Here is a 171,385-nt window from a genome sequence, read left to right as displayed (position 1 = left end):
GTTGCAAGTCAAAAAAAAATGGATTTTTTTCTGCGCCGCAGGGTTGCAAGTCCAAAAAATAATGGATTTTTTTCTGCGCCGCAGGGTTGCAAGTCCAAAAATAATGGATTTTTTCTGCGCCGCAGGGTTGCAAGTCCAAAAATAATGGATTTTTTCTGCGCCGCAGGGTTGCAAGTCAAAAAATAATGGATTTTTTCTGCGCCGCAGGGTTGCATGTCCAAAAATAATGGATTTTTTCTGCGCCGCAGGGTTGCAAGTCAAAAAACGACGCCTCCGACAGCACAAAATGCTGCATCTGAATAAAAAAACGGCTAAAAAGTTGGTGCATAAACATTTTTTTTCTACTTTTGAAGCCCTGATAAACCGCCGCGTGAGCAACACGGCGCTCACACAGCAGGCCATTGAGAAGGATGAATTACGCGACAACCCCATTTGCAAGCTTTTTGGCAGCAGGGTTCACAACGCTACAACCTTGACAGGGACCAGGCCCGCAGGAGGCGTGACACTCGGAAAAATAACCACATTGAACGTGCAAAAGCGTGATGCGTGACGTGCCCACCTAAACTAAAGAATAAGTACAGACAACAATAATATTAATTTAAAACCAACTAAAAATGAAGCAGGTGAAATGGAAGTTCCCACTGAGAAGTTTTGCAGTTGCCGGCAGTTTACTTCTGTCGGCTGTGGCTTTTGCTCAGTCGGGAGGCTTGAAAGGCCAAGTCAAAGATGCAACAGGCGAGCCCATCATCGGTGCAACGATTATGGCAAACGGCAAAGCTGTTGGCGTTACTGACTTTGATGGAAACTATGTGATTAATGTGCCGAAAGGGACAGAGCTGACCATTACCTATGTGGGTATGTCGCCAAAGAAAGTGATTGCGGCCGACAATCTCTCGACAACGCTCCAAGATGACAACAAGACACTGAACGAAGTGGTGGTGATTGGTTATGGTGCCGTGAAGAAATCGGACTTGACCGGTTCGGTGGCACAACTCCAACCCGATGGTAAGAACAGAGGATTGGTGGTGAATGCACAAGATCTGATGCAGGGAAAGATGGCAGGTGTGAGCATCACAACGGGTGGCGGAACACCGGGAAGCGGCGCCAGCATCCGCATTCGCGGTGGCAGTTCGCTCAACGCTTCCAACGACCCGCTGATTGTGATCGACGGCGTGCCTATGGATAATAATGGTGTGCCCAACGGAGACAAGGGCATTCAAGGCATGGCCAATCCGCTGTCGATGGTCAACCCGCAGGATATAGAGAGTTTTAATGTGCTGAAAGATGCCTCGGCCACGGCCATCTATGGTTCGAGAGGTTCGAATGGTGTCATCATCATCACCACGAAACGTGGGCACGCCAACCAGCCGGTAAGAGTGTCTTACGCCGGCAACATGACGCTGAGCACACGCAGGAAGAGCTTGGATGTGCTGAATGCCGACGAATATCGCGACCTCGTCAAGCGCATTTATGCAGGCAATCAGCGTGAGGCCGTAGCTTTGAAAGCGTTGGGAACGGCGAATACCGATTGGCAGAAGGAGATTTATCGCACAGCATTGAGCCACGACCAAAACATCACCGTGTCGGGGTCGCAGGCGTTAGGCGCATCGAAAGGCTATCTGCCCTGGCGTGTGTCGATGGGCTACACCAATCAACAAGGCATCGTGAAGACCTCGAGTTTCGAGCGCTATACGGCCGCATTCAATCTCAATCCCCATCTGCTCAACGACCACTTGTCGTTTAATTTCAATGCAAAAGGCATGTTTGCCAAGAACCGTTTTGCAGATAAAGATGCGATGAATGCCGCCGTGAGAATGGATCCGACGCAGCCCGTTTATGACACCACAAGCCCATACGCTGCGAACTTCGGCGGCTATTTCGCATGGACAAAGGATGGCAGTTCGCTCAACGACCCCACCTATTCTAAAACAAAGAATGCGTTGGCCCCCAACAACCCTGTGGCCGATTTGATGCTGAAAAACGACCACTACACCGGACGGGACTTCATCGGCAACGCTGACGTTGATTACAAGGTGCACGGCTTTGAAGACTTGCGCTTCCATGCAACCGCAGGCGCTGACGTTTCATCGGGCGAGCAGGACACTGACGTGGCTCCAACCTCCCCTTTGAACTTTTACTTCGGCTCCACCGGTTTCAAGAGGCTGCTGAAGCGCAATCTGCTCTTCAACGCCTATACGCAATACTATCACGACTTCAAAGATAAGTTGCAAAACCATGTCGACATCATGGCCGGTTATGAATGGCAGCACTTCTGGCGCAAGGAAACCAGCCGTTATTTCTCTTACTATCCTTCGACCAACACGGTGCATCCCGGTGCCATCAACAGCGACTCGGGGCAGGATTACGATGGCGACGGCGTGAAGGAACCCCATCGCTATCTCACCGAGAACTACTTGGTTTCATTCTTCGGCCGTGCCAACTGGAACCTCTTGCAGCGCTATTATCTCACTGCCACGGTGCGTGCCGACGGTGCTTCACGCTTCAGAAAACACTGGGCCACTTTCCCATCCTTTGCTTTTGCCTGGCGTGTGAAAGACGAAGCTGCATTCAAGAACATGGCCTGGTTGAGCGACTTAAAGCTGCGATTGGGTTGGGGTATGACCGGACAGCAAGAGGGAATTGGCGATTACACCTACTTCGACACCTATCAAGTAAACACCGGTGCAAATGGCTTCTATCCCATCTTCGGCAACGGAACGATGGTACGCCCCGATGCTGTGAACAAGAATCTGAAGTGGGAAACAACGACCACCTACAACGCAGGCATTGACTGGGGCGTGCTGAACAACCGCCTAACGGGTAGCTTAGATTGGTATTACCGCAAGACCACCGACCTGCTGAACACTGTCTACGTGCCCGCAGGCTCTAACTTCCGCAACCAGGTTATCTCGAACATCGGCGATCTGTCGAACACGGGCGTGGAGGCTACCGTTAGCTACACCATCCTCAACGAACAGAACACCAAGGACTGGTTCTGGAAGGTTGACTACAACTTCACATACAACCGCAACAAAATCACCAACCTTACCGGTGGCGACGCCAATTACTACGTCACGCCGGGTTCGATGGCCATTTCAACAGGAACCGGCCTCAACGTCGGCGCACACAAGGTGGGACATCCCGCTAATTCCTTCTTGGTTTATCAGCAAATGTACGATGCAAACGGCAAACCCATCGAGGGTGCTGTAGTCGACCGCAACCATGATGGCCAAATCACCGATGCCGACCGCTACATCTACAAACAGGCCGCGCCTCCGGTTACCATGGGCTTCTCTTCGCGTATCGAGTATAAGACGTGGGATCTCGGCTTCACGCTCCGTGCCAACATAGGCAACTACCTTTACAACGACACCTACGCTTCGCGGGCGAATATGAGTGCGGCCGAACTCTACTCTACAAATGAATATTTCAGCAACCTTCCTCGCGCCGTGATCAACGACAACTGGCAGACCTTCGACGAGAGAGCGCTGCTGAGCGACCGCTGGGTGCAGAATGCATCCTTCCTCAAGCTGGACAACATCTCGCTGGGTTACAGTTTCAGCAACCTGCTGAAGTGCAACCACTATAAAGGCATTAACGGACGCATATATGCCTCGGCTTCAAACGTGTTCACCATTACCAAGTACGACGGCATCGACCCCGAAGTGTTCAATGGTGTTGACCGTGACATCTATCCCCGTCCCTTCTCGCTCATCGTAGGCGTTAATTTGAACTTCTAACTTAATTAGCATATTCCGTATGAAAAGATATATCAAGAATTGGGTGCCCGCAATGCTCATTGGCTGCGCAATGGCACTAACATCGTGTGTCGGCGACTTGGACGTGAAGCCTATCGATCCCAACAAGAACACCACGCCCACACCCGAACAACTGTTAAGCAAATGCTATGCCGACCTGGGGCTGGCCGGGCAGAGCGGTCCCGATGGCGACTGCGACATCGACGGCCTGGACGGTGGAACGACCGGCTTCGTGCGACAGCTCTTCAACACCAACGAGCTGCCCACCGACGAAGCCATTTGCAACTGGGGTGACCCCGGCATCAGCGAGTTCAACTTCGCCACCTACGGCTCCACCCATCCCATGGCCAATGGATTCTACTATCGGTTGTTCTTTGGCGTAACCGTCTGCAACCAATACATCAACACCTTTGGCAGCTTCAACGCAACGATGACCGCCGAGGCGCGGTTCTTGCGGGCGCTGAACTATTTCTACCTCATGGACCTTTACGGCAACGTGCCGTTTACCGAGGAACTCCGCGACGGTGTAGCACCCCAATACAGCCGCAAGCAACTCTACAGCTACATCGAGTCAGAGCTCTTGGCCATTGAACCCACGCTCGCTGCACCGCAACCCAAGAAGTCGACCGATGCCGGCTACGGACGGGTAGACCGCGCAGCCGCCTGGCTGTTGCTCGCACGCTTATACCTCAACGCTGAGGTCTACACGGGCACCCCGCAATGGCAAAAGGCAGCCGACTATGCGCAGCGCGTCATGAACTCTCCCTATCACCTCTACACGGGGGCTACCACCAATGGCTGGACCGCCTACCAACAGCTCTTCATGGGCAACAACGGCGAGAGCGGCGCATCGGTAGAAGCCATCCTGCCCGTGCTGCAAGACGGCAAGACCACCGCTTCCTATGGCACGACGCTGTTCCTCATGGCCAGCACCTTCGACGGCGGCATCGTGGTCAATCAGAATGGAGCCACCGGCAACAACATCACCGAGACATGGGCAGGCAACCGCGCACGCAAGGATCTGGTCGAGAAGTTCTTCCCCTCGGGCACCGTGCCTCACGTGCATGCGAAAGACATGCCTGCCGCAGCCGGCGACGACCGCGCGCTCTTCGACGGTAAGCAAGGCGATGGCAGCAACCGCAACCTCGATCAGGCCAACCCTGCACAGGTGGGTGTGTTCGCGAATGGTTTCGCCGTAGCGAAGTTCAATAACTGGAAGACCGACGGTACGGCGGGCCACGACCCTAAGTTCCCCGATACCGACTTCTTCTTGATGCGCGCCGCCGAGGCCTATCTCACCTATGCCGAAGCCACGGCGCGACTCAACGGCGGGCAGACCACCACAGCCGGCACCGCAGCCGTCAACCAACTGCGTGCACGGGCGCATGCATCACAACGCACCTCGGGCAGCTACACCCTGCGTGAACTGTTGGACGAATGGAGCCGCGAGTTCTACTTCGAAGGGCGCCGACGCATGGATCTCATCCGCTTCAACTGTTTTGGTGGCAGTAACAGTTACACCTGGAGTTGGAAGGGCGGCACACATGCCGGGACGCAGATTCCCGCATCCAAGAACATCTACGCACTGCCGGCCAACGAGATCAACGTGAGTCAAGGCAAGTTGAAACAAAACACCGATTATTAAACCAACCGGCTTGACGGGCACCGTCGCCCCATCGCGATGCAACACCGCCCGCCAAGCCCTATCCTGTAAAGAGAACAATGAAAAAGATAGTTTATTTCGCCATGGGTCTGCTATGCAGCCTTGGCGTGTTCACGGCCTGCTCCGACGACCGCGACGACAACCCCACGCTGCAAGTGCCCACACAATTCGTGCTCAACGCGCCCAACTGGGCCGGTAGCAGCTATGACCTCGCACAATCGCCCACCGTGGCGCTCACCTGCGAGCAACCCAATTATGGCGCCGACATCACCACACGCTACACCGTCGAGGTGGCCACGAAGGCCGACATGTCGAATGCCACGGCTATCAGCACCGTGTTTCACACCACAAAGTTAGACATCGACGCGGCCGAAATGGCCTCGGCGCTCACCACGCAAGCCGTGGAAGCAGGCAAGGCCGAGAGCGATTTCCCCCTCGACCTCCCCGTTTATGTGCGCGTGAAGGCTAAACCCGTCACAGCCATGGGCTCTGAAATCGACAGCCTGAACCACGCCTACGCCATCACGTCGAACGTTGTGAAGCTGAGTCGTGTGCACCTTAAATTCTCGCTCCCGCCCGTCGCTATGCCCGAGCACCTCTACATCACGGGCAACTTCAACGGTTGGAACTGGGACAGAGCCGTGGAGATGGTACCCGTCAACGGCACCGACAACCTCTTCTGGCACATGGTCTACATCGACGCGAGCGGCATCAAGTTCAACACTGCCCGCGCATGGAATGGCAGCGAGCAGGGCTTTGGCGACATCACCCTCGATGGTGCCGGCGAGCTGGCCGGCACCATCGTCAACGCTGGCGGCAACATAGCCTCGTCAGCTCCCGGATGGTATCTGATGATTGCTCAGGCCAAGGCTGTCGGTCGCAAACTCCACTACACCGTCACCTTCAACCGCCCCAACGTGTGGCTCATGGGCGTCACCACGGCGGCCGGTAATTGGAGCGAGCAAGAGGCTGCCGCACGATTCAGCGTGCCCACCACAGCTACCGGCGAATTTGTCTCGCCTGCCTTTGCTCGCAGCACCACAACCAATGACTATCTGCGCGTCTACGTCAAGGTTCCGGGAATGGACTGGTGGCGGTCAGAGTTCATGGTCTTCAGCGGCAAGATTGAATACCGTGGCAAGGGCGGCGACCAACCTCATGTGAGCGCGTCGGCCGGACAGAAGCTAAAACTCAACTTCACCGCCGAAACCGGCACAATTGAATAGGCGCCGTTTCAGCCACAGGGCAACAACATGCCCAACCACAAAAGAGGGTTTCCGCTCGTCGGGAACCCTCTTTTATATGGTAGCATTCCGAAAATCTATCCAAAGGAACCCACCACCCTACTTTTACACGATAGGAAAACATAAAGCAGACCTATTTTTGCAACATGTGGTATATGTCTTTGCTTCAGGCATATCCATTCTTTATCATGTGGCAGCATATTTTTGCATAAATAAGTATCATTCGTGCTACCGATTGATGCCACCTTGCACATAGGTGGCAACGTTCGTGCTACCGATTGATACTACCTTGCACATAGGTGGCAACGTTCGTGCTACCGATTGATGCCACCTTGCACGTAGGTAGTAACGTTCGTGCTACCGATTGATGCCACCTTGCATATAGATGGCAACGTTCGTGCTACCGATTGATACTACCTTGCACGTAGGTGGCAACGTTCGTGCTACCGATTGATGCCACCTTGCACGCAGGTGGCAACATTCGTGCTACCGATTGATACCACCTTGCACGTAGGTGGCAACGTTCGTGCTACCGATTGATGCCACCTTGCACGTAGGTGGCAACATTCGTGCTACCGATTGATGCCACCCAGCTTAAAATGGTCGCATTCGTGCTGCCGAATGCTACCACCTTATGGTCAAACATGATGCTTTGATATATTTTTTATAGAAAAATAAAAAAAACGGCATAAAAATTTGGAACGTAAGAATCTTTTTTCTATCTTTGAGGCATCGAAAGTTTGCTACGGCGACTATAACACGACGCAAATCTAACTAAAATATGAAACAAATGGCAAAGTTAAAACCCTTTGTACTCCCTGAAATCATCACGATTGATGGAGTAAATCACGGAAGTTTTCGTGGCGCATTGCACGCCGAGTTCCAACGCAAGCAGTATGACTTGATCAATGCGGCTGACAGAACCAAGCTGGGTATCAGCGATGCACTCATGAAAGCATGGGACGAGCTGATTAAGCTCGAGGACGACGTGAACCGTCGCGTGAACAACGTGGCGCTCACTCGGAAGTCTATTGCAAAGGACCAAGATCGTAATGGCTACATCACCAGCCTCTTTGGTCTTGTCAGCTCGCAACGCACCAATCCTAACAAGACGATTCACGAGGCCTATGCGAAGCTGGCCGACGTGGTGCAAACCTATCGCGGACTGCAAAATGAGAGTCTGGACGAGAAGACAGCCCACATTCGCGGCTTAGAGTTAGACTTGGGCAAGCTCTCGGCAGAAACAACAACGTTAGGGCTCACGTCCACCATTGCCGAGCTGCACCAGGTCAATGAAGAGTTTCGTGCGCTGCGTCAAAAAATCCTACAGCAAGAGGTCAACAAGACACTCCCCAAGAGTAAGGACATTCGTCAACAGAACGACAAATTCTTCAAAGTGATATGCCGCTGCATCGAATTGGCTCACTTCCAGAGTACCGTCGAGGCCGACAAGCAGGCTATTGTTGACCTGGTGGATCACATGAAACACGCAGCTGTCAAGTCGCGCACCACGCACAAGACGAGCGCAGCACAACGCGAAATGTCCATGGCCGAGGAATATGCCAAGCTCAATGCGTTGCTACAGCCCCTGTTTGCCGATTTCGAAACTGCAAGACAAATGGCACCCGGCTCGTTGGTCTTTACAGGCCACCGGCGCATCAAGAACAAGCGCGCAATCTATGAGTTGATGGTAAAAGGCACCAAACAACTGCTGTGGGTGCGCATTGAGAAGAATTACCTTATAGAGGTGAAATCACCATCGAAAGCGTCCAAGGCTGCGCGCGACACCGACAAACCAAACAAGCCTCAAAAACCGTCGCAAAAACCCAAGGACAAACCCTCCGACAAGCCCGGAGACAAGCCATCGGACAACCCCAGTGGCAAAGACCCCAAAGGTCAGGGCGAGGCAGAGATCAAGCCGAAGGGATAAATAGCAATTTTCATTAGAGTTTAATTTTATTTTTAAGAGAAAGAGAGAGGCGGAGCTGTAGTGATACAGCTCCGCCTCATGTTTCGATGTAGCGTTGCAGTGGGCTGGACTATGCGTCGGTGTCGGTGGCTTTCACAGCGATGCACTCCATCTCGATGAGCCAACCGGGGCGGCAGACCGGTGCCCACAGAATGACGTGGGGCGTGGCCGGGAAGCGCCGTGCAAAGAGACGGCTCACCACGGCATAGTCGGAGGGGTCGCGCAGATAGACGAGCAGTTGCACCACGTGGCCGAAATCCATGTCGGCTTCGGCCAGCAAGGCTTGCACGTTTTGCCACATGCGCTGCGTTTGCAGGCGGATGTCGCCCGGCGCCACCACGCGGCCTTGGTTGTCGATGCTGGCCGTGCCCGAGACGAATGCTTGGCGGCGGTCGGCATAGTCGACGGTGGTGCCGCGCTCAAAGCGCACCCCATAGTCGCTTGTGCGGTTGAGGTGGTCGGGGGCATAGAGATGGGCCACTTGCCCGGGCTGTAGCCCCTGCACGGCATAGGCATCCATCATCACGCGTGACGTGGCATTGGCCGTGCGTCCGCCAATGCCGGTGCTGGCAATGAAATGGGTATCGGGCGTGAGCCGTTGTGCATCGAACACGGCATTGCGCCCATCGACAAAGTCTGCATATTGGTGGTCGATGTCGTCGACAAAGAACCACGTGCGCACGCAGTGGTCAGCCAAGGTGCAGCCGTTGTGACCGAGCTGGTCGGCATAGCGTTGCAAGATGTGGCGGGTCTGCGTGCCCGAGTCGTCGCCTGTGGCGGTGGCCTGTGCCAGCCACAAATGGGTGAATGTGCCCTGCCGTGCAGCTACAAGCCCCTCGGCGAGCGTTTCGACCGTCACGTTGGACAACCCATATACCCACAAGGCCACTTTCGTGCCGTCCAATGGCGGTTGCTGCACTGTGGACAGCGCACAGCTATCGGGCTCGCTGCGGCGCACATAGGCCTCTTGGTTGGCGGCATCGCTAAGCCAATAGCGCTTCATCACGGGCGTCAGTGCTGCGCCCCATTGGCTCAAGACCTTTGCACATGCCGCCTGCACTGCTTGCAACTGCTGTTGAAAGGAGCCATCGGGCTGCGTGGCATGAATCATCAGATGCACCTCCTGCACGCCTGCCGCGGTGGCAAAAAGGCTACTTTCCACCCGCGCGTTACCATAGGAAAAGACTTGGAATGTGTTCATACTCGTTGTGTGGACAGGATGTTAAGCATAGCTGTGCATGCCACCGAGGAAATAGTTCACGCCGAAATAGGTCATGAGAATGGTGAGAAAGGCACAGAGGCAGTAGAGGTGGTAGGTGCGCGGACGCTGCAATGCGGGCAGGCTGCGGGGGTGCAACAGCACGGCATAGACCATGAAGGTGATGAGCGCCCACGTCTCTTTGGGGTCCCACGACCAATAGGTGCCCCAGCTGATGTTGGCCCAGATGGCGCCGATGAAAATGCCCAAGCCTAATGTGGCGAGAGCGGGATAGAGAAAGATTTGTGAGAGCACGGTGAGCTGCGCATTCATCCGCTGGAGGCTTTCGCGGTGACTGCGGCATGCAAGGAAGTAGGCCACCGCACTGACAAACGTGAGCGAGAGCAGCGCATAGGCCATCATGATGATGCTCACGTGGATGCTTAGCAGTGGGCTGTTGAGCACGGGCATGCGTGGCGTGATGTTGGGATCCATCTCGCCAATGTGGCTCACCAGCAACATGAAGCCGCTCGCGAACAGACCGAAGGTGGTCATGAGCTGCAGTGTGCGCGTGGTGAGCAGCGCGACGAGCATGATGAGCCATGCCAGCAGCAACATCGTTTCGTAGCCGTTGGCCATGGGAATGGTGCCGCTGATGATCCAGCGCAGGGCCAAGGTGAACGTCAGCACGCCCCATGACAGGCCCATCAGGGCGGTGAACCAGGCGTAGCGTCTGCTCCGCGTGAGGAAGAAGATGGAGAGCAAGCCCAAGGTGAGGTTGGCCATGAAGAGGAGGGTGGCGAAGGGGAGCTGATTGTAAAGGTGCTCGGCTCGCAAGGCTAACGGCGCCGGGAGCGTGGCGCCGCCATAGCGCACCTGATATTTTTGCAGTTTGTGCACCAAGTCGTTGAGCATGTCGTTGCGCCCTTGGTGTGCCAGCTGATTGGCTAAGTTTAAGATAGAGCGGATGTATTGTTGCTGCGCAGCAGGCATCGCTCGTGGCAGTTTGTCGGTGGGGGCAAACCAGTCCACCCGCCCGACGGGTGAGCTATAGGGAAAGAGCTTGAGCACGTCGCCCTTCGTGAGGTTCATCACGAGCATCATCTTGTCGTCAACATCCAACAGCGCTTTGCCCATGGCGCTTTGCTCTCCCTGCGCCTCTTGCAGATAAGGTCCGAGAAGGTAGCCCTGCTGGCCGAAGAGCCGCATGGGGGCGATGTAGGAATCGAGCTGTAACTGCTCACGCAACGCTTTGCTTTTAATATGCAACAGCGGCGCTTTCATCCACTCAGAGGGCCAAAACAGGAAGCCGGTCAGCACCTGGCAGGGGGTGTAGTCCTGATATTGACGGCTGCCGTAGAGCTTCTTCGTAAAGTCGATGGCAAAGGTTTCTAACGGGCAGATGCGCCCGTTATAGACGATGAGCACTTTTCCGAACTCGGCAGCTGTGGCTTGCGGCAACGCCGTTTGTGCACGCACGGGCGAGAGCATCAACAGCAACAAACCCGCCATGGTGGCACGCTGCCGTTTGCTCTGGCGCAACAGTTGGCGAAAACGTCCGTGCCTGTCCACCAACATGCCCACCAGCCCGATGAAGAGCAACGCGTAGCCCGCGTAGGTAACGGGAATGCCATAGGGGTCGGTATTCACAGCAAGATAGCTGCCGCGCATATCATCGTCGAAGCTGCTCTGGTAGAGCCGTGTGCCATAGCCCGCATAGATTTTGTTCATCGCTACCTGGTAGGGCGTGGTCTTTCCGTCACGCTGGATAAGAATGTTCGAGACATAGTCCATGGCTGCCATGTTGCCGGCATGGTAGCTCACGCGAAACCGTCGGAGCGTCAGCGTGAAGGGCAATGGCCGTTGCTCGCCTGCCTTCGTGGTATAGGTCGTTGCTGGCTTTCCTTCGCGCAGATGGACCATGCCTTTATGTGCCGTCAGGTGGGTGAGCAGCGCCCCAAGCAGGATGACGACAAACGACAGATGGAGCAGCACCAGCAAAGGGCGTCGCACCCTCTGCCGGATGAAATAGGCTGTCCCCAGAGCCACGCCCACTGCCCAAAGCAGCGTGAACCACCATGCACCGAAGAATTGGTCGGCCACTACTTCTGTGCTGGTGTATTTGCCAATGATGGTTCCAAGCGCCATCAAGGCAACGAGGAGGAGATAAACGAATTGGAGTGGTTTCTTTATTTGCATCGCTACATATTTCTCTATGCGCTGCGCTTTCCTGCAGCGCTCGTTCTTCTGTCTTCTGCACATTGCGGCTTCCCGCAACGCTGTATCTTTCGTTTCCCTGCCAACAGTCCGCGTCAAAGCATCGTGTGGGCAAGAAGAGAGGCTGCGCCCCAATGAGACCTTCCCCACTTAGGCACAACCTCTCGCTTGGTCTTTATCGGCAGCTATCGCGCGCTTAGATGGAGCGGATGAACTTCACCACGGCATCGCGATCGGCCTTTGGCAAGTTGTAGAACTTCTTTGCTGCCTTGAAAGCCTGGCTGTTGGGGCTGTAAGCATGCCACATGATGGCCTCAACCTCATTGCGTGCGCGGGCATCGTGCAACCGATCTTCCGCACCCGAGTTAATCAGCGATAGTCCCCTACCCCACAGCGGTGTCGTGCGGCACCACGAACCGTGGATGTCGTTCTTCATATCTAACTTATGTTGGATGAAGTCGGTGTAGGGATAAATCTTCTGGTTGGCATATTTAGGCAGTTGCTTGCTGCCCAAGATGCGTGAGGAACCGTGATTGTCAGCGCCTGTTGTCCATGACGGACGATGGCAAGCGGAGCAGCCCAACTCGCCGGTGAAGAGCGCTTTGCCGCGCTGCACAACCTTATCGTTTAAGTTGCGCGCACGTGGAACGGCGAGCCCTCTGTGCCACACCATGAAAGCATGATAGGCTTCGTCGGTCATCTCGGGCTTGAAGTTAAAGTAGGGGTTGTTGTACAGGTTCACATTATCCCCGGGCGAGAGCAGATAGGCCACAGCCTTCTTGATGCCAGCTGCCGTGCCATCGTAGTAATAAGGATGCACGTAGGAATGGACATCGGAACCGTGCTGTTGGATATAGCTAATCACATTGGGGTTCTCTGACATGGCTTTTGCCCATGCCTCGGTAGAGCAAATGTGCTTGATGTCCGAACGTAGCACGTTGAGCTCATCCCACAGCGCCACGTCGTTTTCCAGGCAACCGTCAAGCAAATCGTAGTTGAAACGTTTGAGGAACTTCTTGCCAAAGGCATCTTCGGCATAAGCTTCAGGCTTCAATTTCTTGGCCGTGTTATCCCAGAACTCAGGGTTAAGCTCCACAAACTTGCCCTCCTGCTTATATTGCTTCTCCAAATCTTCATTCGAAATGGCATCTATCAAGCCCAAACCTTGGAAGTTACATGAGGCAATCAGACGCACTTCATAGCCCGAAGGACGCGGATCGGTGTTGAAAGCTGACTGCGGAATAGCAACCGAGGGGTAGCGCAGCTGGAAGCGCTCGCCGTCGGGAAACTGCATAGGCAGGCCACTCGGCATGGTTGTTACATCGTGCCACGTGATGTGAATCTGATTGGGATCAACAGGTGGCAAGAAGGGTTCTACGGCCTGAAGCATCGTGAAAGTGGTGAGTTGGCTAATGGGTGTGCCATTATTGCTACCGGGGGCGTCGGGATAATACACCGAGACAATATAGCCATTGCCTTTCACAGGATCCATATTGCTGCGGCTGTGACCGTGCGCATAACCGCCCGAATGGCAATACTCGCACGAACGGCGCGACGCCACAGGTCCCCAACCTTTGTAAGGTTCGGTGCTCAAGGTGTATTTAGCACTGGCCATCAAGTCACCACGATCGAAGAGATCGCTAAGACCCTGCTCATCAACGGCGGGCGTATTGTCTTCGTAGCAATTCGACGAGGTGTTATCAGTAGTTCCCAATTCTCCGCCGGGATACCATTCCTCGGCCGAGAAGTTACCTACGGCTTTACCCACATATTTGGCTTCGGCGCCATTTTGTTGCTCATCAGGGTTGACAGGATCATCAGAGCAAGCCGCGAAGAAACAGATGCACACGGCGGCCAAAAGCACATTGCTGTAATGGTTATGTTTCATAATGTTTGATGATTGATTGAATGTTTGAAACGTAGCTTCGCCACGTGGGCAAAGCTACGTCCGTAATAATCACTAATGTTTAATGCGCCATGCGCTACTTAATCGGTCAGCTGGTTCACCCATTTTGCTGCCTCATTGAGCGCATCATTGAGTGCAGAGACCTTGTCAATGCAATTCTTTACCTGTCCATGGCCAGGGTTATCAATGAAAGCAACACCGCTCTTCTTAGCCGTCTCTAAAGCACCGATAGCTTCGTTGAGCGCGTTGTTCAATTCGCTATACTTCGGATAGTTGTTCTTCTGTAGGAAGTTCATAATCGACTTGTCGGTAGGCGTAGAAACATTCTCCGTACCACGAACACCATATAAAGAGTTCTTAATCGAATAGATGTTGTCCTGATAATCCTGGAACGAGCGCTTGCTGTAGGGCGACTCGATGTAGTCTGCGGCATCATCAGCAGTACCTTTACCCGTTGCTGTACGATAAGCCTGACCCAATTTTTGGCTGGCCACTTCCTCACAAATATTCGAGCAACCGCCAATGAAGATGTTGTTCAATGTCTCGTGCCAAGTAGCGAACATTCCTTTATCGGTTCCTGCACTCTTTACATACTCGCCATAAGGATTGTTCAGCTTAGAGAAAGCTTGGAAACGTGTGCCGTCAACCACCCACTTTGCATTTGCAAACAAATAGCTCTTATGTGCAGCATTACCGCTATTACCCAACCAACTATACTCCAACAGATAAATCATATTGCGCAAGTCGCCCGACACCGCAGCAGCAAAAGCAGCCTCATCAACCGTTTTTACAGAAGTCAAACCCGGCTCTGTCTCGTATGCTGCATTAAAAGCTGCGAGCGTACGGTTCTGACCATTACGGAAAAGAACAAACTCCAAACCGTGGAAGCCCAATACAGAATCAAAAGTCTTATGATTGTTATAAACAAACTTCGTTGCATCGGCACTATTGATTCCGGTGATAACTTTAGGATCATTCAATGCCTTTGTCAACTGATCATGGTCAAGAGGCCAAGAGTCAATGTGCGGGTCAATCTCGTTATCCGATGCTGCTCCGTAGAGGAATGACTCGCTCTGCTCCCAACATCTGCGCGCCTCTTTAAACGCTGTACAAGCGGCATCAATGTCAGCCTGCGTCAACGTTCCGTTCTGACGCTTTGCCTTCAGGTTCTGACAAGCTGTGTAAAGCACATCAGCCTTACTGGCCAATTCCTTGTAAGTGGGTTCAACAACAACATCAACATAGTTTGACACAACCGATTTCAACTCTTCGCCATAGTGCTTGGTCTCTTCAGTGTTGTCGTCGTCACTACTACATGCTGTAAATCCGAATGCGAATGTCCCAATGAGACACATCGCAAATAATTTTGCAATTTTCATTTCTTTATTTTTATGTTATATGAATACATTCTCTGTTATGCATCAAAGGAAGAATCCTTCGTAAGCCACACCGATATTAATGGCCGGCTCATTGTTATAGCCGCTCTTCAGCTTTCGATAGTTATATTCGGCTTTAATAGCGATTTGCGGAATGGGATAGTAGTTCAATCCCGCAGCATAAATCGTCTTGTTTGTCCACTTCTTGGTGGCAGCGTGGATGTAGGAATCATAGTTCTCGATATGCCCAAAGACATATAACTTTTGATTATCGGCACGCAAGCTTTTAATTTGCGAAAAGACATCATAACCCACTTCCAACATCATGGCCATGGCATGGCTGCCGAAGTATTTTCCGTTGCCCGACTCATAGGGTTTTACATACTGCACATTGGGATAGGTCAACTGTGAGATTTCTTTGGCATGACTCACATAACCATAGTCAACATTGCCGCGTGCCACCCAATTATAACGCTTGAAAGTGAAGTCTATGCTGCCTAAATAAACATTTCCTTTAATCTTTTTCTTTGCACCTCGCTCCATATCGTGGGGCACATTGTTGTGCATCGACTGGCCAAAATAGCCGCTCACACCGAGGCGAAGCCCTGGAATGGTGTAATTGTCTACGCGGGCAAGGAAGCCATATTTATTAGCCACCTCAAACTCAAACGGACTCGACGTGCCCCCTTGTATCCAATTCGCGCGGCTAAAATGATAAGCGTCCAAGCCGGCTACCATCTGTGCTTCATAGCGAAAATCGCCCAAACGTCCCCACAACGACACACCCGTTTGATGCCATGTGCTGGGCAAAATGGTGTTTTCGCCTTCCGGACGATACACCGTGAAGAAGTTCAACGGCTCGTGATGGGCGTTGACCAAGCCAAACGGTACCACAATATGACCGGCTCGCACGTTGAAAGCACGGCCGAATGTCTTTTGAAGCCAAAACTGTTCCAACTCCACTTCGCCGCCTTTCTCGGTCTCATGCTCAAACTCAATGGCCTCGTCGGCTTCATATTCAATGGCCGAACCCGAGCCACCATGCTCAAATTCAATCTCCGTTCCCATCGTCCAGCCCTTACCAAAGTCATAACCTAAATAGATAACGGCATGCGGAATGTCGAATCTTCCATGGCTGGGATCTTTCTTATAATTACGGGGCGTGGTGTAACGATTGCCACTATCGCTATAGAAATTGCGCGAATAGGCCGCTTCGCCATAACCTCCCACACTAAATTTGTTACCCTTTGCGTGATTCATCACCGAATCGGCAGCATTCACTTGCGCACTCGCACCTATAGAAACGCTCGCCATCAGGATGCTCAATGCCATCTTGTGCTTCATTTGCTTCATCTATGCTTGTCTGTTACCTTTATTATAAAAAGAAAAAAGTGCAGACTATCGGATTGTGAACCCAGTTCCAAAAAGACGACAGTGCAAAGACCGTATATGCGTTTCTTTCGAGAAGTTGCCGAGAAAACAATCCCCACTGCACTTATTTGCCTGCAAAGTTACACGGAATAAAGGTAGCAAACAATACCTAAAAATAATGAAAAAGCGTGGCCCACATTTTCATCGTTTTTAGGTATTGCACAGCCAAAAAATAGCGCGTACTTTTGCAACCGTAGTCGGAAAACGGCTCACAAACAATAAACATAATTTTAAAAGAAATAAAAATGAATTCAACTTGTATTGTTTACGGATCATCAACTGGCACCTGTCAGGATCTCGCTTCACGCATCGCAACCAAATTAGGCGTTGACAGTTCTAACGTTTTCGATGCCGGAAGCATCTCGGCCGAGCAATTAAACGGCTTTCAAAACCTCATCCTCGGCACCTCAACATGGGGCGCAGGCGAGATGCAAGACGATTGGTATGAAGGCGTAAAAGCACTGAAAGCAGCCGACCTCACCGGCAAAACCGTTGCCCTTTTCGGTTGCGGCGACAGCGAAGGCTACAGCGATACTTTCTGCGGTGGCATGGCCGAACTCTATCAAGCCGTTAAGGATAAAGGCGCCAACATCGTTGGAGCCGTGGCTACCGATGGCTACACCTACGATGATTCGGAAGCTGTGGTCGATGGAAAATTCGTGGGATTGGCACTCGACGACGTCAACGAAGACGACAAAACCGATGCACGCATCGACGCTTGGGTGGCCGAAATCCAACCCGCATTATAAAGCAAAGCTGACTTATGTTACAGGCTGAAGTGATACCGAGTGACCTCCGCGTGCTCTCCGAACAGATTTACCAATACAAGAAAGGAGTGCGCAAAATGGTGCTCTACACCTTTCCCGAACGCTATCGGCAGCAGGCATTGGATAAACTCGAGCGCCAAGGCATCGACTATTTCGTACAGCCGGTGGGCAACAGCCGCATCAATCTGTTCTTCGGGCGCAAAGAGTGTATGGACACCATTCGCAAGTTCATTCACCAGCCCCTGAACGAACTGACGCCCGAAGAGGATTTCATCCTCGGCACACTCTTAGGCTACGACATCTGCAGCCAGTGCGAGCGCTATTGCAAACGTAAGTCATAACGCGAAGTAGGTGTTTCGAAAACATTTAAAGAACAAAGAAATCGCAACACCTACTCGCCTCAAATTTAGAAAAAAATCAAGCAAGATAAAGGGTTTGCGAAAATCCAAGTCTCTGTGAAACGGAATGAATAGATTATTTCATTAAAACGTATAATCTTGTTCGCTACATAGATTTCATAATGTTTTTGTATAATATGTATTAGGCGGGCTGTGAAGTCCGCCTTTTATTTTTGTGTCCTATCGAAGCGCCACCACCATCCATCCTATACCTAAAAATAGGTAGTGCACCGTGCAAGCCTACCTAAACAAACCATAAAAAGTGTTTTTCCACATCGATGAAAGTATTCTCATCAGAAAATCTCAAAAGAACCTATTTCGAGAAAACAAGTTGTTCAATGAATACAGAACAACTTGTTTTGAGTAAGGATGCCACTATCAACAGCGGCGAGAGACATAAAAAGTGGCAGGTCGCAAGGCTTTATAACAAAAAATTTACCTTGCGCCTGCCGTGAGCGAGATTATTTTATTTTCTCATAAACATAAAGTTCGTGCACCTCACCCGTGTAGCCTTCTTCTACAAAAGGACCAATGGGCATGCCCAACAAGATTTGGTTGCCGCGGTTGTTGAGCACCACAAGGTCGTCGTTGGTGGGGTCGATAGAAAGGCCTTCAATCTCACCTGCACGACGGAAGTCGCCCATTTCACGGAACAATTCCAAACGACCAGCCATGGCTCCGGCAGCCACTTTGCCGGGTTTCTTCACGGCTTTGAAGTTTTCTACCGTCACTTGCGTGCCATCTTTCAAGCCAGTATAAGGCACATTCGACACGTCGGCCACATAGATGTTGTCGGCAATGCCAAAGGTTGACTCACCATCATCGGCTGCAAAGAGCATCTTCCCATCGGCAATGAAAATGCCTTGACACCAATAAGGGCATGGGCGACATTGCATCTTGGTGTAGTATTTGCCGGTCTCGAGGCTGTAACAATACACATAACGGCTGTCAACCCAGTCGCTCATCCACACCATATTTTTCTCGCGATCAATGGCCAAACCCGAGCATTCTACCTGCCCTGACTCGGCAACCCATGGAATAGTGCGCTTCCATTTCAATGTTTTTGCATCGTAAACATCAATCGAGATGTTGTGACCTTGCCCAAATTCAAACTTCTCATTACCGGTGTAGATTTCACCATTGAAGATGTCGATGTCACCAAAGTGATTGGCTTTTGTGGGGTCTTTAAATGGGTTATCATTCTTCATGATGAGGTTGCCCTGCTTGTCATATTTATACAACGCGCGGGTGTCCGACACATAATAATAATCCTTATCAATGGCTATGCCTTGACGTCCAGCCACAGGAATAACTTTCTTTAAACGGTATTGTGAACCGAGATGTTGTGCTTGTGCGGCCAAAGCGAAACAAACGGCCGCAAGGATTACAGAAATTTTTTTCATGTTGATATTGTGTTAATGAGTAAATATGAACGTTTAAAATTTATACATGGCCATCAACTGCACCTGACTTGAGCCACGATGACCATTGTTGGATGCAACCTTTGCTGCGCTGGTATAGATGGAATAGCCATAGTTGGCTTGCAGTTTGAGGTTTTTAAGAATGCAATAAGACACGCCGACCAGCACACGATCATAGTTGTTGAGTGTGGCCTTATTCACATTATCGCGATACATGTCGTAGCGCACTACAGGCAACCAATCGCCCACATGATAGGCTGCCAAGACATAAGCGCCATCTTCTTTCACGGCACTTCCTGCCTGCATGTGACCATATTCGGCACGCAAATCCAAGCCCATGGGGTCGTTATACCACGCACCTAACATGTAGCGGTTCATCCTTTTATACTTCCAGGTGCCCACGCCGCCAAGTGTTGTTTCTGAAGCATATTCACCATAGTTATAAGTTCCTTTGATGCTGATGAGCTTCGTGGGATGGAAAGTGAGGGCACCTATCACATCTTTCGACTTGTTGTTGTCGTCTTTCATCGGCATGTTTCCGTTGGATAACGACAAATCATAGTGCAGATAGTGGAACCCCTTCTCTTCGTTGGGGAACAATTCACCGCACACCATCACACCCAAGTCGCGACCATAGTCCACAAGATTGTAGGAGATGGGGTTGCGGCACACCATGCGATAGCAGATGTTAGAGAAGTCGATGGTCTCAAGAGAAGAGGGAGAACAGTCGTAATTTTCAAAGCCTAAGGGCAGATAATACTGTCCGGCACGAATCTTTACGGCATCAGAAATCTTGGCGGTTGCAAAGGCATCCATCACCTGGATGTTCTTTTGTCCGTTGCCGTTGCGCGAACCTTTAATACCATTGAAAGCTTCAATCTGCAAACGGAATGTCACATTTTTAATCACTTGCCCATCCATCAACAAACGCAAGCGCTTAGCTTGGAACGACGATGAGCCTTTTCCCTGGTCGGTATAGTTCCAACCCGTTTGCAAATAGCCCGAAATCTTAGGCATTTTTGCTAAAATCTGTTCCAACGTCGAGGGACTTTCAGTCTGCTGAACCTCAGCTGTTTCGGCCGTTTTCACATCAGTTGTTTCACTACCCGCAACAACATCGGCATGCGCCAAAGCGGGAGAAAGTGCCATCATCAAGGCACACGAAGAAATGAATTGTTTCATCATTATTGGTTTTAGTTAATATATAAATAATTGATAGAATATACTTTTTCATACCAATGGTCTGCTACAGCCCTACCCTGACTCTCATTCTTCTATAATAGCAACAGGAAGGCGAAAGACAAACGCTATTAGAAAGCGATGTTTAACAATAGAGATACTCGAAGAAACTGCCCTCGAAAGAAAGCTGTTCCAGGTATAGTGTCTAAGCCAGGTAAATGTGGTTGTATGGCGGTTATAGGCATTGTTTCCACATCTGTAGTAGGCATGGCGAAATGTTTTAGCGTTAAAAGGATAGCAATAGCTGCTGTTTTGTGCCGTAATGTGCACCATATTAGGAGACAAAGTGGGGCAAAATACAAAGAGCATTCTGCCCCCACCTTGTCTTATGCGATGTTAGAACACAAACTGTAAGCGTCCTTGTACTTGATGAACATTCTTGTCATAGGGCAAGAAGTCCTTGCTCAAACGGTGATAGGTGTAGTCGACCATCACCTGAACGAAACGATTGAAGCTGTAGTTCAAACCTAAAGTGTAGGAACGAACGGCACCACCGCCCACACTGGTTGACTTATAAGGATAGTCTTCCATGTAGCCTGAGGGATAGTATTGATTGCGACCAATAGAATAGTATTCGCCTTTGTTGCGGTCGTTCAAGCTCGTATAGTTGAAACGTCCCACCACTTCGAGCGACTTCTCGCCAAGCCCTTTCAGCACACCTTCGTTGGAATCGTAACGATAGGCCTTACCGAAAATCAAATAACCTGCCTCAAGATAGCCGCTGTGGAAGTTGTTTGCGCGCAACGGATTGGCCTCTTCCCATGCGTCAAGTGTGCCCCAGGTGTCGATGTTATCATTCGAAGCCTCGAACACTGTGCGCGAATCGCGCTTCTTGGTGACATGCTTATAGAGATATTCACCACGCACAAAGAAGTTCTGTTGATGGTATAACACCTCGGCACCTGCGTCAACCACATTGTTAGCCCATGGCAGATTGCACGACACAAACTGCTGCGTGTTGTCAACAAAGGTCTCCATCGTCTGTCCCAAATCGAGCGTTTTCTTCAGGATGTTGTTCTCAACAACACCATGTCCCACGTGCTGATAGCGAATGTTTCCACCCACAGCCAACGTAGAATTCTCCTCGGCGATGGGACGATAGAGATAACGTCCGGCCAAAACAATGCCGTTGAAACCTGCCGCTACCTTATTATATTGGTTCTCTACAGACACACCTTGATTGGCATAGAAATGGGGATTGGTGAACTTATAGGTCAACCCCAACTCACGACCTTCACCCAAAGCGTTAGTAGCCCCAGCGCGAGAGATGAAGTGATAGCTACCCAATGAGGTGATGCGTGCCATAGATGCCGCAGGATCTACGAAGTAACCCGCCTGCACTGCATGCTGATTGTCGTGGCCATCTTTCTGTGCATAGCGCACAAAGATGTTTTTTTGGCTGAATTTTCCGTCGCCAAAACCAAAGTCAGCATAGAAATACCAGTTCTGATAGCGCAACGAAGTGCGGATGCGTGCATCGGTCAATGCGGCGCCACTATGCAACGGTGTGAAGTCAGAATGGTAGTAAGCTGCATCGGCCATGAAGCGTGCGCCCACGGTAAAGTGCAAGTCTTCTTGCTCATTGTTCACCGAAATCGTTGGCTTAGAATCAAAATCTTGTGCACAAACGGATAGGGTGCAGAGTGCCATTGCAGGCAATAATAAATATTTTTTCATCGTCAATTTATTCTTTTCGTTTGTCAATTTCTATTTATCTCATTCGCCTTAATAACCCAACTGCGTGAGCACATCTTCGGCATTAGGCACAGTTGCGGGCGCTTGTGAGTTGTCATAATACTGTCCGGGATGGAAAGGATTGTTCAACTTTGCATTGCAACGGAAACCATTCTCAATCATATAGAGCAATGAAATCTCTGAACGATTGGTGAAGGAACCATCCATATACACGGGATGTGAGCTGGTTCCTTGGAAGGTTGTGTGGGTGGTTGCAGGAACAACAACATTCAAGAGGTCGTCGAACTGCGTGGGATTTGCCCCATAGAAATTCACATAATAACCCATATATTTCTTCATCTGTGCATCAGAGTCAAATGAATAGGGGTGATTGAGCATGCCCGATTTGCGGACTAAATAAGCCGACCAGGGATTATTGAGTTCGGGATAATTATTGGGAGCACCTGCAATCGAGGGGCCAATGATGTGTGCGCCATAGTCTTCGGCATACTTAATGAAGTCGGCATAGCCTGTAGGTGTGTTGTAAGCCAAGTCGGTTGGTCCTGCAGGATCGCCCGTCCAAAGCAGATAACACATGGGAATTTTTCCCTTAAACACGTTGTATGCACGACGCAAAGCATCGAAAGAGAAGGTTTGGAGAATGACTTTTCCGTTGGTGTTGCCCACATTCACCTTGCCATGCACATAGAAAGGAGTGTTGGCAGCAGCAGGTTGTGTGATGATGTTCCAACCCCAATCATTCAGGATGTTGTACACACGGATTTCAATATCCTTGGGGTTAAGCCACGATTCTTTGAACTCGGGATAGATACCGGGACGGTTTCCACGGTCAATATTGTCGTTGACATAGGCCGTAGAACCATTCTTATCGCCGAAACTATATTCCACAAAGTCCATGTATTTGCTTGCCTTGCTGCCCACAACCGATGGGTCATCGCATTTCACAGCAGCCTTTGCAGCATCATAAATCTGCTGCAAGGTCATGTTGGCATACTCACTTTTAATCTTATAGGTGAGCACACGGCGCCCGTTAGCATCGCGGTTGAGCTTTTTACCCATTGCATAATTGATTTGATCTTGCAAGGCAGAAACATACTGACCATCGGAATATATAATCTTAGGATAACCCAAACTATAGTCGATTCGGCCATTGTTACGCGCCGCAAAAGCACTGCGTTGCTGTTCTTTATTGGCATCATTAAACCATTTTCCGGCATCCAACATCAACAATTCTGCATAGTAATAAGACATGGTGTAGTTGGTGCGGAAGTCGTGTGCATCGCGCTTGTATTGGGCTTCAATATCAGCTTCGCTGAAATGTTGCGTGCCATCAGAGTTGCGGAAGCTGCGATAAAAGTCTTTACGAATCGTGGGAACCGCATCCGAGAAGATGTCTTCGATGTTGGTTGTACGACGCAAATTCTCATCATGGTTGGCCAAAACCACACCATCTTTCGTCACTTGCAAATCGCTTTCCAAATAATCGGCTCCCATTTCGCGTGCCCATCGCCAGGCAGCCTCGGTCTCTTCGGGTGCCCAGAAAGTAGAACCACGGTGTGCCACACAAGCATAAAGTGGCACATAATCGCGCACCTTTGCCATCTCATCCGAGATTTTCTGAACGTCTATGCGCTTAGCATCTGCGTTGGGGCTGGTAAATTGTTGCTCGTCTGCGCACGATGCCAAAAGCAGTGCAGCAGCGATACCGGCATAACTCAGTCGATAAAGTTTCTTCATTTTCTTGCTATTTAAGTTACTATTATATTGATTCGAGTCGTTATCAGCGTGTTCCTTGTGGAAGAAAGCTGCAGCAGTCGCTCAACACGACACCGCCTTCCCCACCCACAAGCCACGAAGATTGTTTTTTAAATACGTTGTTTTATTTCTTTTCTGCGCTGTTTTGCTTCTCAACCAAATACTGTTCCTCGCGATAGGTGAGCCCCATAAAGAGCACAGACAGGCCACAGGCTACAATCAAAAGAATGAAAGTCCAGTCCCATCCGGCAGTGTCGGCCACATAACCAATCACAATATTCGCCAACAAAGCGGTGCCAAGCACATAGCCCATGAAGCCCGTTAGGCCGGCAGCGGTGCCTGCTGCGTTCTTAGGTGCTAAGTCTAAAGCCTGCACACCAATCAACATCACGGGACCATAGATAAAGAAACCTATGGCTATCAAACAGCCTACAACGACATTTACGTTGTCAAGGTTCTGCCAATACACCACGATAGCGATAGCCACTAAGGCCATAAAGATAATCGTTGGCAAGGCTCTGCGCCCATGGAAGAAGCGATCTGACAACCAACCGCAAATGATTGTGCCGGGAATAGCCGCCATCTCATAGGCAAAATAAGCCCATCCTGCGCTCTTAATGTCTACGCCTTTATCGGTTAATATCGTGGGTGCCCAGTCCAAACATCCATAGCGAACCATATAGACAAAGGCGTTGGCAAAGGCGATATACCATAAGAATTTGTTGCCCAATACCACCTTGAATATCTCTTTGGTTGACAGCACTTCTTCGGCCTTTTCATTATAATTTTTCGAGGCAACGCCACTCCATTTTTCGATAGATGACAGCCCACACGATTGCGGTGTATCACGAATCATGAGATAAGCTACAATGGCAATGAGCACCGCTACGGCTGCAGGAAAGGCATAAGTACCAATCAAAAAGTAACGCTTTTCATCGGCTCCATAGAACCAAGAGCCAAACCACAACGCACCATATACGGCCATTGGCCCCACAAGGGCACCGCCAACGTTGTGCGCACAGTTCCAAAACGACATCCAAGTGCCACGCTCTTTAATTGAGAACCAGTGGGTCATCACACGCCCACACGGAGGCCATCCCATGCCATTAAACCATCCTACAAGGAAGTTTAGCGCAGCCATCAGCACAATAGCCAATGACTTATGCTCCGCACCAATCCATTGAATCGGCACAATCATAAACAACATTGAAATGGCAGCCATCGTCAATCCCAACGGAAGGAATGCACGTGCATTGCTCCGATCGGATATGCTGGCCATGATAAACTTAGAAAAGCCATAAGCAATAGCGTTCATAGAGAGCACTACGCCCAATTCACCTTTCTCAAAACCAAAGTCGGCCAACATCGGAATGGCCATCGAAAAGTTCTTGCGAACGATGTAAAATCCTGCATATCCAATAAAGATACCCAAGAAAACTTGCCAACGCAAACGCTTGTATTTCGCGTCGGCTTCAGGTCCAGTCTGTTCTGTTTTATAGGCTGGCGGTGTCAAAAGTCTCCACATATTATAAATTGTTTATTCGTATGTGATTGTTAAAAGAAAACCAACTTATCATGCCATCACGCTAAAACCACACACCATACACATGCCTTGCACATACCTTGGGAAGCGATTATGCAGTGAAAAGTAAAAGGCTTCAAGCGAAAGCTAAATTCAACCCATCAAAAACAGGTTATCATTACCTAATACTTACATTTCAAAATCAGTTCGCGTTCAATTCGAAACAAAGATAGGTTTTATTTCATTATATCTCTTTTATTCTTAACGTTTATTATTAGTTTTAACATTTTAGACCCGCAAATATATAATCTGACACCCTCTGTTGACCCAAAAAATGTAGAACTTCCCTTTTGAAGATGACCTTATTACTTATCCAAGCCTTGCTCACCACGCACCATGTGCTGCCACAGATGAATGGGGTGAGCACCAACTGCCCACCCCACGCTTTACACCTAAGTCCTTGCCTTGCCTCAAGGTCGAGCAAGTTTGCTGCTACATCAAAGCCCAATATCCCTTTATGCGGTGCTCCCATGCACGCTATTGTGCATTGCATTTTCTCGTTTCTTCCACATCAATCGCGTCAGCCAAGATGCTAATGGGATTTTTTACCAAGTGCGAAGTCGACATTTCTATCTGCCATTTGCACGTCTCACACTCCGTAGCCACATAGTCAGGATTGACGGCTTCAATCTGTTTAAAGAGACTCGAACCAATCTTTTGCGAGCGTTCATAGTTCTCTTTCTTAAAGCCATAGGTGCCTGCGATGCCACAACACTGACTCTCTAACATCATAAAATCGATGCCCGGAATCATCTGCAGCAAACGAACAGAATAAGGAACCCAGCCCATTCGTTCCATGTGACAGGCGGTGTGGTAGGCAATTTTCTCTTTGAAATCCTTGCGAAAGACAAGTTTAATCTCTCCGGCATCCACCTTTTGGCAGAGCCAACGCAAGGCCAACATCAAATGATCGCGCACGTCGGCATTGTCGATGTGCAACAAATGTTGGTATTCATCGCGCATGGTGAGCGTACAAGTAGAGCTCACCGTGAGCACAGGTTCATCGCGCTTCACAGCTTCGCGCATCGCGTTTATATTCACTTCGCCCTGCTTTTTGGCCTGCCCCGATAGCCCATTGGCAATCAACGCCACACCGCAACATTTCTCTTTCGACAACAAACGCACCCCATAACCGCAGGCATTCATCAACTTCACCAAATCCTTACTCAACTGAGGATAGTTGTAATTGGCATAACACCCATGGGAAAAGGTCACAAACCGATGATACTGTTCTTGCTCGTGAGCATGCTTCTTATACCATTGTTCAAAGGTTTGGAAAGCATAAGAGGGGAACGTGCGATGCTTGTCAATGCCCATCACGCTGTGCAGCACCGCTTTCATGGGCTTCAATCCCAAAGCAAAATTGGTTAAAGGTGCAAAAGTATGTGCCAGCGTCCCCACGAAATCGGTATTGGCTAACATGCGATCGCGCAGGCTGGGCGTGTGCGTACTGTAATCGATTCGCGCCGCTTGAATGAGGTCTCCCACCAGCACATGCTCGGGACAAGCCACCTCACAACGCTTGCAATTCAAGCATAATTTCAGGGCTTCATTAAAATATTCCGCACCTTTTAAGCGGTAACGCTCCTGATCGGGACCCGCTTGTTTGGGGCCGAGATATTGAGGTTCCACGGCCGACACAGGGCAATAAACCGTACAGATGGAGCATTTCAGGCACTGCTCAAAATTCAATTTGCTTTTGCTTTCTATTTGTGTAGCTTCTACCATCGCTTTTATTTCTTTAGAATGTTGTGGGCAACTTGCAATGCGGTGAGCATAGAGACACCCGTACCATCGGCCAATTTGAATGCATTATGACCGCTAAGAATAGAGCCTGCCGCATATAAATTGGTTTGAACGCGTCCCTCGCGGCTCACTAAAAATTGAGAATCGGTGTGCACACCAAACTTCATATAGGGCTGTTCGTCATAGACATAGGCCGCAGTCCAGGTCGAACGATCCTGCACGGCATCAACATCGGCGTGGAAAATAGGCTCATAGACTTCGTTGTAATTGCTCTGTAAACCACGACTCTGGAATGAACCCGAAGCCAAAACGAAATCGTCGGCATAGAGTTTCTCCTCAACCATCTTCTCGGTCTGTACGGCTACGAGACGATTGTCCTTGAAAACACCTGCACAAACCGTGTCGCTCAGCACATACAAACCACCTAACTGCTGGAAATATTGACGCAACTTGGTTTGAATATGTACGCCCGGAACTGAGGGCGGCATGGTGGCAACATAGTGCAACGCATGCCGAACATGCTGCTGAAGGTGCGCTCTGGCAGCGTCATCGGCTAAGCCTAACACCGACGGAAGCAGCAACACCTCGCCTTGAATGGAGAGGGCATTGAGTGCCTGTGCCACCTCTTCTAACCCCGTTTCATCGGCCAACACCTTTGCAATGTTTGTAGCCCGCATCTCAGAAGGACTCTTTCGTGCTTCCTCCAACGCTTTCGTTGTGAAAGTTTGCACATCAACCGCCACGCCCATGCGCTGCAAGTTGGCACTCAAAAAAGCTACGGGCATATCTAAGAAACCGGCGATGTTGGCAATGGTTACACGCTTCCAAGGCAACGTTTCGGGCGTTGTACTTTGCACGAGTCCGTCCATCGTGAGCCAAGCGGGTTTGTTGATGCCGATGGGTGAAAGCCGATAGTGATTGGCTTCTGCACTGCCTTTCATCACAAGGCCTGCCGCATTGAGCAGCAATTTAGCCTCTTTTGCCAAGCAATCTATTGCATTTAGCTTGTGAAAAGGGTGCATATTACTGAGTAAAGGGATAGCTTTTAAGGGCGCATCCACCAAGTCCCCGTTTTCGTCATAGCCCAACAACTCGAGCGAACCCGAATTGAAATGCAACGTGCTTTGCCCTGCATTGATAATGGCAACACGTTGCTTTTGCTGGGCTAAAGCAATGCCACAGGTGAGCCCTGACAACCCACCACCGATGATAATTGTATCAAATTTCATTTCGCAACCTCCTTCTTTTCGTCTGCCACCCGATTAAATCCGCAAAGACTTTCATAAATCATGCCCGTGAGTTGTGCCTCGTTCAGCGTGTCACCCCACGCCACAGGGCGCATGCCTTTCCACCGTTCGGCCATGAAAGCCGTTAAATCCTGCATGCCTTTCTGCGCGGGAGTGTCGGCCACTTCGCACAACACATTGGCACCACGGCAGGCACATAGTTCGCCTTGGCAAGTGCCCATGCCGAGCCGTGTGCGGCGACGTAAATTAATAATATGGTGTACATGCAACTGCTCCACAGCAAATTTCACTTCGCCGACGGTCACATTCTCGCACTCACAAACCAAGGCTTTGTCTTCAATGGCTTGCTGACGAATGCTCGAAGTCATCGTGCCATGCCGCCCTTCCATCACCCGTTGACTATATTCATAGCTCGTCTTGCTGGTCTTTTCGGTGAGCACCGAGGTCTCAGAGCCGGGCAATGGGGTGGTAGCTGTTTCGCATTTCTTGTCGATGCCCAACTTTTTGCAGGCCAAATCGGTAGCCAACTCGGCCATCATGCGGTAGGTCATCATCTTGCCTCCCGTGATGGTGATGAAGCCTTTGAGGCCATCGCGCGTCTCATGGTCGAGCAAAACGATGCCACGACTGATGCTTCTTCCCGACGGATCGTTGTCGGCTGCCACCAAAGGACGCACACCCGTGTAAGCGCGAAGAATGCGCGTTGATGCCAAAGCGGGTGCCAACTTCTCGCCCTCCTTAATCAAAATGTCCACCTCTTCGGGCGTCACTTGCAGGTCGTCAACCGTTTCAAAAGGCACGCGATCACTGGTGGTTCCAATGACACAAACAGTATCATCGGGCACAAGAATATCGGCATTGGCGGGCTTTCGGCAACGGTTGATCACCATTTGGTTGACCCGATGGCCAAAAATGAGCAGCGTACCTTTCGCCGGGAACATGTTAACACCCACGCCAGCCATGACAGAAAGCTGATGACCCCAGATGCCGGCGGCATTGATAACGAGCTGAGCACGTTGCTCAAACGTTTCACCTGTGAGGTTATTGCGCAACCGAACACCCTTCATTTCGCCATTCTCCACCACGAAACCCACCACTTCATGATAGGTCAAAGCATCGGCACCATGGCGACGGGCATCAAGCACATTGGCCACAGTGAGGCGGAAAGGGTCGATGGAAGCATCAGGGACACGCACGGCACCCGTGAGTGAAGGGTTGACCGAAGGTTCGATGCGGCGTGCCTCTTCGGGCGAGATGATGTCGGCACGAATGCCGGCTTCTTGGCAAGCGGCTACAAACGTGGCCTGATAATTGAGGTCGTCTTCGGGTAGCGTAATAAACAAACCGTCGGTCTCATCCACACAATGTCGGGCGATTTTCCGCAGAATCATGTTCTCAACAATGCACTCTCTTGCCGACTCTTTATCGGTAACAGCATAGCGGGCACCACTATGAAGCAAACCATGATTGCGGCCGGTTGCACCATTGGTGAAGTCAAATTTTTCGACCAGCAGCACCTTTAATCCCCGCATCGCACAATCTCTTGCCGTGCCTGCGCCGGTAATTCCGCCACCAATCACAATGACATCATAAGTTTGTTCTCTATTCTTTTTCATTGAATGACATTTTTATGCTTACCCGAAAAAATATTGCGTTGCAAAAATATTCGAAGCGTTTAAACTTGCAAAACGAAACGTTCTTGCGTTCTTTCGAAGCAAAGATAGCTTTTATTTGGTTGCATAGACACTTTTATTATTATTATTTAACGAAATAATTTCTGCCATGGGGTGCGCTTCTCTGTATTCACCCGTCACACAATCCTTTTTTGTTAAGGTTTTGTTAAACACTTCGGTTTGAAACCATTCTTTCGGGAAAAGTGCTATTTTTGTGAGGAAAATAAAAACCAAAAGCTGTTCTTGACATGACAAAAGAGGAAAGACATAACGCCATTTTGGAGCAACTGCTCAAAACAGATGCCATTTTAGTGTCCGACTTATCCGACCGTTTGCAAGTCTCTTCGGTCACCATTCGCAAAGATTTAACCGATTTGGAAAAGGCAGGGAAGCTCTATCGCAGCCACGGAAAAGCCATTGCCATCAACCCTTTTGCCGGCAATCGCACCGTGAACGAGAAAGAAAAGCTCTATCCCGAAGAGAAATATAACATCGGAATGGAGGCGGCAAAGTTTATCGAGCCCAACGATTCGATTATCCTTGCATCGGGAACCACCATCCATGCCTTTGCCCATTGCATCAAACCCGCCCATAAACTCACGGTGGTTTCGGCATCACTTCAGGCCTCCATCGCCCTCTCACAGGAGGACAATATCGACATCATTCAGTTGGGAGGCATGCTGCGTCACAGCAGCGAATCGGTGGTGGGCGAATACAGTGAAAGCATTTTGGCGGGCTGTTCGTTCAGCAAATTGTTTATGGGTGTCGACGGCATCGACCTCGATTTCGGCTTCACCACGACCGACATGCGCGAGGCTCACCTTAACCAACAGATGATGAAGGCCGCACAAAAAACCATCGTTCTGGCCGACGCATCGAAGTTTGGCCGACGTGGATTTGCCAAGATCAGCAACATGGAGGACGTGGATGTCATCATTACCGACGCGCACATCAAGGCGATGGACAAGCTGCGCATCGAAGAAATGGGCATCGAACTGGTGATTGTGGGCGCAGAAGCGTAGAGGCAACGCCACGAAATCCACCGCAAACGAAAATTCCTTCTCACCGACACCGATCATCACGGGGTGAGAAGGAATCTTTGTTTGCGCACAATTTCCATCAAGTATTCACTCATCAGGCCACGGAAACGGTTTCCCTGTGGCCGCAGAACACGGGCGCTGTGCCTGCATGTCGCGCAACCGTTTGCCCAAAAGCGCAGCCAATTCGCGCACCTTTTGGGGTTGTTGAGCAGCCAAATCGTGCTGTTCGCCCACGTCGTCGGGCAGATGATAAAGCTCCTTTCGACCAGTCTTATAATGATAAATGAGTTTCCATTCGCCCAGCCGAATGGCGCAATTCAAGTTAATGCCTGCCCCTTTGCCATCCCAGATATTCGGAAAATTCCATACCAACGGGCGCACCCTCGTTGGCTTTTGCGGCGCACACAGCAGCGGAACGAGCGATTGTCCGTCGAGCGTTTGCGGCACCTTTGCCTGTCGAATGCCCGCCATTTCGAGCAGCGTGGGATAAAGATCCTCGATGATGATGGGCGTTTTGTTGCGCGTGTTAGCAGCCACTTTGCCCGGCCACCGCACGATGAACGGCACCCGAATGCCACCCTCATACAACGACCCTTTACCACTTTTGAGCGGCGCATTTTGCGTGTCGGGCGGGCCTTCGCGCCACGCTTGCGACGCCGCCAGCCCACCATTGTCGCTCATGAAGATGAGAATGGTGCGCTCGGCCTCACCATTCGCATCCAACCAGCGCATCACATCGCCCAAACTCTTGTCCATCCCCGCAATCAACGCCGCATAAGCCGCCGCCTTGTCAGACAGCCCTTTGCGCACATATTGCGGATAAAAGCGCATGTCCTTGTCGATGGGAATGTGCAAAGCATAGTGCGACAGATACAAATAAAACGGCTGCCCATAGCGTTTTGCCTTGTCCAACGCCCGCAAAGCCTCCTGCGTCAGCGCCTCGGTGGCAAACGTTCCCGTGCCCCAATAGCGCTCCAAACCGGGGATGGCGTTGAGCGCCAAAGGCCGTCCGTCGCGCGAATGACCATAGTTTCGTTCACTCAGATAGGTCGCCAAACCGCCCGCGGCACTGCCTGTGATGTTGACTTCGAAACCAAAATGGCACGGATTTTCGCCCGGTGTGTCTATCGCTCCCCAATGCGCTTTGCCGCAATGAATGGTGTGGTAGCCCGCATGCTTCAGCAGTTGTACAAACGAAAGGGCCTGCGTCGTGCGCTCCATCCCGCCACACTGTGCAATGCCGTTGCAATTCCAATCGGGCAAGACCACGCCCGCCTCCTGCCCATCCGTCGGCTTGTCGCGCTGCAAAGTCCAGTTGGTCACCCTGTGCCGCGCCATGTTCATGCCCGTCATCAAGCTGCACCGCGACGGCGAACTCACCGGAGCTGCATAGGCATCGGTAAACAACATGCCCGACTGGGCCAAACGTTCCATGTTGGGCGTGTCGTACATACGGTTGTAATCCGTTACTACCTCCGCGAAAGGCACCGACGTGTCCTGCCACCCCATGTCGTCCACCATGAACAAAATAATATTGGGTCGGCGCTCCTCGTGCTGTGCATAGAGCGGCCCTATGCCCGCCAAAGCCATGCCTACCACTACACTCATTCGTTGTTTCTTCATTTCATCACCATTTAGAACCTCGCAAAGATAAGCAAAAGAAACGAATTGCGCCCGATTCAGCCCATGGAAAATGCCGTGCAAATGAACGCATATATCCACGCGTAATCCACCCAAACGCCACCAACCGGCCACACGTAATCCAGCCAAACGAAACCGTAGGGGCAAACATCCACGCGCAATTCTCTCAAGCAAAACGCGTAGGGGCGGCGCCTATGTGCCCGCCCGAACGTCCGCGTAACGGCGTTTCCATACCAAAAACACACGCATGGTGTGCGGGGTATTGAACGATGGATGCGCCCTTACTGGGCGACACGGGCGGGCACACAGGCACTGCCCCTACCCATCTCCATCATATTTTTCCACGCAATTCCATACAAACAAAATAACCATTTACATGCAATCCGCCCCTACCCATCTCCATCAAACCACGCGGTGTGCCCATACCCCATCGGGGTTATACTTTCGATAGCGCAGGGTTGGCGAGTGCAACGCAGCCTACCCTGGGTAACAATGCAAGCGAGGAGGCTACCCCCTTGGGGGTTGTACTTTTTCTCATCGCACATCATTACCACACGCGGCGAATGGATTATTCGCGAATGATTTCCTCATACGAAAATTGATTTTAAAAAGTACAATGCCGATGGCATAGGTTCCCCTCCACGACTTTGCCCAGGGTAGCCTCCTATCGTCGGCAACCCTGGGCTGGCAAAAGTACAACACCGGTGGTGTTGGTTCATGTGCACCGTTTTCCCAACAAACAAAACCACACACGCAATCCACCCAAACGAAACCAACTGTCCACACACAATCTACCCAAACGACGCCAACCGTCCATGCGTAATCCATCCAAACGAAACCGTAGGGGCGGGCACACAGGCACCGCCCCTACCAATCTCCACCATATTTTTCCACGCAATCCCATACAAACCAAATAACCATTTACGCGCAATCCACCCTAACGAAATCAACCGCCCACGCGTAATCTGCCCAAACGAAACTGTAGGGGCGGTGCCTGTGTGCCCGCCCGAACGTTCGCGCAGCGGCGTTTCCATACCAAAAAATACACGCATTGTGCGCGGGGATTTTAACGATGGATGCGCCCTTGCAGGGCGACACGGGCAGGCACACAGGCACCGCCCCTACCCATCTCCATCATATTTTTCCACGCAATCCCATGCAAACAAAATAACCATTTATGCGCAATCCCCAAAACGGCATCAACCGTCCACGCGCAATCCACCCAAACGAAACCGTAGGGGCAAACATCCACGCGCAATTCTCTCAAGCAAAACGCGTAGGGGCGGCGCCTGTGTGCCCGCCCGAATGTTTGAGCAGTGGCGTTTTCATGCCAAAAATACACACATTGTGCGCGGGGATTTTAACGATGGATGCGCCCTTGTGGGGCGACACGGGCGGGCACACAGGCACCGCCCCTACCAAACTCCGTTATACATTTACACACACAACACTCGGGGGCGGAAATGCATCGCGCACTCCCGCCCCCATAACTTAAAATAAAAAAGTGTGTGTATCGTTATGATTTCGGCGTCACCGCGGATAACGTTATTCGTTTTAAACAAGTTATTCTTTCGGTGTCCCGTGGATGACATCATTTATTCTAAAACAAGTTATTCTTTCGGTGTCACCGTGGCTGAACCTTGGCCACTGCCGCCGGGTTTGTTCCCACTGGGCTTGCCCGAACCATTGCCACCGTCGCCCGGCTTTGCAGCATCACCGCCCGGCTTTTTGCCATCGGGCTTCTTGCCGCCGTCACCCGGCTTTTTGCCCTCTCCGGGTTTTCCACCGTCGCCGGGCTGCTTGCCGCCGTCCTTTTTCTTCGCCTTGGGCAGCACCTCCTGCTTGTAGTGCTTCACCTGCTCGTTCATCTTGCTGATGAAATCGGCATAATCGGCCTCGCCCTCGACCACCGCCAAGGCATTCACCTTTTGCACCAATGCGCGATAGGCTTCGTCGGAGGCGTGTTGCGCCTGCTTCAACTGACCCACAATCTGCACCGCACGGTCGTTGGCACGCGCCCGCGTCACCTCGCGTAGCTTGTCGTTGGCCTGCTTCATGGCCTGCACCACGGGCGTCAAAGCCAGGGCCGTGACGTCGGCAGCCGATTTCGTTTCCAAATCGCTGATGAGGTTGAGTAACAGGCCCGTCTCGCGGTCCAACTGCATCTTGGGGTCGATGTTGTAATCCTTCAGCAACCGTTCCAACCGCTGAGCGGCCTTCACCTGCTCGGCATCAGGATGGTTCAGGAAAAACTTGATGGCCTTGCGCAGCGCCTTGTAGTGCTTGTCGCGCTCCGTATCGAGCGTTTTGATTTCTCCGCTCAGCAGGTTGGCTTTCGACAGTGCCAGCGCATCGTCCTCGGCCTTCAATGCCGTTTGCAAGGCCGTCAACTCGGCTGTCACCTTTGTTTTTACTTTGGCATCGGCCGTGGCGAGCCCCACCGTGTCGGTGATGAACAAAAAATGGGCGCCACTTTTCATGTCCTTCAATTTAATTGCTTCAATCTGTTTCATTGTAACTTTATTTTTAAGAATAATATCATGATTTAATGGATAAAATCGAAAATCCCCCCAGGGACTAACCCGTTTCCGTTCGGGAATTGCAAATCCCCCTGGGGACTAACTCGTTTCCGTTTGGAAATTGAAAATCCCCCCGGGGACTAACCCGTTTCCGTTTGGGAATTGCAAATCCCCCCGGGGACTAACCCGTTTCCGTTCGGGAATTGAAAAATCCCCTGGGGACTAACCCGTTTCCGTTCGGGAATTGCAAATCCCCCCGGGGACTAACCCGTTTCTGTTTGGGAATTGCAAATCCCCCCGGGGGCTAACCCGTTTTCGTTCGGGAATTGCAAATCCCCCTGGGGATTTATCTTTTTCCATTGAACGCGATGCAAACATCTGCATGATGTGGCCACGAATCTCTCCCAGCCTTCGCATTTAATATTTGATAAAAGCACGAGCCTTAAAATCTATATTCTGATCCCAATTAGTCCACGTACTGCGACCATTGTCTGAGAATGCGGAAAAAATTTCATAGTTCTTCCCTGGCATACTTCCCATACCACCTGGTCCTGTTACGTATGTAAAAGCAACATATTGCGTACTTATAGCCCGAAAAGCATTACCAATCTCCATTCCACCTACATGCGTGAGGCCGAAATCTAAAGCTGCCGAAGCAATGTAGTAGTCATAATACTGAGAATACTTTTCTATAAAACCTAAGGCTTTCATCGCTAAAAAATATTCACCAGCACTGGGGAGATACCAATTACCAGCACCCGCTCCGGAAAGAGTGATGCCTGCAGCAGTCAGTTCATCGCGATAATGAGCCGCCTTATAGAACACAGGATAGAGGGTGGGTTCATTGGCCTTGACCCTACCATCATAACTGCTCGCACCGTCCCAGGTACAGTTATAACCATCCATGTCAGCCAGCATCTGTTCTTTCTCTGCATCCGTAGGCTGCCATAGCGTTCCATTGCCATAAACCTTTTTGTTGCCCGGCTGCTGATTGTGATGAATTGTTGTCCATGCAAACTGTTGCCCATTTCCTATGTCATTCAAGGATATTGCCAATCGTCGGCTTTGGCTCACCACCATGCCGATGGGCACTTTTGGCGTGGCAAGCACATTGCCCTGCTTGTCGCGATAAAGGGGTGTGCCATCGGCTTTCTTAAGCAGTGTATAAGGTGTGGAACTGAGAAAATCTACATCGCCGTTGCTCATCAGATAAAGATAGTTGGGGCGCAGCTTCACGTTGATGATATACGATTTGTTGTTGCCCATCACCACAGCAGGATCGGGCGACAAGGGCACGCCGGCATGGTGCTGTGCAAGATTAATGTTATAAATCTGCCCTCCGTCCATAACGAGTTTCAACTTCGAAGCATCGGTCGTCGGCAAAAAATAGCAATATTCATTGCTGGTGCTTTGATAATTGATCTCATCGTTTTGATGAGGCCAAACAGCTTGTTTCCATCCTTCAGAAGCGGAAAAGGTGTAGTTGCCACTCATGGCACCATTGGTGTAGCCCGTCCAGCTATCGGCAACGGCATCGTAGACCACTTGGTTGGGAACAGAGGTGGCATTGACCGATGAGAGCGTGGCGGCCATGGCGGGATAGGGCATGTAGCCGGTGAGCTTGATTTTCATGCGGGCACCAAGGTGCTTGAGGTTGAACACCACTTCTTGGGTTTCTAACTGCGAGGTGATGACCACACCGGTGGTGCGGCCAATCTGCGCATTGCTCATGTTGGAACGGTCGACGATGAACGTGTTGCCGCTGCGGGTTAAATCGCTATAGAGCACAAAGTCGTAGGTGCCGGGGGCTAACACCATGGGGGTGCCCGTGACATAGAACTCGCCGTTGTTGACGGTGCCGGTGACTTCGCCTTTCAGCGTGGAGCCTTGATAGGCCAGCATGGTGTAGGTGCCATTGGACAAGGCGCGTGTGGTGGCGCGGTCGGTCTTGGTGGTATCGCGCTGAATAGACACTTCGGCCAAGAGGTTGTTGTCGAGGTCGATCACCTGTTTGCTGAGCGTGTCGGGCGCAAGGGCGCGCGTGCCCTGCACTTCTTCGTCCGTGTTATAGTCTTCGAAATTCACTTTGAAAGTGATTTGCTTTGACGTGTTCACTTTGCCGTCGGGTTGGTTGTCCAACTCGCTGTGGCAGGCCGACAACGCAAAAACGGCTGCGGCCATTGCTGCTAATCTTGTTATTTTCGTTATCTTCATTTGATTTTTCCTTTCTTTTGAATTGATGAAACGTGCTTTCCGTTGCCGCGATCAGGGTGCGATGGTGCTTTCGTCGCCAACGAGAATGGTTCCGCCCTCTGATTCTTCGTCGTTATCCCACTGCGTGGTCGTCGACCCTTTAGGGTGGGGCGTTACGCTACCACAAATGAGCTGCTCGGTTTGCATTACATAAACCTTGCTTTCCGGAGTTATGTAAACTCGTTTTGCTTTTTTCTTCATTTTCTTGTTCTGTTTAAATGATTATATTTACTACTATTGATTTCTTGCTTCATGCGTTCGCCTACACACACGAAAAAGCATCTGCAAAGAGCTTTGAAAGCTCCTTGCAGATGCTTGAAACGGCGAACCGACACCCGCGCCGGGCGCACCGCTATCGCCTTAGTACAGAGACTTAGACCGTTGTTAGAATGTGTGTGTGTGTGTGTGTGTGTGTGTTTATACAATTATTTGAATCAACCAAATAATTGATGTTAAAACTTACACTGCTTGAAAAATTATTTTCCATTTGCATACAAACACTTTCTGTTTAATTTGGCGACAAAGTTATAAACTTTTGGCGAGAGTGGCAAACAATGCGAAAGAAAAATCGATTTATCCATTCTTCTTGTAACTCATCACTGCCCAAAAACCCATGAGACTATCGATGACCGCCAAGGCCACCACTTGATGGAAAATGCTGCCGAAATTGCCGCCACGAACGAACACCGTGCGCATGGCATCGATGAAATAGCTCATGGGATTGACGTAGGTGGTGAGGTAGGCGGCGGCGGGCATGGAGCGCGTGGGCGTGAAAAGACCCGAAAGGAGCAGAATGTTCATCACGAAAAACCACATCACAAAGATGGCTTGCTGCATGGTGTCGCTGCGGTTGGAGATGACCAAACCCAACGACGAGAAGAAGAATGCCAGCAACATCACCAACAAATAGACCCACATAATGTTACCCACGGGCACGATGCCATAGAGCAACCACGCCACCAGCAGGCACATCGTGGTGGCTAAAAGGGCGATGAGCCAATAGGGAATGAGCTTGGAAAGGATAAAACTGCGGCGGCTCACGGGCGTGACATTCATCTGTTCGATGGTGCCTTTCTCCTTCTCGGCCACGATGTTGAGCGTGGGAAGGTAGCCCGTCATCAGCATCATCACAATGCCAAACAGTGCCGGAATCATGAATAGTTTGAAGTTTTGCGACCTATTATATAAGGTGTAGCTGTGGAACTGTTCCCGGATGGCCTGTGCCTCGGGCACCACTGTCTGCACAATGACTTGCGAAAGATAGAGGCTTCCGATGGCACCTTTCGTGCCATTCACCGCATTTGCAGCCACCAGCACGTGGGGTGTGTGCCCTTGTTGCAGGTCTTTGGCAAACCCTTGCGGAATAACCACCACACCATCCACGCGCGATTGCTCCACATTGCGCAACGCAACGTCATAAGAGGGTGCCTCGCCCTTGAACCGAAAGTAGCGGTTGGCTGCAATGGTGTGCACCAACTGCTGCGAGCGTGCGGAGTGATCGTTGTCGACAACGGCCACAGCAATGTTCTTCACCTCCATGTTCATCACCCACGGCATCACGCACATCAGCATGATGGGATATGTCAAAATCAACCGCGGCAAAAACGAATTGCGCCTGATTTGCAACCACTCTTTCTGTAACAGATATTTTAATACCATCATCTTTCTATTCTAATCGTATTTTAAACAACCGCAACGACAACGTCAGCAACACCACCAACATGCCGAGCAGCACCATCATCTCGCCTACCACTTGGCCTACACCGACGCCCATAATCATCAGTTTGCGCATGCCACTGATGTAATAACGTGTGGGGATGATGGCCGAAATCCACTGCAACACCTCGGGCATCGACTCCAAAGGATAGATCATGCCCGACAACATCACGATGGGCATGAGCAGCAACATGGCCGAAATCAGCAGCGCCGCCAACTGTGTCTGGGCCACGTTGGATATCAACAGTCCCAACGACAGTGCCAAAAGGATGTAGATGGTGGACAACACGATGATCCAAAACAGCGAACCCACCACCGGAACGCCCAACACAAAGGCGGCTATCACCAGAATCAGCGCGAGGATGCCAAACGCAATCAACAAATAAGGCACCAGCTTTGCGGCAATCATCAGCAGCGGACGCGTGGGCGAGACAAGCAACACCTCCATCGTGCCTTGCTCTTTTTCGCGCACAATCGAAATGGAAGTCATCATCGCACACACCAACATCAACAGCATGCCCATGATGGCCGGCACAAAGTTATAGGCCGATTTCAGCTGCGGGTTATACAGCATCTTGGTAGAAACCAGCCCATCGCCTGCATGCATCACCACGGCTTGCGCATAGCTTTGCCATTGTTGTGCCATGTTAGGGTCGGTTCCGTCTACCAAGAACTGCATGCTTGGCACGCCCACCGCGTTGCTTTCGCCAAAGATAATGGCCATGTCGGCTTGCTGATGGCGAATGGTTTGCTCGGCCTCTGCAGGCGTATGCACCATGCCCACCAATGTAAAATAGCTTGAAGCTGCCAGCCTGTCCACCGCCTGTTGCGCCCCATCGCTCCACGGACTGAGCACCACCACCATGCGAACATTCTTCACATCGGTGCTGATGGCATAGCCAAAGAGCAGCATCATGGCCAAAGGCATGCCGAAAAGCATGAGCATCGTGCGTTTGTCCCGCAAGATGTGGTGCGCCTCTTTCAATATAAATGCATAGAATTGTTTCATTTTCTCAATGGTCTGAACGTTGGGCTTGTCGCGCCAAATAGGTAAACACATGGTCCATGTCGGGCTGCCCGAGCGTGTGTTTCAGCTCTTGTGGCGTGCCCATCGCTTTGATTTTGCCGTCGACCATGATGGAAATGCGGTCGCAATATTCCGCCTCATCCATGTAGTGTGTCGTCACAAACACTGTGATGCCGCGGGCTGCTGCCGCATAAATCAGCTCCCAAAATTGTCGCCTTGTAGCCGGATCGACGCCACCTGTTGGCTCGTCTAAGAACACAATCCCGGGGTCATGCAGAATGCTTACCGAGAAAGCTAACTTCTGTTTCCAACCTAAAGGCAGGCTTGCCACCAAGCTGTTACGATGCGATGCAAACTGCAACTGTTCAAGCAACTGAGTCGTTTTGCGCTTGATGTCGGCATCCTTCATGCCATAAATGCCACCGAAGAGCCGGATGTTTTCGGCCACGGTGAGGTCGTCATACAGCGAGAACCGCTGACTCATATAACCAATGTGCCGCTTGATTTGCTCGTGCTCGGTGCGAATATCAAAACCCACCACGTGGCCTTCGCCGCTCGTAGGTTGCGACAAACCAGCCAACATGCGCATGGCAGTGGTCTTTCCGGCGCCGTTAGCCCCTAAGAATCCAAAGATTTCGCCACGCCGAACGCTGAAACTAATGCCATCGACAGCATGGAAACCGCCAAAACTTTTCACCAAATTCTTCACCTCAATCACGGCTTGTGTGCCAACACCTTCCTGACCAGTATCACTCAAAGGGCGTTCCTTTTCAATGGGAGCCGGATTGAAAACCGCACGAAACTGCGTCAAAATCTCCTCGGGTGTGCCAATGCCTTTCACCTCGCCTTGCGACAAGAAAGCCACGCGATCGCAACATCTCACCTCGTCTAAATAGGGCGTAGAAGCCACAATCGTGATGCCCTTTTGCTTCAAACAGCCCAACATCTCCCACAGTTCTTTGCGGCTCACAGGGTCAACACCCGTGGTAGGTTCGTCGAGAAAGAGCACCGTCGGCCGATGGATGAGCGCGCAACACAGTGCCAACTTCTGCTTCATGCCGCCCGAAAGTGCCACCGCTTTGCGCTGCCGAAAGGGTTCGATTTGCGTGTAAATGCTTGCTATCGTGGCATAATTCTCCTCAACGGTCGTCCCGAAAAGGGTGGCAAAAAAGTGCAGATTTTCTTCAACGGTGAGGTCTTGGTAGAGCGAAAACCTGCCGGGCATATACCCCACCCGACGGCGAACATCCTGCATTTGCGTCACCACATCGAAACCATCCACGCGCAATGTCCCGGCATCGGGCACCAATAGCGAGCACAACAAGCGATACATCGTGGTCTTACCCGCGCCATCCGGCCCTATCAATCCAAATACTTCGCCGGGCTTTACATCAAAACTCACGCTGTGCAAAGCCTGCACCTTGCCGTAACTTTTCGTCACCCGACACACCTCTATGGCTTTCATCATCAGTCGTTGAATTTCACTTCGCCATACATTCCAATCTTTGCATAGCCGTCATTCTTAAACTTAATCTTCACCGCATACACCAAATCGGCACGCTCATCGTCGGTTAAAATGGTCTTAGGCGTGAACTCGGCGCGGCTCGAAATCCATGCCACTACCCCGCGATAGGTGCGTTTCTGCTTACCTTCTCCATAGTCGGTCATCACCGTTACGGTCTGCCCCACCCGGCAATGTTTCAGCTGCAACGAGGTAACATAGGCTCGAAGATACATCTCATCCACGTTGGCGAGCTTCAACAGTGGGCGTCCCGGCGTGACAAACTCGCCCGCTTCGGCATATTTTTCGAGCACGGTGCCGGCACGAGGAGCCACAATCTGCGCATTGTTGATTTGGTCGGCCAGCTGTCTTTGCTGTGCTTCCACCCCTTGTCGCTGTGCTTCAATGCCGCGTGCCTGTGCTTTCAGGGCGGCATTGTTGCTGCGAATTTGCTCGCGGGTGGCTTCTAATTGCCGCTGAAGCACCCTCACCTGGTTGCTGATATCATCCAATTGCTTGCGCGGCACTGCCCCATCCTTCACCAATTCGGCAAAGCGTTGCTGCTCTCTTTGGGCGTTGGCCACCTGCTGTTCGAGCGAAGCCACCTGCTTTTGCAAGTTCAGTTGCTTGGCATCGGTAGCCGTTTCCGTGGCCGACAGCTGTTGCTTCATGGCCACCAACTCCTCGCTTTTCTGCTGCAACTGGTAGGCATCAATCTCACCCAACACCGCGTTGGCCTTCACATTGTCACCTTCTGAAACCGTAAAACTTTTCAATTTGCCAGCCAACTGTGCCGACACCGTCACCTCGGTGGCTTCAAATGTGCCCGTTGCATCAAAGTCTTGCGCTTGATCTCCGCAAGCCATCAGGCTCAACACCAACGGGATTGCTACGATGATTTTTCTCATATTTCTTGTTTTTTATAATCCATTTACTGTGTATTTCAAATCACTTTGCGCCTTGAGCAGGTTGATTTCGTGAATCGATTGCTGCGTCTTGGCCGCATTCTCCTGGTTGATTTCCTGCACCAATCGGTTGCTGTCAATCAACCCATGTGCCAATTTCGACTCCGCTGCCTTGCGTACCCGTGTGCGCAACGCAATGATTTCGTCGTCGTTTTTCATCAACTTTTCATAACGTTGAATGGCCTCTTGCTGTTGCAGTTGCTCCAAACGGTTGTTGAAAAGAAACGCATTGCGCAGGTTTTCGGTCTGTGCACGTTGCAGCTTCAACTTGTTTTGGTCATTCTTATGCGTGTAGAGCGCACCCACATTCCACGTGAATTTCACACCGGCCAGCGCATTCCAACTGCCTTTTCGCCCCATCATATCTTCAAAAAGATTAAACCCCGGATAACCATAATAGCCCTGTGCAAACAGCCCTATGCGCGGCATCAGTCCGGCATGGAGTGCCTTTTCTTGCGTCTCGGCCAACTGAATTTGGGCTGCAAAAAGCTGCATCTCGGGACGATGGTTTTGCCCTTCCACCGTTTTTTCCATCACAGGCTTTTCGGGATGGCTCACGACGATACCGCAAAAGGTGCTCAACAGCTGCTGCATCAAATGGGCCTGCGACTGTAATTGCTCGCCCGTCTGCACGGCATTCAGCCGTTCGGCCTTCACATTTTCTAAGTCGCTGACGGCCGCAATGCCATTTTTCACCATCGCAGCCAACTGATTTTCACTCGACTGCAACAGGTCTTGCACATCGCGATTGAGGCGCATCTGCTCGTGAAGCAGCAGCCAACCAAAATACAACTCGTTCACCCGCTGCCGCACAGCATACAGGTTCACCTCGTTTTGTGCCGCCTCAACGGCACCTTGTTGACGCACCATGCGGCTCTGTTCGCGCATCATCCCCCCGTCATACAGCGTTTGTTGCACATCCACGCCCACACGATATTGCGTTTTACCGAGTCCTTTCATCTCAATACCCATGCTGCGATAAACCGTTTTAATGCGCTCGGGCCATGCCGTTACCGCATTTTGTGTCGTGCCTTGTGCCGACACTTGCACTTGCGGAAGCCAACCCTTTTGAATGTTCCTAACGGTTAAATCGGTGGTTTTGGCAATCAAATCATATTGCTTAATGAGCGGATAATTCTGCCGGGCAGCCTGCTGACAAGTCTCCAACGATTGTGCCTGCCCCATCAAAGACACGCCCCACGCAGCCATTATCAATAATTCCTTTTTCATCTTGTTTATTCTTTTTTTATTCATTATCCATCGGGAAAAAGCCCATTTTCATCCTTTTCACGACGCAAAGATAAAACATTCCCTCCCCGTTTTACTTATCAAATCCACCTAAAAAATTGCCCATTTGTAACACTCTTTGCCCAAAGTGTGCGGTTTTTCCCGTAAGAAATCGTAATTTTACAAGCCAATCATACAAAAAGGAAAGTAGCAATGATAACCAAACCCGTACATCCACTCTCGCTCACCGATGTCGACTTTCAGGAATTTGTCAACCAATCGGTGCAGTTTTTCACCCACGACGACTTCGTGATGATTATGAATGTGTGCTTCTATCGGCAACCTTTCTTAAAGCCCAATGAAGTCTATCGCATCACAGAATCACGTCTCATTCTTTTGCTCGAAGGGCATGCACAAGCCAGCATCAATCTGCAAGACTATGCCGTTAGCCAAGGTTCGCTCGTGTTGTTAGCACCCGATGCCATCGTAGAACTCAAAGAAGTGTCCGACAATGTGCGCGTGATTGCCATGGTGTTGGGCGAAGAGGTGAAAGTGAAGCAAGATGTCATACTGCACAATTCACCCACAGAATTTGAGCATTTCCTGCGCCTGTCCTACCTCGTGTGGGACATGGCACACTGCCAACCCTATCGCCATGAAACGGTTTATCATCTGCTGCATGCCATCGTAGCCAATGCCTTGCAGCTCGACAAGCAACAAAAGCAGTCAGAAGCGCAATCGCAACCCGCACGACTGCAGACGTTGTTTCAAGAATTCAGACGCTTGGTGGCGCTACATGCCACACAACATCGCACCGTCAACTTCTATGCACAGGCGCTGCATATCACACCCCATTATCTCTCAGCCGTCATCAAAAAGGCGAGCAACCAAAGCGTAATGCAGTGGGTGCACCGCGCCCTTGTCCAAGAAGCCAAACTGCTTTTGCAGGCCAACGAGCTGATGCTGTTTGAAATTGCCTACCGCTTGAACTTCCCGAGTGCATCGGCTTTCACCAAATTCTTTAAGCGCGAAACGGGAATCACCCCTACACAGTATCAAGAACAAACCGCGAAAGGCCGTTGATACCTGCAACTATACACCCGATTTGCACCCACAAACAGGAGCATCACAACAAAGGGTGGCACCCACCCCACGATGAATGCCACCCACTTTAAATTTCGTTTTACTTACGATTGACCAAAAACAACAAATCTAATTGTACCAAACGTCCGTATCAATGATATGAACCTCGGTCTCTTCTAACTCTTCTTCCCTGCGCAAGTCTTGATAGACTTCAGGCAGTAGCGACTTCTTCGTTTTCATGACCGTCACAGTTTTAACTGTTAATATATAAGCTATTCGGTGACAAAAGTATAGAAAAAAATGCTACTTGTCAATACCTAAATGTAGGTATTTTATATTTTTAACGTTCATTTTATGCTAAAAAACATGTTTTTTGTTATGATTTATCAGAAATGTCCTTATGTTTACAACGCCGCAACTCACCCATTCGTCTCAAACAGCCAACACATCTTAACACGCCCTTAGCCTTACGCCGTCTCGTAACCCATCAGTTCTCCCCATCCAAAGTGGCCCATTTTGTGCCGAAAAAGATAAGGAATTATGCTACAAAATGCACCCTATTACCCCACAAAATGGTACACTTTACAACACCTCCTTAGAACAAGCGCCTATTGTTGCGGTGTTGTTTGATAAATCAACACATCAAAATCGGCAGCGAGTGCATAGATTTTTTCCATCAAATCGGCCACCTGATGCTCATAAGCCACCCACTCTTTATCCGACAGAAAGAAATAAAATTCAAGCGGAAGGCCGGTGCTCGTCGCCTCTAACTGGCGCACAAGACAGCTCAAATGGTGATTCACACGGCCATCTTGTGCCAACATCCGCTCCACATACCGGCGATAAAGTGCCATGTTCACCTGCTCACCTTGCAACTCGTTTGCCGTGAAATAACCCTTCTCTACCAACTGCTTTTTCAAATCGTCTGTCGCCAACTTGATGTGCCGGAAATCGTAAAACACCTTACGTTTCACACGTCTCCCATCGCTCTTTTGCATGCCCATCCAGTTTTGAAACGAGTCAGAAACCAAGGTTTGTGGTGTAACCGTGACGATGGTGTGGTCGAAATTGCGCACCTTTACCGTGGTCAACGTGATCTCTTCCACTACACCATCGACGGCCGAATTGGGCACAGTGATCCAATCTCCCTTGCGCACCATGTTGTTACTCGTCAGCTGAATGCCGGCCACCAAACCCGAAATGGTGTCTTTGAACACCAACATCAACACGGCAGAGGTGGCACCTAAGCCCGCAATGAGCGTCATAGGGCTGCGTCCTATGAGGAGGGCTATGGCCACAATGGCACCCAAAAAGAAGATGACAATCTTCAAAACTCCCCGAAAAGACTTGAAATATTGCTGCGTAGCGGTGAGGTTCTGCCCCTCATTCCCTTCAAAAGTGTTCAACAGTGCCACAGCGGCCAAAGTCGCCATCACCGTGATATAAACGGCCGTGGCGCGCGACAACGACAAACGAACCCAAGGATATTGATAGAAAACCAACGGCATGAGTGCCCGCACGACAATAGCCGGAATGATGCGACTCACCGACAAAAGCAACAGCGGATTCCACTGTGTGCCCTTCTTCATCACGATTTTTGTGAGAAACAGGATGAGCTGTCGCCCTATCACAAAACTCAAATAGGCGACAATGACCACAACAAGTGCCAAAACAATATGGCGCACAATGGGCACCGAGATGCCACTGATGCCACAAGCCACGATGAGCCGTTCAACAAACAAACGAATGGTTTCCATTTCTGCTATCTATATAAATAGGTGGCAAAGATAAAAGAAAATAGAGAAAAAAGCGATAGGATGAGGTTTAATTTATGTTTTTGAGTATCTTTGCGAACAACCAAAATGAGGAGAAGATGAAAGAGAATGGACACAAAAAGCCACAAAGGGCAGTCATCATGGGCGCCAGTAGTGGTATCGGTTACGCCCTTGCCCAACGGTTGATTGCACACGGTTGGACGGTGGGATTGGCTGCACGTCGCACTCAACCGCTACAACAGCTGCAGCAACAAGCACCCGAACGCTGTTTTTATGCCCCTATCGACGTGAACGATGCGCACGCTGAAGCGCAACTCTTGGCACTCTTTCAGCAAATGGGCGGTGTGGATGTATATGTGCATGCGGCTGGCATTGGCTGGCAAAATCCGGCTCTTGTGGCCGAGAAAGAGCTCAAGACTGCCGAAACCAACGCCGTTGGCTTCATCAGAATGGTGGGAACGGCCTATCGCTATTTCGCCAAACAGCACAAAGGACACATCGTTTGCATCAGTTCTATTGCAGGGACAAAGGGGTTAGGTCCGGCACCTGCCTACAGCGCAACAAAGGCTTTGCAAAACACTTACCTGCAAGCGTTGGAACAATTAGCCTACCAACAACGATTCAACCTCAGGTTTACCGACATTCGTCCGGGCTTTGTCGATACGCCTTTACTCACAGGAACGACGCAGTTCCCCATGTTGATGCCGGTGGAACGCGTGGCCAAAAGCATTGAAAAGGCCATCAGACGGCAACGACATGTGTGCATCATCGACTGGCGATGGCGCGTGGTTACAGGCCTTTGGCGACTGATTCCCAATGGGTTATGGCGCTATATGGGGCGCATGCTGCACTGAAAAATTTGGTCTTTTAAGATATAATGTGTATCTTTGCACCGCTGAAGCACGCTAAGACAACGCTTTTTTAGGGTGCACAGCAGCGCAAATTCAAGCAGAGAACTTGCGTCCACAGAATTATTAATCAGACAAAAAGCCTGTGAATAATAAACAACTGCTCATCGCTTTCTTTTTCATGTTGATAGCCATCACGGCGCATGCACAACAAAAAGGAAAAGCAACATTTTACTCAAAGCGCGCCACCGGCGCACGAACAGCAAGCGGAGAACGACTGCATCACGACAGTTTGACCTGCGCACACCGCACCTATCCGTTTGGCACCCTACTCAAAGTGACCAATTTAAACAATGGTAAAACGGTGGTAGTGCGCGTCACCGACCGCGGACCTTTCGCTAAAGGGCGCATCATCGACCTCTCTTATGCCGCCGCAAAACAACTCGATATGCTCTTTGCCGGCGTGGCAACAGTGACCGTTGAACGCTATAACCGCGGTGTTCCCTATGACGATGAACCCGCGATTGAATTGCCCGAACTCGATTTAGAGATGGCAACGCAGGGCTATAGCATGGTGGATGACTGGCGGGGACGCGACAACATGGTGGATGACAAAATTGAAAACGATGGCCAGAAGATTGCGAACAATCGTAAAAAACAACAGGGAAAAGCAGCTATCATCGCCCCCAATGAGACCAAAAAGCCAGCAAAGACGCCGAGCAAAAAGGACAAAGAGAACAAATGGAACAAGGTGTTTGAACGCATCAAAAAGATTTTCTAACCCACCAATCCTCCCATAAACCCCACTACAAGCAAACGAAATAGCCTCAAAAGTAGCAGCGTTCATTTCGCATAAAAATACATTTTTGCGAAATGAAGCAACTTTTTTGATAAAAAATGCCGTTGGGATGCTTTTTGTTTGGCGCTTTCATAAGTTATGTATACTTTTGCAATCAGTTACTGAATAAATATACATCACAATGAAAGAGAAAAACGAACGCTTGGCAACCTTAAAGATGCTCATCTCAAGTCATGAGCTAAGTAGCCAGCATGAAGTGCTGCAAGCCCTACGGAAAGAGGGCTACCATGTGACACAAGCCACGCTAAGCCGCGATTTTAAACAACTGAAAGTGGCCAAAGCAGCCAGCATGAATGGCGAATATGTGTATGTATTGCCGAATGAAACGATGTACAAACGCGTGCACAAACCACTCTCTGCACGCGAAATGCTGCACACACCGGGATTTATTTCGATTCATTTTTCGGGTAATATGGGTGTCATCAAGACGCGTCCCGGCTATGCAAGCAGCTTGGCTTATAACATTGATAATGCCGATTTCCCCGAGATTTTAGGAACCATAGCGGGTGACGATACGATTTTCATTGTGATTGATGAAAAAAGCAACCCCGAAGAATTGGAAGTCAATTTGAATGACATTCTGAACTTTATGTAATGATGCTTCATACACAAAAAATCATCTGATAACGCAAAAAACACCTCTTGCCGGCAACTTTTTGAAGGTTTGCTGCGTCAAACGCATAAACAAAGGGCACAAAGGCTCATCACAAATGGTAGCGTTTGCTATCTATGCGTTGGGCATGGCCATAAAAATGAAATGAAAATGGAGAACAGAAGAAAACTTTATCGCACGTCAACCGACAAATGGTTGGGTGGCGTTTTAGGAGGTATCGCGGCCTACTTGGACTGGGATCCGGCCTTACTACGCATAGGTTATTTATTCTTAACGCTATGCAGTGCGGCCTTTCCCGGGATAATGGCCTATATCATTTTGTGGATTTGCATGCCTCGCGAAGACGCAACCGGCAGTTAGGCAAAGACGAAAGAACAAAGCATGTTATATTTTAAGTACGGAAAAACCTGATGGACATCAAAGATTGTCATTGGGTTTTTCTTTTTTATAGGGGACATCGCCTTCTTTCTTCCATCTCAAAAAGATTATCTTTGCCTTATTCTAAACGGGAACAGGCACAGGATAAAGAAGTTAATGACCTGCGTAATGGGCATTAACGCTCCTTTGTTATCGCCATTCGTTCCCGTTAAAAGAAATAAAAAAAGAGATGAGGCGCTGTCTTTTCCGATGCGAAATGCCTAATTTTGCAAATCAATGAAGCGCATGCTATCCATCATAATGCTGCTGTTTTTCCTGATGAGTGTGTCGGGAGTAAACGTGAATATTCACTATTGCGATAGTGAATTGGTAGGCATGACCGTGAATGGCATTCATTTTAAGACCGAAGCCGGACAGAAAATGGCTGATTGTTGCAATGAGAATACAGGCTGTCCGATGTGTAAGCATGTCGCGCATCATTACCAGCTGCACCAGCAATTCATGCAAAGCAGCACGCCACAGGTGCATCCTTTGCTCCTGGCCAACGATTGGTTTCATGGCGTAACCATCAACTTTGATTACTTATTATTTAATTTTATACCTGCAGAGGAGGGCAGCAACAGCAACGCTTATGCGTATGTTAACTCCTACTTGGGCTGCCTTTACCTTCCGTATAGCGGACTTCGGGCTCCTCCTACGATGAAACGGATCTCGTTTCAACATTTATTTATGGTATAATTTGACCGAACCGAAAGTTTGATTTTCGCAAGAAAAGAGACCGACCGTACAGATACGATTGGGCGATGCTTTTCTTTTGATGAGTCTTTAGCATGGGTGAGGTCGTTAAATAACAAGTACATTCAATGCACAAAATTATTGGATACTTTCTTCACAACCGTTTAATCACGGCACTTGTGTTGATATTGATTATAATAGGTGGACTGTCTACCGTCCCCTTTAACTGGCATAGCGGTCTCATACCACGCAATCCTGTGGCCGTAGATGCTATCCCTGACATCGGTGATAACCAACAGATTATCGCAACAGATTGGATGGGACGCTCGCCTAAAGACATTCAAGAGCAAGTCACATACCCCCTAACAACGGCATTATTAGGAATTCCCGGCGTCAAGACCATTCGGTCATCGTCGATGTTCGGTATGTCGTTTATCTATATTATCTTTAATGATGATGTCGACTTTTATTGGAGCCGGTCACGCATTTTGGAAAAACTTAACTCGCTTCCTGCCGGTTTATTGCCCGAAGGAGTGAAACCAACACTCGGGCCAGATGCCACGGCATTAGGCCAAATTTATTGGTATACGCTCGAAGGACGAAACCCCAAAACGGGGAAACCTGCCGGCGGTTGGGATCCCCAGGAATTGAGAACCATTCAAGACTACTATGTAAGATACCAATTAAGTTCGGCCGAAGGGGTCAGCGAAGTGGCCTCAGTAGGTGGTTATGTGAAAGAATATCAGGTTGATCTTAATCCCGAAGCCATGCGTGCTTACGGCCTGAATCTCGTACAAGTCATGTTGGCTGTGAAGAATTCGAATATCGATGTAGGCGCGGGAACAATGGAAGTGAACCGCGCAGAATATTTGATTCGCGGCCTCGGTTACGTCAAAAAGCTGAAAGATTTGGAAGAGGCTACCATCACAGATCGCCATGGTGTGGCCGTAAGAGTTAAGGATGTGGCTAAGGTTTCGTTTGGACCCGGCGACAGACGTGGCGGACTTGACAAGGAAGGACAAGAGGCTGTGGGCGGCGTTGTCGTGGCACGTAACGGCAGTAATCCCATGGAAGTCATCAACAATGTGAAAGCAAAGATTGCCGAAATGCAAGGAGGCATGCCTGAAAAAACGTTGAAAGATGGTTCTACATCACGCGTCACCGTCGTGCCTTTTTACGACCGTACCAGATTGATTAAAGAGACGATTGGCACACTCGAAAGCTCACTGATGCACGAAATCCTCATCTGTATCATTGTTGTTCTTATCCTGGTGCTTAACCTGCGCGCTTCTTTCGTGATTGCAACCATGCTGCCTTTGGCTGTATTAACCACGTTTATCGTCATGAAACTCTTAGGGATTGAGGCCAATATCGTGGCACTTAGTGGTATCGCTATAGCCATTGGTGTGATGGTTGACGTAGGAGTTGTGTTCATGGAAAATGTGGTTCGTCATCTGAGCACTGCTCCCCATGCCCGCGGTAAGCAATTAGAAGCATTGATTTTGAATGCTGTTCATGAGGTTTCAGGAGCAGTTATGACGGGCATGGGCACTACGATTATCAGCTTTCTACCCGTATTTGCCATGCAGGCACAAGAGGGAAAGATGTTTCATCCATTGGCTTTCACAAAGACTTTTGCCCTATTATCGGCCCTGCTTTTAGGTATTTTAATCCTCCCGACGTTGGCTTACTGGATTTTCTCACTAAGGATTCCAAAACGATGGGCATTGAAAGTCTTCAAAAAACGAGTGCCGCGCACCTTCAAAATCATGCATTGGACGGTCAGCACCAACATGCTGATTATTGCCATTGTGGTGCTTTTAGCTACCTATGAGCTTTCAAGTGTGTGGCTTCCTTTAGGGCCACAGAATGGAACGTTACTCAATTTACTGTTCGTTATCGTTACTGTGGGGGCTATCCTATCTATCCTTTGGCTTCTGGTGCTCAAGTATGAGCAAATCCTTCGTTGGTGTTTGAACCACCGATGGAAGTTTATGTCTATCCCCATATTGACTCTGATTGCCGGCGGAATGATTTGGACAAAGACGGGAAGTGAGTTCATGCCCACCTTAGATGAAGGCGCTTTCTTGCTCATGCCCACAAGTATGCCGCACAGTGGCGTTGAAGAAAACATACAGAATTGCAAGATTTTAGACCAGCGTATAAAAGCCATTCCCGAAGTAGAATCGGTCGTTGGCAAATGGGGACGTGTGGAAAGTGCCCTCGACCCGGCACCTATTCAAATGTATGAGATAACTATCAACTACAAACCCGAATACCAATTGGATGATGATGGCAAACGCATTCGCGACAAGAATGGCGACTATATACGTCTGTGGAGAGACGAGATTAAAAACGAAGATGACATTTGGAAAGAGATTGTTAAGGCCGCTAATCTCCCGGGATTGACGGGAAGTCCGAAACTACAACCCATTGCAACCCGACAAGTGATGCTGTCAACGGGGATGAAAGCCCCTATGGGATTAAAGATATATGGTCCTGATTTGGCTTCGATTGAGCAGGCAGGCTTGCAAATGGAGAAGGCTTTGAAAGCGATACCCGACATCAACTCATCCTCTGTGTATTATGATCGTGCAGAAGGAGCACCTTATATAGAGATTCATCTCGACAGAGAAAAACTCGGACGTTATGGCATTCAAGTGGGGACAGTGCAAAGTGTTATCGAAACAGCCATCGGTGGAATGGCAGAAGGAAGCACCGTTGAGGGACGCGAACGATTCCCTATTCGTGTGCGTTATGCACGTGAATTGCGAGACGACCCCGATGTGTTAAACGGAATACTCGTCCCAACAGCCGACGGAACACAAATTCCTTTAGGCGAATTGGCAACCTTTCATTTCGTGAAAGGCGCGACGATGATTCAGAGTGAAAACACGTTTTTAACGGGTTATGTCACGTTTGATAAGGTGGGAAACAAGGCAGAAGTGGATGTTGTTCATGCGGCTCAAAAACACATTGACGAGCTTGTAGCTCATGGAAAGATTAAACTTTCTAAGGGCGTCACGTATAAATTTACGGGCACTTACGAGCAACAGATTCATGCTGCAGAACGCCTTCAGGTGGTCATTCCTATTGCGTTGATTCTGATTTTCTTGGTCCTTTTCTTCCAATTTAAAAGCGTCACGGCCTCAATGATACACTTCTCGGGTGTTTTTGTAGCCTTTGCGGGCGGCTTTATCCTGATTTGGCTCTACGGACAAGACTGGTTTTTAAACTTCAATATCGCGGGAGTAAATATGCGAACCCTCTTTGGTATGGGGCAAATCAACCTCAGTGTTGCCGTTTGGGTAGGCTTTATCGCACTCTTTGGCGTCGCTACAGACGATGGTGTTTTGATGGGAACCTACATCCATCAGGTGTTCTTAAAACGACAACCCCATAGTCCTTTAGAGATTCGCGAGGCTGTTGTTGAAGCCGGAATGAAGCGCGTTCGCCCAGCAGCAATGACCACTGCGACAACACTCATCGCGCTATTGCCCGTGCTTTCATCCACAGGAAAGGGCTCAGACATCATGGTTCCGATGAGCATTCCTACCTTTGGCGGCATGTTAATACAGACCATGACAATGTTTGTTGTGCCGGTTTTCCAATGCTGGTGGCGTGAATCGGCCTTGAAACGTGAACAAAAGAAGAAAAATTGAAAACGAAAATGACAATGAAGAATAAGATTTTATATTTCCTATACATAGGACTATTCGCCTGCTATGGCAGTGCTTATGCGACAGGAAAAGACAATAAAGAAGATAGTTTGGCCGTGTATATTGCCGAAGCAATACGCAACAACCCTGGTCTGAAGAGTGAATACCAGGCCTATCAGGCGCAAATGACCAATGCACAAGGTGCGGGTGTCTTGAGCGATCCACAGCTAAGTGTCGGCCTTTTCCCACAAGCGATACACCATGTCAATGGAAAACAGCTTGCAACTATAACCATTATGCAGATGTTTCCATGGTTTGGCACACTGAAAGCAGGTCGCGAACAAATGGAATATAAAGCGCAAGAGGCCTACCAGAAGTTTCGCGAAAAAAGCTTATCAACAGCCTTCAACATTGAGAAACAATGGTATTCCATACTCGCAACGCAAGAGAAAGTGAAAGCTGTGAAACAGAAACGCGCGCTTTTAAACGATATTAAAAAGGTGGCTATCTATCTTTATAAGAACTATACAGCAGGGCGTGACACGAAAATGAGCGACCAATTGCGCCTCGATGCAGAAGAGGAGCGATTGAAAGAACAAACGGAAAGTCTTGAAACCCAACTGACTTTACAAAAGCAGCAGTTTAATATCATGCTGCATCGGCGGCCAAATGTAGCTTTGTCCCTACCCGATTCCATCCCATTACGGCAGATGCCCACCTTTAATTGGACAGAGATTGAACGAAACAATCCCAAACTCGCACAGTATTCGGCTATCCAAAAGGCGTTTAAATCGCAAGAAGAGCAGACCAGAGCAAAAGGTATGCCCATGATAGGTGTGGGACTTCAATATATGCTCAATGGGAAAGTTGACATGCCAATGATGCCCAACATGAACGGAAAAGACATGGTGATGCCCATGGTGAGCGTCACAATCCCCATTTATCGCAAAAAGATTACGTCGGCTATCCATAGTGCACAACTCATGGAACGTAGCGCAGCCTACAATTATCAAAGTCAGTTGGATGCACTTCAAAGCACATATCTCAGCATTGAACAGCGTGCTGACGATATAAAACGCAAATTGAAGCTTTATGAGAGTGAGGTGAGTTTGCTCAACAGAACGCTCGAACTGATGCAAAAAGAATATGCTACGGGGGCGACATCGCTCACCGATATTCTTCAAACGACACGCGAAAGCATCGACTACGACCTCTTAAAAGCCGAAGCCAATGCGCAATATAACACCATCACGGCAGAGGCTATCCAGCTCCTTGCACGCGATGTGAAGTAAAAGAATGTATAACCAAAAGAAGCAAAAGATGATGAAAGATTTCATAAAAAAACATATCCTGCTATCGTTTGCCGTTGCGCTGATGATAGGACTCCTATTAGGGTGGCTCCTCTTCCGCACCACTCACACAACAGATGTACACCAACATTCGGAAGGAAAAACGATGTACACCTGCTCCATGCACCCACAAGTGAGACAGGATCACCCCGGGAAATGCCCCATTTGTGGAATGGGTCTTATCCCTGTCAACGATGAAAAGCAAAGCGCAACAACAACCGATTCCAATGCTGTTGTGATGAGTGATGAGGCCGTTGCATTGGCAAATATCGAGACAGAGGTTGTTGGCAGCGGAGCAACAAACAAAGAAGTGCGCCTATTCGGAAAGATATTGCCCGATCAGCGCTTAGAACAAACGCAGTCATCTTACGTGGAAGGACGCATTGAGAAACTATTGATCAATGCGCCGGGCGACCGTGTTAGTCGTGGACAAACATTGGCTGTAATTTATTCTCCGACGCTATACGCCATTGAACAAGAACTGATTGCAGCACTGAACTTCCCTGCATCGCCCCAAAAGAAACCGCTGATTGACGCAGCTATTGAGAAGCTTAGACTGCTGAATATCACGCAAGCACAGATCAATCAGCTGATTCACACACGTAAAGCCTCCCCCTACACCACGCTGAAGGCCAATACTTCGGGCACAGTGATTGAAAAGAATATCAATCCAGGTGACTATGTCAAACAAGGACAAGCGTTGCTGAAGATTGCAAATCTCGGCAAGGTTTGGGCTATGTTCCAAGCGTATGAAAGCGACTTACCATTTATTCATGTTGGTGAAAAGATTCACTTTACAGCCGAAGCGATGCCTGGAAAAGTGTTCACGGGCAGCGTAAGTTTCGTAGATCCCATGATTGATTCTTCCAGTAGGACGGCCGGTGTGCGCGTCGAAATGAATAATGCCAGTGGATGGTTTAAGCCCGAAATGACCTTGACTGGCAACATTGTGGCCAACATGAAGCAATACCACGGTGAGATTGTCGTGCCGAAGAGTGCCGTGATGTGGACAGGAAAACGAAGTATCGTCTATGTAAAAGACACGGGAGAAACGCAACCTACTTTCATATTACGACGTGTAACGTTGGGTCCTTCGCTATCCAATGGCTATGTCATCACGGATGGTTTGGCTGAAGGCGAAGAGATTGTGACGAATGGAACCTTTGCTGTTGATGCCAGTGCACAGCTGGCTGGCAAAGAAAGTATGATGGATCAGTAACATTATTTTATTTATTTAATATAACAAGAAAATGAAAAAAGTGATTTTAACAATGCTTGCTGTTGCAGCCATGAGCGCAACCATGCAGGCCAAAACAGTGAAAACAGAAATCCCAGTAAACGGGAAATGTAACGAAATGTGTAAGCCACGCATAGAGAGAGCCGCAAAAGCTGTTCCCGGAGTGTTGTCGGCTACATGGAATTTAAAAGCACAAAAGCTCACGCTTGTGTACGATAACACCAAGACTGACACGAAGAAAGTGCAGAAAGCGGTAGCTGCTTCAGGTCACGATAGTGGTAATATAAAAGCCTCACAAGCCACTTATAACAAACTCCCTGGATGCTGCAAATACCGTAAGTAAACGGTAAATGCCAGACCAACCGGCGAATAAAGGAACGATTATCATCGCCCCCTATTTGAAGGTTGGTCTGTTTTTGTGGTCCCATTGATTGAATACCAATCGCCTGTTGAAGTTTAAGTAATCGAAGATTTAAGATGAAAAACAAATTGAAAAATATTTTTTTTAGCCAGCAAACCATGGGGCTTGTTGCTGCTTTTTTAGCCGCTTTCGTAGCTGCCTTTGCGCATTTTTATGTACTTTTGCAGACAAATAGAAACGAAAACGGGCGGGCATTGCGTGCCGGCTCCTATCAATAAAACGAAATTATGGCTTTGAAATGTGGTATTGTGGGCTTGCCCAACGTTGGTAAATCAACCCTCTTCAACTGCTTGTCGAGCGCCAAAGCGCAGTCGGCAAACTTTCCTTTTTGCACCATTGAGCCCAACTTGGGTGTCATCACTGTGCCCGATGAGCGCCTAAACCAGCTGGCAGCGTTGGTGCATCCCGGCCGCATCGTGCCCGCAACCTGCGAGATTGTCGATATTGCGGGCTTGGTAAAAGGTGCGTCGAAAGGCGAAGGTCTGGGCAATAAGTTCTTGGGAAACATCCGCGAGTGTGACGCTATCATCCACGTTATCCGCTGCTTCGACGACGACAACATCGTGCGTGAGGGCGGTATGGCAGTCAATCCGTTGGAGGATAAAAGCATCATCGACACCGAGTTGCAGCTGAAAGACCTCGAAACCATCGACAGCCAGCTGGCCAAACAGCAAAAAGCGGCTGCGGCAGGCAACAAAGATGCCAAGCTCATGTGCACCGTCCTCGAGGCCTACAAAGCCGTGTTGGAACAGGGGAAAAATGCCCGCGAGGTGACCTTTGACAGCAAAGACGAGCAGCAAGTGGCCCACGATTTGTTCCTGTTGACCACCAAACCCGTGCTCTATGTGTGCAATGTCGACGAAGCCAGCGCCAAAACAGGTAACGACTATTCGCGCCAAATTGAGGCGATGGCGGCCGAAGAGGGAGCCGAAGCCATGGTGATTGCGGCCAAAACCGAAGAGGACATCGCCTCGTTGGAGACCTATGAGGACAAGAAAATGTTCTTAGAAGAGTTGGGATTGAGCGAAAGTGGCGTCAACCGACTCATCAGAAAGGCCTATGCTTTGCTCAACCTGCAGACATTTATCACGGCAGGCGAGATGGAAGTGAAGGCGTGGACGTTTCACAAAGGATGGAAGGCGCCGCAATGTGCCGGTGTCATTCACACCGACTTTGAAAAGGGATTTATCCGCGCCGAAGTGATTAAATTCGACGATTATCTGCAATATGGCTCCGAAGCGGCGGTGCGCGAGGCCGGCAAACTGGGCATCGAAGGCAAGGATTATGTGGTGCAGGACGGCGACATCATGCACTTCCGCTTCAACGTTTAAACATCGTTTAAAGATCAACGCAAATGACAACACTCCTGAACTACATCGTTTGGAACCCCAATGTCTATCTCATTCAAGTGGGCCATTGGGGGCTTCGCTGGTATTCTGCCTGCTGGCTTTTAGGCCTCTTGGGCGCCTATTTCATGGTGAAGTGGCTGTTCTACCACCAACATATTGCCGAGAAAACGGTCTTCGTTGGCGGCAAAAAGCAAGTCGTCAACGTGTTCGATCCGCTGTTTATCTATTGCTTTCTCGGCATTCTGATTGGTGCCCGCTTAGGCCATTGCCTGTTCTATCAGCCCGATTACTTCCTCTCTTCGGGCACACACTTCATCGAAATGCTCATCCCCTATCACAAAATGCCCGACGGATCGTGGCAGTTTGTGGGCTACGAAGGGCTTGCCAGTCATGGCGGAACGCTGGGATTGATGATAGCCTTGTGGCTCTATTGCCGCAAGACGGGCGTGAAACTGTGGCAGGTGTTGGATGACATTGCCCTCGCAACGCCCATCACCGCTTGCTTCATTCGCTTGGGAAACCTGATGAACAGCGAGATCATCGGCAAGGTGACCGACGTGCCTTGGGCATTTATCTTTGAGCGTGTCGACCAGCATCCGCGCCATCCCGGCCAGCTTTATGAGGCCCTTGCCTATGCATTGTTCTTCTTTGTGGGCTGGTATTTCTACCGCGTGCGCAAACAAGCTGTGGGCAAAGGGTTCTACTTTGGGCTGTGCATCACGCTGATTTTCGTGTTCCGGTTCTTCATCGAATACACCAAAGACGTGCAGGTTGACTTTGAAAGTGGCATGCTGCTCAATATGGGTCAGCTCTTGAGCGTGCCCTTTGTGGTGCTCGGCATCTACTGCATGTGGCGCGCAAAACAACAGAAATAGCTTTTATTTCCATAAGTTCGGGCAATCGGACTGCTGATTTTTCAGCGTCTGGTTGCCTTTTTTCGTGCCACAACGTCTGCGCCAATGTGCCGCCACAAGCTGCATCTTGGCAGACCACGCACGAAAAACAGCACAAATGTTACCCGCAACCTGCGTGGCACAAGGCTTGCTATGAAAAAGGCGTACAATTCACTTTCAGTAAACATTTAAAAGAAATAAGCAATGGAGAAATTTGAAAAAGGCAAGGTTTTCGCCGCCAACAACGTGATTGACTATGCAGAAGGCGGCGTAGTGAGCAAAGAGTTTGTGCACAATGCGGCGGGCAGTGTGACGGTGTTCAGCTTCGACAAAGGACAAGGTTTGTCAGAACACACCGCCCCTTTCGATGCGCTCATCCAAGTGATTGACGGCACCATGCAACTCAATGTCGAGGGCACCGACCACCAAATCCACACGGGCGAGAGCTTTGTTATCCCCGCCGGTGCGCGCCATTCGGTGCAAGCCAACGAGCGTTTTAAAATGCTCATCACGATGATTCGCGGATAAGCGTAAGCCTCTCCTCGCAACATCCTGAAACAATATGGGCGACATTCATCGGTAATGTCGCCCATATTCTGTCCTAAAGTGGTGCATATTGCATTCAAAAGTGGCGCATATTACTGAGCAATATGCGCCACTTTAGCTATGGTCATCGCCCACACTGCGCAGGCAAGGCCTTCACATCAGGGCATAAAAAAAAGGACTCCGCCGAGCCCCTCTTATTAACCTTAAATCTAATACTATGAAAAACACCGCAAAGGTAATACTTTTTTAGCAATCCACGACGTATCTACCAAAGAAAATGCAAAAAAGCTTTTTTCTTTGATATAAATCAACCTTCTGCACATTCCGCCTGCTCAACAATCCCATTTACAACGCTAAAGAACTTTAAAAACTTGCGCATATCAGAAATATGCCCTATCTTTGCAACCGTAAAAACATAGCGAATAGAAAGAAGAAGTTTGGAATTCTGACCAACAAGACGTGTCGGAATTCTTTCTTTTTTTGCTACTTCAACTTGGAATTTATTAACAAAAAAGATAGTAATATATGGCTTACATGTCACAAGAAGGCTACGATAAGCTCGTAGCAGAGCTACAAAGGCTCGAAGCGATTGAGCGTCCTAAGGCATCAGCTGCTATTGCTGAAGCACGAGACAAGGGCGACTTGAGTGAAAATTCCGAATATGATGCGGCCAAAGAGGTGCAAGCACATTTAGAAAGTAAAATCAACAAGTTGAAGCTTGACATCGCAGAAGCGAAGATTGTTGACGTTTCGCGCCTCTCAACCGATGCGGTTCAAATCATGAGTAAGGTGGAGATGACCAACCTTTCGACAAAGGCTAAGATGGTTTATACCATCGTAAGCGAGAACGAAGCCAACCTGAAATTGGGCAAAATCAGCATCAAGACGCCCATCGCACAAGGCATTCTGAACCACAAAGTGGGCGACACGGTGGAGGTTTCTATCCCTCGTGGCACCATCAAATTGCGCATCGATAAAATCAGTATCGAGGCATAAGTTCAACATTTGCATATATAATAAGGTATGAGCACACTGTTTTCAAAGATTGCTGCGGGCGAAATTCCCAGCTATAAATGTGCTGAGAACGACACGTTTTTTGCGTTTTTAGACATCAATCCCGTTGCACCGGGCCACACATTGGTCATTCCGCGCCAGGAGATTGACTATATTTTCGACATGAGCGACGAAGACATCGCTGCGTTTCAAGTGTTTGCCAAGAAGGTAGCACGTGCGCTAAAACAAGCCTTTCCCTGCCGAAAAGTGGGACAGGCCGTGATTGGTCTCGAGGTGAACCATGCCCACATCCACCTCATCCCCATGCAAAGCGAGGCCGACATCGACTTCAAACATCACGTAAAGATGAGCGAAGACGAACTGAAAGCCGCATCCGAAAAAATTCAAAAGGCGTTTCAACAGCTATAAATGACCGGCTCAACAAGCCGCACACCAACAGAAAACATATAGGCAATCGTGCTATTTTTGCGCGGCCTATATGTTTTTTTGTTTGTTTCTTTCGCCAAAGGGCAACCTCTTTCAGCATAACCGACGCTGCACCATAAGCCCTTTCTGCTCCCTTTCAGCACCCGTTTTTTTCATCGAAGGCTCCATCAAAACCGATTTTCTCGCATAGTTTATGTATCTTTGTGGCAAGAACCAAAATATAACAATGATGGAAAAGATTCAATTAGCTAATGGGGTTGCGATGCCTTTATTGGGGTATGGCGTGTTTTTAGTGCCTTCAGATGAGTGCGAACGCTGCGTAAGCGATGCGTTGAAAGTGGGCTATCGCCTGATAGATACGGCGCAGGCCTATGGCAATGAGGAGGGTGTTGGTCGTGCATGGCGCAAGAGTGGCATCGCACGTCAGGAGCTTTTCTTGGTTACTAAGGTGTGGGTTAGCCATGCAGGCGAGGCAAAAGCGGCCGCCAGCATTGAAGAAAGTTTGCGCAAATTGGATACCGATTACATCGATTTGCTGCTCATTCATCAGCCTTATGGCGACGTTTTCGGCACTTGGCGCGCTATGGAAAAGGCCTATAAAGATGGAAAAGTGCGCGCCATTGGCGTTTCAAACTTCCAAGCCGGACGCTTCTTTGACTTTGCACATTTCGTGGATGTGAAACCGATGGTCAACCAATTACAATGCAATGTGCTGGCACAACAGAACGACATACAGCCCATTTTGGCCGAAACCGATACCAAAACGATGGCTTGGGGACCGCTTGGTGGCCAAGGAGTTGATGGCATTATTGAGAGCGATTTGCTTGCGAATATCGGGCAAAAGCATGGTAAGTCGGCCGCACAAGTGGCGCTTCGCTGGCTCACGCAACGCGGTATTGTGGCCATTCCAAAGAGCAGTCACATCGAAAGGATGCAGCAAAACTTCGACATTTTCGATTTCTCGCTCACCCAAGATGAGATGAATCAGGTGGCAACCATGAACCAATCGGATGCCGGTTTCAGAGACTTCACGTCGCCAGACTTTGCAAAACATATCATCAACTATACCGTATAGCCATCCGTTTTTGGCGAGATTTCTCGCGCTGTGATGCCCACTTCTTTTGCACTTCATGGCTTATCGTGATGTGAAAATCGTTACAAAACATGACAAGAGAGCACAGCATAAGAAGCGAAACCACCGACAATAGCCCTTCATTGCACGCACAGCAATGAAGGCTAAAGGCGCTATGGAGGAGTCAAAACGTGCGCTCAACGCACCATTCGACACCCCTTCAGCGCGACAAGGCATCGGAAATGCCGCTCACATAGGGGCATTTAGGAGTTCGATAGACTCTTTTCTTCACGCTGATGATTTCCTTTTCGGAGACAAGAATGTTACAAAATGCCTCTAAAATATTTTTTTCTTATTTTTATTTGGCGCGTATTTCGAAAAACTATATCTTTGCTTTTGTATTCAAAGAGAATATTGGTCGGGTCGCATGCTCGCATCAACCCGACAACGAAACGATTAATTTAATAAATAGAACGTATGAAGAAGTTAGTTTTAGCAGCTGTGATGATGCTTTCAACAGTGGCAACATTCGCACAGCATGAAGAAGGTTCTTTAACCATTCAACCGCGCGTTGGTGTCAACATTGCCAACTTAACGAAGAACGATGGCGGCAAAGTTCGCTTAGGATTAGCTGCTGGTGCAGAGTTAGAATATCAGGTAATGGACATCTTATCGGTGTCAGCCGGCGCCATGTATTCTATGCAAGGAGCTAAGAAGTCTGGTGAAACGGGCAAATTAGATTACATCAATGTGCCGGTGATGGCCAACGTTTACGTGGTTAAGGGCTTGGCCGTTAAACTCGGTTTGCAACCCGGTTTCAAGATAAATGCCAAACAGACGAGTCCCATGGGGACACAAAAAGTCTCTGATGCAAAGGCAGTTGACTTGTCGATTCCCGTAGGTTTGAGCTACGAATTTAAAAACTTTGTGCTCGATGGCCGTTATAACTTTGGCCTGACCAAAGTCATTAAGGACTTCGATTACAAGAACAGCGTGTTCCAAATCACTGCCGGTTATAAGTTCGACATCTAAAAAAGTAAGAGAAAGGTTTTTAGTTTTAGCATATTTTTAGATTAAATTTATTACATCGTTTATAGCAGGATGTGTTGCGAAATACATCCTGCTTTTTTATGCTTTCGCACATCTCCGTGCAAAATGAGGATGTCTTTTTGGCCGTAGCTCTATTTTTTTGTAGCTTTGTAGCATCAATACAATAAGGCAATCAACAATGGAAAATCCGTATATCAAGCAGTTTCCGCAGCTCATGGCGGGCAAAACAGTGATGTATGTGCATGGCTTTCTGTCGTCGGCACAAAGCGGAACGGTGAAGATGTTGCGTGAACTCATGCCCCAAGCCACCATCATCGCCGAGGATTTGCCCGTCGATCCCGAGGCGGCTATGCAGCTGTTGCGCGAATTGGTGGCACAACATCAGCCCCAACTCATCATCGGAACGTCGATGGGAGGCATGTACACTGAGATGTTAAGAGGCGTGGATCGCATTGTGGTGAACCCCGCTTTCGAGATGGGTGACACGATGAGTAGCATGATGGGACGGCAGGAATTTCAAAATCCTCGACAAGACAAAGTGCAGGAGTTGATGGTCACCAAAGGCCTCATCAAGGCCTATAAAGACTGCACCACCCACTGTTTTGAAGGCTTAGACGAGGCCGATCGCCAACGTGTTTACGGCCTCTTTGGCGACGAAGACCCCGTGGTGCACACCTATGATGTGTTTCATGCCCACTATCCCAACGCTATTTATTTTCACGGTGCACACCGACTCACCGACAAGATTGCGCTACATGCCCTCATTCCTGTCATCAGATGGATTGACGATCAACAAAACAATACCGAGCGACCTATCGTGTATCTGCATTACGATGCCTTGCATGATGCCTATGGGAAAGCCACCAGCAGCATGCACAAAGCCTATGAGCTGCTGTTGGAGAACTATCAGGTTTATGTCGTAGCGCCTGCGCCTACCGACAACCATCCCTATCTCAACGCGGTGCAAACCTGGGTGGAAGACTTCCTCTCCACGCCCGCTTTCAACCGCCTTATCTTCTGCAATCAGCCGCAACTGCTCTATGGTGACTATTTCATCACGCCCTATGCCATCCCCAATTTCATGGGAACGGTGGTGCAATGGGGTAGCGACGAGTTCAAGACGTGGGAAGAAATCATCACCTTTTTCGAACGTTTGGGCGGACAATGAGCACCCACTGCCATTACACTTATGAACGCGATGGCCAACACTCCCGCCCCCTTTTGTGTGCAAGCGGCATTCCTTGCGGCAGCAATCTGCATGAGATTTGCCCACAATCTGCACCACTTTACCGGGCAAAATGCGCTACTTTGCAGCGTAAAATGCACCACATTTCATCACCATCTCATCCACATTTCTCGACAATGAACAACGAAATCGTTTATGGCTTCACCGAAACGCCCTTCGGAACCATCATCGTTGCCCGCACCATCGTTGGCATTTGCGATGTCGCTTTCCTTAGTTGGAACCGCGCAGCAGTCATCAAAGAGTTGGCAACCCATTGGGGAACCTACACGCCAACCACGCAAAACAACGTGATGGCCGACACGGTAAGGCGTGTCATTTTTGAGGGTTACGACCACCCTTTGACGCTCGATTTGCAAGGGACGCCCTTTCAACGCAAGGTGTGGCAAACGCTTATGCAAACCCAACGTGGTGAGACGCTGTCCTATGAAGCGCTGGCTTTGCGCGCCGGTGAGCCCAAAGCCATTCGCGCTGTGGCCTCGGCTGTGGCGCAAAATCGCGTGGCGATGCTCGTTCCTTGCCACAGAGTAATTCATAAAGACGGCACGTTGGGCGAATATCATTGGGGGAAAACGCTCAAACAACAGCTCCTCGACTGGGAGAAAAACGCATAGTCCATGGCGCATTTCACCACGAGCGACGAACTCTTTCAGCGCATTGTCGACATGGTTCACACACCCGAGACCACGCCGATACAACAACCTTTGCACGACACTTTGGTGCTCGTTTGTCAGACAGCCTTGGCCGATAGTCCGCTCATCTTTGGCAATCTCTTTGCACAAGTCGACTACATTTGCCAAAAAGCCCATTGCACTGCGGCCGACACCCACGCCATTCAGCACATGCGAAGGATGAGCAATCGCAGCGAAAAGCTAACGCGTGAAGAACGTTTGCAGGCCCTTCGTGCCTTGGCTTTGCTGGTTTCGGCAGCCTTTAAAACGCCCATTCCCGCCACGTTAGTGGGCTTATTGCCCGAACGAGAGGCCACCCCTATCACGGCCACCCACATTGATTATCGCTACATGCGCGGCATTGTGCAACGCGTTTCGGTCGACAGCATCACCTTGTTGATAGACCAAACGGTGCGCGAAAACCCATTCACGGTGAAGCTACAACCCCACCAGCACTACCTTCTTGACATCGTTCAGGTCGGCCATCAGCTCAACCTCATCGACGTAAACACCGCTCATGAAGCCGCCATCATCGTGTTCGAACCCGACTTTCTCGTCGACATCAGCAGCATTGCCCATTGCTTTACCGACTATGGCCACCATCCTTTTGCCTATCTGTTGCACGCTTTCGAACCCTCATTCATCAATCAACCCATTCTCTTAGGCTACTTTGCGGGAGCGGCACTTGACGACATTATCAACCAAAAAGGTGACTACCATTGGCAGGAAACCTTGAAGAAAAGTTTCAAAGAGCAGGCCTTAGCCTATTGCGCCTGCAAGGATTTCAATCAGAAAGAAGACTTCAAAACGGCCGCTATTCGGCAGACACAACACATCGAAAGCATTGTAAAAGCGCTCTTCGATGCACCCCTTTCTCACCTAACGGCACCGACCGGCGAGGCCGTTTACAATCGCAATAAAGCCGTTTTAGAGCCATCTTTTGTGTGCGAAGCCTTGGGATTGCAAGGCCGTGTCGACCTGATGACCACCGATTTTAAACTGTTGGTGGAACAGAAATCGGGTAACAATTTCAACCTTCAGCGCCAACAACCCAACTCATTTGGCAGCTACCAGTTGGAGAATCACTACGTGCAGCTGTTGCTTTATTACGGCGTTTTGCGGCAGAATTTCAACGTGTCGACGCAGCATATCGCCATGCGTTTGCTCTATTCCAAATATCCCTTGCCGGGCGGTTTGGTGGCCGTCAACTTCTATCAAAAGCTGTTTCGCGAGGCCATTGCACAGAGAAACCGTATCGTAGCCCATGAATATCGCTTTGGCAAACAGGGATTTCAAGGCGTCATCGAAGCGCTTTCGGTCGACATGCTCAACGAGAAAAAGCTCGAAACACCCTTCTTCAAACACTGGATAGCCCCTCAACTCAACGGCATTATTGCGCCACTTCATGCCCTAAACCCATTGGAAAAGGCCTATTTTGAGCGCATGGTTTCGTTCGTTTTCAGCGAGCAATTAGCGGCGAAAGTGGGTGCGAAAGAGGGCATCACCCACAGTGTTTCCGACCTGTGGAATATGCCTTTGGCTGCAAAAAAAGAGGCCGGCGAGATTTATACCGACCTCACTTTGGCCGAGAAACGCAAGAGCAAACCGATGCATGGCTACGACATCCTCACATTTAACGTGCCGCAACAGGGCGAGAACTTTCTGCCCAATTTCCGCTTAGGCGACTTGGTTTATCTCTATTCCTACGCCGAAAACGAGGTGCCCGATGTGAGGAAGGCATTGCTTTTCAGAGGGAACCTCACCGAAATCAACAGCCGGCAACTGACCATTCAGACGGCAAACCCCGTGGCCCTGGATGGAAAATGCTGGTGTGTGGAGCACAGTAGCAGCGACATCACCACCACTTCGGCACTCAAATCGCTCTACACCTTCATCACAACAGCACCCCATCTGCGCCAATTATTGTTAGGACAGGCGACTCCTCGAGCCGACAAAACCATCCGGTTAAGCCGCTCTTACCACCCAATGTACGACGCATTGATTGAGAAAGTGTTCCAAGCGCAAGACTATTTCCTGCTCGTAGGCCCCCCGGGGACGGGCAAAACGAGCATGGCTTTGCAGTTCATGGTGCGCGAAGCCATGGCCAAACAGCAGACGGTGTTGCTGATGAGCTACACCAATCGCGCCGTGGATGAGATTTGCGAGATGCTGCAAAGCAACGCCATCGACTATCTGCGCATCGGCAATGCCTACACTTGCGACAAACGTTTTCGCAGCCACTTGTTGAGCGAATGCATCGAAGCGCAGCCCCAACTGTCGGCCATTCGCGAACGATTGCGCCGACAAACCGTCGTGGTGGGCACCACCAGCACGCTGCAAAGCAAGGCGTTTCTCTTTGATGTGAAGGCGTTTGACTGGGCGATTATCGATGAAGCGAGCCAGATTTTAGAACCGCAACTCGTGGGATTGCTGAGCCATTTGCCGAAATTTGTACTCATTGGCGACCACAAACAGTTGCCCGCCGTGGTGCAACAAGATGCCGAAGTGTCAGCCGTTGCCGAGCCTTTGCTCCATGATATTGGCCTCACAAACTGCCGAAATGCGCTGTTCGAACGGCTCATCACCCTCGAACGGCAGCACCAACGCACCGATTTTATGGGCACATTGCGCTATCAAGGGCGCATGCATCCCGCTGTTGCGGCCTTCCCAAACGCTATGTTTTACACCGAAGAACAACTGCAACCCGTGCCACTTCCCCATCAAACAGCCGAACGATTGGCCTACGACTTGCCCTCTGAAGACGCCTTAGATGAGGCGCTGAAGCAGCATCGTGTGCTGTTTATTCCATCGAAAAAAAGCCACGAAGTGCAGGCTTCTGACAAAGTAAATTGGTATGAAGCGCAACTCGTGGCGCAGGTGTTGCGTCGCATTCATCGCTTTTATGGCGCGCGATTCGACGCTGATAAAACGGTTGGCGTGATTGTTCCCTATCGCAATCAGATTGCCATGATCAGGCAAGCGATAGAGCCTTTGGGCGTGCCGGCACTCGAAAACATCAGCATTGACACGGTGGAACGCTATCAAGGGAGCCAGCGCGACGTGATGATTTATAGTTTCACCGTGCAACATCGCTACCAACTTGACTTCTTAACGGCAAATTGTTTTGAGGAAGGGGGGCACATCATCGACCGCAAACTCAATGTGGCGCTCACACGAGCTCGCCTGCAAATGATTTGCATCGGGTGCGAAGAAGTGTTGAAGGAGGATGCGTTATTCAAAAAACTCATCGCCCATTCTGCAAGCATCACGCATAGAGAAAGGTAAGATGAGTTTCTACTTATCATAATAAGAATTGCCATCGTCTCACTTTCGGAAAGTCTTCCTGTACGGTTTCTGTAACGTTTCCCATTGCCATTATGGGTGGATAGGCACAAGTTTTTCTTCTTTTACTGCGCGATTTGCCTGTTTTGGGCGAATAATCGCAGGAGGAGCGGTGGGAGTGTTGCAGAAATATTGTAACTTTGTGCGAAGAGAACAACAAACAAAGTCCCCACAATGGGCATGAACACCAACATTTATCGCATGAAAAATGGCACGCTCTTGGGCGTCCTATTGTGCCTCGTGGCGCTATGGCCGAGCCGTGTTTGCGCAGAAAACAGCGCTACTAATCCGGCACAGATGCTGCAAAAATTGGATGAAAGTCTGACACAAAAGGCGCAATACGAACAGCAAAAGCTGCAACGCATTGCGCAACTGAAAGCACAACTCCCACGCACCTTTGACCGCAAACGCTACGCACTTTTGCGACAACTCTACAAGGAATATGCCTCCTACCAATACGACTCGGCCTACACCTACGCACAGCAAATGAACCAAATGGCACTGCAACTGTGCAGTCAGGACTTCCACATCGAAGCCCAATGTGCGCAGGTGTTCTGTCTGCTTTCGGCCGGGTTGTTTCACGAAGGCGTCGCCACGCTGCAACCAATCGACATCGCCCACGCCACGGCTCCCTATCGAAAGCTCTATTTTACCACAGCTGCCCGCCTCTATTATGATTTGGCCGATTACACCCATGCTGCTCCTTACGTTGGCGAATACATTGCAAAGGGTTCTGTTTCCACCGATTCACTGCTCCACTATCTGCCGCGAAACAGCGACGAATGGCTCTACGCTTCAGCCATGCAAGCCATGAAATGGCGCCACTTCACGACGAGCAATCGTTATTTCAAACAGTTGCTTTCGCGCAACCATGTCGATACCCATACGCGCGCCATCATCACCTCTTGCATGGGATGGACCAAGCTTTTTCAGCACCAACAGAGCGCGGCCATCTGCCTGTTAGCGCAGGCTGCCATCTATGATAACGTCTCGGCGACCCGCGAAACCACCGCCCTTTGCACGTTGGCCCGTCTGCTTTATGAGCAAGGCGACATTCAACGAGCCACCGAATATGTGCGCCAATCGCTGCAAAATGCCAATTTCTATGGTGCACGCCAGCGCGTTATCGAGGTGAGTGGCATCTTGCCCATCATCGAACAAGACCGCTATCGCATGGTCGAAAACCAGCGCAACGCCTTGGCTTCCACGGCTATCATCGCCGTTTTGTTTGTCATTGCCCTGCTCGTCTTCACCTATTTCATTCGCCGACAAATGCGCAAAACCAAGCAGGCGCAGGCCGTTATTGCACAACGCAAAGCCGAATTGGAGCGCATCAACGCCCAGTTGCGCGAGGCCAACACCATCAAAGACGAGTACATCGGACAGTCGTTTTATGCCAATGCCGAATATATTAATAAGGTGGAAAAGCTCTATCGCACCATTGATGCAAAGATTGCAACGCGACAATTTGCCGATTTGCGTGCCTCATTGAAAGAACATCAGCTCATGGACGAGCGCAAATCGATGTTCGAAGACTTCGACAAGACTTTTCTAAACCTATTTCCTCATTTCATCACGCGCTACAATCAGCTCTTCGATGACGCGCCGACCCACGAGAAAACCAACACGCTGACCACCGAAATGCGCATCTTTGCGCTCATCCGTTTGGGCATCAACGACTCCGAACGCATTGCCAAATTTCTGCACTATAGCATCCACACCATCAACACTTATAAGACACGTGTGAAGAATAAATCGAAGGTGGACAACGATCAATTCGAAGCAAAAATCATGGAAATATAAGTCCGCTTGATACCATTTTGCACAGCATGGCACACAAAGCTGCACACTTCAGCCCCAAGATAAGGTGCACGGCAGCCCATTTTCACGCTCGAATCATCTCTGCTTTTGCACCAAAATCATGCTGCTACACCCTGTAACTGCACTGCTTTTGCGAAAAAACCCCCAACTACACCCCGTAACTGGGGCACTTTTTTACAAAAACACCCAACTACACCCCGTTATGATATGGTTTTCAAAATAAAACTCCCAACTACACCCTATAGTTGGGTTGCTTTTGCGAAAAACACCCGAACTACACCCCGTAACTGGGCACTTTTTTACAAAAACACCCCAACTACACCCCGTAGTTGGGCTATTTTTGTGCAAAACAAGGCACTGTTGGAGTGTAAATCAGGCCGAGATGGCCAGCAAATGCCTTTTTTATCGGGCGAAGAACGCGGGTAAAAATGGCGAGCAAGTGCCTGTTATCAGGCAGAGAGCACAGCTGAAATGGCGAGCGATGTGGGCAACACCGCCGCGCTTATCGCGTGCCATTGCGCTTTTTCCAATCGTCCTTGGTGTAGCTATCGGGATAGGTTGTCTCGTAAAGAATGCGGCCGCCGCGCTCCCGAATATACGTGTCGAAGCTGCGTTTCCCCTCATAAAGCACCACCACACGTGCGCCATTGCGCAGATGATTGTACTCGGTGTTGCCGCCCGAGAAGCGTCCATGGGCCAGCAACACGCGGTAATACATCAGCGAATAGTCGTTATCGTGGTCGTGACCGCAGAAGATTCCCATCACATCGCCACACTCTTTCACGGCCGAAAACATGCCGCTATTGAGGTTGGGTGCGTAGGCTTTCTCCATACGTGTGCCGATTAAAGTCACTTGTGTATTGGCCACGGCGTCGTTATATTCGGGCAACGGATAGTGCATAAACATCAAACTGTTGACGGGTTTGCCGCCGTTTCGCTGGGTAAACGTGCCCGACCATCGGCGATAACGGGCAATCTGGTCGGCCGTCAGCCACTGATAACCGCCCACACCTGCCATCTTATTGTAGGCATGTGTGTCCATACAATAGAGCACAGCGGTCACTTTCCAGCCCGAAGTCGACAGAATGGGCAAGGCATAATCGAGCACATTGCCCACGCGTTTGGGCTGCACGCAGTAGGCATTTTGCTGCGCTAAGTCGTAAAGTTGCGTGACCGGCGTGCCTTGTTCGGGGTCATGATTGCCCAAAAGATAACAAAAAGGCGTCTTCAAATTGGTCAACACCTTGAGCACTTCCTGCAAACAAGCACTGCCAGGTGACGAATAAATGATGTCACCTGTGAGCACAATGAGGTCGGGTTTCTCGGCCGTTACCACCTCAACAATGTTATCGATGGCCTCTTTCGATGCGGGATTACCCTGTTTATAATGCAGATCGGTGAACTGAACAATCTTAAATTGCCCGTTTTTAAAACGCAAATCCTGTGCTTGTATGCTGCTCAAACACCCCAGAAACAAAGCGGCAGTCAACCATTTTTTCATTCCCATTTTCCTGAATTTTCGGTCAAAGTTACAGCTTTTCTGCGAGCTGAGCCTGCCCAAATCGGTTTTTATTATTATTTTTGCATGGCGCGATGTGGGTGCAATCCATGCACCACGACGCACATTTTGATTATTTTAATTCAAGATTTCTCCCCTATGATGAATGATTTTATCATGCATGCCCTGCGCCAATGTCCGCTTTTCATGGGCATGAGCGAAGTGAGTATAGAATTGGCTTTGGGCAGCATCAACTATCAAATCGTGAGCCTTGAGAAGCGCGATGTCTATGCCTTGGCCGGCATGCCCTGCCGTTTTGCCGACATTGTGGTCAAAGGTTCGTTGGTTTGTCGCATGGCTTCGCTCAGCGGAAAGCAAGTGGAAGTGAGCCGATTGCAGGCCGGCGACATCATAGCTCCGGCGTTTATCTTCGCCAAAGACAACACCATACCCGTGAGTGTTGAGACCGATAGCGAGGTGAAGTTGCTGCGCATGACTCCGCAAACCTTGCGTCTGCTCATGGATAACGACCCCGATATTCGCATGAATTTCATTCAAACGCTCTCCAACATCGACGTGTTTCTCACGCATAAAATGAAGGTGTTGAGCCTTTTCACCGTGAGAGAGAAGGTGGCTTACTTGCTGTTGGAGACGGCAGGCGAACAAAATTCGAACACCATTAAGCTGCAACGCAGCCGTCAAGAGATAGCCAATTCGTTCGGCATTCAGAAGTTTTCGCTGCTGAGGGTGCTCAATGAGTTTGAGAAAGAGGGTGCCATCCGCATCGATGGCAAGACCATTGAGATTCTGCAACGCGAGAAATTAAAATAAAAGGCGCTTCATCTGCCGCTCGCCTCAACAACCCATTTGTCCACCATGTTCGATCATCCGTCCCGCAATTTGCCCGCGGCTGTGTGGCAAACCACCGCAAAAGCCGCGAAGAAAACCCGCCAAAGGAAGTGCATGCGCTGAAAAGTTTAACAACCTTTTGCAAAAAACGAGGCAAGGTTTCTCGGGAATATGCTTTTTATAAGCAAAATCATTGCAACGAAAATGACTATTTTAAAAGTTTAAATCCCGATAAAAAACAAAAACGATGAAAATGAAACAGGTACTCAAAACAATGGTGTTGGCAGCGTTCTGCCTCAGTGGAATGGCCTTCATCGCATGCAACAACGACGATGATTACGACAACAGTGTGTACTATCCCAACGCATTGGTGACGATTAAAACCAACACAGCCACGGGACAAGTCTACCTTCAACTGGACGATGCAACCACCGTTTTGCCCACCAACATGAAGACTTCGCGTTACGGAAACCGCGAGTTGCGCGCCTTAGCCAACCTCACTATGCAGGAAGGACAACCCGGACATTACTCCAAAACGGCATTCGTCAACTGGATGGACACCATTCTTACGAAGAAAATGTCGCCCGACTTGGGAGCGAAAAACGACCAAACCTATGGCACCGATCCGCTGGAAATCGTCAAGCATTGGACCACAGTTGTGGAAGATGGCTACCTCACCCTGCGCTTTAGAACCTATTTCGGCAACCGAACCAAGCATGTAGTGACGCTGGTAAAGGGTGCCAATCCCTACGAAGTGGTGCTCCATCACGATGCAAAAGGCGATGTTCGCGGCGTTGTGAAAGACGGTTTGGTGGCTTTCCGACTCAGCGATTTGCCCGACACTCACGGCAAAGCGGTGGACTTAACGCTGAAATGGAAATCGTTTTCGGGTGTCAAAAGCGTAACCTTCAAATACACTTCCCGACCCTAACGCAACCTGCTCAGCCCCCTTTTGCCTTGAATGAATCTTTTCGGATATAACAAAGAACAGCATCTCTTGCGCCTTTTCGAGCAAGGCAACGCATTCGCCATGGACCAACTCTATGGCGAATATGCCGATTATTTGGCGGCTGTTTGCGCACGCTATATCCCCAACGTCGAAGATATGCACGATGTGTTGCAAGAGGCCTTCATCCGCATCTTCACGAAAATTCATACGTTTGAATATCAAGGCAAGGGCTCTTTGAAGGCCTGGCTCACGCGGGTAGTGGTGAATGAGGCGCTGTATTTTCTGCGCAAAGACCATTCGAAGCTATTCGTCAACCAAGCAATAGAGCTTCCAGATGCAGAGATTGATGCGCCCGATGTCGACAGTTTGTCGGTTACACAGATTACAAATGCCATTCAACAACTGCCGTTAGGCTATCGAACCGTGTTCAATCTGTTTGCGATTGAGGGCAAAACTCACAAAGAGATTGCCGCGCTTCTCCACATCAAGCCCGACACTTCTGCCTCGCAATTTCATAAGGCAAGAAACCTGCTTGCCAACATACTTAACGAACAAAAACAAAAGGAGACCGAACAATGAAAACGGATTGGCTGAACAAAGTGCAGACACGCTTGCGCAATGAGCAGCATGCACAAGCACCGCAAGGGTTGCTCGACGACATCAAAAACGAGATGCGTCGCCGGGGAATAGCCCCCACATGCCGACCGCCACGCCGCCGAAAGGTTGTGGCGTTGTGGGGTGTTCGCGCGGCTTCGATAGCGGCTTTCCTTGCCGTGGGCTTGTATATCGTCCACCGAACGGCGCTGCCTTCTGCCGACAAACCACTGGTCTCCACCATTGCTCCGTCGCCCCTTGCCCCGTCAAACATCGTGTCACGACAGCCGATACCCCACGCTGTGCCGCACACGGAACGCCCCATTGCATCGCGTCCCGGCCGCTACTTGGCGCACAAGGCACACAACTTGCTCATGGCTCACAACGAATTGCCGGCACAGACCGACGCACAACCGACGGAAACAACCCCTTCACAACCCCACTCCGACACGCAGACTGCACAGCCATCGCGTCGGGTTTTGCCCGCAATGCCACCGCAATCAGGTCGCGAAACCCCGCCACAGCGCAAGCCATCTACCGACGCTTCGCGATGGAGTTTCGCCACGTCTTATGATGGATTGAGCGGCTCATCGCACACTTCTCAAGGCGTTTTGCTCGCAGCAGCCAACCCCTATGGCGAATATGTAGACGCCTTCTCGGGTCACGAAAGGCAAAACTATGCGAACGGTTCGGGCAGCGTACAAATGAAAACAAAGCACCATCGGCCGGTAAAATTCGGCCTGTCGGTGGGCTATAACATCCATCGGCGTTGGCGCATCCAAACCGGATTGACCTACAGTCGCTTGGTCTCCGACTTCACTTGCGACATGGACCATGCCGAAAGTACCGTGCAACAAGAGCTGCACTACATCGGTCTTCCGGTGAGCATGGGTTACAGTTTTTACAAAACGCGGCGCATCAACCTCTATACAATGGCCGGAGGCGAGGTCGAAAAGTTGGTGAAAGGCCGTGCGAAACAAAAGGCTACACCGGACGTTGTGCCGCCCACCAGCGCCGAAACCATCACCGAGCATGCGCCCATCTTCTCGATTCATGCGGCCGTTGGCGGCGAAATTCGCTTCAATCCTGCGCTCAGTGCCTACGTCGAACCCGGCATAAGCCATCATTTTAACAATGGCAGCAACGTGAAAAGTGTTTATAAAGACAAGCCCACCGGCCTCAGTCTGAACGTCGGCATCCGCGTCTATTTAAACAAATAGCCCATGCTTTTTGCAGGCCTTAGCCATCCCCTTTCCTTCTTTTGCTGCCATAGCCGGCCTGCAAACCGGCCGCTTCACGGGTTTGTTGTGGCAAGAAGTGATGCCGAAAGCAAAAGAAACAAGTTGACTTGTTTTGCAGAAAAAGCATGAGATACGGGTGTATCTCGCTCGTTTTTGAAAAAAACAGATGAGAAACGGGTGTGTTTCGCTCGTTTTGATGAAAAATGATTGAGAAACGGGTGTATCTCGTTTGTTTTTGAAAAAAATGGATGAGAAACGGCCGTATCTCGCTCATTTTTGAGAAAAACAATGAAGAAACGGGGGTATCTCGTTTGCCCTCGTCCACAAAGGGATGGAACGGCTGTCGGAAAAAGCATGCAGATTGTCGGGAAAAAGCATGCAGATTGTGTTGCAAAAGCATTGCTTTTACTGCGCAATCAAGCGCGAATTACCAGGTAAAAGCGATGGCTTTCCGCTCTTTTTTGTGTAATTTTGCAAACAAAGAAATCAAAATCAACAAGATAAATGAAGGAAACGCAGTTTAAACGCACCACCGTTACGGCGGCTTTGCCCTATGCTAACGGAGGCGTTCACATTGGCCATTTGGCAGGAGTCTATGTGCCTGCCGATATTTACGTGCGCTATTTGCGCCTCAAAAAACAAGAGGTGATGTTCGTTTGCGGCAGCGATGAGCATGGTGTGCCCATCACTATCCGTGCGAAGAAAGAGGGCATCACGCCGCAAGACGTGTGCAACCGCTACCACGAGCTCATCAAGAAATCGTTCGAGGCGTTTGGCATCAGCTTCGATATTTATAGCCGAACGACCAGCCCCACGCATCATCAGTTTGCCAGCGACTTCTTTAAAAAGCTCTATGACGAGGGGAAATTGGTGGAGAAAGAGACCGAACAATACTACGATGAGCAGGCCCATCAGTTCTTGGCCGACCGCTATATCATGGGCGAATGCCCCTATTGTCACAACGAAAACGCATACGGCGACCAGTGTGAGCGCTGCGGTCACGACCTCAGTCCGATGGAATTGATCAATCCCCACTCCACCATTTCGGGGTCGAAACCCGTCATTCGTCCCACGAAGAACTGGTATCTGCCCCTCAATCAATACCAGCCTTGGCTGAAAAAATGGATTCTCAACGACCATTCTGAATGGCGTTCCAACGTATATGGTCAGTGTAAGAGCTGGCTTGACATGGACTTACAGCCGCGAGCCATGACACGTGACTTGGAATGGGGCATTCCTGTTCCCATTAAAGGCGCCGAAGGAAAAGTGCTTTATGTGTGGTTTGATGCCCCCATCGGCTACATTTCCAACACCATTGAACTGTGCAAGGCGCACCCCGAGCGCTTTGGTTCGTGGGAGAAATGGTGGAAACAGCCCGACACCCGCTTGGTGCATTTCATCGGAAAAGATAACATTGTGTTCCATTGCATCATCTTCCCAACCATGCTAAAAGCCTATGGTGACTTCATTTTGCCCGACAATGTGCCGGCCAATGAGTTCTTGAATTTGGAGGATGACAAGATTTCTACCAGCCGAAACTGGGCCGTTTGGCTACACGAATATTTGCAAGACTTGCCCGGAAAGCAGGATGTTTTGCGCTATGTGCTCACGGCCAATGCGCCCGAAACGAAGGATAACAACTTCACTTGGCGCGATTTCCAGGAGCGAAACAACTCGGAGCTTGTGGCCATCTATGGCAACTTTGTCAATCGTGCCTTGCAACTCACGAAGAAATATTGGGCAGGTGTGGTGCCGGCTTGCGGCGAATTACAAGATGTTGACCGCCAGACGCTGGCCGAGTTTGCCGACGTAAAAGCGAAGTTAGAGGGCTATTTAGACCAGTTTAAATTTCGCGAAGCGCAGAAAGAAGCCATGAACTTGGCACGCATCGGCAACAAATATATCACCGAATGTGAGCCATGGAAGGTGTGGAAGACCGATGCTAAGCGCGTCGAAACCATCCTTTATATCTCCCTTCAGCTTGTGGCTAACCTCGCCATTGCGTTCGAACCGTTCTTGCCTTTCTCATCCGAAAAGCTGCGCCACCTTATTAATATGGAGGCTTTCGATTGGGCCGAATTAGGCAAAACCGACCTGCTCAAGGCCGGACATCAATTAGCTGAGCCCGAATTGCTCTTCGAAAAGCTCGAAGATGACGTCATACAAAAGCAGTTAGACAAGCTCGAAGCCACCCGAAAAGCCAACGAAGTGGCAGCCTATCATGCAGCACCCGTGAAAGAAACGGCATCGTTTGACGACTTCGAAAAGTTGGATATTCGCGTCGGACACATCAAACATTGTGAGAAAGTGAAGAAGAGCAAGAAACTGTTGCAATTCACTATCGACGATGGAACGGGCGTGGATCGCACCATTTTGAGTGGCATCGCCGCCTATTATGAGCCCGAACAGCTCGTAGGTAAGGATGTGCTTTTCGTGGCAAACTTTGCTCCTCGCACGATGATGGGCATCGAAAGCCAAGGCATGATTCTGAGTGCTGTGAACGCAGATGGGGCACTTTCGGTCACAACGACAATCGATAAAGTGAATCCCGGCAGCCAAGTGGGGTGATCAAGGCACACCAAAACGACAGAAGGAAACAAGTTTAACGCACCACAAAAATAGCAGATGAGTTTATGGTTACACTTTTAATTCTCATTCAACTCCTATTGGTTTTCACACTTATCTTTATCGGTGCGCGCATAGGTGGCATCGGAATGGGCATCTATGGCATGGTAGGTGTGTTCCTTTTGGTGTTTGTTTTCGGTTTAAAACCCGGCAATATCCCCATCGATGTGATGCTCATCATCGTATCAGTTATCACGGCTGCGGCCTCTCTTCAAGCGGCAGGTGGGTTGGATTATCTCGTGCATTTGGCAGCCAAATTCCTGCGAAAACATCCCGAACACATCACCTATTATGGGCCATTGGTTACGTGGTTTTTCTGTTTAGTTGCAGGAACTGCACACACAAGCTATTCGCTTTTGCCGATTATTGCAGAGATTGCGAAAGACACAAAGATACGTCCCGAGCGCCCATTGAGCGTGGCTACCATCGCAGCTTCATTGGGAATTACGGGCAGTCCGGTATCGGCGGCCACGGCAGCCATGATTTCTTCCGACCTGTTAGGTGCCAAAGGCATCGAGCTAAAGGATATTATGCTCGTTTGTATTCCCGCATCTTTCATCGCCATCCTGGTGGCTTCGTTTGTGCAAAACCACGTAGGTAAGGAGCTTGTTGACGATCCTGAGTACCAAAGACGTGTGAAAGCAGGGCTCATTCAGCCCGTTGGCGAGTGTGAAAAGACGATGGAAAACGAAGCAAACCTTCATCCACGCGCCAAATATTCGGTATTGGCTTTCTTGGCAGCCGTGCTCTTAGTGGTGCTCTTTGGTTCTGTTCCATCGCTGCGTCCATCGTTCAATGTCGATGGAAACATCATGAAATTGAGCATGCCCGAGACCATAGAAATCATCATGATGGCCATGTCTGCCGTCATTTTGCTCGTCGGAAAAGCCAAAGTTGGCGATGCAGTGAAAGGCAATGTCTTTGGTGCTGGCATGAATGCCATGGTGAGTATCTTTGGAATTGCATGGATGGGCGACACATTCTTCAACGGCAATTTGGCCTTCTTCAAGGAGCATATTGCCGGCATTGTGACCCAATTTCCCTTCCTCTTTGCCGTGGCTTTGTTCATCATGTCCATCATGTTGTTCTCGCAAGCAGCCACCGTTCGCACGCTTTATCCCTTAGGTATCGGCTTAGGCCTGTCACCTTTTGCCCTCATAGCCATGTTTCCGGCGGTCAATGGCTATTTCTTTATCCCCAACTATCCCACCGAAGTGGCCGCCATCAACTTTGATACGACGGGCACAACACGCATCGGACGCTACGTGCTCAACCACAGTTTTCAGCTCGCCGGCTTCATTACTACCTTTGTAAGCATTGGCGTTGGCTACCTCATCATTACGTTCCTTTATTAAAATAACCCATTATAAACCCATAAATTAAATAGATTATGAGAACAATCAAGATTTCAATGCTAATGGTGTTCACTTTGATTTTCACCTTAGCCCTTAGTGCAAAACCCAAAATTCGCATCATTGCTACCGGCGGAACCATCGCAGGTGTGAGTGCCAGTGCCACCTCTTCGGCATACGGAGCAGGCCAAGTGGGCATTCAAACCCTCATTGATGCAGTGCCACAAATCAAAGATTTAGCCGACGTAAGTGGCGAACAATTAGTGAACATTGGTAGCCAAGACATGAACGATGAAGTGTGGTTGAAACTCGCGAAACGCATCAATCAGCTGCTCAATAACGAAGGCTATGATGGCGTATTAGTAACGCATGGCACCGACACTATGGAGGAAACGGCCTACTTCTTGACGCTCACTGTGCACAGCGATAAGCCCGTTGTGTTGGTCGGAAGCATGCGTCCTTCGACGGCTATCAGTGCCGATGGTCCTGCAAACCTCTACAATGGCGTGGCCACTTTGGTTGATCCTGCATCAAAAGGGCACGGCGTTATGGCTTGCATGAACAATCAACTCATCGACGCCAAGAGCCTCATCAAGACCCATACCACCGACGTTGCTACGTTCAAAGGCGCCTATGGTCCCATCGGTTACGTGTATAATGGCAAACCCTATTATGTGCACGAGCCCAACTATAAGCACACCACTGCCAGCGTGTTCAACGTGGACAACCTCACCAAATTGCCGCAAGTGGGCATCGTTTATGGCTATGCCAACTGCTCTCCCCTGCCCATTCTTTCATTTGTCAACGCCAAATTCGACGGCATTGTGTTGGCCGGTGTGGGCGATGGCAACTTCTATAAGGATGTGTTTGATGTGGCATTGAAGGCACAGAACAACGGTATTCAAATCGTACGTTCCAGCCGTTTGCCCACAGGCCCCACGTGTTTGAACGGCGAAGTGGACGACGAAAAATATCATTTCGTGGCCGCTTTAAACCTCAATCCGCAAAAGGCGCGCGTGCTGTTGATGCTCGCTTTGACCAAAACACACGATTGGCAACAGATTCAAAAGTATTTCCAAGAATATTAAAGCTATGAAAACAACCTTCATCGTATGCGCATTTTTGGCCGCAACTGCTGTGGCCAACGCACAAAATGGCGCCAACATCGGCATGGGAGGTAGCGAAGGAAACTACGCTTCATTGGCCGAAAAGGTGGCCAACTTAGAAAAGAAAAACGACGCATTCAACGTCTATTTCAACTATGCTGCCAGCTTCCGCACCGAAAGAGACAGCCGTTCGAACAACTGGAATGCAGGCTTTGCCAACAAACAGTTGCGCTTAGAAATTAAAGGAAACATAGGCGATCACCTGTCTTATCGCTTCCGTCATCGCCTCAACAAAGCCAACACGGCACAAGGCGAAGACAACTTTGCCAAAGCAACCGACATCATGATGGTGGGCTGGAAGTTCAATGACAAAGTCAGTTTGCAAGGAGGTAAGATGTGTCAGATATGGGGTGGCTTCGAATTTGATGAGAACCCCATGGTCATCTACCAATATAGCGACATGGTTGACAACATGGATAACTTCATGGCCGGCGTGGTAGCGTCGTTCAAACCCGTGCCCACTCAGGAGTTGGCCGTTGAGGTTTCCAATGCCTATAACAACAAATTCAACGAGTTTTATGGCGCAAGCAGCATTGCACGCGAGGCACTTGGCTATCGCAACCTTGAGGCTTCGAAGGCGCCACTCACCTACATTGCCAACTGGAACGGCAGTTTTCTCGACGGAAAACTCAACACTCGTTGGTCGTGGGGCCTGCAAACTCAGGCACGTCACAAGTATAGTCGCATGCTCGTTTTGGGCCAACAACTCAACCTCAACAAGCTGCAATGGTATGTAGACTATATGGGAGCCTGGGACGGTTTAGACCGTTTGGGCATCGCATCCAACGACCTTGCCGCGCATCTTGCTCCGTCCCCGTCTGCCAAAGCCTGGGCCAGCGATGTGCATTACAACAGTTTCATCACCAAGGTGAACTGGCAATTTGCACCCGGTTGGAACTTCATGGCCAAGGGAATGTATGAAACTGCCAGCGTCAGCAAGCTCGAAGTAGGCAAGAACTACCGCAAGAGCTATGGCTACATCGGCAGCATTGAATACTATCCCATGCGTGATCAAGACCTGCGTGTGTTCTTAGCTTATGTCGGAAGAAAATATGATTTCAAGGCCGCTACAGGCTTAAAGAACTACAACACCAACCGCATTGAGCTTGGTTTTATGTATCGTATCAAGGCTTTTTAGTTCAGCAAACCTCGAAAAGCAACCGACAGCAGGCAACCCTTTGTCAGCTGTCGGTGCGCCAAATAAAAATAAAAAGAAAATATCAACCCTTTAAACCGACCACGAAGTGGTGCATTTTGCCCCGCAAAAGCATGCAGATTACCACATAAAATGATCGTAATCATCGTGCAAAAGCATAGCTTTTACAACGCCCCATGACCAACATCATGCGGCAAAGGCTTGCCACAAACAGCGCAAAGCACCACCAGACGGCGCATTAAATTATGTCAAACGAACAATTCAGAGTAGAGAGCGACCTCTTAGGTGAGCTCAAAGTGCCTGCCGATGCCTACTATGGCGTGCAGACACAACGCGGCATTAACAACTATCACATCTCGCGAAAAAAGATGCGCGATTATCCTGATTACGTCATCGCTATTGCTTATGTGAAGCTCGCTGCCGTTCAAACCAACCACTCCCTTGGTGTGATTAACGACGAAATCGCCGGCGCCATCAGTCAGGCCTGCCAGGAGATTATCGACGGAAAGCTGCACGAAAACTTCCCCATCGACATGATGCAGGGCGGCGCAGGCACATCGGTCAACATGAATGCCAATGAGGTTATTGCCAATCGTGCGCTCGAAATCATGGGCCACAAGCGCGGCGAATACCAGTATTGCTACCCCAACGACCACGTCAACTGCGGACAATCCACCAACGATGTCTACCCCACCTCCATCCGCCTGGCCTTGATTCGCATGAACAAGAGCCTCGTTTCGAGCCTCACCGGCCTCATCAGTGCCCTGCGTTTCAAGGCAACCGAGTTTAAAGACAACCTCAAAATGGGGCGCACCCAGTTGCAGGATGCCGTGCCCATGACCATGGGACAGGAGTTCAATGCCTATGCCAACAACTTGGAAGAGGAGATTCTTAACCTCGAACGCAACATCAAACTGTTGCACGAAATCAACATGGGTGGCACGGCCATCGGCACGGGTTTGAATGCCGTTCCGGGCTTTTCGAAGCTCTGTGCAACCAACTTAAGCAAGCTCACTGGCGAGCCTTTCATCTCGGCTACCGACTTGGTTGAAGCCACTCCCGACACAGGTGCCTACGTAAGTTATAGCGGAGCATTGAAGCGTTTGGCCGTGAAACTCTCCAAAATCTGCAACGACTTCCGCCTCATGGCCTCCGGTCCGCGTTGCGGTCTCAACGAAATCAATCTGCCCCCCAAGGCACCCGGCTCGTCAATCATGCCCGGAAAGGTCAACCCCGTCATCCCCGAAGTCACCAATCAGGTGTGCTTTAAGGTCATTGGCAACGACACAACAGTCTCGTTTGCAGCCGAAGCCGGCCAGTTAGAACTCAACGTCATGGAGCCCGTCATCACCGAATGCCTCTTCGAAAGCCTCTGGTGGCTGCGCAATGCCATCGACACCTTGACCGAAGAATGCGTGGTGGGCATCACCATGAACAAGGAACGTTGCTACGAAATGGTGAAGAACTCCATCGGCATTGTGACGGCCCTGAACCCCTATATCGGCTATAAAAACAGCACGAAGGTGGCCAAAGAAGCCTTGGAAACCAACCGCTCGGTCTACGACATCGTGCTCGAAAAAGAGCTGATGACCAAAGAAAAGCTCGACGAAGCGCTCGACCCCAAGAACATGTTGGTGTCGCATCAGCTCATCAAATAGTTAAAGGAAAGAACTATTACATAGAGACCTCTGCGAAACTTCATACAGATAGCGAAATCATAAATATAACTCATTGATTATCAATAGTAGCTCTGGGGTGTAAAAAGACTTTCGCAGAGGTCTCAACTAATGATACAGAACATATCTGTATCACCGTTAACTCTTGTACATTCAGAGTTATTTCAACTGATAAAATATAAAAAAAACAATGGCACGAGCAACAACAAAAGTGGATTTAATAACATCTGCTAATGGACAATTTGAGAAGATGTGGAAGCTCATAGACAGTATGAGCAAAGAGCTACAGACAGCAACCTTTGCAGAAAAAATGGCTGCAATGGGCAAAGAAGCACATTGGAGCAGGGACAAAAATCTGCGCGATGTACTTGTTCATCTGTATGAATGGCATCAGTTGTTACTGAATTGGATAAACTCCAATCGTGAGGGAGAATGCAAATCTTTTCTTCCTGAGCCTTATAATTGGAAAACATATCCAGTAATGAACGTGGAGTTTTGGAAGAAACATCAAAACACACTGCTATCAGATGCAAAGGCAATGTTAAAAGAAAGCCATCAACAAGTAATGGAATTGATTGCAACTTTCTCTGACAACGAACTCTTTAACAAGGGTATATTCGATTGGACGGGCACCTCTACGCTTGGTTCTTATAGTGTTTCAGCAACTTCAAGCCATTATGATTGGGCGATAAAGAAAATAAAAGTACATATTAAAACACAATAAACAAACGATAGAAACTCTACAATAAGGTTAATAAAGAAACGTGGAAGATAAGAAAAAAGTATGGAACTACAAACAAAACGCCTGATACTGAGAGCATGGAAAAAAAGCGATGCTGAAGCATTATACAAATATGCACGGAATCCGAACGTTGGTCCTATTGCTGGTTGGACACCGCATACCAGTATAGAGAATAGTCTTAAAATTATAAAGACGGTACTCTCTGCTCCTGAGACCTATGCAGTTGTGTTGAAAGAAACTGGCGAAGCTGTTGGCAGCGTTGGAATAATGACTGCAAGAAGTGAAATCCACAGTGCAAAGATAGCAGACAATGAGTGTGAAATAGGTTATTGGATTGGTGAGCCCTACTGGGGACAAGGCTTGATTCCTGAAGCCGTAAATGAATTGCTTCGGCATGCTTTTGAGAACTTACGGAAGACTACGGTTTGGTGTGGGTACTACGATGGCAACAAGAAATCGAAACGAGCACAAGAGAAATGCGGATTCGTTTACAGCCATACAGAAGACAATAAGCCTGTTCCATTGATGAACGAGTTTCGCACAGAGCATTTTACCAAAATCACTTTAGAAGATTGGAAAAAACAACATCGGTAATTTGAAGTAAATAAAAAGGGAGGTTATGACAAAAATAAACTGTAATAGGCAAGACTTGTTCTAACTGTTGTTCTGCTATCGGAGAAATGATGTCTCAGATATTTGTTGCAAAGTTACGCTATTTTATGTTTGTAACCACGAAGTAGTCTATGTTTAGATTCACTCAAGGCCGCAGTGCGTGAGCATTGCGGCCTTTTTTTATCCCATCAGTGAGCCTTCAATGTCCCTTCAATGAGCCTCCGATGAATAATAGCTCACAAAATTAACCCACGAATTGTTGGGGTAATTTTTCCCCTATGCATTATTAACCCATGAATTGAAGGGTTAATTTTTCCCCTGAACATTATTAAACCATGAATTGGAAGGCTAATTTTGCGACGCATTTTGATGTACTTTCCAACTCAAAGCAGCCAAATATCCGCCGTATTTGTCAACCCACTTTTAATTGGGTTATCAAATACCACACACATTATTAACCCACTTTTAATTGGGTTACCAAATTCCACGTGCAATATTAACCCACTTTTAATTGGGTTATCAGATACCACACACAATATTAACCCACTTTTAATTGGGTTATTAGATACTGTACGCATTATTAACCCACTTTTAATTGAGTTAACATTATGCCAAGAGGCGGACGCGCTTTAAATGGTTTTGCACAAAGAAGCAGCGAGAAAACGGCGAAAAAACGGCGAGAAAGCGGTGAGAAAAGTGGCGGGAAAAGCCAGCAAAGCCACCCCAATAAGGGCTAAAGCTCAGGCTTTTATTTTGCTTTTCCTACTTTTTATTGTAATTTTGCAACAGAATTCGAATTTTGTTATTTCCCAGTTTATGAATATTGAGAACGAAATATGCAGTTCCGTCATCCGCGTTGTGAAGGAACTTTATGGGCAAGAAGTGGCACCTTCACTCGTACAACTGCAAAAAACACGTAGTAATTTCGAAGGAAACTTCACGTTGGTGGTGTTCCCTTTCTTGAAAATATCGAAGAAAAAACCCGAAGAAACGGCGCAAGAGATGGGCGAAGCACTGCAAAAGACGTGCAAAGCCGTGGCTAAATTCAACGTGGTGAAAGGCTTTTTAAACCTCGTTGTGGCACACGAAGCGTGGGTAAGTCTGCTGAATGACATCCACCTCGACGCGCATTTTGGCGAGCAACAGGCCGACAGTCATTCGCCTTTGGTGATGATTGAATACAGTTCGCCCAACACAAACAAACCCCTTCACTTAGGACATGTGCGCAATAACCTCTTGGGTTGGTCGTTAGCGCAAATCATGCAAGCCAACGGAAACCGCGTGGTGAAGACCAATATCGTGAACGATCGCGGCATACACATCTGCAAATCGATGCTCGCTTGGCTTAAATATGGCGACGGAATTACACCCGAAAAGGCCGGAAAGAAGGGCGATCATCTCATCGGCGACTTCTATGTGGCCTTCGATAAGCATTACAAAGCTGAGTGCGAAGCGCTGCAAAAAGAGTATGTTGCAGCAGGCATGAGCGAAGAAGCTGCGGCAGAAAAAGCCAAGAACGAGGCGCCTTTGATGAAAGAAGCACGCCAGATGCTCGTGAAATGGGAGCAGAACGACCCCGAAATTCGCGCGCTCTGGGCACGCATGAACAACTGGGTTTATGCCGGATTCGACGAAACCTACAAGGCTTTGGGCGTGGGTTTCGACAAGATTTACTACGAATCGCAAACCTATCTCGAAGGAAAGAAGAAGGTAGAAGAGGGACTTTCCAAAGGATTGTTCTTCAGAAAAGACGACAATAGCGTGTGGGCCGATCTCACAAACGAGGGCTTAGACCAGAAATTGTTGCTGCGCAGCGACGGCACTTCGGTCTATATGACGCAAGACATCGGCACGGCCGAGATGCGCTTTAAGGACTATCCCATCGACAAAATGATTTATGTAGTGGGCAATGAGCAAAACTATCACTTCCAAGTGCTATCGATTTTGCTCGACCGATTGGGCTTCAAATGGGGCAAAGAGCTGGTGCATTTCTCCTATGGCATGGTGGAATTGCCCAATGGAAAGATGAAAAGCCGCGAAGGAACGGTGGTTGATGCCGACGAACTCATTGCGACCATGGTCAGCGATGCACGCCGAATGAGCGACGAGTTGGGCAAATTCCACGACATGAGCGAGGACGAAAAGCAGCGCATTGCACGCATCGTTGGTCTCGGAGCCTTGAAATATTTCATCCTGAAAGTGGATGCACGCAAGAACATGTTGTTTAATCCCGAGGAGAGTATCGACTTCAATGGCAACACAGGCCCATTCATTCAATACACCTATGCACGCATCCGTTCCATCCTAAGAAAGGCTGAAAGCGAGGCCATCCACGTGCCTACGCAGCTCGATGCACATGCTCCGCTGAACGAAAAAGAGATTGAGCTCATTCAAAAGATGAATGAATATGCCGCCGTTGTGGCGCAGGCCGGCAAGGATTATAGCCCCAGTGGCATCGCCAACTACTGCTATGAGCTGACAAAAGACTTCAATCAGTTCTATCATGATTATAGCATTTTGAATGCCGACACGTCCGAAGAGAAGACCACTCGCTTGGTGTTGGCGCAGAATGTAGCAAAGATTTTGAAGAACGGCATGGCGCTTTTGGGCATCGAAGTGCCCGAGAGAATGTAACCTTTCGGCACGCTTATGGCCAAAAAGTCAACCCTTTCCAACCCGCCTAACTGGCGAAATGACACGGTCCTTCCACTCCCAGCCGAGGTGAAAGCCATGGCTTGGGCGGTAGATGCAGCCTGTTCGGGCAACCCAGGCCCCATGGAATACCGGGCGATTGATTTGCAAACGGGTGCCGAAGTGTTCCATTTCGGCCCCACGCATGGCACCAACAACATCGGCGAATTCTTAGCCATCGTGCACGCTTTGGCCTTGCTCGACAAGCAACACGATACTGAACGCGTCGTTTATTCGGACAGCTATAATGCCATTTTGTGGGTGCACAACAAGAAATGCAAAACCAAATTGGCACGCAATCCGCAAACCGAAGGGCTCTATCAGATTGTGGAACGTGCCGAGAAATGGCTGCAAACCCATACCGTCACCACCCCCGTTCTGAAGTGGGAAACGAAGAAATGGGGCGAAGTGCCCGCCGATTTCGGCCGAAAGAAATAGGCCATCGCCATCTATTCTATAGCTAAATCGTTCTTTGCAGCCAACACAAAACCAGAGAGAAGGGCACTAAAGCACGCACACGCTTCTCTCTTTCTTACGCCTACACCCACGCGATAGCGTTCCTTCCTAATATTGAACTACCTTAATACAAGCTTCATCGTTTCCTGCAGCACTACAATAAACATAAAGCACACGCTTCTTTTTCGTAGGGTTTGGTGCAGCAATCAGCTCCACCTTACCCATACTATACCGTGGCGTTTTTGCGATCAGCCAATCACAAGTAACGATAATCATGGAGTCTCGCATATTATTAAAAATATTATCTCCATTCCCATTATAATCACATATATGCATAGCGTAGAAGCTACTCGTACTATAACAATCCTTACTTCCCCCCTGCTCTATCGAACTCAACCTTATGCGGTAAGCCTAAATTATGCGTAGAATCACATGCCATGCAGCATAACAATGCTGTTGCTGCCCATAAGAATTTCACTGCTTTCATATTCTATTGTCGTTTATATGTATGCACTAAGGACAAGACACTTATTCAAATATTCATTCAATTTCATTCGATTTTGTGTTATTATTTTGATTTATACCACTGCAAAGATAATTATTTTTTATAAAAGAGCTTCGTCCTAATATCCTATTTCTTACATAAAACACAGCCTATCCTTTCATTTAAAGGCCAAAAAAGTTTTTGTAAATAGCAACTTTTTACTACTTTCGCACAGAATATTCATCCTATTTATCCATTGACATGCAAACAACCATTCAACACATCGTCACCAAAATGGCAGGGCAAGGCATGCGTTTGCTACTCGCTCCCATCTGTTTGTTCACCGCTTGTAGCACGCAAGCGCAGGAAAAAACCTTTCAACCCACCCCTCACTACCAGCAACGCGTGGCCGAGTTTGACGCCCATCCTGCCGTGAAAGCCCATTCCATCGTGATGCTCGGCAACAGTTTGACCGAGAATGGCGGCGATTGGAACGCCCGATTGCACACGCAAAACGTGGTCAACTATGGCATCATTGGCGACGACACCGAAGGCATGTTGCACCGCCTGCAGCAGATAACGCCCCATCATCCGCGCGCCATCTTCCTGCTTTGTGGCGTCAACGACCTCAGTCATCAGCTTTCAGCGCAAGAGGTTTTCGACCGCGTAACGCAGCTCATCGAGACCCTTCGCCGGCAAACCCCGCAGACCACGCTCTACATTCAAAGTCTCTTGCCCATCAATGAAGACTTTCAACGTTGGAAAACGCTCAACGGAAAAACCAACGATATCCCCGCCATCAACCACCTGTTGAAAACCTATTGCCAGGCAAAAGGCCTCACCTTTATCGACATCTACCCTCACATGGTGGAGCCCGGAACGGCAAAATTGGAACCTACCAACAGCACCGACGGTCTGCATCTGTCGAAAAAAGGCTATCAGATTTGGGCAGAAGTGTTGCACCCCTACGCACAAAAAGAGGATAAGGCAGCCACAAAACAGCGCTAATCGCCCATAGACGCAACACCCATCATCAGCAGATAGGCTCCAAGAAGCACATCTGCTGATGACTTTTTGATGTCATTTTGCAGCACAATCTCGCACACTTTACCACGCAATTTGCACCACTTTTCCGCACAAAACAGTCCACTTTACCAGCAGCAAAAGCCCCCTTTTTCTCCTTATAAATGATGATTGTGCACAAAAAGAAAAAGCCGTAACTTTGCAGTTGCATATTAACAAAACATGGAAATGAAGTCTTCGCTCCTCCTTTTCGCCGCTATCCTCCCCTTAAAAGGGTTCGCCGAAACGGCCGATTCAACGATTGCGCAGCACCACACTTTAGAGGAAGTGGTGGTGAGAGGCTTTAAACAAGACAACTTAAGCAAAGCACCCTTGTCAGTATCCGTGGCAGGAAGCACTTTCTTGCAACGCAATGAGCTCAACGGCCTGCGCGACATGAGCAGCGTGTTCCCCAACCTTTTCATCGCCGATTATGGCGCACGACAAAACACCCCCATCTACATTCGCGGCATAGGTTCAAAAACCAACGCGCCATCGGTGGGTTTATATGTCGACGGAATGCCCTATTTTGAGCGATCGGTTGTCGACATGGATATTGCCGGAATCAGCGGTATTGAGGTGCTTCGCGGTCCACAAGGCACGCTATATGGACGCAACTCGACGGGCGGACTCATCAACCTCTACACCTATTCGCCGTTGGATTATCAAAACACCATGGCCAAAATCAGCTATGGTTCGCGCAACGATTTGCGCCTCGGCGTGAACCATTATCAAAAAATTTCGTCGCACGTGGGCATCAATGTGGCGGCCAATTACCACCACAACGATGGTTTTTTCCGCAACCTTTATACGGGAGAGAAGGCCGACAACCTGCAAAGTGCCAATGCCAAAGTGGGACTTGCCTGGCAAGCCACGCCGCTTTGGACGATGCGTCTCAGTGCACTTTTCGATCATTCCACGCAGGGTGGCTACCCATACGGCCTCTATCATGCGGCCGATAACACCGCCGATGCCGTGAATTACAACCGCCCTGGCTACTATCGCCGCAATCTTTTCACGGCAGGAATGAATTGGCTCTACAAAGGAAATGCGGTGCATTTCAACAGCCAGACATCGGTTCAGCTGAGTAAAGACAAGCAACAGATTGACCAAGATTTCACCCCCCGCGACCTGTTTTTCACGCTAACGGGCTTGAAACAAACGCTCGTAAGCCAGGAGTTCACACTGCGCTCGGCCGAAGACAACAGCCGTTACCACTGGATGATGGGCGCTTTTGGCTTCTATCAACGGCTCAACAACGCCATTGAGACGCAATTCTTCACCCCCAATTATGCCACACCTAAGTTTTATCATACCCCCACTTGGGGTGGCGCTTTCTACCATCAGTCGGCCTATGACGTGACAAAAACGCTGCGCGTGGCGGTGGGTTTGCGCTATGATTACGAGCGTGTGGCGCAAGATTATGAAGCCAACAAATACACGTTGACCACGGGATGGAGTAGCCTTGTGCGCACGGCGGCGTTCAACGACCACACGCATTTCAGCCAAATCACGCCGAAATTCACCGTCAGTCAGCAACTGAGTACCGACAAAATGGTCTATGCCTCGGTGGCAAGAGGCTACAAAGCAGGCGGTTACAACGTCACCTCGACCACCACAACGCTGCCGGCTTACGAGCCAGAATACAACTGGAACTACGAGATTGGTGCCAAGTTGGCCTTCCTACAGGGCAGACTTCAAACCGAGATGAGCCTGTTTTACATCGATTGGAAGCACCAACAAGTCACCACAACCGTGCCGGGATTGGGCAACATCATCAACAATGCGGGCCATTCTGACAGCAAAGGTTTTGAGCTTTCGGCCACCTATCGCCCCCTCATAGGCTTAGAATTGCAAGCCAATTACGGCTACACCTACGCCCGGTTTCTGCGCTACGAGAAGAGCGCCACAGTGCATTTCACGGGCAACATGCTGCCCATGGTGCCCCGACAGACCATGGCTTTCGCGGCCAACTATACCCTGTTCCACGTCATGGGCTTAGACAAACTCATGCTGAATGCCGCACTCACAGGCACGGGAAAGATTTATTGGACCGAGGATAACCAACTGAAACAGCCGTTTTATGCGCTGCTCAACCTGAAGATTGCAGCCACGAAAGGGTGCTTTACGTGGGAACTTTGGAGTAAAAACACCACCAACACGCATTACATGAGCTATGCGTTTGCCTCGTCTGCCCTGTATGCTCAGCGCGGAAAACCCTTCATGATGGGCACTTCTATCCTCTTTAAACTCAACCCATAACAATGGAACAGCAAGAAGAAATCAGCGAACATTCCTCACAGAAAGCGGGCTACCTGTCCACTTTCTTTAGTCTTTATCTGGCCCAAGCCGTGCCGATGAGCTTCTTTACCACAGCACTTCAAGTCATTTTGCGCGAGCAAGCGGTGCCCCTTTCGCTCATTGGTTTGCTGCAAATCGTGAAACTTCCGTGGATTTTAAAGGTGTTTTGGTCGCCCGCTATCGACCGACATTGCCAAACGGTTAGAGACTATAAACGCACGATTATCGGTGCGGAAATCGTGTATGCCCTGTTGATTTTGGTGACAAGCCTTTTCGATTTGCACACCATTCTGCCCCTTTCCTTCCACCTGCTCATCGTGCTTATCCTTCTTGCTTTGGCTGCTTCGGCCACACAAGACATCGCTACCGACGCCTTGGCCATACGCACATCGGCACCTCATCAACGCGGATTGCTCAACAGCATGCAGTCGATGGGCAACTTTGGTGGCAGTCTTTTGGGCAGCGGAGTGCTCTTGATGGTGCTCCATTCTTATGGTTGGAACCGCGTAACCCAGTGCTTAAGTCTGTTTGTTCTCATCGCCATGGTGCCGCTATGGCTGCATAAAAAGCTCCGGTTTCAGCAAGAACGGCCGACCAAACAGCGAGCCACTTGGAGAGACTTCGGGCACTTTTTCACCCAAAAAGGCATCAGCCGACAGCTCATTTTCCTCGTGCTCTACTACACAGGCATCATCGGTATCATGTCGATGCTCAAACCATTTATGGTCGATTTGGGCTACTCGATGAAAGAAATTGGCTTTCTTTGTGGCATAGTGGGCATTGGTTCGGCCTTCATCATGGCCTATCCTGCGGGGTTGTTGGTGCGCCGTTGGGGGGTGCAACGCATGCGCATCGTCTTCGCTTTCGTGATGTTTTTGGGCACCCTTGCCTTCGTTTGGATCGCCATGAACCGCCCTTCTACCCCCATGTTAACCGCTGCCATCATCGTGCTTTGGGGCAGTTACGGCATGGGGACAGTGGTGGTTTACACCTCATCGATGCAACATGTGCGCACAGGACGTGAGGGAACCGACTTCACGATCCAAACAGTTATCACCCATCTCATGGGCATTCTCATTACCATCGTGGCCGGTTTAATAGCCCATTGCGCGGGCTACACGGGCATGTTTGCCGTGCAGAGTGGCCTTGCTTTGGGCTCTTTTTTCTACACGTTGCACCTGTATAAAACAGCAAAACAACAATGAACGAAGCGCTTTTCAAGAAATATAATGTGCCCGTTCCACGTTATACGAGCTATCCTACGGCCAATGAATTTGAGCCTTTCGATGCCCATCGCTATCTGAAAGCCGTTGAAACGTCGAACGATGCCGCAGCCGACAACATCTCTTTCTATATCCATGTGCCTTTTTGCAGGCATCTTTGTCACTATTGTGGCTGCAATTCGGTGGCCATGGCACAGCCCAAACGCATTGAAGAATATTTTGAAACGCTGCACAAAGAGATTGACTTGCTGCTGCCGCATCTGCGAAAAGACCGCCGCATCAGTCAGATTCATTATGGCGGAGGCAGCCCTTCTTCCATGCCGTTGCCGCTCATTCGTGGCATCAACGAGCACCTGTTGTCGGCCTTTTCGACCATCGACAAGCCCGAAATTGCCATCGAATGCCACCCCGGCTATCTCGAATCCAACGATTGGCAATACTTGTTGGACAGCGGATTTAACCGCTTTAGCCTCGGCATTCAGGATTTTAACACCGACGTTCTGAGCACCGTGAACCGGCGACCGAGCCTGCTTCCTGTGGCCGACATCATGGAAATTCTGCGCAAAGGCGGTGCAAAAGTCAACTTCGACTTTATCTATGGCCTGCCAAAACAAACCACAACGGAGTTCGTTTCGACCATCCAAACGGCCATTTCGCTGCATCCCAATCGCTTAGTAACGTTCAGTTACGCCCATCTTCCAAGCCTTTTCAAGCGACAAATGATTTTGGAAAAGGCGGGACTCCCACTGCAAACTGAGAAGTTAAAGATGTTTGAAGAGGCCTCGAAAATGCTGCAATCGGCAGGCTATGTGCCCATCGGTATGGACCATTTCGTGCTGCCCGACGACGATTTGAATGTGGCTTTGCAGCACCACACCCTGCATCGTAACTTCCAAGGTTATTGCCCTCGCCGCATCACTGCACAGGTTTACGCCTTCGGTGTGTCGGGCATCAGCCAGTTGGATGCCGCCTATGCGCAGAACACCAAGGATATTTCGGCCTACATGGCGCAAGTGAATGCCGGCCAAATGCCCATCCAACGGGGCTACGCCTTAGTGCCTTGGCAGCGCATTACACGGGAAGTGATTGAATGTATCATGTGCAACAACGCCATCAACTGGCACGACATGGCGCAGCGTTTGCATGTTTCGGTCGGCGAAATCAAGCAGGCTATCCACTACAACGAAGCCGAATTGCAGACCCTGCAAGCCGATGGTTTGATTGCTTTCGATGCCGATTCAGTGGAAATCACACCCGATGGACTGCCCTTTGTGCGCAATGTGGCTGCCGCTTTCGACCCGATGATGCGCCATAACCATCGGCTTTTTTCCAAACCTGTCTAACATTTTTATGTTTAAAACAATGCAAAACGAGAAGCAATCCCCAATAGATATTATCGTCATCGGCGCCGGACTCACTGGCTTAACCACCGCACACACGCTCAAAAAACGCGGCAAGGCGGTCGTAGTGGTAGAGAAAGAGAACCGCATTGGCGGCCAAATTCAAACCCACCAGCAAGGCGATTTCACCTTTGAGAGTGGTCCAAACACGGGCATTGTGAGCTATCCTGAGGTGGCAGAGCTATTTCAAGACCTCGAAAAATGGGGTTGTCAGCTCGAAGAAGCGCACGAAGAAGCGCGGCAACGTTGGATTTGGAAGGGTACGAAGTTTCATGCTTTACCCGCTAATCCCATAGCCGCTTTGCGCACACCGCTCTTCACTTGGCGCGACAAATGGGGCATTTTGCGCGAACCTTTCCGCCCAAAAGGCACCAATCCCAACGAGGATGTAGCGACAATGGTGGTGAGACGATTGGGCAAAAGCTATTTAGATTATGCCGTAGACCCTTTCATTTCGGGCGTCTATGCAGGCGATCCCCACACGCTCATCACGCGATTTGCCCTGCCAAAGCTTTACAACTTAGAGCAAAACTATGGCAGTTTCATTCGTGGTGCCATCGCTAAAAGCAAAGAAAAGAAAAGCCATCGCGACCGATTGGCCACGAAAAAGGTGTTTTCTGCGGTAGGAGGATTGCAGCATTTGGTCGATGCTTTGGCACAATCCGTAGGCCATGAGCACATCATCTTGCAGGCAAACAACGTGATTGTCACGCCCATTGATGGCCAATGGCAGGTGGACTACACCACCACAGCGGGCGAAAAGGTGAGCCTTCGCTGCCGAAAAGTCATCACAACGGTGGGGGCTTACGCACTGAAAGCCATGCTTCCGTTTGTTAAAGACAGCGACATGGCACCGATTTCTGCGCTGCGTTATGCGCCTATTGTGCAGGCCAGTGTGGGCTTTTCAGATGCACATGGCATTGAAAACAAGGCTTTTGGCGGGCTTATTCCCTCGTGCGAACGGCAACAACTCTTGGGTATTCTCTTTCCATCAGCTTGCTTTTCACGGCGTTGTCCGGTGCAAGGTGCCCTCTTTTCGTTCTTCCTTGGAGGGTTGAAACACGCTGAAATGTTAGATAAAACCGATGATGAACTGCACGAAATCATCATGAAAGCCTTGCCCATGATGCTCGGTTTTCCTCACGATGTGCAACCCGATAGGATACAATTCTTCCGCCATGCGCGTGCCATTCCGCAGTATGAACTGTCGAGTGGCGACCGTTTTGCCGCTGTAGCGCGCATAGAACAGGCGCATCCAGGCCTTGTTATTGGCGGTAATCTGCGCGATGGCATCGGCATGGCCGACCGCATTCGCCAAGGTGTTGCCATGGGTATGCAAGACGATTAAGCAAATTTTGCAGCATCATTCCCCACGAACAAGCCCAAAAGGCATGCCACAAAAATGAAAAAAGGCGCATGCTCCGTGATGGAGCATGCGCTTTACTATTGTATGACTAAAACCTTTCCTTAAAAAAAATTCATTCCATTGCGACCAACTTGTGAATGGGACTCATGCTGAACTCATACTCCATATCGCCATAATGAATGCGATAAGGCTCCAAAGGAAGCAGTCCCCAGCTGTTCGTTCCGCCCAAACCTGCCTGACGATAATCAATGCAAACGTTGGTATAGGGCGATTTTTTCACCTGATAACTGTGGCGCTGATGCTTCTCAAGTCCCTCATCAAGGTCGTCAATAGCATAGTGAAGCGCCGACATTCCAAACGATGTTGCGTGGGGAATGAAGCGCAAGCCGACGCCATTGGCATTGGTTTGATCCCACCATTGCACATCTTGTTTGCTGCCAGTTTCCTGTGGTCGGATGTAAGGATAGAACTGGTTGTCGGCCGTTTGATTGTAAATACCGATGCGTTCTGACTGCTTTCGGTCGCTATAATTCTCAATAGGACCGCGCCCGAAATACTGAATGTTGCCCATTTCATAAGGCATTTGCAGCACCATACCAAAGCGAAGCATGTCGCTTACCTTGGCTGTTGGGTCGGTCTTCATCGCCATGTTGACGACGATTGTGCCGTCCTTTTGCAAACGATAGGTGAGCGAAAGTTTAGCTTTCACTGCCGGCATATCGTAGGAAGCCATCACAATGGCACCTTCCTTTGTGTCCTTTCCTTTCACAATGCCCGGCGTAATGCTTTCCAATTTCAATTCGGGATGATGCCAAGCGGCCATCTTCTGGGGTGCGCCAAAGCCCATATCGTTGTCGGTTACAGCGCGCCAGAAGTTGGGTTTCAGCGCACCTTGCTCGCCAATGAAATTCGTTCCATCAACAACATACTGCGTCATCCAACCCGTTTGTGCATCGAAGGCCACGCGGACATTGCCTCCTTGCAACACAATTTGGCTTGGCGTGCGCTGCAATTTATACTTGATGCCCTCAGCATTGGTCAGCGTTGACGGCGTGTAGTGATGCGGAAGTTCAAATTGTTGATGCGCCATCGAAAGGCCTTTTTCTAACAAAGGCTCGGCCGTTTTGAGCTGATAATCGACATTCAGATAGGCAAAATGGTCGCGTTGTGCATCGATAGGCAACTGAATTTCAGCGGTTTGTTGTGGCTGAACATCCAACGTTTCAACACTTCCGGTAGCCATTTGCTCGCCCTTCTCGTTCAAAGTGGCCCACACTAAACGGTAGTTACTGAGGTCACGGAAGAAATATTCGTTCTTAATTTGCAGCTTTCCATGCGCCAAGTCTACGGGCGTTGTCCATATATTTTGGTGCTGATAGGCCACTTCATACGCATGAGGATTGTATTGACGATCGGGACCTATGATGCCATTGCAGTTGAAATTGTTATCCGAAGGGTCATAGTTGTTGTAATCACCACCATAACAATATTCCTCTTGCTGACCTGTTCCGGGCATCAACGAAGCTGCCTTTTGCTCATAATCAGCCAGTGTTCGCTCGGCTTTAAACTGCGGATGCTTGTGCAATCCTTGGTCAACAAAGTCCCAAATGAAGCCCCCTTGGTAGATGGGATATTTACGAACAAGCTGCCAATATTCGGCAAAGTTGCCACTCGAGTTGCCCATGGTGTGGTTGTATTCGCACGGAATCAACGGCATGTCACTCTTGGGATCTTTTGCATATTGCTCACACTTTTCCACCGGATAGTACATCGGACACATGATATCTGTGGCCTTTCCGCCCCCCCAAAGTGCCTGCTCATACTGCACAGGACGTGATGGATCGAACTGCTTTATCCACTGATAAGCCTTCACAAAGTGGTCGCAATTCTTGCTTTCATTGCCCAAACTCCAAATAATGATGCTGGGATGATTGAAGTGCATGCGCACATTGTGCTGGTTTCTTTGCATGATGGGCAGCGCAAACAACGGATTTAACAGCTTCGAATCAGGACCATACTGGAAGCCATGGCTTTCTTGATTGGCCTCGGAAACAACATACAATCCGTATTCATCGCACAGCTCATACCACCGCGGATCATCGGGATAATGGCACGTTCTAACGGCATTGATGTTGAGCTTCTTCATGATTTTAATGTCCTGAATCATGCGCTCGAGGGTCACAACATAGCCACCATCGGGATCCATCTCGTGCCGGTTGGCACCTTTGATGAGCACAGGTTGGCCATTAACCAGCAGCTGTCGGTCTTTGATTTCCACCTTACGGAACCCTATTTTCTGCGTGATAACCTCCTTCACCTGCCGCTTTTGGTCTTTCACCGTTGCCACAAGCGTATATAAATAAGGTATCTCTGCCGTCCATTTCTTCACGTTACGCAACACAAAATGTGCATTTCCCTGCGTGCGTTTGTTAAAGTTCGACTCGCTTTTCACCAAGCGTATGCCCTCAGCATTGAGCAATTCAAAGTCGATAATGGGATTACCTTTCACGGTCATTGCCACCACAGCGTCGCCATCTTGATAGTTGTTAATGAGGTCGGGCGTGATGCGAATGTCTTCAACATGCACGTTTTTGTCGCGCGAATAGAGATAACACTCGCGCGCAACACCACTCAATCGCCAGAAATCTTGGTCCTCACTATAGGTGCCATCACACCATCTAAAGGTTTGAAAGGCAATGAGATTTTCTCCGGGTTTGAGGTATTTTGTAAGGTCAAATTCGGCCGCTACCTTGCTATCTTCGGTGTAACCGACAAACGAACCATTCACCCACAGATACATATTCGAGGTGACTGAGCCGAAATGGGCTATCACTTGGCGCCCGTTCCAATCAGAAGGTAGTGTAAAAGTGCGGCGATAACTGCCCACATGATTATTCACTTCGGGCACCTCGGGCGGATTATCTTTGAAATGACCTCGCCATGGAAAGCCCACATTCAGATAGACAGGCTCGCCATAACCATTCAACTCCCAGCAACCGGGAACCATCATATTGCCCCAAGCGGCATCGTTAAAGGTGGGCGAAAAGAAATTGGTGGGACGCTGATTGGCATCTTTCACCCAATTAAATTTCCATTTTCCTTCCAACGAAAGATAATTAGCCGACTGTTGCTTTTGGTTCTGTAACGCCTTTTGTTCCGACTCAAAAGCAAAGAAATGTGTATGTGGCGTGAAACGATTAATGTCATTCACCTTCAAATCATGCCACTCGGTGAACGTGGGTTGCTGCGCGAAAGCGGTTGAAACCGACGCACTGCCCAACAGGATTGCAAATAGATACTTCTGCATGCACAAATAGATTTAATGCAAATGATAATAGGTTAGAACGGGACAAAGATAGGCAAAAAAGACCCATGTCCCAATAATAATTTGTGAAATAAACAAAAAAGGTAACGGGGGAATGAACCACCTTGCTGCATGGGTGAGCCGTTTGTGATGTCACTTGCAACACAAAAAAAGGGCTTTCGATGCTCCTTTGCCCATCAGCACTGCGGCAGAAATGCCACAAAGCTCATCACAGCAAGCATCAAAAGCCCCCTGAAAACCAATATTCTTTTATTTCAGTTTTGTATAACCATAGCGAGCTGTGCAACCCAATTCTTCTTCAATGCGAATCAATTGGTTGTATTTCGCCATACGGTCAGTGCGGCTCATCGAACCGGTCTTAATCTGTCCAGAGTTGGTTGCAACGGCAATGTCGGCGATAGTGGTATCTTCTGTTTCGCCCGAGCGGTGAGAAGTTACCGTAGTATAGCCGTGACGGTGTGCCATTTCGATAGCTTCGAGGGTCTCGGTGAGCGAACCAATCTGATTTACCTTAATCAAAATAGCGTTACCGGCACCCATCTTGATACCCTTTTCGAGGAACTTCACGTTGGTAACAAACAGGTCATCGCCCACCAACTGGCAGCGATCGCCAATCTTTGCAGTGAGTTTCACCCAGTTTTCCCAGTCGTTTTCGTCCAAACCATCCTCAATAGAATCGATAGGATATTTGGTAATCAACTGCTCCAAGTAAGCAATCTGCTCGTCGGCAGTGAGCTTCTTTCCGTGGGGATCCTTAGGCATACCGTTCTTCAACTGACGATAGTCGTAGAACCATTGACCATTCTCTTGCACTGCAAATTCAGAAGCTGCGCAGTCCATAGCAATCTTAACGTCCTTGCCGGGCTCGTAACCTGCGTCCTTAATCGACTTGATGATAGAATCCAAAGCATCTTCAATGCCATCAAATTTAGGCGCAAAACCACCTTCATCACCTACAGCTGTCGACAAACCGCGTGCTTTAAGGTTCTTTGCCAAAGCGTGGAACACCTCAGCACCCATGCGGATAGCTTCCTTCTCTGATGATGCTCCAACGGGACGAATCATAAACTCTTGGAAAGCAATCGGTGCATCACTGTGGGCACCACCATTGATAATGTTCATCATTGGAACAGGCAATACATAGGTATTAGCACCGCCAATGTAGCGATACAAGGGGATATTCAAAGCCTTTGCAGCCGTTTGTGCCACAGCCAAGCTAACACCAAGGATGGCATTTGCACCGAGTTTGCTCTTGGTTGGCGTGCCATCCAATGCCAACATCTGGTAGTCGATGGCGCGTTGTTCCAACACACATTTGCCTTTCAATGCAGGAGCAATGATGTTGTTTACATTCTCAACAGCTTTCAAAACGCCCTTGCCGCCGAAACGATTCTTGTCGCCATCGCGCAATTCCAAGGCCTCGTTCTCACCGGTAGACGCACCAGAAGGAACGCTTGCACGACCCATTACACCATTTTCCAAGGTCACTTCTACCTCAACAGTAGGGTTGCCTCTTGAATCAAGAATCTCTCTTGCATGAACTTTTTCAATTTTCATAAATCTATTTTTATTAATGTTCAACATTTAATGCCACAAAGATAACAATTTTTTGGTGGATAAACAACACTTCTATTTAATGCTTTGCACATTTTTTTGTAAGTTTAAACCTACGCCCCGTTCCATCGCCTTATTTTTCTTCTCCGCACCCTTCAGAAAGTCCCTTGCCATGGGCTTTCTACCCATTTGGCAGCCATGCCCCATCATTTTGCGCCACTTTGCCCGGCAATGTGATGCACTTTACCGCGTAAAACAGCACATTTTACGCCACAATAGCATAGCAATTAGTGGGCCGAAGCGACTTTCCACGTGCGCATTGGCCATCACCTGCCGCCTTGTTGTCCGCCGAAAGCCTGTTCAAAAGGATTGCCGTTCTGTGGCCCCCCCTATCCTCACGGGCGCGAAAGCGAAGTGCCGAACCGCCGAAAATCCCATCACAGAAGGGAAATTGCGACAAAGAAAAACAGGTGTTTTGCGACTTTATCTTCCTTTCCTGACATCAAACAAAAAGAAAAAACCGCCAAAATGATGCTTATTTCCAAGATTTATCTTACCTTTGCTGTCACAACCTCGAATTAATATGTAATGAGAAAAATCGTTCTTCTCCTCGTCATGGGCTTCTGTTGCGGTGCAATGTGGGCCGCAAACGGCAACGATGTGCGCACGGGAGCCGACCAAACGGCACGCTATCTGCCCCTGCTCAAAGGCAAAAAGGTGATGCTCTTTGCCAACCACACGAGCTGCGTTGGCCAGCAACATCTGTTGGATGTGCTGCTCGGACACGGCATTAAGGTCGTCGGGGTGTTAGCCCCCGAACACGGATTTCGCGGCACTGCCGATGCCGGTGAGCATGTAAACGACGGCGTAGACGCGCAAACGGGCATCAAAATCTATTCGCTTTACAAGGGAACGAGCGGCAAGCCCGACCCTAAGGTGATGAAAAAAGCCGACATTTTGGTGATTGATATTCAAGATGTGGGCTTGCGATTTTACACCTATTATATAGCGATGCTGCGGCTGATGCAGGTGTGTGCCGACACGGGCACGCCCGTATTGCTGCTCGATCGCCCCAATCCCAACGGGTTTTATGTGGATGGTCCGGTGTTAGAGGCATCGCATTTCTCGGGTGTTGGTGCACTGCCTATCCCCGTGGTACATGGCCTTACGCTCGGCGAATTGGCGCGTATGATCAACGGTGAAGGCTGGTTGGGCGGCAAAAAACAGTGCAAGCTCACCGTCATCCCTTGCGAAAACTATACCCATGCCACGCGCTATCGCCTGCCGATTGCCCCCTCTCCCAACCTACCCAATATGCAATCCGTCTACCTTTACCCCGCCATTTGCCTCTTCGAAGGCACGTGTGTGAGCTTAGGTCGCGGCACTTCGCTGCCCTTTCAGCAATATGGCCATCCGCAAATGGTGGGCTATAGTCACAGTTTCACGCCCCGAAGTGTGTCGGGAGCCAAGCATCCGCCGTTGGAAAACGAGCGTTGTTGGGGCATAGACCTCAGCCAACTGCCCGAAGACAGCGTGCAGAAAGCGGGCTTCGACCTATCGTATGTCATCAACGCTTATCGCAATTTAAACCGCGGAGACGCCTTCTTTACCTCATTTTTTGAGAAGCTTGTGGGCGTCGATTACGTGCGCATCATGATTGAAGAGGGGTGCAGTGCGGCCGAAATCAAGGCGATGTGGCACGACGATGTCGAACGCTTTAAGCAACAACGCCGCCCCTATCTGCTCTATCCCAATTCGTAAATACAACAAAAAATCATGACACCTATACTGATCTTAACAACTGTTTTTCTCTACTTCGCCTTTCTTTTGTACATTTCTTTCCGTGCAAAAAGGAATGCAACCAACGCTGCTTTCTTCTCAGGCAATCGGCAATCGCGCTGGTATGTGGTGGCCTTTGCCATGATAGGTGCCAGCATTTCGGGCGTCACCTTTGTGTCGGTGCCGGGCATGGTGGCGCAAAGTGGCTTCGGTTATCTGCAACTGATGTTGGGTTTTATCGTGGGACAGTGCATCATCGCCTATGTGCTTGTGCCGCTGTTCTATCGCATTGGGCTCACTTCGGTTTACGAATACCTGCAAAACCGCTTTGGTAAAACGTCCTATGTCACAGGCGCTTGGTTCTTCTTCCTATCCAAAATGCTCGGTGCAGCGGTGCGTTTGTTCTTGGTTTGTGCCACCCTTCAGCTCCTGGCTTTCGGACCTTTGGGCATCCCTTTCGCCTGCAATGTGGCGGTATCGGTGTTCTTTGTGTGGCTCTATACGCACGAAGGCGGTGTGAAATCGGTGCTTTGGGCCGACACCATGAAGACTTGTTGTCTGATAGCAGCTGTGGTTTTGTGTATTTTTTTCATTGCAAATAGTATGGACTTAAGTTTTTCTGCCCTACTAAAAAATATTACATCGAGCCCCATGAGCCATGCCTTTCACTTCGAAGATGTGAACGACAAACAATATTTCTGGAAGCAATTCTTAGCCGGCATCTTCACGATGATTGCCACAACGGGCTTGGATCAGGACATGATGCAGCGCAATTTGAGTTGCAAAAACAGTAGGGAGTCGCAAAAAAACATGCTGCTGAGCATTGTGTTGCAGCTGATTGTGGTGAGTGCTTTCCTGATGTTGGGCGTGCTACTCTATCAGTTTGCTTCGGCCAAAGGCATCGAAGCCACAGGCGACAAGCTCTTTCCTGCGGTGGCAACGGGTGGCTATCTGCCCCTCGTGGTGGGCTTTTTGTTCATCATTGGCTTGGTGGCTTCGGCCTATAATGCGGCAGGATCGGCCTTAACCGCCCTCACAACCTCGTTCACTTTAGACGTGTTGGGCCGCAAAAGCGACGACGAACAACAGACCACCCGCACGCGAAAAGGGGTGCATATCGGTATGGCTGTCACGATGATGGTAGTGATTTTGGTGTTCAATGTGTTCAACAACACCAGCGTTGTCGACGCGGTCTACACCTTAGCCAGCTACACCTACGGCCCCATTCTCGGCCTCTTTGCCTTCGGCTTGCTCACCCATCGTGCCGTCAACGACCGCTATATTCCGCTTGTAGCCATTGCTTCGCCGCTGCTTTGCTACTTCATTGACTGCCATTCGGAGCAGTGGTTCAACGGCTATCGCTTCAGCTATGAGCTGTTGTTGATGAATGCTTTGTTCACCTTCATCGGCCTTTGTCTGCTCATTAAAAAAGGAACGCGCGCATGAAACATTTTTATTTACATTCTTTACGCTGTGCCTTCGTCCTCGCAGGGCTGTTGTTTGGCTTCGCCATGTCGGCACAAAACATTGAGAAAACCACCCCCGAAGCAGTGGGATTGGATGCCCATCGGCTGCAACACGCAGATGCTTGCATTGACAAAGCCATCAGAGAAGGTCGCACGCCCGGTGCCGTTTTGGCCGTCGTGCGCCATGGAAAGATAGGCTATCTCAAGGCATACGGTCGGCGACAGACACTGCCTTCGCCCCTACCGATGACCGAAAACACCATCTTTGACATGGCTTCGTGCACCAAATCGATGGCTACAACGATGGCTGTCATGCAACTGTTGGAGCAAGGAAAGCTGCGCCTAAACGACCCTGTGCAGCTGTATTTGCCCCATTTTCAAAACTGGAAAGAGGGGCAAGCTGATAGCGTTGCCATCCGCATCGTGCACCTTTTGACCCACACTTCGGGCCTGCCGGCCTACGCACCGGTGGCCGATTTGCAAAAGAAGGGGCGCTTCCCGGATGCCGAACGACAAATGAATTATATCGAAACATGCCGCAGAAACGAGAAACCAGCGTGCGACATGCAGTATAGTTGCCTGAATTTCATCACATTACAACATATCGTTGAGCAGATAACGGGACAGTCTTTGCGCGACTATTGCGCCGAGCATGTGTTCCAACCCCTGCACATGCGCCACACGGATTTCATTCCTTGTGCGCCCAACAAACAGGGTTTTTGGGTGGAAACCGACAAACCTCGCTGGATGAAACGGGGCGAAAAGGCTGACAACACACCCCTCGCTCCCACCGAAAAGCAACCCAACGGTCAGATACTCTGCGGCATTGTGCACGACCCTTTGGCACGGGTGATGAACGGAGGCATATCGGGTAATGCGGGTTTGTTTAGCAATGCCGAAGACATTGCGGTGCTCTGTGCCATGTTGTTGAATGGGGGTTCGTGGCAAGGGCGGCAGATATTAAGCCCTTTAACGGTTGAAAAAATGCAACAAATTCCTGCTGGTTTCGAGGCTTTCGGCCGCTGTTTAGGTTGGGACAAGTCGTCACCTTATGCCTCGAACAAAGGCGATTTACTGAGCGATGCCGCCTTCGGTCACACGGGATATACGGGCACTTCGATTGTGATTGACCCCAAAAACGACCTCGCCATCATCCTTCTTACCAACGCAGTCCACCCCATTGACAAAACCAACGTGGTGCGTTTGCGTGCTGAAGTGGCCAATGCCGTGGCAGGAAGCGTTACCCAATAAGCCACATCGCCCCAACCTTTTCGACAAGAAGAAAGCGAGAAGGTGGCGGGAAGTAACGACATATAGCTTGTAAGGAAAGAAGAACTGTATCAGGAAAACAAAAGAAAAAGGTTGGCTTTGCGATGCAAGGGCCAACCTTTTGTGTGGGGATTATGGGGCAGAGACTGTGGAAATAGTCCCTGACAACGCCATCTTTCGCAGGCCATCTCAGGCACCTCTTACACCCACCCGTGCCCCCTTTTGTAACCGGCTCAATCGCTTTTTAGCGTCACCTCGGCCGTTGTTTGAAGCAATCTCTACCACTTTTCATGGCAATCTCCACCATTTTTCGCGGTAATCTCCACTGCTTTTTAGCGCTATCTCTATCATTTTCCAAAGGCACCTTAATGACTTGTTGCAGAGGGCACGGCTATTTTCTGCGGCAACCTCAACGGCCTTTTGGCGAAACGAGCCATACATGATCAAAAAATGCACGTTCCATCTGTGTGGAACGTGCATTTTATAGCAATGAAATATCCTTACTTCTTCTTTTCGATATTCACCAGTTCGACGGTGAAGATGAGTGTAGAATAGGGCTTAATCTGACCCGCTTGTCGCGCACCATAAGCCAATTCTTGTGGAATGCACACCTCCCATTTGCTGCCAACGGGCATCATCGTGAGCGCTTGTGTCCATCCTTTAATCACTTCATCGCAACGGAACGTGTTGGTTTGCGGGTCGCGTCGGTAGCTGCTATCAAAGACAGTACCGTCGATTAAGCGGCCTTCGTATTTCACAACCACACGGTCTGAGTCCTTAGGCACAGCGCCTTTGCCTTCGACAAGCACCTTATATTGCAAGCCCGAAGGAAGCGTTTTGAAGCCTTCTTTCTTGGCATTGTTGGCCAACCATGCTTCGTTCTCCTTCTTATAGGCCTCGTTTTTGCGGGCAATGGCTTGGTCACGATGCTGCATAAAGCTCTGTGCTGCCTTGCGAGGTGTGAAGAGCAACGTGTCGTTGTGCAACGCATCGACAAATCCTTTGATGAAAGTGGCCCGCTGAATCGAATCGTTTGTGCCCTCAAGTCCTTGGCGCATGTTGGGCAAAATGCGGCTGTTCACCATCTCGGCAATCTGCATTCCGGCCGCATAAGCCTTGAAAGCCGCGTCGTTAACATGCTGTTGTGCCTCGTTGAAACCACGCAGAAAATCGGCCATTCCGGTGCTGTCTACGCCAAATTGCTGCTGCAAATAGGGCAAAAGACCCTCGGTAGCGGTCATTCCTGCCACATAACTTAGGGTGTCATTGGGCGTTAAAAGCTGCACAGCCTCTTTCTGTTCAACCACCCCTTTCTTCTTCTTTCCCTCCTTTGCCTGTAGGGTTGCAAAGGAAACGCTCGCCAAAAAGACGAGCGTCAGCATGAATATTTTTTTCATTATTGCTGTTTATTTTCCATTCACTTTCACCAATTCAATCTTAAAGATGAGGGCAGAGAAAGGCTTAATCTGACCTTGTTCGCGCTCACCATAAGCCAGTTGCTGAGGAATATACACTTCCCATACCGAGCCGGCAGGCATGTGTACGAGAGCTTCTGTCCATCCTTTAATCACCTGATTGGCCTTCAAAGTGATGGGTTCCTTGCGTGCATAACTGCTATCGAACACCTTTCCGTCGATGGTTTTACCCTCATAGTTCACCACAACCGTAGAAGTATCCTTAGGCATTGCGCCGCTACCCTCTTTGATGACCTTATATTGTACGCCCGAAGGAAGTGTCTTTACACCAGCTTTCTTGGCGTTAGCAGCCAACCATTTCTCGCCGGCTGTCTTGTTAGCGCCATATTGTTGCATCATATTCTTGCTCTTAATGGCCATCATTTTAGCCTGAGCCAAGGTTTGAGCCTGCTCGATTGTCATCTTCACAGCACCCGTCTTGCCCGTTGTTCCGGCAATGAAACCAGCCATAAAGTTCTTCAAAGAGATGCTCTTTGTAGAGTCTTGACCATAGACTTCGGTATTGATTCCCTTAATCATTTGGTTAGAAATCTGCTGACCTATCTGTATACCAGCATAATAAGCGGCACGCTTCTTGTCGTCACCTGCATTAGCACCATCGTTCAAACCTTTGATAAAATCGTCCATATAGGTGGTGTCGATTTGCATTCTCTCAACTAAGAAGTTTTTCAAACCTTGTGTTTGAGCCATTCCCATTGCGTAACTCATGGAGTCAACATCACTCTTTAAGTCGGCTTTAGGAGTTGAATTTCCGCACGAAGCGAATGTTAAAGCCATGCCAAACATGGCAGCTGCGAAAGCAATTTTTTTCATTTTGATGATTATTTTTATTTTACTGCTACTAATTCTACATCGAAAATCAAGGCGGCATAAGGCGGAATCGAGGCACCGGCGCCACGCTCTCCGTAGGCCAACTGATAGGGAATGAAGAAACGATACTTTGCTCCTTCACGCATGAGTTGCAGCCCTTCGGTCCAACCTGCAATCACTTGATTGAGTGGGAACGTGGCCGTTTGCCCACGATCGTAGGACGAATCGAACTTTGTTCCATCGATTAACGTGCCTTCATAATGGCATTCCACCTGATCGGTAGCCTTGGGTTGTTTGCCATTTCCGTCGCGAAGCACCTGGTATTGCAAGCCCGAAGCGGTGGTTTTCACCCCCTCTTTCTTTGCATTCTCGGCCAAGAACTGCTCGCCTTCGGCCTTTGCTGCCTTGCCTTTCTCGGCATTTGCAGCCTGTTGCAGGGCCTCTTGTTCGGCAAAAAACTGCTGCACCATCTGCTGTGCTTCAGCCTCTTTCATCTTCAACTCGCCGCCAGTCATCACATCTTTGATGGCTTGTGCGAAGTCATCTATGTTGAGCCCCTCGGCATTCATTTGCAATAATTGGTGCCCAATGCCTAAACCCAGGGCGTAACTTAATTGATCCATCTGCGTAATATCGCTTTGCTGATTAATGTTTTACATTTAAATTTCAGCTGCAAAGATAGCAGAATAAAACAGAATTCAAAAGAAACAACACCTTAATTTTATTAAAAAAGGCACACCTTCCGCGTTTTTTCGTTATATTTGTGGTCAGCTTGTTGGAACCCACCTGACTGCTGTTCTACGGCGAAGCAAAACAAAACAACATTCAAATGATGAAACATCTTGTGTTTTTAACGGGTGCAGGCATGTCGGTTGAGAGTGGTTTTAAGACCTTTCGCGGCAGTGATGGTCTGTGGGAGAACTATCCTGTGGAGCAGATTGCCACCCATGAAGGGTGGGAACGCGACCCCGAATTGGTGACGAATTTCTACAACATGCTGCGCAAAAAGCTATGGACGGCCACGCCCAACGAGGGACATCGCCTCATTGCATCGCTGCAAAACGACTACGAAGTGACGGTCATCACGCAGAATGTAGACAATCTTCACGAGCGGGCGGGCAGCAAAAAGGTGATTCATCTGCATGGCGAATTGGCGAAAGTGTGCTCGAGTCGCGCCCCCTACGCCGCCCAATGTATTGAGGAACTGACCCCCGAAAACAGCGATGTGGTGCCGGGTTCGCGTGCCAAGGACGGCAGTTTGCTGCGCCCCTTCATCGTGTTTTTCGGCGAAAGCGTGCCGATGATTGAGCCGGCCATTGCCGAAACGCAGCGTGCCGACCTCTTCATTGTCATCGGAACGAGCCTCAATGTCTACCCGGCAGCAGGTCTTTTGCACTATTGTTCGCCCCAAACGCCCATCGTGCTCATCGATCCTAACCCTGTAAACACGGCTCACGACCGACCCATCACCACGCTAAAGATGGGCGCAAGCGAAGGCATGCGCACCCTGATAGCGCAGCATCTGACACAGCTGTTGGCTTAGTTTCTGAGGCCTTTCACGCCCACCAAGAACGCTTTTGCCGAGCCAAAGCGCAGGAAAAGGTCCAATCGCACGGGCACATGGTTGGCATCATCGGTGACATAGAAGTCGACAATGCGCTTGTATTTGCCGTCCTGCAACTCTAAATACGACAGCCGTAAACAGTTATATTTCACGTCGTTGTCGCCCGTCACCGTGGTTTTTCCTTCGAAACGCAGTTGTGCCGGCTTGCGATCATCGCCGTCAACGATGGGGAAATTCACGACATATCCCGCTTTCCAGTTGGCTGGATTGAACGAACGTGCCCGCAAAAAGATGCTCAACATATCGTAGACGCAGTCGTCATAGCTGTGCTTTGTCCACGAATTAGTGCCGTCGTTGTGCAACATGTGTTGCTGCACATTGCATTTTCCGCTGCCATACGTGTAAAACACCTCGTCCACTGTGTAACGTTTTCCCTCGCGTGCGCCCTTGCGAAAATACAGGGGTTCGAGGTCGAGCGAGTTGTAACAGAGCAACGTGTCGCGCAACACAAACACATTGTCGACGCGATTACTGCCGCGTGTTATCAAGCTGGCGCGATAGGCATCCTTACCTTTATAACGGCTTTGCACAATCGACATGCTGGCCGTTCCCGCCTTGACCCACACAAATTTCCAGTTGTAATAGAGGTTGTAGGACAGGAACTCGCCCGATTTAAAGGCGGTGTTGCGAAACTTGCAGGGTGAGTCGCCCGCGTCATGCGTGGCTGAAGATGCTGCCGTGTGCAGCATAAAACTTGACAATGTGATGGTCATGAGACCCAAACCAACCCCCAGCAGCCACGCTGCATAGCGGGGTTTGCGAGGCGATTTATTTTTTCCTTTTTGTGTTGTCATATCCTTTTATGTTTAATCTTTTTCTTCAATTTTTCTTCGTTTCTCTTTTGTGCCGACCTAAAAGCCATGCTTTTGCGACGTAAAGACGCACGGATTGTGCGCCAAAATGGTGCAGATTGTCACCCCATTCGCATGCTTTTACTTCGGCTGAAGCATGTCCTGCGCACCACAACCGGCAGCTTTGGACGCCGGGACTGCCGCCAGAAGACGCAGCCGCCCACCCACTTAGGGTTTATATTCAATGCCCAAACTGCGGGCGCGCTCGGCATTTCGATGCTGAATGGTCTTCTGCTTGTCGGCCTTCTGCTGCGTGATGGCGGCGGGTTTCTGCTCATAAAGCGGCACGGCCGTGGGGTTCCACGTCTCGTTCACATCCCATTTCGCCTTGCATTCTATCTTCCCCGGATAATAATACACGACCTCGGGCTGCCGCTGAGTGGCGTAATCGCCCGTGTCCCACACGCCATTATGGTTGTCATCGACAAACAAACGCAGGTAATAGGTGTCGGGGACGACATAGAAAAACTCCGCGCGACCGTCGGCAGCCCGTGCCGTTTTCACCACCTTGTCGCTCTTGTCGAGCAGCGAAACCACGCAATCTTTGCCCTCCATGCCGGCGAGCGTGATGAACAGCGTGCTGTATTCGTCGAGGGTTTTCACCTTAAATCCCTGCTTAAACTTTTTCGAAATGGCACCGTAGATGTCGGCAAACGCCAAACTATCGGTCTCGAAACTATACTCCTGTCCGGGCTTCCACTCGCCCAACAGCTCATAGTCGGTGCCATATTTCAGCGAGTCGGGGCGCACCAACTGCCCCAAAGCGTTGCGCCGTGCAACGGGCTTCAGTTCATAACGCGCCCGATACCACAGCGTGTCGACCTTGGTATAGAGGTGCACCTTGCTCGTGTCGATGGTGGCCAACGGCGTGTTGAAATGCAGCAACACGTTTTTATCGGGGGCGAAATCGCTCGAGATGTCGGCCTGCATCGTCACCATTTCGGGCGGATAGGCCGTCTCATAGGGTTCGTCGCGCTTTTTCTTTTTCTCCTGTTGTTTTTGCCATTGCTCAAAAGCCTTTTGCTTTTGCTTCATCCGTTGCGCATAGGTCACTTTCGACAGCACCTCCAATGTGTCGGTATGTGCCACGAGTTGGCCGAGCGAGTCGGTGCGCATGTAGGTCAATTCCATGCGCAACGTGTCTTGATTTACCAAGGCCGTGTCGCGCAACCAATAGTCGATGGTGTCGTTTTTGGCGTGGGCAATGGGGATGAAGGCGTTGTGGGCGTTGAAATTCAGCCCCTTGATGGTGGGCAAATGCTTGTCGCCATAGCTGAAATTCACCGTGAAATGGTTGGCCTCTTTGCGGTTGACGCTGAGCAGATAGCGATTGGTCTGCACCTCTTGAAAGGCCGCAAGCGCGATGTCATCGGGCAGGAAATGGGTGTAGCCCACGCGCTTGATGTCGGCAATGTGGAGCGAATCGCGCCACACGGTGTCCTGTCTGACGTCGGCTTTATAGGCGGTTTGAAGCGTATCGTGGTTGAAAGCAATCTTCTCACTCTTTTGGTTGAACTGATAGTTGCCATCCATATCCTGCAAGGCATAGATGCGATAGGTGCCCGATTTCACGCCTTTGATGACGAAATGGCCGCGGCTGTCGGTGCGACTCACGCGCAACATGGGCAGCGTTTGAAAGGCCGAGTCGGATAGATTGGCATACAGCCCCACCAAAATGCCCTTCACCGGCTCGAGGTTTTCGGCCGCCACGACATAGCCCGACACCTGCATTGTATCGATGGTTTCGCCGGTAGAGAAACTGTAAGTGTAGTTGCCTAAGGGGTTTCCCTCGTTGTTATCGCTGATGGCATCGCTGAAATCAATGGTGTAGGTGGTGTTGCGTTGGAGCGAGTCCAACAGCTTCACTTCAATAGTTTTACCCGTGGCTTTGATTTCGGGCATCTGTAATTGGGGTGGCGAAACAATCACTTTCTCGGTGGCATTGTCGATTTTGACAAACTCGTTGAAGTTGATTCTGATTTTACGCTGCTTCACATTGGTGCCCTGATCAGCCGGTTCTGCACCCACAACGTGCGGCGGTGTCTCGTCATACCAGCCGCCATCGGGGTTGCCCGTGCGTGCACATGCAGCCAAACAAGCCACAAGCAGCACTGCAAAGAGCGCTGTGAGAGAGCGCCACGGCTTGCGATATGTCGAACAATTATTGGCTTTTTTCATACCTTACGTTATAGAACTACTCCGCCATGAGGTTGGAATGGTCAAACGAGAGCAGCGCCTCGATGTTCTTTCGGCTGTTGCTCAAGCGCGGCACTTTGTGTTGTCCGCCCAATTTTCCGTTGGCTTTCATCCAGTCGTTAAACAGTCCTTTGCGCGCCACAATCACCTCTAACGGCTGCAAGGTGATGTCATGAAAGCGCTTAGCCTCGTAGTCGCTATTGAGGGTTTGCAGCTGCTGATCCAACAGTTCGGCAAAATGGGCGATGGAGTTGGGCGGCGTAGCAAACTCAATGAGCCACTGATGGCGGCATTTTGCCTGCTCATTCATAAACACGGGCGCGGCGGTATATTCGTGCACTTCGGCGCCTGTTTGCGCACAAGCATAGGCCAATCCCTGCTCGGCATTGTCCATAATGAGCTCTTCGCCAAAGGCATTGATGAAATATTTGGTGCGCCCGGTGATGATAAATTTATAGGGTTGGATGCTTGTGAAGCTCACGGTGTCGCCAATGACATAGCGCCACAGACCGCAACTCGTGGTGATGAGCATGGCATAGTTGACGCCTGTCTGCACACCTTCCAAGGGGATGATGGTGGGATGTTCGCTTCCAAACTCGCTCATGGGGATGAATTCGTAGAACACATCGTAGTCGACCATCAGCAAAAGGCTCTTGTCCGTGGGGTCGCTCTGTATGCCAAAGAAACCTTCACTGGCGTTGTAAGTCTCCATATAGTGCATGTTGGGGCTGGTGATGAGCTGCTCGTATTGCGAGCGATAGGGCGTGAAAGCGATGCCGCCGTGAAAAAACACTTCCAAATTGGGCCACACTTCTTCCAAATGTTGCTTGCCCGAAAATTCCATCACGCGCACCAAAACACTGAGCATCCAGCTCGGCACGCCCGAGATATTCGTGACATTTTTGTGCAGACATTCGTGGGCTATGCGGTCGCGTTTCAGTTCGAAATCGCTCAACAGTGCCGTTTGTTTCTTCGGCACCCGCACGAGATTGGCCAAAGGGTTGATATTCTCTATCAAGATAGCACTGAGGTCGCCCACCAAAGAACCTACCCGATTGTAGTTGGAAGCGTGGCTGCCACCGAGGATAAGGCCGCGCCCATCGAAGAGTTTGCTTGTGGGATGGTTGCGCAGATAGAGGGCCACGGTGTCGAAACCGCCGGCATAATGAATATGATGTAAACCCATGTGCGACACGGGAATGAACTTGCTTTTGTCGTTGGTGGTGCCCGACGATTTGGCAAAGAAACGCACCCGACCCGGCCAAAGCACATTGCTTTCGCCATGACGCATGCGGTCGATGTTGGCTTTCAATTCTTCATAGCTGTTCACAGGCACCAACTTGGCAAAGTCATCATACGTTGCCACGCGGTTCATTTGCACCTTTCGGCCATATTCAGTGTTGGCACCTTGCGCCACCAAACGCATTAAAACATCGTGCTGCAAGGCGATTGCGGCATCATCATAGCGTTCTAATTGCTTTTGGCGCGGCACGAAAACATTGCGCACAATATGGGTTAAATTCATCTTTTTCCCGTCTCAAATGAATTGCAAATTTAGCGCAATCTTTTGGAAAAAGGCCATGATTTACCAATTTTAAGAAACCTATGCATCTCCCTTTCCACCCTTTTGGCCAAAGGAAGACTGTGCTTTCATTTACACCTTATTATATATAAGCGCCTTCATGTGGCCCGTTTTACGTGGCCACTCCGCAGCAATCTTACACAATTACGACAAAAAAATTTGGATATTCCATGAATAAAACTTATCTTTGCACCACTGTTTGCGGAAATAGCTCAGTTGGTAGAGCACGACCTTGCCAAGGTCGGGGTCGCGGGTTCGAGTCCCGTTTTCCGCTCGATTTGTTAATATCTAAGGAGTAATCCGATGCCGCAATGGTGGAATTGGTAGACACGAGGGACTTAAAATCCCTTGGCCAGAAATGGCTGTGCGGGTTCGAGTCCCGCTCGCGGCACATCACTTTAAAGATGTATACATTATGAACAGAAACCTTATTCTTACGCTATCTGCATGCGCTTTTCTCTCACTAACTTCGTGTTCGAAATTAGGTAAGTTGACGGCTGATAATTTTTCAGTCAGTCCACAGCCGTTAGAAGTGGTTGGAGGAAAGGTTCCTGCGACGATAGAAGGGCAGTTTCCTGAGAAGTTTATGAACAAAAAAGCCACGGTAACCGTTATTCCCGAGCTACATTATGGCAACGGACAAGTGGCAAGAGGCGAAGGTACAACCTTCCAAGGCGAGAAGGTGATGGGCAACGATCGCACGATTTCTTATCGCTTAGGCGGTCGCTACACGATGAAAGCCAACTTCAACTATGTGCCCGAGATGCAGAAAAGCGACATGTATTTGGCGTTCAATGCAACCATTGGCAACAAGAAAGTGGAAGTGCCTGCATTGAAAGTGGGCTATGGTGTGATTGCCACCGCCGAGCTTTATCGCCGCACCATTCGTCAAGGTGGGGCCTGTTTGGCGCTCGACTCGTTCCAACGTGTGCTCAACAAGCAGCAGGAAGCCAACGTGAAGTTTCTCATTAACCAGGCCAACTTGCGTAGCAACGAGTTGAAAAACAACAGCGTGAAAGAGTTTGTTGCAATGCTGAAACGCATCAATGCCGACCGTGAAGGCTTGGCTATCAAGAATGTTGAGGTGAAAGCCTATGCTTCTCCTGATGGCGGTTACGCCTTCAACGACAAGTTAGCCAACAAGCGTCAGAACGTAAGTGAGGGCTATGTGAAGCAGCAACTCAAAGGCAACAAGATGCAAGCTGACATCGATGCGCACTACACCGCGCAAGACTGGGAAGGCTTTATGAAGCTCGTTCAGGCCAGCAACATCCAGGATAAGGACGTGATTTTGCGTGTGTTGTCGATGTATAAAGACCCACAAGAGCGCGAACAGCAAATTAGAAACATGAGCGAAGGGTTCAGAGAGTTGGCCGATGGCATTCTCCCTGAGTTGCGTCGCAGCCGTTTGATCATCAATTATCAGGTGATTGGGCGCAGCGATGAGCAGATTAAGCAGCAATATGCAGCCGACCCCACAAAGCTAAGTTTGGAAGAATTGCTCTACTTGGCAGCGTTAGAGGATCATGTTTCGACCAAAGAAGCGATTTATAAGAAGACCATTCAGTTGCATAAGAACGACTTCCGTGCCTATAACAACTTGGCTGCTTTGGCTTTAAACAAAGGCGATGAAGCCACAGCCGAGCGCTATCTGGACCAGGCTTTGCGCTGCAACAGCAAAGCACCCGAAGCCTTTGCCAACAAAGCTTATATTGACTTGACGCACGGACGCGTGGCACAAGCAGAGCAAAATCTTGCCAATGCCACCGAAGCGAATGGCTTTAACGAGATTTTAGGTGCATTGAACATCGCACGAGGCAATTATGCTAACGCCACCGAAGAGCTGTTCAACAACAACAACAGCGCGGCTTTGGCACAGTTGCTCAACAAGAACTACATGGCAGCCGAGCAGACTTTGAACGCCATTCAGCAGGGCGATGCCATGACAAGCTATCTGAAAGCCATCCTCTATGCACGTCAAGGGAAGCGCGATGCTGCTCAACAAGCGCTGCAAAAGGCATTGCAACAAGATGCCACCTTGCGCACCTATGCCGAAAACGACTTAGAATTGGCGAACATTCGTTAATGAAACAAGTTTACATCCTGATACTGCTCATCTTGGGTTTTGTATCGTGTAGCACCGACAAGAAGCATTTTTCCTTCGACGGTCGCTTAACGAACATCAACCAAGGTGAGTTTTATGTGTATGCCTTAGACGATGCTTCGGCGGGCTTAGACACCGTGAAAGTAGAGGCAGGGCGCTTCTCTTATGAGATGCCTTGCACCAAACCCAGTATCTTGATGTTGGTGTTTCCCAACTTTTCCGAGCAGCCTATCTTCGCCGAACCCGGCAAATCGGTTGATGTGAAGGGCGACGCTTCGCACTTAAAAGAGTTGGAAGTGACGGGAAGCAAGACCAATGAGCTGATGAATAAGTTCCGCCAGCAGATTGCAAATGCGTCACCTCCCGAGATGGAACGCTATGCCGCGCAGTTCATTGCCGACCATCCCGAGTCGCCTGTCGGGGCTTATTTAGTGACGAAATATTTCATTAAGACGCCTCGTGCCAACTACAACAAGGCGCTTTCGCTCATCAACATGCTGCTCAAGGCACAACCCGAATATGGTTATCTGCGCCTATTGCAGGGCCAGCTCAAATCGCTTGCTGCCTTAGAGAAGGGCACCTTGCCCAACTTCTCGGCACGCGACATCAACGGAAAAGCCATCGATGTGAAGGCATTGCGCACGGCTCCGGTGGCCGTTCTCTACACATGGGCCACGTGGAATTACGATTACAACATGCTGAACAGCCGCCTCAACGACAGCTATCAGCGTGCCAATGGCCAACTGAAAGTCGTTGGATTTAACCTCGATGCAAGCCGAAGTGACTGCCGACGGAGCCTTGAAAGTCAGTCGATTGCTTGGCCCACGGTGAACGATCAGCAACTGTTCAACAGTCCAACGCTGCAACTGCTCGGCCTAAACACCGTGCCCGACAACCTTGTTTTGCAACGGGGGCACATCGTAGCGCATGGCCTTCCCGTCGAACAGCTGATGAAAAAGGTGGACGAACTGCTGCCCAAGACGGCACCTTAAACGGCAAAAGCAGTCAGCAGATGTGGCACGTCATCGCTCATTTGCTACGCCCCACGCCCCTCATCCCCTACACCTAACCATTCATTCCCCCTCCCAACTCTCCCCTATTCCCCACCACTCCATGTTAGTAAAAACCTATAGTGCTGCCGTTAATGGGCTCGAAGTGACCACCGTCACGGTGGAAGTGAGCCTCCATCCCGGCGTGATGTACCACCTGACCGGCTTGGGTGACAAGGCTGTTCAGGAGGGACGCGACCGCATTGCCGCAGCAATGTTGTTCTGTGGCTATAAGTTTCCACGCGCCGACATCACCATAAATCTTGCGCCTGCCGACCTAAAAAAGGAAGGTAGTGGCTTCGATTTGCCTTTAGCCATCGCTCTTTTGGCGGCCAACGGCAACCTCCATTCCGACGTGTTAGACCACTATATGCTCGTGGGTGAGCTGAGTTTAGACGGCCATCTGCAACCCATCAAAGGCGCATTGCCCATCGCTATCCGGGCGAGAGCCGAGAAATTTAAAGGCCTCATCGTGCCCAAAGCCAACGTAAGAGAGGCCGCTGTGGTGAACAACCTCGACGTTTATGGCATGGAAACGATGGCCGACGTGCTGCAATTCCTCACCCAACCCGACGCTTTCCGGCCCACCGTCATCGACACCCGCAAGGAGTTTTATGAGCAACAAAGCCACTTCGACTTCGATTTCAGCGATGTGAAAGGGCAAGAAAGCGTGAAACGTGCACTCGAAGTGGCGGCGGCTGGCGGACACAACCTCATCATGTTGGGGCCTCCGGGCAGCGGAAAATCAATGATGGCCAAGCGACTTCCGTCCATTCTTCCGCCGCTAACCTTGGCTGAAAGCCTCGAGACGACGCAAATACACAGCATCGCCGGGCGCTTAGGTTCGGGCACATCGCTCATCAGTCAGCGCCCCTTCCGCGCACCCCATCATACCATTTCCGAGGTAGCTTTGGTAGGCGGTGGCGCCAATCCCATGCCGGGTGAAATCTCATTAGCCCATCATGGCGTGCTCTTTTGCGACGAGTTGCCCGAGTTTAATAAACACACTTTAGAGGTGTTGCGGCAGCCATTGGAGGACAGAATGATAACCATCAGCCGCGCAAAATACAACATCACGTTCCCTTGTTCGTTCATGTTTGTGGCCAGTATGAACCCCTGTCCGTGCGGCTATTACGGCGATCCGACCCATCATTGCGTGTGTTCGCCGGGGCAAATTCAGCACTACATGAACAAAATCTCGGGGCCATTGCTCGACCGCATCGACATCCAATGCGAGATAACGCCCGTGCCTTTTGCCGACATCAGTCGCGCAACGCCCGGCGAACCCAGCGCCACCATCCGCGAACGGGTGATGAAGGCACGCGAAATTCAGACCCAACGCTTCAGCGCCCACAAAGCCATTCACTGCAATGCACAAATGACCGAGCGCATGATTCATCAGTATGCCGAGCCCGATGCCGCGGGAATCGAACTGCTTAAGACAGCCATGCAGCGCCTCAGTTTGAGTGCTCGTGCCTACAGTCGCATCCTCAAAGTGGCGCGCACCATCGCCGATCTCGACGCCAGCGCGCAGGTGTTGCCCCACCATCTCTCCGAAGCCATCAGCTATCGCCAGCTCGATCGGGGCGATTGGGGCGAGCGATAGTCAGACAGGCATGCCCAAAGCCAGCAACAATATCGCCCATTTTACTCCGTAATTACAACGTAAATGCGGCATAAAGTGAATGGAAAAAGTGCACTATTCATGCTATATTTGTCAGCTCTATCTCCTCAAACGAGCAATCATTCCAATCCATCGCACGGTCACGGCCGAAGCATTCATTTACCATTTTGAAACAATTCTGCCGCGACGGAACGATTGCTTTAATGAGAAGATGGTGTGTAGCCACGGCTGACCAATGAGAAAAAAGAAAACGAAGTGTTCTGCCGTGGCTGAACACTTCGTTTATTTTGTGACACTCTTTCCACCAAGGCGGAAAGCCAATTTTAAGCTATAACATGCTATTTTGAAGAGAATGCCCAACCTCAACGTCATGCACGATGCTGAAAAGTTTTTGGAAATAGGCACCACTTCGCGAAGCCCTCCCCCAGATATCGCACCAAGAAGGCAACCCATCACCCCACAATCAGCGTGGTGTTGAGCCGCACATAGGCCTCGCTGAGGTAGACAAAACCATGGAAACGGTTGTGGGCGCCCCACGAATTTTTAGCAATGAAATAGCGGTTGCCGCGGTGGTCGTGGGCCAATCCCACGAGTGCCATGGCATGATCGTCGGTGGTTTGAAGGCGCTCGAAAGCCTGTTGGCGCTGTTGTTGCGTGACGTGTTGCGTGGTGAGGACGGCCACTCCGCCGGCGAAATCGAAACCTTCTGACGACACATCGCCTTCCCAAAACACCGCTCTTCCGCCTTGCAAACGCTGCACGATGAACGCCATCAGCTTGTCGAGAGGTACATTGAGCGCACTGTCGCCCGCCACATTGTCGGGCACTTCGAGGGCAAAACGTTGGCCAAAGGGATGATGGGTGAAGCTCGTTAGCGCCTGGTATTCATCGTCGCGACACACACTTCGGGCGAACTCCTGCGGCGTATAGTCGGCGCCGAGCATATGAACCGTGGCACCAGGCAGATAGCCCAAGGCCTCATCGAGCAACCGATTGCCCTGCGCATCGAGCGAAGCAAAGTCGTGAACGGCCTGCGTGGCGCGCTGCAAACGATGGGCAAGCACGTTGAGATTGACGGGCTTGAGGGTGGAATAGCTATCATAGGGCACCACCCCATAGGCCGAAAGGAGAGCTAACAAGCGCGGTCCCATGCCCCGAAGGCGCAACGGTGCGGTGCCATGAGCAAGATAACAGCGGCGCATCTCGTCCATCATCAGACTGCGTGCAATGTAATTTGGACTGAGATTCACCGAGTCGCCCTGCATCAGGTGGTTGGTTTCGATGGTGGCCAGCATGGCATAAACCCAGCAAAGCGTGCTACGCCCCTGGTCTTTCACCGGCGTTGTTTTGAGTAACACATCAATGATGAAAGGTGATTTTTCGGCCTTTCGCTGCACCGGTCGTGTGCAAGAACTGAGCCACAGAAGCCCCATTGTGAGGCAAAAAAGAATTTTCTTCATGCCCAACAAAGTTACAAAGAAAATCAGTAATTTTGCAGCCATGAAAGGAAAAATCACGGATTACGAAGTGATGGCACCCGTGGGCTCGCGCGAAAGTCTCGCAGCTGCCATCCAAGCGGGCGCCGACTCGGTTTACTTTGGCATTGGAAAGCTCAACATGCGGTCGCATTCGGCCAACCATTTTGACATCGATGACCTGCACGAAATCGCAGCTACGTGTGCCCAACACGGCATGAAGAGCTACCTGACGGTGAACACCATCATCTATGATAACGACCTGACGACGATGAAAACCATTGTCGATGCCGCCAAGGCAGCAGGCATCTCGGCCGTCATTGCCAGCGATGTGGCTGTGATGAGCTATTGCAACGAAGTGGGACAAGAGGTGCATCTGTCGACCCAACTCAATATCTCGAACATCGAATCGCTGAAGTTCTACAGCCGTTTTGCCGACGTTGTGGTGCTGGCGCGCGAACTCAATATGGAGCAGGTGAAAGCCATTCACGAGGACATTGAGCAGCAACACATCTGCGGTCCCATGGGAAATCCCATCCGCATCGAAATGTTTTGCCACGGCGCTTTGTGCATGGCGGTGAGCGGAAAATGCTACCTTAGCCTCGCCAACAGCAACCGTTCGGCCAACAGAGGCGAGTGTATTCAGATTTGTCGACGCTCGTATGAGGTGCGAGATAAGGAGACCGGCAACGAATTAGAGGTGGACAACCAATATATTATGAGTCCGAAAGACCTGAAAACCGTGCGTTTCATCGACAAAATGATGGATGCCGGCGTGCGCGTTTTCAAAATAGAAGGTCGTGCACGTGGCCCCGAATATGTCTACACGGTGGTGAAAAGCTACAAGGAAGCCATCCGGAGTGTGCTCGAAGGCACGTTCACCGAGGCCAAGAAAGATGCGTGGGACGAGCGACTCGCCACCGTCTTTAACCGCGGTTTTTGGGATGGTTACTACCAAGGACAGACGCTCGGCGAGTGGAATAAGCACTATGGCAGTGTGGCAACCGAGAAGAAAGTGCTCATCGGTAAGGTCATCAAATACTTCTCTAAATTAGGCGTTGCCGAAATTTCCGTAGAGGCTTCCACCTTCAATCAGGGCGAAAAGCTGCTCATTACAGGGCCCACCACCGGCGTGATGTACCTGCATGCCGACGAAATTCGCTACGACCTGCAACCCGTTCCCACAGCCGAACAGGGCACACGCGTGTCGATTCCTGTGCCCGACAAGGTGCGACCGAGCGACAAACTCTATAAGCTGGTGCCCAATCCCCAAACGCTTTCAGAAAAGGAAGGGGCGTAAAAAGCTAAAATGGTTTGAGAGAGTCAGATGGCCTTGAGCAACAATACAAAGCAAGAATAATAAATCACAATCAACAAAACATAGAAACTTCATCTCCACAGCACACCACTCCCCTCCCTCTTTAGAGAGGTCTTGGGAGCAAGGCTTTTGGAGATATGACTTTCATTTATGAGGACAATCAACGAAATACAAGACGAAGTGATTGATGAGTTCGAGGGCTTTTCAGACTGGATGGATCGCTATCAGCTGCTCATCGATTTGGGTAATGAGCTCGAAGCGCTGCCCGAACAGTATAAAACAGAAGAGAATCTCATCGACGGCTGTCAGAGTCGCGTGTGGATTCAATGCGACAACAAGGACGGAGAATTAGTGTTCCGCGCCGACAGCGATGCGCTGATTGTGAAAGGAATCATCGCCTTGCTCATTCAGGTGCTGAGCCATCACACGGCAAAAGAAATTCTTGAGGCCGACCTTTACTTCATCGATCGCATCGGATTGCGCGAACATCTCAGTCCAACGCGCAGCAATGGGCTCCTGGCTATGGTGAAAAGAATCAAGGCCTACGCGCTGGTCTATGCGCAAGAAGCATGAGAAAGCTCAAAACCATTGAGATGACACGCCTCTCGATTGAGGCGTTTAAGGCGGCGCAAAAGCTGCCCCTCGTGGTGGTGTTAGACAATGTTCGCAGCCTGTACAACGTGGGAAGCGTGTTCCGTTCGGGCGATGCTTTCCGCATTGAGGCACTCTATCTCTGCGGCATCACGGCCACTCCGCCTCACGCTGAAATCCATAAAACGGCTTTAGGTGGCGAGGATAGTGTGGCATGGCAATATTTTTCGTCGGCCGAAACAGCGGTAGAAACGCTGCAACGCAACGGCTATTTCGTCTACGCGGTGGAGCAAGTGGAAGGCAGTTGCAAGCTGCAAAAGTTGAATTTACACACCGAAACACCGGCCAAAGGCTATGCCGTGGTGTTGGGAAACGAGGTGAAAGGCGTGCAACAAAGTGTGGTCGACCTATGCGATGGCTGCTTGGAAATCCCGCAGTTGGGCACCAAACACAGCCTCAACGTGAGCACTACGGCTGGCATTGTGATGTGGGAATTTGCCCGCCAGCTGCTGCTTTGAGCATAAAAAGATAAGATTATATTTGGAACTTATTGCTTCATTCGTTATCTTCGCAGCACAATTCGTTCTCATTTGCCAGAAAGGTCATTATGGATAAAGAAAAGAAAAAACGCATCATGCAGTGAACTTCTTTTGATGAACTGCTGAATGTTGAATAGGAATATAGAGTAACAAAAACAAGAAAAGCATTTGAATATGAGGCAAAACGCTTTTATCTCTCTGCAAAAAGGGAAGAAGAACAAGTGTCATCACGCTAACTTTTGTGCGGCGAGGGCGACATTTCACCTCCTCCTATGGGGCATCCTGCTCCTTTCTGCCTGCAACAGCAACGGGCAAAACAACGTAGTAAACAATATCAAAAGTATGGAAATCAACGATACCAACCAATACATCAAGCGCGACGATGCCACGTTGCGCAAGATGCTCACCGCCGAACAATATGCCATTACGCAACAGGCGGCCACCGAACATCCCTTTACCAATGCCTACGACCACGAGTTTCGGCCGGGCATCTATGTCGACATCACCACCGGACAGCCGCTGTTTCTCTCGTCCGACAAATATGATTCGGGCTGCGGTTGGCCTGCCTTTTCGCGCCCCATCAGCAAAGATCTGATTGCCGAGCACACCGATTTGTCGCATGGCATGACGCGCACCGAGGTGAGAAGCAAATTGGGTGATGCCCATTTGGGACATGTTTTCAACGATGGCCCACGCGAAAAAGGCGGACAACGTTATTGCATCAACAGCGGCGCTTTGCGCTTCATCCCCGAGCAAGAGATGGCAAAAGCGGGCTATGGTGCCTATCTCAAGCTGCTCCATCCCTTGCGAACCATCTATCTTGCAGGCGGATGTTTCTGGGGGACAGAGCATTTCTTCAAACAGATTCAAGGCGTAAAAGCCACGCAAGTGGGCTATGCCAACGGACACAAAGCGCATCCTAACTACGAAGAAGTGTGCACCGACAAAACCGGATTTGCCGAGACCGTTGAGGTGGAATACGACCCCTCGGTGGTCAGTCTGCCCTTCCTGCTCAACCTTTATTTCAAGGCCATCGACCCCACCTCGCTCAATCAACAAGGCAATGACCGCGGCACACAATACCGCACAGGCATTTATTACACCGACAAAACCGATTTACCCCTCATCGAAGCGGTGATGCACGAACAGCAAAAACACTTCAACAAGCCCTTGGAAGTGGAGGTTTCACCCCTGAAAAACTTCTATCCCGCCGAAGACTACCATCAAGATTATCTCGACAAAAACCCCACCAGCTACTGCCATCTACCCCAAAGTTTATTTGAAATGGCGCGAAAAGCCAAAATGAAATAAACGGAACAAATGCTTTAACTGTAAGAAAATATCATCAAACGACATATTTTCTTATTAACACCAGCAGTTCGATGCCTGCAGGCAAATGTGGCTTGTTGATAAGAAGTCTTCTAATTATCTGTAACAGGTGGAATTGAAACATTTGCACAGAACAGGAAGTTACAGCTTGCAAAAGCCCGACATGCCCATCACACACCACTGCTTTATGCAAGTGTACTACCGAAATGCCTTGCGCTTTCTTTACTAATTCACGATGGCTATCCCCATAAGTGAGTTCTAACGTAAGGAACGCTTTTTAAAGGCACTAACCTGTTTATGTCGAAAAATCAAAGCCGTTAGAACTAAGTGTTGTATACGAATCTTATCCCGAACTCGCGTATATAAAGGCGATTCCGCAAGGATTTATGTGTGGTTTAAGTTTTACCGGACAGCAAAAAATTTAAATCTTCAGTTAAAAAGAGGGTCATTCCACCACTTTCAGCGGTGCTTCCCAGCCCATGATGTGGGCTATTTGGGGAATGAGCGACATGGCTACCTTGCGTTGTCCTCGGTAGTTGGGATGCCAAGAGGCACCATAATCGGTGGCATCGTCGATGATGTTGTTCATCGAATGGCTCACAAACACGTGGCCATCTGCGGCTGTTTCGCGCTCCAAGAGGTCTAAAGCCAACTGCAAATAGCGCGAAGCCGACTGCGGACGAATGCAGAAAACGGGCACGTTGCCATAATGAGTGCGCAGGCTTTGGAGCAGCCTTTTATACTGAGAGACATAGGCTTCGGGCGACGGAATGGCCAAGGGCGAGAAGTCGTTGGTGCCCAAATTGACCACCACTAATTGCGGTTTGTAGGCCGAAAAGTCGTAGCGTGGTGCCTCATCGGCATCGAAAAGGCGATCGTGTTTGTCGAACATGTTGCCCTCGGATTGCGTTTTCGGCGCGCCATAGTTGCGCAGAATGCCACGCCCACTGTGGGCAACAAGGGCATAATCGGCATCGAAATAGCGTGCGATGATGCAGGCGTAAGCTTGGTTACAATTCTCGGTTTCCAACGTAAACGGCTCGTCATGGCTTGTGCCTTCGGTGCCATAACCGCAGGTATAGGAGTCACCATAGAACTCGATGAAACGCTGTTTGCGTGGCGATTTGCGCAACTGTTCGCCATTGTTGAGCAAGAAACCGTGGATGGTTGTGCGCCCATGTTCGCCCTCAGTGCATTGCTGCAGGCGCAGGGTGTGCCAGCCTTTGCCGAGCCCTTCGGCCAAAACAATGCGGTGGGGCTGCGTGCCTTGCAGCAAAATCTTGCGCACCAACCGGCCGTCAATCATCACATTATGATAGGTTTTGCCTTGTGCCGAGGCCTGCATAGCGATGCTATTGCCCGAGAATTGCGTTTCTAAATAGGTGCCTACCCAATTATAACTGACGCTGCCATCGGCCAAAGTTTGGGTGCGTCCGACATAAATCACGTTGGATTGCCACAGCCGTTGCTTGCTAAATGATGTGGCAAAGGCACTGAAAACAGACAGCAAGAGTGCCAAAAGTAGTCCATATTTCTGTTTCATGTTGTTGGATATAGCGCGGGATGCATGTGCCTTTGGGGGCCTCACCGGCGGCTATGTTTCGTTTTAAACGTTAGGAATTTAAGTAATGCACGGCAAAATTAAGCAATTATTTATGATTTCGTGCGCCTTCGTTCCATTATTTTTTAACGCCAACGCATTTTACTTTCTTTCTCGATGTCAAACGCATGTCCACGGGCCTCATCGTTCCTTCGTGGACAAAAACAGTCGAAACGCCCCCGGAGTCTCGGCTATTTTTCTCAAAAATGAGTGAAACTCCCCTGGGGTTTCGACTGTTTTTCTCAAAAATGAGCGAAACACCCCCGGTTCTCAGCTATTTTTTTCAAAAACAAACGAGACGCCCCCGGTTCTCAATCGTTTTTCATAAAAACGAGTGAAAACACCCTGTGGTTTCGCATATTTTTATCAAAAACAGGCGAGAACACCCTGTGGTTTCATCCATTTTCAGTAAAAACAGGTGAGCACCCCCTGTGGTTTCGGGTGTTTTCTGCCCACGGGCACGGGCTGCCTGCTGCGGTTTCGTGACCGAAAAGAAGTGCCGTCACGCGCTGCCTCACGCCCCATCGGCACGAAAAAAGGTCTATCCACCTTGCCGATGGATAGACCTTTTGAAGTTTTATTGCTTGAAGTTTAGAGCTGTGGGCCGGCAGCAACGAGTGCTTTACCAGCTTCATTGGTCTCGTACTTCTTGAAGTTCTTGATGAAACGAGCAGCCAAGTCCTTTGCTTTCTCTTCCCATTGTGCTGCGTTAGCATAGGTGTCGCGAGGATCAAGGATATCGGTTGCAACACCTTCTAACTTCGTAGGAACAGTGAAATTGAAGTAAGGAATCTGCTTGGTTGGTGCATTATCGATAGAATGATTGAGGATAGCATCGATAATTCCACGTGTATCGCGGATAGAGATGCGCTTGCCAGTACCATTCCAACCGGTGTTCACTAAGTAGGCTTTTGCACCGCTCTTCTGCATCTTCTTCACCAATTCTTCAGCATATTTGGTTGGGTGAAGCTCCAAGAAAGCTTGACCGAAGCAAGCAGAGAAGGTTGGTGTAGGCTCGGTGATGCCACGCTCTGTGCCGGCTAATTTAGCGGTAAAGCCCGAGAGGAAGTAGTATTTTGTTTGCTCTGCATTCAAAATAGATACCGGAGGCAATACACCAAATGCGTCAGCCGACAAGAAGATGACTTGCTTTGCAGCCGGACCTTGTGACAAGGGGCGCTGGATGTTCTTGATGTGATAGATAGGATAAGAAACGCGGGTGTTCTCGGTTACGCTCTTATCTGCGAAATCAATCTTGCCATTTGCGTCAACAGTGACGTTCTCGAGCAATGCATCGCGGGTGATAGCACCATAGATATCGGGCTCAGACTCCTTGTCAAGGTTGATTACTTTCGCATAGCAACCGCCCTCATAGTTAAATACTCCCTTGTCATCCCAGCCGTGTTCGTCGTCGCCAATGAGCTTACGTTTCGGATCGGTTGACAGCGTTGTCTTACCAGTTCCAGAGAGACCGAAGAAGATAGCGGTGTTTTCGCCATTCATATCGGTGTTGGCCGAGCAGTGCATCGAAGCCATACCCTTCAATGGCAAGAAGTAGTTCATCATCGAGAACATGCCCTTCTTCATCTCACCACCGTACCAAGTGTTGATGATTACCTGCTCTTTTGAGGTTACGTTGAACATCACACAGGTCTCAGAGTGCAAGCCAAGCTCTTTCCAATTCTCAACCTTTGCCTTCGAAGCATTGTAAACAATGAAGTCGGGTTCTTGGTCAAAGTCAGCTTCATCCTTTGGACGAATGAACATGTTTGTAACGAAATGTGCCTGCCAAGCCACCTCAACGATGAAGCGAATCTTCATACGTGTGTCCTTGTGTGTGCCGCAGAAGCCATCAACAACAAACAAACGCTTGTTTGAAAGCTCTTTCTTGGCAATCTCTTTCACTGCTGCCCAAGCCTCTTTTGTGGCGCGATGGTTGTCGTTATGATATTCTTCTGAGTCCCACCAAATGGTGTTATGAGAGGTCTCATCATCTACAATAAACTTGTCTTTAGGCGAACGTCCGGTGTAAATACCCGTCTTCACGTTGATTGCACCAAGCTCGGTTTCTTGGCCTACTTCATAACCTTGGAGACCTTCTTTGGTCTCTTCGTTGAACAATACTTCATAAGAAGGATTGTAAAGCACTTCAGTTGTTCCGGTAATACCGTACTTTTCGAGTACTGATTTGTCAAACTTTGCCATTTTGTAATAATGTATTTAAGTTGTGAAAATAATTTTGTTATCGCAATGTTTTGTTATTCTGACCGCAAAGTTAGAAAAAAAATATATAATCATAAAGCACAAAGGCATGAAAAATGGGGGTAGCTTTTTCCTTTTAGGTTAAAGATTTTAAAAAACAAGAGGGGCTCAAGACATTTGCAAAACAGACTTTGCAAAAGCATAGAGAAATAGCTAACTTTGCAAAAATTATTATCAAGCACCGATGAAAATAATCAATTTCTCCGAGCAAAACAGCATCATCAACCAGTATATGGCTGAGATTCGCGATGCAGAATATCAGAAAAATCGGCTCCTTTTTCGCAATAACATCATGCGCATTGGCGAGTTTGAGGCGTTCGAACTCTCCAAAACGCTGGCCTATGCGCCCAAGGAAGTGACCACACCCTTAGGTGTTTCCACCGTGAATGTGCCCACCGACAAGATTGTTTTGGCCACCATTTTCCGCGCCGGGCTCCCCTTTCACAACGGGTTTCTCAACGTTTTCGACCACGCTGGCAATGCTTTCGTCAGCGCTTATCGTGAATATAAGGATGCCGCACATCACGAAGTGGGCATCCATATCGAATATTTAGCCACGCCCAGCATCGACGAAAAAAATCTCATTATTGCCGACCCTATGCTGGCTACAGGCGGCAGCATGGAATTGGGCTACAAGGCTTTTCTCACGAAAGGCACGCCGAAACAAATCCATGTGTGCTGCGTTATTGCCTCACCCGAAGGCATTGAACACATCAAAAAGACATTTCCCAACGAGAAAACCACCATCTGGTGTGCGGCCATCGACCCCGGCATGAACGAGCATAAATACATCGTTCCGGGCTTTGGTGACGCAGGTGATTTGTGCTATGGCGGCAAACTGTGACGCAATCGCTACTAAATTATCCAGTAATTGCAACTGAATTGCACGGTAATTGCATGCAAATTGCCAAGCAAAAGCATGCAGATTGTCGGGCCATTTATAGGATAGGGTGTGGCAACCTCCACCCCATGCCTTTATCATCTTGACCGGGCGGCAAGATGACAGGAGCCGCAAGGGGTGACGGTTTCTACCCCTTTCAACCGCGATAGAGCCTGCCTTGCAACGGTTTGTGGCGCATAGGGCCGATGAAGTTGCACCACCATGGCCCCATGATGGCGTAGCCTTTGCCGTCGGTGCATGACACAGGCGTGGCGCATCGGTTCTTGATGGGCATCGCAATCGTTGGGACAGCTTGTTTTTCGATGCGGCGTTTCATTTCCGTAGCGTTTTATTTTGAAAGTCTTTCCTTTTTCAGTACCTTTGCAACAGCAAATGTTTCCGCAGGGCAGAGGACTTGAATTGGTGCAGGCCGGCGCCCCATCAGGACGCGGAAACGTTGGTTTTGAGGAACGAAAAAGAATATAGAGACAAGAGAAAAGGCATGGAACAGAACTTTTTAATTTACAATACACTCACCCGTCGCAAAGAGTTGTTTAAGCCCTTGCATGCTCCCCACGTGGGGATGTATGTGTGTGGGCCAACGGTTTATGGCGACCCCCACTTGGGACATGCACGCCCTGCCATCACCTTTGATGTGCTTTTCCGCTATCTTAAGCACCAAGGTTATCAGGTACGTTATGTGCGTAACATCACCGATGTGGGGCATTTGGAACACGATGCCGACGAGGGTGACGACAAGATTGAAAAGAAAGCTCGTTTAGAGCAATTGGAACCGATGGAGATTGCGCAGTTCTATACCAACCGTTATCACGATGCGATGGACGCTTTGAATGTGCTTCGCCCCTCAATCGAGCCGCATGCCACAGGGCATGTCATCGAACAAGAGGAGTTGGTGCAGCAGATTTTAGACAATGGCTACGCCTATGAAAGCCATGGGAGCGTTTACTTTGATGTTGTGAAATATGATAAAGATCATCGCTATGGCGTGCTTTCGGGGCGCAATCTTCACGATATTATCAACCATTCGCGCGAACTTCAGGGCGTGGGTGAGAAGCGCAACCAGGCCGATTTCGCTTTATGGAAGCGCGCTTCGGCCGAACATATCATGCGATGGCCCAGCCCTTGGAGCATGGGGTTCCCTGGATGGCACTGCGAATGCACGGCCATGGGGCGCAAATATTTAGGCGACCATTTCGACATTCATGGCGGAGGCATGGACCTTATCTTCCCCCATCATGAGTGCGAGATAGCACAAGCCGTGGCGAGTCAAGGCGAACCGATGGTGAAATATTGGATGCACAACAACATGATTACCATCAATGGGCAGAAAATGGGTAAGAGTTTGGGCAATTTCATCACGCTCGAACAGTTCTTTACCGGAGCACATGAGAGCCTTTCGCAGGCCTATTCGCCCATGACCATCCGCTTCTTTATCCTCTCAGCCCACTATCGTGGGACAGTGGATTTCAGCAATGATGCCCTGCAAGCCGCGCAAAAGGGTTATGAAAAGTTGATGAATGCCTATGACGATTTGGCGCGTGTGCCGGTGGCTTCGGCCTGCGATGAGGCGACGAAGACCTTTGTTTCGGCGTTGAAACAGCGTTGCTATGACGCAATGAACGACGACCTTCAGACGCCGTTGGTCATCAGTTATCTTTTCGAAGCGGCCCACCTTGTGAACAATCTCTTGGCCCATCAGGCCACCATCTGTGCCGATTGCTTGGCCGAACTCAAAGCCACTTTCGAGCTGTTTGCATTTGACTTGTTGGGCTTGAAGGCAGAAAAGGGCAACAACAACGATGCACGCGAGCAGGCTTTTGGTGAGGTTGTCGACATGGTTCTTGATCTTCGTGCCAAGGCTAAGGCCGATAAAGACTGGGCAACGAGCGACAAAATCCGCGATGCTTTAGCCAATGCGGGCTTCGAAGTGAAAGATACGAAGGACGGGGTGACGTGGAAATTGAATCGATAACCCACACGATAAATGGAGCAACTCAGCCGAGCTGCTCCATTTTTTTAGGCACGTGCGTTGAGGTCTTGCTTGTTTTTCTGTGACGAGCGAGCGTTATGTTGGCGCTATCCGTTGGTTGATGCTTGGCGACAGGCGCCCGATTTGTAAACATACCATCCCCTTTTGGGCTTGCATCCCCTGCATATCCTCCCCTCTTGTGATCTTCTTTCGTCGGCAATCCCAGGGGTTTGAAAGTGCAACCGCGGCGGAAGTGAGCACGCTATTGCGTTCATGGTAAATTGAAAATAGGGGAGATACACATTCATTTGCCATTTGTCACAAGTTAAGAATATCAAGAGGGATTACTTCTTGTCATCTATATAAAATACAAAAAGCGTGCTACATCATCTCCGTTGAAGACTTCGTAGCACGCTTCTCACTTTATTCTTAGATGTGGAATGTTATGTCAAAGATGGCTTTTTTATGGCCTTACTTCTCAAAACACTTTGTAAATCACCCACATTACTATTCTATTTTGCTGAGTTCAAACCCACCATTGCTCTTCTCTTGGAAGGTAATGGTAAGTTCTTCTGTAGAACTTTTTACAACTTTTTTAAGTTCGTTGCATTCAATATTCTCAATAAAGATAACCGTGCCTCCACAAAAAGTCTCTTTAGATTCCTTTGCCTTGTCAGAGATACCCAATCGCCAGTTGACTTTTACATCGAAATGTTGTTTCCCAACTCGCAAAAAAGCTGTAGAAGAACTCGTATATGAAATTACCTTTCCATTATCAATCATTGATGACCTTTGAGGAAGATTGGGGTACAATGTAAAAAAGGTGTTGCCCATACTATCGTGTCCTAAATCAATTGGGAGCGTACTTTTTGAAAGACTTCCAGTTGCAGAAATACCTTTATCTGCCAACAACTGACTATAATTGAAAACGCCACCCTCTTTACTATTAATCTTAATTTTAATAGTATTATTCACTGGTGTAACGACTATCGGCTGATAAATAGCATCTCCTTGATTGTTACACGAGGGTAAAACCATAGCGCCCAATAGGATAAGTAGCGCTGATAAAAATTTAGTAATCATTGTGGTAAATGTTTTAAAAATTGGATTTGTTATATTAATTGCAAACTTATAGAAAAGATAATAGATATGCAAATTTAGATTATTAAAAAGTTTATTGTTGTTTTTTTTAACAAAAGGTGTTTCAACTGCAAATGTCTTTTTAATTGTATTTGAGTCAAAAGGTGGATGATAGGTGAGGAACTTTCTCTAAAATGGTTAATATACACTTAATACAAAATGGGCTTTTGGAAAATAATTCTATGTTGGTTATCAAATAGTTATGACTTTTCGGCACTTTTTTTGCTTATACTTTTGTGATGAAAGATACAGCCCTTTGCGTTTTTTGCTAATTTTGTGGTTACCAAACTTAAATGTCTATTTTTGATGTTTTTAGCTATGTATACTAAGAAAGTAAAAGCAGGGTCACTGTTGTTGGGCTTCATTGCCTTGATAGGACTCGGTGGATGTAACACCGTTGAGGACGGAAGTTACACAGAACCTATTCGGCTCTATGAGAAGATAGGTGGAAAATGGGTGTTGAATTCGATGGTACAAACGGACGAAAGTAATGCGAAAACCATGACTTTGACCAATCTGTTGGATTTTGATACCTTTGTGATTCATTTCGATTGTGATGCCACTGGCGCCCCGTCGGCTTTCACTATTGACGGCGATGCCCCCGCGTTGCTGCCCGTGAAAGGCATATGGACGCTCGACAGTCCGTTCTATAAATCGGATGGTGAGGCGGTAAATCTCACGCTAAAGGGCGGTGATGCTTCGAAACAACTCACGATTTCGAGTGTGCCCGGTGCGACTAAAACGTTGGCTTTTAAGCTCATTCGTAAGGTGAACGATAAACCTTTTGTGTCGTATAGTTATCATTTAACGCAGGCCGAATAAGTAAAAAGCATGTGATTTCCACCTTATATATATAGGAGGAGATCGTCTAAACAACAATAAAACAACGCAACATGAAAAAATTAAACTATTATATCGTGACCTTGTTGGGGCTGCTATGTCCCCTCATGACGTGAGCAGAAGAAACCGATTTGGGCGTTCCTAAGGTGTGGACTGTGCCTGCTGTGTTTACTTGTGATGAGGAAGTGACGTTTTATTACGACATGACCGATGTGCAATTTCCCGAGGGAGTGGACCTTTATTTGTGGGCATGGACGCCCACAGAGCCTGATGCTGGCAACGGAGGAAACTCTTCTGCGTTTGCCAAACTAACCTATTTGGGCAACAACATCTATTGCAAAAAAATGATACCCACGCAGTATTTTCATACCAATAAAGCCGCCTTTGAGTCGGATGATTGGCCGGGTTTCTGGTCGAGGTTGAAGACAAAGGATGGCAGTAAGTGGAGTTCTGTGTTCCAAGCCCCTGATAGTCGTTCGGAATTTAAAGCGTTCAAAGAGAGCGGAAAGGGATTTATGTTCTACTCAGGTCGCAAATCTAAAGGCTTCACAGAGAAGTTTATGTTGGACGAACCATTGACCGTTCTCTTCAATCCCGACGTGTATAAGTTGGGCGGACGCACGCTAACCGAGTTGGCAACAGATGCCGATTTTGTGCAGTTTGGTGTGCATTCGGGTCTTAATAACTGGGCCATTATGCAGTCACTTGACGTGTGGCGGCCCGCTTGTTTGAAGAAAGTTGAAGTGAAAAAGCTGTCGAATGGGCTGTATGTTTGGCAGGTAGGCGTGCCCGTTGACTACTATTCTACCAATCCACAAGACGATGGTTCGCTCAAGAATACCGACTTGGCCGACCCCGATAAGCGTGCGGCTTTTGAGCTGGACAACATGACTTATTTGGTTGTAAAGGTGGTTAAAGATGGCGCAGGTGCCAATCAATGGGACGTGAACAGTGGCGATCAGCTGCAAAAAGCAGGTCAGGCTGTGCCCTATCCCGACCCCGTTTTCTCGCTCTTCCCCACGCGTATCTCGCAAGAAGACATCCTGACCATCACACGAGAATATAATGAACGCACGGCGGGTGACCTCACTTATACCCTCATTGCAGGCGGAAAAACCATCACAGGTGTGATGGAAGGTGTGCGCGATAAGCGGCAGGCTACGGTGAATTTGCAAAAGGAATTGAAGGGCATTAGCGCCACACAGTTGCAGCTTGTGGTGAAGAATGCGCATGGGGTGACCCTTGTTGACACAACCATTCCTTTGCTTACCCCCGACAAATAATTTATAAACAATGGGATTACCCCATGAAGTAACATCATACTGAAACCCTATGAAATATATTCAAACAATCAAAATACAGCACATGATGGTTGTCCTGATGCTGCTGTTCGTGAGCCAATGGGCGAAAGCACAGTCGTTTACAGCCACCGGAACCGTTTTAGACGCCCAGCAAGAGCCCTTGATTGGGGCCAATGTGAAAGTGGTTAATGGCGCCGGAGGCAGCGTAACTGATATGGATGGGCACTTTAAAGTGGAGTGTCCGGCAGGCACTTTGCTCGACATCTCCTACGTGGGCTATGTCACACAGCGTGTGAAAGCCGGAAAAGACATGCACATTACGTTGGTGGAAGACGCCAAGACCTTGGCCGAAACAACCGTCGTTGGCGTGGGATATGGCACGATGCGCAAGAGCGATCTCACAGGAGCTATTGCGTCGGTCAACGCAAAAGACATGCGAAAAGGTGTCATTACGAGCACCGAACAGCTGCTGCAAGGCAAGGTAGCTGGGCTTTCTGTTGTGCAGAGTAGCGGTGCTCCTGAGGCCGGATCGAGCCTGCGTTTGCGTGGCGGAACATCGCTTTCGGCCAGCAATGGCCCGTTGGTTGTGGTGAATGGCATCGCCGGAGTGGACTTCAACTCGGTGCAACCCTCTGAGATTGTCAGCATGGATATTCTCAAAGATGCTTCGGCTTCGGCCATTTATGGCAGCAGAGGAGCCAACGGAGTCATCATCATTACGACCAACCGGCAGAGCGATCGCGAGCAAACCAGCGTGCAATACAACGGCTATGTGGGCTTTGCTTCGGTGGCAAAACATTTAGATTTGCTCTCAGCCAATCAGTGGCGCGCCTACGTTAGAGAGCGAAATGTGGCCACAGCTCTTGATTATGGCGCCTCAACCGATTGGCAAAAGGAGTTGGAACGCGCGGCCATTTCACATGCACACAACATTCTTTTCTCGAGTAGCAAGCAGCATAGCGGCTATCGTGCGTCGGTGACTTATGCCAATAACCAGGGCGTTATTCAGCGCAATAACATGAATCGTTTGGCCGGATCTCTCACAGCTTATCAGACCGCTTGGCAGGGAAGGTTGCGCTTTGACGAAGGAATTAATGCGAACTTCGACCGTTGGCATCCTATAGACACGCGCATTTTTGAGCGCATGACCAACCTACAACCCACCTTTCCCGTGTTGAATCCCGACGGTTCTTATGCGCAATTAAACGGCACAAACACCGAAAATCCCGTGGAGTTGAATACCAATCGCACCAACGATAAGAAGCGTCATCGCTTCTTAGGCTACTTGAAAGCCGAACTAACCCTGCTCGAAGGCTTGAAAGCTACCACCAACATGTCTTACGAACAGAATGCCGTTTTGGGCGGATTGTATAAGCCTACGTATGCCAGAATGGAGGGACAAGGCGAGAAAGGATGGGGACAACGCACTTATGGTGACTACACTAACCGCCAAATAGAGGCCTATCTCACCTACGATCGCTTCTTTGGAAAAGACCATCATCTTAATCTTATGGGTGGCTATTCCTACCTGAATAATGTGAATGAAGGCTTTGGTTCCACGCGAAGTGGTTTCGATACGAATGCCTTTGGCTATAACAATTTGGCCTCGGGTACCGATTATCGGCAGACCGATGTCTATTCTTATAAGACCGAGGCCACGTTGGTTTCGTTCTTCGGTCGCGTCAATTATGGTTTTATGAACCGCTACATGCTCACGGCAACGCTGCGTCGTGACGGGTCAAGTCGGTTTGGAGACAACCACAAATGGGGCACGTTCCCCTCGGTTTCAGTGGCATGGCGTGTCAGCGATGAGCCGTTTATGCAAGCCACTTCGGGCTGGTTGGAGAACCTGAAGGTGCGCTTTGGCTTTGGCGTTACGGGCAATCAGAATGGCATTGGCGAATATAAGAGCCTGTCAATACTATCGGCTTCGGGTGCCGCTTATTACGATCCTACCAGCAAAACCTGGAAGAATGCCTACACACAAGCGCAGAATGCCAACCCCGATTTGAAGTGGGAGAGCACCAAACAATGGAACCTGGGCATCGATTTCGTGCTCTTTAGCCATCTGACGGGTACGTTAGAACTCTATCATAAGAAGACTTCTGACCTGCTTTGGACCTATCCTGTGCCGCAACCTCCCTATTTAGTGGGCATCATGTTGGCTAATGTTGGCGACTTGGTGAACAAGGGAGTGGAGCTCACTTTGGGTGCGAATATCCTCAAGAACAAAGACTTTTCGCTCGATGCCAATATGAGTTTGTCGTACAATCATCAAAAGATTACCAAACTATCCAACGACCAATATCAAGCCGTTGGGTTGCAAGCCGGCTCACTTCACAACCTAAGAGGCATGTCAAACCGCTATTCTCAGGTCATCAAAGAGGGCTATGCGGCCGGCACTTTCTGGGGACCTCACTGCGAAGGCATTGATGAAAACGGCAAATATATTCTCGAAAAGGATGCCGACGGCAACGTGGTAAATCGCTATTTAGGGTCGGCTCAACCCAAATGGAACATGGGTTTATCCGTCAATGCCACGTGGAAAGATTTCGATGCAACGCTCTCCGGCTACGGCATGTTTGGGCAAAAGGTGCTTAATTGCACACGCATGGCCATGTATGACCCCACGCGTTTCCCCTCACAAAATGTGTTAGACGACTTCATGACGAGCGGCATCACCGATAACCCCACCTTTAGTGACTACTTCATTGAGCAGGGATCGTTCTTCCGTTTGCAGGCTATCACCTTAGGTTATAGTCTGCCTCGCCCTGAAAAGTTGGGGCTTTCGCGCCTCCGTTTCTATGTAACCGGCGAAAATCTCTTCTGCATAACGGGCTACAAAGGCATCGACCCTGAGGTGTCAGTTCCCGACAATGTGCTCGACGCTCCGGGCATAGACTTCTTTAATTCTTATCCGCGTCCGCGCACTTTCTCGGTGGGTGTGAACATTGGTTTCTAAGCAAGTTGCATGTTAATAAGTAAAAACAATGAAAACAAAATATATTCTTTCAATAGGCATGTTGGTGGGTTCGGCCCTCACTTCATGCACCGATCTCAACGAACGGCTTTACGATAAAGTCTCGATGAATGATTATGGCAAGAACCAAAGCGAAGTGTCTACCATCGTAGGTGGTGCATACGCCACCCTGAGAGGTTATGGTTCGGGCACGCAAGAGGGCAATGGTGTGAATTGTTATCCCACGTGTGAGTATGTGTTTTTCACCACAGAATGCGCCAGTGACGAAGCATGTATCCCCACAAGAGGCACCGATTGGTATGACGGTGGGCGCTATCAGCAGTTGCAAATGCACACGTGGGACGCCAACAATACCGGCGTTTTGTCGCTTTGGCGCTACAACTTTACCGGTGTAACGAAAATCAACGGCATGATTTATCAGGTGGAACAGAGCACACTTTCGGCTGAACAGAAGAAGGTGGTTGAGGCCGAACTCCGCGGACTTCGCGCCTATTACTACTACAATCTGCTCGACAATTTCGGCAATGTGCCCATCAGCACCGACTTCACCGACAAAACTTTGCCGGCCAATTCGTCGCGAAAAGAGGTGTTCAACTTTGTCGAACAAGAGCTTAAAGCCGTGATACCTTTGTTGCCGTCGGGCATTCAATACAGCAAATTTACGCAGAATGTGGCCTACACTTTGTTGGCACGTTTATATCTCAATGCCGAGGTTTACACGGGCACACCACGCTGGCAAGACTGCTTAAATGCGTGCGACAAGGTGAAGGGATTTTCGTTAACGTCCAATTATAAGGCGTCGTTTGCCATTAAGAATGAAGACTCGCCCGAGATTATCTTTGCCATTCCCTACGACCATAAGCAAGGAACGGTGGGCAATTATTTGGCATCCATGACCTATCATTACAACCAAAAATTGGCTTTCGACCCCGCAGGAAAGTATCAATGGTGCGGCAATGGCATCTGTGCGCAGCCCGGTTTGTATTCGTCTTTCGAAGCCAACGACGTGCGACGCAACTGTTTACTCATCGGACAACAGTACAATGCAGCCACGGGTGCGCCGGTGTTGATGGACAATGGTGACCCCTTAAACTATACCGAAACGATTGGAGACTTCACCAAGGCAGCGCAAAACGAGGGCGCGCGGCTTGACAAATATGAGTGGAGCCCCAACGATCAGTGGGAAAGAGACAACGATTGGGTGCTCATGCGCTATGCAGAAGTGCTCATGATGCAGGCCGAAGCCAACTTCCGTTTGGGCTACATGCAGAACGCTCTCGATGCGATAAACGCCATCAGGCATCGTGCAGGGCTCAACGATTTGGCCACGCTCACCCTCGATGATTTAGACAAAGAGTGGCGACATGAGTTTGTTTTCGAAGGCCTTCGCCGCACCACCAACATTCGTTTTGGCGATTTCTTCAAGGCATGGTGGGCCAAACCGGCCGAGGCAGACAAGCATACGGCCCTCTTTCCCATCCCACATGACGAGTTGGCCAAGAATAGTAATTTGAAACAAAATCCTGGTTATTAGTAGTAGTTTATAGGAAATCGGGCGTGGATGGGCATGTGAAATGTCCATCCTTCGCCACATTTTTCTTGCGAAAAGGATGTTTTGGAAACGACAGAAACAGCCCAACAAAACAAAAATCATTAACATTTATGGCAAATATGAATAAATATATCGTATCTTTGTTGCTCTATTGTGGCCTGCTGACTTGGAGCGGTTGTGAAGAAAGCTATCCTTCGGCTCCTAAAAAAACAGCAGAGATTGCCGACCAAACTGCGGCAAATTATCCTGTAAAGAAGGCCAATTTGATGGGTATTTACGTGCATTTTATGCCGTGGTTTGAAACCAATACGAGCAATGGCACGCAGTGGGGCTATCATTGGACAATGAAAAATTGCAACCCCGATGTGGTGGATGCTACGGGAAAACGGCAGATAGCGTCGCACTATTACCCCCTGACAGGCCCCTATGCTTCGGGCGATGCGGCCATTTTAGACTATCAATGTCTGCTCATGAAATATGCCGGTGTAGACGGTGTGATGGTCGATTGGTATGGGGTGAACAGCGATAATGCGGTGGCTAAGCATAAAAGCAACACCGAAGCCTTGGCAAAAGCCATTGCAAGGGCGGGACTGAAGCTGGCCATTGTCTATGAAGACCGTGCGCTTGATGGCACGAAAGACTACATGGAACAGATGCGCGAGGATTTGCGTTACCTGTCGAAAACGTTCTTCCACCGCGACTATTATGTGAAAATCGATGGCAAACCGCTGCTGATGATCTTCGGTCCGGTGCAGGTAAAACGTGGAAAAGACTGGTACAGAGCCTTTGCTATTTTAAAAGATAAGCCCGTGTTTCTGTGTCTGAACGGTCATGCGCAATATGCTAACAATGGCGGCTACACCAATAGTGAGGGCGAATATACGTGGGTAAATCCGGCACCCGACTACTCGGTGGCGCAGCATTTTAAATATTATATCGGTGGGGCGATGCCCGGTTTCCACGACTATTATCAGGAAGGAGGTGCGGGAACGGGCTACACCACCTACGATGCTGAGAACGGAGCGCTCTTCAATCGTCAGCTCAATGCGGCTAAATCGGCCGGGCTGAAATGGCTGCAAGTGAGCACATGGAACGATTATGGTGAAGGAACAACCATCGAACCCACGCGCGAATATGGTTATAAATACCTCGTAGCGCTGCAAAAATTTGCCGGCGTTGCCTATCAAGAAGCCGATTTAGCACTGATTTATCGCTGGTATGAACTGCGTCGAAGCAAACCCAACGACCCGCGTGTGCAGGCGGCTTATCAAGCACTTGCGCGCTTGGAAGTAGACAAAGCACGCGAGATTTTAAAGTAGAAGGAAGATGAAATTATTCAAATTACTCTTTTTGTCGGTTGCCTTGGCACTGGTTAGTGTAGCGAGTGGCAAGACGATGGCAAAGGTATCATCGCCCGATGGCACCCTCATCTTAACCGCAGGGATTAATCCTCACGGGCAACCCTATTATGAATTGCAGCGTGGCAAACGCCTGCTCATCCGGCCATCGCTGTTGGGTTTGCAGCTCAAGGATGGTGCGTTGGACGAAGATTTTCGCGTTCTTGGCTTCACACGTGCCACGAAAGATGAGACATGGCAGCAGCCTTGGGGCGAAGAGACCAGCGTGTGCAACCATTATAACGAGCTGACTATGCAGCTCAAGCAGCGCGCCGGACAAGGCCGTTTGCTCACCATTGTCTTCCGCATTTTCAACGATGGCATCGGTTTTCGCTATGTTTTCCCGCGTCAACCGCAGCTCACCAACTTCGTTATCATGAACGAAGAGACGCAGTTTGCCTTTCCTTTTGATGCGCAAACCTGGTCGATTCCCACCGAAGGCACCCATTATTATGAAGCCTTGTGGACGGCATCGCCGCTCAGTAAGAAGCCAATGGTGTCGACACCCATCACGATGGAGGTGGACGATAGCCTCTATATGGTGGTGCATGAAGCCAATCTCACCGACTATGCCGCGCTCAATCTTCAGCCTATCGCAAGTCAACAAGGCGGCGTCACGGTGCAATCGAAGCTCGTTCCCTGGCAAAATGGTGCCTTGGTCTATGCCAAAGCGCCCTTTGTTTCGCCCTGGCGCACGGTGATTGTGGCGCGCAATTTGGCCGAAGTGGCCGCATCCCGGCTCATGTTAAACCTCAATGAGCCTTGCAAAATCGGCGACACTTCGTGGTTGGAGACGGGAAAATATGTCGGTATTTGGTGGGGCATGCACATGAACACCATGACATGGTCGCAAGGAAACAAGCATGGAGCAACCACCGAAAACACCAAGAAATATATCGATTTTGCCGCACGCCACGACATGAAAGGTGTGCTGGTTGAAGGTTGGAACTATGGTTGGGATGGTGATTGGGGCAAAGAAGGCGACAAATTCTCGTTCACTAAGCCCTATCCCGACTACGATTTTGCCGGCCTGCAACACTATGCTTTGTCGAAAGGTGTGCGCCTCGTGGCTCACAATGAGACGGGAGGTGCGGCCAAAAACTATGAGCAACAACTCGACAGTGCCTTTGCCTTGTATCAGCGCATGGGCATCAAAGTGGTGAAGACTGGCTATGTAAACGATTGGCTCGACAACGCAGAATTACAGCATTCGCAGTATGGTGTGCGCCACTATCGTAAGGTGATTGAGACGGCAGCCAAGCATCATCTCATGATTATCAACCACGAACCTGTGATGCCTACCGGCCTGCAACGCACCTATCCCAACCTGGTTTCGGGCGAAGGCGCGCGCGGACAGGAGTATAATGCGTGGTCGGCCGATGGCGGAAATCCCCCTTCTCATCTCTGCATCCTGCCCTTTACGCGCATCCTTGCCGGCCCACTTGACTTCACTCCCGGCATCTTTCGCATCGAAGGGCGTGTGCATCCGCAAACCCATCCACAAACCACTTTGGCCAAACAGCTTGCGGCTTATGTGGTGATTTATGCGCCATGGCAGATGGCGGCCGACGAAATTGAGAACTATCAAGGGCAACCTGCCTTCAAATTCATTGAGGAAGTGCCCACCAACTGGCAGCAATCGCGTGTGTTGATGGCTAAATTGGGGCAATATGTGGTCACAGCTCGTAAAGATCGCGACAGCGAAAACTGGTATGTTGGCGGCATGACCAACGAGCAAGCGCGCGACCTCACGCTGCATTTCAATTTCCTCGACAAGGGCATGCGCTACAAAGCCATCATCTATCGCGATGGAGACGGCGCCACTTATCAAGGCAACCCCTACCCCTTAGCCATCGATCAGCAGCTCGTTTCCACCGAAACACTCCTGCCTATTCATTTGGCAAAGGGCGGCGGATTTGCCATTCAGCTCATCAAGCAATAACGCATTTTCACACACGGCCACACCACTTTCGCTCAGGCTACACGGGTAGCGCATGAAAATACATCATAGTCGGCGAGAGCATGTGGGCAGAAAGTAGGGACGCACCCGTGGTCTTGAAATCTGCATGTGGCCGTTTTTTCCCTTTCCTTGTGCGCACAACAACTCCTTTCTTTTGTGTGTAGGGGTGGATTTCGTAGGATTTCCGGCGATAAAAGATGTGGAATGTTGGAATAGTAACGCTATCTTTGCAACATAGAATACACGGAGGATTTTAACGTATGGCACAACCGATTAAGGAAACCCCGATACTCTTTGGCAAAGATGCGAAAGCGTTTGAACAGCGCATGAGAAGGCGTAGGCAAGAAACGCCCGAGCAAAAAGCTGAGCGTTTGGCCGACTATCACGTAGCTTTGCGCATGATGACACTGTGATTTGACAATGAATCATGGCCAAAGAGCATTTAAAATGAGTTCTATCTGCACGTTAAGCCACCATCAGGGATTAATGAAAGGCGTGGGCAGCTAAGCACATGCTGCTCGCAAAACCGATGAACAGCACCACGATGGCTTGTGCATCCCACCGCTTTAAGAAGCAATAGGCACCGGCATAGCTGCTCGCTTGTATCAGCAAGGCTTGCACAATGGCGTAGGGGATCGGCCCTATATTGACCAAGTTTCCGAGACTTGGACGAAATTCAACGCCGTTAACGATGGTGATGAGCAATCCTATGGCCAAGGGATAGAGTGCCAACAGCCGCTTCTTCAGGGCGACATGGCGAAACAGGATGAGATAGACCACGAGCAAGGCGAGGTGGACGATGGCGAAAATATAAGATGTTTCCATTTGAATCAAGTTCGTTTAAAAGGTGGAACTCATGTGCTTCAACCGCCGTTTTCCTTATTGCATGAGGAGCGCTGTGCCCATGAGTAGGAAGAAGAAATTACAACAAATCAAGACCATTGCATTGCTCGTGCACTGACGGCGATAGCAAAGTGCGGCCGAGAATGCACCTGAAAGGGTGATGGCATTGAGAAACAAATAGGGTATGAAAAGCCCGAAACGAAAGGCAAATAGCAGAGACTCGCCATCAAAAATGCCACAGACGAGCAACATGGGCAACTGAAGGAGCAACGGACTCAGCGCGGCAAGCTGTTCCTTTGGGGGAAGATGGCGGAAAATCCACAAGAAAAGACCTAACGGAAGGAGGTCGACGACGAGAAAAAAATATATCAATTCCATGTGAGCATACATAAAAGTTAGGGATACAAACCTATCCAAAATTCCATCACATGGTGCTCTTTACCCCTTAAAAATAACTTTTTTTCACATGTATATGCCCACCCATGTGCTTCCATGGGTATCATGGTGTTCATGAAGGAGTAGCGTTGTTGCACGCCTGAAGTGCACCGTCCATCGCCCATGCAGGGCACATTGAGGAATCTTGTGACGGCAATGTAAAATAGTGGTGTGTGCCCTTGTTTTAACATCGCGAGTGAAAGAGCATAGATAAGCAGCGGGTTAGATGATGAATAATAAGTAAAAAAGGATGAAAGGAAGAAGCAAAAACTTCAAGAAAAAGCACTATCTTTGTTGTCATGAATGAAGACAAACCGACAAAACAGGTCGAAAGTAAGATTATTGTTATTCGAGATACGCAGGTTATCCTTGATAGAGACGTTGCGGAACTGTATGGTGTGGAGACAAGAGTCGTCAATCAAGCCGTAAAACGTAATGGCGAACGATTTCCGGAAGGGTATATATTACAGCTCACACCGGATGAATATGCAAACTTGAAATCACAATTTGTGACATCAAATTGGGGTGGTGTTCGTAAGATGCCAAACGCTTTTACGGAAAAAGGATTGTATATGTTGGCGACAGTTCTGCGCTCTCCCGTTGCAATAGAAACCACCATTGCCATCATCGAGACGTTTACCAAGCTCAGGCAATTAGCAAGAGCCATGCAACAGACAAACGAAGACATCGCAAACGGCGGTGAACTGCCGACGGCTAAAGAGCAAAAGGCCTTTAAAAGCCTCATGAATGAAGTCTTTACCGACCCCATGCCGATTAAAGTTCAGCGGATGACCTTTGGCGTAAACCTTGGGTTCTTTAAATGGGAGTTGGAGACTACGCGCGAGCAAAAGGGATAAACGACTCTCCACTTCCTTGCTCCTGTCCGTTCGCTTTGGTCGCATACACCCCCTCATCTGCTGCGAAGCCTGTGATTTTGGCTGAATGATATCCAGCCGTGTTGCGCAGCTCAAGCCCTTTCTATCCCTTTTCCTTTCTCTTGAATCACCACAGAAATCAACGCTACTTTCACCTATATATAAAATAGGTGTAGCGCGTGTGCGACGAAATATGCACCACTTTGCACGCCTTATCCGTTGCGATTAATGGATCATCTGCGTTGATTTCTGTTGCAATTCAACGCCCTATGCGTCGTGTTTCGCGGCTTGCACCTGGCGCATCACGCGCAACCAGTTCTCGCCCCAAATCTTTTTGATGTCGGCTTTCGAGAACCGTTGCCGCAAAAGGGCGGTGGTGAAGTTGATGAGTTCCGACGCATCGGCCAGCCCTTTGATGCCGCCATCGCCGTCGAAATCGGTGCCAAGGCCCACGTGGTCGATGCCCATCACGTCGATAGCATGGTTCAAATGGGCCATGGCATCGCGGATGTCGGCCTCACCTTCCTTGCGCAAAAAGCCGTGATAGAGCGTGATTTGCGCTACACCTCCCGCCTGAGCGAGCGCCTTTAACTGCGCGTCGGTGAGGTTACGCGGCACATCGCACAGCGCTTTACAGTTGCTGTGGCTGCACACAATGGGCGTTTGGCTGATGGAAAGAGCATCGAAGAAACTCGTTTCGGCACCGTGACTGAGGTCGACCATCACGCCTAATCGGTTCATTTCGCCTATCACCTGCTCGCCAAAAGCACTCACACCGCCATGCGTTTGCGTGCCTCTTGCACTGTCGCAAATCGCGTTGTCGCCGTTGTGACACAGCGTGATATAAACGATTCCGCGTTGCGCAAAGTGGGCAATGTTGCGAATATCGTCTTCAATAGCCAGCCCGTTTTCAATGCCGAGCATGATGCTTTTCTTGCCCATCGCCTTGTTTTCGTAGAGCTGTTGGGGCGTCCTGGCCAAGGCAACATAGTCACTCTCGTGCGCCACGATGGCCTCTATCTGGTCGAAAATGCTGTCGGCATACTGGCGAGGCGACATGCCTTCGGGCAGTTCTCCGGGCTTAGGATGCTGCGGAAGATAGGCCACCATGGTCACGGCGTCTTGCTTTCCGTCGGTCATCTTGTGCAGATCGTAGAGCACCTTGGGGTCTCTTTGCTCAAAATGCACGCCCTGTGGGAAGAACATCGGCGTGTCACAATGGCTGTCAAGCGTGAGGATTTCGCGGTGAAGTGCCTTGGCAGCCTTGAACTCCCGGCTGCGTTGCGTGAGCCATTCAAACAGTTTCAGTCCCTCGTCGCCCATCCATTCGGGATGCCATTGCACGCCCATGAGCGCCTTTTGCTCGGTGCTTTCCACCGCTTCAATCACACCATCGGGTGCCGTGGCTACGACATGGAGATGCGAACCGCAGTCTTTCACCGCTTGATGGTGAAAACTATTGACAAAAGTTTCCTGTCCATAAAGGCCATATAGGGTACTGCCTTCGGTGATGGTCACGCTGTGTGTGGCCTCCGAACGCGGTGCGTCCTGACTGTGTTTGAGGTGCGTTTTGAGGTCTTGCACCAAGTTTCCGCCCAAGGCAATGGCCATGGTTTGCACGCCACGACAGATGCCTAAGATGGGAATCTGGCGGTTGAAGGCCAAACGAGTGAGCAGCAGTTCGGGCAAATCGCGTGTGGAATTGATGGTATGCAGCTCTTTTTCAGGCTGTTCGCCATACCATAATGGGTTGTAATCGGCACCGCCCGTGAGCACCAATCCGTCGATTCCTTCGAGCATGTTAATCAACACTTCGGCATCATCCACTGGCGGAAGCACCATGGGAACGCCGCCTGCACGCACAATCTGATCGCAATATACGCGCCGAAGCGCGAGGTCGATGTCGGCCGTATTGGCCGAAATGCCAATCAAAGGGCGCGGCTTGGCCTCGGGAAAATGGTCATAGATGGCATCGAGCTGCGCCTGAAGCTGAAAGGATTTGTTCATGTCTCGAATGTTTATGAAAAAATATTACTTTCCGTTCTCCATGTGAATGGGGAGTTCACGCTGTATGCTTGCCTCCAAATTCACGAGCGTTTCGGTAGAAACTACGCCCGCAATGGCTTGCACCTGCGTGTTGAGTAGTGCCATGAGGTGGGCATTGTCGCGCGCATAGAGCTTCAATAGCATGGCGTAACGGCCTGTGACGCAGTGACATTCTACCACCTCTGGAATGGCTTTTAGGCCTTCAACCACCTGATGATAGAGCTTTCCATGCTCCAAATGCACGCCCACATAGGCATAAAGCGGATAGCCCAAACGGGTGGGATTGATGTCGAAACCGCTGCCCATAAACACGTTGTTGTCGATGAGACGCTGCACACGTTGATGCACAGCAGCACGCGAAACACCACATCTTGCTGCAATTTCCTTGAAAGGAACGCGCGCATTATCTGATAAAATACGTAAAATCTTACGGTCGAGTTGATCTATTTTTTCCATTTTTTTCTCTTCCTCTTGTTTCATGTTGTTTATTTTTTCCATTCTTTGGGGCACATTCGTATGGCACCCAGCCCTTATTTTTAGGGCAAAGCCATGCACCTATGCTGGGTTATTGGCCATCTTTCGGCACGCTGGCTCTTCCTTTTTTGAAAACCTTATGGGCCTTATCGTGCTTTCAAAAAGAAAGGAAAAGTTACGCAATGAACGGCCTTGTTGTTGCGAAGCGTAGGTTTTGAAATGCGCCTTAAGCAGAGCAAATGTAAGGATTATAATTGAATTATGCAATAAAAAACAACGTTTATGTACTTTTTAAGCACTTTTTTCCACGAAAAAGGCAATGATGATTCCTGAAAAGGGTTGTGCATGAGTAGAAATCTATCGCGTTTTTGTTTTTAAAACATGCGTAACTGTTTCTCCATCTCTGTGCCTTTCCCTCGAAAAATGTGTTGTTTTTGCACGTTGAACCCTCGAAAAATGTGTAAAAACAGTGTGATTATCCCTCGAAAAAGGTGTAAATTTGCAGAAAAGAATAGTTTGGAATGGAACGAAAAGCCTTTCAGTTATTAGCGCAATGGAAAGCGAATGAGCAGCGCAAACCCTTGATTTTGTTGGGCGCACGCCAAGTGGGAAAGACTTGGTTGATGCGTGAGTTTGGTCGCCGGTGCTATTCATCGGTGGCCTATATCAACTGTGATGCCGAACCTTTGGCGCGCAGTCTGTTTGAAGCCGACTACAATCTGCCACGTATGTTGCTGACAATTCAGGCCATCACAGGTGTTTATCCCGAGCCACATCATACGCTGATTATTTTCGATGAGCTGCAGGAAGCACCTCGTGGGCTACATAGTTTGAAATATTTTCAAGAGCAAGCACCCGACTATCATGTGGTGGCGGCGGGTTCGTTGCTGGGCATTACGCTCCAGCAAGGGTATTCTTTTCCTGTGGGGAAGGTGGATATGCTCACGCTCCATCCCATGGATTTCGAAGAATTTCTCATGGCACAAGACGAGGAAGGCTTGCTTCGTCTGCTGCAACAAGGCGATTGGTCTGTGGTCAATGGTGTGGCATCGAAGCTGATGGAGCACTTGCGTTATTACTATTATGTGGGAGGAATGCCCGAAGTGGTTGCTGCTTTCACGCAGCAGCACGATTTAATGGTCGTTCGTCAGTTGCAAGAAAACCTCCTCAATGCCTATCGTAATGACATTTCGAAGCATTGTTCTAAGGCTGAGAGTGTGCGCATTGGGCAGGTGTTAGACAGCTTACCCTCGCAGTTGGCCAAGGAAAACAAGAAATTTCTCTATGGCGTTATTCGGCAAGGGGCGCGTGCACGCGAGTATGAGTTGGCTATTCAGTGGCTCATTGATGCAGGGATTGTGCAAAAGGTGAGCCGTGTGAAGGAAGTGCATGCACCGTTAAAATTTTATGAAGATCTCACTGCTTTCAAGCTCTTTCTGCTCGATTGTGGTCTTTTTGCTTGCATGGCAGGCGCGCCTGTGCAGCAGATGATTGTCAACAATGATGTTTTTAAGGAATTTAAGGGTGCTTTCACCGAGCAGTTTGTACTGCAACAGCTCACGGCATTGGGGCTACAACCTTATTATTGGAGCAGCACTTCGACACCGGCCGAGATTGATTTTGTGGTGCAAACGCCTCTGCGAACGATACCTATAGAGGTGAAAGCGGAAGAGAATGTGCGTGCAAAATCGTTGAAAACCTATGTTGAGAGGCATCCCGAATACGGGCTTAAAGGCCTGCGCATCAGTATGCTTGGCTATGAAAATCAAACGTGGATGGAGAATATTCCGCTCTATGGCATTCAGAAATATTTTGCGTCGTGCGTACCCCAAGCGCCCTTTTTACCCCGCAAAGCGTGTGAGTAGCGTTGCCATGCCGGTGGTGATCGGAGGGTAGAGACGTGGGAATGGGGCTATGCGGCGGTGCAGAGATAGTGGGTGTAGAGCGCAAAGTTCCAGCAAAAGAGAAAGAGGGTGAGGACCAAAAGGAGCGTGCGGAGCAGACGATGCCAGCGACGCTGCGTGGCCGTTTGGCGCAACAGGTAGGCGTAGGCGATGGGAATGACGAAGAGCCAATGGGCACCCATGATGTAAACCTCGTTCAGCCCGAAGCCCAAGCCCATGTGGATGACCATGTCGAATGCCCAAAACGAGAGGGCAAGCCACAGCAGACGGTGGCGCCGACCCGCCCAAATGCCCCACAGAAACAGCAGTGCTACGAGCCCTTCGACCACGTAGTTGAGGGCGTAACGATAGGGCACAAAGAGCGGACGGGCGCGCAACGTGTCTTGCAAGAGGTGGTCTTCGTGCAGCTGAATCGACTCACCCATGAGATTGTCCACCGTCGACTGCCAGCGCGAAGTGGTGCCGTCGGTCCACTGGGTGAATTCACCTTTGCCCATGGGTTGCCCCTTGTGGCGGTTCCAAGGCTGCTTGTGGTCAGCCACATATTGCTGGTGTGCCTGCCGTTTGATGGCCTGTTGAATGGCGCGTTTGATGGCCGTGGTATCGGTGAGATGCGTGGTATCGCGCACGGCCTGTGCAATTTTGGCATGCGCAGCAGCCACCTCGGCCTTGCGTTTTTGGTTTTTGATGTATTGCGAGGGGCGTTCATAATGGTTCCATTCCATGCGTGCCGCGCCCCACATCAGCAGTGATGGCAGCACAATGGCTAGGAAGAGGTTGGCCGGACGCCAGAATTTTCGGCCGTTGACCCACGCATTGGCCATGAAAATCTTGATGCCGTTGTTGAGCGAGATGCCCGCCGTGACGATGAAAAACAAGATGGTTTGCCACTTGGTGAACGGCTGTCCCTGCTGCATTTTGCGCCCCGCCACCCACAACGTGAGCAGCAACATGAACATCGAAAAGCAGAAATGGTCGGGCACACTCACCGAAACCATGACATAGGCCATGCTCATGAAAAAAGCCGACAGCAGTGAAGCGTCGAGGCGTTGCACACCGATAACTTGCACCATGAGGCGATAGAGGAACAGGATGCTGTAGAAAGCGCAGAACACCAGCATGCAGCCCACGATGAAAGGTACCATGTTGAGCCCCGTGATGGCCATGAGTGCTTGGTTGAGTTGTGCAGCAGGAAACATGAAAAATGCCAACAACGGGTGACGATAAATGTTGTAAGCCTGTTCCCATTGCGACACCACGGCGTAGCTCAGTGGGTCGAATCCCGAGATGTGGAACGTGCGAACGAACAGCTGATGATAGGCTTCGCCCACCTTAGTATATTGGGAAGCATAGCGGAGGATGACCAAAAGGTTGAGCACCACGGCATAGAGTGCCGCGGCGAGCGCCATCCCTCGTTCGTCTTTCTTGATGCGGAAAATGCCAAAAATATGTTTCATCTTGCCTTTGTTGGCCTGCAAAATTAAGAAAAAGAACCGAGAAACGGCTTTATTTCTCGATGAGACACACGGCATAGGCCGACATACCTTCCTCGCGACCCGTGAACCCTAAGTGCTCGGTGGTGGTGGCTTTGATGGAGATTTGGTCTTCGTCGATGCCCATCACCTGCGCCAAACACGCACGCATGGCCGGCACATGGGGATTGATTTTGGGTCGTTCAGCGCAAAGGGTCGCGTCGATGTTGCCAATGTGGTAGCCCTTTTCGGCCAGCAGGTCGACGACACCTTTGAGGATGATTTTGCTATCCATGTTGAGCGTTTTGTCGCTCGTGTCGGGAAAATGATAGCCGATGTCGCGCAGATTGGCTGCGCCAAGGAGGGCGTCGCTGATGGCATGTGTGAGCACATCGGCGTCGCTATGGCCCTGCAAACCCATGCTATGCGGAATTTTGATGCCGCCCAACCACAGGTTGCGGCCTTCAACTAACTGGTGGACATCGAAGCCCATTCCTACTCTTATCATATTGGTTGATTTTGAATGTCGATGAAATTGCACGCCAATCTGCACGAGATTGTGCGGAAAAATGGCGTGGTTTGCGAGGCTATTGCTTTGCTTTTGCTGGGCGAACAATGCGCAAGGGTTGCGGCGCATGCTGCTTTTGTGGGGTGCATCAACCCCATGTGTGGCGCGCATAGCCCTTGTTGCTGTCACGCAACGAGCGTGACTACCGCCGGAAGAGGTCCTTGATGCCGTCGAAATCGAAGGCGAGCGAGAGGCGCAACGTTTGGTCCAAGGGGTTGCTTTTGGCCGTGGCGATGAGATAGGCCGCGTCTAAAGCGATGCCATGGGTTTTGAAACCGGCGCCGAGGGTGAGATATTTTCGGTTACCTTTGTTGGCACTCTCGTGGTGATAACCCGCGCGAACGGCAAACTGGTCGTGGTAAACATACTCGCCACCAAGGCTCCATGAAACCTCTTGCAGTTCTTCTTTCAGTCCGCCGGGCGCATCGCTAAAGCTCTTAAAGATGCCGTTGATGCTCGACACATCGTAGTAGTCGCGTTGCAAGCGCTTGTCGAAATCGGCGGGAAGTTCGTTGTCGCGCTGGATGGGGCGTGTGGGAACGAGCAGCTTGTTGGCATCCACGGCCACCGAAAAGCGGTTGTATTCGTCGATGGGCACCATCAAAGCGCCGCCCAAACGCAGGTTGGTGGGGATGAATTCGCTGTTGTCATCGCTGCTGAAATTAATCTTACTGCCGATGTTAGAGATGTTCATGCCCAAGCCTAATTGGCACTCGCGCTGCCCCATCGTGACGTAGTTTTGATAGTAAAGGGCGAGGTCGGCGGCAAAAGCACTGCCGGGCTGGGTGGCATCGCTATAATCATAGGTGAGGTCGGAGTGGATATAACGCACGGCAGCCGCGATGGAAAAGCGCTCGCTGAGCATCAAAGCGTAGCCCACATCGAACGACATCTCGTGGGGATGGATGGTGGGGATGGCGCCCGTCGAGCCGCTATGGGGCAGTTCCACCTCGCCCATGTTGAAATAACGTAGCGAGGTTGACACGGCACTGTAGTTGCCGATGCGATAAAATCCCGTGAGGTTGGCCAAATACATGTCGTTGACCAAGCGGCGCAACCACGGTGTGTAGTTGAGCGAAACGCCCGCCCGACTGATGTTGAACGGATATTTTGCGGGGTTCCAATATTGCGCATTCACGTCGGGATCGGTGGCTACACCCACGTCACCCATGCCGGCTGCTCGGGCATCGGGGGCGATGGTCTGCGACGTTACGGCCGTGTAGACGGGATTGAAAATCGTTTCTTTGATGGATTGCGCCGCTATCTGTGGGCTGAAACCGGCCAGCATGAGGGCGACGAGCATCGTTGTTTTTACTTTCATTGTGTTGCAAATGTGTAATGACATAACGTGTTGGACGTTTATTTATTGCCCGCAACGAGCAATTTCAGGGTTTTCGTTTCGTGGTTGTTGCCGCCATTAACGAGGCGCACGCGGCAGAGATAGAGCCCCGGTGGCAAGCGACTTCCGCCTTGCATCGTGAGGTTGTAGTCGATGGTGTAGACGGAATGGGCGGGTGTGGCCTGCTCGATGTGGTGCCACAGGGGGCGGCCTACGAGGTCGAAGACGCTGATTTCTATCGATAGGGGGGTGCCTATCTGGTCGTGTTCGATGCGGAACTGCGTGTGGTTTCGCGCCGGATTTTCGGACAGCTGCACGCTGATGAGGTGGGGTTCCATGTGGCTGTCGACAACGAAGTCGAGCGTGGTGACCGACGAATTGTTTTGCACATCCCATGCGCGGAACTGCAATCGGTGGCGGCCTTCGCTGAGTTGGGGCAGCTGGAAAGTCACCGTTCCCGAGGTGTAGCTGCCGATGTCGAACTGGAAATGGTCGTTGAGGTTGTAGGTTTGCTGCGGTTCGCCGTCGACAACGAGTGCCAAGTTGTGGCCAATGCCGCTGCCGGTGACGTTGATGCCGTCGCTATCGTGGAGCGATGCTACAAACATTGGCATGGCATTCACGCGACCTCCCGGCCGAAACGAGGGGTGGTTGAGGTAGCAAGTGACGGTGGGTCCCGTGCCATCGGTGGGGGGTAGCGCCGAACCGCCTACGGTGAACTGCTGCGATTGCCCATTCACCGTGAGCCGTTGGCTGTCGTCGGTGGCGAAAAGGGTGATGAGACCTTGCCCGTTGCTGTAGCGAATGTCGCGTGGAACAGCAAAGGTGAAGGCAAATTTTCCGGCGCGAACGCTGTCCGTTCCCGTGAAAACCACCGTCTGGCGGTCGGTGTATTGAAAGGCAGTGTCGGCCTCTGTGGGGTCGTTTAAACGGCAAGTCACACGTTCGGGTGCATCGCGTACCACGAGCGTAGATAGGCCTTTGAACTGCGGTTGCCCGTCGATGTGGCCCGCGATGCGCACCACACTGCCTGCCTTGAGCGTGGGCATTGTGCCGCTGTGGGTCGCTATGCCGGCAATCGAATCGACCACCATTTGCTGTCGAGGCAGGTTTAAACGCAGGGCAGGGTCGCCCAAAAGGGCATATTGCAGCTTGTTGGTTGTGCGGTCTTTGCCCGTGGTAATCATCTCGGCGAGTGCCAACTGGTGAGCTTCTCCGAGGGTGTTGAGGCGGCCGTTGGTGGTGCTCAGCACGTGTTTGAGATAGGCCATGTTGAGCATTTTGTTGTAACGTGCATAGACGGTGCGTGTGGTTCCGAAGAAAGCCACTGCGCCTCCGTGGGCGTTTCGCACGGCCGTTTCGCCCAAGGTGGGTGCCAAACCATCGAAAGGAGCAATGTCACACGAGGCCGTTATCCACAGCGGTAGATGGCGATGGTTGAAGGTTGCGAAGTCGTTGCGGTTGAGAACGCCCTCGTGGGAGAGCTGCACCTCGGAGCCATGACCGGCATAATCCATGATGAGGGCACCGCGTTGTTGCTGCTCGATGATGGCTTTTCGCACGTCGGGATAGCTGTTTCCCGTGGTCGAGGTCTGGCGTTTGTAGGCGTCCCACATCACCTTTTTCACATAGAGTGCGGGGTGTTGCTGGGCAACAGCGTCGGCAACATCGTTGGCATCGTCCATATGTAGGTTCTGATTGCCGTCATCGCCCATGAAAAGCAAGGTGTTTTGCCATGCGCCGGCATCAGCGTTTTCGGCATAACGAATGGTTTTATCGACCATCGTTCGGGCCTCTTCGGGGGTGGAAACAGGGAAGCGTCCCACGCCAATATCGGGGATATCGTGGGTCTGGAGCGCACCACCTTCGCCGTCATCCAACATCCCTAAGAAGGTATCGCTCACGTAACATTCGATGGCATTGAACGAGTTTTCGCTCTCGTAGCACAACAGGTAGTCGTCGGCCTGCAGCTGCTTTGTGGCCGTTGTACGCAGCCGATTGTCCCAAAGGCAGTCGCCAAAGAGCAGCAAATAGCGAGGGGCATCGGCGGGATTGGTGGCGCGATCGTAGAGCATCTTGAGGTAACGGCGGTAGGCATTCACGTCGGGTGTGCCGCTGGAGAACTCGTTATACAAGGCATCGGCCGCCACAATCTTGACGCGAAGGCCATCGTGTTGGGCATGAAAGGCCTTTAAACGTTCGGCCTCGGCCGTGAGTTTGCCCGACGAAGGCACGATGATGACCATGTCAGCAGGACCATCGCCGTGGAGATTTTGCGGTGAGATGGTGCCGGCGATGGTGGGAATGGGGAAGGCATCGGTGGCTAATTGCGGCGCAGGGAAGGGGGCATTCCAGGTCATCGACACATAGTCCATCCGACAAGGGCCGCCCGAAAGGGTGGTGATGCGCACGCGATCGGTGGGCTGGAGCGTGGGCAACACATAGACACCTTGCGCCTCGTTGCCCGCGTCATAGGCGTGCAGTTGAATGGAAAGTTGGCCGACGGGCTGGTCGTTCACAGCCACTTCGACCACAGATGGAGCACCCGCGCTGACATTTACCGATAGCGTTGCGGCAGTAGCAGCAGGGGGATGGGCAAACGAGAACGTGGCCGTTTGACCCGCAGGGATGGGCGTTTTGTCGTAGAGGTTGCGCCCACCGTGGTACCAAGCATAGCTGTCGTCCTCGATAAGCGTGTGGTAATCGTTGGGCGAGGGATAGAATTGTTGCAGAAAATCAGTTTCGTTCATGGTGCGTGGTGGCGCAGATGACTCGGTAAGAAAGTAGTAACCATAGTCGGAATAGGGGTTGCGTGTGCGGCGAAGTGCCGTGGCATCATCCCACGAAACCGTCCCTTTGGCATAGAAAAGATGGCGCCCCCCCACCACACATTGCGCCACTTCGTGCAGGTCATCGCCCGTAATGAGGTCGGCTTCGCGCACCACTTCGTTTTGCAACCAACCGCCATAACCATAGATATGCACCTTATTTATATCGCTGAACCCTGCCTGACGGATGAGCGATTCGCTGAGTTGATGCACGCCCGTCTCGGCCACTTTGATCTTCACCCAGTGCCCTTGTGCCAGTACAGATTGATGGGTATAGCGGTCGGCAGCAGCCATACGGGTGGACAAAGGGTTGCGCTGAGCGTGGGCAAGCGCACGAGGTTGCGACGTGATGCGCAACATGAAACGCGTCAAAGCGCAATAGTGCCCGTCGCGATAGGCGTAGGGAGGAAACGAAACCACCAACATCGGCTGCTTGCGTTGCACCACCATCGTCTGCTCAACCGTGGGCCATGTGGGCGGCAACGCCGTGGTTATCGCCCGATAAGCCTGCTGCTGTGCCGGCGAAAGGGGCGCAAACTCGGGGTAAACCACCTCCACCTGGTAGATGGAATCGCGGTAGTTGCCCGACAAAGACATGGCATACGTGAAGCGCGCCAATGCCGAATCGATGTGTAATTGGGTGGACGAGAGGTGGAAAAAGCGTGAGGAAGCGGCCGCATCCAGCACCAGCATACAGAGCAAAAGTAGGCCTGAACAGCATTGTATCGTAACTTGTTTTGAACGTTTGAATCGTTTCATGTGCCCCATCGCTTCCTATTTACAGTTAAACGACAGCACTTTTCGTTCGCCAATGAAGCCCTCGAGGTGGTCGTTGATGTGGACGATGTTGGGCGAAACGGGGGCTCCGGTGAAGAGGAGATCGCCTGTTTTGAGGGTGAAAAACTGGCTGATGTAGGCAATGAGGTCGTCGATGTTGTGGCGCATGTCGCCCGAATAGCCCGCTTGCAAGGGCGTGTTGTTGCACGAAAGTGTGAAGGGGAGGTTGTGAATGGGTTTGAGTTCGTCCAATGGAACCCATGTGCCTATGGCGGCGCTACCATCAAAGCTCTTGCTCAAGTCCCAGGGTTGGCCGGCCTTTTGTAAGTTTTTTTGCAAGTCTGTAGCGGTGAAGTCCACACCAAGGGTGACGGCATCATAATAGCGTGTGGCAAAACGTGGGGCGATGGTCTTGCCCAATCGGCAGATTCTCACCACGAGATGCACGGCAGCAGTGATGATGCCTAAGTGGTCGGGAATGAAAAAAGGTTTACTGTCTTTGAGCAAAGCCGTGTCGCATTTGGTGAAAAGCACGGGTGCATCTGCCCCTGTTCCATCCCCTTGTTGCGTGCATGCCGCAGTGTTATAATTGCCTTCTATGCCAAAAATTTTCATTCCTAATTTCCTTTTTGCGTATCGTTGCCGTGCCCTTTTCGTCTATAGGCTGCGCACAGACCAGCCGTTTTGCAAATTTCGGTATATTTTTTTATTCCGCCAAAGAAATGCCTTCTTTTCATTGTGGCTGGCGGAAGAGAGGGCGATGGGAGGAGATGTGGAAAGGGAGAATGTTGCGTTTTTGGGAAGATGGAGCGCACGCTGTACGCATCAGCAAACTCCTCTTCTAAGACATTGGTGAACGATGGGTTTGCAAAAGCAATGAAAAAGGTGGCAAATGTGGGCCACCTTTTCTTGTTTTTTCGTATGAATTGCCGACTAAAGTCGCAGAGATTGCGAGGCTTACTCGCCGAAAGCGGCAGCTTCGGCGGCTTCGATAATCTCCTCACGGCTTTGCTTTCGGGCGCTGATGTCGCTCAAATCGAAGTCGTCATCGGCGGTTTCGTCGGCCGATGGAGCCGTGCTGTCGGCACGTTGATCAGCCATCTTGTTGACGTTTTCGGCCGTATCTTCTGCCGTTTTGGCTGTTTTACGAGTCCTTTTGCCAGCTGGTTCGTCGGCTTTTTCGGCACCGTTGACAGGCTGTTCAGCCATGGAGGCTTGCCCTTCTGCCGGCGTTTCTTTTGCCTTGTACATGGGCGAACGGCGGCGTCTCTTGCCCTTTGCAGCCGGTTTTTCGGCCGTTTGGATGTCGTTTGCAGCAGTCTGTGTGTCGTCAGCCGATGCTTCTTGTGTTGCAGGAACCGTTGTTTCGGGCACAGACATCAAGAAACTCTCGTCGGGTTCGGTAGTGGGAACGTTTTCAACCGGTTCCTCTTCCATCTTTGTGCGGTTGGTTTTGGCTGCGAAGACGGCATCGATGAATTGAGGCTCCTTGCGCAGTTTCTCTAAGGTCAGCTTGCAAGCCATTTGCTGACTCTCCTTTTTGCTGTAGCCTTTTCCGGCACATCCCTCGAGACCTTCGATGATAATCTTATATTGGAACACGGGACTTCCACCCTGATCGGTGGTTTCTGCGATGTTCTCAAAGCTGAGGTTGACGCGGTTTTTCTGGCTCCATTCGATGAGTTTGCTCTTGAAATTCACCTCCTTATAGGCCACCTTGTCGATGTTTACCAACTGTCCGAGGATGCGTTTCTGCATGAAGCGCATGCAGGCTTCATAGCCTTTGTCGAGGTAGATGGCGCCCACCAAAGCCTCGAAAGCGTTGCCTCCCATGTAGCTGTTGTGCGAGGAGCTGCGCCCATTGCTAAGCACCAAGCGGGTGATGCCCATCTCTTTGGCCAAGCGGTTGAGCGTTTCGCGCTGCACAAGTTTCGAGCGTGTGTTGGTCAGGAAGCCTTCACGCTTGCCCGGAAAGTGCCGATAGACGATGTCACCCACGATGGCATCGAGGATAGCATCGCCGAGAAATTCCAACCGTTCGTTGTTCACCGGACGCCCTTTTGCGTTGCGCCGCATGACACTTTTGTGCATCAGTGCCAGCTTGTAGTAGCTAATATCGTGGGGATAGAAGCCCAAGATGGTGTGTAAAGACGAATAAAGCTCCTTTTCCTTGCGGAAAGGAAGCTTTATTCTATCGATGAGATTACTCAGCATATTTCTTGAAAATCACGCAGCAGTTGTGCCCACCGAAGCCAAAGGTGTTGCTCAAAGCGGCACGCACTTCGCGTTTTTGTGCCTTGTTAAAGGTGAAGTTCATGTTGTAATCCAATGCTTCATCGTTGTCACCCTCTTCGTGATTGATGGTCGGTGGCACGATATCATGCTTCACACTGAGCACGCAAGCCATGGCTTCTACCGCACCTGCTGCACCGAGAAGGTGGCCGGTCATGCTCTTGGTTGAGCTGATATTGAGCTTGTAGGCATGGTCGCCAAAGACGTCTTTGATGGCCTTTGCCTCAGAAACATCGCCCACAGGTGTCGACGTTCCGTGCACGTTGATGTAGTCGATATCGGTGGGTTGCAAGCCGGCATCCTCCAAAGCGCGCTGCATTACGAGCTTAGCTCCCAGCCCTTCTGGGTGAGAAGCGGTGATGTGATGGGCATCAGCACTGGCACCTTCGCCTACCATTTCGGCGTAAATCTTAGCGCCACGAGCCTTCGCATGCTCTAACTCTTCGAGGATAAGACAGCCTGCTCCTTCACCCATCACGAAGCCATCGCGACTCGCACTGAATGGACGGCTCGCATGTTCGGGGTCATCATTGCGGGTAGAGAGGGCGTGCATGGCGTTGAATCCGCCTACACCACACTCGCAGATAGCTGCTTCTGCACCGCCACTGACGATGATATTGGCCTTGCCTAAGCGGATGAGATTAAACGCATCGGCTAAGGCATTGCTCGACGAAGCGCATGCACTTGTCGTGGTATAGTTGGGACCATGGAAGCCATATTGAATGCTAATCTGCCCTGCAGCAATATCAGCTATCATCTTAGGAATGAAGAAAGGGTTGAACTTGGGCCCTTGATCTTCGTGCTGTCCATAATAGGTTACCTCGTCTTGGAACGTCTTGATGCCTCCAATTCCGACACCGAAAATCACGCCAACGCGGTCTAAGTCTTCGGTTTCTACGTCGATATTGGCATCTTTTATGCCCTGCATGGCGCTAATCATAGCCAGCTGACAATAACGATCCATCTTGCGCATTTCCTTGCGATCAATATAATCGGTGACGTTCAAATCCTTCACTTCGCACGCGAATTTGGTTTTGAACATCTCGGTATTAAACAGGGTGATGGGCGCCGCACCGCTCTTTCCGGCCAGCAGATTAGCCCATGTTTCTTCGGGATTGTTGCCTACAGGGGTTACAGCTCCCAAGCCTGTTACAACGACTCTTTTTAATTCCATGTGAAATATAAAATATGATTAGGGATTAGGGACCAGTGATTGGGCACACACTTGCGCGGCTACCAATCCTTAATCACTAACCCCTAATCGTATGATTTGCAAAATAAAGCGTTTGCTATGCAATTACTTTGCGTTTTCTTCGATGTACTTAATAGCGTCACCAACGGTCTGGATGGTTTCAGCTTTGTCATCGGGAATAGAGATACCAAACTCTTTTTCGAACTCCATAATCAATTCTACAGTGTCCAAAGAATCAGCACCTAAATCGTTTGTGAAACTTGCTTCGGGCTTTACTTCAGCCTCGTCAACACCAAGTTTGTCTACGATAATCGCCTTTACCTTGCTTTCAATTTCTGACATAATTGTTACTTTTAAAATGTTTAATAAATAATTCCCTAATAAAAAACTGGGTGCAAAGGAACACATTAATTTTCATATTCGCAAATATTTCTATCAAAAAAGCATCCTCTTTTGCACAAACACCCCTAAGTTGTGCAGGTTTTAGGCCGCCTTTTCACTGTTTTTTGCCCCAAAAGCCATTCTTTTTTTGTTCAAAAATGCAAAATCTTATCGACAAATTATATTATTCTAAGTTTTTTAGTAAATTTGCAAAAGCGTTGACTTTGAAATCAATGTTGGCGATAAAAGACATTATTATATATAAAGACATAACACGAAAGCTGAATGAAAAAATTATGCACAATGGCTTTGATGCTCATGGTGAGCATCTTGGTTCAAGCCCAAATACAGAATCCTGCGAAGTTCTCTGTGCAGCTAAAAGCGGGAAAGACCGCCGAAGCGGAGTTGGTGTTCACAGGTAAGATTGCGGCCGGTTGGCACGTCTATTCTACTAATTTGCCCGGCGGAGGCCCCACTTCGGCCACTTTTAACGTCGAGAAGCTCGACGGAGTGGAGTTGGTTGGCAAGCTCACGCCACGTGGAAAAGAGATTAAAAACTTTGACAAAACGTTCGAAATGCAGCTGCGTTATTTCGAAAACAGTGCGCAGTTTGTGCAGAAAATACGCTTCACCAAACCGCAATATGCGTTGAAAGGCTATTTGGAATATGGTGCTTGCAACGACCAAAGCTGCTTGCCACCCACACAAGTCGAAGTGCATGAGCAAGGCAAGAGTCCGGCTTTCGTAGCAAAAAAAAACGCTGAACCTGAGCAAACGGCTGCGATAGCGGCGGCTAAGGCAGGTGAAAAAGGAGGTGATGGTGCGCAGACGAACATAGATGCAGCTGCATTAACGCCCGCCACACCGGCCAATTTAGCGCAGCAAACCGCAGCCGATAGTTTGGCAACCGCAGCTGTTGCCGGGGAAAAGACGCTTTCGGCAGCCGACAAAGCCACGCTGTGGAAGCCCGTTGTCAAGATGCTTCAACAGCAAAACGGCACCGATGCGAGCGACAGTCAGAGCTGGGGTTACATCTTTTTGATGGGTTTTTTGGGTGGACTGTTGGCGCTTTTCACGCCCTGTGTGTGGCCCATCATCCCCATGACGGTGAGCTTTTTCCTGAAACGGGCGAAGGATAACCGGCGCAAAGGCATTCAAGATGCCCTCATCTATGGTGCCTCTATCGTGGTCATCTATTTGGCTTTGGGGCTCATCGTCACGCGTCTTTTCGGCGCTTCGGCCTTGAATGCCCTCTCCACGAGTGCCCTTTTCAACGTCTTTTTCTTCTTGATGCTCGTGGTGTTTGCCGTGAGTTTCTTCGGTTGGTTTGAGATTCGGCTGCCCGATAAATGGGGCAATGCGGTCGATACGAAAGCCTCTTCCACCACAGGTCTGCTTTCAATCTTCCTCATGGCCTTCACGTTGGCCTTGGTAAGTTTCTCGTGTACGGGTCCCATCATCGGCTTTTTGTTGGTCGCTTCGGCCACTTCGGGCTCGCTGATTGGCCCTGCTGTGGGCATGTTTGGCTTTGCATTGGCGTTGGCTTTGCCGTTTACGCTCTTTGCAATGTTCCCCAGTTGGCTCAAGAGCGCACCCAAATCGGGGTCGTGGATGAACACCATCAAGATTGTTCTTGGCTTCATCGAGTTGGCGTTCTCGCTGAAGTTCCTCAGCGTTGCCGACTTAGCCTATGGCTGGCACATCTTAGATCGCGAGGTGTTCCTGTCGCTTTGGATTGTGATTTTCGCCGCTTTGGGACTCTATCTCATTGGCAAAATGAAGTTTCAGAGCGATGCCATCGGGGGCGAAATCGATAAACCCATGCCCGTTCCCTGCATCATGTTAGGACTGTGTTCGTTGGCCTTTTCCGTTTATTTGGTGCCCGGTTTGTGGGGCGCACCCAACAAAGCCGTGAGCGCTTTCGCACCACCCATGAGCACACAGGATTTTAATTTGAACACCAAAGAGGTGCGTGCCACCTATCATGACTACGAAGCGGGCATGGCAGCTGCTGCAAAAGCCGGCAAACCGGCATTGCTTGACTTCACCGGTTTCGGCTGTGTGAACTGTCGAAAGATGGAAGCTGCCGTGTGGACCGACCCCACTGTGGCCAAGACTTTGCAAGAGGATTATGTGCTCATCTCGCTCTTTGTCGACGACAAGACCCCGCTTCCGCAGGCCATGACGGTGCAAGAAAACGGGCAGACGCGCACGCTACGCACCGTGGGTGATAAGTGGAGCTATCTGCAACGCAGCAAGTTTGGCGCCAATGCCCAACCGTTCTATGTGCCCGTCAACAACGAAGGGCGTCCATTGGTGGGCAGCTATGCTTATAAAGAAGATGTGAAAGCCTATTTAGGTTTCTTGCAACGCGGTCTTGAGGCCTATCGCAAACAGCCATAAAACGTACGAAGATGCTTGACAAAACCACACGACAGCAACTGCTTTCGCTCATCCAACGCGAGGTAGTGCCTGCGGTTGGGTGCACCGAACCCATGGCTGTTGCGCTCTGTACGGCGCGCGCTACCGAACTTTTGGGCTGCCGTCCCGAGAAGATTGAGGTGCTTTTGAGTGCCAATATCCTCAAAAATGCTATGGGAGTGGGCATTCCCGGCACGGGCATGATAGGTCTTCCCATTGCCATTGCCTTAGGAGCTACCATCGGAAAGAGCGCCTATCAGTTGGAGGTGCTGAAGGATTTGACGCCCGAAAGCCTGTCTGAAGGTAAACAATATTTGGAGGAAGTGTGTCTCAACATCAAGCTCAAGGAGGATTGTTGCGACAAACTTTATGTGGAGGTGACGTGCCAAAAGGGCGACAAGCAGGCCACAGCCATCATTCAACGCGCCCACACCAACTTTGTTTATGAGGCCGTTGGTGGCAAGGTGATGCTCGATAAGCGCATGAAAGGCGGTGAGGAAGAAGGGAATGACGATATAGAACTGAACATGAAATTGGTGTGGGATTTTGCCACAACAACCCCCATCGACGAGCTGTCGTTCATTCTTCAAACCAAGGAATACAACCTGAAGGCGGCGCGCGAGAGTCGAAAAGGCAACTATGGTCATTGTTTAGGCAAGACGATGGACCGTCCGTTGAGCCACGGCATCTTTGGCAACAGCATCTTTTCACACATCATTTCGGCCACCGCCTCGGCCTGTGATGCGCGCATGGGCGGTGCTTTAATCCCTGTGATGAGCAATTCGGGCTCGGGCAACCAAGGCATCTGCGCCACCAATCCCGTGGCCGTTTATGCCGAAGAGAACGAGAACACCGAGGAAGAACTCACGCGAGCGCTCATCTTGAGCCATCTCACGGCCATCTATATCAAGCAAAGTCTTGGCAAGCTCAGCGCCCTTTGTGGGTGCGTGGTAGCCAGCATCGGCAGCAGTTGTGGCATCACCTATCTCATGGGTGGCAATTATTCGGACGTGTGTCATGCGGTGAAAAACATGATAGCCAACCTCACTGGCATGATTTGTGATGGGGCAAAGCCCAGTTGTTCGCTGAAGATTTGTTCGGGAGTGAGCACAGCTTTGCTCAGCGCTTTGTTGGCACGCGAGGGACGATGTGTCACGTCGGCCGAAGGAATCATTGATGATTGCGTGGACCAGAGCATCCACAACCTCACGAGCATCGGCAAAGAAGCCATGTGCGCCACCGACGATATGGTGCTGAAAATCATGACGCAAAAGCAATCGTGCTAACGGCATTGCTCTCGTTTTGCAACACTATCTGCGCCGTTTGTCCATGCCCTTTGCAAGGAATGCCTTTGAAGGTAGCGCCACTTGTTCATGCCCTTTGCCGAGAACGTCCTTGAAAGTAGCGCCACTTGTTCATGCCCTTTGCAGTGGATGCTCTTGAAAGTAGCACCACTTGTCCATGCCCTTTGCAGTGGATGCTCTTGAAGGTAGCGCCACTTGTCCATGCCCTTTGCCGATAACGTCCTTGAAAGTAGCGCCACTTGTTCATGCCTTTTGCAGCGAATGTCGTTGAAGGTAGCGCCACTTGTTCATGCCCTTTGTAGGTAATGCCTTTGAAGATAGCGTCACGGGGCTGCGCCCTTTGTGAACAATCGCTATGCTTTTTCCGCTCAATCTCTTTGCCTTTGCGTGCTAAAATGGTGCAGATTGCAGGGTAAAAGCATGCAGTTGCGTGGACTTTCTTCTGCTACTTTCCTAATTCATAGTAGCCGAGTTCGGCTGTTTCCACAAAATATTGTACCTTTGCAGCGCGTAGTTGCAGCGGCACGCCTCAGCGATTGCCAGCCAGTGGGTGATGGTGTGCGCGCTGTTTCACTGCGATGGCTATAAAGGTCTCATAGTTCAATGGATAGAACAAGTCTCTCCTAAAGATTAGATCCGAGTTCGATTCTCGGTGAGACCACTCCCTTTTTCTTTTTCCTTATATTCTTTTTCGGGCAACATTTCTCAATGTTTGGAGCGCATAAAGGTGTGGCTGTATGGAGTGAGATGGGCACATTTCTCTTGTTTCCAAGAACTTATGGGCAGGCATTCGTGCTCCATTTGTGCCGTAGACACACTCTATTGTCATGAGATGGGAACCGATTTCAATCCTCGTAGTGCATATCTTTGCGTTTCATATCTGTACCGCCACATCACTATTATCGGGAAAGAAGGATTTATAGTAGGCTTTGATAAATGGTGTGATGAATGGAAAGAATTCCTTGATGAACGAACACTGCTAATCTCCTACAAGACAATCTATGCACATAGAAGGCTGAGAACTGCAAGGCGTTGTGTAAAGGCACACCTTAAATGGCTCTATCGTATGAAGAATATCCGGAATTAGAGATACCCAATACGACAAATCTTTTGGAAGGATTTAACTCTCAACTTAAAAGAGCACTGCATAATCATAATGGGATGAAGGAGACCAATAAAAAGAAGTTCATAGATGGATTTCTAAATATGAAAAAGTAGATTGGAATTACCAGCCTACCAAATGTCCATTACGCCTCCATTTGCAAATTCTGCTATACATATCACAATAAGCCCCAATCTAACGCATCAGCTTTTGCAATCATATCCTCGACAATCTCTGGTTCAATGGAATTAACATACAGTATTTTACCATACAGCCATTGGCGGGCATGAGAATGTCCCGGCATTACGTGATCAAAATGTGCTTGGGTTCCATACTTCTCACAAAAATGAAGATGTCTATAGATTTGTCGTTTGAACTTCTGAGGTACACGAGGTTTTTCTCCATCTATAAGAATACCTGTAACCATTTGACGAGATTCAGGTCCATAAGTTCCAGTCTTGCTATAATTCAACTGTAGTGATTCCTCCTCAACTATCTTTTTGAGAAAACTCTGTGTAGGAAGTTTCTCAAGTTCATTCGCAGAGAATGTCAAATCATCAGCATATCTAGTGTAATGTATTCCGTTCAAGTCAGCAAATTTTGCTAATCTGCTATCTAATCCACGGCATATCAGATTAGCTAAAGCTGGGCTTGTTGGAGCACCTTGTGCCAGAACCGCCTTAGGCTTATTATACAAATATCTGAAACAACGCTGTTTGTACCCCCTAAGACTTTGGTACTTTTCTTCTTTTAATTTCAAAGTGCATAACGTAGCCAAGTCGTGACTCACGGCTGGCGAATAACCTATTTCTAAAAAGATACCGTAGACACGCTGTACGGTTATACTCTCGAAGAAATTCTTGAAATCAAACTTGCGTATGAAAGACATACCAACATGAGGACTTGCATTTTGAAAAGTACTGCCACCCTTGACAAATCCCTTACTCTGGGGATGAACAGGAATCTTATCCAAAATCTCATGCAATATCCATCGTTGAATACGTTTTAGGTTCTGATATGGAACAACTATCCGCCTCCTCTTGCTACTATGTTTTTTCTTGATTGTAAAATATGCATAATAACCATCAATGTGGTCTTTGATGGAAATAAGTTCCGAATACTCTACACTTACTATGCCTGCCAAGTGTTTTAGTGAAAATATTACTGGCAGCCCTTTCTTTATCAGGTTGTCTGTATATTCTATAATAGAGGAACGGAATTGAGAGTTGCATCCGTTCAGTTGTTGTATAAAAGAGTCTCTCGGGAAATCCATAACATCAATCTATTACTCTTACTGGATATAACAGCCGATCAGGCTGTTAAGGATGGCTGACATCGGCAGTCATCCTTATCAGTATTAATGATACTTAATTCTATGCTCACAGCCAAGGGGCTGCAACAAATCAAGGAAATAGCAGTCCTCAATTTTTTCGCTAATAGATTAATCTCTGGAAATCCCAAGAAACTTATAGGGTATATATACATATTCTTTTTTTATTATCATATCTATTACCAAGGATCTTGCCTCAAACTCTTTCTTACGTATACTTGTATAAGTCCTCGTTCCTTCATCTGTCAGCAACCCGTCTTCTCTGAGAAGATTCCTTTGAACAGCATTTTCACAGAGTTGTTCATATTGCTTATGGGTTATTTCCAACAACAAACAAATGTATGAGTCAGAGCGCTTATGATATTTACCATGCAACAAACCAATCAATTGAATAGATTCACGACCAAAATCATTAAATAGACGATTGATATGACCTTGGCTTATTTTTTGAGCAATACTAATCCATTTATATTTCAACCGTTCATAACTTTCATCGCGACGTATTCTGTCAAATAGTCTTCGAGGGAAGAGTGGAACCCATTTTTTGCCATTATCCGAACGCCTCTTACTTGCCCAAAGAATAGGCAAAGTATTATTTGGAGTAGTATGGTCGAAACATACCAACGATTGACTGTTGGCATAGCCCAATGGGCCAATATACAAATCCATCCCTTTTACATATTGCTTCTTAGGATAAAGATATGCTCCATATTTAAGAGCGAAGTCTCTGACAACCTTCATTCTCGGAGGATAGCCGAATACAGAATGTCTTCGTACAAAAGCCGGCTGGTGCACATCTCCATAAACAGCGACATTTCTCACAGATAACAATGTTCCAGCTTTTTGCATATAAGCAACACATAAACAAGCAACTACACTCCCTTGTGGTATGTTGGAAGTTATCTGTTCTAATAATTTGCAAGCGCTTCCTCCTGAACCTAAGAAATCATCAAGAAGCACAACAAGATATGGCCTGTCGCTATATGAGAAATTGTTGTCAACAAAACTCCACGAGATATGACTAAATCGACCTATAATCTTTTTGAAGTGGTACGCCATTACTACACCGCTTTTCCCGATGCCACCAATAGGATATATTGCAATAGGCATTCCAGAATGTGCTCTTATGATTTGTTGTAAGCCATCTTCTAACACATTAGCACACCTCGTTTCAGAGTAAAAGGAAACTTGGTTGAGCAATGTCAGGGCTGTTCCCCAATCACTTTCCTCAAAATTATATAGCCATGCAAGAATATCCGCTTCTGAAATTTGTTCATCAAAGCGATACCTCAGCGTGACGAGTACTTGTGTGTCGATTTTTAGCATATGATAAAAGAATATTATGTCACCTTAATTCCGCAGCACAAAATCTTGTAAAAATCCTAAGTATCAGAAAAACAAGGTCCTAACAACACTTGTTCATGCAAGAAATTTCACCTTTCTTGGTACTGCAAAAATAATAAGCAAAACATCTGACATGACAAAGGTAAAAAATAAAAATGAAAGCATTACTTTTTTCAGAGGAATTTATCGCATCATGAAAGTTTTTCAAAATAGAATCTTGAAAGACTTACTAGTCATCAGTTTATCCCTACTCACAAATTCGATGCGGAGTATTCTTACAAGCAAGGACTACAGCTATTTTCCCAGTTGGGCGTCCTTTGGGATATCATTTGGCAATGCTTTATTCTCGATTTCATGCACTACCAAATAAGAAAATCCGCATATATAGAAAGATGAACGGGAACAAATTGGAAACATTTATAAAATAAGAAAAATCTAAGTACCGAATAATCAACAGCTTAGCTTTACCTATAGTACCCAGACCCGGTACAAGGTAGTGAAAACAAGAGAAACGAAAAGAATATATAATGCTGATAATCAGCAATTTGCGTTTTTCTTATTTTTGCTCAATTAGCCCATTTTTGCCTGTTTTTGGTTAGATAGTACACTTTTAGTACACTTTGATATTCGAAACTTTTTAGTATCTTTGCAAAATAAGAAAACATCTGAAAATTAACGAGTTAATAATTTTACTCGGTTTGATACGCATTTAGGTACATAACTATCAATTATGGCAAAGTTAGAGAATAAAGCAAAGGAAAACCCGAAATTGGAGCAAAATGTGCTTGCTGATGGTCGGATTAGTCTCTATCTGGAGTATTATCTCGGTAGAGAAGAAACACCTGTTTTGGACGATAATGGCAATCCTGTTTTGTATGAAACGGGGAAGATGATGGGTAAACCAAAAGTTCACATCAAACACAACAGACGAAAAGAAAACTTGCAGTTGTATTTAATAGCCAAGCCACGCACTCCTGCCGAGCGACAGCAAAATAAAGAAACGCTTGAATTGGCTGCCAAGATTCGTGCAGAGCGTGAACAACAGTTTAAGGAAAGTATGTTAGGTTATCGTTTGAAGAAAGATAGAAATATCAACTTCTTAGACTATTATCAGGCTTACATTGATAGCTATACCAAGAAAGACCTGCGAATGATTAAGATTGCCTTGAATCGTTTTAAGGACTTTCTGAAAGAGTACTACCCTCTCTATGAGTTTAGCATCAAGCCCGATCTGATAACCAAAGAAATGATGGAACGATTTGTGGAGTATCTGCAATCACGAAGTGTTGGCGAAGGTGCAAAGAGCATCTACCAGCGTTTCAAGAAAGTGGTGCGCTACGCTATCGACCATGAAGTGATGTTGAAAGATCCATGTAAGGGAGTTGTGTGCAAGGTTGACGAGCAGATCTTACGCAAGGATGTGCTGTCTATGGACGAAATTCGATCTTTAATTCAATGCCATTACGAAAACGAGAACCCAAATGTGCGACGAGCATTTATTCTATGTCTATATTGCGGTTTGCGTTTTTGCGATGTGAAAGACCTAACCTATAAGAACATCGACTACACTAATCATCTGTTGAAGTTTGAGCAGAATAAGACCAAAGGACATTCTGCTAATAGCGGTGTGGTTATCCCTTTGAACGATGGTTTGCTTTCATTGATAGGAGAAGCTCCCGAAGACTTAGATTACTCCATTTTCAACTTACCGACATACGAGAGTTGTTGCAAATCTGTAAAACGGTGGGTAAAACGTGCGGGTATCAATAAACACATCAGCTGGCATTGCGCCCGCCATAGTTTTGCTGTGAACATCTTGAATAATGGTGCCAATATCAAGACTGTTGCAAGTCTTTTAGGGCATAGCGGATTGAAACATACCGAGAAATATACTCGTGCCGTGGATAAATTGAAGTCGGAGGCGATCAATAGTTTACCAGAATTGAAATTGTAATAAGGAAAATGAATTAAAAAACATTTTCTTGATTAGAGTCAACCATCTTTTTGCTCAAAACTCATGATTTATGAGAAATAATGAGTAATTTTATGGCGTAATCAAGTTACATAAGTATGGAACGCAAGAAAATAAACCGTCTAAAGGTGGTTCTCGCCGAAAAAGGAATGACCAATAAACAACTGGCAGAGATTTTGGATAAAGACCCTGCTGTTATATCGAAGTGGGTAACGAATGTTGCCCAGCCCAATGTTGAAATGTTCATTCAGTTGGCAAAGATATTGGGTGTGAGAGTTGATGATTTGTTGTGGACAGAGGATATTTAATCCTCATATATAAACGAGTATCGTGATATTAAGATGAAAGATCAAATATTCATAAGTCATGCGACACCAGAAGATAATGACTTTACCATATGGCTCGCTTCTCGTTTAGAAATGCGGGGCTATCAAGTATGGATTGACAAAAATGGACTTCTTGGAGGAGAACGTTTCTGGCAAACCATACAGACAGCAATTTACTCCTCTCGAAAAGTTTTGCTAGTTTATTCTAAAAATATCGTACGTGATGGTATATTCAAAAAAGGTATCGAAGATGAATTAGAATATGCCAAAAGTCTTGTAGGAATAAAGAATGACACAGAGTTTGTTATTCCGTTACATATTGATGATTCTGCATATAATCTTGTAATTGGATTACCCAATATCAATCATATCCCATTTGTTGGGAACTGGGCAAAAGGATTGGTACAGCTATTTAAGAAGTTAGATAAAGATGGAGTAACATATAGTACAGATATAGAATCTTCACTATCAAATTGGTACGAAACTTCATATTCGACCGATTCATCAATTGTCTTGAAGAAAGAATTATACTATACTTCTTGGTGGAGTGTAAAATCAATTCCCCAGAAATTTTACATGTATCAATTCCTCAATAAAGAACAGGCTACCTATATTCGACAAGCGAACATAAATATTCCTATAGCTCAATTGGCAAATACATTATCTTCTTTTGATGATAGATTGTCATATCTAATAGATAAAGAGGGACAAACTTTTGATGTTCATCCACAGTCGGTATATTCTTTCTCTCTCGAACAAATTTTATATGGCTTCAATTCTGATAGCTTCCCTACACACAAGGATGTAGTAAATCATTTTAAAGATTTCTTGAGATATTTAATCTCGGAAATTCTTAGGAATAAAGGTTATCGCAAAACGGAGCTATCTAATAAAAAATATGTTTTTTATCGACCTATATATAAGAAAAAGCCAATCCCCATTCATTTTAAATATAAATACTCCTCAAAAAACAAAAGAAAATCATTAGGTGGCAGATATAAAGATAAAGGCTTTTGGCATTACGGAATATCCATACAACCAATCGTTCATCCTTTTATTGGGGCTTCTATTAAGTCGCATTTGATATTTACTCAAGATGGGGTGAATATTATAGATAATGATTCAACTCAACACTCTTACCGAAGAAATAAAGGGAAAACCTTTTTCAATGAACAATGGAGGGATATGCTGATAGCGCTTTTATTTTCTTTACAAGATAATAATGAAGAGATAAAGCTTTCAGTAAGCCAGTCTAATGATATGCTTGAAATGAAAAATTGGACAGAAACCTTTTGGAGTGAATATGGCTATTATGACCCATGTAGCACCATGAGTGAAGATGACATTGTAGACTTGACAGATGAAGATAAAACAGAATGATAGAGCCAATTATTAAATACATAGAAGAACCATTTCTAACATTTGGCTGTAACCAAAAGGCAATAGACCCGAGAGATGGCCTGATGTTATTTGGCCCTTTTGACAAGACGAAGTTAAAAGGTTCAATAACACTGGGTATTATTGGACCCGCAGCGGCACGATTATCTATGACAGATTATCTTAGAAAACTGCATGAACAAATACTGCCAATTAAAGATTCTAAAAAGTATCCTATTTTTCCTGGAATTGAATCTACAATGGGGATAGCTGTGAATTTTGGAAATATACCGCAAATAGATGTAAAAGAAGAAAATATTAAATCGGCTTTAAGACATACAAATGCACATATTCGCATTCATGAACTTGTGAATTTATATGTAGATCCTTTGATGGCTTACATGAAAGAGGAAGAAATTCCCGTGAACCTTTGGTTAGTAGTTATTCCAGAAGTTATTTTTACTTATGGCCGGCCACAATCAAAAATTAAGAAAGCTGAGGATAATATACACACTAAGTTTTCAAAAGAGATTTTAAATCCAAATAATCAGAATCTCTTTCCCGAGTTTCAGAAAGAAGATGATAAAATAAGGGAAGCTTATGAATATGAAATAAATTTTCACAACCAGTTAAAAGCAAGACTGTTAGGGAGTAATATAGCGACGCAAATTATCAGAGATTCAAAAATATCAAATATTGGATTGTCTGAAAAACAAATAGAGAAAGAAGAACAAGTTAGAACTGCAAAAGCTTGGAACTTAGCATCTGCCATATATTATAAGCTTGGAGGACTGCCATGGAAAATGGGGGAGGTTCGAGAAGGAGTCTGTTATTTAGGATTAGTTTATAAAAAAACTGATGAAAAAAACAGGAATGCCTGTTGTGCGGCACAAATGTTCCTTGATTCTGGAGATGGTATG

129 protein-coding genes, 3 tRNA genes and 2 pseudogenes (1 of these 134 running past the window's edge) are annotated in these 171,385 nt (G+C 49.3%); 81 read left to right on the top strand and 53 right to left on the bottom strand.

Annotation, left to right across the window (positions count from 1 at the left end):
* From HMPREF9431_RS13290 to HMPREF9431_RS10825, 5 genes are all read left to right on the top strand, one after another.
* A partial coding sequence (locus HMPREF9431_RS13290; protein ID WP_231287815.1) for a hypothetical protein occupies window positions 1–186 on the top strand: 186 nt, incomplete at its 5' end.
* Between the two features lie 428 nt (window positions 187–614).
* A complete protein-coding gene (locus tag HMPREF9431_RS10840) occupies window positions 615–3,740 on the top strand; it encodes a SusC/RagA family TonB-linked outer membrane protein (RefSeq protein ID WP_004381345.1) in 3,126 nt (1,041 codons plus the stop codon).
* Window positions 3,741–3,759: 19 nt separating this feature from the next.
* Window positions 3,760–5,403, top strand: a complete 1,644-nt coding sequence (locus tag HMPREF9431_RS10835; protein WP_004381344.1) for a RagB/SusD family nutrient uptake outer membrane protein — start codon at window positions 3,760–3,762, stop codon at window positions 5,401–5,403.
* Between the two features lie 77 nt (window positions 5,404–5,480).
* Complete coding sequence (locus HMPREF9431_RS10830; protein WP_004381343.1) at window positions 5,481–6,647, top strand: SusF/SusE family outer membrane protein; 1,167 nt, start codon at window positions 5,481–5,483, stop codon at window positions 6,645–6,647.
* 808 nt (window positions 6,648–7,455) lie between these two features.
* Window positions 7,456–8,595 carry a DUF6261 family protein gene (locus tag HMPREF9431_RS10825; RefSeq protein ID WP_004381341.1) on the top strand — a complete coding sequence of 380 codons (1,140 nt, stop codon included), beginning with the start codon at window positions 7,456–7,458 and terminating at the stop codon, window positions 8,593–8,595.
* Window positions 8,596–8,704: 109 nt separating this feature from the next.
* Here HMPREF9431_RS10825 and HMPREF9431_RS10820 read toward each other — a convergent pair whose 3' ends face one another.
* From HMPREF9431_RS10820 to HMPREF9431_RS10800, 5 genes are all read right to left on the bottom strand, one after another.
* Complete coding sequence (locus HMPREF9431_RS10820) at window positions 8,705–9,835, bottom strand: Rid family hydrolase (RefSeq protein WP_004381340.1); 1,131 nt, start codon at window positions 9,833–9,835, stop codon at window positions 8,705–8,707.
* Between the two features lie 21 nt (window positions 9,836–9,856).
* Window positions 9,857–12,031: a cytochrome c biogenesis protein CcsA gene (locus HMPREF9431_RS10815; protein WP_040561595.1), complete on the bottom strand. Its 2,175-nt coding sequence runs from the start codon at window positions 12,029–12,031 to the stop codon at window positions 9,857–9,859.
* Between the two features lie 214 nt (window positions 12,032–12,245).
* The gene (locus tag HMPREF9431_RS10810) at window positions 12,246–13,937 is read right to left on the bottom strand and encodes a di-heme oxidoredictase family protein (protein WP_004381338.1); all 1,692 of its coding nucleotides are present in this window, start codon (window positions 13,935–13,937) and stop codon (window positions 12,246–12,248) included.
* Window positions 13,938–14,035: 98 nt separating this feature from the next.
* Window positions 14,036–15,334, bottom strand: a complete 1,299-nt coding sequence (locus tag HMPREF9431_RS10805) for an imelysin family protein (RefSeq protein WP_004381337.1) — start codon at window positions 15,332–15,334, stop codon at window positions 14,036–14,038.
* A gap of 42 nt (window positions 15,335–15,376) precedes the next feature.
* The gene (locus HMPREF9431_RS10800; RefSeq protein WP_004381336.1) at window positions 15,377–16,684 is read right to left on the bottom strand and encodes a hypothetical protein; all 1,308 of its coding nucleotides are present in this window, start codon (window positions 16,682–16,684) and stop codon (window positions 15,377–15,379) included.
* Window positions 16,685–17,007: 323 nt separating this feature from the next.
* Between HMPREF9431_RS10800 and fldA the strand changes: the two genes are divergently transcribed.
* Complete coding sequence (gene fldA, locus HMPREF9431_RS10795; protein WP_004381334.1) at window positions 17,008–17,511, top strand: flavodoxin FldA; 504 nt, start codon at window positions 17,008–17,010, stop codon at window positions 17,509–17,511.
* Between the two features lie 14 nt (window positions 17,512–17,525).
* Window positions 17,526–17,870, top strand: a complete 345-nt coding sequence (locus HMPREF9431_RS10790; protein ID WP_004381333.1) for a DUF2023 family protein — start codon at window positions 17,526–17,528, stop codon at window positions 17,868–17,870.
* 518 nt (window positions 17,871–18,388) lie between these two features.
* On the opposite strand, the gene HMPREF9431_RS10785 is transcribed toward HMPREF9431_RS10790, so the two are convergent.
* From HMPREF9431_RS10785 to glpA, 8 genes are all read right to left on the bottom strand, one after another.
* On the bottom strand, window positions 18,389–19,330 hold the full coding sequence (locus tag HMPREF9431_RS10785) for an NHL repeat-containing protein (RefSeq protein WP_004381331.1): 942 nt from the start codon (window positions 19,328–19,330) through the stop codon (window positions 18,389–18,391).
* A 33-nt stretch (window positions 19,331–19,363) separates the two neighbouring features.
* Window positions 19,364–20,533, bottom strand: a complete 1,170-nt coding sequence (locus HMPREF9431_RS10780; protein WP_004381330.1) for a porin — start codon at window positions 20,531–20,533, stop codon at window positions 19,364–19,366.
* Window positions 20,534–20,923: 390 nt separating this feature from the next.
* Entirely contained in the window at window positions 20,924–22,264 is a 1,341-nt protein-coding gene (locus HMPREF9431_RS10775; protein ID WP_004381329.1) for a porin family protein, read from the bottom strand.
* Window positions 22,265–22,312: 48 nt separating this feature from the next.
* Entirely contained in the window at window positions 22,313–24,019 is a 1,707-nt protein-coding gene (locus HMPREF9431_RS10770; protein WP_004381328.1) for a glycerophosphodiester phosphodiesterase family protein, read from the bottom strand.
* 142 nt (window positions 24,020–24,161) lie between these two features.
* Window positions 24,162–25,562 (bottom strand): phosphoglycerate transporter protein PgtP, encoded by a 1,401-nt coding sequence (pgtP, locus tag HMPREF9431_RS10765; RefSeq protein WP_004381327.1) that lies wholly within the window; start codon window positions 25,560–25,562, stop codon window positions 24,162–24,164.
* Window positions 25,563–26,096: 534 nt separating this feature from the next.
* A complete protein-coding gene (gene glpC, locus HMPREF9431_RS10755) occupies window positions 26,097–27,347 on the bottom strand; it encodes an anaerobic glycerol-3-phosphate dehydrogenase subunit GlpC (RefSeq protein ID WP_004381326.1) in 1,251 nt (416 codons plus the stop codon).
* 5 nt (window positions 27,348–27,352) lie between these two features.
* A complete protein-coding gene (glpB, locus tag HMPREF9431_RS10750) occupies window positions 27,353–28,594 on the bottom strand; it encodes a glycerol-3-phosphate dehydrogenase subunit GlpB (protein ID WP_004381325.1) in 1,242 nt (413 codons plus the stop codon).
* A complete protein-coding gene (glpA, locus tag HMPREF9431_RS10745; RefSeq protein WP_004381324.1) occupies window positions 28,591–30,228 on the bottom strand; it encodes an anaerobic glycerol-3-phosphate dehydrogenase subunit A in 1,638 nt (545 codons plus the stop codon). The genes glpB and glpA overlap by 4 nt, the downstream gene beginning before the upstream one ends.
* Window positions 30,229–30,533: 305 nt before the next feature.
* Here glpA and HMPREF9431_RS10740 point away from each other — a divergent pair, with 305 nt between their 5' ends.
* Entirely contained in the window at window positions 30,534–31,307 is a 774-nt protein-coding gene (locus HMPREF9431_RS10740) for a DeoR/GlpR family DNA-binding transcription regulator (protein WP_004381323.1), read from the top strand.
* 105 nt (window positions 31,308–31,412) lie between these two features.
* Here the strand turns inward: HMPREF9431_RS10740 and HMPREF9431_RS10735 are convergent, their stop codons facing one another.
* Together HMPREF9431_RS10735 and HMPREF9431_RS10730 are read right to left on the bottom strand one after the other, a co-directional pair.
* Complete coding sequence (locus tag HMPREF9431_RS10735) at window positions 31,413–32,948, bottom strand: sulfatase (protein WP_004381322.1); 1,536 nt, start codon at window positions 32,946–32,948, stop codon at window positions 31,413–31,415.
* A gap of 809 nt (window positions 32,949–33,757) precedes the next feature.
* Window positions 33,758–34,000, bottom strand: coding sequence for a hypothetical protein (locus HMPREF9431_RS10730; RefSeq protein ID WP_040561592.1), 243 nt, complete (start codon window positions 33,998–34,000; stop codon window positions 33,758–33,760).
* A 332-nt stretch (window positions 34,001–34,332) separates the two neighbouring features.
* Between HMPREF9431_RS10730 and HMPREF9431_RS13650 the strand changes: the two genes are divergently transcribed.
* Window positions 34,333–34,461 carry a hypothetical protein gene (locus HMPREF9431_RS13650; RefSeq protein WP_262502411.1) on the top strand — a complete coding sequence of 43 codons (129 nt, stop codon included), beginning with the start codon at window positions 34,333–34,335 and terminating at the stop codon, window positions 34,459–34,461.
* A 115-nt stretch (window positions 34,462–34,576) separates the two neighbouring features.
* On the opposite strand, the gene HMPREF9431_RS10720 is transcribed toward HMPREF9431_RS13650, so the two are convergent.
* From HMPREF9431_RS10720 to HMPREF9431_RS10685, 8 genes are all read right to left on the bottom strand, one after another.
* On the bottom strand, window positions 34,577–35,479 hold the full coding sequence (locus HMPREF9431_RS10720) for a DUF6261 family protein (protein WP_004381318.1): 903 nt from the start codon (window positions 35,477–35,479) through the stop codon (window positions 34,577–34,579).
* A gap of 423 nt (window positions 35,480–35,902) precedes the next feature.
* Window positions 35,903–37,699 carry a hypothetical protein gene (locus HMPREF9431_RS10715; RefSeq protein WP_155813020.1) on the bottom strand — a complete coding sequence of 599 codons (1,797 nt, stop codon included), beginning with the start codon at window positions 37,697–37,699 and terminating at the stop codon, window positions 35,903–35,905.
* A 51-nt stretch (window positions 37,700–37,750) separates the two neighbouring features.
* Window positions 37,751–37,939 carry a hypothetical protein gene (locus HMPREF9431_RS10710; protein ID WP_004381316.1) on the bottom strand — a complete coding sequence of 63 codons (189 nt, stop codon included), beginning with the start codon at window positions 37,937–37,939 and terminating at the stop codon, window positions 37,751–37,753.
* A gap of 372 nt (window positions 37,940–38,311) precedes the next feature.
* On the bottom strand, window positions 38,312–39,397 hold the full coding sequence (locus HMPREF9431_RS10705; RefSeq protein WP_004381314.1) for an ABC transporter permease: 1,086 nt from the start codon (window positions 39,395–39,397) through the stop codon (window positions 38,312–38,314).
* Window positions 39,398–39,404: 7 nt separating this feature from the next.
* Window positions 39,405–40,463 carry an ABC transporter permease gene (locus tag HMPREF9431_RS10700; RefSeq protein WP_040561591.1) on the bottom strand — a complete coding sequence of 353 codons (1,059 nt, stop codon included), beginning with the start codon at window positions 40,461–40,463 and terminating at the stop codon, window positions 39,405–39,407.
* 4 nt (window positions 40,464–40,467) lie between these two features.
* Complete coding sequence (locus HMPREF9431_RS10695) at window positions 40,468–41,946, bottom strand: ATP-binding cassette domain-containing protein (protein ID WP_196794606.1); 1,479 nt, start codon at window positions 41,944–41,946, stop codon at window positions 40,468–40,470.
* Between the two features lie 2 nt (window positions 41,947–41,948).
* The gene (locus HMPREF9431_RS10690; protein ID WP_004381311.1) at window positions 41,949–42,890 is read right to left on the bottom strand and encodes an HlyD family secretion protein; all 942 of its coding nucleotides are present in this window, start codon (window positions 42,888–42,890) and stop codon (window positions 41,949–41,951) included.
* A 12-nt stretch (window positions 42,891–42,902) separates the two neighbouring features.
* Window positions 42,903–44,177: a TolC family protein gene (locus HMPREF9431_RS10685; protein ID WP_004381310.1), complete on the bottom strand. Its 1,275-nt coding sequence runs from the start codon at window positions 44,175–44,177 to the stop codon at window positions 42,903–42,905.
* Between the two features lie 210 nt (window positions 44,178–44,387).
* Here HMPREF9431_RS10685 and HMPREF9431_RS10680 point away from each other — a divergent pair, with 210 nt between their 5' ends.
* On the top strand, window positions 44,388–45,257 hold the full coding sequence (locus HMPREF9431_RS10680) for a helix-turn-helix domain-containing protein (RefSeq protein WP_004381309.1): 870 nt from the start codon (window positions 44,388–44,390) through the stop codon (window positions 45,255–45,257).
* Between the two features lie 608 nt (window positions 45,258–45,865).
* On the opposite strand, the gene HMPREF9431_RS10675 is transcribed toward HMPREF9431_RS10680, so the two are convergent.
* On the bottom strand, window positions 45,866–47,014 hold the full coding sequence (locus tag HMPREF9431_RS10675) for a mechanosensitive ion channel family protein (RefSeq protein ID WP_004381307.1): 1,149 nt from the start codon (window positions 47,012–47,014) through the stop codon (window positions 45,866–45,868).
* Between the two features lie 116 nt (window positions 47,015–47,130).
* Between HMPREF9431_RS10675 and HMPREF9431_RS10670 the strand changes: the two genes are divergently transcribed.
* The 21 genes from HMPREF9431_RS10670 to HMPREF9431_RS10565 all read left to right on the top strand — a co-directional run bounded on the left by HMPREF9431_RS10670 (window position 47,131) and on the right by HMPREF9431_RS10565 (window position 70,540).
* Window positions 47,131–47,886 carry an SDR family NAD(P)-dependent oxidoreductase gene (locus HMPREF9431_RS10670; protein ID WP_040561695.1) on the top strand — a complete coding sequence of 252 codons (756 nt, stop codon included), beginning with the start codon at window positions 47,131–47,133 and terminating at the stop codon, window positions 47,884–47,886.
* Between the two features lie 139 nt (window positions 47,887–48,025).
* Window positions 48,026–48,661 (top strand): septal ring lytic transglycosylase RlpA family protein, encoded by a 636-nt coding sequence (locus HMPREF9431_RS10665; RefSeq protein WP_004381305.1) that lies wholly within the window; start codon window positions 48,026–48,028, stop codon window positions 48,659–48,661.
* 199 nt (window positions 48,662–48,860) lie between these two features.
* On the top strand, window positions 48,861–49,334 hold the full coding sequence (locus HMPREF9431_RS10660; protein WP_004381304.1) for an arginine repressor: 474 nt from the start codon (window positions 48,861–48,863) through the stop codon (window positions 49,332–49,334).
* 168 nt (window positions 49,335–49,502) lie between these two features.
* A complete protein-coding gene (locus tag HMPREF9431_RS10655; protein WP_004381303.1) occupies window positions 49,503–49,712 on the top strand; it encodes a PspC domain-containing protein in 210 nt (69 codons plus the stop codon).
* A gap of 294 nt (window positions 49,713–50,006) precedes the next feature.
* Entirely contained in the window at window positions 50,007–50,468 is a 462-nt protein-coding gene (locus HMPREF9431_RS10650; protein WP_004381302.1) for an HYC_CC_PP family protein, read from the top strand.
* 125 nt (window positions 50,469–50,593) lie between these two features.
* Window positions 50,594–54,127 carry an efflux RND transporter permease subunit gene (locus tag HMPREF9431_RS10645; RefSeq protein ID WP_004381301.1) on the top strand — a complete coding sequence of 1,178 codons (3,534 nt, stop codon included), beginning with the start codon at window positions 50,594–50,596 and terminating at the stop codon, window positions 54,125–54,127.
* A gap of 14 nt (window positions 54,128–54,141) precedes the next feature.
* Entirely contained in the window at window positions 54,142–55,416 is a 1,275-nt protein-coding gene (locus HMPREF9431_RS10640; protein ID WP_040561694.1) for a TolC family protein, read from the top strand.
* 28 nt (window positions 55,417–55,444) lie between these two features.
* On the top strand, window positions 55,445–56,692 hold the full coding sequence (locus HMPREF9431_RS10635) for an efflux RND transporter periplasmic adaptor subunit (RefSeq protein WP_040561693.1): 1,248 nt from the start codon (window positions 55,445–55,447) through the stop codon (window positions 56,690–56,692).
* A 31-nt stretch (window positions 56,693–56,723) separates the two neighbouring features.
* Window positions 56,724–57,053: a heavy-metal-associated domain-containing protein gene (locus HMPREF9431_RS10630; RefSeq protein ID WP_004381295.1), complete on the top strand. Its 330-nt coding sequence runs from the start codon at window positions 56,724–56,726 to the stop codon at window positions 57,051–57,053.
* 134 nt (window positions 57,054–57,187) lie between these two features.
* A complete protein-coding gene (locus HMPREF9431_RS13030; RefSeq protein ID WP_004381293.1) occupies window positions 57,188–57,349 on the top strand; it encodes a hypothetical protein in 162 nt (53 codons plus the stop codon).
* Window positions 57,350–57,358: 9 nt separating this feature from the next.
* The gene (gene ychF, locus HMPREF9431_RS10625) at window positions 57,359–58,462 is read left to right on the top strand and encodes a redox-regulated ATPase YchF (protein WP_004381291.1); all 1,104 of its coding nucleotides are present in this window, start codon (window positions 57,359–57,361) and stop codon (window positions 58,460–58,462) included.
* A 23-nt stretch (window positions 58,463–58,485) separates the two neighbouring features.
* A complete protein-coding gene (lgt, locus tag HMPREF9431_RS10620) occupies window positions 58,486–59,355 on the top strand; it encodes a prolipoprotein diacylglyceryl transferase (protein WP_004381290.1) in 870 nt (289 codons plus the stop codon).
* A 222-nt stretch (window positions 59,356–59,577) separates the two neighbouring features.
* Window positions 59,578–59,901: a cupin domain-containing protein gene (locus HMPREF9431_RS10615; protein ID WP_004381289.1), complete on the top strand. Its 324-nt coding sequence runs from the start codon at window positions 59,578–59,580 to the stop codon at window positions 59,899–59,901.
* A 543-nt stretch (window positions 59,902–60,444) separates the two neighbouring features.
* Complete coding sequence (gene greA / locus HMPREF9431_RS10605) at window positions 60,445–60,915, top strand: transcription elongation factor GreA (RefSeq protein ID WP_025069818.1); 471 nt, start codon at window positions 60,445–60,447, stop codon at window positions 60,913–60,915.
* A 27-nt stretch (window positions 60,916–60,942) separates the two neighbouring features.
* Window positions 60,943–61,341, top strand: coding sequence for an HIT family protein (locus HMPREF9431_RS10600; RefSeq protein ID WP_004381287.1), 399 nt, complete (start codon window positions 60,943–60,945; stop codon window positions 61,339–61,341).
* 247 nt (window positions 61,342–61,588) lie between these two features.
* On the top strand, window positions 61,589–62,434 hold the full coding sequence (locus tag HMPREF9431_RS10595; protein WP_004381286.1) for an aldo/keto reductase: 846 nt from the start codon (window positions 61,589–61,591) through the stop codon (window positions 62,432–62,434).
* Window positions 62,435–62,908: 474 nt separating this feature from the next.
* A complete protein-coding gene (locus tag HMPREF9431_RS10585; RefSeq protein WP_004381285.1) occupies window positions 62,909–63,463 on the top strand; it encodes a porin family protein in 555 nt (184 codons plus the stop codon).
* 196 nt (window positions 63,464–63,659) lie between these two features.
* Window positions 63,660–64,649, top strand: a complete 990-nt coding sequence (locus tag HMPREF9431_RS10580; protein ID WP_004381284.1) for a YqiA/YcfP family alpha/beta fold hydrolase — start codon at window positions 63,660–63,662, stop codon at window positions 64,647–64,649.
* A gap of 194 nt (window positions 64,650–64,843) precedes the next feature.
* Window positions 64,844–65,338, top strand: coding sequence for a methylated-DNA--[protein]-cysteine S-methyltransferase (locus HMPREF9431_RS10575; RefSeq protein ID WP_025069824.1), 495 nt, complete (start codon window positions 64,844–64,846; stop codon window positions 65,336–65,338).
* Window positions 65,339–65,341: 3 nt separating this feature from the next.
* Window positions 65,342–68,680 (top strand): AAA domain-containing protein, encoded by a 3,339-nt coding sequence (locus tag HMPREF9431_RS10570; protein ID WP_004381282.1) that lies wholly within the window; start codon window positions 65,342–65,344, stop codon window positions 68,678–68,680.
* A gap of 231 nt (window positions 68,681–68,911) precedes the next feature.
* Window positions 68,912–70,540 (top strand): DUF6377 domain-containing protein, encoded by a 1,629-nt coding sequence (locus HMPREF9431_RS10565; protein ID WP_004381281.1) that lies wholly within the window; start codon window positions 68,912–68,914, stop codon window positions 70,538–70,540.
* 520 nt (window positions 70,541–71,060) lie between these two features.
* Here HMPREF9431_RS10565 and HMPREF9431_RS10555 read toward each other — a convergent pair.
* The gene (locus HMPREF9431_RS10555; protein WP_050795672.1) at window positions 71,061–72,059 is read right to left on the bottom strand and encodes a metallophosphoesterase family protein; all 999 of its coding nucleotides are present in this window, start codon (window positions 72,057–72,059) and stop codon (window positions 71,061–71,063) included.
* A gap of 156 nt (window positions 72,060–72,215) precedes the next feature.
* Here HMPREF9431_RS10555 and HMPREF9431_RS10550 point away from each other — a divergent pair, with 156 nt between their 5' ends.
* From HMPREF9431_RS10550 to hemG, 18 genes are all read left to right on the top strand, one after another.
* A complete protein-coding gene (locus HMPREF9431_RS10550) occupies window positions 72,216–72,887 on the top strand; it encodes a Crp/Fnr family transcriptional regulator (RefSeq protein WP_004381279.1) in 672 nt (223 codons plus the stop codon).
* Between the two features lie 292 nt (window positions 72,888–73,179).
* The gene (locus HMPREF9431_RS10540) at window positions 73,180–73,836 is read left to right on the top strand and encodes a NigD1/NigD2 family lipoprotein (RefSeq protein WP_394365437.1); all 657 of its coding nucleotides are present in this window, start codon (window positions 73,180–73,182) and stop codon (window positions 73,834–73,836) included.
* Between the two features lie 30 nt (window positions 73,837–73,866).
* Entirely contained in the window at window positions 73,867–74,433 is a 567-nt protein-coding gene (locus HMPREF9431_RS10535) for an RNA polymerase sigma factor (protein ID WP_004381277.1), read from the top strand.
* Complete coding sequence (locus HMPREF9431_RS10530; RefSeq protein WP_004381276.1) at window positions 74,430–75,668, top strand: outer membrane beta-barrel protein; 1,239 nt, start codon at window positions 74,430–74,432, stop codon at window positions 75,666–75,668. Before HMPREF9431_RS10535 ends, HMPREF9431_RS10530 begins: the two co-directional genes overlap by 4 nt.
* Before the next feature lie 525 nt (window positions 75,669–76,193).
* Window positions 76,194–78,257, top strand: coding sequence for a methionine--tRNA ligase (gene metG / locus HMPREF9431_RS10525; protein WP_004381274.1), 2,064 nt, complete (start codon window positions 76,194–76,196; stop codon window positions 78,255–78,257).
* Window positions 78,258–78,322: 65 nt separating this feature from the next.
* Window positions 78,323–79,669 (top strand): anaerobic C4-dicarboxylate transporter family protein, encoded by a 1,347-nt coding sequence (locus tag HMPREF9431_RS10520; protein ID WP_004381273.1) that lies wholly within the window; start codon window positions 78,323–78,325, stop codon window positions 79,667–79,669.
* Window positions 79,670–79,704: 35 nt separating this feature from the next.
* Window positions 79,705–80,754: an L-asparaginase 2 gene (ansB, locus tag HMPREF9431_RS10515; protein ID WP_004381272.1), complete on the top strand. Its 1,050-nt coding sequence runs from the start codon at window positions 79,705–79,707 to the stop codon at window positions 80,752–80,754.
* A 4-nt stretch (window positions 80,755–80,758) separates the two neighbouring features.
* Entirely contained in the window at window positions 80,759–81,970 is a 1,212-nt protein-coding gene (locus HMPREF9431_RS10510; RefSeq protein ID WP_004381271.1) for a porin, read from the top strand.
* Between the two features lie 263 nt (window positions 81,971–82,233).
* On the top strand, window positions 82,234–83,646 hold the full coding sequence (gene aspA / locus HMPREF9431_RS10505) for an aspartate ammonia-lyase (RefSeq protein WP_004381270.1): 1,413 nt from the start codon (window positions 82,234–82,236) through the stop codon (window positions 83,644–83,646).
* Window positions 83,647–83,854: 208 nt separating this feature from the next.
* A complete protein-coding gene (locus tag HMPREF9431_RS10500) occupies window positions 83,855–84,388 on the top strand; it encodes a ClbS/DfsB family four-helix bundle protein (RefSeq protein WP_004381269.1) in 534 nt (177 codons plus the stop codon).
* Window positions 84,389–84,448: 60 nt separating this feature from the next.
* Entirely contained in the window at window positions 84,449–85,000 is a 552-nt protein-coding gene (locus tag HMPREF9431_RS10495; protein ID WP_004381268.1) for a GNAT family N-acetyltransferase, read from the top strand.
* Between the two features lie 834 nt (window positions 85,001–85,834).
* Window positions 85,835–87,652, top strand: a complete 1,818-nt coding sequence (argS, locus tag HMPREF9431_RS10490) for an arginine--tRNA ligase (RefSeq protein WP_040561689.1) — start codon at window positions 85,835–85,837, stop codon at window positions 87,650–87,652.
* 15 nt (window positions 87,653–87,667) lie between these two features.
* Window positions 87,668–88,147: an RNase H family protein gene (locus tag HMPREF9431_RS10485; RefSeq protein ID WP_004381265.1), complete on the top strand. Its 480-nt coding sequence runs from the start codon at window positions 87,668–87,670 to the stop codon at window positions 88,145–88,147.
* Window positions 88,148–88,910: 763 nt separating this feature from the next.
* Window positions 88,911–89,657 carry a GDSL-type esterase/lipase family protein gene (locus HMPREF9431_RS10480; protein WP_004381263.1) on the top strand — a complete coding sequence of 249 codons (747 nt, stop codon included), beginning with the start codon at window positions 88,911–88,913 and terminating at the stop codon, window positions 89,655–89,657.
* A 243-nt stretch (window positions 89,658–89,900) separates the two neighbouring features.
* Complete coding sequence (locus tag HMPREF9431_RS10475; RefSeq protein ID WP_004381262.1) at window positions 89,901–91,973, top strand: TonB-dependent receptor; 2,073 nt, start codon at window positions 89,901–89,903, stop codon at window positions 91,971–91,973.
* A gap of 2 nt (window positions 91,974–91,975) precedes the next feature.
* A complete protein-coding gene (locus HMPREF9431_RS10470) occupies window positions 91,976–93,217 on the top strand; it encodes an MFS transporter (RefSeq protein WP_004381261.1) in 1,242 nt (413 codons plus the stop codon).
* Window positions 93,214–94,578, top strand: coding sequence for an oxygen-independent coproporphyrinogen III oxidase (gene hemN / locus HMPREF9431_RS10465; protein ID WP_004381260.1), 1,365 nt, complete (start codon window positions 93,214–93,216; stop codon window positions 94,576–94,578). The genes HMPREF9431_RS10470 and hemN overlap by 4 nt, the downstream gene beginning before the upstream one ends.
* 19 nt (window positions 94,579–94,597) lie before the next feature.
* Window positions 94,598–95,983, top strand: a complete 1,386-nt coding sequence (hemG, locus tag HMPREF9431_RS10460) for a protoporphyrinogen oxidase (protein WP_040561687.1) — start codon at window positions 94,598–94,600, stop codon at window positions 95,981–95,983.
* Between the two features lie 130 nt (window positions 95,984–96,113).
* Here the strand turns inward: hemG and HMPREF9431_RS10455 are convergent, their stop codons facing one another.
* Both HMPREF9431_RS10455 and eno read right to left on the bottom strand, forming a co-directional pair.
* Entirely contained in the window at window positions 96,114–99,308 is a 3,195-nt protein-coding gene (locus tag HMPREF9431_RS10455; RefSeq protein ID WP_004381258.1) for a glycoside hydrolase family 2 TIM barrel-domain containing protein, read from the bottom strand.
* Between the two features lie 267 nt (window positions 99,309–99,575).
* A complete protein-coding gene (gene eno / locus HMPREF9431_RS10450; RefSeq protein WP_004381257.1) occupies window positions 99,576–100,883 on the bottom strand; it encodes a phosphopyruvate hydratase in 1,308 nt (435 codons plus the stop codon).
* A 585-nt stretch (window positions 100,884–101,468) separates the two neighbouring features.
* Between eno and HMPREF9431_RS10445 the strand changes: the two genes are divergently transcribed.
* The 3 genes from HMPREF9431_RS10445 to HMPREF9431_RS10435 are packed head-to-tail and all read left to right on the top strand — an operon-like array spanning window position 101,469 to window position 105,376.
* The gene (locus HMPREF9431_RS10445) at window positions 101,469–102,641 is read left to right on the top strand and encodes an exo-beta-N-acetylmuramidase NamZ family protein (protein WP_004381255.1); all 1,173 of its coding nucleotides are present in this window, start codon (window positions 101,469–101,471) and stop codon (window positions 102,639–102,641) included.
* A 15-nt stretch (window positions 102,642–102,656) separates the two neighbouring features.
* Complete coding sequence (locus HMPREF9431_RS10440) at window positions 102,657–104,105, top strand: sodium:solute symporter (protein WP_004381254.1); 1,449 nt, start codon at window positions 102,657–102,659, stop codon at window positions 104,103–104,105.
* The gene (locus tag HMPREF9431_RS10435) at window positions 104,102–105,376 is read left to right on the top strand and encodes a serine hydrolase domain-containing protein (RefSeq protein ID WP_004381253.1); all 1,275 of its coding nucleotides are present in this window, start codon (window positions 104,102–104,104) and stop codon (window positions 105,374–105,376) included. Before HMPREF9431_RS10440 ends, HMPREF9431_RS10435 begins: the two co-directional genes overlap by 4 nt.
* A gap of 518 nt (window positions 105,377–105,894) precedes the next feature.
* Here the strand turns inward: HMPREF9431_RS10435 and HMPREF9431_RS10430 are convergent.
* Genes HMPREF9431_RS10430 through HMPREF9431_RS10420 form a run of 3 tightly spaced genes read right to left on the bottom strand, consistent with a single transcriptional unit; the run spans window position 105,895 to window position 108,302 of the window.
* On the bottom strand, window positions 105,895–106,791 hold the full coding sequence (locus tag HMPREF9431_RS10430; RefSeq protein ID WP_025069855.1) for an FKBP-type peptidyl-prolyl cis-trans isomerase: 897 nt from the start codon (window positions 106,789–106,791) through the stop codon (window positions 105,895–105,897).
* Between the two features lie 9 nt (window positions 106,792–106,800).
* Window positions 106,801–107,682: an FKBP-type peptidyl-prolyl cis-trans isomerase gene (locus HMPREF9431_RS10425; protein ID WP_004381251.1), complete on the bottom strand. Its 882-nt coding sequence runs from the start codon at window positions 107,680–107,682 to the stop codon at window positions 106,801–106,803.
* A gap of 14 nt (window positions 107,683–107,696) precedes the next feature.
* Window positions 107,697–108,302: an FKBP-type peptidyl-prolyl cis-trans isomerase gene (locus tag HMPREF9431_RS10420; protein WP_004381250.1), complete on the bottom strand. Its 606-nt coding sequence runs from the start codon at window positions 108,300–108,302 to the stop codon at window positions 107,697–107,699.
* Window positions 108,303–108,511: 209 nt separating this feature from the next.
* Here HMPREF9431_RS10420 and HMPREF9431_RS10415 point away from each other — a divergent pair, with 209 nt between their 5' ends.
* Entirely contained in the window at window positions 108,512–109,222 is a 711-nt protein-coding gene (locus HMPREF9431_RS10415; protein ID WP_004381249.1) for an SIR2 family NAD-dependent protein deacylase, read from the top strand.
* Here the strand turns inward: HMPREF9431_RS10415 and HMPREF9431_RS10410 are convergent.
* The 3 genes from HMPREF9431_RS10410 to HMPREF9431_RS10400 form a co-directional block, all read right to left on the bottom strand.
* A complete protein-coding gene (locus HMPREF9431_RS10410) occupies window positions 109,219–109,992 on the bottom strand; it encodes a DUF3108 domain-containing protein (RefSeq protein ID WP_196794604.1) in 774 nt (257 codons plus the stop codon). The two genes, HMPREF9431_RS10415 and HMPREF9431_RS10410, sit on opposite strands and share 4 nt — an antisense overlap.
* A 330-nt stretch (window positions 109,993–110,322) precedes the next feature.
* Window positions 110,323–112,332, bottom strand: a complete 2,010-nt coding sequence (locus HMPREF9431_RS10405; RefSeq protein WP_004381247.1) for an Ig-like domain-containing protein — start codon at window positions 112,330–112,332, stop codon at window positions 110,323–110,325.
* A gap of 16 nt (window positions 112,333–112,348) precedes the next feature.
* Window positions 112,349–113,875 carry a GH3 auxin-responsive promoter family protein gene (locus HMPREF9431_RS10400; RefSeq protein ID WP_004381246.1) on the bottom strand — a complete coding sequence of 509 codons (1,527 nt, stop codon included), beginning with the start codon at window positions 113,873–113,875 and terminating at the stop codon, window positions 112,349–112,351.
* 258 nt (window positions 113,876–114,133) lie between these two features.
* Between HMPREF9431_RS10400 and HMPREF9431_RS10395 the strand changes: the two genes are divergently transcribed.
* The 5 genes from HMPREF9431_RS10395 to HMPREF9431_RS10375 all read left to right on the top strand — a co-directional run bounded on the left by HMPREF9431_RS10395 (window position 114,134) and on the right by HMPREF9431_RS10375 (window position 118,691).
* Window positions 114,134–114,206 (top strand) — tRNA-Gly (locus HMPREF9431_RS10395).
* Between the two features lie 31 nt (window positions 114,207–114,237).
* Window positions 114,238–114,323, top strand: a tRNA-Leu gene (locus HMPREF9431_RS10390).
* A 24-nt stretch (window positions 114,324–114,347) separates the two neighbouring features.
* Window positions 114,348–116,018 (top strand): tetratricopeptide repeat protein, encoded by a 1,671-nt coding sequence (locus tag HMPREF9431_RS10385; protein ID WP_040561577.1) that lies wholly within the window; start codon window positions 114,348–114,350, stop codon window positions 116,016–116,018.
* The gene (locus tag HMPREF9431_RS10380) at window positions 116,018–117,028 is read left to right on the top strand and encodes a DUF4369 domain-containing protein (RefSeq protein ID WP_004381244.1); all 1,011 of its coding nucleotides are present in this window, start codon (window positions 116,018–116,020) and stop codon (window positions 117,026–117,028) included. The genes HMPREF9431_RS10385 and HMPREF9431_RS10380 overlap by 1 nt, the downstream gene beginning before the upstream one ends.
* Window positions 117,029–117,149: 121 nt before the next feature.
* Window positions 117,150–118,691, top strand: a complete 1,542-nt coding sequence (locus HMPREF9431_RS10375) for a YifB family Mg chelatase-like AAA ATPase (RefSeq protein WP_004381243.1) — start codon at window positions 117,150–117,152, stop codon at window positions 118,689–118,691.
* A 470-nt stretch (window positions 118,692–119,161) separates the two neighbouring features.
* Here HMPREF9431_RS10375 and HMPREF9431_RS10370 read toward each other — a convergent pair whose 3' ends face one another.
* On the bottom strand, window positions 119,162–120,169 hold the full coding sequence (locus HMPREF9431_RS10370; RefSeq protein ID WP_004381241.1) for a C1 family peptidase: 1,008 nt from the start codon (window positions 120,167–120,169) through the stop codon (window positions 119,162–119,164).
* 40 nt (window positions 120,170–120,209) lie between these two features.
* Between HMPREF9431_RS10370 and HMPREF9431_RS10365 the strand changes: the two genes are divergently transcribed.
* The 4 genes from HMPREF9431_RS10365 (at window position 120,210) to HMPREF9431_RS10350 (ending at window position 123,943) form a co-directional block, all read left to right on the top strand.
* Complete coding sequence (locus HMPREF9431_RS10365) at window positions 120,210–121,484, top strand: peptidase U32 family protein (RefSeq protein WP_004381240.1); 1,275 nt, start codon at window positions 120,210–120,212, stop codon at window positions 121,482–121,484.
* Between the two features lie 168 nt (window positions 121,485–121,652).
* Window positions 121,653–122,075: a SufE family protein gene (locus HMPREF9431_RS10360; protein WP_004381239.1), complete on the top strand. Its 423-nt coding sequence runs from the start codon at window positions 121,653–121,655 to the stop codon at window positions 122,073–122,075.
* Window positions 122,072–122,611 carry an RNA methyltransferase gene (locus HMPREF9431_RS10355; protein ID WP_004381238.1) on the top strand — a complete coding sequence of 180 codons (540 nt, stop codon included), beginning with the start codon at window positions 122,072–122,074 and terminating at the stop codon, window positions 122,609–122,611. The genes HMPREF9431_RS10360 and HMPREF9431_RS10355 overlap by 4 nt, the downstream gene beginning before the upstream one ends.
* 363 nt (window positions 122,612–122,974) lie before the next feature.
* Window positions 122,975–123,943, top strand: coding sequence for a bifunctional methionine sulfoxide reductase B/A protein (locus HMPREF9431_RS10350; protein WP_155813019.1), 969 nt, complete (start codon window positions 122,975–122,977; stop codon window positions 123,941–123,943).
* A gap of 46 nt (window positions 123,944–123,989) precedes the next feature.
* On the opposite strand, the pseudogene HMPREF9431_RS13565 reads toward HMPREF9431_RS10350, so the two are convergent.
* From HMPREF9431_RS13565 to pckA, 3 genes and pseudogenes are all read right to left on the bottom strand, one after another.
* Window positions 123,990–124,148 (bottom strand): annotated as a pseudogene (locus tag HMPREF9431_RS13565) (IS256 family transposase, variant Zn-binding type); the annotation flags it as partial.
* A 258-nt stretch (window positions 124,149–124,406) separates the two neighbouring features.
* Entirely contained in the window at window positions 124,407–125,504 is a 1,098-nt protein-coding gene (locus HMPREF9431_RS10345) for an SGNH/GDSL hydrolase family protein (protein WP_004381236.1), read from the bottom strand.
* Window positions 125,505–126,152: 648 nt separating this feature from the next.
* Window positions 126,153–127,766: a phosphoenolpyruvate carboxykinase (ATP) gene (pckA, locus tag HMPREF9431_RS10340; RefSeq protein WP_004381235.1), complete on the bottom strand. Its 1,614-nt coding sequence runs from the start codon at window positions 127,764–127,766 to the stop codon at window positions 126,153–126,155.
* Window positions 127,767–128,007: 241 nt separating this feature from the next.
* On the opposite strand from pckA, the gene upp reads away from it, so the two are divergent.
* The gene (gene upp / locus HMPREF9431_RS10335) at window positions 128,008–128,667 is read left to right on the top strand and encodes a uracil phosphoribosyltransferase (protein ID WP_004381234.1); all 660 of its coding nucleotides are present in this window, start codon (window positions 128,008–128,010) and stop codon (window positions 128,665–128,667) included.
* A gap of 193 nt (window positions 128,668–128,860) precedes the next feature.
* Here upp and HMPREF9431_RS10330 read toward each other — a convergent pair whose 3' ends face one another.
* Window positions 128,861–129,040 carry a hypothetical protein gene (locus tag HMPREF9431_RS10330; RefSeq protein ID WP_004381233.1) on the bottom strand — a complete coding sequence of 60 codons (180 nt, stop codon included), beginning with the start codon at window positions 129,038–129,040 and terminating at the stop codon, window positions 128,861–128,863.
* 165 nt (window positions 129,041–129,205) lie between these two features.
* On the opposite strand from HMPREF9431_RS10330, the gene cysS reads away from it, so the two are divergent.
* Entirely contained in the window at window positions 129,206–130,696 is a 1,491-nt protein-coding gene (gene cysS / locus HMPREF9431_RS10325) for a cysteine--tRNA ligase (protein WP_004381232.1), read from the top strand.
* A gap of 504 nt (window positions 130,697–131,200) precedes the next feature.
* On the opposite strand, the gene HMPREF9431_RS10315 is transcribed toward cysS, so the two are convergent.
* Window positions 131,201–131,776 (bottom strand): hypothetical protein, encoded by a 576-nt coding sequence (locus HMPREF9431_RS10315; protein WP_004381231.1) that lies wholly within the window; start codon window positions 131,774–131,776, stop codon window positions 131,201–131,203.
* 375 nt (window positions 131,777–132,151) lie between these two features.
* On the opposite strand from HMPREF9431_RS10315, the gene HMPREF9431_RS10310 reads away from it, so the two are divergent.
* From HMPREF9431_RS10310 to HMPREF9431_RS13285, 7 genes are all read left to right on the top strand, one after another.
* Window positions 132,152–132,655 (top strand): DUF5004 domain-containing protein, encoded by a 504-nt coding sequence (locus tag HMPREF9431_RS10310; protein WP_040561574.1) that lies wholly within the window; start codon window positions 132,152–132,154, stop codon window positions 132,653–132,655.
* Window positions 132,656–132,804: 149 nt separating this feature from the next.
* Window positions 132,805–133,956: a hypothetical protein gene (locus HMPREF9431_RS10305; protein ID WP_004381229.1), complete on the top strand. Its 1,152-nt coding sequence runs from the start codon at window positions 132,805–132,807 to the stop codon at window positions 133,954–133,956.
* Between the two features lie 85 nt (window positions 133,957–134,041).
* A complete protein-coding gene (locus tag HMPREF9431_RS10300; protein WP_004381228.1) occupies window positions 134,042–136,936 on the top strand; it encodes a SusC/RagA family TonB-linked outer membrane protein in 2,895 nt (964 codons plus the stop codon).
* Window positions 136,937–136,964: 28 nt separating this feature from the next.
* Window positions 136,965–138,488, top strand: coding sequence for a RagB/SusD family nutrient uptake outer membrane protein (locus HMPREF9431_RS10295; RefSeq protein WP_004381227.1), 1,524 nt, complete (start codon window positions 136,965–136,967; stop codon window positions 138,486–138,488).
* Window positions 138,489–138,616: 128 nt separating this feature from the next.
* Window positions 138,617–139,825 (top strand): glycoside hydrolase family 71/99-like protein, encoded by a 1,209-nt coding sequence (locus HMPREF9431_RS10290; RefSeq protein WP_004381226.1) that lies wholly within the window; start codon window positions 138,617–138,619, stop codon window positions 139,823–139,825.
* Window positions 139,826–139,832: 7 nt separating this feature from the next.
* The gene (locus HMPREF9431_RS10285; protein ID WP_004381225.1) at window positions 139,833–141,845 is read left to right on the top strand and encodes a glycoside hydrolase family 97 protein; all 2,013 of its coding nucleotides are present in this window, start codon (window positions 139,833–139,835) and stop codon (window positions 141,843–141,845) included.
* A gap of 278 nt (window positions 141,846–142,123) precedes the next feature.
* Window positions 142,124–142,276, top strand: a complete 153-nt coding sequence (locus tag HMPREF9431_RS13285; protein ID WP_004381224.1) for a hypothetical protein — start codon at window positions 142,124–142,126, stop codon at window positions 142,274–142,276.
* Window positions 142,277–142,346: 70 nt separating this feature from the next.
* Here HMPREF9431_RS13285 and HMPREF9431_RS10280 read toward each other — a convergent pair whose 3' ends face one another.
* Together HMPREF9431_RS10280 and HMPREF9431_RS10275 are read right to left on the bottom strand one after the other, a co-directional pair.
* Entirely contained in the window at window positions 142,347–142,688 is a 342-nt protein-coding gene (locus tag HMPREF9431_RS10280) for a hypothetical protein (RefSeq protein ID WP_004381223.1), read from the bottom strand.
* 54 nt (window positions 142,689–142,742) lie between these two features.
* Complete coding sequence (locus HMPREF9431_RS10275; RefSeq protein WP_155813018.1) at window positions 142,743–143,084, bottom strand: hypothetical protein; 342 nt, start codon at window positions 143,082–143,084, stop codon at window positions 142,743–142,745.
* A 356-nt stretch (window positions 143,085–143,440) separates the two neighbouring features.
* Between HMPREF9431_RS10275 and HMPREF9431_RS10265 the strand changes: the two genes are divergently transcribed.
* Window positions 143,441–143,998, top strand: a complete 558-nt coding sequence (locus HMPREF9431_RS10265; RefSeq protein WP_004381221.1) for an ORF6N domain-containing protein — start codon at window positions 143,441–143,443, stop codon at window positions 143,996–143,998.
* Between the two features lie 285 nt (window positions 143,999–144,283).
* Here the strand turns inward: HMPREF9431_RS10265 and HMPREF9431_RS10260 are convergent, their stop codons facing one another.
* Both HMPREF9431_RS10260 and HMPREF9431_RS10255 read right to left on the bottom strand, forming a co-directional pair.
* Window positions 144,284–146,023 carry a fused gamma-glutamyl-gamma-aminobutyrate hydrolase/peptidase gene (locus HMPREF9431_RS10260; RefSeq protein WP_004381220.1) on the bottom strand — a complete coding sequence of 580 codons (1,740 nt, stop codon included), beginning with the start codon at window positions 146,021–146,023 and terminating at the stop codon, window positions 144,284–144,286.
* Window positions 146,024–146,047: 24 nt separating this feature from the next.
* Window positions 146,048–146,518, bottom strand: coding sequence for an Lrp/AsnC family transcriptional regulator (locus tag HMPREF9431_RS10255; RefSeq protein WP_025069873.1), 471 nt, complete (start codon window positions 146,516–146,518; stop codon window positions 146,048–146,050).
* 539 nt (window positions 146,519–147,057) lie between these two features.
* Here HMPREF9431_RS10255 and HMPREF9431_RS10250 point away from each other — a divergent pair.
* On the top strand, window positions 147,058–148,401 hold the full coding sequence (locus HMPREF9431_RS10250; protein WP_004381218.1) for an ATP-binding protein: 1,344 nt from the start codon (window positions 147,058–147,060) through the stop codon (window positions 148,399–148,401).
* A 47-nt stretch (window positions 148,402–148,448) separates the two neighbouring features.
* On the opposite strand, the gene HMPREF9431_RS10245 is transcribed toward HMPREF9431_RS10250, so the two are convergent.
* From HMPREF9431_RS10245 to HMPREF9431_RS10210, 8 genes are all read right to left on the bottom strand, one after another.
* Complete coding sequence (locus HMPREF9431_RS10245) at window positions 148,449–149,897, bottom strand: DUF6080 domain-containing protein (protein ID WP_004381217.1); 1,449 nt, start codon at window positions 149,895–149,897, stop codon at window positions 148,449–148,451.
* Window positions 149,898–149,946: 49 nt separating this feature from the next.
* Window positions 149,947–150,420, bottom strand: a complete 474-nt coding sequence (ispF, locus tag HMPREF9431_RS10240) for a 2-C-methyl-D-erythritol 2,4-cyclodiphosphate synthase (protein ID WP_040561675.1) — start codon at window positions 150,418–150,420, stop codon at window positions 149,947–149,949.
* A 202-nt stretch (window positions 150,421–150,622) separates the two neighbouring features.
* On the bottom strand, window positions 150,623–151,768 hold the full coding sequence (gene porV, locus HMPREF9431_RS10235) for a type IX secretion system outer membrane channel protein PorV (protein WP_231287827.1): 1,146 nt from the start codon (window positions 151,766–151,768) through the stop codon (window positions 150,623–150,625).
* Window positions 151,769–151,839: 71 nt separating this feature from the next.
* Window positions 151,840–155,415, bottom strand: coding sequence for a type IX secretion system sortase PorU (gene porU / locus HMPREF9431_RS10230; RefSeq protein ID WP_004381214.1), 3,576 nt, complete (start codon window positions 155,413–155,415; stop codon window positions 151,840–151,842).
* Between the two features lie 6 nt (window positions 155,416–155,421).
* Window positions 155,422–156,039 carry a fumarylacetoacetate hydrolase family protein gene (locus HMPREF9431_RS10225; protein WP_004381213.1) on the bottom strand — a complete coding sequence of 206 codons (618 nt, stop codon included), beginning with the start codon at window positions 156,037–156,039 and terminating at the stop codon, window positions 155,422–155,424.
* 342 nt (window positions 156,040–156,381) lie between these two features.
* Window positions 156,382–157,638 (bottom strand): ribonuclease III, encoded by a 1,257-nt coding sequence (gene rnc, locus HMPREF9431_RS10220; protein WP_004381212.1) that lies wholly within the window; start codon window positions 157,636–157,638, stop codon window positions 156,382–156,384.
* On the bottom strand, window positions 157,628–158,890 hold the full coding sequence (gene fabF / locus HMPREF9431_RS10215; protein ID WP_004381211.1) for a beta-ketoacyl-ACP synthase II: 1,263 nt from the start codon (window positions 158,888–158,890) through the stop codon (window positions 157,628–157,630). The genes rnc and fabF overlap by 11 nt, the downstream gene beginning before the upstream one ends.
* A gap of 123 nt (window positions 158,891–159,013) precedes the next feature.
* On the bottom strand, window positions 159,014–159,250 hold the full coding sequence (locus tag HMPREF9431_RS10210) for an acyl carrier protein (RefSeq protein WP_004373076.1): 237 nt from the start codon (window positions 159,248–159,250) through the stop codon (window positions 159,014–159,016).
* Between the two features lie 324 nt (window positions 159,251–159,574).
* Here HMPREF9431_RS10210 and HMPREF9431_RS10205 point away from each other — a divergent pair, with 324 nt between their 5' ends.
* The 4 genes and pseudogenes from HMPREF9431_RS10205 to HMPREF9431_RS13560 form a co-directional block, all read left to right on the top strand.
* Window positions 159,575–161,692 (top strand): protein-disulfide reductase DsbD family protein, encoded by a 2,118-nt coding sequence (locus tag HMPREF9431_RS10205; protein ID WP_004381210.1) that lies wholly within the window; start codon window positions 159,575–159,577, stop codon window positions 161,690–161,692.
* Window positions 161,693–161,703: 11 nt separating this feature from the next.
* Window positions 161,704–162,996: an L-cysteine desulfidase family protein gene (locus tag HMPREF9431_RS10200; protein WP_004381207.1), complete on the top strand. Its 1,293-nt coding sequence runs from the start codon at window positions 161,704–161,706 to the stop codon at window positions 162,994–162,996.
* A gap of 607 nt (window positions 162,997–163,603) precedes the next feature.
* Window positions 163,604–163,675, top strand: a tRNA-Arg gene (locus HMPREF9431_RS10190).
* A 243-nt stretch (window positions 163,676–163,918) separates the two neighbouring features.
* A pseudogene (locus tag HMPREF9431_RS13560) lies at window positions 163,919–164,232 on the top strand (IS256 family transposase, variant Zn-binding type); the annotation flags it as partial.
* Window positions 164,233–164,294: 62 nt separating this feature from the next.
* Here the strand turns inward: HMPREF9431_RS13560 and HMPREF9431_RS10180 are convergent.
* On the bottom strand, window positions 164,295–165,389 hold the full coding sequence (locus tag HMPREF9431_RS10180) for a reverse transcriptase domain-containing protein (protein ID WP_004381203.1): 1,095 nt from the start codon (window positions 165,387–165,389) through the stop codon (window positions 164,295–164,297).
* Between the two features lie 168 nt (window positions 165,390–165,557).
* Window positions 165,558–166,772 carry a phosphoribosyltransferase-like protein gene (locus HMPREF9431_RS10175; RefSeq protein WP_004381199.1) on the bottom strand — a complete coding sequence of 405 codons (1,215 nt, stop codon included), beginning with the start codon at window positions 166,770–166,772 and terminating at the stop codon, window positions 165,558–165,560.
* Between the two features lie 748 nt (window positions 166,773–167,520).
* Between HMPREF9431_RS10175 and HMPREF9431_RS10170 the strand changes: the two genes are divergently transcribed.
* The 4 genes from HMPREF9431_RS10170 to HMPREF9431_RS10155 all read left to right on the top strand — a co-directional run.
* A complete protein-coding gene (locus HMPREF9431_RS10170) occupies window positions 167,521–168,744 on the top strand; it encodes a site-specific integrase (RefSeq protein ID WP_004381196.1) in 1,224 nt (407 codons plus the stop codon).
* 116 nt (window positions 168,745–168,860) lie between these two features.
* Window positions 168,861–169,070: a helix-turn-helix transcriptional regulator gene (locus HMPREF9431_RS10165; RefSeq protein WP_004381194.1), complete on the top strand. Its 210-nt coding sequence runs from the start codon at window positions 168,861–168,863 to the stop codon at window positions 169,068–169,070.
* Window positions 169,071–169,103: 33 nt separating this feature from the next.
* Window positions 169,104–170,468: a toll/interleukin-1 receptor domain-containing protein gene (locus HMPREF9431_RS10160; protein ID WP_004381193.1), complete on the top strand. Its 1,365-nt coding sequence runs from the start codon at window positions 169,104–169,106 to the stop codon at window positions 170,466–170,468.
* Window positions 170,465–171,385, top strand: partial view of an argonaute/piwi family protein gene (locus HMPREF9431_RS10155; protein WP_004381192.1) — the 5' portion only. The gene runs 588 nt beyond the window's last position; only the first 921 of its 1,509 coding nucleotides appear in the window; its start codon is at window positions 170,465–170,467; the stop codon falls past the right edge of the window. Before HMPREF9431_RS10160 ends, HMPREF9431_RS10155 begins: the two co-directional genes overlap by 4 nt.

The sequence above is a fragment of the Segatella oulorum F0390 genome (assembly GCF_000224615.1).
GTDB classification, from domain to species: domain Bacteria; phylum Bacteroidota; class Bacteroidia; order Bacteroidales; family Bacteroidaceae; genus Prevotella; species Prevotella oulorum.
The sequence above is the reverse complement of the archived record's forward strand: the minus strand, read 5'-3'. Positions and strand labels throughout refer to the sequence as shown.

Bases quoted from the DNA above. Each gene is read 5' to 3' on its own strand.
- HMPREF9431_RS10580 (WP_004381284.1), top strand. From the start codon at position 63,660: ATGGAAAATCCGTATATCAAGCAGTTTCCGCAGCTCATGGCGGGCAAA.
- HMPREF9431_RS10260 (WP_004381220.1), bottom strand. From the start codon at position 146,023: ATGAACAAATCCTTTCAGCTTCAGGCGCAGCTCGATGCCATCTATGAC.
- HMPREF9431_RS10430 (WP_025069855.1), bottom strand. From the start codon at position 106,791: ATGAAAAAAATATTCATGCTGACGCTCGTCTTTTTGGCGAGCGTTTCC.
- HMPREF9431_RS10275 (WP_155813018.1), bottom strand. From the start codon at position 143,084: ATGGAATTGATATATTTTTTTCTCGTCGTCGACCTCCTTCCGTTAGGT.
- HMPREF9431_RS10810 (WP_004381338.1), bottom strand. From the start codon at position 13,937: ATGAAACATAACCATTACAGCAATGTGCTTTTGGCCGCCGTGTGCATC.
- HMPREF9431_RS10440 (WP_004381254.1), top strand. From the start codon at position 102,657: ATGACACCTATACTGATCTTAACAACTGTTTTTCTCTACTTCGCCTTT.
- HMPREF9431_RS10825 (WP_004381341.1), top strand. From the start codon at position 7,456: ATGGCAAAGTTAAAACCCTTTGTACTCCCTGAAATCATCACGATTGAT.
- HMPREF9431_RS10300 (WP_004381228.1), top strand. From the start codon at position 134,042: ATGGTTGTCCTGATGCTGCTGTTCGTGAGCCAATGGGCGAAAGCACAG.
- HMPREF9431_RS10820 (WP_004381340.1), bottom strand. From the start codon at position 9,835: ATGAACACATTCCAAGTCTTTTCCTATGGTAACGCGCGGGTGGAAAGT.
- HMPREF9431_RS10205 (WP_004381210.1), top strand. From the start codon at position 159,575: ATGAAAAAATTATGCACAATGGCTTTGATGCTCATGGTGAGCATCTTG.
- HMPREF9431_RS10635 (WP_040561693.1), top strand. From the start codon at position 55,445: ATGATGAAAGATTTCATAAAAAAACATATCCTGCTATCGTTTGCCGTT.
- HMPREF9431_RS10705 (WP_004381314.1), bottom strand. From the start codon at position 39,397: ATGGTATTAAAATATCTGTTACAGAAAGAGTGGTTGCAAATCAGGCGC.
- HMPREF9431_RS10730 (WP_040561592.1), bottom strand. From the start codon at position 34,000: ATGGAAACGCCGCTGCGCGAACGTTCGGGCGGGCACACAGGCACCGCC.
- HMPREF9431_RS10675 (WP_004381307.1), bottom strand. From the start codon at position 47,014: ATGGAAACCATTCGTTTGTTTGTTGAACGGCTCATCGTGGCTTGTGGC.
- glpB (WP_004381325.1), bottom strand. From the start codon at position 28,594: ATGAAATTTGATACAATTATCATCGGTGGTGGGTTGTCAGGGCTCACC.
- HMPREF9431_RS10485 (WP_004381265.1), top strand. From the start codon at position 87,668: ATGGCCAAAAAGTCAACCCTTTCCAACCCGCCTAACTGGCGAAATGAC.
- HMPREF9431_RS10180 (WP_004381203.1), bottom strand. From the start codon at position 165,389: ATGGATTTCCCGAGAGACTCTTTTATACAACAACTGAACGGATGCAAC.
- HMPREF9431_RS10370 (WP_004381241.1), bottom strand. From the start codon at position 120,169: ATGAAGAAAATTCTTTTTTGCCTCACAATGGGGCTTCTGTGGCTCAGT.
- upp (WP_004381234.1), top strand. From the start codon at position 128,008: ATGAAAATAATCAATTTCTCCGAGCAAAACAGCATCATCAACCAGTAT.
- porV (WP_231287827.1), bottom strand. From the start codon at position 151,768: ATGCTGGCCGGTTTCAGCCCACAGATAGCGGCGCAATCCATCAAAGAA.
- HMPREF9431_RS10575 (WP_025069824.1), top strand. From the start codon at position 64,844: ATGAACAACGAAATCGTTTATGGCTTCACCGAAACGCCCTTCGGAACC.
- HMPREF9431_RS10250 (WP_004381218.1), top strand. From the start codon at position 147,058: ATGGAACGAAAAGCCTTTCAGTTATTAGCGCAATGGAAAGCGAATGAG.
- HMPREF9431_RS10650 (WP_004381302.1), top strand. From the start codon at position 50,007: ATGAAGCGCATGCTATCCATCATAATGCTGCTGTTTTTCCTGATGAGT.
- HMPREF9431_RS10425 (WP_004381251.1), bottom strand. From the start codon at position 107,682: ATGAAAAAAATTGCTTTCGCAGCTGCCATGTTTGGCATGGCTTTAACA.
- HMPREF9431_RS13650 (WP_262502411.1), top strand. From the start codon at position 34,333: ATGGATGCGCCCTTGTGGGGCGACACGGGCGGGCACACAGGCACCGCC.
- HMPREF9431_RS10570 (WP_004381282.1), top strand. From the start codon at position 65,342: ATGGCGCATTTCACCACGAGCGACGAACTCTTTCAGCGCATTGTCGAC.
- HMPREF9431_RS10265 (WP_004381221.1), top strand. From the start codon at position 143,441: ATGAATGAAGACAAACCGACAAAACAGGTCGAAAGTAAGATTATTGTT.
- HMPREF9431_RS10530 (WP_004381276.1), top strand. From the start codon at position 74,430: ATGAAAACGGATTGGCTGAACAAAGTGCAGACACGCTTGCGCAATGAG.
- HMPREF9431_RS10700 (WP_040561591.1), bottom strand. From the start codon at position 40,463: ATGAAACAATTCTATGCATTTATATTGAAAGAGGCGCACCACATCTTG.
- HMPREF9431_RS10480 (WP_004381263.1), top strand. From the start codon at position 88,911: ATGCAAACAACCATTCAACACATCGTCACCAAAATGGCAGGGCAAGGC.
- HMPREF9431_RS10710 (WP_004381316.1), bottom strand. From the start codon at position 37,939: ATGAAGAAAAAAGCAAAACGAGTTTACATAACTCCGGAAAGCAAGGTT.
- HMPREF9431_RS10595 (WP_004381286.1), top strand. From the start codon at position 61,589: ATGGAAAAGATTCAATTAGCTAATGGGGTTGCGATGCCTTTATTGGGG.
- HMPREF9431_RS10640 (WP_040561694.1), top strand. From the start codon at position 54,142: ATGAAGAATAAGATTTTATATTTCCTATACATAGGACTATTCGCCTGC.
- HMPREF9431_RS10400 (WP_004381246.1), bottom strand. From the start codon at position 113,875: ATGAATTTAACCCATATTGTGCGCAATGTTTTCGTGCCGCGCCAAAAG.
- glpC (WP_004381326.1), bottom strand. From the start codon at position 27,347: ATGGTAGAAGCTACACAAATAGAAAGCAAAAGCAAATTGAATTTTGAG.
- HMPREF9431_RS10780 (WP_004381330.1), bottom strand. From the start codon at position 20,533: ATGATGAAACAATTCATTTCTTCGTGTGCCTTGATGATGGCACTTTCT.
- porU (WP_004381214.1), bottom strand. From the start codon at position 155,415: ATGGGGCACATGAAACGATTCAAACGTTCAAAACAAGTTACGATACAA.
- HMPREF9431_RS10360 (WP_004381239.1), top strand. From the start codon at position 121,653: ATGAGGACAATCAACGAAATACAAGACGAAGTGATTGATGAGTTCGAG.
- HMPREF9431_RS10475 (WP_004381262.1), top strand. From the start codon at position 89,901: ATGAAGTCTTCGCTCCTCCTTTTCGCCGCTATCCTCCCCTTAAAAGGG.
- HMPREF9431_RS10510 (WP_004381271.1), top strand. From the start codon at position 80,759: ATGAAAACAACCTTCATCGTATGCGCATTTTTGGCCGCAACTGCTGTG.
- HMPREF9431_RS10805 (WP_004381337.1), bottom strand. From the start codon at position 15,334: ATGAAAATTGCAAAATTATTTGCGATGTGTCTCATTGGGACATTCGCA.
- argS (WP_040561689.1), top strand. From the start codon at position 85,835: ATGAATATTGAGAACGAAATATGCAGTTCCGTCATCCGCGTTGTGAAG.
- HMPREF9431_RS10715 (WP_155813020.1), bottom strand. From the start codon at position 37,699: ATGAAGATAACGAAAATAACAAGATTAGCAGCAATGGCCGCAGCCGTT.
- HMPREF9431_RS10790 (WP_004381333.1), top strand. From the start codon at position 17,526: ATGTTACAGGCTGAAGTGATACCGAGTGACCTCCGCGTGCTCTCCGAA.
- HMPREF9431_RS10555 (WP_050795672.1), bottom strand. From the start codon at position 72,059: ATGAAAAAATGGTTGACTGCCGCTTTGTTTCTGGGGTGTTTGAGCAGC.
- fabF (WP_004381211.1), bottom strand. From the start codon at position 158,890: ATGGAATTAAAAAGAGTCGTTGTAACAGGCTTGGGAGCTGTAACCCCT.
- HMPREF9431_RS10615 (WP_004381289.1), top strand. From the start codon at position 59,578: ATGGAGAAATTTGAAAAAGGCAAGGTTTTCGCCGCCAACAACGTGATT.
- HMPREF9431_RS10685 (WP_004381310.1), bottom strand. From the start codon at position 44,177: ATGAAAAAGGAATTATTGATAATGGCTGCGTGGGGCGTGTCTTTGATG.
- HMPREF9431_RS10355 (WP_004381238.1), top strand. From the start codon at position 122,072: ATGAGAAAGCTCAAAACCATTGAGATGACACGCCTCTCGATTGAGGCG.
- HMPREF9431_RS10630 (WP_004381295.1), top strand. From the start codon at position 56,724: ATGAAAAAAGTGATTTTAACAATGCTTGCTGTTGCAGCCATGAGCGCA.
- HMPREF9431_RS13285 (WP_004381224.1), top strand. From the start codon at position 142,124: ATGGCACAACCGATTAAGGAAACCCCGATACTCTTTGGCAAAGATGCG.
- HMPREF9431_RS10655 (WP_004381303.1), top strand. From the start codon at position 49,503: ATGGAGAACAGAAGAAAACTTTATCGCACGTCAACCGACAAATGGTTG.
- HMPREF9431_RS10415 (WP_004381249.1), top strand. From the start codon at position 108,512: ATGAAACATCTTGTGTTTTTAACGGGTGCAGGCATGTCGGTTGAGAGT.
- HMPREF9431_RS10835 (WP_004381344.1), top strand. From the start codon at position 3,760: ATGAAAAGATATATCAAGAATTGGGTGCCCGCAATGCTCATTGGCTGC.
- HMPREF9431_RS10410 (WP_196794604.1), bottom strand. From the start codon at position 109,992: ATGCTGCACACGGCAGCATCTTCAGCCACGCATGACGCGGGCGACTCA.
- HMPREF9431_RS10815 (WP_040561595.1), bottom strand. From the start codon at position 12,031: ATGCAAATAAAGAAACCACTCCAATTCGTTTATCTCCTCCTCGTTGCC.
- pgtP (WP_004381327.1), bottom strand. From the start codon at position 25,562: ATGTGGAGACTTTTGACACCGCCAGCCTATAAAACAGAACAGACTGGA.
- HMPREF9431_RS10160 (WP_004381193.1), top strand. From the start codon at position 169,104: ATGAAAGATCAAATATTCATAAGTCATGCGACACCAGAAGATAATGAC.
- HMPREF9431_RS10690 (WP_004381311.1), bottom strand. From the start codon at position 42,890: ATGAGAAAAATCATCGTAGCAATCCCGTTGGTGTTGAGCCTGATGGCT.
- ychF (WP_004381291.1), top strand. From the start codon at position 57,359: ATGGCTTTGAAATGTGGTATTGTGGGCTTGCCCAACGTTGGTAAATCA.
- hemG (WP_040561687.1), top strand. From the start codon at position 94,598: ATGCAAAACGAGAAGCAATCCCCAATAGATATTATCGTCATCGGCGCC.
- HMPREF9431_RS10770 (WP_004381328.1), bottom strand. From the start codon at position 24,019: ATGAAGAAACTTTATCGACTGAGTTATGCCGGTATCGCTGCTGCACTG.
- HMPREF9431_RS10280 (WP_004381223.1), bottom strand. From the start codon at position 142,688: ATGGAAACATCTTATATTTTCGCCATCGTCCACCTCGCCTTGCTCGTG.
- HMPREF9431_RS10695 (WP_196794606.1), bottom strand. From the start codon at position 41,946: ATGAAAGCCATAGAGGTGTGTCGGGTGACGAAAAGTTACGGCAAGGTG.
- HMPREF9431_RS13030 (WP_004381293.1), top strand. From the start codon at position 57,188: ATGAAAAACAAATTGAAAAATATTTTTTTTAGCCAGCAAACCATGGGG.
- HMPREF9431_RS10735 (WP_004381322.1), bottom strand. From the start codon at position 32,948: ATGAAGAAACAACGAATGAGTGTAGTGGTAGGCATGGCTTTGGCGGGC.
- HMPREF9431_RS10175 (WP_004381199.1), bottom strand. From the start codon at position 166,772: ATGCTAAAAATCGACACACAAGTACTCGTCACGCTGAGGTATCGCTTT.
- HMPREF9431_RS10520 (WP_004381273.1), top strand. From the start codon at position 78,323: ATGGTTACACTTTTAATTCTCATTCAACTCCTATTGGTTTTCACACTT.
- HMPREF9431_RS10375 (WP_004381243.1), top strand. From the start codon at position 117,150: ATGTTAGTAAAAACCTATAGTGCTGCCGTTAATGGGCTCGAAGTGACC.
- HMPREF9431_RS10500 (WP_004381269.1), top strand. From the start codon at position 83,855: ATGGCACGAGCAACAACAAAAGTGGATTTAATAACATCTGCTAATGGA.
- HMPREF9431_RS10245 (WP_004381217.1), bottom strand. From the start codon at position 149,897: ATGAAACATATTTTTGGCATTTTCCGCATCAAGAAAGACGAACGAGGG.
- ispF (WP_040561675.1), bottom strand. From the start codon at position 150,420: ATGATAAGAGTAGGAATGGGCTTCGATGTCCACCAGTTAGTTGAAGGC.
- HMPREF9431_RS10445 (WP_004381255.1), top strand. From the start codon at position 101,469: ATGAGAAAAATCGTTCTTCTCCTCGTCATGGGCTTCTGTTGCGGTGCA.
- HMPREF9431_RS10285 (WP_004381225.1), top strand. From the start codon at position 139,833: ATGAAATTATTCAAATTACTCTTTTTGTCGGTTGCCTTGGCACTGGTT.
- HMPREF9431_RS10785 (WP_004381331.1), bottom strand. From the start codon at position 19,330: ATGAAAAAAATTTCTGTAATCCTTGCGGCCGTTTGTTTCGCTTTGGCC.
- HMPREF9431_RS10800 (WP_004381336.1), bottom strand. From the start codon at position 16,684: ATGAAGCAAATGAAGCACAAGATGGCATTGAGCATCCTGATGGCGAGC.
- HMPREF9431_RS10385 (WP_040561577.1), top strand. From the start codon at position 114,348: ATGAACAGAAACCTTATTCTTACGCTATCTGCATGCGCTTTTCTCTCA.
- HMPREF9431_RS10775 (WP_004381329.1), bottom strand. From the start codon at position 22,264: ATGAAAAAATATTTATTATTGCCTGCAATGGCACTCTGCACCCTATCC.
- HMPREF9431_RS10330 (WP_004381233.1), bottom strand. From the start codon at position 129,040: ATGAAACGCCGCATCGAAAAACAAGCTGTCCCAACGATTGCGATGCCC.
- HMPREF9431_RS10200 (WP_004381207.1), top strand. From the start codon at position 161,704: ATGCTTGACAAAACCACACGACAGCAACTGCTTTCGCTCATCCAACGC.
- HMPREF9431_RS10405 (WP_004381247.1), bottom strand. From the start codon at position 112,332: ATGAAAAAAGCCAATAATTGTTCGACATATCGCAAGCCGTGGCGCTCT.
- rnc (WP_004381212.1), bottom strand. From the start codon at position 157,638: ATGCTGAGTAATCTCATCGATAGAATAAAGCTTCCTTTCCGCAAGGAA.
- lgt (WP_004381290.1), top strand. From the start codon at position 58,486: ATGACAACACTCCTGAACTACATCGTTTGGAACCCCAATGTCTATCTC.
- HMPREF9431_RS10170 (WP_004381196.1), top strand. From the start codon at position 167,521: ATGGCAAAGTTAGAGAATAAAGCAAAGGAAAACCCGAAATTGGAGCAA.
- HMPREF9431_RS10495 (WP_004381268.1), top strand. From the start codon at position 84,449: ATGGAACTACAAACAAAACGCCTGATACTGAGAGCATGGAAAAAAAGC.
- HMPREF9431_RS10255 (WP_025069873.1), bottom strand. From the start codon at position 146,518: ATGGAAAAAATAGATCAACTCGACCGTAAGATTTTACGTATTTTATCA.
- HMPREF9431_RS10585 (WP_004381285.1), top strand. From the start codon at position 62,909: ATGAAGAAGTTAGTTTTAGCAGCTGTGATGATGCTTTCAACAGTGGCA.
- HMPREF9431_RS10470 (WP_004381261.1), top strand. From the start codon at position 91,976: ATGGAACAGCAAGAAGAAATCAGCGAACATTCCTCACAGAAAGCGGGC.
- HMPREF9431_RS10380 (WP_004381244.1), top strand. From the start codon at position 116,018: ATGAAACAAGTTTACATCCTGATACTGCTCATCTTGGGTTTTGTATCG.
- HMPREF9431_RS10315 (WP_004381231.1), bottom strand. From the start codon at position 131,776: ATGATTACTAAATTTTTATCAGCGCTACTTATCCTATTGGGCGCTATG.
- cysS (WP_004381232.1), top strand. From the start codon at position 129,206: ATGGAACAGAACTTTTTAATTTACAATACACTCACCCGTCGCAAAGAG.
- HMPREF9431_RS10660 (WP_004381304.1), top strand. From the start codon at position 48,861: ATGAAAGAGAAAAACGAACGCTTGGCAACCTTAAAGATGCTCATCTCA.
- HMPREF9431_RS10740 (WP_004381323.1), top strand. From the start codon at position 30,534: ATGACAAAAGAGGAAAGACATAACGCCATTTTGGAGCAACTGCTCAAA.
- HMPREF9431_RS10830 (WP_004381343.1), top strand. From the start codon at position 5,481: ATGAAAAAGATAGTTTATTTCGCCATGGGTCTGCTATGCAGCCTTGGC.
- eno (WP_004381257.1), bottom strand. From the start codon at position 100,883: ATGAAAATTGAAAAAGTTCATGCAAGAGAGATTCTTGATTCAAGAGGC.
- glpA (WP_004381324.1), bottom strand. From the start codon at position 30,228: ATGAAAAAGAATAGAGAACAAACTTATGATGTCATTGTGATTGGTGGC.
- HMPREF9431_RS10535 (WP_004381277.1), top strand. From the start codon at position 73,867: ATGAATCTTTTCGGATATAACAAAGAACAGCATCTCTTGCGCCTTTTC.
- pckA (WP_004381235.1), bottom strand. From the start codon at position 127,766: ATGGCAAAGTTTGACAAATCAGTACTCGAAAAGTACGGTATTACCGGA.
- HMPREF9431_RS10435 (WP_004381253.1), top strand. From the start codon at position 104,102: ATGAAACATTTTTATTTACATTCTTTACGCTGTGCCTTCGTCCTCGCA.
- HMPREF9431_RS10680 (WP_004381309.1), top strand. From the start codon at position 44,388: ATGATAACCAAACCCGTACATCCACTCTCGCTCACCGATGTCGACTTT.
- HMPREF9431_RS10350 (WP_155813019.1), top strand. From the start codon at position 122,975: ATGGAAATCAACGATACCAACCAATACATCAAGCGCGACGATGCCACG.
- HMPREF9431_RS10225 (WP_004381213.1), bottom strand. From the start codon at position 156,039: ATGAAAATTTTTGGCATAGAAGGCAATTATAACACTGCGGCATGCACG.
- metG (WP_004381274.1), top strand. From the start codon at position 76,194: ATGAAGGAAACGCAGTTTAAACGCACCACCGTTACGGCGGCTTTGCCC.
- HMPREF9431_RS10210 (WP_004373076.1), bottom strand. From the start codon at position 159,250: ATGTCAGAAATTGAAAGCAAGGTAAAGGCGATTATCGTAGACAAACTT.
- HMPREF9431_RS10565 (WP_004381281.1), top strand. From the start codon at position 68,912: ATGGGCATGAACACCAACATTTATCGCATGAAAAATGGCACGCTCTTG.
- HMPREF9431_RS10345 (WP_004381236.1), bottom strand. From the start codon at position 125,504: ATGAAACAGAAATATGGACTACTTTTGGCACTCTTGCTGTCTGTTTTC.
- HMPREF9431_RS10720 (WP_004381318.1), bottom strand. From the start codon at position 35,479: ATGAAACAGATTGAAGCAATTAAATTGAAGGACATGAAAAGTGGCGCC.
- aspA (WP_004381270.1), top strand. From the start codon at position 82,234: ATGTCAAACGAACAATTCAGAGTAGAGAGCGACCTCTTAGGTGAGCTC.
- greA (WP_025069818.1), top strand. From the start codon at position 60,445: ATGGCTTACATGTCACAAGAAGGCTACGATAAGCTCGTAGCAGAGCTA.
- HMPREF9431_RS10645 (WP_004381301.1), top strand. From the start codon at position 50,594: ATGCACAAAATTATTGGATACTTTCTTCACAACCGTTTAATCACGGCA.
- HMPREF9431_RS10165 (WP_004381194.1), top strand. From the start codon at position 168,861: ATGGAACGCAAGAAAATAAACCGTCTAAAGGTGGTTCTCGCCGAAAAA.
- HMPREF9431_RS10550 (WP_004381279.1), top strand. From the start codon at position 72,216: ATGATGAATGATTTTATCATGCATGCCCTGCGCCAATGTCCGCTTTTC.
- HMPREF9431_RS10600 (WP_004381287.1), top strand. From the start codon at position 60,943: ATGAGCACACTGTTTTCAAAGATTGCTGCGGGCGAAATTCCCAGCTAT.
- fldA (WP_004381334.1), top strand. From the start codon at position 17,008: ATGAATTCAACTTGTATTGTTTACGGATCATCAACTGGCACCTGTCAG.
- HMPREF9431_RS10670 (WP_040561695.1), top strand. From the start codon at position 47,131: ATGAAAGAGAATGGACACAAAAAGCCACAAAGGGCAGTCATCATGGGC.
- HMPREF9431_RS10295 (WP_004381227.1), top strand. From the start codon at position 136,965: ATGAAAACAAAATATATTCTTTCAATAGGCATGTTGGTGGGTTCGGCC.
- HMPREF9431_RS10455 (WP_004381258.1), bottom strand. From the start codon at position 99,308: ATGCAGAAGTATCTATTTGCAATCCTGTTGGGCAGTGCGTCGGTTTCA.
- HMPREF9431_RS10840 (WP_004381345.1), top strand. From the start codon at position 615: ATGAAGCAGGTGAAATGGAAGTTCCCACTGAGAAGTTTTGCAGTTGCC.
- ansB (WP_004381272.1), top strand. From the start codon at position 79,705: ATGAGAACAATCAAGATTTCAATGCTAATGGTGTTCACTTTGATTTTC.
- HMPREF9431_RS10420 (WP_004381250.1), bottom strand. From the start codon at position 108,302: ATGGATCAATTAAGTTACGCCCTGGGTTTAGGCATTGGGCACCAATTA.
- hemN (WP_004381260.1), top strand. From the start codon at position 93,214: ATGAACGAAGCGCTTTTCAAGAAATATAATGTGCCCGTTCCACGTTAT.
- HMPREF9431_RS10310 (WP_040561574.1), top strand. From the start codon at position 132,152: ATGTATACTAAGAAAGTAAAAGCAGGGTCACTGTTGTTGGGCTTCATT.
- HMPREF9431_RS10540 (WP_394365437.1), top strand. From the start codon at position 73,180: ATGGTGTTGGCAGCGTTCTGCCTCAGTGGAATGGCCTTCATCGCATGC.
- HMPREF9431_RS10290 (WP_004381226.1), top strand. From the start codon at position 138,617: ATGGCAAATATGAATAAATATATCGTATCTTTGTTGCTCTATTGTGGC.
- HMPREF9431_RS10365 (WP_004381240.1), top strand. From the start codon at position 120,210: ATGAAAGGAAAAATCACGGATTACGAAGTGATGGCACCCGTGGGCTCG.